At 59.9% G+C, this 223,472-nt stretch carries 230 protein-coding genes, 3 tRNA genes, 1 other RNA gene and 2 riboswitches (1 of these 236 cut by a window edge); of the genes, 103 read left to right on the forward strand and 131 right to left on the reverse strand.

The window, feature by feature from the left end:
- From IF204_RS09430 to IF204_RS09460, 7 genes are all read right to left on the reverse strand, one after another.
- On the reverse strand, window positions 1-1,074 hold the 5' portion of the coding sequence (locus tag IF204_RS09430) for a M3 family metallopeptidase (RefSeq protein WP_194096482.1). It extends 948 nt beyond the left edge of the window; only the first 1,074 of its 2,022 coding nucleotides appear in the window; the start codon lies at window positions 1,072-1,074; its stop codon lies off the left edge, out of view.
- Window positions 1,075-1,133: 59 nt separating this feature from the next.
- The gene (locus IF204_RS09435) at window positions 1,134-1,679 is read right to left on the reverse strand and encodes a hypothetical protein (RefSeq protein WP_194096483.1); all 546 of its coding nucleotides are present in this window, start codon (window positions 1,677-1,679) and stop codon (window positions 1,134-1,136) included.
- 71 nt (window positions 1,680-1,750) lie between these two features.
- Window positions 1,751-2,794 carry a HesA/MoeB/ThiF family protein gene (locus IF204_RS09440; protein WP_194096484.1) on the reverse strand — a complete coding sequence of 348 codons (1,044 nt, stop codon included), beginning with the start codon at window positions 2,792-2,794 and terminating at the stop codon, window positions 1,751-1,753.
- Complete coding sequence (gene dut, locus IF204_RS09445) at window positions 2,791-3,252, reverse strand: dUTP diphosphatase (protein ID WP_194096485.1); 462 nt, start codon at window positions 3,250-3,252, stop codon at window positions 2,791-2,793. The genes IF204_RS09440 and dut overlap by 4 nt, the downstream gene beginning before the upstream one ends.
- A gap of 3 nt (window positions 3,253-3,255) precedes the next feature.
- Window positions 3,256-4,461 (reverse strand): bifunctional phosphopantothenoylcysteine decarboxylase/phosphopantothenate--cysteine ligase CoaBC, encoded by a 1,206-nt coding sequence (gene coaBC, locus IF204_RS09450; protein ID WP_194096486.1) that lies wholly within the window; start codon window positions 4,459-4,461, stop codon window positions 3,256-3,258.
- A 54-nt stretch (window positions 4,462-4,515) separates the two neighbouring features.
- Window positions 4,516-5,250 carry a ChaN family lipoprotein gene (locus tag IF204_RS09455; protein WP_194096488.1) on the reverse strand — a complete coding sequence of 245 codons (735 nt, stop codon included), beginning with the start codon at window positions 5,248-5,250 and terminating at the stop codon, window positions 4,516-4,518.
- Window positions 5,247-6,125 (reverse strand): RNA polymerase factor sigma-32, encoded by an 879-nt coding sequence (locus IF204_RS09460; protein WP_194096490.1) that lies wholly within the window; start codon window positions 6,123-6,125, stop codon window positions 5,247-5,249. The genes IF204_RS09455 and IF204_RS09460 overlap by 4 nt, the downstream gene beginning before the upstream one ends.
- 55 nt (window positions 6,126-6,180) lie before the next feature.
- On the opposite strand from IF204_RS09460, the gene cobU reads away from it, so the two are divergent.
- The 3 genes from cobU (at window position 6,181) to IF204_RS09475 (ending at window position 8,870) form a co-directional block, all read left to right on the forward strand.
- Window positions 6,181-6,741 (forward strand): bifunctional adenosylcobinamide kinase/adenosylcobinamide-phosphate guanylyltransferase, encoded by a 561-nt coding sequence (gene cobU, locus IF204_RS09465; RefSeq protein WP_228069139.1) that lies wholly within the window; start codon window positions 6,181-6,183, stop codon window positions 6,739-6,741.
- On the forward strand, window positions 6,738-7,292 hold the full coding sequence (locus IF204_RS09470; RefSeq protein WP_194096492.1) for a histidine phosphatase family protein: 555 nt from the start codon (window positions 6,738-6,740) through the stop codon (window positions 7,290-7,292). Before cobU ends, IF204_RS09470 begins: the two co-directional genes overlap by 4 nt.
- Window positions 7,293-7,355: 63 nt before the next feature.
- Window positions 7,356-8,870, forward strand: a complete 1,515-nt coding sequence (locus tag IF204_RS09475) for a YifB family Mg chelatase-like AAA ATPase (protein ID WP_194096494.1) — start codon at window positions 7,356-7,358, stop codon at window positions 8,868-8,870.
- Here IF204_RS09475 and IF204_RS09480 read toward each other — a convergent pair.
- Genes IF204_RS09480 through rsmI form a run of 4 tightly spaced genes read right to left on the reverse strand, consistent with a single transcriptional unit; the run spans window position 8,840 to window position 11,972 of the window.
- Window positions 8,840-9,751 carry an alpha/beta hydrolase fold domain-containing protein gene (locus tag IF204_RS09480; protein WP_194096496.1) on the reverse strand — a complete coding sequence of 304 codons (912 nt, stop codon included), beginning with the start codon at window positions 9,749-9,751 and terminating at the stop codon, window positions 8,840-8,842. The genes IF204_RS09475 and IF204_RS09480 overlap by 31 nt on opposite strands.
- Window positions 9,751-10,692: a glutathione synthase gene (gene gshB / locus IF204_RS09485; RefSeq protein WP_194096498.1), complete on the reverse strand. Its 942-nt coding sequence runs from the start codon at window positions 10,690-10,692 to the stop codon at window positions 9,751-9,753. Before gshB ends, IF204_RS09480 begins: the two co-directional genes overlap by 1 nt.
- Window positions 10,693-10,749: 57 nt before the next feature.
- Complete coding sequence (locus IF204_RS09490; protein WP_194096500.1) at window positions 10,750-11,115, reverse strand: YraN family protein; 366 nt, start codon at window positions 11,113-11,115, stop codon at window positions 10,750-10,752.
- Entirely contained in the window at window positions 11,112-11,972 is an 861-nt protein-coding gene (gene rsmI, locus IF204_RS09495; protein WP_194096502.1) for a 16S rRNA (cytidine(1402)-2'-O)-methyltransferase, read from the reverse strand. Before rsmI ends, IF204_RS09490 begins: the two co-directional genes overlap by 4 nt.
- Before the next feature lie 101 nt (window positions 11,973-12,073).
- Here rsmI and IF204_RS09500 point away from each other — a divergent pair, with 101 nt between their 5' ends.
- The 4 genes from IF204_RS09500 (at window position 12,074) to murJ (ending at window position 18,168) form a co-directional block, all read left to right on the forward strand.
- Entirely contained in the window at window positions 12,074-13,252 is a 1,179-nt protein-coding gene (locus IF204_RS09500) for a penicillin-binding protein activator (protein WP_194096504.1), read from the forward strand.
- Entirely contained in the window at window positions 13,212-16,034 is a 2,823-nt protein-coding gene (locus IF204_RS09505; protein WP_407658910.1) for a [protein-PII] uridylyltransferase, read from the forward strand. The genes IF204_RS09500 and IF204_RS09505 overlap by 41 nt, the downstream gene beginning before the upstream one ends.
- A complete protein-coding gene (locus IF204_RS09510) occupies window positions 16,034-16,543 on the forward strand; it encodes a hypothetical protein (protein WP_194096506.1) in 510 nt (169 codons plus the stop codon). Before IF204_RS09505 ends, IF204_RS09510 begins: the two co-directional genes overlap by 1 nt.
- Window positions 16,544-16,623: 80 nt before the next feature.
- Window positions 16,624-18,168, forward strand: a complete 1,545-nt coding sequence (gene murJ / locus IF204_RS09515) for a murein biosynthesis integral membrane protein MurJ (protein WP_194096508.1) — start codon at window positions 16,624-16,626, stop codon at window positions 18,166-18,168.
- Here murJ and IF204_RS09520 read toward each other — a convergent pair whose 3' ends face one another.
- The gene (locus IF204_RS09520) at window positions 18,169-18,888 is read right to left on the reverse strand and encodes a rhomboid family intramembrane serine protease (protein ID WP_194096510.1); all 720 of its coding nucleotides are present in this window, start codon (window positions 18,886-18,888) and stop codon (window positions 18,169-18,171) included.
- Window positions 18,889-18,979: 91 nt separating this feature from the next.
- Between IF204_RS09520 and trpS the strand changes: the two genes are divergently transcribed.
- The 11 genes from trpS to IF204_RS09575 all read left to right on the forward strand — a co-directional run bounded on the left by trpS (window position 18,980) and on the right by IF204_RS09575 (window position 28,647).
- Window positions 18,980-20,005, forward strand: a complete 1,026-nt coding sequence (gene trpS, locus IF204_RS09525) for a tryptophan--tRNA ligase (protein WP_194096512.1) — start codon at window positions 18,980-18,982, stop codon at window positions 20,003-20,005.
- Window positions 20,006-20,243: 238 nt separating this feature from the next.
- Complete coding sequence (locus tag IF204_RS09530; protein WP_167636063.1) at window positions 20,244-20,699, forward strand: universal stress protein; 456 nt, start codon at window positions 20,244-20,246, stop codon at window positions 20,697-20,699.
- 294 nt (window positions 20,700-20,993) lie between these two features.
- Window positions 20,994-21,341, forward strand: a complete 348-nt coding sequence (locus tag IF204_RS09535; RefSeq protein ID WP_194096514.1) for a hypothetical protein — start codon at window positions 20,994-20,996, stop codon at window positions 21,339-21,341.
- Window positions 21,342-21,469: 128 nt separating this feature from the next.
- Window positions 21,470-22,036, forward strand: a complete 567-nt coding sequence (locus IF204_RS09540) for a NifU family protein (protein ID WP_194096516.1) — start codon at window positions 21,470-21,472, stop codon at window positions 22,034-22,036.
- A complete protein-coding gene (gene tsaB / locus IF204_RS09545) occupies window positions 22,026-22,610 on the forward strand; it encodes a tRNA (adenosine(37)-N6)-threonylcarbamoyltransferase complex dimerization subunit type 1 TsaB (RefSeq protein ID WP_194096518.1) in 585 nt (194 codons plus the stop codon). The genes IF204_RS09540 and tsaB overlap by 11 nt, the downstream gene beginning before the upstream one ends.
- Window positions 22,607-23,026, forward strand: coding sequence for a ribosomal protein S18-alanine N-acetyltransferase (gene rimI / locus IF204_RS09550; RefSeq protein ID WP_194096520.1), 420 nt, complete (start codon window positions 22,607-22,609; stop codon window positions 23,024-23,026). Before tsaB ends, rimI begins: the two co-directional genes overlap by 4 nt.
- Window positions 23,027-23,173: 147 nt before the next feature.
- The gene (locus IF204_RS09555) at window positions 23,174-24,169 is read left to right on the forward strand and encodes a BMP family lipoprotein (RefSeq protein WP_194096521.1); all 996 of its coding nucleotides are present in this window, start codon (window positions 23,174-23,176) and stop codon (window positions 24,167-24,169) included.
- Between the two features lie 75 nt (window positions 24,170-24,244).
- Window positions 24,245-25,780 (forward strand): ABC transporter ATP-binding protein, encoded by a 1,536-nt coding sequence (locus IF204_RS09560; RefSeq protein WP_194096523.1) that lies wholly within the window; start codon window positions 24,245-24,247, stop codon window positions 25,778-25,780.
- On the forward strand, window positions 25,780-26,877 hold the full coding sequence (locus tag IF204_RS09565; protein WP_194096525.1) for an ABC transporter permease: 1,098 nt from the start codon (window positions 25,780-25,782) through the stop codon (window positions 26,875-26,877). The genes IF204_RS09560 and IF204_RS09565 overlap by 1 nt, the downstream gene beginning before the upstream one ends.
- Entirely contained in the window at window positions 26,877-27,863 is a 987-nt protein-coding gene (locus IF204_RS09570) for an ABC transporter permease (RefSeq protein WP_194096527.1), read from the forward strand. The genes IF204_RS09565 and IF204_RS09570 overlap by 1 nt, the downstream gene beginning before the upstream one ends.
- Window positions 27,847-28,647, forward strand: coding sequence for a purine-nucleoside phosphorylase (locus IF204_RS09575; RefSeq protein ID WP_194096529.1), 801 nt, complete (start codon window positions 27,847-27,849; stop codon window positions 28,645-28,647). Before IF204_RS09570 ends, IF204_RS09575 begins: the two co-directional genes overlap by 17 nt.
- A gap of 18 nt (window positions 28,648-28,665) precedes the next feature.
- On the opposite strand, the gene IF204_RS09580 is transcribed toward IF204_RS09575, so the two are convergent.
- Both IF204_RS09580 and IF204_RS09585 read right to left on the reverse strand, forming a co-directional pair.
- A complete protein-coding gene (locus IF204_RS09580; protein ID WP_167636053.1) occupies window positions 28,666-29,121 on the reverse strand; it encodes an Lrp/AsnC family transcriptional regulator in 456 nt (151 codons plus the stop codon).
- Window positions 29,118-29,573 (reverse strand): Lrp/AsnC family transcriptional regulator, encoded by a 456-nt coding sequence (locus IF204_RS09585; protein WP_194096530.1) that lies wholly within the window; start codon window positions 29,571-29,573, stop codon window positions 29,118-29,120. The genes IF204_RS09580 and IF204_RS09585 overlap by 4 nt, the downstream gene beginning before the upstream one ends.
- 137 nt (window positions 29,574-29,710) lie before the next feature.
- Between IF204_RS09585 and ilvC the strand changes: the two genes are divergently transcribed.
- Both ilvC and IF204_RS09595 read left to right on the forward strand, forming a co-directional pair.
- Window positions 29,711-30,733, forward strand: coding sequence for a ketol-acid reductoisomerase (gene ilvC, locus IF204_RS09590; RefSeq protein ID WP_194096532.1), 1,023 nt, complete (start codon window positions 29,711-29,713; stop codon window positions 30,731-30,733).
- Between the two features lie 385 nt (window positions 30,734-31,118).
- On the forward strand, window positions 31,119-32,027 hold the full coding sequence (locus tag IF204_RS09595; RefSeq protein ID WP_194096534.1) for a DMT family transporter: 909 nt from the start codon (window positions 31,119-31,121) through the stop codon (window positions 32,025-32,027).
- On the opposite strand, the gene glmM is transcribed toward IF204_RS09595, so the two are convergent.
- The 8 genes from glmM to IF204_RS09635 form a co-directional block, all read right to left on the reverse strand.
- Window positions 32,012-33,355, reverse strand: coding sequence for a phosphoglucosamine mutase (glmM, locus tag IF204_RS09600; protein WP_194096536.1), 1,344 nt, complete (start codon window positions 33,353-33,355; stop codon window positions 32,012-32,014). The genes IF204_RS09595 and glmM overlap by 16 nt on opposite strands.
- A 1-nt stretch (window position 33,356) precedes the next feature.
- The gene (gene folP, locus IF204_RS09605) at window positions 33,357-34,352 is read right to left on the reverse strand and encodes a dihydropteroate synthase (RefSeq protein ID WP_194096537.1); all 996 of its coding nucleotides are present in this window, start codon (window positions 34,350-34,352) and stop codon (window positions 33,357-33,359) included.
- Window positions 34,352-35,272, reverse strand: coding sequence for a dihydroneopterin aldolase (locus IF204_RS09610; protein WP_194096539.1), 921 nt, complete (start codon window positions 35,270-35,272; stop codon window positions 34,352-34,354). The genes folP and IF204_RS09610 overlap by 1 nt, the downstream gene beginning before the upstream one ends.
- 94 nt (window positions 35,273-35,366) lie before the next feature.
- A complete protein-coding gene (locus IF204_RS09615) occupies window positions 35,367-36,044 on the reverse strand; it encodes a cell wall hydrolase (protein WP_194096541.1) in 678 nt (225 codons plus the stop codon).
- A gap of 148 nt (window positions 36,045-36,192) precedes the next feature.
- Window positions 36,193-38,772: a putative PEP-binding protein gene (locus IF204_RS09620; RefSeq protein ID WP_194096542.1), complete on the reverse strand. Its 2,580-nt coding sequence runs from the start codon at window positions 38,770-38,772 to the stop codon at window positions 36,193-36,195.
- A gap of 49 nt (window positions 38,773-38,821) precedes the next feature.
- A complete protein-coding gene (gene glyS, locus IF204_RS09625; RefSeq protein ID WP_194096544.1) occupies window positions 38,822-40,879 on the reverse strand; it encodes a glycine--tRNA ligase subunit beta in 2,058 nt (685 codons plus the stop codon).
- Entirely contained in the window at window positions 40,879-41,412 is a 534-nt protein-coding gene (locus IF204_RS09630; RefSeq protein ID WP_194096545.1) for a DUF6446 family protein, read from the reverse strand. The genes glyS and IF204_RS09630 overlap by 1 nt, the downstream gene beginning before the upstream one ends.
- A gap of 9 nt (window positions 41,413-41,421) precedes the next feature.
- The gene (locus IF204_RS09635; protein WP_194096547.1) at window positions 41,422-42,342 is read right to left on the reverse strand and encodes a glycine--tRNA ligase subunit alpha; all 921 of its coding nucleotides are present in this window, start codon (window positions 42,340-42,342) and stop codon (window positions 41,422-41,424) included.
- Between the two features lie 173 nt (window positions 42,343-42,515).
- Between IF204_RS09635 and IF204_RS09640 the strand changes: the two genes are divergently transcribed.
- On the forward strand, window positions 42,516-44,354 hold the full coding sequence (locus tag IF204_RS09640) for a trypsin-like peptidase domain-containing protein (RefSeq protein ID WP_194096549.1): 1,839 nt from the start codon (window positions 42,516-42,518) through the stop codon (window positions 44,352-44,354).
- A 51-nt stretch (window positions 44,355-44,405) separates the two neighbouring features.
- Here the strand turns inward: IF204_RS09640 and IF204_RS09645 are convergent, their stop codons facing one another.
- The 4 genes from IF204_RS09645 to metZ all read right to left on the reverse strand — a co-directional run bounded on the left by IF204_RS09645 (window position 44,406) and on the right by metZ (window position 48,638).
- Complete coding sequence (locus tag IF204_RS09645; RefSeq protein ID WP_194096551.1) at window positions 44,406-45,854, reverse strand: TrkH family potassium uptake protein; 1,449 nt, start codon at window positions 45,852-45,854, stop codon at window positions 44,406-44,408.
- Between the two features lie 56 nt (window positions 45,855-45,910).
- On the reverse strand, window positions 45,911-46,138 hold the full coding sequence (locus IF204_RS09650) for a hypothetical protein (RefSeq protein WP_228069140.1): 228 nt from the start codon (window positions 46,136-46,138) through the stop codon (window positions 45,911-45,913).
- A 110-nt stretch (window positions 46,139-46,248) separates the two neighbouring features.
- Window positions 46,249-47,352 (reverse strand): GTP cyclohydrolase FolE2, encoded by a 1,104-nt coding sequence (folE2, locus tag IF204_RS09655; protein ID WP_194096553.1) that lies wholly within the window; start codon window positions 47,350-47,352, stop codon window positions 46,249-46,251.
- A gap of 107 nt (window positions 47,353-47,459) precedes the next feature.
- Window positions 47,460-48,638, reverse strand: a complete 1,179-nt coding sequence (gene metZ / locus IF204_RS09660; RefSeq protein ID WP_194096554.1) for an O-succinylhomoserine sulfhydrylase — start codon at window positions 48,636-48,638, stop codon at window positions 47,460-47,462.
- Window positions 48,639-48,687: 49 nt separating this feature from the next.
- A riboswitch (SAM riboswitch) is annotated at window positions 48,688-48,764 on the reverse strand.
- A gap of 88 nt (window positions 48,765-48,852) precedes the next feature.
- On the opposite strand from metZ, the gene IF204_RS09665 reads away from it, so the two are divergent.
- Window positions 48,853-49,551 (forward strand): glutathione S-transferase N-terminal domain-containing protein, encoded by a 699-nt coding sequence (locus IF204_RS09665; RefSeq protein WP_194096556.1) that lies wholly within the window; start codon window positions 48,853-48,855, stop codon window positions 49,549-49,551.
- A complete protein-coding gene (locus tag IF204_RS09670) occupies window positions 49,548-49,835 on the forward strand; it encodes a Dabb family protein (protein ID WP_167636036.1) in 288 nt (95 codons plus the stop codon). The genes IF204_RS09665 and IF204_RS09670 overlap by 4 nt, the downstream gene beginning before the upstream one ends.
- On the opposite strand, the gene IF204_RS09675 is transcribed toward IF204_RS09670, so the two are convergent.
- From IF204_RS09675 to ftsY, 3 genes are all read right to left on the reverse strand, one after another.
- On the reverse strand, window positions 49,825-50,427 hold the full coding sequence (locus IF204_RS09675) for an inner membrane-spanning protein YciB (RefSeq protein WP_194096558.1): 603 nt from the start codon (window positions 50,425-50,427) through the stop codon (window positions 49,825-49,827). The genes IF204_RS09670 and IF204_RS09675 overlap by 11 nt on opposite strands.
- A 9-nt stretch (window positions 50,428-50,436) precedes the next feature.
- Complete coding sequence (locus IF204_RS09680; protein WP_194096561.1) at window positions 50,437-51,339, reverse strand: DMT family transporter; 903 nt, start codon at window positions 51,337-51,339, stop codon at window positions 50,437-50,439.
- 66 nt (window positions 51,340-51,405) lie between these two features.
- Window positions 51,406-52,479, reverse strand: a complete 1,074-nt coding sequence (gene ftsY / locus IF204_RS09685) for a signal recognition particle-docking protein FtsY (protein ID WP_194096563.1) — start codon at window positions 52,477-52,479, stop codon at window positions 51,406-51,408.
- A 109-nt stretch (window positions 52,480-52,588) separates the two neighbouring features.
- Here ftsY and IF204_RS09690 point away from each other — a divergent pair, with 109 nt between their 5' ends.
- Both IF204_RS09690 and IF204_RS09695 read left to right on the forward strand, forming a co-directional pair.
- Window positions 52,589-53,614, forward strand: a complete 1,026-nt coding sequence (locus tag IF204_RS09690) for an alkane 1-monooxygenase (protein ID WP_322743272.1) — start codon at window positions 52,589-52,591, stop codon at window positions 53,612-53,614.
- Window positions 53,615-53,634: 20 nt separating this feature from the next.
- Window positions 53,635-54,033 carry a hypothetical protein gene (locus IF204_RS09695; RefSeq protein ID WP_194096565.1) on the forward strand — a complete coding sequence of 133 codons (399 nt, stop codon included), beginning with the start codon at window positions 53,635-53,637 and terminating at the stop codon, window positions 54,031-54,033.
- Here IF204_RS09695 and xseA read toward each other — a convergent pair whose 3' ends face one another.
- Window positions 54,034-55,575: an exodeoxyribonuclease VII large subunit gene (gene xseA / locus IF204_RS09700; protein ID WP_194096567.1), complete on the reverse strand. Its 1,542-nt coding sequence runs from the start codon at window positions 55,573-55,575 to the stop codon at window positions 54,034-54,036.
- 70 nt (window positions 55,576-55,645) lie between these two features.
- Here xseA and purD point away from each other — a divergent pair, with 70 nt between their 5' ends.
- Window positions 55,646-56,908 carry a phosphoribosylamine--glycine ligase gene (gene purD / locus IF204_RS09705; RefSeq protein WP_194096568.1) on the forward strand — a complete coding sequence of 421 codons (1,263 nt, stop codon included), beginning with the start codon at window positions 55,646-55,648 and terminating at the stop codon, window positions 56,906-56,908.
- A 126-nt stretch (window positions 56,909-57,034) separates the two neighbouring features.
- On the opposite strand, the gene IF204_RS09710 is transcribed toward purD, so the two are convergent.
- From IF204_RS09710 to IF204_RS09730, 5 genes are all read right to left on the reverse strand, one after another.
- Window positions 57,035-57,544 (reverse strand): CarD family transcriptional regulator, encoded by a 510-nt coding sequence (locus IF204_RS09710; RefSeq protein ID WP_194096571.1) that lies wholly within the window; start codon window positions 57,542-57,544, stop codon window positions 57,035-57,037.
- A 247-nt stretch (window positions 57,545-57,791) separates the two neighbouring features.
- Entirely contained in the window at window positions 57,792-58,127 is a 336-nt protein-coding gene (gene fdxA, locus IF204_RS09715; protein WP_167636016.1) for a ferredoxin FdxA, read from the reverse strand.
- Window positions 58,128-58,176: 49 nt separating this feature from the next.
- Window positions 58,177-58,566, reverse strand: a complete 390-nt coding sequence (locus IF204_RS09720; RefSeq protein ID WP_194096573.1) for an RNA-binding S4 domain-containing protein — start codon at window positions 58,564-58,566, stop codon at window positions 58,177-58,179.
- Window positions 58,563-61,361, reverse strand: coding sequence for a helicase-related protein (locus IF204_RS09725; RefSeq protein ID WP_194096575.1), 2,799 nt, complete (start codon window positions 61,359-61,361; stop codon window positions 58,563-58,565). Before IF204_RS09725 ends, IF204_RS09720 begins: the two co-directional genes overlap by 4 nt.
- Window positions 61,362-61,383: 22 nt before the next feature.
- Window positions 61,384-61,935: a tetratricopeptide repeat protein gene (locus tag IF204_RS09730; RefSeq protein WP_228069141.1), complete on the reverse strand. Its 552-nt coding sequence runs from the start codon at window positions 61,933-61,935 to the stop codon at window positions 61,384-61,386.
- Between the two features lie 79 nt (window positions 61,936-62,014).
- Here IF204_RS09730 and IF204_RS09735 point away from each other — a divergent pair, with 79 nt between their 5' ends.
- The 3 genes from IF204_RS09735 (at window position 62,015) to IF204_RS09745 (ending at window position 65,161) form a co-directional block, all read left to right on the forward strand.
- Complete coding sequence (locus IF204_RS09735) at window positions 62,015-62,305, forward strand: SCP2 sterol-binding domain-containing protein (protein WP_194096578.1); 291 nt, start codon at window positions 62,015-62,017, stop codon at window positions 62,303-62,305.
- A gap of 4 nt (window positions 62,306-62,309) precedes the next feature.
- Window positions 62,310-63,281: an alpha/beta hydrolase gene (locus tag IF204_RS09740; RefSeq protein ID WP_322743273.1), complete on the forward strand. Its 972-nt coding sequence runs from the start codon at window positions 62,310-62,312 to the stop codon at window positions 63,279-63,281.
- Window positions 63,282-63,343: 62 nt separating this feature from the next.
- A complete protein-coding gene (locus IF204_RS09745) occupies window positions 63,344-65,161 on the forward strand; it encodes a M3 family oligoendopeptidase (RefSeq protein WP_194096583.1) in 1,818 nt (605 codons plus the stop codon).
- A 34-nt stretch (window positions 65,162-65,195) separates the two neighbouring features.
- On the opposite strand, the gene IF204_RS09750 is transcribed toward IF204_RS09745, so the two are convergent.
- Complete coding sequence (locus tag IF204_RS09750; protein WP_194096585.1) at window positions 65,196-66,143, reverse strand: endonuclease/exonuclease/phosphatase family protein; 948 nt, start codon at window positions 66,141-66,143, stop codon at window positions 65,196-65,198.
- A gap of 140 nt (window positions 66,144-66,283) precedes the next feature.
- Here IF204_RS09750 and IF204_RS09755 point away from each other — a divergent pair, with 140 nt between their 5' ends.
- Window positions 66,284-67,453, forward strand: a complete 1,170-nt coding sequence (locus tag IF204_RS09755) for a dipeptidase (protein WP_194096587.1) — start codon at window positions 66,284-66,286, stop codon at window positions 67,451-67,453.
- Here IF204_RS09755 and IF204_RS09760 read toward each other — a convergent pair.
- From IF204_RS09760 to IF204_RS09775, 4 genes are all read right to left on the reverse strand, one after another.
- A complete protein-coding gene (locus IF204_RS09760; protein ID WP_194096589.1) occupies window positions 67,450-68,394 on the reverse strand; it encodes a hypothetical protein in 945 nt (314 codons plus the stop codon). The genes IF204_RS09755 and IF204_RS09760 overlap by 4 nt on opposite strands.
- Window positions 68,384-69,355, reverse strand: coding sequence for a Gfo/Idh/MocA family protein (locus IF204_RS09765; protein ID WP_194096591.1), 972 nt, complete (start codon window positions 69,353-69,355; stop codon window positions 68,384-68,386). Before IF204_RS09765 ends, IF204_RS09760 begins: the two co-directional genes overlap by 11 nt.
- Before the next feature lie 97 nt (window positions 69,356-69,452).
- Window positions 69,453-70,349 (reverse strand): RNA polymerase sigma factor RpoH, encoded by an 897-nt coding sequence (gene rpoH / locus IF204_RS09770; protein ID WP_167636005.1) that lies wholly within the window; start codon window positions 70,347-70,349, stop codon window positions 69,453-69,455.
- 159 nt (window positions 70,350-70,508) lie between these two features.
- Entirely contained in the window at window positions 70,509-71,540 is a 1,032-nt protein-coding gene (locus IF204_RS09775) for an RluA family pseudouridine synthase (protein ID WP_194096593.1), read from the reverse strand.
- Between IF204_RS09775 and IF204_RS09780 the strand changes: the two genes are divergently transcribed.
- Window positions 71,539-71,844, forward strand: a complete 306-nt coding sequence (locus IF204_RS09780; protein ID WP_228069144.1) for a DUF6476 family protein — start codon at window positions 71,539-71,541, stop codon at window positions 71,842-71,844. The genes IF204_RS09775 and IF204_RS09780 overlap by 2 nt on opposite strands.
- Before the next feature lie 7 nt (window positions 71,845-71,851).
- On the opposite strand, the gene IF204_RS09785 is transcribed toward IF204_RS09780, so the two are convergent.
- Window positions 71,852-71,928, reverse strand: a tRNA-His gene (locus IF204_RS09785).
- Window positions 71,929-72,049: 121 nt separating this feature from the next.
- Between IF204_RS09785 and IF204_RS09790 the strand changes: the two genes are divergently transcribed.
- Window positions 72,050-72,250 carry a DUF6324 family protein gene (locus IF204_RS09790; protein ID WP_194096594.1) on the forward strand — a complete coding sequence of 67 codons (201 nt, stop codon included), beginning with the start codon at window positions 72,050-72,052 and terminating at the stop codon, window positions 72,248-72,250.
- Here the strand turns inward: IF204_RS09790 and IF204_RS09795 are convergent.
- From IF204_RS09795 to IF204_RS09830, 8 genes are all read right to left on the reverse strand, one after another.
- Window positions 72,228-72,671 carry an MmcB family DNA repair protein gene (locus tag IF204_RS09795; protein WP_228069423.1) on the reverse strand — a complete coding sequence of 148 codons (444 nt, stop codon included), beginning with the start codon at window positions 72,669-72,671 and terminating at the stop codon, window positions 72,228-72,230. The two genes, IF204_RS09790 and IF204_RS09795, sit on opposite strands and share 23 nt — an antisense overlap.
- Window positions 72,672-72,966: 295 nt before the next feature.
- A complete protein-coding gene (locus IF204_RS09800; protein ID WP_194096598.1) occupies window positions 72,967-73,539 on the reverse strand; it encodes an HdeD family acid-resistance protein in 573 nt (190 codons plus the stop codon).
- A 1-nt stretch (window position 73,540) separates the two neighbouring features.
- Entirely contained in the window at window positions 73,541-73,888 is a 348-nt protein-coding gene (locus tag IF204_RS09805) for a hypothetical protein (RefSeq protein WP_194096600.1), read from the reverse strand.
- A 104-nt stretch (window positions 73,889-73,992) separates the two neighbouring features.
- Window positions 73,993-74,460, reverse strand: coding sequence for a transcription antitermination factor NusB (gene nusB, locus IF204_RS09810; RefSeq protein WP_194096602.1), 468 nt, complete (start codon window positions 74,458-74,460; stop codon window positions 73,993-73,995).
- A gap of 16 nt (window positions 74,461-74,476) precedes the next feature.
- Window positions 74,477-74,995, reverse strand: a complete 519-nt coding sequence (locus IF204_RS09815) for a 6,7-dimethyl-8-ribityllumazine synthase (RefSeq protein WP_194096604.1) — start codon at window positions 74,993-74,995, stop codon at window positions 74,477-74,479.
- Between the two features lie 3 nt (window positions 74,996-74,998).
- A complete protein-coding gene (gene ribB / locus IF204_RS09820) occupies window positions 74,999-76,123 on the reverse strand; it encodes a 3,4-dihydroxy-2-butanone-4-phosphate synthase (RefSeq protein WP_194096606.1) in 1,125 nt (374 codons plus the stop codon).
- Between the two features lie 95 nt (window positions 76,124-76,218).
- Complete coding sequence (locus tag IF204_RS09825) at window positions 76,219-76,776, reverse strand: hypothetical protein (protein WP_194096608.1); 558 nt, start codon at window positions 76,774-76,776, stop codon at window positions 76,219-76,221.
- Entirely contained in the window at window positions 76,776-77,378 is a 603-nt protein-coding gene (locus IF204_RS09830; RefSeq protein ID WP_194096610.1) for a riboflavin synthase, read from the reverse strand. The genes IF204_RS09825 and IF204_RS09830 overlap by 1 nt, the downstream gene beginning before the upstream one ends.
- Before the next feature lie 136 nt (window positions 77,379-77,514).
- Here IF204_RS09830 and IF204_RS09835 point away from each other — a divergent pair, with 136 nt between their 5' ends.
- The 3 genes from IF204_RS09835 to IF204_RS09845 all read left to right on the forward strand — a co-directional run bounded on the left by IF204_RS09835 (window position 77,515) and on the right by IF204_RS09845 (window position 82,062).
- Window positions 77,515-78,801 (forward strand): capsule biosynthesis protein, encoded by a 1,287-nt coding sequence (locus IF204_RS09835; RefSeq protein ID WP_322743274.1) that lies wholly within the window; start codon window positions 77,515-77,517, stop codon window positions 78,799-78,801.
- A 178-nt stretch (window positions 78,802-78,979) separates the two neighbouring features.
- On the forward strand, window positions 78,980-80,074 hold the full coding sequence (locus IF204_RS09840) for a polysaccharide biosynthesis/export family protein (RefSeq protein WP_194096612.1): 1,095 nt from the start codon (window positions 78,980-78,982) through the stop codon (window positions 80,072-80,074).
- Entirely contained in the window at window positions 80,074-82,062 is a 1,989-nt protein-coding gene (locus tag IF204_RS09845; RefSeq protein ID WP_194096614.1) for a capsular polysaccharide biosynthesis protein, read from the forward strand. Before IF204_RS09840 ends, IF204_RS09845 begins: the two co-directional genes overlap by 1 nt.
- On the opposite strand, the gene ribD is transcribed toward IF204_RS09845, so the two are convergent.
- The 5 genes from ribD to IF204_RS09870 form a co-directional block, all read right to left on the reverse strand.
- Window positions 82,059-83,126, reverse strand: coding sequence for a bifunctional diaminohydroxyphosphoribosylaminopyrimidine deaminase/5-amino-6-(5-phosphoribosylamino)uracil reductase RibD (gene ribD / locus IF204_RS09850; RefSeq protein ID WP_194098198.1), 1,068 nt, complete (start codon window positions 83,124-83,126; stop codon window positions 82,059-82,061). The two genes, IF204_RS09845 and ribD, sit on opposite strands and share 4 nt — an antisense overlap.
- A 23-nt stretch (window positions 83,127-83,149) precedes the next feature.
- Window positions 83,150-83,617, reverse strand: a complete 468-nt coding sequence (gene nrdR, locus IF204_RS09855; protein ID WP_194096617.1) for a transcriptional regulator NrdR — start codon at window positions 83,615-83,617, stop codon at window positions 83,150-83,152.
- Window positions 83,618-83,733: 116 nt separating this feature from the next.
- On the reverse strand, window positions 83,734-84,159 hold the full coding sequence (locus IF204_RS09860; protein ID WP_194096620.1) for a secondary thiamine-phosphate synthase enzyme YjbQ: 426 nt from the start codon (window positions 84,157-84,159) through the stop codon (window positions 83,734-83,736).
- Window positions 84,159-84,644, reverse strand: coding sequence for a hypothetical protein (locus IF204_RS09865; protein WP_194096623.1), 486 nt, complete (start codon window positions 84,642-84,644; stop codon window positions 84,159-84,161). The genes IF204_RS09860 and IF204_RS09865 overlap by 1 nt, the downstream gene beginning before the upstream one ends.
- Window positions 84,645-84,651: 7 nt before the next feature.
- Window positions 84,652-85,044 (reverse strand): winged helix-turn-helix transcriptional regulator, encoded by a 393-nt coding sequence (locus IF204_RS09870; protein WP_194096625.1) that lies wholly within the window; start codon window positions 85,042-85,044, stop codon window positions 84,652-84,654.
- 105 nt (window positions 85,045-85,149) lie between these two features.
- On the opposite strand from IF204_RS09870, the gene IF204_RS09875 reads away from it, so the two are divergent.
- Window positions 85,150-85,992 carry an SDR family oxidoreductase gene (locus IF204_RS09875; protein WP_194096627.1) on the forward strand — a complete coding sequence of 281 codons (843 nt, stop codon included), beginning with the start codon at window positions 85,150-85,152 and terminating at the stop codon, window positions 85,990-85,992.
- A gap of 39 nt (window positions 85,993-86,031) precedes the next feature.
- On the opposite strand, the gene rpoD is transcribed toward IF204_RS09875, so the two are convergent.
- From rpoD to IF204_RS09890, 3 genes are all read right to left on the reverse strand, one after another.
- Window positions 86,032-88,026, reverse strand: coding sequence for an RNA polymerase sigma factor RpoD (gene rpoD / locus IF204_RS09880; protein ID WP_194096629.1), 1,995 nt, complete (start codon window positions 88,024-88,026; stop codon window positions 86,032-86,034).
- A gap of 111 nt (window positions 88,027-88,137) precedes the next feature.
- Complete coding sequence (dnaG, locus tag IF204_RS09885) at window positions 88,138-90,123, reverse strand: DNA primase (protein ID WP_194096631.1); 1,986 nt, start codon at window positions 90,121-90,123, stop codon at window positions 88,138-88,140.
- A 101-nt stretch (window positions 90,124-90,224) separates the two neighbouring features.
- Window positions 90,225-91,664 carry a Glu/Leu/Phe/Val family dehydrogenase gene (locus tag IF204_RS09890; RefSeq protein ID WP_194096634.1) on the reverse strand — a complete coding sequence of 480 codons (1,440 nt, stop codon included), beginning with the start codon at window positions 91,662-91,664 and terminating at the stop codon, window positions 90,225-90,227.
- 289 nt (window positions 91,665-91,953) lie between these two features.
- On the opposite strand from IF204_RS09890, the gene IF204_RS09895 reads away from it, so the two are divergent.
- The 3 genes from IF204_RS09895 to IF204_RS09905 are packed head-to-tail and all read left to right on the forward strand — an operon-like array spanning window position 91,954 to window position 94,495.
- Entirely contained in the window at window positions 91,954-93,372 is a 1,419-nt protein-coding gene (locus IF204_RS09895) for a TadE/TadG family type IV pilus assembly protein (RefSeq protein ID WP_194096636.1), read from the forward strand.
- The gene (locus IF204_RS09900) at window positions 93,372-93,914 is read left to right on the forward strand and encodes a TadE/TadG family type IV pilus assembly protein (RefSeq protein WP_194096638.1); all 543 of its coding nucleotides are present in this window, start codon (window positions 93,372-93,374) and stop codon (window positions 93,912-93,914) included. Before IF204_RS09895 ends, IF204_RS09900 begins: the two co-directional genes overlap by 1 nt.
- Window positions 93,914-94,495 carry a TadE/TadG family type IV pilus assembly protein gene (locus IF204_RS09905; RefSeq protein WP_194096640.1) on the forward strand — a complete coding sequence of 194 codons (582 nt, stop codon included), beginning with the start codon at window positions 93,914-93,916 and terminating at the stop codon, window positions 94,493-94,495. Before IF204_RS09900 ends, IF204_RS09905 begins: the two co-directional genes overlap by 1 nt.
- Here the strand turns inward: IF204_RS09905 and IF204_RS09910 are convergent.
- Window positions 94,483-94,956 (reverse strand): hypothetical protein, encoded by a 474-nt coding sequence (locus IF204_RS09910; RefSeq protein WP_194096642.1) that lies wholly within the window; start codon window positions 94,954-94,956, stop codon window positions 94,483-94,485. The two genes, IF204_RS09905 and IF204_RS09910, sit on opposite strands and share 13 nt — an antisense overlap.
- 145 nt (window positions 94,957-95,101) lie before the next feature.
- On the opposite strand from IF204_RS09910, the gene IF204_RS09915 reads away from it, so the two are divergent.
- From IF204_RS09915 to IF204_RS09940, 6 genes are all read left to right on the forward strand, one after another.
- Window positions 95,102-96,013 (forward strand): pirin family protein, encoded by a 912-nt coding sequence (locus IF204_RS09915; protein ID WP_194096644.1) that lies wholly within the window; start codon window positions 95,102-95,104, stop codon window positions 96,011-96,013.
- A 104-nt stretch (window positions 96,014-96,117) separates the two neighbouring features.
- Window positions 96,118-96,387 (forward strand): hypothetical protein, encoded by a 270-nt coding sequence (locus IF204_RS09920; RefSeq protein ID WP_194096646.1) that lies wholly within the window; start codon window positions 96,118-96,120, stop codon window positions 96,385-96,387.
- Window positions 96,388-96,443: 56 nt separating this feature from the next.
- The gene (locus IF204_RS09925; RefSeq protein ID WP_194096648.1) at window positions 96,444-97,730 is read left to right on the forward strand and encodes a homoserine dehydrogenase; all 1,287 of its coding nucleotides are present in this window, start codon (window positions 96,444-96,446) and stop codon (window positions 97,728-97,730) included.
- A gap of 193 nt (window positions 97,731-97,923) precedes the next feature.
- Window positions 97,924-98,886, forward strand: a complete 963-nt coding sequence (glpX, locus tag IF204_RS09930; protein WP_194096650.1) for a class II fructose-bisphosphatase — start codon at window positions 97,924-97,926, stop codon at window positions 98,884-98,886.
- A gap of 78 nt (window positions 98,887-98,964) precedes the next feature.
- Window positions 98,965-100,710 carry a single-stranded-DNA-specific exonuclease RecJ gene (gene recJ, locus IF204_RS09935; protein WP_194096652.1) on the forward strand — a complete coding sequence of 582 codons (1,746 nt, stop codon included), beginning with the start codon at window positions 98,965-98,967 and terminating at the stop codon, window positions 100,708-100,710.
- Between the two features lie 67 nt (window positions 100,711-100,777).
- A tRNA-Glu gene (locus IF204_RS09940) sits at window positions 100,778-100,852 on the forward strand.
- Between the two features lie 26 nt (window positions 100,853-100,878).
- Here IF204_RS09940 and IF204_RS09945 read toward each other — a convergent pair.
- The 7 genes from IF204_RS09945 to gcvT all read right to left on the reverse strand — a co-directional run bounded on the left by IF204_RS09945 (window position 100,879) and on the right by gcvT (window position 109,666).
- A complete protein-coding gene (locus tag IF204_RS09945) occupies window positions 100,879-101,757 on the reverse strand; it encodes an ROK family protein (RefSeq protein ID WP_194096654.1) in 879 nt (292 codons plus the stop codon).
- Window positions 101,758-101,866: 109 nt separating this feature from the next.
- Window positions 101,867-103,111 carry a saccharopine dehydrogenase family protein gene (locus IF204_RS09950; protein ID WP_167635972.1) on the reverse strand — a complete coding sequence of 415 codons (1,245 nt, stop codon included), beginning with the start codon at window positions 103,109-103,111 and terminating at the stop codon, window positions 101,867-101,869.
- Between the two features lie 62 nt (window positions 103,112-103,173).
- Window positions 103,174-104,265, reverse strand: coding sequence for a carboxynorspermidine decarboxylase (locus tag IF204_RS09955; protein WP_194098199.1), 1,092 nt, complete (start codon window positions 104,263-104,265; stop codon window positions 103,174-103,176).
- Window positions 104,266-104,333: 68 nt separating this feature from the next.
- Entirely contained in the window at window positions 104,334-104,990 is a 657-nt protein-coding gene (locus tag IF204_RS09960) for a Crp/Fnr family transcriptional regulator (RefSeq protein WP_194096656.1), read from the reverse strand.
- Between the two features lie 258 nt (window positions 104,991-105,248).
- Window positions 105,249-108,086 carry an aminomethyl-transferring glycine dehydrogenase gene (gene gcvP, locus IF204_RS09965; RefSeq protein ID WP_194096658.1) on the reverse strand — a complete coding sequence of 946 codons (2,838 nt, stop codon included), beginning with the start codon at window positions 108,084-108,086 and terminating at the stop codon, window positions 105,249-105,251.
- A 90-nt stretch (window positions 108,087-108,176) separates the two neighbouring features.
- Entirely contained in the window at window positions 108,177-108,536 is a 360-nt protein-coding gene (gene gcvH / locus IF204_RS09970; RefSeq protein ID WP_194096660.1) for a glycine cleavage system protein GcvH, read from the reverse strand.
- Between the two features lie 23 nt (window positions 108,537-108,559).
- The gene (gene gcvT, locus IF204_RS09975) at window positions 108,560-109,666 is read right to left on the reverse strand and encodes a glycine cleavage system aminomethyltransferase GcvT (protein WP_194096661.1); all 1,107 of its coding nucleotides are present in this window, start codon (window positions 109,664-109,666) and stop codon (window positions 108,560-108,562) included.
- A gap of 107 nt (window positions 109,667-109,773) precedes the next feature.
- Window positions 109,774-109,859: riboswitch (glycine riboswitch) on the reverse strand.
- Window positions 109,860-110,005: 146 nt separating this feature from the next.
- Between gcvT and IF204_RS09980 the strand changes: the two genes are divergently transcribed.
- Both IF204_RS09980 and IF204_RS09985 read left to right on the forward strand, forming a co-directional pair.
- Window positions 110,006-110,896, forward strand: coding sequence for an MBL fold metallo-hydrolase (locus IF204_RS09980; RefSeq protein WP_194096663.1), 891 nt, complete (start codon window positions 110,006-110,008; stop codon window positions 110,894-110,896).
- A gap of 40 nt (window positions 110,897-110,936) precedes the next feature.
- Entirely contained in the window at window positions 110,937-111,323 is a 387-nt protein-coding gene (locus IF204_RS09985) for an ester cyclase (protein WP_194096666.1), read from the forward strand.
- Between the two features lie 27 nt (window positions 111,324-111,350).
- Here IF204_RS09985 and hemA read toward each other — a convergent pair whose 3' ends face one another.
- From hemA to IF204_RS10040, 11 genes are all read right to left on the reverse strand, one after another.
- The gene (gene hemA, locus IF204_RS09990) at window positions 111,351-112,574 is read right to left on the reverse strand and encodes a 5-aminolevulinate synthase (RefSeq protein ID WP_194096668.1); all 1,224 of its coding nucleotides are present in this window, start codon (window positions 112,572-112,574) and stop codon (window positions 111,351-111,353) included.
- A 2-nt stretch (window positions 112,575-112,576) separates the two neighbouring features.
- On the reverse strand, window positions 112,577-113,008 hold the full coding sequence (locus IF204_RS09995) for a DUF302 domain-containing protein (RefSeq protein WP_194096669.1): 432 nt from the start codon (window positions 113,006-113,008) through the stop codon (window positions 112,577-112,579).
- 121 nt (window positions 113,009-113,129) lie between these two features.
- Window positions 113,130-114,389, reverse strand: a complete 1,260-nt coding sequence (locus IF204_RS10000; RefSeq protein ID WP_194096671.1) for a c-type cytochrome — start codon at window positions 114,387-114,389, stop codon at window positions 113,130-113,132.
- Window positions 114,373-115,647 (reverse strand): sulfite dehydrogenase, encoded by a 1,275-nt coding sequence (soxC, locus tag IF204_RS10005; protein WP_194096673.1) that lies wholly within the window; start codon window positions 115,645-115,647, stop codon window positions 114,373-114,375. The genes IF204_RS10000 and soxC overlap by 17 nt, the downstream gene beginning before the upstream one ends.
- A 15-nt stretch (window positions 115,648-115,662) precedes the next feature.
- A complete protein-coding gene (gene soxB, locus IF204_RS10010; RefSeq protein WP_194096675.1) occupies window positions 115,663-117,366 on the reverse strand; it encodes a thiosulfohydrolase SoxB in 1,704 nt (567 codons plus the stop codon).
- Window positions 117,367-117,455: 89 nt separating this feature from the next.
- A complete protein-coding gene (soxA, locus tag IF204_RS10015; RefSeq protein ID WP_194096677.1) occupies window positions 117,456-118,310 on the reverse strand; it encodes a sulfur oxidation c-type cytochrome SoxA in 855 nt (284 codons plus the stop codon).
- Between the two features lie 32 nt (window positions 118,311-118,342).
- Window positions 118,343-118,672, reverse strand: a complete 330-nt coding sequence (gene soxZ / locus IF204_RS10020; protein WP_167635959.1) for a thiosulfate oxidation carrier complex protein SoxZ — start codon at window positions 118,670-118,672, stop codon at window positions 118,343-118,345.
- Window positions 118,673-118,689: 17 nt separating this feature from the next.
- A complete protein-coding gene (soxY, locus tag IF204_RS10025) occupies window positions 118,690-119,106 on the reverse strand; it encodes a thiosulfate oxidation carrier protein SoxY (RefSeq protein ID WP_194096679.1) in 417 nt (138 codons plus the stop codon).
- A gap of 25 nt (window positions 119,107-119,131) precedes the next feature.
- Window positions 119,132-119,608 (reverse strand): sulfur oxidation c-type cytochrome SoxX, encoded by a 477-nt coding sequence (soxX, locus tag IF204_RS10030; protein ID WP_194096680.1) that lies wholly within the window; start codon window positions 119,606-119,608, stop codon window positions 119,132-119,134.
- Between the two features lie 138 nt (window positions 119,609-119,746).
- Entirely contained in the window at window positions 119,747-120,313 is a 567-nt protein-coding gene (locus tag IF204_RS10035; RefSeq protein ID WP_194096682.1) for a thioredoxin family protein, read from the reverse strand.
- A 25-nt stretch (window positions 120,314-120,338) separates the two neighbouring features.
- The gene (locus IF204_RS10040) at window positions 120,339-121,073 is read right to left on the reverse strand and encodes a cytochrome c biogenesis CcdA family protein (protein ID WP_194096684.1); all 735 of its coding nucleotides are present in this window, start codon (window positions 121,071-121,073) and stop codon (window positions 120,339-120,341) included.
- A 152-nt stretch (window positions 121,074-121,225) separates the two neighbouring features.
- Here IF204_RS10040 and IF204_RS10045 point away from each other — a divergent pair, with 152 nt between their 5' ends.
- The 3 genes from IF204_RS10045 (at window position 121,226) to IF204_RS10055 (ending at window position 123,039) form a co-directional block, all read left to right on the forward strand.
- Window positions 121,226-121,513: a hypothetical protein gene (locus tag IF204_RS10045; RefSeq protein ID WP_228069151.1), complete on the forward strand. Its 288-nt coding sequence runs from the start codon at window positions 121,226-121,228 to the stop codon at window positions 121,511-121,513.
- A 115-nt stretch (window positions 121,514-121,628) separates the two neighbouring features.
- A complete protein-coding gene (locus tag IF204_RS10050) occupies window positions 121,629-121,952 on the forward strand; it encodes an ArsR/SmtB family transcription factor (RefSeq protein WP_194098200.1) in 324 nt (107 codons plus the stop codon).
- A 34-nt stretch (window positions 121,953-121,986) separates the two neighbouring features.
- On the forward strand, window positions 121,987-123,039 hold the full coding sequence (locus IF204_RS10055) for a YeeE/YedE family protein (RefSeq protein ID WP_194096687.1): 1,053 nt from the start codon (window positions 121,987-121,989) through the stop codon (window positions 123,037-123,039).
- On the opposite strand, the gene IF204_RS10060 is transcribed toward IF204_RS10055, so the two are convergent.
- A complete protein-coding gene (locus IF204_RS10060) occupies window positions 123,040-124,101 on the reverse strand; it encodes a dipeptidase (RefSeq protein ID WP_194096689.1) in 1,062 nt (353 codons plus the stop codon).
- A gap of 70 nt (window positions 124,102-124,171) precedes the next feature.
- On the opposite strand from IF204_RS10060, the gene IF204_RS10065 reads away from it, so the two are divergent.
- The 8 genes from IF204_RS10065 (at window position 124,172) to IF204_RS10100 (ending at window position 132,422) form a co-directional block, all read left to right on the forward strand.
- A complete protein-coding gene (locus tag IF204_RS10065) occupies window positions 124,172-124,819 on the forward strand; it encodes an HAD family hydrolase (protein ID WP_194096691.1) in 648 nt (215 codons plus the stop codon).
- Window positions 124,820-124,834: 15 nt separating this feature from the next.
- On the forward strand, window positions 124,835-125,797 hold the full coding sequence (locus IF204_RS10070; RefSeq protein WP_194096693.1) for a sugar-binding transcriptional regulator: 963 nt from the start codon (window positions 124,835-124,837) through the stop codon (window positions 125,795-125,797).
- Between the two features lie 247 nt (window positions 125,798-126,044).
- A complete protein-coding gene (locus IF204_RS10075; RefSeq protein ID WP_194098201.1) occupies window positions 126,045-127,343 on the forward strand; it encodes an ABC transporter substrate-binding protein in 1,299 nt (432 codons plus the stop codon).
- A gap of 116 nt (window positions 127,344-127,459) precedes the next feature.
- Complete coding sequence (locus IF204_RS10080; RefSeq protein WP_194096695.1) at window positions 127,460-128,323, forward strand: carbohydrate ABC transporter permease; 864 nt, start codon at window positions 127,460-127,462, stop codon at window positions 128,321-128,323.
- Window positions 128,324-128,333: 10 nt separating this feature from the next.
- Complete coding sequence (locus IF204_RS10085; protein WP_167635948.1) at window positions 128,334-129,164, forward strand: carbohydrate ABC transporter permease; 831 nt, start codon at window positions 128,334-128,336, stop codon at window positions 129,162-129,164.
- A gap of 12 nt (window positions 129,165-129,176) precedes the next feature.
- A complete protein-coding gene (locus IF204_RS10090; RefSeq protein ID WP_194096697.1) occupies window positions 129,177-130,178 on the forward strand; it encodes an ABC transporter ATP-binding protein in 1,002 nt (333 codons plus the stop codon).
- Window positions 130,178-130,951: an L-iditol 2-dehydrogenase gene (locus IF204_RS10095; RefSeq protein ID WP_194096699.1), complete on the forward strand. Its 774-nt coding sequence runs from the start codon at window positions 130,178-130,180 to the stop codon at window positions 130,949-130,951. The genes IF204_RS10090 and IF204_RS10095 overlap by 1 nt, the downstream gene beginning before the upstream one ends.
- 1 nt (window position 130,952) lies before the next feature.
- Entirely contained in the window at window positions 130,953-132,422 is a 1,470-nt protein-coding gene (locus IF204_RS10100) for a mannitol dehydrogenase family protein (RefSeq protein ID WP_194096701.1), read from the forward strand.
- 155 nt (window positions 132,423-132,577) lie between these two features.
- Here IF204_RS10100 and groL read toward each other — a convergent pair whose 3' ends face one another.
- Window positions 132,578-134,218 (reverse strand): chaperonin GroEL, encoded by a 1,641-nt coding sequence (groL, locus tag IF204_RS10105; RefSeq protein ID WP_194096703.1) that lies wholly within the window; start codon window positions 134,216-134,218, stop codon window positions 132,578-132,580.
- A gap of 45 nt (window positions 134,219-134,263) precedes the next feature.
- On the reverse strand, window positions 134,264-134,551 hold the full coding sequence (locus IF204_RS10110) for a co-chaperone GroES (RefSeq protein WP_167635943.1): 288 nt from the start codon (window positions 134,549-134,551) through the stop codon (window positions 134,264-134,266).
- Between the two features lie 336 nt (window positions 134,552-134,887).
- On the opposite strand from IF204_RS10110, the gene IF204_RS10115 reads away from it, so the two are divergent.
- From IF204_RS10115 to IF204_RS10140, 6 genes are all read left to right on the forward strand, one after another.
- A complete protein-coding gene (locus tag IF204_RS10115) occupies window positions 134,888-135,199 on the forward strand; it encodes a hypothetical protein (protein ID WP_194096704.1) in 312 nt (103 codons plus the stop codon).
- Between the two features lie 20 nt (window positions 135,200-135,219).
- Complete coding sequence (locus IF204_RS10120) at window positions 135,220-136,215, forward strand: TraB/GumN family protein (protein ID WP_194096706.1); 996 nt, start codon at window positions 135,220-135,222, stop codon at window positions 136,213-136,215.
- 100 nt (window positions 136,216-136,315) lie between these two features.
- Window positions 136,316-137,236 carry a manganese-dependent inorganic pyrophosphatase gene (locus IF204_RS10125; protein ID WP_194096709.1) on the forward strand — a complete coding sequence of 307 codons (921 nt, stop codon included), beginning with the start codon at window positions 136,316-136,318 and terminating at the stop codon, window positions 137,234-137,236.
- A 60-nt stretch (window positions 137,237-137,296) separates the two neighbouring features.
- Complete coding sequence (locus IF204_RS10130) at window positions 137,297-137,770, forward strand: GNAT family N-acetyltransferase (protein WP_194096711.1); 474 nt, start codon at window positions 137,297-137,299, stop codon at window positions 137,768-137,770.
- 66 nt (window positions 137,771-137,836) lie between these two features.
- A complete protein-coding gene (locus IF204_RS10135) occupies window positions 137,837-138,709 on the forward strand; it encodes a TIGR01459 family HAD-type hydrolase (RefSeq protein ID WP_194096712.1) in 873 nt (290 codons plus the stop codon).
- Window positions 138,710-138,800: 91 nt separating this feature from the next.
- Complete coding sequence (locus IF204_RS10140) at window positions 138,801-139,244, forward strand: MaoC family dehydratase (protein WP_194096714.1); 444 nt, start codon at window positions 138,801-138,803, stop codon at window positions 139,242-139,244.
- Here the strand turns inward: IF204_RS10140 and IF204_RS10145 are convergent, their stop codons facing one another.
- On the reverse strand, window positions 139,245-139,997 hold the full coding sequence (locus IF204_RS10145) for a carbonic anhydrase (protein ID WP_194096716.1): 753 nt from the start codon (window positions 139,995-139,997) through the stop codon (window positions 139,245-139,247).
- 159 nt (window positions 139,998-140,156) lie between these two features.
- Here IF204_RS10145 and IF204_RS10150 point away from each other — a divergent pair, with 159 nt between their 5' ends.
- The 3 genes from IF204_RS10150 to IF204_RS10160 are packed head-to-tail and all read left to right on the forward strand — an operon-like array spanning window position 140,157 to window position 142,604.
- Window positions 140,157-141,101 (forward strand): bifunctional riboflavin kinase/FAD synthetase, encoded by a 945-nt coding sequence (locus tag IF204_RS10150; protein ID WP_194096718.1) that lies wholly within the window; start codon window positions 140,157-140,159, stop codon window positions 141,099-141,101.
- On the forward strand, window positions 141,088-141,555 hold the full coding sequence (locus IF204_RS10155) for a YcgN family cysteine cluster protein (protein ID WP_194096720.1): 468 nt from the start codon (window positions 141,088-141,090) through the stop codon (window positions 141,553-141,555). Before IF204_RS10150 ends, IF204_RS10155 begins: the two co-directional genes overlap by 14 nt.
- Window positions 141,555-142,604 carry a threonine aldolase family protein gene (locus IF204_RS10160; RefSeq protein WP_194096722.1) on the forward strand — a complete coding sequence of 350 codons (1,050 nt, stop codon included), beginning with the start codon at window positions 141,555-141,557 and terminating at the stop codon, window positions 142,602-142,604. Before IF204_RS10155 ends, IF204_RS10160 begins: the two co-directional genes overlap by 1 nt.
- On the opposite strand, the gene IF204_RS10165 is transcribed toward IF204_RS10160, so the two are convergent.
- The gene (locus tag IF204_RS10165; protein ID WP_194096724.1) at window positions 142,601-143,200 is read right to left on the reverse strand and encodes a 2-hydroxychromene-2-carboxylate isomerase; all 600 of its coding nucleotides are present in this window, start codon (window positions 143,198-143,200) and stop codon (window positions 142,601-142,603) included. The genes IF204_RS10160 and IF204_RS10165 overlap by 4 nt on opposite strands.
- Before the next feature lie 115 nt (window positions 143,201-143,315).
- Between IF204_RS10165 and IF204_RS10170 the strand changes: the two genes are divergently transcribed.
- Window positions 143,316-144,335 carry a ribose-phosphate pyrophosphokinase gene (locus tag IF204_RS10170; protein ID WP_194096726.1) on the forward strand — a complete coding sequence of 340 codons (1,020 nt, stop codon included), beginning with the start codon at window positions 143,316-143,318 and terminating at the stop codon, window positions 144,333-144,335.
- Window positions 144,336-144,365: 30 nt separating this feature from the next.
- Here the strand turns inward: IF204_RS10170 and IF204_RS10175 are convergent, their stop codons facing one another.
- From IF204_RS10175 to IF204_RS10205, 7 genes are all read right to left on the reverse strand, one after another.
- Entirely contained in the window at window positions 144,366-144,716 is a 351-nt protein-coding gene (locus IF204_RS10175) for an H-type lectin domain-containing protein (RefSeq protein ID WP_194096727.1), read from the reverse strand.
- 120 nt (window positions 144,717-144,836) lie between these two features.
- Window positions 144,837-145,265 (reverse strand): F0F1 ATP synthase subunit epsilon, encoded by a 429-nt coding sequence (locus tag IF204_RS10180; RefSeq protein WP_194096729.1) that lies wholly within the window; start codon window positions 145,263-145,265, stop codon window positions 144,837-144,839.
- 9 nt (window positions 145,266-145,274) lie between these two features.
- Window positions 145,275-146,699, reverse strand: coding sequence for a F0F1 ATP synthase subunit beta (gene atpD, locus IF204_RS10185; RefSeq protein ID WP_194096730.1), 1,425 nt, complete (start codon window positions 146,697-146,699; stop codon window positions 145,275-145,277).
- Between the two features lie 18 nt (window positions 146,700-146,717).
- Window positions 146,718-147,590, reverse strand: a complete 873-nt coding sequence (locus IF204_RS10190) for a F0F1 ATP synthase subunit gamma (protein WP_167635927.1) — start codon at window positions 147,588-147,590, stop codon at window positions 146,718-146,720.
- 30 nt (window positions 147,591-147,620) lie between these two features.
- The gene (gene atpA / locus IF204_RS10195; protein WP_167635926.1) at window positions 147,621-149,159 is read right to left on the reverse strand and encodes a F0F1 ATP synthase subunit alpha; all 1,539 of its coding nucleotides are present in this window, start codon (window positions 149,157-149,159) and stop codon (window positions 147,621-147,623) included.
- Complete coding sequence (locus IF204_RS10200) at window positions 149,159-149,725, reverse strand: F0F1 ATP synthase subunit delta (RefSeq protein WP_194096731.1); 567 nt, start codon at window positions 149,723-149,725, stop codon at window positions 149,159-149,161. Before IF204_RS10200 ends, atpA begins: the two co-directional genes overlap by 1 nt.
- A 265-nt stretch (window positions 149,726-149,990) precedes the next feature.
- Window positions 149,991-150,761: a class I SAM-dependent methyltransferase gene (locus IF204_RS10205; RefSeq protein WP_194096732.1), complete on the reverse strand. Its 771-nt coding sequence runs from the start codon at window positions 150,759-150,761 to the stop codon at window positions 149,991-149,993.
- 63 nt (window positions 150,762-150,824) lie between these two features.
- On the opposite strand from IF204_RS10205, the gene gloB reads away from it, so the two are divergent.
- The 3 genes from gloB (at window position 150,825) to IF204_RS10220 (ending at window position 155,047) form a co-directional block, all read left to right on the forward strand.
- Window positions 150,825-151,592, forward strand: coding sequence for a hydroxyacylglutathione hydrolase (gloB, locus tag IF204_RS10210; protein ID WP_194096733.1), 768 nt, complete (start codon window positions 150,825-150,827; stop codon window positions 151,590-151,592).
- Window positions 151,593-151,769: 177 nt separating this feature from the next.
- A complete protein-coding gene (gene clpA / locus IF204_RS10215) occupies window positions 151,770-154,100 on the forward strand; it encodes an ATP-dependent Clp protease ATP-binding subunit ClpA (RefSeq protein WP_194096734.1) in 2,331 nt (776 codons plus the stop codon).
- A gap of 59 nt (window positions 154,101-154,159) precedes the next feature.
- The gene (locus IF204_RS10220; RefSeq protein WP_322743277.1) at window positions 154,160-155,047 is read left to right on the forward strand and encodes a M23 family metallopeptidase; all 888 of its coding nucleotides are present in this window, start codon (window positions 154,160-154,162) and stop codon (window positions 155,045-155,047) included.
- On the opposite strand, the gene IF204_RS10225 is transcribed toward IF204_RS10220, so the two are convergent.
- The 3 genes from IF204_RS10225 to IF204_RS10235 form a co-directional block, all read right to left on the reverse strand.
- Window positions 155,044-156,816 carry a peptidoglycan -binding protein gene (locus tag IF204_RS10225; protein WP_194096736.1) on the reverse strand — a complete coding sequence of 591 codons (1,773 nt, stop codon included), beginning with the start codon at window positions 156,814-156,816 and terminating at the stop codon, window positions 155,044-155,046. The two genes, IF204_RS10220 and IF204_RS10225, sit on opposite strands and share 4 nt — an antisense overlap.
- A 6-nt stretch (window positions 156,817-156,822) precedes the next feature.
- Window positions 156,823-157,971 (reverse strand): biopolymer transporter ExbB, encoded by a 1,149-nt coding sequence (locus IF204_RS10230; protein ID WP_194096737.1) that lies wholly within the window; start codon window positions 157,969-157,971, stop codon window positions 156,823-156,825.
- A gap of 66 nt (window positions 157,972-158,037) precedes the next feature.
- The gene (locus IF204_RS10235; protein WP_194096738.1) at window positions 158,038-158,577 is read right to left on the reverse strand and encodes a gamma-glutamylcyclotransferase; all 540 of its coding nucleotides are present in this window, start codon (window positions 158,575-158,577) and stop codon (window positions 158,038-158,040) included.
- A 61-nt stretch (window positions 158,578-158,638) separates the two neighbouring features.
- Between IF204_RS10235 and IF204_RS10240 the strand changes: the two genes are divergently transcribed.
- On the forward strand, window positions 158,639-159,589 hold the full coding sequence (locus IF204_RS10240) for a DUF2125 domain-containing protein (RefSeq protein ID WP_194096740.1): 951 nt from the start codon (window positions 158,639-158,641) through the stop codon (window positions 159,587-159,589).
- Here the strand turns inward: IF204_RS10240 and IF204_RS10245 are convergent.
- The 3 genes from IF204_RS10245 to hisC are packed head-to-tail and all read right to left on the reverse strand — an operon-like array spanning window position 159,577 to window position 162,418.
- Window positions 159,577-160,413 (reverse strand): extensin-like domain-containing protein, encoded by an 837-nt coding sequence (locus tag IF204_RS10245; protein ID WP_194096742.1) that lies wholly within the window; start codon window positions 160,411-160,413, stop codon window positions 159,577-159,579. The genes IF204_RS10240 and IF204_RS10245 overlap by 13 nt on opposite strands.
- The gene (locus IF204_RS10250; protein ID WP_194096744.1) at window positions 160,410-161,333 is read right to left on the reverse strand and encodes a prephenate/arogenate dehydrogenase family protein; all 924 of its coding nucleotides are present in this window, start codon (window positions 161,331-161,333) and stop codon (window positions 160,410-160,412) included. Before IF204_RS10250 ends, IF204_RS10245 begins: the two co-directional genes overlap by 4 nt.
- Window positions 161,333-162,418, reverse strand: a complete 1,086-nt coding sequence (hisC, locus tag IF204_RS10255; protein ID WP_194096745.1) for a histidinol-phosphate transaminase — start codon at window positions 162,416-162,418, stop codon at window positions 161,333-161,335. The genes IF204_RS10250 and hisC overlap by 1 nt, the downstream gene beginning before the upstream one ends.
- Before the next feature lie 121 nt (window positions 162,419-162,539).
- Between hisC and IF204_RS10260 the strand changes: the two genes are divergently transcribed.
- Complete coding sequence (locus IF204_RS10260) at window positions 162,540-163,589, forward strand: bifunctional transcriptional activator/DNA repair enzyme AdaA (RefSeq protein ID WP_194096746.1); 1,050 nt, start codon at window positions 162,540-162,542, stop codon at window positions 163,587-163,589.
- 60 nt (window positions 163,590-163,649) lie between these two features.
- Here the strand turns inward: IF204_RS10260 and rpsD are convergent, their stop codons facing one another.
- The 3 genes from rpsD to IF204_RS10275 form a co-directional block, all read right to left on the reverse strand.
- Entirely contained in the window at window positions 163,650-164,270 is a 621-nt protein-coding gene (gene rpsD, locus IF204_RS10265; protein ID WP_194096748.1) for a 30S ribosomal protein S4, read from the reverse strand.
- 138 nt (window positions 164,271-164,408) lie between these two features.
- On the reverse strand, window positions 164,409-165,470 hold the full coding sequence (locus IF204_RS10270; RefSeq protein WP_194096749.1) for a Hint domain-containing protein: 1,062 nt from the start codon (window positions 165,468-165,470) through the stop codon (window positions 164,409-164,411).
- A gap of 122 nt (window positions 165,471-165,592) precedes the next feature.
- The gene (locus IF204_RS10275) at window positions 165,593-166,552 is read right to left on the reverse strand and encodes a lipid A-modifier LpxR family protein (protein WP_194096751.1); all 960 of its coding nucleotides are present in this window, start codon (window positions 166,550-166,552) and stop codon (window positions 165,593-165,595) included.
- A gap of 150 nt (window positions 166,553-166,702) precedes the next feature.
- Between IF204_RS10275 and IF204_RS10280 the strand changes: the two genes are divergently transcribed.
- From IF204_RS10280 to recR, 8 genes are all read left to right on the forward strand, one after another.
- Window positions 166,703-167,176 (forward strand): DMT family transporter, encoded by a 474-nt coding sequence (locus IF204_RS10280; protein ID WP_194096752.1) that lies wholly within the window; start codon window positions 166,703-166,705, stop codon window positions 167,174-167,176.
- Window positions 167,176-167,604 carry a DMT family transporter gene (locus tag IF204_RS10285; protein ID WP_194096754.1) on the forward strand — a complete coding sequence of 143 codons (429 nt, stop codon included), beginning with the start codon at window positions 167,176-167,178 and terminating at the stop codon, window positions 167,602-167,604. The genes IF204_RS10280 and IF204_RS10285 overlap by 1 nt, the downstream gene beginning before the upstream one ends.
- 55 nt (window positions 167,605-167,659) lie before the next feature.
- Window positions 167,660-167,734 (forward strand) — tRNA-Glu (locus IF204_RS10290).
- A gap of 122 nt (window positions 167,735-167,856) precedes the next feature.
- Window positions 167,857-167,955, forward strand: an RNA gene (gene ffs / locus IF204_RS10295) — signal recognition particle sRNA small type.
- A 106-nt stretch (window positions 167,956-168,061) separates the two neighbouring features.
- Entirely contained in the window at window positions 168,062-169,816 is a 1,755-nt protein-coding gene (locus IF204_RS10300) for a DNA polymerase III subunit gamma/tau (protein WP_194096755.1), read from the forward strand.
- Window positions 169,792-170,205 carry a hypothetical protein gene (locus IF204_RS10305; protein ID WP_194096757.1) on the forward strand — a complete coding sequence of 138 codons (414 nt, stop codon included), beginning with the start codon at window positions 169,792-169,794 and terminating at the stop codon, window positions 170,203-170,205. The genes IF204_RS10300 and IF204_RS10305 overlap by 25 nt, the downstream gene beginning before the upstream one ends.
- A complete protein-coding gene (locus tag IF204_RS10310; protein ID WP_167635906.1) occupies window positions 170,205-170,549 on the forward strand; it encodes a YbaB/EbfC family nucleoid-associated protein in 345 nt (114 codons plus the stop codon). The genes IF204_RS10305 and IF204_RS10310 overlap by 1 nt, the downstream gene beginning before the upstream one ends.
- Before the next feature lies 1 nt (window position 170,550).
- Window positions 170,551-171,144, forward strand: coding sequence for a recombination mediator RecR (recR, locus tag IF204_RS10315; RefSeq protein ID WP_194096759.1), 594 nt, complete (start codon window positions 170,551-170,553; stop codon window positions 171,142-171,144).
- A gap of 45 nt (window positions 171,145-171,189) precedes the next feature.
- On the opposite strand, the gene IF204_RS10320 is transcribed toward recR, so the two are convergent.
- Window positions 171,190-171,954, reverse strand: coding sequence for a DUF1013 domain-containing protein (locus tag IF204_RS10320; protein ID WP_194096760.1), 765 nt, complete (start codon window positions 171,952-171,954; stop codon window positions 171,190-171,192).
- Window positions 171,955-172,084: 130 nt separating this feature from the next.
- Between IF204_RS10320 and IF204_RS10325 the strand changes: the two genes are divergently transcribed.
- Window positions 172,085-172,720, forward strand: coding sequence for a ribonuclease T2 (locus IF204_RS10325; RefSeq protein ID WP_228069153.1), 636 nt, complete (start codon window positions 172,085-172,087; stop codon window positions 172,718-172,720).
- Here IF204_RS10325 and IF204_RS10330 read toward each other — a convergent pair.
- The 3 genes from IF204_RS10330 to IF204_RS10340 form a co-directional block, all read right to left on the reverse strand.
- The gene (locus IF204_RS10330; protein ID WP_194096764.1) at window positions 172,717-173,415 is read right to left on the reverse strand and encodes a L,D-transpeptidase; all 699 of its coding nucleotides are present in this window, start codon (window positions 173,413-173,415) and stop codon (window positions 172,717-172,719) included. The two genes, IF204_RS10325 and IF204_RS10330, sit on opposite strands and share 4 nt — an antisense overlap.
- Window positions 173,416-173,822: 407 nt before the next feature.
- Window positions 173,823-174,797 carry an NAD(P)H-quinone oxidoreductase gene (locus IF204_RS10335; RefSeq protein WP_194096765.1) on the reverse strand — a complete coding sequence of 325 codons (975 nt, stop codon included), beginning with the start codon at window positions 174,795-174,797 and terminating at the stop codon, window positions 173,823-173,825.
- Window positions 174,798-174,807: 10 nt separating this feature from the next.
- On the reverse strand, window positions 174,808-175,500 hold the full coding sequence (locus IF204_RS10340) for a COQ9 family protein (protein ID WP_194096767.1): 693 nt from the start codon (window positions 175,498-175,500) through the stop codon (window positions 174,808-174,810).
- Window positions 175,501-175,611: 111 nt separating this feature from the next.
- On the opposite strand from IF204_RS10340, the gene rpsU reads away from it, so the two are divergent.
- The gene (gene rpsU / locus IF204_RS10345) at window positions 175,612-175,818 is read left to right on the forward strand and encodes a 30S ribosomal protein S21 (RefSeq protein WP_086451606.1); all 207 of its coding nucleotides are present in this window, start codon (window positions 175,612-175,614) and stop codon (window positions 175,816-175,818) included.
- A 126-nt stretch (window positions 175,819-175,944) separates the two neighbouring features.
- Here the strand turns inward: rpsU and IF204_RS10350 are convergent, their stop codons facing one another.
- A complete protein-coding gene (locus tag IF204_RS10350; RefSeq protein ID WP_194096769.1) occupies window positions 175,945-176,412 on the reverse strand; it encodes an Lrp/AsnC family transcriptional regulator in 468 nt (155 codons plus the stop codon).
- Between the two features lie 127 nt (window positions 176,413-176,539).
- On the opposite strand from IF204_RS10350, the gene ald reads away from it, so the two are divergent.
- Entirely contained in the window at window positions 176,540-177,652 is a 1,113-nt protein-coding gene (gene ald / locus IF204_RS10355) for an alanine dehydrogenase (RefSeq protein WP_194096770.1), read from the forward strand.
- 51 nt (window positions 177,653-177,703) lie between these two features.
- Here the strand turns inward: ald and mscL are convergent, their stop codons facing one another.
- The gene (gene mscL / locus IF204_RS10360) at window positions 177,704-178,162 is read right to left on the reverse strand and encodes a large conductance mechanosensitive channel protein MscL (RefSeq protein WP_194096771.1); all 459 of its coding nucleotides are present in this window, start codon (window positions 178,160-178,162) and stop codon (window positions 177,704-177,706) included.
- A 138-nt stretch (window positions 178,163-178,300) separates the two neighbouring features.
- Here mscL and IF204_RS10365 point away from each other — a divergent pair, with 138 nt between their 5' ends.
- Entirely contained in the window at window positions 178,301-179,002 is a 702-nt protein-coding gene (locus IF204_RS10365) for a glutathione S-transferase family protein (RefSeq protein ID WP_194096773.1), read from the forward strand.
- On the opposite strand, the gene IF204_RS10370 is transcribed toward IF204_RS10365, so the two are convergent.
- The 8 genes from IF204_RS10370 to rpe all read right to left on the reverse strand — a co-directional run bounded on the left by IF204_RS10370 (window position 178,993) and on the right by rpe (window position 185,076).
- Window positions 178,993-179,691, reverse strand: coding sequence for a glycosyltransferase family 2 protein (locus IF204_RS10370; RefSeq protein WP_194096775.1), 699 nt, complete (start codon window positions 179,689-179,691; stop codon window positions 178,993-178,995). The two genes, IF204_RS10365 and IF204_RS10370, sit on opposite strands and share 10 nt — an antisense overlap.
- On the reverse strand, window positions 179,688-180,281 hold the full coding sequence (locus IF204_RS10375; protein ID WP_228069155.1) for a DedA family protein: 594 nt from the start codon (window positions 180,279-180,281) through the stop codon (window positions 179,688-179,690). The genes IF204_RS10370 and IF204_RS10375 overlap by 4 nt, the downstream gene beginning before the upstream one ends.
- A gap of 3 nt (window positions 180,282-180,284) precedes the next feature.
- A complete protein-coding gene (locus IF204_RS10380) occupies window positions 180,285-181,421 on the reverse strand; it encodes a ceramide glucosyltransferase (protein ID WP_194096777.1) in 1,137 nt (378 codons plus the stop codon).
- A gap of 3 nt (window positions 181,422-181,424) precedes the next feature.
- Complete coding sequence (locus IF204_RS10385; RefSeq protein ID WP_194096779.1) at window positions 181,425-182,336, reverse strand: UDP-2,3-diacylglucosamine diphosphatase; 912 nt, start codon at window positions 182,334-182,336, stop codon at window positions 181,425-181,427.
- A 194-nt stretch (window positions 182,337-182,530) separates the two neighbouring features.
- On the reverse strand, window positions 182,531-183,490 hold the full coding sequence (locus tag IF204_RS10390; protein ID WP_194096781.1) for a sensor histidine kinase: 960 nt from the start codon (window positions 183,488-183,490) through the stop codon (window positions 182,531-182,533).
- Window positions 183,475-184,164 carry a response regulator transcription factor gene (locus IF204_RS10395; protein WP_194096783.1) on the reverse strand — a complete coding sequence of 230 codons (690 nt, stop codon included), beginning with the start codon at window positions 184,162-184,164 and terminating at the stop codon, window positions 183,475-183,477. The genes IF204_RS10390 and IF204_RS10395 overlap by 16 nt, the downstream gene beginning before the upstream one ends.
- A complete protein-coding gene (locus IF204_RS10400; RefSeq protein WP_194096785.1) occupies window positions 184,161-184,304 on the reverse strand; it encodes a hypothetical protein in 144 nt (47 codons plus the stop codon). Before IF204_RS10400 ends, IF204_RS10395 begins: the two co-directional genes overlap by 4 nt.
- Window positions 184,305-184,386: 82 nt before the next feature.
- Entirely contained in the window at window positions 184,387-185,076 is a 690-nt protein-coding gene (rpe, locus tag IF204_RS10405; protein WP_194096787.1) for a ribulose-phosphate 3-epimerase, read from the reverse strand.
- A 135-nt stretch (window positions 185,077-185,211) separates the two neighbouring features.
- On the opposite strand from rpe, the gene IF204_RS10410 reads away from it, so the two are divergent.
- Window positions 185,212-186,057, forward strand: coding sequence for an AraC family transcriptional regulator (locus IF204_RS10410; RefSeq protein ID WP_194096789.1), 846 nt, complete (start codon window positions 185,212-185,214; stop codon window positions 186,055-186,057).
- On the opposite strand, the gene IF204_RS10415 is transcribed toward IF204_RS10410, so the two are convergent.
- The 4 genes from IF204_RS10415 to IF204_RS10430 form a co-directional block, all read right to left on the reverse strand.
- Window positions 186,058-186,726 carry a DUF1523 family protein gene (locus IF204_RS10415; protein WP_167635885.1) on the reverse strand — a complete coding sequence of 223 codons (669 nt, stop codon included), beginning with the start codon at window positions 186,724-186,726 and terminating at the stop codon, window positions 186,058-186,060.
- A 7-nt stretch (window positions 186,727-186,733) separates the two neighbouring features.
- Entirely contained in the window at window positions 186,734-187,000 is a 267-nt protein-coding gene (locus IF204_RS10420) for a hypothetical protein (protein ID WP_194096791.1), read from the reverse strand.
- 6 nt (window positions 187,001-187,006) lie between these two features.
- Entirely contained in the window at window positions 187,007-187,336 is a 330-nt protein-coding gene (locus tag IF204_RS10425; RefSeq protein WP_167635883.1) for a hypothetical protein, read from the reverse strand.
- A 196-nt stretch (window positions 187,337-187,532) separates the two neighbouring features.
- Window positions 187,533-188,402 carry a L,D-transpeptidase gene (locus IF204_RS10430; protein WP_167635882.1) on the reverse strand — a complete coding sequence of 290 codons (870 nt, stop codon included), beginning with the start codon at window positions 188,400-188,402 and terminating at the stop codon, window positions 187,533-187,535.
- Between the two features lie 221 nt (window positions 188,403-188,623).
- Between IF204_RS10430 and IF204_RS10435 the strand changes: the two genes are divergently transcribed.
- A complete protein-coding gene (locus IF204_RS10435; protein WP_194096793.1) occupies window positions 188,624-189,046 on the forward strand; it encodes a hypothetical protein in 423 nt (140 codons plus the stop codon).
- Here IF204_RS10435 and IF204_RS10440 read toward each other — a convergent pair.
- Window positions 189,043-189,825 carry an alpha/beta hydrolase gene (locus tag IF204_RS10440; RefSeq protein ID WP_194096795.1) on the reverse strand — a complete coding sequence of 261 codons (783 nt, stop codon included), beginning with the start codon at window positions 189,823-189,825 and terminating at the stop codon, window positions 189,043-189,045. The genes IF204_RS10435 and IF204_RS10440 overlap by 4 nt on opposite strands.
- Window positions 189,826-189,896: 71 nt before the next feature.
- On the opposite strand from IF204_RS10440, the gene IF204_RS10445 reads away from it, so the two are divergent.
- From IF204_RS10445 to IF204_RS10455, 3 genes are all read left to right on the forward strand, one after another.
- Window positions 189,897-191,375 (forward strand): NAD-dependent succinate-semialdehyde dehydrogenase, encoded by a 1,479-nt coding sequence (locus IF204_RS10445; RefSeq protein ID WP_194096797.1) that lies wholly within the window; start codon window positions 189,897-189,899, stop codon window positions 191,373-191,375.
- A 144-nt stretch (window positions 191,376-191,519) separates the two neighbouring features.
- Window positions 191,520-193,679 (forward strand): esterase-like activity of phytase family protein, encoded by a 2,160-nt coding sequence (locus tag IF204_RS10450; RefSeq protein WP_194096799.1) that lies wholly within the window; start codon window positions 191,520-191,522, stop codon window positions 193,677-193,679.
- Window positions 193,680-193,834: 155 nt separating this feature from the next.
- On the forward strand, window positions 193,835-194,449 hold the full coding sequence (locus IF204_RS10455) for a class I SAM-dependent methyltransferase (protein WP_194096801.1): 615 nt from the start codon (window positions 193,835-193,837) through the stop codon (window positions 194,447-194,449).
- 31 nt (window positions 194,450-194,480) lie between these two features.
- On the opposite strand, the gene purU is transcribed toward IF204_RS10455, so the two are convergent.
- The 3 genes from purU to IF204_RS10470 all read right to left on the reverse strand — a co-directional run bounded on the left by purU (window position 194,481) and on the right by IF204_RS10470 (window position 196,871).
- On the reverse strand, window positions 194,481-195,365 hold the full coding sequence (gene purU, locus IF204_RS10460; RefSeq protein WP_194096803.1) for a formyltetrahydrofolate deformylase: 885 nt from the start codon (window positions 195,363-195,365) through the stop codon (window positions 194,481-194,483).
- A 195-nt stretch (window positions 195,366-195,560) separates the two neighbouring features.
- Window positions 195,561-196,307 (reverse strand): hydroxypyruvate isomerase family protein, encoded by a 747-nt coding sequence (locus IF204_RS10465; RefSeq protein ID WP_194096805.1) that lies wholly within the window; start codon window positions 196,305-196,307, stop codon window positions 195,561-195,563.
- A complete protein-coding gene (locus tag IF204_RS10470) occupies window positions 196,308-196,871 on the reverse strand; it encodes a DUF1285 domain-containing protein (protein WP_194096807.1) in 564 nt (187 codons plus the stop codon).
- Between the two features lie 68 nt (window positions 196,872-196,939).
- On the opposite strand from IF204_RS10470, the gene IF204_RS10475 reads away from it, so the two are divergent.
- From IF204_RS10475 to IF204_RS10490, 4 genes are read left to right on the forward strand one after another with little or no spacing between them, the layout of a single operon-like run.
- Window positions 196,940-197,944, forward strand: coding sequence for an AAA family ATPase (locus IF204_RS10475; protein WP_194096809.1), 1,005 nt, complete (start codon window positions 196,940-196,942; stop codon window positions 197,942-197,944).
- Entirely contained in the window at window positions 197,941-198,813 is an 873-nt protein-coding gene (locus IF204_RS10480; protein WP_194096811.1) for a DUF58 domain-containing protein, read from the forward strand. Before IF204_RS10475 ends, IF204_RS10480 begins: the two co-directional genes overlap by 4 nt.
- Window positions 198,813-201,548 (forward strand): DUF4159 domain-containing protein, encoded by a 2,736-nt coding sequence (locus IF204_RS10485; RefSeq protein ID WP_194096813.1) that lies wholly within the window; start codon window positions 198,813-198,815, stop codon window positions 201,546-201,548. Before IF204_RS10480 ends, IF204_RS10485 begins: the two co-directional genes overlap by 1 nt.
- Window positions 201,548-203,611 (forward strand): hypothetical protein, encoded by a 2,064-nt coding sequence (locus tag IF204_RS10490; RefSeq protein ID WP_194096816.1) that lies wholly within the window; start codon window positions 201,548-201,550, stop codon window positions 203,609-203,611. Before IF204_RS10485 ends, IF204_RS10490 begins: the two co-directional genes overlap by 1 nt.
- On the opposite strand, the gene IF204_RS10495 is transcribed toward IF204_RS10490, so the two are convergent.
- Window positions 203,608-204,297 carry a DUF599 domain-containing protein gene (locus IF204_RS10495; RefSeq protein WP_194096817.1) on the reverse strand — a complete coding sequence of 230 codons (690 nt, stop codon included), beginning with the start codon at window positions 204,295-204,297 and terminating at the stop codon, window positions 203,608-203,610. The genes IF204_RS10490 and IF204_RS10495 overlap by 4 nt on opposite strands.
- 84 nt (window positions 204,298-204,381) lie before the next feature.
- On the opposite strand from IF204_RS10495, the gene IF204_RS10500 reads away from it, so the two are divergent.
- The 5 genes from IF204_RS10500 to IF204_RS10520 all read left to right on the forward strand — a co-directional run bounded on the left by IF204_RS10500 (window position 204,382) and on the right by IF204_RS10520 (window position 209,731).
- Entirely contained in the window at window positions 204,382-205,857 is a 1,476-nt protein-coding gene (locus IF204_RS10500) for an FAD-linked oxidase C-terminal domain-containing protein (protein ID WP_194096819.1), read from the forward strand.
- Window positions 205,858-205,875: 18 nt separating this feature from the next.
- Window positions 205,876-206,991 (forward strand): FAD-binding protein, encoded by a 1,116-nt coding sequence (locus IF204_RS10505; protein WP_194096821.1) that lies wholly within the window; start codon window positions 205,876-205,878, stop codon window positions 206,989-206,991.
- A complete protein-coding gene (gene glcF / locus IF204_RS10510) occupies window positions 206,991-208,298 on the forward strand; it encodes a glycolate oxidase subunit GlcF (protein ID WP_194096822.1) in 1,308 nt (435 codons plus the stop codon). The genes IF204_RS10505 and glcF overlap by 1 nt, the downstream gene beginning before the upstream one ends.
- Window positions 208,299-208,340: 42 nt before the next feature.
- Window positions 208,341-209,138: a trypsin-like serine peptidase gene (locus tag IF204_RS10515; RefSeq protein ID WP_194096824.1), complete on the forward strand. Its 798-nt coding sequence runs from the start codon at window positions 208,341-208,343 to the stop codon at window positions 209,136-209,138.
- A 125-nt stretch (window positions 209,139-209,263) separates the two neighbouring features.
- A complete protein-coding gene (locus IF204_RS10520; RefSeq protein ID WP_194096826.1) occupies window positions 209,264-209,731 on the forward strand; it encodes an Hsp20 family protein in 468 nt (155 codons plus the stop codon).
- Between the two features lie 269 nt (window positions 209,732-210,000).
- Here the strand turns inward: IF204_RS10520 and polA are convergent, their stop codons facing one another.
- Both polA and IF204_RS10530 read right to left on the reverse strand, forming a co-directional pair.
- On the reverse strand, window positions 210,001-212,808 hold the full coding sequence (gene polA / locus IF204_RS10525; protein ID WP_194096828.1) for a DNA polymerase I: 2,808 nt from the start codon (window positions 212,806-212,808) through the stop codon (window positions 210,001-210,003).
- A 167-nt stretch (window positions 212,809-212,975) separates the two neighbouring features.
- Window positions 212,976-213,158 (reverse strand): zinc-finger domain-containing protein, encoded by a 183-nt coding sequence (locus IF204_RS10530; protein ID WP_167635862.1) that lies wholly within the window; start codon window positions 213,156-213,158, stop codon window positions 212,976-212,978.
- 93 nt (window positions 213,159-213,251) lie between these two features.
- Here IF204_RS10530 and IF204_RS10535 point away from each other — a divergent pair, with 93 nt between their 5' ends.
- Window positions 213,252-214,184, forward strand: a complete 933-nt coding sequence (locus IF204_RS10535; RefSeq protein ID WP_194096830.1) for an ABC transporter ATP-binding protein — start codon at window positions 213,252-213,254, stop codon at window positions 214,182-214,184.
- Window positions 214,185-214,265: 81 nt separating this feature from the next.
- Here the strand turns inward: IF204_RS10535 and IF204_RS10540 are convergent, their stop codons facing one another.
- Together IF204_RS10540 and IF204_RS10545 are read right to left on the reverse strand one after the other, a co-directional pair.
- Window positions 214,266-214,628: a histidine triad nucleotide-binding protein gene (locus IF204_RS10540; RefSeq protein WP_194096832.1), complete on the reverse strand. Its 363-nt coding sequence runs from the start codon at window positions 214,626-214,628 to the stop codon at window positions 214,266-214,268.
- An 8-nt stretch (window positions 214,629-214,636) separates the two neighbouring features.
- Window positions 214,637-216,214, reverse strand: a complete 1,578-nt coding sequence (locus IF204_RS10545; RefSeq protein WP_194096834.1) for a DUF5928 domain-containing protein — start codon at window positions 216,212-216,214, stop codon at window positions 214,637-214,639.
- 148 nt (window positions 216,215-216,362) lie between these two features.
- On the opposite strand from IF204_RS10545, the gene IF204_RS10550 reads away from it, so the two are divergent.
- Window positions 216,363-217,181: a sulfotransferase family protein gene (locus IF204_RS10550; protein ID WP_194096836.1), complete on the forward strand. Its 819-nt coding sequence runs from the start codon at window positions 216,363-216,365 to the stop codon at window positions 217,179-217,181.
- Between the two features lie 33 nt (window positions 217,182-217,214).
- Here the strand turns inward: IF204_RS10550 and IF204_RS10555 are convergent, their stop codons facing one another.
- Both IF204_RS10555 and nth read right to left on the reverse strand, forming a co-directional pair.
- Entirely contained in the window at window positions 217,215-218,201 is a 987-nt protein-coding gene (locus IF204_RS10555; protein WP_194096838.1) for an adenosine kinase, read from the reverse strand.
- Window positions 218,198-218,842 (reverse strand): endonuclease III, encoded by a 645-nt coding sequence (nth, locus tag IF204_RS10560; protein WP_194098203.1) that lies wholly within the window; start codon window positions 218,840-218,842, stop codon window positions 218,198-218,200. The genes IF204_RS10555 and nth overlap by 4 nt, the downstream gene beginning before the upstream one ends.
- Before the next feature lie 225 nt (window positions 218,843-219,067).
- Here nth and IF204_RS10565 point away from each other — a divergent pair, with 225 nt between their 5' ends.
- Window positions 219,068-219,727, forward strand: a complete 660-nt coding sequence (locus IF204_RS10565) for an OmpA family protein (protein ID WP_167635855.1) — start codon at window positions 219,068-219,070, stop codon at window positions 219,725-219,727.
- A gap of 108 nt (window positions 219,728-219,835) precedes the next feature.
- Complete coding sequence (locus IF204_RS10570) at window positions 219,836-220,603, forward strand: FadR/GntR family transcriptional regulator (RefSeq protein ID WP_194096841.1); 768 nt, start codon at window positions 219,836-219,838, stop codon at window positions 220,601-220,603.
- A 57-nt stretch (window positions 220,604-220,660) separates the two neighbouring features.
- Here IF204_RS10570 and IF204_RS10575 read toward each other — a convergent pair whose 3' ends face one another.
- From IF204_RS10575 to IF204_RS10595, 5 genes are all read right to left on the reverse strand, one after another.
- Complete coding sequence (locus tag IF204_RS10575) at window positions 220,661-221,236, reverse strand: F0F1 ATP synthase subunit B (RefSeq protein WP_194096842.1); 576 nt, start codon at window positions 221,234-221,236, stop codon at window positions 220,661-220,663.
- A gap of 5 nt (window positions 221,237-221,241) precedes the next feature.
- The gene (locus tag IF204_RS10580; RefSeq protein WP_194096844.1) at window positions 221,242-221,823 is read right to left on the reverse strand and encodes a F0F1 ATP synthase subunit B'; all 582 of its coding nucleotides are present in this window, start codon (window positions 221,821-221,823) and stop codon (window positions 221,242-221,244) included.
- An 84-nt stretch (window positions 221,824-221,907) separates the two neighbouring features.
- Window positions 221,908-222,144 carry a F0F1 ATP synthase subunit C gene (locus IF204_RS10585; RefSeq protein ID WP_167635851.1) on the reverse strand — a complete coding sequence of 79 codons (237 nt, stop codon included), beginning with the start codon at window positions 222,142-222,144 and terminating at the stop codon, window positions 221,908-221,910.
- A gap of 54 nt (window positions 222,145-222,198) precedes the next feature.
- Complete coding sequence (locus IF204_RS10590; protein WP_167635850.1) at window positions 222,199-222,957, reverse strand: F0F1 ATP synthase subunit A; 759 nt, start codon at window positions 222,955-222,957, stop codon at window positions 222,199-222,201.
- 1 nt (window position 222,958) lies between these two features.
- On the reverse strand, window positions 222,959-223,288 hold the full coding sequence (locus IF204_RS10595; RefSeq protein ID WP_167635849.1) for an AtpZ/AtpI family protein: 330 nt from the start codon (window positions 223,286-223,288) through the stop codon (window positions 222,959-222,961).
- Between the last annotated feature and the right edge of the window lie 184 nt (window positions 223,289-223,472).

Genomic DNA, 223,472 nt, shown 5'->3' on the forward strand with positions numbered 1-223,472 from the left:
GTCGAGCTGGAAATACGGCTTTACCTGACCCTCATCGAGGTCATGCTCGGCCTGACGGCGCTTTTCCGAATAGTAATGCCAATCCCACGCCTCAAGCGGCGCGGCGTGCCCGTCAGCCTTCAGCATCTCTTCCAGCGTCGCCGCATCCGAGACCGCCTTGGCGCGCGCAGGTTGCCAGACATTCATCAGCAGATCGCGGACAGCCTCAGGCGTGCCCGCCATTTCGGTTTCCAGCTTGTAGTGCGCGAAGTCATCGTAGCCCAGCAGGTTGGCCCGCTCGTAACGCAGCGCGAGGATTTCCGCAGCAATCGCGCGGTTGTCCGTCTTTCCGCCATTCGCACCGCGCGACGTCCACGCTTCATACGCGATTTTGCGCAGTGCACGGTCAGGGCAAAATTGCAAAAATGGAACAATTACCGACCGCGAAAGGGTTACAACGGGCCCCTCTTTTTCCTTTTCCTGACCTGCGGCCCTCAGAGCGTCGGCTACGAACTCGGGCAGGTCGGTGAGCAGGCTTTCGTCGACCTCATGGTACCAGTCACGTTCGTCCGCGAGCAGATTCTGGGTGAATTCGGTGCCGAGCACCGACAGGCGGCCTTTGACTTCCTTGAGGCGGTCAGCGTCCGGCCCCTTCAGCTGCGCACCCGAGCGGACGAACGAACGGTGGGTCAGATAGAGCAAGCGCTGCTGCTCTTCAGTCAGCTCCAACTCGTCCTTTTGCTGCCATAGCTGGTCGATCCGCTCGAACAGAGCCTCGTTCGCCGTGATGTCGGACCAGAAAGCCGAGAGCTTGGGAGAAAATTCCCGCATCAGCGCCTCACGGGCCGGGTTCGAGTCCGCGCCGGCGACCGCATAGAACGCACCGAGCACGCGATCCAACTTTTCGGTAGCACGCTCCAGTGCCTCGATCGTGCCGGCGAAGGTAATTTCTTCCTGCTGGGTAATCGCGTCGATATTCGCCTGCGCATCGACCAGCGCAGCATCGACGGCGGGTGCGAAATCGTCGTCACTGATGTTTTCGAAAGGCGGCAGCCCGAACGGCGTGTCCCAGTTTGCAAGAAGCGGGTTGGTCATGGAAATACTCCTGTTTGAACGCAAGGTAGGACGCTCAACGGTGACCTGCCAGCCCGAAATCACTGGCCCTTGCGTAAGACGCGGCTCCAGAACCCCGGCTCGGGTGGGGCCGAGGGTTCGTAGATGACTTTGACGTCCTCGTACCGCTGCGCAGAGCCGAGGTGGACGGGCACAGATAGCGCCGACATGTCCGCCTTGGCCGCTGCATCACAGAGCGCGGGGATCACCAATTCGCCGACATAATCGACGTGATCGTAAGGCTGGCGAAGGGCGGGAACCTGCTCATCGCCATGCATTTCCCAGTCCGACAGTTCCGCCAGTTGCTGGATATCGATGACCGGCTGGAACGACGACAGCCGCGCATGGAGCCGCCGCGCGGCCTCGTCATTCGCGACGCTTTGATTATTGCCAGAGACGTAAGCCAGCAGCGCGGGGAATTTCTCGGTCAGGTCGTCTTCGTAGATCGCGATGACGATACGTGCGGTTCCCTCCGGCACCGGAGTCGCGGCGAGGAGGCGGAAAAACTGGACGAACCCGTTCTCCTGCTCGGCCAGTCTGTCACGGATAATGCGTCGAAAAATCTGGGCGCGATCGTCAAAATTCACGAAGCGATGTCTCCTGTTGGTAGCGCCGGATGGCCATTGCACGACATAGGCTTAGCGAAGCGGAAACCAAGTCAGGAATGCATGCCGCCGCATACGGGACAGTCATCGCTGTGTTTCGTTTTCATGATCCGTGTGTCGGCATAAAGCGCGTCGTACATCATGAGGCGTCCGCGCAGGCTTTCTCCGGCACCGGTGATGTACTTCACCGCTTCGGCAGCCATCATGGAGCCAATGATGCCCGGCAACGGGCCGAGAACCCCTGCCTCAGCGCAGGACGGAACAAGGCCAGCGGCGGGCGCTTCGGGGAAGACACACTGATAGCATGGGCCACCATTCGCGGGGTCATAGAGCGAGATTTGACCCTCCCACTGGGTCATTGCCGCTGAGATCAACGGCTTACGGGCCTCGACGGCGACACGATTCACCAGATAGCGTGTGTCGAAATTATCCGTGCCGTCGAGCACGAGGTCGTACTCGGCAACCAGCGCGGCAGCGTTTTCCGCAGTTAGTTTGCGGGTGTAGGGCTTCACCGTGATCCACGGATTAAGCGCAGTCATCGCAGAGGCCGCCGAAAGCGCCTTGGGCTGACCAATGGCCGCGTCGGTGTGGATCACCTGCCGCTGGAGGTTCGAGTTGTCGACGGTATCCTCGTCGATGACGCCGATCTGACCAACGCCAGCAGCAGCGAGATAAAGCAGCGCAGACGAACCAAGCCCCCCTGCCCCGACGACCAATACTTTGGCATTCTTCAGTTTTTTCTGACCCGGGCCGCCGATTTCGCGCAGCATGATGTGGCGCGCATATCGGTCGAGCTCGCTGTCGTTAAAAGTACCGGTTTGCTTGGCAGGTTCCGATTTTGCCTTGGCGAGCGTGCGGACTTTCCGCAGACCAAAGCTGTATCCAACGACCACAAGCCCGAAACCGAGAAACAGCAACCACAGACGCGGGTCACCGCCCGTTGCTTGGCGGAGCGGATGGCCGAAAGGCAGCGTGAACTGGATCAGCAGCACGGCAATCATCAGAATGCCGATCATGACCGCGCGAGCGCGAACGGGCGCTTTCATCGCCCATCCAATGCCCCAAAGGGCGGCAGCCATGACAAGGACAAGTATCATGCGCGCCCCGTGGACCCAAAGCCGCCTTCGCCGCGGGCCGTATCGCTAAGGCTTTCGCCCACGATGAAGCGCCCTTGGACGACCGGCGCGACAACGAACTGCGCAATGCGTTCGCCGTGGGCGATGTGGAATGGCTCCTGCCCCGCGTTCATGACGATCACGCCAACTGGTCCGCGATAATCGGCGTCGATGGTGCCAGGTGTATTTGGCAGCGTGATACCGTGCTTCAACGCCAGACCGGAACGGGGACGGACCTGCACCTCGTAATTCTCTGGGATTTCCATTTTGAAACCACACGGCACAAGTGTCCGCGCGCCTGGTTCGAGCGTCACACCCTCACGCTTGTCGGCCCCGAAATTAGCGCGGACATCGGCACCGGCGGCGCCAGCGGTAGCGTAGGCGGGCAGCGGCACTGATTGGTCAGCATCTGCGAGCCACTCGATAGTAATTCCGATCACGGCTTATCCTTTCTCGGGCGCGAGCGCCGTAGCAATTCGTTCGGCAAGGCGGCGCGCGACCTCGGTCTTGGACATACGCGGCCACTCCTCCGCTCTATCGGCGGAGATCAGCGTCACGGCGTTTTCCTTGCCGCCCATGATGCCCGTTTCGGGCGAAACGTCGTTGGCCACAATCCAGTCGCAGCCCTTGCGCTCGCGTTTTGCGGTGGCGTGGGCAATGACATCGTCGGTTTCAGCCGCGAAGCCCACTACCAACGCCGGGCGATTGACCGTCAGCTTGCTGACTTCGGCAAGGATGTCGGCGTTTTCGGCGAAGGTGAGAGTGGGCAGCTTGCCATTTTCTTTCTTGATTTTCGAGGCCGAGGCAGAGGCCACCCGCCAGTCGGCAACGGCAGCAGCAAAGACACCCGCATCTGCCGGAAGGGCGTCCAAAACAGCCTGATGCATCTCTGCAGCGGATTGCACTTTTACAACATTCACGCCACTTGGCGGCGGGATATCGGCTGGGCCTGTCACAAATTCAACATCCGCGCCCATTTCGGCGAGCGCAGTAGCGATGGCTGTACCTTGAGCACCAGAGGAGCGATTTGCGATGTAGCGCACCGGATCAATCGGCTCGTGCGTCGGGCCGGAGGTCACAATGATGCGCTTGCCTTTAAGCGGTCCGTTTCCGAATGTCCGCTCGACGGCAGCGACGATCTCGAGCGGTTCGGACATGCGCCCCGGGCCGTATTCGCCGCAGGCCATGTCGCCTTCGTTCGGGCCGGAAAACAGAACACCGTCGCCTGCGAGGGTCGCGATATTGCGCTGGGTTGCAGGGTGATCCCACATGCGGACGTTCATCGCGGGCGCAACCAGAACGCGTTTGTCGGTCGCCATCAGAAGCGTCGAAGCGAGATCGTCCGCGTGCCCGTTTGCCATCTTCGCCATCAGGTCGGCCGTGGCAGGAGCAACGACGACGAGGTCGGCCGAACGCGAAAGCTGGATGTGGCCCATCTCTGCCTCTTCGGTGAGGTCAAAGAGGTCCTGATAGACCTTGTGGCCAGCCAGAGCAGAAACCGAAAGCGGGGTGACGAACTCCGATCCGCCCTTAGTCAGCACAGGGACCACGGCCGCACCGCGTTCTTTCAGGCGACGGATCAGGTCGAGCGATTTGTAGGCCGCGATGCCGCCGCCAATGATCAAGAGAATCCGCTTGCCTGCGAGCATGTCTGCCCTCCCCATTTTCGGGCAAAGTCTATGGGGCGCAGAGAGAAAGGACAATCACCTGAAAGCGTTACAGGGGTCTTCGCGTTCAGCGGCATCGGTGGCGATGACCTCATCGAAGGGTAAATCTGTCTCAAGCTCGACGATGCCGATGCTATAGACTTCTAAATCGGGCCGAGCTTCGGCGATGTAGGCCGGAACACCGCGATCGATGCGCGCGTGGCCAGAACCGGTGATCAGCACGACAGGACCGCCGGTTTCATCCAGCGCCTGAAGGGTTGTTCGCGCAAATGACGCATCACGAAGACGCTGCGCCTCAACCATCCCGTCCAGCATTTCCTCGGGCAGCGCTCCACAATGAGCGTCGGCTTGTTCTTGGCGCATGTCCTCTGGCGCGGGTTGGAGCAGGCCAAACTGCTCCGCATCCTCTCCGAAAACCGAAGCTGCATCAGTACCGATGGCCGCCATAAGAGCGGCGCGCGGAACACGAGCACCGTACACCAGAGCGTCGGTCGCCGTGAATATCGGCAGATACATCGCAAAATCCGACCAACCAGCGTCTTCCCAGCCGATGACCTCGCCCAGCGCTGCATTGAGTTCGGAATTGTTCACCAATTCCGCCTGCTCTGGCGAAAGCATTTCGAAAACTAAGGCTGTCGGAGAAATCTCGGCGATCAAACGCGCCTGCTCGGCGTGGTGCAACGGATTATCGTGCGTTTCGCCAAGTAAAAAAACGTTTTGCGCCGCCACAGGGGCAGCGCAAAGAAAGATCAGGGGTGCGAGCCACTTCATACGATGAAGTTTAGCACCTCGGGGGAACGCGAGGAAAGGGTGCGGCGCATTTTGCTGAACGCTGCAACTTCGAGCTGACGTACGCGCTCTTTGGAAAGACCCAGCTCGCCGCCGAGGCTTTCGAGAGTGCGCGGATCGTCGCGGAGCTTGCGCTCGCGGACAATGAAACGCTCACGGTCGTTGAGTTCCATCATAGCGGTGAGAAGCCAGCTGCGGATCAGTTCGGCATCGTGAGCGACCGAAACATTCTCTTCGGCCTGCTCGCCTTCGTCAGCAAGGCTTTCAACCCAAGTACGGCCTTCGTCTTCGGTCGACTGGGTGGCATCGAGAGAGAAATCGGAGCCCGAAAGGCGGCCTTCCATCATCTGAACGTCGTGAACCGGAACACCAAGCTCTTCGGAGATCATGCGGTGCAGTTCGTGACGTTCCAGAACAATACCGGTGGCATCTGCTTCACGTTCTATACGGGCCTGAATGCGGCGCATGTTGAAGAAGAGGGCCTTTTGGCTGCTGGTCGAACCGGTACGAACCATCGACCAGTTGCGCATCACATAATCTTGGATGCTGGCTTTGATCCACCAGACTGCGTAGGTCGAGAAACGAACGCCGCGGTCGGGGTCGAATTTGTCTGCGGCTTTCATGAGGCCAAGGCTAGCTTCCTGCACCAGATCGCTCATGGGAGCGCCGTAGCGGCGGAATTTGCTGGCCATCGAAATGGCGAGGCGCATATATGCGTTGATAAGGCGGTGGAGTGCGCGTTCATCGTGATGATCGCGCCATGCACGAGCAAGGTTGGCTTCGGTCTCTGCATCAAGCAGTTCTGCCTTCATGGCACGGCGGGAGAGATCGAACTGTTTGGTGTCATCAAGCGCCATGCTTGTGTCTCCTTGTGCGTTGTCTGGATCAACCGGTGTCGTTACCAGTGCTTCGATGAACAAACGCGCAGGCTCACAAATGGTTGCATCGAATAACGTGAAAAAGCTGACGCTCGTACTAGGAGGTGCCGCTTCGGGGAAATCCGAGTTCGCGGAAAAGCTCGTCACTGCGACGCAAAAAACCCGTAAGTACCTTGCTACATCACAGATTTTCGACGCTGAGATGCAAGCGAAGGTTGACAAGCATCTCGTCCAACGCGGCGAAGGTTGGGAGACGATCGAGGAGCCGCTCGATCTTGGGCCGACGCTGAAATCCGCGGTTCCCGATCAAATAATTTTGCTCGACTGCGCAACGTTATGGCTCACAAACCTGCTCATGGCCAAGCGGGATATCGCTCAGGAGAGCGCGAAACTGGTGGCAAACCTCCGCTCATGCAAGGCGGAAGTGGTCGTGGTTTCGAACGAAGTCGGCATGGGGATCGTCCCTGAACATGCCATTTCGCGGCAATTCCGCGAGGCGCAGGGGCGGCTCAATGCCATGATCGCCGAGGCAGCCGATAACGTTTTCTTCGTCGCCGCGGGTCTTCCGCTCGTCCTGAAGGGCGAGTTGCCATGACCCGCCTTTGGCTCGTGCGCCATGGCCCGACCCACGCAAAGGCGATGGTCGGCTGGACCGACCTGCCCGCTGATCTGAGCGACACGGCCGCGATTGCGCGTCTCTCGAACTATCTGCCCGACGCGCCCGTCGTGTCCTCGGACCTCAGCCGAGCTGTTGCAACCGCCGACGCGATCCAAGGCGAGCGCCACCGCCTTCCCCACGATCCGGACCTTCGCGAAATCAACTTCGGAGACTGGGAGATGTCCGAATTCAAGGACGATCCCCTTATGCGCGCCTATTGGGAAACGCCCGGCGATATCGCGCCCCCGAACGGCGAAAGCTGGAATGCGGTCAAAACCCGCGTGGATCGTGCGATAGATCGTCTGATTGCTGAGGGACACACGGACCTCATTGTCGTCGGGCATTTTGGCCAGATCCTGACGCAAGTGCAGCGGGCGCTCGGGATATCCGCCTACGACACATTCGGGCATCGGATCAGCAATTTGTCGGTGACTGTCATCGAAACGGCTGGCGGCTTCGCGGCGCGAAAAATTAACCACCTGCCCTGACGCCGTTAATACTTCTGAAACCACGCCTCGGTTAACCATGCTGCAATAGTCATGAGAGGCAGAATGGTTTCGACGGCATATTCCGTGGCGTTTGAAGGTGTCGAGGCGCGCCTTGTAGAGGTGCAATGCGCGGCCACCGCAGGCTTGCCGTCATTCTCCATCGTCGGCCTGCCCGACAAGGCTGTGTCCGAAGCGCGCGACAGGATCAGGGCGGCGTTGGAGGCGATGGCCATCGCCTTGCCCAGCCAGCGCATCACGATCAACCTCTCGCCCGCCGACCTACCCAAGGAAGGTTCGCACTTCGACCTGCCGATCGCCATTGCGCTGCTGGCGGAACTCGACGTCATCCCGCGCGACAAGGCGTCCGAAACCGTCGCGATGGGGGAGATGTCACTTGACGGTAAGCTCGTCCATGTCACCGGCGCCCTCCCCGCCGCGCTCGCCGCGTCCGAAGACGATAGGATGCTCATTTGCCCACCGGTTGCCGCGACCGAAGCCGCGTGGGTCGGCAGCACAGCGGTGTTCGGCGCGGCAACTTTGTATGAGGTCGTCCAGCACCTGAACGGCAAAGCGCCCCTGCCGCCAGCCACGCCCAAGGCAACCAGATCAGGGCCAAAAATCGACGATCTTCGCGATGTCAAAGGCCAAGAACGCGCAAAGCGCGCGCTGGAAATTGCTGCCGCAGGTCGGCACCATCTGTTCCTGCTCGGCCCGCCTGGGTCAGGCAAATCTATGCTCGCCAGCCGCATCACCGGCATCATGCCGGAGCTGTCGCCAACCGAGGCGCTTGAAACCTCGATGATCCACTCGGTCGCCGGCGCGCTAGATGACGGCGGCATTTGCCTTTCGCGTCCTTTCCGCAGCCCGCATCATACCGCGTCCCGCGCCGCGCTGATCGGCGGAGGGCAAGGCGCAAAACCTGGCGAGGTCAGCCTCGCTCACAACGGCGTCCTATTCCTCGACGAATTTCCAGAATTTCCGCGGACCGTCCTCGACACCCTGCGCCAACCGATCGAAAGCGGCGAAGTCCACGTCGCCCGCGCCAACGCCCACATCCGCTACCCCTGCCGGTTCATGCTGGTTGCCGCCGCGAACCCTTGCCGCTGCGGGCATTTGGCCGATTCCGCTCGCGCGTGCAGCCGTGCACCAAATTGTGGCACTGATTATTTGGGCCGCATCTCTGGCCCGCTGATGGATCGTTTCGATCTGAGGATCGAGGTGCCGCCCGTGTCTTTCAACGATCTCGACCTACCAGCCAACGGCGAACATTCGCATGAGATCGCCCAGCGGGTCAGTGCCGCGCGCGCCGTCCAAACCAAGCGCTTTGCCGATCTGGAAAACATCCGCACAAACTCCGAAGCCGAAGGTGCCGTGCTGGAGCAAATTGCGGAGCCTGATGCCGAGGGCCGCAATCTCATCCTTCGCGTGGCAGAGAAATTCGGCCTTACCGCGCGCGGATATCACCGCATTCTGCGCGTGGCGCGGACGATTGCAGACCTCGATAGGTCGCAAGACATACGCTACCCGCACCTCGCCGAGGCTGTGAGCTACCGGCTGACTTTGTCAAAAGAAGTCTGAACGAAATTCGCAATCTGCTTGAGGGCATCGCGCGCTTCCGGCACCCACAGCTCACCCAAGTGCCAGACATGCGGTGCGCCGTCCCACGTCTGGACAAGCACCTCGCCACCGCTTTTGCGCAACCGCTCGGCCATGCGATAGGTATCGTCTTCCAGCACTTCGGGACTACCGATCTGTAAATAAACCGGCGGCGGGTGATCGAACGCGGCGAATAGTGGCGATACCCGCGGGTCGGAAGGTTCGGCCTCGCCGACATAGGCGCGCGCCGCTTCGGTCATGCGGTCCGAAGGGATGACATCGTCGCTTTTTCCGATTTCCTCGACAGAGCGGCCCGACATTGTCAGATCGGTCCACGGCGACATCGCAAATAGGGCGGCGGGACATTCGCGGCGGGCGCACAGCGTCGCCAGCAGCGCCAAGGCCAACCCGCCGCCTGCGCTGTCGCCGCCAATGATAATGTCTTCGGGGTGATAGCCGCGCGAGATCAGATCGTCCCATGCGGCAATCGCGTCGTCGAAAGCGGCCGGAAACGGGTACTTTGGCGCAAGGCGGTAGGCTTGGGCGAAAACGGGATAGCCGGCGTAGCGCGATAGCCGCGCCAGCATCGCTGCATGAGTGTCGGGCGAGCCCGCGAAATACGCGCCGCCATGGAAATAGAGGATCACCTTGGACGGATCGGCGCCCTTCCCCGCGAGCCAAAGCGCGGGGCGTCCGCCCAATTCACGCGGCAAACGCAACGTATAGGGCACGAAATGGGTAAAGCGGGAGGCAAGCCGGTCGAGCCGGTCGCCATCCCGCTTTGCATCGTCAGTCAGGCTGAAAAGCGGACGAATGGTCAGCCGCGCACCCAGAGCGTAGAGCCTGAGACGCAGCGACCGCATCATGCTTTGCGGGCCTCGATGGCTTCCCAGATTTTCTCGGCGACGTTGATGCCGTCAAATCGCTCGAGTTCCTGAATGCCGGTCGGCGAGGTCACATTGATTTCGGTCAGGTAGTTGCCGATGACGTCGATGCCGACGAACACTTGGCCTTTTTCCTTCAAGAGCGGGCCGATCGCGGCGCAAATCTCGCGGTCGCGAGCGGTAAGTTCGACCTTTTCGGGGCGGCCGCCGACGTGCATGTTCGAGCGGGTTTCCCCCTTAGCAGGAACGCGATTGATCGCACCGACTGGCTCGCCGTCAACAAGGATCACACGCTTGTCGCCAGCAGACACGTCCGGCAGGAACTTCTGCACGATGAGCGGCTCGTTGTTGATGCCGCTGAACATTTCCCACAGCGAAGCAAGGTTGCCGTCTCCCGAGGTCAACTTGAACACGCCTGCACCGCCATTGCCGTAAAGCGGCTTGAGGATGATATCGCCGTGCTTGTCGCGGAAATTGCGCAGCGTCTGCAGATCACGCGCAATCGCGGTCGGCGGGGTCAGGTCAGGGAACTGGAGGACCAGCAGCTTTTCGGGGTAATTGCGGACCCAGAACGGATCGTTCACCACCAGCGTTTCGGGATGGATCATGTCCAGCAGGTGCGTGGTCGTGATGTAGCCCATGTCGAACGGCGGATCCTGACGAAGCCAGACGACATCGTAATCCGCAAGGTCGACTTCCTGCTCTTCGCCGAGAGTGAAGTGGTTCCCCTTCTCGCGGCGCACTTCGAGCGGCCAACCGCGAGCGGTGATGCGGCCTTCCTGAAATGCAAGGCGATCAGGCGTGTAATAAAACAGAGAGTGTCCACGCTTCTGCGCCTCTTCGGCGATGCGGAACGTGCTGTCGGCGTCGATATTGATCGGACCGATCGGATCCATCTGGATTGCGACCTTGAGGGACATGGGTCTTTCCTTTGCTGTTGCCGAATAGATGGCGCAGCACACCCACCGGTGCAACCCTCACAGATCGAAACTGATGTTTTCGTAAACGCGCACCTGCCCTGCGCCATCAACAGTCGCGAGGTCTATGCGCATGGCTTTGCCCTTCGCATGCTTGGCCATGTAGTCGCACGCGCTTAGGCAAATCCGTTCCAGTTGGCGTTTTCTGAGATGCATTGCTGCGGTGTCATGCCGCGAGGACGCTTTGACCTCTATAAAGACGGTCAAATTCTGATGCCGAGCGATCAAGTCGATTTCACCGGCTCGGCCGCGCCAGCGGCGTTCGATAATCTCCGCTCCGCGCTCCTCGTAGGCGCGTTCGACGATCCCTTCGGCAGCGACGCCGGAGTGGTAGGCGAGCGATCCTCGACGTGCCTTTGCCGTCATTCGCACTTATCGAGCGACAAAGCGATCTGATAGACCTGCCGCTTCGGCAGGCCCAGCGCACCAGCCACAGCAGTGGCGGCGTCTTTGACCCGCATCGTTTTCATTGCCTCGCGCAGTGCGCTTTCCACGTCGACGTCCTCCACCTCGGTCGCGCCGGCTCGGCCGACGACGACAACCAGTTCACCTTTGACAGAGCGATCGGCGTAGGCCTCGGTGACTTCGGCGAGGGTGCCACGGGTGACTTCCTCGAATTTCTTGGTCAGCTCGCGGCAAACGGCCACTTCGCGCTCGTCACCAAGGATATCGCGCAAACTCACTAACATTTCCTGAATGCGCTTCGGGCTTTCGTAGAAAATCATCGTGGCGGGCGTATCGCGAAGGGTCGCGATCTCGGTTTCGCGCTGCACTTTGCCTGCGGGAAGGAAGCCGATGAACATAAAGCGGTCGGACGGCAGGCCCGAGACGGTCATTGCGGCAAGCGCGGCAGACGCACCAGGCGCGGCGGTGACGAACAGACCAGCGGCGGCCACGGCACGTCCAAGTTCATAGCCCGGATCGGCAATAAGCGGCGTACCTGCTTCGGAAACGTAGGCGATGGATTTGCCCGCCGCGATCTCTTTGACCAGCCCGTTGACCTCGCCCTGACCGGAGTGGTCATGGAACGCGACCATCTTTCGGTGGTTGAGCGGAACACCGTGAATATCCATAAGTTTTCGGGCGGTACGGGTATCTTCGGCCGCAATGATATCGGCGGAGGCGAGAATATCGAGTCCCCGCAAAGTCATGTCTCTGGCCGACCCGATCGGCGTTGCGACCATGTACAGACCAGGCGCGAGAGGACGTATTTCATGATTCATTTCTGGACCCCTCGTCTACCAAGTCTATTATCCCGTTAAACTAACGTTTGCTGGGGGATGCCGCGAAGGCACCGGCCATGCAAGTAGGGAGCGTATATTTCATGATGAATTTTTCCAGCACCGTCCGGTCGTGGGCCGCACGAATTTTTGCTTTACTATCGCTGGTATGGGTCGCGGCATGTGATGTGCCGGTCAGCAGCACCGGCGGAAACACCGGCGCACGTATCGATCCGAGCCAGCCTGTTCAGGTCGCCTTGCTCGTTCCGGGCGGCTCGGCGAAAGAATCCGACAACATCCTCGCCCAGAACCTCGAAAACGCTGCGCGTCTGGCAATGGCCGACCTGAGCGGTGTGACCGTCGATCTGCGCGTGTATAACACCGCAGGTAGCCCTGCGCAGGCCGCTGCCGTTGCGACCCAAGCGGTCAACGACGGCGCTAAAGTTATCCTCGGACCGCTTTATGCCGAAGCTGCAAACGCTGCCGGCGTTGCCGTTGCAGGCCGTAACGTGAACGTGCTGGCGTTCTCGAATAACGCGAGCATCGCAGGCAACAACGTGTTCATTTTGGGTGCGACCTTCCAGAACACCGCAAACCGCCTTGTCAGCTATGCCGCCCGTCAGGGTCGCCGCAACGTTGCGGTTGTTTATGGTGAAGACCTTCAGGGTTCCGTTGGCCGTGATGCCACTGCAAATGCCGCGCGCAACGCAGGTGTCGCTCTGTCGACCGTACAAAGCTACGGCATGTCGCAGCAGGCGATCATCAGCGCAGCAGGCCCGATTGCCAACGCGATCAAGTCGAGCGGTGCAGACGCTGTTGTCCTGACCGGCGGCATCAACGCCGACCTTCCGATCATCGCAACCGGTCTGTCGGAGCAGGGTGTCGACTCGTCGAGCTTTGTCGGCCTGACCCGTTGGGACGCTGCCGGCCAAGCGGTTTCGCTTCCCGGTCTCCAGAACGGTATCTTCGCAGTACCGGACACCAACATGATGAACCTGTTCGAAAGCCGTTACACGCAAGCATACGGCTCGGCGCCGCACCCGCTTGCAGGTCTGGCGTTTGACGGCATCGCTGCAATCGGCGCTCTGGCTGCCGGTGGTGACGCCAATGCCCTCACCCGCAACAGCCTGACGAAAACTCAGGGCTTCGAAGGCACGCAAGGGGTGTTCCGTCTGCTTCCTAATGGTACAAACGAGCGAGCACTCGCTATCGCACAGATCCAGAACAATCAGGTGGTAATCCTTGAACCTGCCCCAAGAAGCTTTGCGGGATTCGGCTTCTGAGCCGACACTCCTCACGCAAGCCCCGAACGAAACGGCGGCCGAAGGCCTGATTTGCACGGCCGCCGATATCTTTGACAAAGATGCAGTCATTGCTGAAATCGATACCGCAATCGCGGATCTGACGGATGCGATGGACATCCGCAAAGAGACGGTCAAAATTCTGATGGCGGCCCGCAAACGCGGTGTTGCCGCCATCGCCGCCTCCTTTGCCGCGCGTCCCTTCGACGCCAGCCCCGTTACCCGCAGCTATACTTTCCTGACCGATGGTCTGGTTCGCGCGACGCTCCACGTCGCCCGCACAAAGCTGCACCCCCTGCACAATCCGACCGACGGCGAACGCCTCGCGCTGGTGGCCATTGGCGGCTACGGTCGCGGAGAGATGGCTGCCCACTCCGACGTCGATCTGTTGTTCCTGACCCCGTACAAAATCACGCCTTGGGCCGAGAGCCTGATCGAGTCGATGCTGTATATCCTTTGGGATTTGCGCCTGAAGGTCGGCCACGCCAGCCGCACCGTCAAAGACTGCCTCAAGCTCGCGCGCGAAGATTACACGATCCGCACCAGCCTTGTTGAGCTACGTTTCCTCGACGGTGACAAGAAGCTCGCGAAGTCGCTTCAGGAAAAACTCTGGAGCGATCTGTTCAGCAACTCCGCCGCTGACTTCATCGAAGCAAAGCTGACCGAGCGTTCCGAACGTCACCGCAAGCAAGGTGGCCAGCGCTACGTCGTTGAGCCCAACGTGAAAGAAGGCAAAGGCGGTCTGCGCGACCTCCAGTCGCTTTATTGGATCGCGAAGTACGTCAATCAGGTCGAGGACCCGTCCGAACTGGTCGATCGCGGCGTTTTCACTGCCGACGAATTCGCGACCTTTGAACAGGCACAGGAATTCCTTTGGGCCGTGCGTTGTCATCTGCACTTGATTACCGGACGCGCTATGGACCAGCTGACGTTCGACCTTCAGGTCGAGGTCGCCGAGCGCATGGGCTACAACGACAACGGCGGTCGCCGCGCTGTCGAGCACTTCATGCAGGACTATTTCCGCCACGCCACCCGCGTGGGCGAATTGACCCGTATCTTTCTTACCTCGCTGGAAGCCACGCACACCAAGGCCGAGCCGATGCTCACGCGTCTTCTGTCGCGCCGCCGCCGTGCCCGCCCGCCCTACGCGATCAAGCAGAACCGCCTGACGATTGCCGATGAGACAGCGTTCTTCTCGGACAACGTCAACATGCTGCGGATTTTTGAAGAAGCACTGCGGACAGGGACGCTATTGCACTCGGACGCCATGCGTTTGCTGGCCTCGCACCTCGATCTGATCACCGACGACGTGCGGAATTCCAAAGAAGCGAACCGTATTTTCCTCGATCTGCTGCTCAAACACGGCAACCCCGAACGTGCGCTGCGTCGCATGAACGAACTCGGTGTGCTTTCGGCGTTCATGCCCGAATTCGCCCCCATCGTCGCGATGATGCAGTTCAACATGTATCACCACTTTACCGTGGACGAGCACACCATCCAGTGCATCAGTCACCTTGCGCGGATCGAACGCGGTGAGCTGGTTGAGGAATTGCCTGTGGCCTCCAGCATTCTGGGCGGCGGCGTGAACCGCAAGATCCTCTATATTGCGATCCTGCTACACGATATCGGCAAAGGCCGTCCTGAAGATCACAGCGTCGTCGGCGCCCAGATCGCCCGCAAGGTTGCTCCGCGGCTTGGCCTCAACAAAAAAGAGGTGGAGACGGTCGAATGGCTGGTCCGCTATCACCTGCTGATGTCGGACATGGCGCAGAAACGGGATATCAGCGATCCGCGCACCGTCCGCGATTTTGCCAAAGCGGTGAAGTCGGTCGAACGGCTTGATCTGCTGACGGTTCTGACGGTCTGCGATATCAACGGCGTTGGCCCCGGCACGTGGAACAACTGGAAAGCCATGCTGCTACGCGGTCTCTATAATGAAACCCGTCTCGCGCTCGAAAACGGTCTGGAAGAGATCAACCGTGAAACCCGCGAGAACGAGGCGAAGAAAGCCCTTCGCGCGGCTCTGAGCGATTGGGATGCGAAAGATCTGCGCACCGAGATGGGCCGCCATTACGGTCCCTATTGGCAGGGCCTACCCAATTCGGTCCACATGGTATTCGCGGAACTTCTGCGCAACATCACCGATACCGAGATCAAGATCGACCTCAAGCTTGACCCTGACCGCGATGCGACCCGTGCGTGCTTTGCTATGGCCGACCACCCTGGTCTGTTCAACCGCCTCACCGGTGCGCTGGCGCTTGTCGGTGCGAACGTTGTCGACGCCCGAACGGACACGTCGAAGGATGGTTATGCGACCGCGATCTTCTGGGTGCAGGACGCCGACGGCCATCCCTATGAGGCAAGCCGCCTGCCCCGCTTGCAGCAGATGATCTACCGGACCCTGCGGGGTGAGGTGATTACTCGTGAGGCACTGAAGGATCGCGACAAGCTCAAGAAACGCGAGCAGGCGTTCAAGGTGAAGACCAACATCCTCTTCGATAACGAGGGTTCGGATATCTACACCATCATCGAAGTCGACACGCGCGACCGGCCGGGCCTTTTGCATGACCTGACCCGCGTTCTGGCGGCCGACAACGTCTATATTGCCTCGGCAATGATCGCGACATTTGGTGAGCAGGTTGTCGACACCTTCTATGTCAAAGACATGTTCGGCCTGAAATTCCATCAGGAAAACCGCCGCGCCGCGCTGGAGAAGAAACTGCGCGAAGCAATCCGTATGGGTGTGGAACGGGCGACGGTCTGATGAGGAAAGCTCTGGCTTTCGTCATCATCGTCGTTCTCGGGGTGGCCATAGGTATGGCCGCCCGCTGGCATTTTGGACGGTTCGACCGCGTGACTGCGTATGTCGATCTGTTAAGCCAAGTCTGCCTGCCGTTCGCCAACCATGAGGAACCTGACCTTGCGGGCCTCGAATTGCGCCAACAGCAGGATGCTTCTGTATCATATTTCTCGGCGCAGGACCGTTTGATGGTCTCGCTCTCGGACAGAGGATGCGAGGTCACCGAGGCCGAACCCTACTTCAGCGCCGACGAGCAAGCTCTGCTATTGGAAAAAGCCACAGAATGGGTCGCGGTGCATTTTCCCAAATTGCAGGATGATCCCGAAGGCCGATTGGAAACCGTCGATCTGTCGCGCGTCTGGGTGGCGGGCACCTATGGGCAGCCGGATCGTTGGGGCATTTTTCTCATCCGCCTCAATCCGTCAGGGCCTGGGGCATGGACGTCTGTCTTGGTCATGAAACGCCCTATATAAACTGCACGAATTCTCCATAGTCATTACAAGGCCCTGCCAGTAGACAGGCCACATTATTCAACGCAGGACTTTCCAAACCTATGAAACCCATTCGACTTGTCTCCGGCTTTCTCACTGTCGGTCTGTGGACGCTTGCGTCCCGCTTGATGGGTTTTGTGCGCGACATCATGATCGCCGCCTACCTCGGCACCGGCCCTGTCGCCGAAGCGTTCCTGATCGCTTTTTCACTGCCCAACATGTTCCGCCGCTTCTTTGCCGAGGGTGCGTTTAACATGGCGTTCGTGCCGATGTTTTCGAAGAAATTCGAAGCGGGCGAGGATGCGGAGAAGTTCGCCAATGACGCCTTCACCGGCCTCGCAACAGTCCTGATCGTCTTCACTGTGATTGCGATGGCAGCGATGCCGTGGCTCGTGCTGGCGATGGCGTCGGGCTTTGCAGGTGACGAGCGGTTCGACCTCGCGGTCGATTATGGCCGTATCGCGTTCCCCTATATCCTGTTCATCTCGCTGGCTGCTTTGCTATCGGGCGTGCTGAACTCCATCGGTCGCTTCACAGCTGCCGCTGCTGCGCCTGTTCTGCTGAACGTGCTGTTTATTGCAGGCATGGTTCTGGGACACGCGCTCGGTTGGCCCGTTGGTGACACGTTGGTCTGGACCGTGCCGCTCGCCGGTTTCGCGCAAATGGCGCTAGTCTGGTACGCGGCGCATAAAGCGGGCTTCACGCTGCGCTTCACCCGTCCGAAGTTCACGCCGGAGCTGAAGCGCCTTGCGATCATCGCAGCTCCCGCTGCGCTTTCGGGCGGTGTCGTTCAGGTCAATTTGCTCATCGGTCGCCAGATCGCCAGCTTCTTTGACGGAGCCGTCGCGTGGCTGTCCTACGCCGATCGCCTCTATCAACTGCCGCTCGGCGTGGTTGGCATTGCGATTGGCGTGGTACTCCTCCCCGACCTTTCCCGCCGTTTGCGTGGCGGTGATATCGACGGCAGCCGCGATGCGTTCAACCGTGCTTGCGAGATGTCGCTGGCGCTGACCGTCCCCGCTGCCGTTGCGCTGATGGTCATTCCTGTGCCGCTGGTGCAGGTACTTTTCGAGCGCGGCGCGTTCGGCAGTGACGACACGATGAACACCGCAATTGCGGTCGCCGTCTATGGCCTCGGCCTGCCCGCGTTCGTCATGCAGAAAACGCTCCAGCCGCTGTTCTTTGCGCGTGAAGATACCCGCCGTCCGTTCTACATCGCGCTGGCCTCGCTGGCCATTACCACCACGGCGGCGATCGGCCTTGCGCCGTTCATTGGCTTCATCGCCTCGGCAATTGCGACGACGCTTTCGGCATGGGTAGCTGTGCTGATCCTCTGGATCATGTCGCGCCCGATGGGTGAAGCCGCGCAGTTCGACGCCCGCTTCAAGCGCCGCATCTGGCGGATCGTTCTTGCATCATTCGCGATGGGCGCCGTGCTCTGGTTCAGCTACGGCAGTGCGGCATTCTTCTTCGGCCTGCCGCACGTCCGGTATCTGGCACTCTTCATCCTCGTGATGATCGGCATGGTTAGCTACTTCATCGTCGGCCAGCTCATCGGCGCGTTCCGTATTCGGGAATTTGCCGGAGCGTTCCGCCGCAGCCGTTAATCAGCGCTGACGGATCCGTGCGAGGAAGCCTTGCCATCCGCCGGGTCCAACGAGCGGCGATAGGATCAATCCTGTCGCGAAACCGGCGAACTCCGATATGCCAAGATAGAGCATCATCGGGGTCGCATCGCCGCCGTACCCCATGAGGTAGATCAGCTTTACGAACAGGCCCCAGATGATCTGGATGACCAAGAGGATGCCGATCATGCTGAACGCCTTCCAACGGTTCGCGCCCTGCTGGCCAAGGCGAACCCACATGATGTGGGAAAACGCGCCGATCAGGCCGTAAACCGCTGGGTAGCCGCCGTAGTACGGCCAGTTTTCGGGCGCGATCAGTCCGAAGATCACTGCCGCTACGATGGCCGAGGAAAAGAACACCGTCACGACCGAGGCCCAGTGCCAGCGATCACCGACGAACTTGCCGACCGCCAGAGTGATGACGGCAGCAAAGCCAGCGTGCATCAGGCTGCTATGGACGAACGGGTACGTGACATAACGGTAGAGGTAGTCAAACGGGAACGTCCCGCGCGCAAACATCTCGTGCTGGATGGCGGGGAAAAAGCCGAAGTCGTTGATCGTATCCGCGCGCCAGCCGACGCCCTGCGCACCGCCCGCCAGACCGGCGGTTGCCAGTTGCATCACCAGTTCGATCCCGACCATCAGCAGCGCTAGCACCAGAACTGCAGGCGGAATGGGATTAATGACTCGTTCCTGCTCCATTGTCTCGCCTCCGTGGACACATCGCATTGACGCGACTTTTCCCCCTCGGTAAGCCTTCGCGCACTGTAAATCCAGACCCGGAAGGTTTCAGATGACCGATAACAATTTCACGCCCCGCGTGTTCTCTGGCATCAAACCCTCGGGCGGGCTGACCCTTGGCAACTATCTCGGCGCGATCAAACGCTTCGTGGATATGCAGGGCGGCCAGTTCGAGACGATCTATTGCGTGGTAGACCTCCACGCGATCACCGTCTGGCAGGATCCCAAGGAACTGGCGAACGCGACCCGTGAAGTTGCCGCTGGCTACCTTGCCTCGGGCATCGATCCCGAGAAGTCGATCCTGTTCAATCAGGCGCAGGTCGCGGAACACGCCGAGCTGGGCTGGATTTTCAACTGCGTCGCCCGCGTGGGCTGGATGAACCGCATGACGCAGTTCAAGGATAAGGCCGGTTCGGGCAAGGACGCTGAAAAGGCCTCGCTCGGCCTTTATGCCTACCCGTCCCTGATGGCGGCCGACATTTTGCTCTATCACGCGACCCACGTTCCGGTCGGCGAGGACCAGAAGCAGCACGTCGAACTGACCCGCGACATCGCAAAGAAGTTCAACCACGACTTCAAAGTCGACTTCTTCCCCGAGACCACTCCGGTCATCGAAGGCCCTGCCATGCGCGTAATGAACCTGCGCGATGGTTCGAAAAAGATGTCGAAGTCGGGCGAGAGCGACATGGAACGCATCAACATGACTGATGATGCTGACCAGATCGCCAAGAAGTTCAAGAAGGCGAAGTCCGATGCCGAACCGTTGCCGGAAACGCTGGAAGGTCTGACGGACCGTCCGGAGGCGCGCAACCTCGTCAACATCTATGCCGCGCTCAACGATATGACCAACGAACAGGTCATTACAGAGTACGCGGGCGCAGGTTGGGGCAAGTTCAAACCGGCCCTCGCCGATCTCGCTGTTGAAAAGCTTGCGCCGATCTCCACCGAGATGAAGCGCCTGATGGACGATCCGGCTGAAATCGACCGCTTACTAACCCGCGGCGCTGACCGTGCCCGCGAGATTGCGCAGCCGATCCTGAAGCAAACCTACGATATCGTCGGTCTTCTTCGCGGCTGACATCGAAGCGTCACATAGCTGAAACGGAATCAATGAACGCTGGCCTAGCCGGTGTTCCTGTCCGTCGCCGGTCCAAGTCCAGCGTGTCCCCGCTGGCAGAATACCTAGCGTCCACGCTTGCCCCGGCGTGGGCGCGCTTTTGTTTTTGAGGCTCACCCCAGAGGCGAAAGCGGCCGCCACAACGATCATTGCAAGTGACCGAAGCTTCCGACAATATCCCCGAACAAAGGGGACCTTCATGCGTAAATTCCTAGTCGTGCTCGACGATAGCCGTGAATGTTTGAACGCCATGCGCTTCGCCGCGATGCGTGCGCACAATACTGGCGGCGGCGTCACCATCCTGTCGGTCATCACTCCCGACGAGTTCAATCACTGGATTGGCGTGGGCGAGATCATGCGCGAAGAAGCGCGCGAGCGGATCGTGGCCCATTACGAGGTTTTCGCGAAGTGGATGCGCGACCGTCAGAACATCGACCCCGAATTGGTGATACGCGAAGGCGAGCCGGTCCCGCAGATTCTCGATGTTGTGAGTACGGATCCCGACATCGGTGTGTTAGTGCTTGGCGCAGGCGACGATAAGAAGGGTCCTGGCCCTCTCGTAAGCCAACTGACGCGTCAATCGGGTAGTTTGCCCATCCCGATTACTATCGTTCCGGGCGATCTGAGCAAAGAAAAGCTCGAGATGATCACCTGAGAAGAAAAAACATCGAAAAAATCTCAGTTTTTTTTTGGGTCAAGCGCGCAGTTTTCTGCGCGCTTTTTTGCCGGTTCCATCCACTTCTGCGCGCTGATGCACACACGAGTGAATCGAAATGTCGGGAACCTCGCCAGAACTCCCGAGCACCTTAAAAGTTCAATTTTTTATAGCCAAAATTGCAAAAATCTTTTCGACTTTTCGCCCCTTCACTCTCCGGAAATCAGGCACATATCGAATAGCACAAACGGCGCAATACACCGCGTCGCCCTTAGATAACTGGAGTTATATATTATGAAAAAGTTCACTCTTGCCGCTGCCGCCGCTGCTACCATGATCGCTTCGAGCGCTTTCGCTCTGAGCAGCGCTGACGCTTACTTCGACGAAGCCGACAACGTCGTTCTGGGTTCGGAAATCACCCTGGAAACCGTAATGGCTCCCGCTGATGGCGTCATCTCGATCTACGACTACTCGGGTAACGAGCAGGGCGCCCTGCTGGGTACCGACCTGATCGACGGTGGCCTGACTTCGAACGTTGTTGTCGACATCGACGACTACTCGACCACTGACCAGATCCTCGTCACCCTGACCGTGGACGGTGAAGTTGTCGCTTCGAAGACCATGTACACCACCGACATGTAATTCGTTTTCGGATTACTCCGGAAGAGGGTCGCCTTCGGCGGCCCTTTTTCTTTTTAGAATTGTTCTAAACATTGACATTCCCGATGGCTCCCACCATTTTACAACCCTGACAGAAAGGGTTGGCCATCATGTTTATCCAGACCGAATCCACGCCGAACCCGGCGACGCTGAAATTCCTTCCGGGCCAGACCGTACTCGAAGCAGGCACCGCCGATTTCCCGAGCGCGACCGCCGCTGAGAAATCCCCGCTGGCCAGCCGCATTTTCGCGACCGGCGGCATTGCTGGTGTGTTCTTCGGCAACGATTTCGTAACCGTCACCAAAGAGGACTCGGTCGAGTGGGACCATATCAAGCCTGCGATCCTCGGCGCGATTATGGAGCACTTCCAGTCTGGCGCTTCGGCCATCGAAGGCACCGACGCGAGTGGTGGCCACAACTCCGAACACGTTGCGGAAGAAGACGTGGCTGTTGTCGAACAGATCAAAGAGCTTCTCGATACCCGCGTGCGCCCGGCCGTTGCGCAGGATGGCGGCGACATTACGTTCCACGGCTTTGACCGCGGCGTTGTCTATCTGCACATGCAGGGCGCTTGCGCCGGTTGCCCCTCGTCTACTCTCACGCTGAAGATGGGCATCGAAAACCTGCTGCGCCACTACGTTCCTGAAGTGCTCGAGGTCCGCCCCGTTGCGGTTTGATCGACCAGTACTGGCTTTTGATACATCGGCGGCGCATTGCGCCGCCGCTTTGTTATTGGCCGACGGCACCGTGCATACGCGGGTCGAAGAGATGTCCAAGGGACAGGCCGAGCGCCTGATGCCTTTGGTCGAAGAACTGCTGACGGAACATCACCTGAAAATGGCCGACCTCGGCGCGATTGGCGTGGGTATTGGCCCCGGTAATTTCACCGGCATTCGTATTTCCGTCTCCGCCGCCCGAGGCATCGCGCTCGGCCTCGGCATTCCGGCGATCGGTGTCGACGGATTTGATGCCCGCGCCTATGGCAGCGAAGGCCCCGTTACCACTGTGATCTCTGCGCCGCGCGGTCAGGTTTACGTCCGTGATGATAACAGCGCGCCGGAGATGCGCAGCGCTGAAGACGCCTCGCCCTACCCCATCGTGCCAGAGCCGACAGCCCATCAGCTCATCGAGAATGTCGCCCGCATCGCCGCGGAGCGCGCAACGACCAAGCAGCCGCGCCCTGCCCCGCTCTATGTTCGCGCTGCAGACGCCGCCCCGCCGCGCGATGCAGCCCCGAAAATTCTGACATGATCACGGACCGGATGGCCGACATCCACGCGCGGAGCTTCACTGTGCCCCGCCCGTGGTCTGCGAAGGAATTGGACAGCTTCAGATCGGACCCGAAGGTGGTCACGGTCAGTACGGACAATGGCTTTGCTATGGGACAGGTCATTCTGGATGAGGCCGAAGTTCTGACAGTCGCCGTCGATCCTCATGCGCGCCGCGCCGGCGAGGGACGCAAGCTGATGACGGAGCTACTCTCAGCGGTGCAAGCCCGCGGCGTGACGCGCGTTTTTTTGGAAGTGAACGTCAACAACTCTGCCGCGATCGCACTGTACCGCAGTTTCGGATTCTCTGATTCGGGATTGCGCCGCGGGTACTACGCGGTAGGTGACGGAACGTCACATGATGCATTACTCATGCAGGTTACACTAAAGGCGGCGTAAACTTTGATCACGCGATCAAATCTCTATCAAATGACGCGAGATTCAGGTTGACCCTGTCGCTTACCCGCGCCTCTAATTAAGGCAGACACGAAGATGTCGAGGACCGACCAGTAAGGACGGTCCCACAATCCAGTTGGGAGAATAACCATGAGCCTCTTCACCAAATTCCTCGGCGCATCGACCGCGCTGGCCCTGACCGCAGGCGCCGCCATGGCCGATCCCGCCGTGATCTTCGATCTCGGTGGTAAGTTCGACAAATCGTTCAACGAAGCAGCCTTCACCGGCGCGCAGCGTTGGGCCGAAGAAACCGGCGGCAGCTTTGCCGAAACCGAAATCACCTCGGACGCTCAGCGTGAGCAGGCAATTCGCCGCTTCGCCGAAGACGGCTACAACCCGATCGTCATGGCTGGCTTCTCGTGGGGCACCCCGCTGGCAACCGTTGCTGCTGATTATCCGGATATCAAGTTCACCATCATCGACTCGGTCACCGATGCTCCGAACGTCCGTTCGGTCGTCTTCAACGAGCACGAAGGTTCGTACCTCGTCGGTATGCTGGCAGCTATGGCGTCGGAAGACGGCACCGTTGGCTTCATCGGCGGCATGGACATCCCGCTCATCCGCAAGTTCGCTTGTGGCTACGCACAGGGCGTTCTGGCTGTGAACCCGGACGCGACCGTCATCGCCAACATGACCGGTACTACTCCGGCAGCTTGGAACGATCCGGTTAAAGGTTCGGAACTGACCCTCGGCCAGATCAGCCAAGGCGCTGACGTAATCTACGCAGCTGCTGGCGGCACCGGCGTTGGTGTTCTCCAGACCGCAGCCGACCAGGGCGTTTACTCGATCGGCGTCGACTCGAACCAGAACTACATGCAGCCGGGTTCGGTTCTGACCTCGATGCTCAAGCGCGTCGACAACGCTGTTTACGATGCCTTCTCGGCCGGTACCGACGTTGAAGTCGGCCTGCAGGTCATGGGCCTCGACAACGACGGTGTTGGCTACGCTCTCGACGAGTACAACGAAGAGCTGATCACCGACGAAATGAAGGCAGCTGTCGAAGAAGCGACCGCTCAGATCGCTTCGGGCGAGCTGGCTGTTCACGACTACATGTCGGACGAAACCTGCCCGGTTCTGGACTTCTAATTCCAGCACTATCTGATCACGAGGCCGCGCCGCATTGTTCGGCGCGGCTTTCGCTTTCCGACCCGAGGGACAAGCATGAACGACATCGCTCCCGCCATTGAACTTAAGGGCATTTCCAAAGCATTCGGCCCCGTTCAGGCGAACAAGGACATTTCAATCCGGGTTATGCCCGGTACCATCCACGGCATTATCGGTGAGAACGGCGCGGGCAAATCAACGCTCATGTCGATCCTTTACGGGTTCTACAAAGCCGACTCCGGAGAAATCTGGGTCAACGGCAAACAGACCGAAATCCCCGACAGTGAAGCGGCAATTGCAGCCGGTATCGGGATGGTCTTCCAGCATTTCAAACTGGTCGAGAATTTTACCGTTCTCGAAAATATCATTCTGGGCGTCGAGGATGGCTTTCTCCTCCGTCCCTCGCTGAGCAAAGCGCGCCGCGAGTTGAAATCTCTGGCTGACGAATACGGGCTCAACGTCGATCCCGATGCCGTCATCGAAGAGATTGGCGTCGGCATGCAACAGCGCGTCGAAATCCTGAAAGCGCTCTACCGCCGCGCCAACATCCTCATCCTCGACGAGCCGACGGGTGTTCTGACGCCTGCGGAAGCGGACCAGTTGTTCCGCATCCTCGACCGTCTGCGCGAAGAGGGTAAGACGATCATCCTGATCACGCATAAACTGCGTGAAATCATGGACATCACCGACACCGTGTCGGTCATGCGTCGTGGCGAGATGACCGCAACCGTAAAGACCGCAGAAACCAATCCGCAGGAACTGGCGGAGCTGATGGTCGGGCGTAAGGTGCTTCTGCAGGTCGACAAGATCCCCGCTAAACCGGGTGAAGTGGTGCTCGACGTGCAGCATCTGGATGTGACCGACAATCAGGGCGTCCACCGCGTCAAAGACGTGTCCTTCAACATCCGCGCGGGCGAGATCCTCGGCATCGCTGGCGTTGCCGGCAATGGCCAGTCGGAATTGCTCGAAGTCCTTGGCGGTTACCGCAAGGCCAGCGGCAAAGTGCTGGTGAACGGTCAGGAAATCGACCTGTCGTCCAAGGCAGACGGTCAGGACCGCCGCCGTGCAGGCATTTCGCACGTGCCCGAAGACCGCCACCGCGAAGGTCTGATCCTGAATTTCTCGGCTTGGGAAAACACGGCCTTCGGCTACCACATGGACGAGCGTTACCAGAAAAACGGCCTCATTATGGACAATGCCGCGATCATCCGCGACACCGCCGAAAAGATGGAGCGTTTCGACGTTCGCCCGCCGAACCCGATGCTCGCTGCCAAAAACTTCTCGGGCGGCAACCAGCAGAAGATCGTTGTGGCCCGTGAAATCGAACGTAACCCCGACATTCTGTTGATCGGCCAGCCGACCCGCGGTGTCGACATTGGCGCGATCGAATTTATCCACAAGCAGATCGTCGCGCTTCGCGATCAGGGCAAAGCCATCCTACTTGTGTCGGTCGAACTCGACGAGATCATGTCCCTCTCGGACCGGATCGCTGTCATGTTTGACGGCAAGATCATGGGCGAGCGCCTTCCGCATGAAACAGACGTCAACGAACTCGGCCTTCTGATGGCCGGTATGCAGAGGGAAACTGCCTGATGCAAAAGATACCTAACTGGGCCGACGTGGTCCTCGTCCCGCTGATCTCGCTGCTGCTTGCGGCGATTATCTCGGCCATCGTTCTGCTGATTATCGGCCAGAATCCGATCGAGGCGCTCGGCATCCTGATCAGTGGCGCGCTCGGCACGTCAACGAACTTGTCGTACACTCTGTACTACACGACCAACTTCATCTTTACCGGCCTCGCCGTTGCGGTCGCCTATCATGCGCGCCTGTTCAACATCGGCGCAGAAGGCCAGGCGTATGTGGGCGGTCTGGGCGCTGCACTTGCGTGTCTTTATGTGCCGTGGCCGCACTGGACAATCGCGCTGATCGGCGCTGGCGCGACCGCTGCCATTTTCGGCGCAGCGTGGGCAGCGATCCCCGCCTACCTGCAAGCCAAGCGCGGCAGCCACATCGTGATCACCACGATCATGTTCAACTACATCTCCTATCCGCTGCTGAACTACCTGCTGAACGGCCCGATCAAGGCCGAAGGCATGGAAGCCGCGACGCCTTCTTTCGCCTCTAACACGCACCTGCCGAACCTGTCCGAAGTCCTTGGCTTCTTCGGGATCGAGTTCGCTCGCACCGGCCCCGCCAACGTCGCCCTGATTGTGGCGCTTATCGCTTGTGTGGGCGTCTGGGCGCTGATCTGGCGCACCAAGCTCGGATACGAGACCCGCGCCTATGGTGAAAGCGAACCGGCGGCGAAATACGCAGGCATCAACCCAACCAAGATCATCATGGTCGCCATGCTGATTTCCGGCGGCCTCGCAGGCATGATGGCGATTAACAACGTCATGGGTGAAGCAGAGCGACTCGTCCTGAACGCTGTCGAAGGCGCTGGCTTCATCGGCATCGCTGTGGCGCTCATGGGCCGCAACCACCCGTTCGGTATCCTGCTCGCCGCGCTCCTCTTCGGTGCGCTTTACCAAGGCGGCGCGGAACTATCGGCAGAGATGCGCATTCCCCGCGAAATGGTCACCGTCATTCAGGCGCTTGTAATCCTGTTCACCGGCGCGCTGGACAACATGGTGCGGATGCCGATCGAGAAGATTTTCTTGATGATCCGCAACAATAAGGAGGCCAACTGATGGATCTCTTGGCTCTATTCGACATTGCGGTTCTAGACGGCACTGTCCGCCTCGCTGTCCCGCTGCTCCTTGCCTGTCTCGCTGGTCTGTTTTCGGAACGTGCGGGCGTGTTCGACATCGGCCTTGAAGGCAAGATGCTGATCTCGGCCTTCTTTGCCGCTGCGGTTTCGTTCGAAACCGGCAACGTCTGGATCGGCCTGTTTGCGGGTATCGCTTCGTCGGTCGTCCTTTCGCTGCTGCACGGCCTTGCGTCGATCACATTCCGTGGCAACCAGCTCATTTCGGGCGTTGCGATCAACTTCTTCGCCTCGGGCATTACGGTCATCGCCGCGCAGGCGTGGTTTGGCCAAGGTGGCCGTACGCCGTCGCTGACTGGTGGCGCACGTTTCGATCCCATCGTTTTCCCGGGCGCGCTAACCAAGATCCGCGATATCATGAAGGCCGACTGGGGTATGAAGGTCTATTCGGAGCTTTTGTCCGGTCACACCATCATCGCCTACGCAGCACTGCTCATCGTTCCGCTGGTATGGTGGCTCCTCTATCGCACCCGCTTCGGTCTGCGTCTGCGTGCCGTCGGTGAAAACCCCGGTGCTGTTGATACAGCAGGTATTTCGGTCCAGCGGATGCGCTATTCCGCCGTCATCATCTGCGGCGTGCTCACCGGTATCGCGGGTGCTTACCTGTCGACCGGTATTCAGGCGGGCTTCGTTCGCGAGATGACCGCTGGTCGCGGCTATATCGCCCTTGCCGCGTTGATCTTCGCCAAATGGCGTCCGTGGTACGCACTGGGTGCGACGCTGCTGTTTGGTTATCTCCAAGCGCTGGCGATCCGCCCCGACATCCTTGAGCGCGCTATCGGCTTCAAGGTCCAGACTCAGGTTCTGGACGCCCTGCCCTACGTGCTGACTGTTATTGTGCTTGCCGGTTTCGTCGGCAAAGCGATCCCGCCGCGTGCGGGTGGAGAGGCTTATGTCAAAGAACGCTAAACTCATCGAAACCATCCGCGAACACGCGGGCGACTCACCGGTCAAACTGGGCCTGATCCTCGGATCGGGTCTCGGCCACCTTGCTGGCGCTGTCGAAGGCGTGGCGATCCCTTATTCGGAGCTTCCGGGTTTCCCGCACGCTGGCGTGTCGGGCCACAACCCGAACCTCGTCATCGGTACGCTCGAAGGCGTCCGCGTCGCTGTCTTCGGTGGCCGCGCGCATTACTACGAACGCGGCAAGCCTGACGAGATGCGCGTCCCGCTTGAGGTTCTGTGCGAACTGGGTGCGGACACCGTGATCGCGACCAATGCGGCTGGATCGCTGCAGGCTGACATGCCGACCGGTTCAATCATGGCGCTGACCGACCACATCAACTTCAGCGGTCTTAACCCGCTGATCGGTGAGCCGACGGACAAACGCTTCGTGCCGATGATGGACGCCTACGAGCCCGAGCTGCGCAACAAGCTGCTCGCCGCTGCGGAGGCCGAAGAGGTCGAGATGCACAAGGGTATCTATGCTTGGTACTCCGGCCCCTCGTTCGAGACGCCCGCCGAAATCCGCGCGATCAAAACGCTCGGCGCTGACGCGGTGGGTATGTCGACGGTTCCCGAGGTCATCCTCGCTCGCTTCATGGGTCTGCGCGCTGCGGCGATCTCCACGATCACCAACATGGCTGCGGGCATGAGCGACGAGGCGATCAGCCACGAACACACCAAGGCGATGGCGCCGCTCGGCGCCGCAAAGCTGGAAAAGGTCCTGCGCCGCTTCCTGCGAGACCTGTAAAATCAGAGGCGCCCGGCCCTATAGAGGACCGGGGCGCCTTTCTTCGGACAGCAGCACGTTCGCTTCGACTGTCCCGACGCCCGGAAGCGTCATGATCCGCCGCCGCAGAATACGTTCGAAGTCTGCAAGGTCGGTCGCCACCACCCGCAAACGGTAGTCGTAAAGGCCGAGCACATGCTCCACCGTCTGCACTTCGCGGATGGCGGACACCGCACGTTCGAAGTCCTCAAGGCTCACACGGCCCTTGGCGACCAGTTTGACGCCGAGGAACACAGTCACGCCAAACCCAAGCTGTTCGCGGTTCAATACCAGCCGACGCCCAGCAATCGCACCCGCCTGCTCCAGTCGTTTGATCCTGCGCCACGTGGCGGGCTGCGACAGACCAAGCCTACGCCCCAGAACGCTAGCGGACTGCGTGGCGTCCTGCTGAAGACTGCGGAGGATTTTGCGGTCGAGGTCGTCAAGGTCAATCATAGCGGCAGCACCTCTTCGCGCTTCACGGACGCCACGGTCATCAGCGCTTCGATCTCCGCAATATGCGGCAAGTTCAGAACCTGATCGCGGTAGATGGCCTGCCAGTGCGCGAGATCGCGGGCAACGATGTGGAGGCGCACGTCTACGCGGCCAAGGAAAGTCTGGATTTCGATCACTTCGGGCACAAGCCGCGCGGCATCGAGGAAATCGTCGAATGAACGCGGGGCGGCTTTATCTAGCGTGATGCGGAGCGACACCGCCACGTCAAAGCCGAGCGCCTTCCAGTCGATGACCGCCTCCTGCCCGATCAGGATGCCAGCTTCACGCATTTTCTCGATCCGGCGGGTGGCGCGGTTGGCAGTGAGGCCACACGACTCGGCCAGTTCCGGCACGGTCAGCGACGGGTCGGACTGCATCAGGCGCAGAATACGGCGATCGACATCATCAAGCATAGATTTATCAATATTCGACCAACCGACGAATAACAACATCGCTTTTGACGACATTTTCTATTCGCCGCAGTCTCGCGTTCACTATTCGCGGGGCGTAGGGTGCCCCTAATCGAAACGACATGACAAGGAGCGCCCCAATGCGCGTTTATTACGATCGCGATTGCGATGTTAATCTGATCAAGGACAAAAAAGTCGCCATCCTCGGCTACGGTTCGCAGGGCCACGCCCACGCGCTTAACCTCCGCGACTCGGGCGCCAAGAACCTCGTCATCGCTCTGCGCGAAGGTTCGCCGTCGGCCAAGAAAGCCGAAGGTGAAGGTCTTCAGGTCATGGGTATCGCCGAAGCTGCTGCATGGTGCGACGTCATCATGTTCACCATGCCCGACGAACTCCAGGCCGAGACCTACAAGAAGTACGTCAAAGACAACCTCAAGCCGGGCGCTGCTATTGCTTTCGCACACGGCCTGAACGTTCACTTCGGCCTGATCGAAGCCCCCGAAGGCGTTGACGTCATCATGATGGCGCCGAAGGGTCCGGGTCACACCGTTCGCGGCGAATACGTCAAAGGCGGCGGCGTTCCGTGCCTCGTAGCAGTTCACCAAGACGCAACCGGCAAGGCGCTGGACATCGGTCTGTCGTACTGCTCGGCTATCGGTGGCGGCCGCTCGGGCATCATCGAAACCAACTTCCGTGAAGAGTGCGAAACCGACCTCTTCGGCGAACAGGCAGTTCTCTGCGGCGGCCTCGTCGAGCTGATCCGTTGCGGCTTCGAAACTCTGGTTGAAGCCGGCTACGCACCGGAAATGGCCTACTTCGAGTGTCTGCACGAAGTGAAGCTGATCGTTGACCTGATCTATGAAGGCGGCATCGCCAACATGGACTACTCGATCTCGAACACCGCAGAATACGGCCAGTACGTCACCGGCCCGCGCATCCTGCCGTACGAGCAGACCAAGAAAGCCATGAAGGACGTCCTCACCGACATCCAGCAGGGCAAGTTCGTTCGCGACTTCATGCTCGAAAACGCTGTTGGCCAGCCGACCATCAAAGCGTCGCGCCGTGCAAACGACGAGCACCTGATCGAAGCGACCGGCGCCAAGCTGCGCGAAATGATGCCGTGGATCTCCAAGGGCAAGATGGTCGACAAGTCGAAGAACTAATCGACTGTATCCATTACGGAAAGGGCCTCGCATTTGCGGGGCCTTTTTTGTTTGGGCCGATGGATAAGCAACAAAAAAGCGCCCCGAAGGACGCTTTGGAATTCTTAGCTGACGGAGCGGATCAGCGGCGGCGGCGCGCCGACATGGGCACTTTGAGACCGCTGGGGGAATAGCGATCGGTGTTTGCGTCCGAGATGCTGATGAGAGATTTGAGGATACGAATCATTACCAACTCCTTTGCCTGTTCCTCAAAAGTAGTCGGCCCGCGAAATCGCTGCCTTATCCCAACGGGATAGCTCGCGAGCGCAAATTGATAGATTTCAACATTCACAAATGCGCATAGCGCCGAGTAGACAGCCCCTCTACGAAGTGGTCAAAGAGCGCTATGACTTCGCAGCCCACGCCCGCCAACTGGTTCTCGATTTTCGCCCTCGGACTAATCTGGGGCGGCACCTTTATGGTGGTGTCCATCGCGCTCGAAGGCTACGGACCCATCACCGTGGCCTGCGCCCGCACAACGCTCGGCGCGATAGCGATGTTGTCGCTGGCATTGGCGTTGAAAGCTCCCCTACCCAAGCGGAACACCTTCCCCCATCTGGCGGTCATCGGCGCAACGAATACGGCGCTGCCGTTCGTCCTGCTCTCGTGGGGCCAGCAGTATGTGCCGTCCGCGTTTGCGGGAATTTCGATGGCGGCGCTGCCGCTGTTCGTGCTGCCACTGGCGCATTTCTTCTCTGATGAGCGGTTGGACATGCGCCGGACGCTCGGCGTCGTGATCGGTTTCACAGGCGCGCTTGTGCTGATTGGCCCGTCCGCGCTGCGCATCGGCACAGGGGTGGAGCCGCTGGGCCAGATCGCCTGCCTTGCGGCAACGGTATCCTATGCAGGTTCTTCGATCATGACGCGCCGCTGCCCGCCCATTGACCCGATCATGATGACTGCGCTGACACTCGTTGTCGGATCGGCTCTGCTGATCCCCGCCATGCTCGCCGTCGAAGGCGTACCTGCATGGCAACCAGACCGCGCGGGCCTCGCCATCATCTTCCTCGGGTTCTTCCCCACAGCACTCGCAGCTCTCCTGCGGACGCTCGTGATCCGCAGCGCAGGCTCGGTTTTTATGACGCTGGTAAATTATCAGGTGCCCGTATGGTCGGTCCTGTGCGGAGCGTTCCTTCTGAACGAAGAACTCCCGCTCCGCTTCTTTGCGGCGCTGGCTCTGATCCTGACCGGACTGTGCGTCAGCCAGTGGCGTAGCCTGCGCCGCCTGTTCGGCTTTGGTCAGGCGGCCGCCTGAACCTCGGCCACGATGGCATCCACGACCTGTTCGAGCAGGTGAGGATCTTCGCATTCAGCCATGACACGCACGAGCGGTTCGGTGCCGGATTTGCGGATCAGCAGACGGCCTTTGCCTTCGAGGCGTCCTTCGGCATCTGAAATCGCAGCCTTCACAGTCGCAGCGTTCAGCGGATCGGAACCAGCCGCATATCGGACATTTTTCAGCATCTGCGGCACCGTCTCGAACGTCTTTGCCAGCTCGCTCGCACGCTTGCCCGTTTGCACCATCGCCGACAGGAACTGAAGGCCGGCGAGCAAGCCGTCTCCAGTGGTCGCATAGTCGGTCATCACGATGTGCCCCGACTGCTCACCCCCAAGGTTAAAGCCACCCTGACGCATGCGTTCAACAACGTAGCGATCACCCACAGCCGTGCGTTCGAGGCGCAAACCCTGCCCGTCCAGATAGCGCTCCAGCCCGAGGTTCGACATCACGGTCGCAACCAACGCACCGCCGCGCAGGCGGTCTTCGGCAGCCCATTGGGTCGCCATCAGCGCCATGAGTTGATCGCCGTCGGCGACGTTGCCGTTCTCGTCGATGATCATAATGCGGTCGGCGTCACCGTCGAGGCAGATGCCCACGTCAGCGCCATGCGCGACGATCGCTTCGGACGCGGTGCGGGTCGATGTCGAGCCGCAGTTATCGTTTATGTTCTTACCGTTCGGCGAAGTGCCGATCTGGATGACTTCAGCACCGAGTTCCCAAAGGACTTCGGGCGCAACGCGGTAGGCAGCACCATTGGCGCAGTCTACCACGACCTTCAGGCCGGTCAGGTGGCGACCAGCGGGCAGCGTGGACTTGATGCGCTCGGCATAGCGGAAACGGCCGTCGTCGATGCGCTTGGCACGGCCGATGTTTTCAGCCTTGGCCGGCGCAATTTCGTTGAACACCAGCTCTTCGATCTCGGCCTCGGCGACGTCGGACAGTTTGAAGCCGTCAGGGCCAAAGAACTTGATGCCGTTGTCGTGGTGCGGGTTATGGCTGGCCGAAATCATGATGCCGACGTCGGCACGCATGGAGGTCGTGAGCATCCCTACCGCAGGGGTCGGGATCGGACCAAACAACAGCACGTTCATGCCGGTCGAGGTCAGGCCCGCTGTCAGCGCGTTTTCGAACATATAGCCAGACAGACGCGTGTCCTTGCCGATGACAACGCGGTGGCCATTCGAGCCGTCGTTGCGGAAATAGCGTCCTGCAGCAGCTCCGATTTTCAGCGCCATATCGGCGGTCATCGGGTACTGGTTGGCTTTGCCACGGACACCGTCGGTTCCGAACAGTTTACGGCTCATTCTATTCCTCGTTGATTGCCATCATCAGGCTGAGAGCCTGTTTCGTGGGCAAAGTATCATGCACGCGGACGATCTGCACCCCGTGACGAATGCCATCAAGCACCACAGAGACCGATCCGGCCACCCTTTGGGCAGCATCCTGCGCACCTGATATTTCACCGATGAAACGTTTGCGGCTCGCACCCAGCAAGATAGGGCAACCAAGCGTGTGGAACAGGGAAATCCGCCGCAAGAGCGCAAGGTTATGCGCCTGCGTCTTTCCGAAACCGATCCCTGGGTCGGTGATGATGCGGCTGCGCGGAATGCCTGCGGCCTCTGCGACCTGAATGCGGGCCTCCAGATAGTCGTAGATATCGAGCAGGACGTCCGTGTAGCTCGGGTCCTTCTGCATGGTTTCGGGGGTGCCCTGCGAATGCATCAGGCAGATCGGCAGGCCGGTGTTCGCGGCGACGTTCACCATCTCCGGATCGAACTCCATCGCGGAGACGTCGTTCAGGATCGCAGCACCAAGATCGGCAGCCTTCTGCGCGACCAGCGCCTTGCGGGTGTCGATGGAGACGACGGTGTGCGCTGACAGAGCTTCTACCGAAGGCGCAACACGCGCGGCTTCCTCGTTTACTTCGACCTCGGCAGCACCGGGGCGCGTACTTTCGCCGCCGATGTCGATGATCGTCGCACCGTCCGCCATCATCGCCTGCCCCTGTGCCAGCGCCGCAGAGGCAGTGTCGAACTTGCCGCCATCGCTGAAACTGTCGGGGGTCACGTTAAGGATACCCATGATCTGCGGCGTGCGCATCGTCAGGTCAGCGATATCCGCACGTGGCGCAGTCATGGCTGTGATCTGGTCATCCGGCACTTCGGACAGTGGCACCACGCGCGGTGCCTGCCCGCGTTCGAGCACTTCGACACGGTCGAACCAGCACCAACCACCTGCGAGTTGCCGCGCACCTTCGGGGCGCGCGGCGTCCATCATCGGGATCGGTCGGTAGTAGCGCATCAGAGCAGTTTGCCCGCGTCCACAGGCACCGCACGCACCGGCACGGCAGAGATCGGAGCGTCCGCACCGACGACCAGCAGCTCGGCGGCTTCGTAGTGTTCGGCGAACCACGATACCAGCTGGAGAGCGTCGCGCGGATCGGCGCTCGGGCTTTCTACCGCATCAAGGACGATCTTGGACGGCGCCCAAACGCAAATCTGGTTATGCTTCATCGCCCAATCGAGCTCGGTACGCGTGCCAACGACAACGCAGCGTTTATCGCGGCCAGCCAGAACCCAAGCGTTCTGTTCGATGGCCAACAGATCAATCCGGCGCTGCGCGAGAGCGGCCGAGGATTGCGGCGCAGGCACATCAGCCGCGCCCACGGCGATAATGAGCGGAGCCTCGTCAGCGGCGAGTTCATCGAGCCAGCTGCCAAGGCGGTCAGACATGATCGCGTCATTGGTCAGAAACAGGACGCGCGGATGGGGAACAGCAACGTGGTCCTGTCCCGAACGGGCAACCTCGCCTTTGCCGCGCACGATTTCGACACCAAGCGAGAACGGGCCACGGTCGAGCTTTTCGATCCGCACGAATACGCGCAGCGCCTGCGGCTCGCGCAGGATGCGTTCGGCCACTCGTGCAGCCAGCGTTTCGAGGAGGTTGATGCGCTCAGCACCAAGCTCGCCGTCGATAGCTTCGGTAATGCGGTCGTAAGACAGAATCCGATCAACGTCGTCGTCGATTTCGCCGGTCTGGGGTTTGACCTCGACAACGACATTGAAACGTACGCGCTGGAGGTGTCCCCGCTCCTGCTGGAAAGCGCCGATCTCGACCTCGACGGTGTAATCACGCAGCGAAATACGGTCGCAGGGTTGGGTAGCGCTGGCCTCGGCACGCTCTGACGGGTGGGCGAAGGCCATGCGGATGTCGTTGTTCATAGCAGTTTTCCATCGACGACGTTGGTCTGGGCATACTAGCCCATCGTCGTCGGGGCAAGCGACCTGCAACGCCAGATCGCCTGCCAAACGCGACTTAGTTCATCGCGGTGCGTGTCGGCTGGCGATAGAAGATATGGCTGCCGATCATCGCGGTCTTGGGGAAGCGCTTGGCCCACGACGGGTTCACCGCGCGGGTGTGATAGTGGGTCGCGCCAGCAGTCAGCACGCGCGGCGTGCCGTCGATCAAAAGGCGAGCGACCTTGCCCACTTTTTCCCAAGCAGCAGGTTCGGAGATCGTCTCGGCCAGACCATCACAGGTGTAGGTGAACTGGCAGCGATAGCGACCGCCGGTGCCCTGATTGACCACGCCGCAAACGGTGGTCGGGTAATCGGCGCTGTCGACGCGGTTCAGAATGACTTCACCAACCGCGAACAAGCCCTCGACGCTCTCGCCGCGCGCTTCGAAATAGAGTGCTTCGGCAAGACAATGCCACTGTTCACCACCATCAGCCTCGGGAAGAGCTGCCAAAGTGGCCTCATCGAAGCGCTCGACGACCGGAACGGTCTCGATATTGCGAGAATCAGGTGCGGGGGGATTCGCAAGAGCGGACAGCTGGGACGACGGGATTTCCGCGATCGCTTCACGCTCCTGACCGAGCAACGCTCCGAGCCTTACAGCCAATACATCTTGGGCGAAAACGCTGTTGCCCGTAGCCGAAATTGCAATTGTGACGGCCAGTAGATTCAGAATTTTCGACACAGCAAAACGCATCGGACTTCCTCGGTTCAACGTGGTTTGCCCCACGCCGGCCCGAGCTGCGTACAAAAAAACACCGGAAAGGTCTACCCGACTATTTGGGTAAACCCTTGAACGGACTCATAGTTCCGTGTTCGCCATGTGTGTAAGTGTCCCTTACACCTTAGACTCTAGCAGAAATTTTGCGGTCTGAAATAGCTAATTGCGCTGCTGACAAACGCGCTGCGGGCACGCGGAAGGGGGAGCACGAAACGTAGTCAAACTTCTGCGATCTGCAAAAAGAAATGGCACTCCGGCTACCGCCATGTTCGCCGCAAATCGACAGAACGACGTCTTCGCGGCCCTTCCTGCCCCGCTCCGCCCCCATCGAAAGCAGCTCGCCTACGCCTTCGACATCGAGCGTGTGGAACGGATCTTCCGCGTAGACACCCGCCTGCACATAGGCGGACATAAAGCGGCCAGCGTCATCTCGGCTGAGGCCGTAAGTCATCTGGGTGAGGTCGTTCGTACCGAATGACAGGAATTGCGCGTGCATCGCGATTTCCTCGGCCCGCAAAGCCGCGCGCGGCGTTTCGACCATCACGCCATAGCGGAAGCGGAAATCGACGCCTGTTTCGGCACGGACAGCGGCAGCGACGGCATCGATGCGGCTTTTGACCAATTCGACCTCGCGCATGGCACTGACGAGCGGGATCATAATTTCGGGCACCACAGGATCGCCTGAGCGGCTTGCCTCGACCGTCGCCTCGAAGATCGCGCGGGCCTGCATGTCGTAGATTTCCGGATACGTCAGACCAAGGCGCACGCCGCGCATCCCGAGCATCGGGTTGTATTCTGTCAGCGCTTCGACACGGGAGGTGACTTCGGACAGCGGTAGCGACAGTTGCTCGGCCAGTTCGCGGTGACCGGATTTGTCCGCAGGCAGGAATTCGTGGAGCGGCGGGTCGAACAGACGGATGCACACGGGCGTGCCGTGCATGATCTGGAACAGCGCGATGAAGTCGCCCCGCTGCATGGGAAGAAGACGGTCCAGTACGGCGCGGCGATCCTCGGCTGTGTGGGCAAAGATCATCTCGCGCATCACGCCAAGACGGTCGCCTTCAAAAAACATATGCTCGGTCCGGCAGAGACCGATCCCTTGGGCCGCAAAGTTGCGGGCGATCTGCGCGTCGGCGGGCGTATCGGCGTTCGCACGAATGCCGATGTCACGGAATTCATCTGCCCAATCAAGGAGTTGACGGAACGCTCCATCCAGAGCGGGCTCCATCAGCGGCACCGTACCAGCGAGTACGCGGCCCGACGTTCCGTTCACCGTGATGACGTCACCTTCGCGGAATTCACGGCCATCCGGCGCGATCATGACCTTGCGCTTGCGGTCGATCACGAGGTCGGAGGCACCGACAACGCAGGGCAAACCGAGGCCGCGGCCGATCACTGCGGCGTGGCTGGTGATGCCGCCGCGGACAGTGATGACGGCGCTCGCGGCGTGCATTCCACGAATGTCCTCGGGCGTGGTTTCGCGGCGGACCAGGATGCAGGCTTCGGATCGGGCAGCGCTGGCCTGAGCTTCGTTCGCGGTAAAAACGATCCGCCCGCATGCCGCGCCGGGGCTGGCAGCGATGCCTGCAACGATCACATCCGGCGTGGCCGATGGATCCACCTGACGGTGCAGCAGCTCGGACAAGATCGCGGGATCGACGCGCATCACCGCTTCGTCTGTCGGAATGACACCATCCAGCGCGAGGTCTACGGCAATTTTCACCGACGCGCGGTTGGAGCGCTGGACACGGATCGCATCGAGGACATGCAATTCGCCATCCTCGATCGTAAATTCGATCTGCATTTCTTCACGCAGACGGGTCCGGCACAAATCGCGGTAGCCGGTGAGTTGCGCGAAAACCTCTGGAAGCTCCTCCTCCACCGAAGGGCCGCGGCCATCCTTGGTAATGTAGAGCGCTTCTTTGGTCTTCGTCAGCGCCTCGCGGCCTTGGCTTTGGCTGAGGTAGCGACCAGTGATCCGCTGCTCGCCGGTCTTGTCATCGACGAACTGGATAACGCCGGAGCCGGACTTTCCGCGCCCGACGCCCATGGCCATCGCTTGCACGACAAGGCCGAGTCCAGCGTCAGCGGGCGCGCCCTTGGCCTGACGAAGAAGGCGCGCAGTGGTACCGTCCCATGCGCGCGCCATCGACCGCAGCACCTCGGCAAGCTGCTGCGCAGGCTCTTGGGGGAACAGTTCGTCTGTTTCGTATTCGTAGGCCTCAAGCATCGACCGGAGGGCAGATTCGGTCGGCGCATCAGGCAGGTGAAATTGTTCTGGATCGAGGCGCGCAACGACGACCGAATATGACTGAACAAAGCGCAGGTAGAGCGCGGTCGCCGCTTCAAGCCCAATCTTTTCAGACAGTTCGCGGTGGCGGGCGTTGTTGAAACCGATATTCAGGATCGCTCCTGGTCCGCCCCAATCAGAGTCAGCACTGGACGGACGGACAGACAAAAGCGGCGCGTCGCCAAACGGCTCAAGCAACGCCGCCATATCCGGCATCTGGCCCCGCGCGATCTCTCTCACGGTGTCGAAAGACAGCGCGACCGTAGTCGGTACGGGCATGTCGAGGCGGATCAGACGCTGCAAACACTTGGCCCGACCACCATGGACCGACGGCGACATACGCGCGTTGGGAGTGATCAGGGTAAACGGCTCGAACTCGATGTTGTGCTGCACTGCGGCGTCTCCTTGCTGCATTGCACTTTATGCAAAGTGCAGTTTGCAGCAAGGGTAACGTGCCGTTTTCTTAGCCTTCGATGCGCGAAAGATCGGCAACCGAAAGACAGCTGGTCCGGATGCGCGACAGCAGGTTCAGACGGTTGCGACGGACGATCTGGTTATCGCTGTTGATCTGCACAGCCTCGAAGAACGCGTCGATCGGCGCACGCAGGCCCGCCATTGCGGACATAGCGGCGGCGAAATCTTCGTTTTCCATCGCGGGCTTGATCTCTGCATCGGCCTTGTCGAGCGCGGTGAAGAGGTCGCGCTCCGCATCGGCTTCGGCGAACTTGGGATCGGCACCGAAGGAATACTCGACGCCATCCTTTTCCTCGGCCTGAGCGAGGATGTTGGACGCACGCTTGTAACCTTGGATCAGGTTGCCGCCATCGTCGGTCGACAGGAAGTCCTGAAGCGCGCGGGCGCGCTTGACCAGCAGTGTCAGGTCGTCGTTGCCCGGCATCGCCAGAACAGCGTCGATGACATCGTGGCGAATGCCCTGATCACGCAGGAATACCTTCAGACGGTCATGGAAGAACGACAGAAGTTCGTCGGCATCCGCAACCTCGTTGGCCGAAGCAAACACATCCTTAAGCTTGAGCGTCAGGTTGTTCTCCAGCACCAGACGGATCACGCCCAGCGCGGCGCGGCGCAGCGCGAACGGGTCCTTGGAGCCGGTCGGCTTTTCGTCGATGGCCCAGAAACCGGTGAGCGTGTCGATCTTGTCGGCCAGCGCGACGGCAACGGAAACGGGCGCGGTCGGGACCACGTCCGACGGACCGAGCGGCGAGTAGTGATCGCGGCACGCGTCGGCGACATCATCGGTGCGGCCCGCGGCGAGCGCGTAGTAGCGGCCCATCAGGCCCTGAAGTTCGGGGAACTCACCAACCATATCCGAACGCAGGTCGGCCTTGGCGATCAGAGCCGCCTCGCCCGCCTTATCGGCGTCAGCACCAACGGACGGTGCCAGCGTGCGTGCCAGAGCGGCGATACGCTCGATCCGGTCTTTCTGGCTGCCTAGCTTGTTGTGGAAAGTCACGTTCGCAAGGCCGTCGAGCCAATCGCCCATGCCCGCCTTCGCAACGCGCAGGTCGTTTTCGTAGAAGAACTTGGCATCAGACAGACGTGCAGACAGAACCTTGAGGTTACCCGCGAGGATCGTTTCGCCGTGGTCGGCGGTTTCGATATTGGCGACGGTGACGAACTTTTCGATGCGGCCGGTCTTCGGGTTGCGGACCGAGAAGAACTTCTGATGCTCTTTCATCGAGGTCTGCAGGACCTCCGGCGGCAGGCCGAGGAATTCGTCAGCGATCGGGCCCATCAGCGGCACGGGGAATTCGACGAGGTTACCGACTTCGGCCAGCAGGCCCTTGTCTTCGACGATTTCCATACCGGCTGCGAAGGCCATGTTGCTGGCTTCGTGCTCGATGGTTTCCGCACGCTCGTCGGCGCGCAGGACGACCTTGGCGCGCTTGAGCTTGGCCTCGTAGTCCTCGAAGTCCGACACGGTGATCACGTCGGGCGCCATGAATCGGTGGCCCTTGGTGGTATTGCCCGACTTGATGCCTTCAATTTCGAACGGCACGACCTCGTTGCCATCAGCGTCCGAAAGCAGACAGATGATCGAGTGCAGCGGACGGACCCAGCGCATCGGGCCTGCGCCCCAGCGCATGGACTTGGGCCACGGGAAGTTGCGGATGGTCTTGTCCAGCACTTCGGCAATGATCTCGCCAGCCTGACGGCCTGGCTTTTCAAAGACGGCGAAGTAGACCTGACCCTTCTTGTCGTCGCGTACTTCGAGCTGGTCCATGGTCAGACCGGTCGAGCGCAGGAAGCCTTCGATAGCCTTTTCAGGAGCGGACGTGGACGGACCCTTGCGCTCTTCTTTAACGGCTTTGCTCTCGCCCGTCAGATCCTCGATCGACAGGGTCAGGCGGCGCGGCGTCCAGAAGGCAGCGGCGTGGACGTAGGTCAGACCAGCATCGACCAGACCGTCGGTGATCAACTTTTTCAGATCATCGGCAGCCTTGGCCTGCATACGGGCCGGAATTTCTTCGGAGAAAAGTTCGATCAGAAGATTGGGCATCAGTTCATCCCTTCGGGGGGTGTCGGGCAGCCTTCGGGCAGCGGATCGCCGTTGAATTTAGCGTCGCCACAGGCGTTGATCTGGTTCCAGACATAGCCATTGCCCGCAGGGGTGATGGCGACAATCCGGTCGATCCCGTAGTTGATATTCGGCGTGCCGAGGAACGCGACAGCTTCGCCGTCCTCAAGCTCGGCACCAAGCTGCTTGGCGTCGAAACACGAGAACCAGCCAGGCGCGTTAAGCGGCACGGCGTTCTCGTAAACCTCGTAGGTCGCAGCCAGTTCGTCCAGCGGGGTCGGCGTCTCGAAGCAGGCGCGCAGACGGATCGGCGAGCTGTCGCTGTCGATCGCCTGAACTTCCGAAACCGCTATGTCTTCGGCCTCGCCCGTAGTGGCAGAGATCAGCGAAATCTCGGGCAGATCATCACCGGCCAGAACTTCGTAATAAGCGTAGACCAGCGAATAATAGAGACCTGCGCCCGCAACGAGCGCAGTCAGAACAATCGCCAGAACGGCAAGGCGTGCAGAGCGCATGATACTTCCTTAAACGGCGTGACCGCCGGCTTCGGTCTGGACGAACGCATCGGCGCAAAGCTTGGCCAGCGCACGAACGCGGCCGATATAGGCTTGGCGTTCGGTGACCGAGATCACACCGCGCGCGTCGAGCAGGTTGAAGACGTGCGACGCCTTGATGCACTGGTCATAGGCGGGGTGCGCCATGAGGATACGCTTGCCGGTCTTTTCGTCGTCGTGATCGAAGTCCAGCAGACGCTGGCATTCTTTCTCGGCCTCTTCGAAGTTGCGGAACAGCTTGTCGGTGTCCGCGAGGTCGAAGTTGTGGCGCGAGTATTCTTCTTCGGTCTGACGGAAGATGTCGCCGTATTTCAGCGCAATCGGAGCATCGGGATCGTTGAACGGCATGTCCATGACGTGATCGACGCCAAGCACGTACATCGCCAGACGTTCGAGGCCGTAGGTCAGCTCGCCCGAGACCGGTTTGCAGTCGTGACCGCCAACCTGCTGGAAATAGGTGAACTGCGACACTTCCATGCCATCACACCAGACTTCCCAGCCAAGGCCCCAAGCGCCAAGGGTCGGGGATTCCCAGTCGTCCTCGACGAAACGGATGTCATGCAGGTGAACGTCGATGCCGATCGCTTGCAGCGAACCAAGGTACAGGTCCTGAAGGTCCGGCGGCGACGGTTTGATGATCACCTGATACTGGTAATAGTGCTGAAGACGGTTCGGGTTCTCACCGTAACGGCCATCGGTCGGACGACGCGACGGCTGCACATAGGCAGCGGCCCACGACTTGGAGCCGAGGCTGCGAAGCGTTGTCGCAGGGTGGAACGTACCTGCACCGACTTCCATGTCGTAAGGCTGGAGCACAGCACAGCCCTTGCCCGCCCAGTAGTTCTGGAGGCGCAGGATGATTTCTTGGAAGGAACGGGGTTTGTCGGCCATTGTCGCCCTCTTTTCGGTTCGCCGCTTCAATAGGCCGCTCGCCGCGCGGGGTCAATCGCAGGGCTTTTGAGGCATAAGAAGTACACTGATAAAATTATTTGCAGATGGCTTTTACGCAAAGCGTTCTAGATGACATAAGTACCTAACAACAACACGAATAAAACGGGACAGGTATGATCAGGCATATCCTCGCATTCGTGCTTTTGATCGGATCCGCACTTCAAGTCGCAGCCCAAGAGCTGTCGTGGATTCAACTCGAAGCACGCCCCACTCTGTCCGGTGGTCAGGAAAGCGCGCGCCGCTTTGCTGCGGAACTGCCGGATGTTAACGGTTTCTACCTTGGTAACGGCTGGTATGTCGTGGCGCTTGGCCCTTATGCGGCCGACGATGCCGACGCCTACCGCCGCGAGCTTCGCCGCGCAGGCACCATTCCGCGCGATGCGTTCGTCAGCGACGGCAGCCGCTTCGGCCAGCAGTACTGGCCCATCGGCGTTGGTGCTCCGACAAGCCCACTCCCCCTGCCCTCGGTCGCGGACCGCAATAATGTCCAAGGCGTCGATGACGTTGAAGTCGACATCTCGTCGCTCGACCTTGAACCGCTCGAAGAGCCTGTGGTCGAGGAGCCGGTCGTCGAAGAGGAGCCGACAATCGTCGTCGATCCGGTGATCGAGCCCGAACCCGAGCCCGTCGTCATCGACGAAACCCCTGCCGAAGCACGCGCCAGCGAAAGCCAGCTTTCGGGCGACGAGCGCAAGGAACTCCAGATCGCCCTCGCATGGGCGGGTTTCTATAACTCGGGCATCGACGGCGCTTTCGGCCGCGGCACCCGCAGCTCTATGGCCGACTGGCAGGTAAGCAAGGGTTACGAAGGCACTGGCATTCTGACGACCCGTCAGCGCGCCGAACTGCTGTCTGACTACAACGCCGTCCTCGAAGGCACCGGCCTCGAACGCGTCCGCAACGAACGCGCAGGCGTTTCGATCATGATCCCGACTGCAATGGTCGGCGAGCCGGTCTACGAGGCGCCTTTTGTCCGCTACGAGGCCAAGGACGGCTCCGGCGTTCAGGTTCTGCTGATTTCGGGTCAGGGCGATCGCCAGCGCCTCTACGGTCTTTACGAGATCCTGCAAACGCTTCAGATCGTGCCGACCGAAGGTCAGCGTGGCAAAAACGGCGATCGCTTCGAAATCAACGGATCGAACGACAACATCCACACCTACATCTCTGCATCGACCAACGATCGCGGCGTGATCAAGGGCTTCGGTCTGGTCTGGCCTGCTGGCGATGAAGAGCGCCGCACCCGTGTGCTTGCCAAGATGCAGGAAAGCTTCAACCGCATCGAAGGCGTGCTGGATGCTGCGATGGTGCCGGATGAGGCGCTGCCTTCAACCGACCTGCTCGCCGGACTGGAGATCCGCAAACCGCAGAGCAACGGCGCAGGCATGTTCGTTAACGGTCAGGGTGCCGTTCTGACCGCTGCGGCCAACGTAGGTAGCTGCGAATATGTCACGCTAGACGATACCCACCGCGCCAGCGTGGTGTGGGCGGATGACCGTTTCGCTGTCCTTCAGCCCGACACCGCGCTCGCGCCGATTGGTCAGGCGGAATTCCAGCTTTCGCAGCCCCGCCTCGCGGACACCGTTGCCGTGGCTGGATATCCCTACGGCGGCGTTCTGCGTCTGCCCGCTGTGACCTTCGGCGGCCTCAATGACCTTACCGGCCTGAATGGCGAAGCCGATGTGCTCCGCCTCGAAATCGAAGCGCACGACGGCGACGTCGGCGGTCCCGTGTTCGATCAGGGTGGCGCTGTCATCGGGATACTGCTGCCGAAAGCCGAGACCAACACGGTCCTGCCTGAGAGCGTGAATTTCGCGGGCAATGCTGCCGCGCTGACGAACGCTCTGGGCGCTGCAGGCATCACGGCCAAGACGACCGACATGGTCGGCTACATGCCGCCGGAAACGCTGACGGGCCTCGCGGCGGATGTAACGGCACTCGTCAGCTGCTGGTAAAAGCAACGTCAGAATTGAAAAGGGCCGGAGCATCGCTCCGGCCCTTTTTCGTTAGTCGGCCCAGAAACGTGGGACGAGAAGGACGAGACAGGACACGATCTCCAATCGTCCGAGGAGCATCCCCAGCGACATAAGCCACTTTGCAGCGTCAGGGAAATTCGAGAGCGCACCGGATGCCGCAACCTCTGGACCAAAGGCCGGACCGATATTGAATACCGCCGTCCACGCGCCGGTCACCGAAGCGAAAAAGCTCAGGCCCGTCAGGCTCAGCGCCACGATCATCAGGCCGAATGTCAGGATGAAACAGGTGAACAGTAGCATGATCGAGTTCATGACGCCCTCGCTGACCGGACGTCCCTCATAGCGCACCGGCACCACGCGGTGAGGGCTAAGGAGTCTGCGGATCTGGGCCGAAATGGCGCGCAGCATGATCTGATAGCGGAATATCTTGATCGAACAACCAGTCGACCCCGAACACCCACCGATCGCACCAACGCAGAAAAAAACCGCGAATGCGAACGGACCATAGGCGAGGATATCGCCGTCCCCGAAGCCCGTCCCCGAGAAGATCGAGACGACGTTGAACAGGGTCTCGCGGAACGCGTACTCGCCGTAATGGTCGAGGCGGATCATGCGGTAGACGACCACCAGTGCCGTCGCGATCGAGATCCAGAGGAGGTAACCGCGGACCTGCTGGTCCTTCCAGATCGGCTCAGGGTCGCCTTGGAAAAACTGAAGCATCCGAATGAAGGGGATGGATGCGAGGATCATGAAGACCACCGCCACGTACTGCGGAGGTCCAGCAAAGGCCGCGAAGGACGCGTCCGAGGTCGAAAAGCCGCCCGTCGCCATCGTAGTGAACGCATGGACCAGCGCGTTGCGGCCATCCATGCCGGTAATCATGTAGGCAAAGCCGCACAGGATCGTCAGACCGACGTAGATGTTCAGCAGGCCCTTCGCGATATCGAGCGCACGCGGCAAGGCCTTGCCCAATGTGTCGAAGCCTTCGGACTGGAAGAACTGCATACCACCGACGCGCATAACGGGAAGGAAGATCATCGCAACGATGACGATACCGAGCCCGCCGAGCCATTGCAGGATACCGCGCCAGAGCAACATGCCGTAGGAGTGGAACTCCAGCCCCTCGATCACCGTCGCTCCGGTGGTGGTCATTCCGGACATCGCTTCGAACACCGCATCGACAAGACGCAGGTTCGGTTCGCCCATCAGAAACGGAATCGCACCGAACAGCGGAAGCGTCACCCAGACACCAGTGGTGAGGATAAAGCTCTGACGGATCGTCAGGCCGCGCGTCTCGCGGTTCGTGCAAGCCACGGCCATCGTGCCGCCGAAGATGACGGTGATCACTCCGGCCTGAAGGAACGTCTTCCACTCGCCGTTGCCATCGAACAGATCGAACAGCAGCGGGGCGGCCATTGCGAGGCCGAGAACTGCAGTCAGCAGTCCGATTACATATCCGACAGGGCGAAGATCAGTCATGAGCAGTGGCTTGGCTGTCCCCCCAGCCGGAGTCAAGTCGCTGTGGGTTCGGTCAGCTAAGCACCGAACAGGTCACGAAAAACGTATGACGGGATTTCTTCGCGCTCAAGCCCCATCCGTGCAAGCTCTGCATCCGATTTCGCGTTGAGGCGGAGGATCTCTGCCATCCGCGTGCGGCGTTCGAGATAAGCGTTGGTCCCCTGACCCAGCGCCGCGAAGTAGTCGTCGACTTGTTGGTGGAGGCCGGATTTCAGGAAACGTACGTCAATCATTGCATTTGCCATGGCGGAAACCTCCGTAGATGGCGTGCTTGTGTGACCAACGAAATAGGGCGCCGACCAGCGGCGCCCATTCTTATTTCTGCGATGCGGCATCATTTCGCCGCGATGCAGAATTATCCGACGTGGTAGAGTGTGCTAAACAGCTTCGGATCGAGGCTGTCGGTATTGAAGGTCTTGCCTTCGGTCAGCACCGAAACCGCATCGTGGCTGTGCAGGCTCTCCTGATGGCTGGCGACGACCTGGAAATCACCGATACGCGGGTCTTTCTGCAGCTGCTCGCAGAACAGACGGGCTGCATCCTCGACAAAGATCGGATTGGCGGCATTGAGCTCGGCAAATGCCTGCTCGTCTTCACGCTTTACCATGACCTGCGTTTCAGTTGGCACGGCGGCGCGGGCAATTTCGATCAGATCTTCGAACCAGAGCGTCTTCGAATTCTCGTCAAGCACCGCCGAAATACGAGCCACCGAACGCTGCGAGTGCGGGGTCGCGAGCTGGCCGCGGAATTGGCGCGCATGTTCGGACAGTTCAAGCGAGCACGGGCAAGTCGACGAATACACGTAGTCGAGATGGATGATCTTTTTACGGACGCCCGCCTTCTCGATCAGTTCGAGTGCGATGTCGTAGTACTGGTAGCCGTCGAGACCCGAACGAAGGGATTCTACCTTCATCGGGTAGCGGAACCGCATCTGGATGCGTGCATCGAAGCTCTCGAGGTCTTCCTTGTAAGCGTCCAAAGCATCCGAGATCACATCGAACGAGAAGGTCTTTTCGGCATGCTTGTAGAATGTCCGCATGATGCGGGACATATTGATGCCCTTCTTTTCGGCCTCAAGCGAAACGGTACCGGTCACAGAAGTTTCCAGCGTCACCTCGCCGCCCTCGCGGGCGTGGAAGCGGATCGGCAGGCGGAAGTTCGAGATACCGACGTGCTGGATGGTCTGCTTGGCACCGCGAATGAGGCTCGACGGGCCGTTTTGCAGATCGGGCATCGACGCCTTGTAGTCCTCGTCGACCACAAAATCTTCGGGGTAGGCGCGCGCCAAGGCGGGATAGTTGCTCACCTCGCTGCCCGGAATGAGCCGCGAGACCAGCGGGTCAAGCGTTGCAACCTCTTCGGGCGTGACGCCATTCGCCCACTTGCGCAATAGCGCAAGCGCGGCTTCGGCCTCATCGCGCGAAGGTTCACGTTCCATATCGTGACTATGGATATTCATGTCGGGTTCTCCCGAAGTGGCAGCACGCTCTTTTATATGGGAAGCGCGCGACAGTTTGCTACCAAATGCGAAGGGAATACGCTTGGAACCGTCGCGCGGATCACTCATCAGATTGCGTCCAGAGCCTGCAGAACGTCTGCGATCAGATCGTCCGCATCCTCAAGGCCACACGACACACGGACGAGACCCGGCGTGATGCCGAGCGTGTCTTTCTGTTCCTGCGGAAGACGCTGGTGGGTGGTCGTCGCGGGATGTGTCACCAGCGATTTGCTGTCAGCAAAGTTGTTGGTGATGGTGAAGATGTTGAGCGCATTGAGGAAACGGAAGCACTCTTCCTTGCCGCCCTTCACGTCGATCGCAAGCACGGTGCCGACGCCATCGTATTGCGCCTTGGTCATCTCGTACTGCGGGTGGCTCGGGTGCAGCGGGAAGCTGACCGAGTTCAGCTTTTCATGACCGTCGAGCGCGTCCGCGAGCTTCAGCGCGGTTTCCGCCTGATGGTTCACTCGCAGCATCAGCGTGTCGAGCGACTTGAGCATGACCCAAGCGTTGAACGGGCTCATCGCGCCGCCGGTGTGCTTGAGATAGGCTTCGACCGGACCGCGGACGAGTTCTTTCTTGCCTAGAACCATACCGCCAAGGCAGCGGCCCTGGCCGTCGACGTGCTTTGTGGTCGAGTAGACAATAAGGTCAGCGCCCAGCTCACCTGCGATCGTGTAGACCGGCGTCGCCATGGCATTGTCGACAACGACCAGCGCGTCGTTTGCGTGGGCCAGATCGATAACGGCCTTCATGTCGATGACTTCGAGGGTGGGGTTCGAGATCGACTCGAAGAACACGACCTTGGTGTCCGGACGGATTGCGGCTTTCCATGCGTCCATGTCACGACCATCGACGAGGGTGACCTCAACGCCGAAGCGGGCCAGCACTTCTTCGAGGATATAGAGGCACGAACCGAACAGCGCGCGGCTCGATACAACGTGGTCGCCCGCTTTCAGCAGCGACATCAGCGCACCGTTGACGGCAGCCATACCGGAGGCGGTCGCGAAACCTGCTTCAACGCCTTCGAGGTCGGCCATGCGGTCTTCGAGCATCGCAACGGTCGGGTTGCCGTAGCGGGCATAGATGAACTCGTCGTCGCCCAGTTGGACGAAACGCTGCTCGGCCTGCTCGGCAGTGTCGTAAACGAAGCCCTGGGTGAGGAAGATGGCTTCGCTCAGTTCGTTGTATTTGCTGCGGCGGACACCGCTGTGAACTGCGCGTGTGCGCTTGGAAAATTTGTCCATGTGCTTTCCTTTCGGCCTTAAAATTAAACCCCTGACACCGGAAAGGTAGCAGGGGCTGGCCTGTTCCTTTTTAGCGGTTTGTTTAACGTGGCCCGCAATCCGGTTCAAATCGCCACGTGGGCGGGATACGCCTCACGTTCCACGTGGTCAAGGAAAACACCTTGCAGCCTCTGCGCAAAGGCGCATTGTACCCCTATAATTTTAGGAGTTCCCGATGACCGCCCCCATTGCATTGCATTATTGGCCGACCCCCAACGGCAAGAAAATCTCGATCGCACTGGAGGAGATGGGCCTGCCTTACGACCTGCATCTGGTCGACATCGGCGCGGGCGACCAGTTCGATCCGGAGTTCCTGAAAATCGCTCCGAACAACCGTATGCCTGCCATCGTCGACCCCGAAGGCCCCGATGGCGAGCCGATTTCGATGTTCGAGTCGGGCGCGATCCTTCAATACCTCGCCCGCAAGACCGGCACGTTCTGCGGCGCGACCGAGCGTGACCGCATCAACGTCGATCAATGGCTGATGTGGCAAATGGGCGGCGTTGGCCCGATGGCAGGACAAGCGCACCACTTCCTGCGCTACGCCCCCGACATGGACCCGCCGCAGGTTCTGCCCTACGCGCAGGAACGCTATCGCAACGAAGTCGCTCGCCTCTACCGCGTTCTCGACACACAGCTTGACGGCAAGGACTACATTTGCGGCGACTACTCTATCGCGGACATGGCGATCTACCCGTGGGCGGCAAGCTGGGAAGGCCAGCAGCAGACGCTGGATGACAAGCCGAATATGAAAGCATGGATGGAGCGCATGGCCGCCCGCCCTGCGGTCAAAAAGGGCATGGAACTCGCTGCTGAAGTGCGCCAAAAGGGCTATTCCAAGGAACAAATGGAACGGCTTTTCAAACAGAAATGATCCGGCACATCGTATTTTTCACGGTCAAGCGGCCCGAAAACCGTGACGCCGTTTTCGAGGGGCTGAAGCTCCTCGAAACCATCCCCGACTCCATTCGTCTGGAAATCAGGCCGAATTTGAACAGCGATCCGATCAGCCCCGAGGGGCCTGATTTCGTTGTCTATGGCGAATTCGAGGACGAAGCCCAGTTGGCCGCCTACAAAGCGCATCCGCTTTACACCAAGTCCATCGAACTGGTGCGTCCGCTGCGCGACACGCGCACAGCGGCAGACTTTATTTCTTAGGCTCTTCGATCAGATATTTCTGGAGGGCGACAATGTTCACCCACAGGAACAGGAAGGTCACAGCCGGAAACGCGAATGTCTCGAGCGTGACCCAGAGCTCCTCGCTCTGGGTGCGCCAGATCACCTCGTTCGCGAGAGCGAGGACGAGGAAGAACACCGCGAGGCGCTTGGTGAAGATCATCCAGCCTTCGTTTTCCATCGGCAGGAATTCCCCGAGGACATATTGCAGCCAGCTCTGTCCCCGTAGCAGGCCGATACCCAGCAGGACGAAAAACAGCCCGTAAACAATCGTCGTCTTCATCATGAAGAACGCCTTGTTGTTAAAATAGGCTGTCAAACCGCCGAAGAAAATCACCATGAACGCGGTGAAAACCTGCATCCGGCTGAGCTTGCGGGTGAGCGCCCAGAGGATACCCATCGAGACCAGCAGGATCGGGATGAAGACGATCGCAGAGACGATGAAGCCCGAATATTCGGTGCCGCCGATGATGTAGTTCTCGTCCTTGATCCGTAGGTAGATCAGGAAAAAGACCACGGTCGGGCCAAGCTCGAGCACCTGCTTCAGGATCGGATTGATGGGCTTTGCGGACATGAAGGCTCCTTAGGCTCCAAATTCGACGATAACTGCGCCGATGGCGATCAGCGCGATAAACATGGACCGTTGCCAACCGACCTTTTCACCGAGGAAAAGCCAGCCGATCAGCGCGGCAAAAACGGGCGAGGTTTCGCGGAGGACGGCAGCTTCACCGACCTTGTCGATGCGGGTTGCGAGCATGACACCGCCAAAGCTGATCCAGCCAATGAAGGCGCCGCAGATGCCTCGCACCATGAGCGGACCCACGGCAGGTTTGACAGGCAAGTTGCGCCAGCGGATCGCAGCGATAACGGGCATGTCGAAAGCCGCGAGGAAGAACCACCACGCAAGGAAGGTGAACGGGTCAGCCGACTGGCGGATGCCCCATGCGTCGTAGACGGTATAGAGTGCAACCGTCGCCCCGCCGATCGCGGCCCACATCAGACCGATGCGGAGCCCCTTAGGGTCCAGCTTTTCGTCGATCATGTTGCGTACCGCGACGAGCAGGATGCCGCCCGACAGGCAGACAACGCCCAGCCATTGGATCAGCGCGAAGTGTTCGTGGAAGATGACCGTCGCAGCGGCCACGGTGACGACCGGACCGCTGCCTCTGACAATCGGGTAGACGACCGTGTAGGCGGCACGCTCATAAGCCAGCGCCATCGCCAGTTTATAGCCGAGGTGGATGATGACTGCGCCGAGCAGGATGATCCACATCCGGCCATCGGGCCAAGGCACGAGGAACAGCGCCACAGGTGCGGAGATGATTGCCAGCCAACCGTCGATCACCCCGCGCGAGGTCCACGGATCGACATTGCCTTTTTGCAGAGCGCCGAAGGATGCGTGCGCAATGGCCGACATCAGAGCGAGCAGAGTTGCGAGCTGTGCGCCTTGCGGCGTGCCCGCGATCGAGACGAGCCAATCACCCATATGAAACGTCGAAGGGGGCTCTGCCCCCTATCCCCCCGAGGTATTTTTTCCAGAGTGAATGAAGGGTCATTCGTGCGCGCCGACCAGCGCCTTGGCAAAGTCTTCGGGATCGAAAGGCGCGAGATCGTCGATCTGCTCGCCAACGCCAATGGCATGGATCGGAAGCGCGAATTTGTCAGCAAGCGCGACCAGGACGCCGCCTTTGGCGGTACCGTCGAGTTTAGTCATCACAAGGCCGGACACATCGGCGAGTTTCTGGAAAGCTTCGGTCTGGACGAGAGCGTTTTGACCAGTTGTCGCATCGAGCACCAGTAGGGTGTTGTGCGGCGCATCGGGGTCTTTCTTGCGGATGACACGGACGATCTTCGCGAGTTCCTCCATGAGGTCCTGACGGTTCTGGAGGCGACCTGCGGTGTCGATCATAAGAAGATCCGCACCGTCTTCCTGCGCTTTGGTGATCGCATCGAATGCGAGGCTGGCAGGGTCCGAGCCTTCGGGCGCAGTCATGACGGGCACGCCTGCGCGATCACCCCAGACCTGAAGCTGTTCGACGGCGGCAGCGCGGAAGGTGTCACCGGCAGCGATGACGACCTTTTTGCCGGCAGCGCGGAACTGGCTGGCGAGTTTGCCGATGGTCGTGGTTTTGCCTGAACCGTTCACGCCGACGACCAAAACGACCTGCGGCTTTTTCGAATAGAGCGGCAGCGGACGCGCGACGGGCTCCATGATGCGGGTGACTTCTTCTGCGAGGAGTGTCTTGATCTCGTTCACGGAGACTTTGCGACCCATGCGGCCTTCGGCGATGTTCGAAGTCACGCGCAGCGCGGTATCGACGCCCATGTCCGATGCGATCAGGAGTTCTTCGAGCTGTTCGAGCATCTCGTCGTCGAGGGTGCGGCGCGGCGAGTTGTCGGTGCGGCCCATCAGGCGGTCGACGATGCCTGCTTTCTTGGGTTGCTCTTGGTCGATGGTCGGCTGGACAACCGGCGCTTCGGCGGGCGCAACTACCGGCGCGGCGGGCTCGACATGGCTCTCGTCAGTGCTCTCTTCCGCGCCCTCGTCGATGATGGCTTCAAGCCCTTCATCGAGCTGGGAGGACGACTTCGTCAGGCGGTCGCGGAGCTTTTTGAAAAAGGACATGTGAAATCCGATGCGCAGTTTCTTTCCAACTAAAGGCAATAGCTAGGATTGGAAAGGCCTGCGGGCAATGTGACTGGCTCAATTCAGGCAATGTGCTATGGAAGTTCGTATGTCCGCAATGCGCCTTTTCACTGTTGCTACGTTGCTTCCGCTGCCGTTGATTATCGCGGCGGCGCTCTATGGCGGCATCTGGGCAGTGATCGCGCCACTGGTAATGACGGTGATGGTGGCGGTGCTGGACGAGGTGGTCCGCGTGATCACTCCGCCGACGCCCGAGAGCGAGTTTCCGGCTGCCGACCGCCTGTCGGTCGTCGTTGTGATCGGGCAGTTCACGATGCTTGGCGCAGTGGTCTACGGGATCGGCTCGCTGTCATGGGCGGAGGCGTTCGGCGTTTTTGTCGCCGCGGGGCTGTACCTCGGGCAGGTGGCCAACTCCAACGCGCACGAACTCATCCATCGGCAGTCGCGACTACTGAGGAAACTTGGTGTTTGGGCCTATATCTCCGTGCTTTATGGCCAACACGCCTCGGCGCATGTGCTGGTCCATCATCCGCTGGTCGCCACGCGCAGTGACCCGAATTCGGCGCGCTATGGCGAGAGCTTTTACAAATTCGCGGGCCGTGCGTGGCGCGGGGAATTCCGCAAGGGTCTTGAAGCCGAGAGGGACCGCATGGCTCGCAGCAAGCGCTCACGCTGGCGCAACCCGTATGTGACCTATCTGCTGGGCGCGGCATTGATGCTGCTCATCGCTCGGCTGATCGGCGGAACAACTGGTTTGCTGTGGTATGTCGCGCTTGCGATCTTCGCGCAGGTACAATTGCTGATGTCCGACTATGTGCAGCACTACGGGCTGGACCGGAAGATCACCGATGGCAAACCGGAGCCCGTCACCGCGCGTCATAGCTGGAACAGTCCGCATTGGTATTCGTCGGCGCTCATGCTCAATGCGCCGCGTCATTCCGACCACCACGCCCACCCCATGCGCCCCTACCCGGCGCTCGAACTGCCGAATGCACCCACCCTACCGCGTTCCATTCCTGTGATGGCCTGCATCGCGCTGCTACCTCCGATGTGGCGCAAGGTGATGCATCCGCGTCTGAAAGAATGGCGAAAGGGTAGCTTTTCAAAGCGTTGAGAATGACGCAGGCTGCAACTATGCGAAAACTTTGCTTAGCACTCTGCGCTTTGGCGCTTCCTGCGACGGCACAGCAGGACAGCCTGACCGCCAGTCAGTTCGAAGCCTATGTCTTGGGTCGCACCTTCGACTTCGGCTATGTCGGCATCGAACCATATGGGCTCGAAAAATACATGCCGGACCGGCAAGTTTACTGGAGCTGGGGCGACGGCGTTTGCGAGATCGGTGAATGGTACACCAACGGCGAGCAGATATGCTTTGCCTACGAGAACAACCCCGACCCGCAATGCTGGTATTATCACCTCGACGGCGGCCGCCTGCGGGCGAGTTTCGTTGGCCTCGACGGGATCGTCGGAAGCGAGATTTACGAACTCAAACCGGTCAAGCGTGATCTGGTCTGCAACAACTTCGGTTTCTGATCAGAACAGCGAGCCTTGCGTCGGCGGCGTATCCTTTTTCTTGGGCGCTGGCTTGGTCGCCGCCTGCCCGACTTCGAAGCGGCCATCGGCAAATTCGATTTCGAGAGCGCCCGCCTTGCCTGCCTTTTTCGCGGTAGTGATTACGCCCCCTTCGCTGCGAACAACTGCATAGCCGCGTTCGAGCGTTGCGCGGTACGAAAGCGTTTCACGCAGACGATCAAGCGACTGCAGGCGGTCCATACGCGCCTGCTGTGCGCGAGTGGCAACGTCTGAAAGCCGCACGGTCAGCCCGTCGTATTTCTCTTCCGTTCGGGCAAGCTGCTGCGCCAACGCCTGCGGCCTCAGACGAGCAACGCGCGCGTCCAGCGCTTCGCGGCGCCGTTCGGCGACACGTGCCAAAGCAGGGGCAAGGCGCACATCCCACGCATTCAGGTTACGTTGCGAATCCGTCAGCAGTCGCGTGAGCACCGACGGGCGAAGGTGCCCCGATGCTTCGGTCAGGGCGAGTCGCTTGCGGGCAGCGGCATTCTTCAGGCCGGCTTCGAGCTTATCCGACAGCACGTCGAGCCGCTGACGAGGCCCATCCAGCAGATGATCCTTCTGCGGCAGCGCACGCGCCATATCCCGAAGCCTTTGACGGCGCAGATCGATCGTCTGAACCAGCGACCGCGACAGGCGGGCGTTCTGATTGTCCAGCCAGTTCAGCAATTCCAGCCGCACAGGAACTGCAAGCTCTGCTGCGGCCGTCGGCGTCGGTGCTCGCACGTCAGAGGCAAAGTCGATCAACGTCGTATCGGTTTCGTGACCGACCGCGGAAATCAGCGGGATTTGCGAGGCGGCAGCGGCGCGGACCACGATCTCTTCGTTGAACCCCCAGAGATCCTCAATGGAGCCGCCACCACGGGCCACGATGATCAGATCCGGACGCGGCAACGCACCGCCGGGGGTGAGATTATTGAACCCTTCAATCGCATTCGCAACCTGCTGCGCACAGCCCTGCCCCTGCACAGCGACCGGCCAGACCAGCACCTTGCGCGGAAAACGGTCGCGCAGACGGTGCAGAATATCGCGAATGACCGCCCCAGTGGGCGAGGTTACGACGCCGATGATCTCCGGCAGATACGGGATCTGCTGCTTGCGCTCAGCCGCGAACAGACCCTCGGCCGCCAGCGCTGCCTTCCGCTTTTCGAGCATCGCCATAAGCGCACCGGCACCGGCAGGGCGCACATCTTCGACGTTGAGCTGATATTTCGACTGCGGCCCGAACGTGGTCAGGCGGCCCGTCGCGATGACCTCCATCCCTTCTTCGGGCCGATGCGCAAGGCGCGCCACCTGCCCCTTCCAGCTGACAGAGGCCAGAACGTTCCGATCATCCTTGAGATCGAAGTACAGATGCCCGGTCCGCGCGAGCACCACGCGGCCGACTTCGCCCCGTACACGCACATGCCCGAATTCGCCCTCGATGGCTTTCTTCACCGCCCCCGAGATCTCGGAAACCGAAAATTCGTGTGCGTTGTCGTTCGGCTCTTCGAAAAGGTCCATCTGCCCGCCCTTGTTATATTCCGGACCTGACTCTAGAACGCCTCAAACCAAAGGCCAAGCGGAGGTCGCCATGAACATCCTCATCCTCGGTAGCGGCGGGCGTGAACACGCACTGGCGTGGGCCGTCAAACAGAACCCAAAATGTGACCGCCTGATCGTCGCTCCCGGTAATGCGGGCATCGCGACCGTGGCCGAATGCGCATCGCTCGATATCCTCGACGCCGACGCCGTTGTGACCTTCGCCGAAGAAAACGCGATCGATTTTCTGATCATCGGCCCCGAAGCACCGCTGGCCGCTGGCGTTGCCGACCGTTGCCGCGATGCGGGCCTCAAGGTCTTCGGCCCCTCGCAGGCTGCCGCCCAGCTCGAAGCCTCCAAAGCCTTCACCAAAGCGATCTGCGACGCGGCCAACGCCCCGACTGCAGCCTACGCCCGCTTTGCCGAAGCCGCTCCGGCCAAGGACTACATTCGCCAGCAAGGCGCGCCGATCGTCGTCAAAGCAGACGGCCTCGCCGCTGGTAAAGGCGTCATCGTCGCGATGAACGAACAGGACGCGCTCGACGCTATCGACGACATGTTCGGCGGCGAATTCGGCAGCGCAGGCGCCGAGGTGGTGATCGAGGAATTCATGGAAGGCGAAGAGGCCTCCTACTTTATCCTCGTCGACGGCGAGAGCGTCCTGCCCATCGGCACCGCGCAGGACCACAAGCGCGTTGGCGAAGGCGACACCGGCCCGAACACCGGCGGTATGGGCGCCTACTCGCCCGCTCCGGTCCTCTCGGACGACATCGCCCAGAAAGCGCTGAACGAAATCGTCATCCCGACGATGAAGGAAATGGCCAAGCAGGGAATGCCGTATCAGGGCGTCCTCTACGCTGGCCTGATGATCAAGGACGGCCAGCCGCGCCTCGTCGAATACAACTGCCGCTTTGGCGATCCCGAATGTCAGGTCCTGATGATGCGCCTCGGCGGCCAGGCTCTCGACCTCATGCTCGCCTGCGCCGAAGGTCGCCTCTCGGACGTCTCGGCCAACTGGGCTGACGACCACGCGATGACTGTAGTCATGGCTGCGAACGGCTATCCGGGCAGCTACGAAAAAGGCACCGTGATCAACGGCCTCGACGCTCTGCCCGAAACCAGCAGCGAATACACCTTCCACGCCGGCACTGCGGAAAAAGACGGCAGCATCGTCGCAACCGGCGGCCGCGTTCTCAACGTCACCGCCCGCGGTGCCACCCTGAAAGAAGCCGCCGACAAAGCTTATGCGATGGTCGACCAGATCGACTGGCCCGAAGGCTTCTGCCGCCGTGACATCGGCTGGCGCGCCCTCTGAATTCACGCTGACAAAAATACCTCGGGGGAGCGCATCAGCGCGGGGGCAGCGCCCCCACTCCTCTCCGAGAAAAAACAAAAGCCGCCCCGAAGGGCGGCTTTTTCAATTTCACAACGATCAGGTCGATCAGGCAGCGCGGCCCATCAGAACGTCGTCAATTTCCTTGGCAGCCGACTGCTCGTCATTGCCGCCGACGGCCGCGATCTCGCGGGTCAGGCGCTCCAGAGCAGCCTCGTAAAGCTGACGCTCCGAGTACGACTGTTCGCGCTGGTCGTCAGCACGGTGCAGGTCGCGTACCACTTCGGCAATCGCGATCAGGTCGCCCGAGTTGATCTTCTGCTCGTATTCCTGAGCGCGGCGCGACCACATGGCTTTTTTGACCTTGGCCTTGCCCTTGAGGGTCTTCATCGCGTGCGCAACGACGTCCGGCGAGGACAGCGAGCGCATACCGACTTCGGTCGCCTTGTGGGTCGGAACGCGAAGGGTCATCTTGTCTTTCTCGAACGAGATTACGAACAGTTCGAGTTCAAAGCCTGCGACTTCCTGCTTCTCGATCGATACGATCTGACCCACACCGTGAGCGGGATAGACAACGTATTCTTCGGGGCTGAATTCAGGCTTCTTTGCTTTGGTCATGATCGTCCTTCCTAGACGACCTCGCCCGTCTGACGACGCAAAATCCGGCGGCGGACTATAGCAAGCCTCCGTCGGATTTGGTTCAGAACTGGGTCGGGTCAGGTTTCCGGCAGCATTTGTAACTTATATATCACAAAAATAGCGCCAAAAAAAGGGCCATGCCGCAGTGCGTCTTGAAACCTTTAATCTCAATGTATCAAAGGATTTGCGGGCGCAAAGCGTTTTCTTGCACCCGCAGATGATTCGCTTAATCGCCTTCGCCCGGCTTTTCCGAGAAGATGTCCATCTTGCCCGGTTTACCGTCCATTTCTTCGGCGGTCGGCAGCGGATCTTTCTTGGCGGTGATGACCGGCCACATTTCCGAATACTTGCGGTTGAACTCGACCCACTTCTCCATATCCGGCTCGGTGTCCGGACGGATTGCGTCGGCGGGGCATTCGGGTTCGCAAACGCCGCAGTCGATGCACTCGTCGGGGTGGATGACGAGCGTGTTTTCACCTTCGTAGAAGCAGTCTACCGGACAGACTTCCACGCAGTCGGTGTACTTGCAGGCAATGCAGTTTTCCGTAACGACATAGGTCATTGGTTGGTCCTATTCATGTTCGGGGGTCTAGCTAGACCGCCTTCGACCGTCATTCAAGCGAGAATGGGTCGTCAATTTGTCCGTGCGACGCCATGTTCCGCCTCTCGCGCTTTCCAGGGCGACCTTTCCCGTCAAAACTCGGGTTCGTGGGAGATTTTTCCGACCACACGGTTCTATCTTCGTACAAACTTTGCGCTTCGGGCGCGGGTCCGCGTCTTTCACCGCATGCAATAATGCGGACGACGCGAATCTCTTTACCTTGGGGGAAGGTCAGAACGTTGTCCGGCCCGACAGCGCGGGCCGGTTTACTGATGGGCTGTCCGTCTACCCGCACCTTCCCTGCCGAGACGACCGAAGCGGCGAGCGTGCGCGTCTTGAAGAAACGCGCATGCCAGAGCCACTTGTCGACCCGGATGGTCGGGCGCGGCGCGTCCGTCACTTGGCCTTGAAACCTGCCAGAGCCGCAGCGAACGGGTTATCCGGATCGATCTGCTTCTCTTTTTTGGGCTTGGCTTCAAAGGTCTTGGCACCCTTGTCCTGACGCGGGCCTTTTCCGCCCTTGCCTTTGGGTCCACGGCCTTTGCCGCGCTGTTCGCCACCTTTACCGCCTTCGCGATCACCGCCACCACGACGCTGACCCTGCTGCGGACGGTTGCCGCCAGCGGCGCGTTGTGCACGGCCACCCCAAGTGAAGGTGAAGAAAGTCTCCATCTCTTCGGGGCTCTCGGGCGCGGGCTGCTCTGCCGGAGTTTCGGCGGGCGTTTCGCTCGGGCCTTCGGGCGCAGGCTGTTCGGACGGCTGCTCTACGGGCTCTTCAGTGGGCGTTTCGGCCGGTTGAACCTCGGGAGCGGCAGCTTTGACCTTAGCACGTTCGCCTTTGTCGGCCTTGTAGCCGAGGCCCTGCATGAGGTCAGCAAACTGTTCGAGGGTCATGCCGGTGATCGACAGCATGTCGGCATTCGCTTCGAAGCCGTTTTTGCTGTCCTTGTCACGCAGCATGTCGGCGAGGCGCTCGAGCATGTCGATACGGATCGCACGTTCGCCAGCGGCGCGATAACCGGCCATAGCGTAGAAGCCCTGCGGAACGCCGCGAGCAGCCGGAATGGTCACGAGACCCGGCGGCGGAGCGTCAGGGAAGTCGTCGAGGTTCTTGTGCAGCGACCACAGCACCAGACGCAGACGGGTCGGCGCGGGCTTCAGCAGAAGCGGCATGAAGATGGTGAACTGACCGAAACGAACGCCATGCTTGCGCAGTGCGCCGCGGCTGTCCTGATCAAGCTGCTTCACGTCGTCGGCGACTTCACCGCGGGGGATGATGCCGAAGTTTTCAAGCAGACGAAACGCAAAGCCGCGCGCCAGACCTGCCATCGCCTCATCACGCGACATGGCGAGCAGCGGCTCGAACAGAGCGGCGATCTTGCGGTCGATAAAGTGCTGCAGGCGGCGCTGGACCTTCTGGGCGACATCCTCACCGGCCTCATCGTCGACGAATGCGACGACTTGCGGCTTCAGAGCATCCTGACTGGCGACGAGCTTGCCGACAGCGTGCTCACCCCACATCAGGCCGCCTTGATCGGTGAAATCGATCTCGGTGTCCGGCGCGTTGTAGAAGCGGTCTGCACGCAGATGGAACTGCGGAGCCAGCGCCTGGACCGAAGCCTGACGCAGTGTTTTTGCCTCGTCCGCGCTTGCGGTCTTATCCATACGAAAACGGAAGCCTTCCAACTTGCCGACGAATTCGCCGCCGACAGTTACTTCACCTTGTTCGTTTACTTCGGCCACAAGGCCCTCCTTCTGCTTGAGCCGGCGAAGCAGAACGCTGGTCCGCCGGTCCACAAATCTCTGGGTCAACGCATCGTGAAGAGCGTCTGACAGTCGGTCTTCTACAGCGCGAGTCGCTTCACGCCAATGGGTTTCGTCTTTCAGCCACCCGCGTCTTTGGGCCACATAGGTCCACGTCCGCACAAAAGCGAGGCGACGCGACAGAGTATCGATATTACCATCGGTCCTGTCGATGCGTTTGACTTGTCGTGCAAACCAGTCCTCGGGGACGTGGCCGTGCTGATGCAGGAAATTATACATATCCCGCAGCAAATTGGCGTGTTCATTACGCGAAATGCCGCGAAAGTCCGGTATTCGGCACACATCCCACAGAAGTTGCACGGATTTTCCGTCGCTTGCACGTGCGACAACCTCCGCATCCTGAGACAGATTCCGGAGCGCGGCGAGGTCATCGGACTCGCGAACGCGGGTCAGCCACGGGTCTTCGGTGCGCTCTTGCAGCGTCTGGAGCAATCTTTCGATACTGCCGAATTGCAGACGGCTGTTGCGCCATTGCAACTTTTTTACCGGCCGGAACGTGTGGTTTTCGATCGCTTCGACGACATCTTCGTCAAGTTCGTGCGCCTCGCCGGTCACGCCGAACGTGCCATGGGACATGTGACGCCCCGCCCGTCCGGCGATCTGCGCCAGCTCGTCCGGCTCCAGATAGCGGACCCGCTGGCCGTCGAATTTGGTCAGTGCAGAGAAAGCCACATGATCGATGTCGAGGTTGAGGCCCATCCCGATGGCGTCGGTCGCAACGAGGTAATCCACGTCGCCGTTCTGGTACATTTCGACCTGAGCATTGCGCGTACGCGGGCTCAGAGCGCCCATCACCACCGCAGCACCACCTTTGGTGCGGCGCAAGAGCTCGGCAATGGCATACACATTTTCAACCGAAAAGCTTACAATGGCCGAGCGCGGGCGCATCCTGCTTATCTTTTTCGAACCTGAGTAGGTGAGCGTCGAAAAACGCTCCTTCTTCATGAACTGCGCTTTGGGAACCATGGCTGCAATAGCGGGCCGCATAGTTTCCGAGCCGAGAAATACGGTCTCTTTCGTACCGCGCGCGTTTAGAAGGCGGTCGGTAAAGACGTGGCCGCGCTCGGGATCGGCACAAAGCTGGATTTCGTCGATAGCAAGGAAATCGCAGCCCATCCCCGGAGGCATCGCCTCGACGGTGCAGACCCAATATTGCACGCGGTCGGGAACAATACGCTCTTCGCCGGTCACCAGCGCCACGACCGAGGGGCCGCGCAACGCGACGATGCGGTCGTAGACTTCCCTGGCCAAAAGGCGGAGCGGAAGGCCGATGATCCCCGTCCGGTAAGCCAGCATCCGTTCGATAGCGTAGTGGGTCTTACCTGTGTTGGTCGGGCCCAGAACGGCCGTGATGCGCGCGGACGTATTCATTTCTCTTCCCTGCAAAGGCCAATCAGAGCGACTGGCCTTCGAGTTCCTTTTCAAGACGGTCGATAGCCTCTTGCACGTTTCCGTCCGCTGGCACCAGTGCGGAAACCTCGCGGTAGACTTCGAGCGCAGCTTCGGGACGTTCGATTTCTTCCAAGATGGCCGCGAATCCGATCATTGCACCGAAGTGACGCGGATTTAATTCGAGCGTCTTGCGAATGTCGGCAATCGACGGCCCGATTTCGTCCGCCATGTAATATGCGGTGGCGCGTCCGTTGTAGGCTTCGGCAAATTCGGGGTCGTGGTCGATCGCAGCGGTGAAGTGATCGATCGCGGAATCAATCGATCCGAGCAGCAACGCGTCCTGACCACGCTTCAAAAGAAGGTCGACAGACGGCGATCCGCTCTTTCCCCACTCTTCTTGAATGCGGCCAACAAGGCGCATTGCCTGCGTGGGGTCAGCGGATTGCAGCTGCGAAAAAAGGTCATCAAGAACAACGGTCTGCGCTGAAACCGGTAGGGAAATCCCCACTGACAACACGAGTGCCGTAACGGTACATTTGATTGAAGGTTTCATCGCGCCCATAACGTCAGTGTAGACTATTGTTTGCCGATAACCAGAGGCGGCATACTCACTTTGGCGAAAGGACTTTGGAATGAGCGACGTCGTAAATGCTGCTGTTGTGGCACTGAAAGAGAAACTGGGTAACGAAGGCTTCGATGGTTCGGCCAAGTTCGTGATCGAAGACGAAGGCAATATCGTCATCGACGGCGCTGGGGTCCATGAAGGCGACGAGGACACCGACGTGACCCTGACCGCTTCGGCAGAGACCTTTCAGGAAATCCTCGAAGGCGAACTGAACCCCACCACCGCATTCATGTCGGGCAAGCTCTCGGTCGACGGTGACATGGGCACCGCGATGAAGCTCGCAGGCGTACTGGGCTGATATGATGACTGCCGCACCATTCTATAGTGACGTCGCCGAAGGGCCTGACGGTGGTCAGGCCTCTTGGGTCGTTACGTCGGATGGTTGCCGCATCCGCATCGGGCATTGGACCGGCGCGGATGTGAAAGGCACGATTCTCATCTTCCCCGGTCGTACCGAATACATCGAGAAATACGGCCGCGATGCAGCGGTATTTCTGGAAAAGGGCTATGCGACCGTTGCGATTGACTGGCGCGGTCAGGGGATCGCGGATCGTCTGATCCCGAACGCCGCGCTGGGTCACGTCGAAAGCTTCCGCGACTATCAACATGATGTCGCGGCCACCATCCGCTACGCCGAGGAAGCCGGCCTCCCCCGCCCGTATTTCCTGCTTGGCCACTCGATGGGTGGATGCATTGGTTTGCGTTCACTCCATGAAGGGCTGGACGTCAAGGCGGCTGCGTTCTCCGCGCCGATGTGGGGTATCCAGATGGCGGCCGCGCTGCGCCCTGTGGCGTGGAGCATATCGTCGCTTTCGCGCGGCATCGGCCTCAGCCACCTGCTCGCCCCTGGTCAGCAGATCGAAACTTACCTCGCCCGTGCAGAGTTCGAGCTGAACACGCTGACCTCCGACCGTGACAGCTTCGACTATATGCGCCGTCAGGTGATGGAGCATCCCGATTTGTCGCTCGGCGGCCCGTCGCTGCAGTGGCTCAATGAAGCGCTGGTCGAGATGAAGAACCTGCACCGCCTCCCGCCGCCGCATTATCCGACGGTCACGTTTGTCGGCACCGACGAACAGATCGTCTGCCCGACACGCATCCATCGATATATGGAGCGCTGGCAAGGCGGCGACCTGACCGTCATTCAGGGCGGGCGGCATGAAATCCTGATGGAAAAGCCCGAAACCCGCACGATGGTCATCGACCGTATTTGCGCGCATTTCGATCATTACGCCGAAAATTCGTTCGATTGTTCGCAGAGCGAGATTGCCTGAGCCTTTCATCCGTGACGTTCGAGGACTATCTCTTTGAACAAACGAATTGAGAAGGACATAGCATGAAGCTCCCGAGCCCCGTATTCGATGCGAATGCAACCGGCGGCAAGGATCTCGGCGATCTGCCGGAATGGGATCTGACCGACCTTTACCCCTCTGAGGACAGCGCCGAACTCAAGCGCGACATGGACTGGCTGGAGCAGGAATGCGCCTCGTTCGCCGCCGACTACGAAGGCAAGCTGGCGACCCTTAGCGCTGCCGAACTGCTGACCGCGGTCCAGCGCAATGAAAAGATCAGCGAGATCGCAGGGCGCATCATGTCGTTCGCGGGTCTGCGCTACTACCAGATCACCACCGACGCGGGCCGTGCGAAGTTCATTTCGGACTGTCAGGACAAGATCACCGGCTATACCACCCCGCTCGTGTTCTGGAGCCTCGAATTTAACCGCATCGAGGACGAGCACTACAACAAGCTGATGTCCGAAAACATCGAGCTGTCACGCTACAAACCTGTGCTCGACCGTATGCGCGCGATGAAGCCCTACCAGCTGTCAGACGAACTGGAGAAGTTCCTCCACGACAACTCCGTCGTTGGCGCGACCGCTTGGAATAAGCTGTTTGACGAGACCATCGCCGGCCTGACGTTCAACATCGACGGCGAAGAAAAGAACATCGAGGCGACGCTTGATCTGCTGTCCGAACAGGACCGCGCCGAACGTGAAAAAGGTGCGCGCGAACTGGCCCGCGTCTTTGGCGCGAACATCAAAACCTTTGCCCGCGTCCACAACACGCTCGCCAAGGAAAAAGAGATCGAGGATCGCTGGCGCGGCATGGAAAGCCCGCAGATGTCCCGCCACCTCGCCAACCATGTCGAGCCGGAAGTGGTCGAGGCGCTGCGCACCGCTGTCGTCAACGCCTACCCGCGCCTGTCGCACCGCTACTACCGCCTGAAGGCCAAGTGGCTTGGCCTCGACACGCTTCAGGTTTGGGACCGCAACGCGCCGCTGCCGATGGAAACCAACCGCACCGTCAAATGGGACGAAGCCGAAAAGATCGTCATGGATGCCTACGGTGCCTTCGATCCGCGCATGTCCCAACTAGCAGAGCCGTTTTTCAACAAGGGCTGGATCGACGCTGCCGTGAAGCCCGGCAAGGCTCCGGGCGCCTTCGCGCACCCGACTGTGACCACCGTCCACCCCTACGTGATGCTGAACTACCTCGGCAAACCGCGTGACGTGATGACGCTGGCGCACGAACTGGGCCACGGCGTGCACCAGGTTCTGGCGGCAAAGCAGGGCGAGTTCCTGTCGGACACCCCGCTGACGCTGGCCGAAACTGCTTCGGTCTTCGGCGAGATGCTGACCTTCCGCAAGCTGCTCGCTGGCGCGAAGAGCGACACCGAGCGCAAGGTTCTGCTGGCTGGCAAGGTCGAGGACATGATCAACACGGTTGTCCGTCAGATCGCGTTCTACGACTTCGAGTGCAAGCTACACGACGCCCGCAAGCAGGGCGAACTGACGCCGGACGATATCAACGCGCTGTGGATGTCGGTTCAGGGCGAGAGCCTCGGCGACGTGTTCGAATTCATGCCGGGATACGAGACCTTCTGGGCCTACATCCCGCACTTCGTCCACTCGCCGTTCTACGTCTACGCCTACGCCTTCGGCGACAGCCTCGTGAACGCGCTTTATGCGTCCTACGAACAGCAGGGCGAAGAGTTCAAGGACAAGTACTTCGACCTCCTCTCCGCAGGCGGCTCGAAGCACCACAAGGAACTGCTCGCACCGTTCGGGCTGGACGCTTCGGACCCTGCCTTCTGGGACAAGGGTCTTTCGATGATCGAAGGGTTCATCGAAGAACTCGAAGCGATGGAAGACTAAGCAAAGCGCCCCGGACCAAAATCCGGGGCGCTTTTCATTGTGGGATGGTGACTTCGGCCAACAGACCGCGATGGTTGGAGCCAAGGTCATCGCCAAACGCCTCCACCGACACAAGCCGCGCCCCGTGCCCGACGAACACTTGGTCGATCGGCACCCCCAGCGCCCCTGCCCCAACGGGCCATGTGGCGACCGGCACACGCGCGGAATAGAGGTCCGCGCCTTCCATCATCCACCGAACTGGATTGCTCCACGGTGCCGCGTTAAAGTCGCCGACGACGAGCACCGGCCCTTCGATCTTCCTGACGCGATTACGAAGCTGCCACTGCTCTGTCCCTGCGAGGCCATCGAACCACGGCTTTACGAAATGCGCGCCAACGACAGTCAGCATTGACCCACCCACCGGCAGCTCGGCTGTGAAATACCGTCCGGGCCGGAGGATACCAAACCGCTGCTCTTCGGCGGAACTTTCGCCGCGCCCCAGCATGACGACCTCACAGTGGTCATCGGGGCAGTCCGTGATCCAGTCGTAGTTGGCGGCCAGCCGGTCCATATCCGCCACGAGAGCCCCCGCCTCGCCCAGCACCACCAGATCGGGGTTCGCCTCGATAATGGCGTCGACGATGGCCGCGGATTTCTCGACATTGTCGTAGAGCACGTTGAACCAGAGCACACGCACCGAGCCTTCCGCAGCGACGAATGGCAAAGAGTGCTGCCGCTGATCTGCCAAAAGAAATCCCAGCGCCGTTAATGTCACTAGACCCGCCGCTAAAGCCACGCGAATGGCCCCAAGCGCCGCGATCACGCCCACCAACAACAGCCCCATAATCAGCAGGTGGAGTGACAGGCTGTCCATGACCCGCAGGACGGAGTTCGTGTGGACCTCTGACGGCACGAGCCGCGCAAAAGCGCCCAGCCCGACGACCACCACTTCGGTCAGCACCAACGCGCCAACAATACCGTCCCGAACTGCCTGACGTGCCATGATGCCCTCTTTACCCAGCGGCACGTTTATCCGCTCGGCTGCGAGTTACAATCGCATTGCGTGACACACACATGACGCGAGGAATAGTTTGCCCATTCGCCAACACACCCGCTACGCTTTGCCCAAACGGGAGGCGTGTCATGATCAAACGTATTCTACTGACCGTACTGGGGTTCGCGCTTCTGGTGGTCGTCTGCTTCTTTGCCTTTGCGCCAAGCATCGCGGAGAAGATGCGCAACAACGTTATCGGTCACGAACCTTACGAGGTCTCGGACGAGGCTGCCGCGCTGCACGCTACGCTGACGGTTGGTGACTGGCACGCCGATAGCCTCCTGTGGAACAGGGATCTGACCAAGCGCGGCTCTTACGGTCAGGTCGACCTGCCGCGCCTTGGCGAAGGCAACGTTGCTATGCAGGTGTTCACCGCCGTCACCAAATCTCCGATGGGTCTGAACTACGACGAGAACGACGCAGACGCGCTCGACAACATCACGCTGTTGTCCATCGGTCAGCTGTGGCCGGTCCGTACATGGGGCAGCATCTATGAGCGCGCCATGTATCAGGCCGAAAAGCTGCACGAGTTCGAACTGGAAGACCCCGACCATCTGCGGATCGTGACAACCGAAGCCGAACTGGACGAGGTTCTGGAAGCACGCGCCAATGCCGCGCCGCTCGTCGCGGGCATCCTCGGAATGGAGGGCGCGCATCCGCTGGAGGGCGACATCGCCAAAATGGACCGCCTCTGGGACGCGGGCTATCGCCTGATGGGTCTGACGCACTTTTTCGACAACGAGGTCGCCGGTTCCTTGCATGGTACGGGCAACCATGGCCTCACCGAGTTCGGCCGCGAGGTGGTCGCCAAAGCCGAAGCGGACGGCTGGATCATCGACCTTGCGCACGTCAGCCCTCAGGCCGCGCGCGAGGTCGTCGATATGACCAACGTGCCGCTTATCGTCAGCCACAGCGGCATCCACGGACACTGCGCGGTGAAGCGAAATTTCGAGGATGATCTGATCAAGGACATCGCAGCAACCGGCGGCGTGATCGGCATGGGCTACTGGGCCGAGGTCGCTTGTGGGGACATCACGCCCACCGGCATCGCGCGGATGATCGTCGCGGCGATCGAGACGGTAGGGGAAGACCACGTTTCGCTTGGCTCGGACTTCGACGGGTCGGTCGAAACGGCGTTCGATACGTCCGAACTGCCTGCGCTGACTTCGGCCCTGCTGGACGCGGGATTGACCGAGGATCAAGTGCGCAAGATCATGGGCGAGAACATGCTCCGCGTTCTGCGGGCGCGCCTGAATTAACGGAACGCGTCGAGGCTTGCGCTTTGGGCCACCATTCGCTCAAGGACGCGGTCGATCATGCCCTCTGTGCCAGCGTTGATCATCTGCACTTGCAGGAACCAGTACAGAAACGCGTCGAACGGCCAATCGCGGGCGAGCGCTTGGTCGATGGCCGGTCCGACCTCTTCGCGCGTGTGTGCCGTCACCGCGCAATGATGCAGGTCCGATTTCCCACAGAGCACCGCAGGCACGCCGTGGATCATCCCCTCCAGCGCAACGGCAGAGCTGATCGACAATGTCACCATCGCGGAGGCCAAAATGTCGTGCACATTGGCGTCTGACACAGTGACGTTCGGGTGCCGTGCAACAAGCGCGTCCAGCACACGTCTGTCGTGGCGGGAAATGCCCTTGGGGTGCGGCTTGATTACGACCGGACGGCCATCGGCCCAATCAACAGCCTCGCGCATGATCTGGCGGCCATGGAGATAGGTCGAGCGGGCGAGGATATCGCTGTCGCCTTGCAAAAATACCGCCACGTGCTTGCCGTCAAAGCGGGTCACTTCCTTAGGCTGGTCGTAACGCGACACCCTTCCACCGGCGAGGCGATCACGGAGGCGCACGGCAAACGTAGTCGCTTCGTCCCCGAAATCCGAAGGATCAAAGGAGGCATCAACCACCGAGCTCTCGCCGTAAATCCCTTTCGGATCGGCGTACCAGAACGGAAAAACATAGGCCAATCCAGTATTCAGGACGTTGGCCTGCTGATGCGTTGCTTCGTGGATGAAATAGAAATGCCCGTCGTCCGGATCGGGCGGAAGGTTCAGAGCGCGGCGTTCTTCCAGCCGCGCCCTGTAACCTCTTTCCTGCAATTCCCTCTCTAGGCGGCGATAGAACTGCTTCGGATTATGCGACACCGTTTCCAGCATCGCCCGAGGCAGGTGGATCTTGATCTCAGGCGCCATCAGCCGCCGCGATTGTCATGTCGATCATGCGCTGCGTACCGCGGCTGAATTCGAGCGGGCACGGATAGGCAGTGCCTTCGCGGACCGAACGGCAGAAATTCTGGACCTGCAGCACGTAGTGGTTCGCACTCGGCCAACGCTCCATCTGGCGGCCTGCGGTGGTTTCCAGCGTGAGTTCAGCCACGTCGTAGACGCCTGCATTGAAAGGCGCGGTGAGCGTCAGGTGGCCCTTGGTGCCGTGGAACGTGATGTACTGGCGCGGTGCCATACGCATGGAGATCACGCCGCGATAAGCAAATGAAGGGAACTCGGCAGTCATCTGTGTGAACACATCGACGCCATTCTCGCGGGTGATCTGCGAATGCGCGATGGCGGTCGGCTCCTCCCCTGTCACGAAACGGGCCGAGCCGAAGATGTAGACGCCAATGTCCGGCAACGCGCCACCGCCGGTTTCGGGACGGTTGCGAATGTTTTCGACGTCGGCTGCGTTGTTGTAGCTGAACACCGTATCGACAAGCGTAAGGTCGCCCAGAACGCCGCTCTGCACCAGTTGCTTGGCGCGGATGAACTGCGGGTGGTGGACGATCATGTAGGCTTCGGCAGCGAGGTTGCCCGAGGCGTCCCGCGCAGCGATGAGGCGGTCGAACTCGCCTTCCTCCATCGCGATCGGCTTTTCACACAGGACGTGCTTGCCCGCCTCCAAAGCCTTCACCGTCCAATCGACATGCAGATGGTTCGGCAGCGGAATATAGACGGCTTCGATCTCGGGATCGGCCAGCAGCGCGTCGTAGTCGGTGTAGACCTTGAGGTTCGGCGCGAAAGCCTGAAACGGCTCTGCCTTTTTGGCATCCGACGTCGCTATGGCCGCAAACTCGGCACCTTCAGCGGCGTGGATCGCGCGAGCCATGAATTCCTTGGCGAAATTCGCCGCCCCCAGAACACCCCATTTAACCGGCTTCATGACTTCCTCCCTGATTACGTTGAGAGGACGCTAGACCGCGGCGCGCGGGAGGTAAAGGCGGACAAAGAAAAGGCCCGCACTTGGCGGGCCTCGTCGGTCATGCGGTTTCGAGCATGCCTTTTTCCTTAGCAAGTTCCTGCATCCGTTTCTGGATTTTCTCGAACGCACGAACTTCGATCTGGCGGATACGCTCGCGGCTGACCTCGTAACGTGATGACAGGTCTTCGAGCGTGACAGTTTCGTCAGATAGGCGGCGCTGCACCAGAATGTCCTTCTCGCGGTCATTCAGAACATCCATGGCTTCGGCCAGCATGGCGCGGCGGCTGTCCATCTCGTCCTGCTCTTCATACGCGGTAGCCTGATCCGCATCCTCGTCTTCGAGCCAGTCCTGCCATTGGGTCGAGCTGTCGTCCTCGGTGCCGATGGTCGCATTGAGCGAAGCGTCGCCGCCACTCATACGGCGGTTCATCTGGACAACTTCGTCCTCGGTAACACCAAGGTCGTTCGCGATGCGTTGCACGTTCTCGGGGCGCAGGTCGCCATCTTCGAATGCACCGATGCGGGCCTTGGCCTTGCGAAGGTTGAAGAACAGCTTCTTCTGCGCCGACGTCGTGCCAAGCTTCACCAGCGACCACGAACGCAGGATGTATTCTTGGATCGACGCACGAATCCACCACATCGCATAGGTCGCGAGGCGGAAACCCTTCTCGGGGTCGAAACGCTTCACCGCCTGCATCAGACCGACGTTAGCTTCGGAAATCACCTCGGCCTGCGGCAGGCCATAACCACGGTAGCCCATCGCGATTTTCGCGGCGAGGCGGAGGTGGCTTGTGACCATACGGTGCGCCGACGCGGAGTCTTGGTGATCGACCCAACGCTTCGCCAGCATGTATTCTTCTTCGGGCTCCAGCATCGGAAACTTGCGGATTTCCTGAAGATACCGGTTTAAACCCTGTTCCGGCGACGGAGCCGGAAGATTTGCATAAGTGCTCATTTTCGTCCCCCCTTGGGGAATGTTTAAATCTTTTACATCCATATGGGCGCGCCTCACGAACCGTTCAAGGCGGCGTGCACAGGTATGAACGCAACTTTAGCTGCGATCCGTCGGTGAGCGAGCGAATTTCGCGCGTTTCACGCAGACGGGATCACTGTTTCAAAGAGAACCGCCTAGAGCAGTGACAAGTTCCGCCATGTCATCCGGCAGCTCGGATTCGAACTCCATCCATTCTCCAGTCACAGGATGATCGAACCCCAGCGTCGCGGCATGGAGGGCTTGCCGGTCGAAGCGACTTGCAGCCTCGACACCCGCATCTCCAACGGCCTTTGCATTAAGTTTACGCTTACCGCCGTAAACCGGATCACCGATGAGGCTGTGACCCACATGGGACATGTGCACGCGGATCTGGTGCGTGCGGCCTGTTTCCAGCCAGCATTCGATCAGCGCGGCAGAGGCAGGCTCGCCCAGCGTTTCGATGATACGGGCGCGGGTCACGGCATGGCGGCCCTGCTCGAAGCTGACAGCCTGACGCTGACGGTCGGTCTTATGACGACCGAGGAAGGTCTGGATTTTGAGGATATTGCCGGCTTCAAAATTGGTGCCGCGAATACCGTGGATGCGCGGATCGTTCTGATCGGGTGCGCCGTAGCAGACCGCGAGATAGCGACGCTCGACCGAGTGCTTTTCGAACTGCGCGGCGAGCCCATGGTGGGCCTTGTCGTTCTTGGCCGCGACCAGCAGACCCGTCGTATCCTTGTCGATACGGTGCACGATACCTGGACGCTTCTCCCCACCGATTCCCGAAAGGCTCTCCCCGCAGTGGAACATCAGCGCGTTGACCACGGTGCCGTTCGGCGTACCGGGCGCGGGGTGGACGACCATGCCAGCGGGTTTGTCGATGACGATGAGGTCATCATCCTCATAGACCACGGTGAGCGGAATATCCTCGGCCACGATGTCGGTCTCGGTCGCGGCCTCGACCGTGATCTCGATCTCTTCGCCGCCAGCGACTTTGAAGCGCGGGTTGGTCACGACCTCCCCTGCCACCTTTACGGCGCCCTCTTCGATCAGCTTGGCCAGCCGCGAGCGGGACAGGTCAGCCTCTGCTGGCACATCACGCGAAAGCGCCTTATCAAGTCGGGCGGGCGGATCTTCCGCAATCACAAAGCTGACAAGGGACGTGGCCATGACGAAGGCTCCCGAAGATATGGATGAACTGCCGCCGGTTGCCGTTTTCCTAAAAAGACTGGTTCTGGCGATGGCGGTCGTGATGATCGCAGGCTTCGTAGTGCTAATTGTAACGCTTGTCACCCGCTTGAACGGCCCCTCGCTGTCGATGCCTGACAGCATCACCTTGCCCGATGGCGTAGAGGCGACATCGTACACCGTTGGCAATGGTTGGTATGCGGTGGTTGCCGGGGACGAAATCCTCGTCTTCAACGCGACGACAGGCGCCATGACCCAAAGGGTTCAGATCGACTACCAGCAGTGATGGGGGATGGTACCACCTCCCCGGCTCGAACGGGGGACCTCCTGATCCACAATCAGGCGCTCTAACCAACTGAGCTAAGGCGGCACTGCGCGGGGATTTACATTCGGTTATCGGGTAATGCAATAGCCCGAAGTCAAAAATTCCGCAGTCTTGCGTCGTCCTGTTCAGGCGCGATACTGCAAAACAAATCAGTCAGGAGCATGACATGGGTATTAATAGCGAACGCGAAATCGAAGCGAATCTGCAAATCGGACCGACCAACACCGGTATGGTCCGCCTGTTCATCGAAGCCGAAGGCGGCATCGAGATCCCGATGGACTTCGATCCCGAAGAAGCCGAGGAAATCGCAGAAGAAATCCGCGCTGCTGCACAAGGTGCGCGCGCTATGTCCAAGAAGAAGCGCTAAGCTTCATTCCAGGATCGCGGGCGGCATGTTGGCGGATCGCCGCATGCCGCGCGAATTTCTGGATCATGACCTTCCGGCGCGCGGCGGCCAGTTTTGTCTCATCCGGCATCCGCACGATCTCTCCGCCGTAACTGTCGGCGATGATCAGACCTGAGTCGTCAGGGAGCAGTTCGACCGGAAAGTCCGCATCGACCGCCCAGAAAAAGCGGTCACACCATTCCAGATATCCCTGCCATTTCTTATCCGACTGATAGTCGGCGCGGCTGGATTTGCATTCGACGATCCAGATCTCGCCTTTTGGGCCGAGTGCCATCACATCTACCCGCAGACCACCCGTAGGCACCAGTTCTTCGACGGTGACAAAGTCATGGCTCAACAGAAATCGCGAAACCCCGCGGGCCAGCAATTGACCGGGCTTCATCAGGTCGGTGATGTCGGGTGTATCGAGTGCCACTTGATCGCTCATGGGTTAAAAATGAACATTTAGAGAACATTCGTCAAGTCGATTGGGACTTGAAAGCGAGAAGCTGCAGTACTACCTCAGTCCTCGGCGAGCTTCTGCTCTTCACGTACGAATGCGCTAACATTCCAGTGGCCTTAAGCAAATCCGAGGGAGCTGGCTCTGTCTGAGCTCTGGTTTAGTTATCTGGCGCCCACCTGTAATAACAGGTCCTCGGGAATTAAGCGTGTACGGTTGCTGTGGTTCTCGCCACCACTCACTCTGCCGGACGGCGCACAGCTCGCGCCATCGCAAGGACCGACAGTCCTGTCGTAACGGAGTTCAGCCCCAAAACAGCGCCCAGCGCCCAAGCGGCATCGGTCGGCAAAAGTGCAAGCAGCACACCGCCAAGCATGGCCGAAGACAGCCCGCTCAGCGCGATCCAGTTCCACCCTGCCCGCGGCTTGCGGCGCATGGCCAGTGCGTATTCAATCGCGCCGTCGATCAGGAAAGCGACCGCGACGATCGCGGTCAGCCCAACCAATCCGCCACTTGCGACGAAAGACAGATAGACGCCAACGGCGAGGTATAGCGCGGCGACCGCACCACTGAGCAGTCCATCCGCCAGCTTGCGCGCCCAGACGGCGTTATAAAGCGTGACTGCGCCGATCAGCAGGAAGAACCAGCCGACGACCACCTTGGCGAGCGCGGTAAAGTAGAACGGAAATACCAAAGCAAGCACCCCCAGAATCAACATCGCCACCCCAATCACATTGAGGCGGCGCTTGAGCTTCTGGAGAAACGCGCGCTTCGGATCGCGCCGTACGTTAGGGAAGCCCCCGACTGACATCTCAGCCTCGCGGGCGGGTGTAACGGGTGTTTTTGGTGGGACGGCTCGTCGCTTCGACGCGCACGGGAATCAGTTCGCGCTGAACAAAGCGCTCACGCAGACCACCACCGGGACCATCATCGTCGTCATCATCGTTCATCGTCATGATGTGGACGGCGAACTGAACGCCGGCCAGCACGATGCCGTTGAACAGCCACAGCAGGAAGACTGCCAAGGTGCCGACGTCGGTATGGGTAACAAGATGCCGGAGGTTCGCGACGTTTCCGTAGAGAAGCGATGCGACGAATACTGCCGAGAGACCGAAGCCAATCAGGACCTGCTTTATGTAGACCTTGATAAGTTCTGGCATGTCAGCAACCTCCGTTAACAACAATGTATGTCGTATAACGGCAGCTACAAGCAATTAATGTAGTTTATTTGTTACGATGCGACCTTTCGCCTACCGATGCCTGATCAGAAGGCGTCGGGGCGTGCCTCGCGTGCCATGTGGTCAAGAACGGCGTTCACGAACTTCGGCTCTTTACCCTCGGGGAAGAAGGCTTCGGCAACCTGTACGAACTCGACGATGACCACTTTCGGCGGCGTCTCGGCGGCTACGAACTCCGATCCGGCAGCGCGGAAAAGCGCACGCAGGGTCGGGTCGATGCGGCCCAGCGGCCATTTCGCGACGAGTGCGCGGTCGGTCATCTGGTCGATCTTCGCCTGATTTTCGACTGCACCGTCGATGAGGTTGCGGAACACATCCGGCTCCCCTTCCTGCATTTCCCAGTCTTCGAAGATCTCTCCGAAGCGGAACGTCTCGAACTCCTCGACCACGGATTCCACGGTCTGACCCGCCGCTTCCATCTGGAAGAGGGCCTGAACAGCGAAAAGGCGCGAAGCCGATTTCATCTTGCGAAGTTGGTTGTTCGAAACAGTCATGGGGGCGGGTCCTTCCTCAGCCCTCTCGGGCCATAAGGATGTCGTTGGTAAAGCCGATCGAGCCAGCGCGGCCCCACTTACGCCCCAAGTCGATCAGGTGCAAGGCCGCAGCGGCCGCGCCGCCACCTTTGTTCTGGCCTTCGGGATCGGAACGCACGGCTGCCTGCTCGTAGTTTTCGACCGTGAGGATACCGTTGCCGATGCAATGCCCCTGAAGGCCGAGCAGCGTGAGCGCGCGGGACGAATCGTTACACACCGTGTCGTAGTGGGTGGTTTCACCGCGAATGACGCAGCCCAGCGCAACGTAGCCGTCGAAGTCCTTCATGCGGGCGGCGATGCCGACGGCGGTCGGAACTTCCAGCGCGCCAGGCACTTCGACCAGCTCCCAAGTGCCGCCTGCGGCCTCGATCTCGGCCTTCGCACCTGCGACCATGCCATCGGTGATGTCCTTGTAGTAAGGCGCGACGACGATCAGGATTTTGACTGGCTTATCGAAAGTCGGACGTTCGAGCGTGTAGTGGGATGCACCAGCCATAATTTACTCCGTAATGGGTCGGGTGCCGACGATCTCGAGCCCGTAGGCGTCCAGTCCGATCACTTTCGGCGCGGGCGAGTTGGTCAGCAGGGTGATTTCGGACAGTCCAAAAGAGGACAGGATTTGTGCGCCAACGCCGTATTGGCGGAGCGTCTTGGGCGACACGCTGTCTCCGGTCGCGATCTGCATGTCGGTGTCACGCAGTAGGACGACCACACCGCTGCCCTCTTGCGCGATCAGCTTCATCGAACGCGAGAATTCGAACGCACGCCCCGTTTCACCCGTCCCGACCATGTCGAGCAACGGATCGAACGAGTGCATCCGCACCAGCGCGGGTTTGTCGGAGGTCACGTCGCCCTTAATCAACGCGATGTGCTCTGCGCCGTGGGTTTCGTCAGAATAGATCCGCATCTGCCATTCACCGCCATATTCGGAAGTGATGGTCGTCTGTTCCTTGATCCGCACGAGGTTATCGTGACGTCGGCGATAGGCGATCAGGTCACTGATGGTGCCGATCTTGAGGTTATGCTGCTTGGCGATGGCAACGAGGTCCGGCAGGCGGGCCATGTCGCCGTCTTCCTTCATGATCTCGCAGATGACACCAGCGGGGATCAGACCGGCCAGACGGGCGATGTCGGTCGCGGCTTCGGTGTGACCGGCGCGAACCAGAACGCCGCCGTCGCGAGCGCGCAGCGGGAAAATGTGGCCCGGCGTCGCGATGTCCTGCGCACCTTTGTTGCCGTCGATAGCCACAGCAACGGTGTGAGCACGGTCGGCTGCGGAGATACCGGTCGAGACGCCTTCGCGAGCCTCAATGGACACGGTGAACGCGGTCTCGTGGCGGGACGAGTTGGTCGAGGCCATCAGCGGCAAGCCAAGCTGGTCAATGCGCTGGCCGCTCATGGTCAGGCAGATCAGGCCGCGCCCGTGGGTGGCCATGAAGTTGATCGCATCGGGCGTACACATCTGCGCCGGAATGACGAAATCGCCTTCGTTCTCGCGGTCCTCGTGGTCGACGAGGATGAACATGCGGCCGTTGCGGGCCTCGGAGATGATCTCCTCGATCGGGCTGATCGCGTCACGTAGTTCGCGTTCGACAGGTCCGGCGTTTTCGAAATCGGCAGTCATTGTATTCCCCGCAGTCAGATGCCTTGCAGATAAGGCACGCGGCTTCGCAATAAAAGTACGGACGCGACGTTCGGGCTATGTGTCGCGCCGAAGTTTCAACCCTGAGCCTGCGCGAAATACGCCTCGCCGCTCATGAAACCGGCCAGTTGTCCGGCGGCAACCCACTCGCGCTCGAATGCGCCCTCCCCGATCAGCATGAAGCGATCAGCGGAGCCTTTGCGCGATTGCACCATAGCACGCAGATCGTCGCGCATGTCGGTCCACTTCGCGGTAAAGAGTGGCGCTGCGTGGGCCGTGTCGATCCCGTCCAGTTGCGCTACAGCTTCAGGCGAGAGCGGGCGATGGACGACAGCATTGCGGTCGGCCTTGATCGCTGCAAGTTTCTGCGCCTGCTCCTCGGCCAGCTTGGCTTCTTTGAACATTCGCAGTGCGTTGCTGGAAAAAAGGAACCCGATCAGGTCATGTCCCGTCGCCGCGCGCACGCTGGCGTAGGTCTTGTACGGCAGGCCTAATTCCTTCGCGCGGTTTACGCGCAGGCGGACCACTTCGATGGGCAGGGTCGGCAGCAAATCGGTGCGGGCTTTCTTCCATGCGAACTTCTGCCATCCGGTCGAGCCGATGGCAGGTCCACCGTTGTGCCCGATGCCGGCCATTAGCCCCAGTCCCGCAGGCGGGCCACGTAGCGGGCCATCGTGTCAATCTCGAGGTTGATCGGATCGCCGACCTTCACGTCTCCCCAAGTCGTCACCGTCTTGGTGTGCGGGATGACGTTGATGCCGAAGGTCGCGCCGTCGACTTCGTTCACGGTCAGCGAGGTGCCGTTCAATGCGACTGAACCCTTCGGCGCGATGAACTTGGCCAGATCGTCCGGTGCGCGGAACGTCATGCGAGTGCTATCGCCCTCGTCCTTCAGCTCGATCAATTCTGCCACGCCATCGACGTGACCCGAAACGATATGACCACCAAGCTCGTCGCCGACCTTCAGCGCACGTTCGAGGTTCAGGCGCTTGCCAACGTGCCACATGTTCTGGCCGATGTTGGTCTTCGAAACGCTCTCGGCACTGATTTCGACGTCGAACCAGTTCTGCGGCTCGGTGCCTAGCGCAATCACGGTCAGGCAGCAGCCGTCGCACGCTATCGAGGCACCGATATCGATGCCGTCCACATCGTATTCCGTGCCGATACGGGCGCGCAGATCGCCGCGCTGCTCGACTTCGAGAATTTTGCCTACGTCAGTGATGATGCCGGTGAACATCGCGAAACTCCTGCTGATTTGTCCAAACAGGTAGCCACCTTACGCAACATGGGCAAGGCAAAGCCCAATTTTGATCTTATTTCTGCGCGTTTCGCAGGTTAATGTTTTGGTTATTGCAACGAGTTTATACGAAAACGTGCCGAGTAAATCCGAACGCCACTTCCTCTTCCTGCAAGGTCCGCACGGGCCTTTCTTCCACCGCTTGGGGCTGATGCTCCGCAATGCGGGGGCGAAGGTGTCGCGTGTCGGCTTTAACGCTGGTGACCGCGCGTTTTCGTTCCGTGACACCGGCTTCATTCCCTTCACCCGCACGCCTGAAGAATGGCCCGAGACCTTCGAAAATCTGGTCGCGAAAAAGGGCATCACGGACATCGTCCTCTACGGCGACACCCGCCCGATCCACGCGAGCGCGGTCGAGATCGCGCGCGCCAAGGGGCTGACCGTGCACGTCTTCGAAGAAGGCTACATGCGGCCCTATTGGGTCACCTACGAGCGCGGCGGCACGAACGGGCACTCGCGCCTCATGGACATGAGCATTGACGATATGCGTGCAGCGCTGGCTCTGTCCGACCTCGACGTGCCCGAACCGCCCGCCCGCTGGGGCGACATGCGCCAGCACGTGTTCTACGGCGCGGTTTACCACTGGTTCGTGATGTTTCGAAATCGGCAGTTCCGCAACTTCCAACCGCACCGCGAACTTCCTGTGGCGAAAGAGGCCGCGCTTTATACCAAGCGTCTGCTGCTGATGCCTTACATCGCGCTCGACCGTATGCTGGCAACGATGCGCGTGCGGATGGGCGGTTTCCCGTATCACCTCGTGCTGCTCCAGCTCGAACACGATTCCAGCTTCCTCAAACATTCGCCTTTCGAGCGGATGGAGGAGTTTCTGGAGCTTGTCATTTCCGGCTTCGCCAAAGGTGCCGCATCGCATCATCACCTTGTTTTCAAGGCCCACCCGCTGGAAAACGACCGTTCGCCGACCCGCGCGAACATTGCCCGCATCGCCAAAGAGCATGGCGTATTTGATCGCGTCCACTACATCCGCGGCGGCAAGCTCGCGCGCCTCTTGGATCACGCTCGGACGGCTGTCACCGTGAACTCCACCGCCGCGCAGCAGGTCCTGTGGCGCTCAATCCCGCTGAAGGTTTTCGGCAGCGCGGTTTACGACAAGCCGGAGTTCGTTTCGACTTTGCCCCTGCCGAAGTTCTTCGAACAGCCAGGTCGCCCCGACAACCGCGCCTACCGCGATTACCGCCGCTTCCTGCTTGAAACCAGCCAAATCCCCGGCGGTTTCTATTCGTCACGCGGTCGACGCCAACTGCTGCGCCAAGTGGTCGACATGATGCTTGATGACGAAGATCCCTACGACGCGCTGAAATCGGGCAAGATCGCACCGCGTCAGGCGCTGCGCATTGTGAGCTGACACCGGAGAACGATCAGGTTTTAGACGCAATCGCACACTCATGCCGCGACCGAATGGTAGTCCTTTATTTTTTAGGTGAATTTCGTTACCGTCACACTAAAATGTGAGGCAAATAATAACAGGTCGAGGAGACCGAGCAGTGACCACTCTAAGTTTGCGCCTAGCCAGAGGCGCGGCAATGCTGGCCGCAGTTGCATTGTTGGCATCCTGTGGTCTGCCCCGTTCGGGTCCGAACAAGAACGAGATTTTCGCAGGCTCCGTTCTGCGCGAAGGCGATGCTTTCGTGCTGATCGTTGATGACCGCGTCAACCGCATCGCCAGCGTTTCGCCTGCTCTGGGCTTCTCGGCAACCTTCAACAACGCTGGCGTTCTTGGCTCCGACACGATCCAGCCAGGCGACATCCTTGGCCTCACGGTTTGGGAAAACGTCGACGACGGTCTGCTGGTCCCGACCGGCCAGCCCGCAACTGTCCTTAACGAAGTGCAGGTCGACGGCTCCGGCTTTATCTTTGTGCCCTACGCGGGCCGCATCCGCGCATCGGGCAACACGCCCGAAGGTCTGCGCCAGATCATCACAAGCAAGCTCGAAGACCAGACCCCTGCCCCGCAGGTTCAGGTCCGCCGCCTCGCTGGTGACGGCTCGACCGTCAGCGTTTCTGGCGGCGTCGGCGCGCAAGGCGTTTACCCGATCGAGCGCCCGACGCGCACTCTGTCCTCCATGCTCGCGCAGGCTGGTGGCGTCGTGATCCCGCCTGAAATCGCGCAGGTCACCGTCGTTCGCGGCAACACCACCGGCACGATCTGGTACGAGGACCTTTACGACAACCCGCAAGGTGACATTGCCCTCCGCGCAGGCGACCGCATCATGGTCAAAGAGGACAGCCGCACGTTCACTGCGCTCGGCGCCACAGGTGCCCAAAACCGCATTCCGTTTGAAACCAAGTCGATCTCGGCTATTGAAGCACTCGCGACCGTTGGTGGCCTGCTGTCTGCCGTCGCCGACCCGACCGGCGTCTTCGTCTTCCGCAACGAGCCCGCCGAGATCGCGAACCAGCTTCTCGACCGCACCGACCTCATTGGAACGCAGCGTGTCGTTTATATCCTCGACCTCACCCGCCCGAACGGCATGTTCATGGCGCGCGATTTCGCGGTGCGTGACGGCGACACGATCTACGTGACCGAAGCGCCGTTCGTACAGTTCAACAAGGTCGTAGCAGCCGCGACCGGTTCGCTCAACGCGGCCACCGCAGCGACCGATATCGCTGGCAACTAATGGATCTACCAGAGTGGATTCCGGCCGCCGCAGGGACAGCCCCGCGGCGGCTTTACGTTTACAACGGCGGTTTCCTGACCCAGCGCCGCATCCGACGCATTTTGGAGCTGTCCGGCTATGACATCAGCCTCGGCAAACCATCCGAAGGCGATCTGGTCGGCGTTTGGGGACAGTCACCCACCTCGCCTCGTGGCGAAGCCGTTGCGAACTACACCAACAGTGAAGTGATCCGCGTCGAAGATGCATTCCTGCGTTCGGTAAAGCCCGGCCGCGATGGCGAACCGCCGTTGGGGCTGCTGATCGATGATCGAGGTGTCCATTTCGATGCGTCGAAGAAATCGCGGCTCGAAGAACTGCTGATCGAGCATCCGCTCGACGACACCGCACTGCTGACCCGCGCGAAGGACGGCATCAAGCGTCTGAGGGCCGCGCACCTGTCGAAATACAATGCCTTTGACCCAGACACCGCAGTGCCTGAACCCGGCTATGTGCTGGTGATCGATCAGACGGCCGGCGACGCTTCGGTCAAAGCCAGCCGCGCCGACCGCAACCGTTTCCTCGAAATGCTGTTTGTCGCGCGCGAGGAAAACCCGCACGCCCGCATCATAGTCAAAACGCATCCCGAAACCGCCGCTGGCCACCGCGCGGGTCACTACCAAGATGGTGATGGCCAGTTTGAATTTCTGAGCGACCCAGTATCGCCATGGCACCTGCTCGAAGGCGCGACGACGGTTTATACCGTTTCATCCCAGATGGGCTTCGACGCGATCCTCGCCGGTCACCGTCCTGTCGTTTTCGGACAGCCGTTTTACGCGGGCTGGGGCCTGACCGACGACCGGATGCCGGTTGATCGCAGGCAGCGCAAACTGACCCGCGCCCAGCTCTTCGCTGCGGCCATGATCCTAACGCCGGTCTGGTACGATCCGTTTCAGGATAAACTCTGTAGCTTCGAGCGTGCCGTATCGATCCTAGAAGCCGAAGTCCGTGCCTGGCGCGAAGATCATCGCGGGTGGAGTGCCCATGGCATGCGCCTGTGGAAGCGCGGGTCGATGCAGAAAGCGTTTGGCCGCTACAAACCGCTGGTGTTCGGCAAAGCCGTGCTTGATCGCCGCCATATGGTGTGGGGCCTGAAGGACGGGCCCGAGGGCGCCGTACGGGTCGAGGACGGGTTCCTGCGATCTCGCGGGCTTGGCGCTGAATTGGTGCCGCCGATGAGCCTCGCGCTGGATACGCGCGGGATCTATTACGATCCGTCTCAGACTTCTGTCCTTGAACACCTCATCAACACCGCAAGCCTCACGCAGACCGAGCATCGCCGCGCTGAGGACCTGATCCGCAACCTGACGTCTAGCGGCCTAAGCAAATATAACCTCGATGGCGCGGCACTGCCGGACCTTCCCGAAGGACGGCGCATTCTCGTGCCCGGACAGGTCGAGGACGATGCCTCGATCCAGCTTGGTGCGGGTGACATTCGCACGAATGCCGATCTGCTGGCGGTGACGCGGGCGGCCAATCCGGATGCAGTGATCCTCTACAAAACCCACCCCGATGTCGAAGCGGGCCTGCGCATCGGCGCGGTTGATGACCCTATGAAATGGGCCGACGCGGTGCTTTCGGGCGTCAATGCCAACGCCGCGCTCGAAGCGGCGGACGAGGTCTGGACCATGACCTCCACCATCGGGTTCGAGGCTCTGCTGCGTGGCAAACAGGTCACCTGCCTCGGGCAGCCTTTCTACGCGGGCTGGGGGCTGACAAACGATGCCACTCCCAATCCTCGCCGCACCGCAAAGCCTGATATCGAGACGCTCGCGCATTGCTGCCTGATCGCCTATCCACGCTACTTCGATCCAGTCACCGGCCAACCCTGCCCTGTCGAAGTGATCGTCGAGCGACTGACCAGCGGCGACATTGGCCCGCAGAAAAACGGCCTTAGAGCGCTCGCAAAATTGCAGGGTCTATTTGCCAGCTTTGCCCATCTCTGGCGTTAAGAGCGGGTCCAGCGGCTGCAGATATCGCGGCCGACTTGCGTGACTTCGGCAAGGTTGAAACGCGGTGCTTCGCTTAGCGCGTCGATGCCCATTGCGGCAAGCGCGGGCATCCCCTCAGCGCCGATGCCCATGCCCGCCGAGAAGACGATCAACTCGTCCACGACGTTGTTCAGCAATAGGGACGCCGCCAGCGTGCCGCCGCCTTCGCAGAACACGCGGGTCAGGCCCTTTTCGGCCAGACCTTCAAGCGCAGACATCACCGAAATCTGTCCCTGCTCGACCTTGCACGGAATGCCGACGACACCTGCCTCCGCCCATGGGTTCAGTCGGTTACCCGCGTCCTCGCCGTGACATAACCAAACTGGAACTTCGTTTGCAGTGCGGGTCAGAGTGCAATCCGCAGGCATATCCAAACGGCGGGACACGACCACGCGGACGGGCTGGCGGGTCACGCCCAAATCGCGGACGGTCAACGACGGATCATCGGCACGTACAGTTCCGGCACCGACCATCACGGCGTCATGCTTGGCACGCTGCGCGTGAACGAGACGGCGCGCTTCGGGTCCGGTGATCCATTTACTCTCGCCCGTTGCCGTCGCGATGCGGCCATCGAGCGTGCAGGCAAGCTTCAGCGTAACCCATGGACGCTTGGCACCGATCCGCGAGAAAAACCCAGCATGGTCACGCTGGGCCTCGGCTTCGCGGACACCGACGAGAACCTCGATACCGGCGTCTTGCAGGATTTTTATCCCCTGCCCTGCGACACGCGGATCGGGGTCGGTGCAGGCAATGACGACACGCGCGACACCTGCCTCGACCAGCGTATTCGCACAGGGCGGCGTTTGTCCGTAATGCGCGCATGGCTCAAGGCTGACATAAGCCGTCGCGCCCTGCGCACGCTCGCCCGCTTGGCCCAGCGCTTGCGGTTCCGCATGGGGACGCCCGCCATCCGCCGTGCGGGCACGGCCAACGATGATGCCATCCTTGACGATCACGCAGCCAACCGCCGGATTGGGCCAGACACGGCCCATCCCGCGCCGTCCCAACGACAGCGCGAGCGCCATGAAGCGGTCGTCGGAGGTCAGGCTCACTGGTCGGTCTTGCTCGAAGGTCGCAGCTCGTCGATGAACTTGTCGAAGTCGTCGGCAGCTTGGAAGTTCTTGTAAACGCTGGCGAAACGGACATAAGCGACCGTATCGATCCGCGCGAGGCTCTCCATCACGATCTCACCGATGCTGCGCGACGGAATGTCGGTGTCGCCCGTGCTTTCCAGACGGCGCACGATGCCGGAGATCATCTGATCCAGACGTTCGGGCTCGATCGGACGCTTCTGGACGGCGATACGGATGGAACGCTCAAGCTTGTCGCGGTCGAAATCCTCGCGGCGCCCGTTGTTCTTGATCACCACGAGATCGCGGAGCTGCACACGCTCGTAGGTCGTGAAACGTCCACCGCACGCAGGACAGAAACGACGGCGACGGATCGCGACGTGGTCCTCGGCTGGTCTGGAGTCTTTGACTTGCGTATCGACATTTCCGCAGAACGGGCAACGCATCGGCTAGGTCCCTCTCACCGTACGGTCCGGAGTTATGCACCGGATATCCACAGGCACCATATGGCGTCTCGCTAGATTTGGATAGGCCATTCTGAAAGTCACATGATGTTGTGACTCTACGGACTCACCATCAGCTGTGCGACGACGTTGCGATTGTGCGGACGCGACCGATGTTCAAAAAGGTAGACGCCCTGCCAAGTGCCCAGCGCAAGTTGCCCATCAATGAGCGGAATGCTCAGCGAAATGGGAAGCATCGCAGCTTTGATGTGCGCAGGCATGTCGTCCGGCCCCTCGTAGGTGTGGGTCAGATAGGACATCGACGGATCGGTCGTCGGCGGCACGAGGCGGTGAAAATATTCGCGCATATCCACGCGCACTTCGGGGTCGGCATTTTCCTGAATGAGTAGCGAGCAGGAGGTGTGCTGCACGAATAGCGTCAGCAGACCCTCATCCGCACCCGTGCCACTGGCCCAGCGCATCACATCACGCGTGAATTCGTAGAGCCCGGAGCCCCGCGTCGAAATCTGGAAAGTTGTGTGCATCAGCCCTTGCAGTTCGCTGCCCAAGTTTGGCTCGTTATACACCAGCGGAGCCCGAGGTCTTCGCGCAAATCGTGCAGAGCATAGAATGTGTTCGTCTCGACCGAGCCCGCATCGCAAGTCAGTTCCGCCAGCACATTGTCACCCTGCGCCACGGTGATACCGCCCTCCGCCACGCCGGACATGTCCATTTTATCGACCGACCACCAGACGGTGTAGGTGGTATCCACGTTCAGGAAGGTGACGCTCTCGCTTTCGTAGCGACCAATGCCGCTCCACGGCTGCAGGTCGACGTCGAGCGCATGTTGGACAAGCGACATCTCGGGATTGCCATGCTGCGGCCCGTAGGCATAACCCGCGAGTTCGCCGACGGTATATACCTGCACGACCTTGTCACCGCCCCTGAAGGTACAGGTAAACATGCTTTCGGCCGTGTCCGCTTTTGCGGCAATCGGGAAAAGCAGAGCGGCGGATAACAGAATGCGCATGGGTCACCTACGGGGTTGCGTCATAAACGTCGCGGGCCGTTTTGACCTTGTCGAAGTTGGTCCACGCCCAGTCCAACAGTCCACCCATTGCCTTCATCAAATCAACCCCCAATGGGGTCAGCGCATACTGTACGGATGGGGGCTTGGTCGGAAACACCTCGCGAGAGACCAGCCCGTCCCGCTCAAGATCGCGCAGAGTCTGCGTCAGCATCCGTTTGGAAATGTCGGGGATTGCGCGGCCGAGCGCGTTGAACCGGCGCGGGCCGTGCTGAAGCAGTTCAAGGATCAGGACCGTCCACTTGCCCCCAACCTGAGCGAGCACCTGACGCACCGGACATTTCTCAGGATCAAGCTCATCGGACGTGAAGCCGAAGTCGGGATTAATCGCGGTATCGGGCATGGCAGGGAACCTCTGTGTAACCTTGTGCGAAAATACTGCCTCCTTACGGAAGTCAGTAATGGTCTCTAAATGAGACCTATACACGATTCTATACTGGAGATTAAGATGACCAAGTATCTTGTTACCGGCGCATCGGGCCAACTCGGCCGTAAAGTTGTTGCCGAGCTCGCCAAATCCGTACCCGCTGCCGACATCGCCGTTATGGCCCGTTCCGAGGCCGCGCTGAACGAGTTCAAAGAGCAAGGCTTCGACGCCCGCTATGGCGACTACGACAAGCCGGAAACCATGTTCGAGGCGTTCGAGGGCGTAGACCGCCTGCTTCTGATCTCGGGCTCCGAAGTCGGCAAGCGGTCCGAACAGCACCTCCACGCGATCAACGCTGCCAAGCAGGCAGGTGTGAAGTTCATTGCCTACACCTCCATCCTACAGGCGAACAAATCGCCGATGGGGCTGGCGGTCGAGCACCTCGCGACCGAGAAGAACCTCGAAGAAAGCGGCATTCCCTACGCCCTGCTCCGCAATGGCTGGTACCTTGAAAACATCACGGCGACGCTCGATCAGGACCTTTCGATGGGCAAGCACTTCGGCGCTGCAGGTGAGGGCAAGTTTGCCGCTGCCAGCCGTCAGGACTTTGCCGAAGCTGCGGTCGCCGTACTGACCGGCGCTGGTCATGAGGGTCACATCTATGAATTGGCCGGTGACGAAGGTTTCACCCTCGCAGACTACGCGGCCGCCGTGACCGAGGCGAAAGGCACTGAGGTCACCTACATCGACATGCCGGAAGAGGACTTCAAAGCCGCTCTGCTCGGCGCTGGCCTGCCCGAGGGCCTTGCTGCCATGCTCGCAGATAGTGACGCGAAAGCCGCCGACGGTTGGCTGTTTGACGACAGCAAGACACTCTCGTCGCTGATTGGTCGCCCGACCACGAAGCTGGCAGAGATGCTGTAAGCCCAAAAAGAAACGCCCCCGAATTCGGGGGCGTTTTCGTTATTGGTCGAGGAAGCTGCGCAGTTTGCGCGAGCGGCTCGGATGCTTGAGCTTCCGGAGCGCCTTGGCTTCGATCTGACGAATACGTTCGCGCGTCACCGAGAACTGCTGACCGACCTCTTCGAGGGTGTGGTCGGTGTTCATGCCGATACCGAAACGCATACGCAGAACGCGCTCTTCACGCGGGGTGAGCGATGCGAGAACGCGGGTCGTGGTCTCTTTCAGGTTTTCCTGAATAGCCGAGTCCAGCGGCAGAATCGCGTTCTTGTCCTCGATGAAATCGCCGAGCTGCGAGTCTTCCTCGTCCCCGATCGGGGTTTCCAGCGAGATCGGCTCTTTCGCGATCTTCATGACCTTACGAACCTTGTCGAGCGGCATTTGCAGCTTCTCGGCCAGTTCTTCCGGAGTCGGTTCGCGGCCGATTTCGTGCAGCATCTGACGACCGGTACGGACCAGCTTGTTGATCGTTTCGATCATGTGGACCGGAATACGGATCGTACGGGCCTGGTCGGCAATCGAACGGGTGATCGCCTGACGGATCCACCACGTCGCGTAGGTCGAGAACTTGTAACCACGGCGATATTCGAACTTATCGACCGCCTTCATCAGGCCGATGTTACCTTCCTGAATAAGGTCGAGGAACTGGAGGCCACGGTTGGTGTATTTCTTCGCGATCGAGATAACGAGGCGAAGGTTCGCTTCCACCATCTCTTTCTTGGCCTGACGGGCTTCTTTTTCGCCCTTCTGGACCTGCTGAACGATGCGGCGGAATTCGCTGATGTCCACACCGACATACTGACCGACCTGCGCCATTTCGGCACGCAATTCGCTGACCTTGTCCTCGAATTTCTCCGAGAACATCTGCCAACCGCGACCGGGCTTTTCGGCCATGCGGTCCATCCAGGTCGGATCAAGCTCGGCACCGCGATACGCTTCGATGAACTCGCGGCGGTTGATGCGGGCTTGGTCGGCCAGCTTCACCATGCTCGAGTCGATCGACATGATGCGGCGGTTGATGCCGTAGAGCTGGTCGATCAGCGCTTCGATACGGTTGTTATGCAGGTGAAGCGAGTTCACCATTTCAACGATTTCCGAACGCAGCTTCTGGTAGGTCGCTTCGTCATCGGACGAGAACGTGTTGTCTTCGTTCAGGGTCGCCGACATACGGGCGTCCTGCATTTCGGACAGGGTATAGAAGTCGCGGGCGATGAGTTCGAGCGTTTCGAGTACGCGCGGCTTCAGCGCGGCTTCCATCGCAGCGAGGGACATGTTGCCCTGCTCGTCATCGTCGTCGTCATCATCGCTCTGGATGGGGTTACCATCGGCGTCGAGTTCGGGCTCGTTTTCTTTCTTCTGTGCGGACGGAGCCGAAGCGGCCGACGGATCGACAACCGGTTCGGCATCATCGTCTTCACCGTCCAGACTGTTGCCGAACGTCGCTTCAAGGTCGATCACATCGCGTAGCAGAATGTCTTCGGACAGAAGTTCGTCGCGCCAGATGGTGATCGCCTGGAAAGTCAGGGGGCTTTCGCAAAGCCCGAGGATCATCGTGTTGCGGCCAGCTTCGATACGCTTCGCAATCGCGATTTCGCCTTCACGCGACAGCAGCTCGACGCTGCCCATCTCGCGCAGATACATGCGGACCGGATCGTCGGTACGGTCGAGCTTTTCGGTATCGCCGCTCGACAGCGCAACATCGCGGCCACCGCTGTTGGTGGTCACAAGCTGGGTCGAACCCTGGTTCTCTTCGACTTCTTCGGACTCTTCCTCTTCGGTCACCTGGATGCCCATCTCAGAGAGCATCGACATGACGTCCTCGATCTGGTCCGAAGACACCTGATCCGGCGGGAGGACTGCGTTCAGCTGGTCATAAGTGATATAGCCACGCTCGCGCGCTTCCGAGATCATCTTTTTGACGGCAGCTTGACTGACATCCATGGTGATATCGGCGTCCTGATCGGTATCCTTGGTGTCGTCGTTATCTTTGGCGGCCATTCAAAGCTCCTTGGAACGGGTCCATGTGATTCGATGATTCGATCTGGTCGAATCAACTTTGGGAACGAGCGATTCGCAACCTCTTGAGGCGAGAATCACTGTGAATAAGTGTCAGTTAGAGGATTTTTTGCCCTCAGAACCGGTGCCGAGTGTCTCGATCAGCTTCCGGAACATGTCTCTTTCGTCCTTGCTCAATGCCAATCCGTTGTCCGCGATCACCACTTCGGTCGTGTCTTCGACTTCGCGGCGGGTCGTAGGATCTACAGCTAGTGCGGCTTTGCCGATGCGCCACGTCACTCCTTCATCACCCTCTTCGATGGCCGCGAACTCTTCTACAGCCTCAGCCATTTCTATTTCGTGACCGCGGCGTGCGAACAGTTTGTCCATTTCCTCGATCAAGGAATTGCGGACCAGATCCCGGTCGCCGTTACGTCTTATGGCAGGAGTGATGGCGATGTGGCGTTGGCCCATAAGGTTTTCAAGGGCATGGATACCAATTTGTTCTTCAAGCACCGATTTCGGCTCGTGTTCTCCGATGGTTCTGAGCAGTGCATCGCGAAGCCGTCCGTTTTCCGGATTGTAGCATTCCATCCGCTCCAAGCGCTCTTCGAACGCCTCTACCTGATCGAGGTTCGCTACAAAAATCGCGAGGATCACAGTTTCGCGCATGAGGTTTTCGTCGGCCGTGCCGGTAGCAAGTTCGGAGGCTTTGGTGCCAGCCGTCGCCATGCTGGGCGCGAACTTACCGCGCGGCTGCCACTGACGGCGCTGACCGCCGCCGCCGGCGTCGAAACGGGGCGTGTCGTTGCGGCGGGTCTGGAACAGATCGGCGCGAAGTTCGGCAATCGCATCGCCATAGTGACGGCGCAAGGACGGATCGCGGATCAGTTTGATCTTCTCGCGTAGCACCTTGTCCAGCGCAGCACGGCGTTCGGGACTGTCGAACACTTTGCCTTCGGTTTCGCGCTGCCACATCAACCGCACGGTCGGCATGGCGGCGTCGAGTACCTCTTGCACGGCGCTCGCCCCTTTGGCGCGGATCAGGTCGTCGGGGTCCATACCGTCGGGGAACAACGCGAAACGCAGCGACTTGCCCGCTTCGAGCATCGGCAGCACAAGGTCGATGACCCGCATCGCAGCCCGCAGACCGGCCTTATCGCCGTCGAGGGCGATCACTGGCTCGGGCGAGATGCGCCACATCATCTGAAGCTGGCTGTCGGTCACCGCCGTACCAAGCGGCGCAACGGCGGCGCCAAAGCCAGCCTCGGACAGCGCAATGACGTCCATGTAGCCCTCGGCTACGATCAGGGGCTGGCCCTTACCTGCCGCCTCGCGCGCGTTGCGCACGTTGAACAGGTTGCGGCCCTTATCGAAGAGGTCTGTTTCAGGGCTGTTGAGGTATTTGGCGTTGTCGTTCGGGTCCATCGCCCGTCCGCCAAACGCAATCGCCCTGCCCCGCCCATCGCGGATCGGGAACATGATGCGATCGCGGAAGATGTCGTAGCGACGGTCGTTCTTGTCCGACTTCTTGCACAGGCCCGCGGCTAGCAGCAGGTCGTCGGGAATACCTTTGGCCGTCATCGCCTCATAGAGGTTCTGCCATCCCTGCGGCGCAAAACCAATTTCCCAGCGGTCAATAGCTTGAGGCTGGAGGCCACGACGCGCGAGGTACGCGCGCGCTTCACCCGCGGCTTGGGTCTTCAGTTGGAGACGGAAGAACTTGACTGCTTCCTCCATGACCTCGGCCAGTTTGGTGCGGTGGTCGGTCTTGGCCTGCGCCTGCGGATCACGCTCGGGCATCGGCATTCCGGCCTCGGCAGCGAGGATCTTGATCGCCTCCATAAAGCCGACATTTTCGCTTTCCTGCACGAAAGAGATAGCGTCGCCTTTGGCCTGACAGCCGAAGCAGTAGTAATAGCCCTTACGGTCATCCACATGGAAAGACGCGCTTTTTTCCTGATGGAAGGGGCACGGGGCCCACCAGTCGCCCTTGCCCTGATTGGACTTGCGCTGATCCCACATGACTTTGCGCCCGACCACTTGGGCGAGCGACAAACGGGTGCGCAATTCGTCGAGAAATCCGGGGGGCAGACTCATGGGGGACAATATCGGCCCTGCGGGTGGCGGTGTCCAGAACCCGCCATATCAACTTTTCAGTTTTCGTCGGATCGGGGCCGCGCTTGGCGGCCCCATCCAGATCAGAGGCCCTTGGCGCGATAGCTGTCCACGACCTTGGCAATCGACACAAGATAAGCGGCGGTACGCAGATCGGGCACGTCATCGCGTGAATGCCAGACCTCGCGCATAGCACCGTAGGCAGCGCGCATCGTGTCATCGAGGCCAGAGCGGACCAATTCGAGCTCCCCTGCCCCGCGCAGGTAGGACTCCTTGAAGTTCGGTGTCATCGACCACTTGTCACCAAGGAAACGGTCGAGCCGGTCAAGTTCGTCGATCAGCAACTGGTGACGTGCCTCTTCCTGACGGCGACCGAGGCGACCAAAGCGGATGTGGGAGAGGTTCTTTACCCACTCGAAATAGGACACCGTCACACCTCCCGCGTTGGCATACATGTCGGGAATGATGACCACGCCCTTGTCGCGCAGGATCTCGTCAGCGCCCGCAGTCACGGGGCCGTTGGCCGCCTCGATGATGAGGTTAGTTTTGATATTATGCGCGTTGGACAGGTTGATAACCCCCTCCATCGCTGCCGGAATAAGGATGTCGCATTCCTCTTCGAGTACCGATGCGCCGTCCGCATGATGGAGGCCGTCGGGGTAACCTTTGATCCCGCCGTGCTTGCCCAGCCAATCGCGGACTTTCTCGACGTCGAGGCCGGCTTCGGAAAAGAGCGCACCGTCGCGTTCGATGATGCCGGTGATGTTGCAGCCGTCCTCTTCACTCAGGAACTTGGCGGCGTGATAGCCCACGTTGCCGAGACCTTGCACAATGACCCTTTTGCCTTCGAGCGTGCCTGACAGCTTGGCGATCTTCATGTCTTCGGGGTGACGGAAGAACTCGCGAAGGGCGTATTGGACCCCGCGGCCCGTTGCTTCGACACGGCCAGCGATACCGCCCGCATTGCGCGGCTTACCTGTGACACAGGCTGCGCTGTTGATGTCAGTGGTGTTCATCCGCTTGTACTGGTCGGCGATCCACGCCATCTCGCGCTCGCCTGTGCCCATGTCAGGAGCGGGCACGTTCTGCGACGGGTTGATGAGGTCGCGCTTGATCAGCTCGTAGGCAAAGCGGCGGGTGATCTGTTCAAGCTCGTGTTCGTCCCACTCTCGCGGGTCAATGCAGAGGCCGCCTTTGGAGCCGCCAAAGGGCGCTTCGACCAGCGAACACTTGTAGGTCATCAGGGCGGCGAGCGCCTCGACTTCGTCTTGATTAACCGAGGTGGCATAGCGAATACCGCCCTTCACAGGTTCCATGTGTTCGGAGTGCACCGAGCGATAGCCAACGAATGTGTGCATCGCGCCGCGCAGGCGGACGCCAAAGCGGACGGTGTAGGTCGAGTTACAAACCCTGATCTTTTCTTCAAGGCCCGCAGGCAGGTCCATCAGCGCCACAGCGCGGTTGAACATGATGTCGACTGACTCGCGAAATGACGGTTCTTCAGGTGAATTCGTAGTCCCCATGGCAGTTCCTCCCCTTGCCTCATGAGGTGCCAAAACCGCAAATTTCCATCGGGGCGGGATTCAGCACTTGAATCCTTCTCGGCCAAATGCTGCTCTATCTTAGCGATCTGACCTTTCGGACACGATTTCTCCCAATTCGGATACAATTTTCGCGAGAGATTGAGACCGTCACAGTTGCCGCAACATTGCCTCATTTTGGGCCTAGTTCGCGCCGCAAAACCGCCGTTCTCCAAAGTATAAATCACCTAGTCTTTTTAGGTATTTATCCGTTTGGATTCGGAGTCGTCTAATGCGCCTGACCACAACAAAGCAGTTCTTTAACCGTTTCAGACGGGACGAGGACGGCTCATTACTGCTTTTCGGCCTCGTCGCTCTGGCGGCGATGTTGCTGTTGTCCGGTCTGGCTATCGACTTCATCCGGATCGAAGGACGCCGCGCTGAAGCGCAAGGCGTGCTCGACACCGCCGTGCTGGCAGCCGCTGACCTTGACCAGACGCAGCCTGCCGCAACCGTGGTGCGCGATTACCTCTCGAAAAAGGGTATGCTCGATGAACTGGATGGTGATCCCATCGTCGACGAGGGCCTGAACTACCGCACCGTCGAAGCGCGTCTGAAGACGAACGTGCCGCTCTACTTCTCGACCGTTGCGAACATGTTCGCCGAAAATGACGATGACCGCGAACTGATGCAGGTGCCAAGCTTTGCGCGCGCTCAAGAACGTGTGGCAAAGGTCGAAATCTCGCTCGTGCTCGATATCTCCGGCTCGATGGCGCTGAACAACCGCCTGCCGCGGCTGAAGTCGGCCGCAACTGACTTCGTGAACACCGTTCTCGATGACGGAAACGGCGACCTCGTTTCGGTATCGTTGGTCCCCTATTCGGAGCAGGTGAACATCGGCCCTTACCTGTCCTACGGTCTGACCCGCAATCAGGTGCATGACTTCTCCTATTGCTGGGAAATTCCGGACTCGCATTTCCGCGAAACCTACATTCGTTCGGACTACACCTACCAACAGATGCAGCATTTCCAGTGGAACTTCGACGGCCGCAACAACGACCGTACAACCACAGTTTGCCCGCGTTACGATTACGAATGGGTCCGCCCGTGGAGCAATAACCGCAGCGACCTGATCAACCAGATCAACAAGCTGCAACCCCGCGCCGGTACTGCGATCTACCTGGGCATGAAGTGGGGCACGGCTCTGCTCGATCCGTCGCTACGTTGGTTGGAGAACGCGTTTATCGACTATGGCCTCGTCGACGAAGCGTTCCGCAACCGCCCGAACAATTACGACGATGAAGAAACCCTGAAATTCGTCGTGCTCATGACGGACGGTGAGAATTCGAACACGCAGCGCATCCAAAGCTGGGCCTACGACGCGGAAAGCGAATACGCCCACTGGAACGATTACAACTTCAACTACTACCTGCGCCGCTACGTCGATCAGCGCTACTGGAGCTACTACTACTACGAAAAGTACACCCAGTCCGACGGCAACCGTCTGCTGAGCGATATGTGCGACGCCGCCAAGGATGCCGGTATCATCGTGTGGACCATCGGCTTCGAGGTCGACACCTACAACGGCAACCAGGTGATGTCGGACTGTGCGTCCACCCCCAATCACTTCTTCGACGTGGACGGCGTTTCGATTTCCGACGCATTCCACGCCATCGCGACCCAGATCAACAACCTGAAACTGACACGCTAATGAAACGCCTCCTCCGACTCCCGCGCTTCTTCCGTCGTTTCGCTAAGGAAGAAAAAGGCAGCTCGACCGTCGAGTTTGCGATGATGTTCCCGCTGATCGTGATCATCATGATCTCGTCCTTCGAGCTGGGCATCCTCATGGTGCGTCAGGTTCTTCTGGACCGCGCCGTCGACCTCGCCGTTCGCGAAGTACGCCTGTCCCACATCACGCCGGTCACGCACGACAAGCTCAAGAACGCGATTTGCGAACATGCCGTTGCGCTGCCGAATTGCCTTGAAGACATGCGGATCGAAATGCGCCGCCTCGATTTGCTCGCATGGTCCGATCCGCCCGTCACCACCGAATGCGTGGACCGCGAAGACCGTGGCAGACCGCTCAGCAGCTTCCAACAAGGCGCCGCCAACCAGCTGATGCTTGTCCGCGTCTGCTCGATCTTTGACCCGACTTTCCCGCACCTGAGCCTCAGCCGTGCTCTCGCAACACAAAGCGATGACACCTACGGCCTGGTTGCTGTGTCGTCCTTTGTTATGGAACCGCTGTAATGAGTAAGATCACCAATTTCTTCCGCCGTTTCCGCGATGACGAAGGTGGCAGCATGGTCATCGAGTCACTGTTCGTACTTCCAGCGCTCCTGTTCGCATACTTCGGCACCTACGTGTATTTCGACGGCTTCCGGTCGTCTTCCCAGCTGAGCAAAGCGGCCTACACTATCGCTGACCAGCTGGGCCGTGAGACCGGCTATATCACGCCGAATTACCTGGACTCGCTCTATTCGCTGAATGAACTGCTGACAGCGTCGCCTTACGAAACTTCGCTGCGTGTCTCGGTCATCGACTATGACTACGAAAACAACGATTACCGCGTGCGCTGGTCCCGCCGCCGCGGTGATTACACCAAACTCACCGCAACCAGCCTCGAGACCATCAAAGCGCAACTGCCGCTCATTCCGCGCAACGAAGTCGTCATCGTGGTCGAGAACATGATGTATTACGAAGCGCCCTACGGAAACTGGCTGCCGTCGCAGACTTTCTCCGAGATGGCTGCCGTGCGCCCGCGTTTCAATTCATCGCAGGTCTGCTGGAACTCGCAGGAGAATGGGGATACCTCTACTCAGACCTGCTGAGCGGATATCAGTTCCTCGATCTTTTCGGCCATGATCCGCGCCTGCGGGGACGGCACCACACCGCCTACACCAACGCGACGTCCAATGCTCCACCAGAGGCCGGGCGCCCAAATACGTTGCTGCGGCGACTTCATTTCCAGCGTGAAACCGTTCGACGGCTTCATGGCAAAGCTGCCTCGGTTCACTTTGCTGACGTCTGCCAGAACGGCCAGCACGCGGCCGGTGTCTTCGCGCAGATCGGTCGGCGTGAGGATCAGTGTGGCGGATGTGGCGCGGCGCAGCGCTTCGCCCAGAACGATCGCTCCGATTCCGAAGAGAACCATGAGCCCGTACCAGATCGCGCCTGGCGGCTGACGCAGTGGGATCAGAATGAGAATAAGGCCCAGCGCAAAAAGCACGGCGACCCCGAAAGCGCGGCGCGGCGCAGAGGCGCTGAGTGTAGCGAGTGGGATGTCGGTCATTGTGATCCTCCGGTCAATGTAGGCTGCAATACCTCGCCCTGCCCTCAAGCGGAAGGGGGCGCGGGTTTGCAGAGGTTCTGTGCGCTGACGTCAGGTTGCGCTGTGCGCTGATGCTGCCTATCTCGGTCGCAAAGGAGATCACACCATGTCTATTCGCCCTACTGTCGAAGCACGGCGCGCTGTTCCCACAATGGAGGGTGCAGGCGTCAAACTGCATCGCGCATTCGGTTTCCACGATCCGAGCGAGCTGGACCCGTTCCTGCTGTTCGACGACTTCCGCGGTGACCACCCCAACGACTACAGCCGCGGTTTTCCGTGGCACCCCCACCGCGGCATCGAGACTATCACCTACGTCCTGAACGGCACAGTTGACCACGGCGACAGCCTCGGCAACGAAGGCACGCTTGGCGCGGGTGACGTGCAATGGATGACTGCCGGTTCGGGCATTCTGCACCAAGAGATGCCGAAGGGTAACATCGCGGGTCAGATGCACGGTTTCCAGCTTTGGGCAAACCTACCGTCGAGCCTGAAGATGACCGCGCCGCGCTATCAGGACGTCAAATCGAACGATATCCCTGTCATCATCGATGATGACGGCACTAAGGTGAAAGTCATCGTGGGCGAATTCTGGGGCAAAAAAGGCCCCGTCGACGGTATCGCCGCCGATCCGCAGTACCTCGATATCTCGATCCCTGCGGGCGTGAAAAAGCGGTTCAAGATCGACACCTATCGCCGCGCATTTGCCTATGTCTTCGCTGGCTCGGGTGCGTTCGTCGATGCGTCGGCGCCCGAAGGCGTCCTTCTCGAAAAGGAAGTCATGGGCGAAGAGGTCAACATCCGCGATATGTCGGGCAACCGCACTCTGGTTCGCTTCGGCACGGGCGACGAGATCGTGGTCCAAGCCGGTGAGGAAGGCGTTCGCTTTCTGCTGATTTCGGGCGCGCCCATTGAGGAACCCGTCGCTTGGCACGGCCCGATTGTGATGAACACGCAGGATGAGATCCGTAACGCGATCAAGGAATTGCGGAACGGGACGTTCATTCGTCCGGCACACTGAATTGTCAGAGGGCGGCCTTCGGGTCGCCCTTTTCATTTGCGGCTTCGCTCTTGTTTCTTGGCGCCGCAGCGGCATATCGTCGGGCAACTCAAAGTCTGGTCCCCATGCGCATCCTGCTTGCCCTTCCCCTCGTCCTCGCTGCCTGCACGAACATCCCGTCGCTGGGCGGCAAACCCGATGACGACACCGCCTATCCCGAACTGGTGAACCTCAATACGCTTTTGGCGTCGGTGCCCGAGGCGACCGAGAACGAGCAGAGCAACCTCCTTGCCCGCGCCGCTGCACTTCGTGCCCGTGCCGAGACCATCCGCCAGATGGATTTCGAAAACATGGACATTGAAAGTGAAGATGCGGACGCCTCTTCGTTGCAGTGACGGGCGGGACAGGATAACAGCACTGCGATACTTTCCGATTAACGTGGAATCCAACCATGAGTGACGCACTTCGTCTTGGTATTGCGGGTCTCGGCACCGTCGGTGTCGGTGTGATCCGCATCGTTCAGAAACACGCTGATATGCTGCGTGCACGAACCGGACGCGACGTGGTCATCACAGCGGTTTCGGCCCGTTCGAAAGACAAGGATCGCGGCGTTGATCTGTCTGCCTACGCATGGGAAGACGATCCGGTCGCACTGGCGGCGCGCGATGACGTCGACGTCTATGTCGAACTGATGGGCGGCGAAAACGGCTCGGCCAAAGCTTCCATCGAAAAAGCCATCGCCTGCGGCAAGGACGTCGTGACCGCGAACAAGGCACTCCTCGCGCACCATGGGCAGGCGCTCGCCGAAGCTGCCGAAGCCAAAGGCAACGTCGTTCGTTTCGAAGCTGCCGTCGCTGGCGGTATCCCCGTTATCAAATCGCTGACCGAAGGCCTTTCGGCCAACGCTGTCACCCGCGTGATGGGCGTCATGAACGGCACATGCAACTACATCCTCACGCGGATGGAAGATGCTGGTCTGAGCTACAAGGAAGCCTTCGACGAGGCTGACGGCCTTGGTTACCTCGAAGCCGATCCGAACCTCGACGTTGGCGGCATCGACGCTGGACACAAGCTGGCGCTGCTGTCGTCGATCGCCTACGGCACGCAGGTCGATTTCGAAGGTGTCGAGCTTGAAGGTATCGGCGCGATCACCATCGAAGATATCCGCAACGCGGCCGACATGGGCTACAAGATCAAACTGCTCGGCGTGGCCCAGATGACGGGTCGCGGACTTGAGCAGCGCATGTCGCCCTGCCTTGTTCCGGCGACTTCCCCGCTCGGCCAGCTTGTCGGCGGCACCAACATGGTCGTCCTCGAAGGCGACAGCGTTGGGCAGATCGTCCTGCGCGGTGCAGGTGCGGGCGAAGGTCCGACCGCCAGCGCCGTTATGGCCGATGTCATGGACATCGCGCGCGGCTTCCGTTGCTCGACCTTCGGTCAGCCTGCCGCCTCGCTGAAGAAAGTCGCTTCGGCTCGCGCCGCTGTTCCCGCCCCGTACTACATCCGCATCGATCTGCTGGATAAGCCGGGCGCGATGGGCAAGGTCGCATCGGCCCTCGGCGAAGCAGGCGTGTCGATCCACCGAATGCGCCAGCACGACCACGACGGCAGCCACGCGCCGGTCGTCATCGTCACGCACCGCACCACGCGCCAAGCGCTCGAACATGCGATCGAGCTGTTCGGACAGACCGGAGTGGTTTCAGGCGACCCCGTCGCCCTCCGGATCGAGAAGGTCTGAGACATCTCCAGAGGCCGCCGCGAGGCGGCCTTTTGCTTTTCTACGGGCCGTTACCGTGAATTCATCAAATCGTTCCAAAACTGTATAGTTCTTGGCCGCAAAAGATAGTGTTTTGCGGATGTTAGCGCACCCAGTATTGCGGCAGCGCACAGGCGCGGCGTAGATGAATTCGATAGCCCCAAAGGAATTGAGTATGTCCAAGACCCCCGAATTTCACGATCGTATGCTTTCTCTGGGCCTTGCCCGCGTTTCCGAAGCGGCTGCACTCGCATCGGCCAAGCTGATCGGTCGCGGCGACGAAAAGGCCGCTGACCAAGCTGCCGTGAACGCCATGCGCGACCAGCTCAACAAGCTCGACATTCAGGGCGTCGTCGTCATTGGCGAAGGCGAGCGCGACGAAGCGCCGATGCTCTACATCGGTGAGGAAGTCGGCGCAGGTCAGGGCCCGGCCGTGGATATCGCGCTCGACCCGCTCGAAGGCACAACACTGACCGCCAAGGACATGCCGAACGCGCTGACCGTCATCGCCATGGGCCCGCGCGGCACCATGCTGCACGCACCTGACGTTTATATGGAAAAGCTCGCCATCGGTACGGGCTTCAAGCCGGGCACCGTCACCCTGTCGATGAACCCCTCCGAGCGCGTCAATGCGCTAGCGGCGGCCAAGGGCTGTTCGACCGAAGACATCACCGTCTGCGTTCTGGAACGCCCGCGCCATGACGAAATGATCCGCGAACTGCGCAGCACCGGCGCCGCGATCCGCCTGATCACCGACGGCGACGTCGCAGGCGTCATGCACTGCGCAGAGACCGAAAAGACCGGCATCGACATGTACATGGGATCGGGCGGCGCGCCGGAAGGCGTTCTGGCTGCTGCTGCGCTGAAATGCATGGGCGGCCAGTTCTACGGCAAGCTGCTGTTCCGCAACGAGGACGAAAAAGGCCGCGCCCGCAAAGCAGGCATCACCAACTTCGACCGCGTTTACACCCGCGATGACCTTGTGACCGGCGACGTGATCTTCGCTGCGACCGGCGTCACCGACGGTAGCCTCGTTCCGGGCATCAAACGCGAACCGGGTTATCTGACCGCGACGACGGTCCTCATGCGCTCCAAGACCGGTTCGGTGCGCTACATGACCTACCGCAACCCCGTCTGATCACAAAAGGGCCGCAGTCATCCCTGCGGCCCTTTTCGTATTTGCCCTCGGCGGCGCTTCGGGCGATATACTCGGGCCATGAAGGCTTTCCTCGACGTCGAATGTTCCGCGACGGGCCGCCGCTGGGTCGGCCCCTCAATCGAAGACACCCGCCAATGCGAGGCGATGGAGCAGGCAACCGGCTTGCCCCCTGCCCTTTGCACCACGCTCGTGCGTCGCGGCGTTCCCCCGATGGAAGCCGATAGTTTCCTGGAGCCAAAGCTCCGCGATCTCCTGCCCGATCCGCTCACCATGCTGGATATGGACCCTGCCGCCGCCCGCTTCGAGCGCGCAGTGGAGCGGAACGAACGTATCGCGATCTTCGCCGACTATGATGTCGACGGTGGTTCCTCTGCCGCGCTGCTGATTGTGTGGCTGCGCCAGATGGGCCGCAAGGCAACGCTCTATATTCCCGACCGTATCGACGAAGGCTACGGCCCCAACGAGCCCGCGATGGAGGCTCTGGCCCGCGACCACGACCTGATCATCTGCGTCGACTGCGGAACGCTGTCTCATGGACCGATCGCCGCCGCCAAAGGCGCGGATGTCATTGTGCTCGACCACCACTTGGCGGACGAGACGCTGCCAGACTGTGTGGCCGTGGTGAACCCGAACCGTCAGGACGAGAGCGGAACGCTGAGCTACCTTTGCGCGGCTGGCGTCGTGTTCATGCTGCTGGTCGATGTGAACCGTCGCCTGCGGGCCAAGAACGTGCGCGGGCCGGACCTGATGGCTCTCCTCGACCTCGTCGCGCTGGCGACGGTGGCCGACGTTGCGCCGCTGATCGGCCTCAACCGTGCATTTGTCCGTCAGGGCCTATCGGTCATGGCAAAGCGTGAACGCATTGGACTGGTCGCTTTGGCGGATGTCGCAGGCATGGATTCTGCGCCGACGTCCTATCACCTCGGGTTCCTGCTCGGGCCGCGCGTCAATGCCGGCGGACGGATCGGGGCTGCTGACCTAGGTGCGCGCTTGCTGGCGACCGACGACCGTTTCGAGGCGGAGAAGCTCGCGCAGCAACTCAATATGCTGAACCGCGAACGCCGCGAAATCGAGAATGCCGTTCGCGAAGAAGCCACCGCGCAAGCCGAAGCGCGCGGCCTAGACGGTGCGCTCGTCTGGGCCGCCGAGGATGGCTGGCATCCCGGCGTGGTCGGGATCGTTGCGGCCCGCATCAAGGAATCAACCAACCGTCCCGCCGTCGTCATCGGCTTCGAGGGCGACATTGGCAAAGGCTCGGGTCGTTCGGTGACCGGCATCGACCTTGGCGCGGCAATCCAGCGCGTCGCGGCTGAGGGTCTGCTGATGAAGGGCGGCGGTCACAAGATGGCGGCTGGTTTGACCGTGCACCGCGACCAGCTAGAGCCCGCGATGGAGCGTCTGGCCGAACTGCTGGCGCGTCAGGGTGCGGATCGGATGGGGCCTGCGGACCTGCGGCTCGACGGCATCCTCATGCCCGGCGCTGCGACGGTCGAACTGATCGAGCAAATCGAAAAGGCTGGGCCCTTCGGTGCATCAGCATCTGCCCCGCGTTTCGCTTTTCCCGACAGCACGATTCTGTTCGCGAAAAAGGTCGGTGCCAACCACCTGAAAATCAGCTTCGGCGATGGCCTCGGCGCGCGGATCGACGCGATTGCATTCGGTGCCTACGACGGGCCCATCGGACCGATGCTCGAAGGTCATAAGGGCGCGCGTTTCCACCTCGCGGGGCGTCTCGAAATCAACATCTGGCAGGGCCGACAGAGCGTTCAACTGCGCCTCGAAGACGCCGCGCCAGCAAGTTAATAGTTTTTTGAAAATACCTCTTGCAGCGGCCTCGGACTTCTCTTAGAAGCCGCTTCACAGCAAGAGTGGCCCGTTCGTCTATCGGTTAGGACGCCAGGTTTTCAACCTGGAAAGAGGGGTTCGATTCCCCTACGGGCTGCCACTTATCCCCTACATTTCAACGCAGTATCAGTCGTGAAGCGTATTGCTCCATGCCGCATATGCTGCGCCGAGCGGGCCTGAGGCCTGCCCTGCCGATGCTGTGACAATCTCGGGCAGCGGAAAGCCTTTGATCATCGTTTTCTTGAGCGCTGCATTGATATCCTCAGTGGCATTCGGTGCCTGAGACACCCCGCCGCCGAGCACGATGACGTCGGGGTCGAAGCTGAATATCAGGTTCGCGACCGCCTCTGCCGCAATCTCTGTCCAGATGCCCCAGATGCGCCCCCGCTCATCCGCGATTTCTTTGGCGGAGGGTGGGTTTTCTCCGAACGATTGCGCCAATCGCACCATTCCCGGACCTGACAACAGCGTCTCAAAGCATCCCGCGCGGCCACAGGAACAGTCGATCAGCGGCAGACGCCACTTCGCCACAAGCGGCGCGGGCAGTGCCATATGGCCGATCTCTCCGCAGGCACCAGACGGGCCGTTCACCAACCGTCCACCGACGAGGTAGGCGCAGGATACCGAGCTACCGATCCGCAGCGCGGCGATGCGGTTGTGTCCCTCGGCCATGCCAAAGCTGGCCTCTGACAGAATGATGGCCCGCGAGTCGTTGACCCACGTGATCGAGCGGCGGGCAGCGGTGATAACGTCACGCGGAAAGGTCTGACCCTCTGCCCCGACGTTGGACGTGATGGCCTTGCCGTTTGCCGGATTGATGAGGCCGGAGCCCGCGATACCGATCGGCAGATCGCCACACGAGCGGATCACCTGCACGGTCGTCTTGATAAGGTTCTTGTACCCCGTGGGCGTCGCCAGACGTTTTCTCGCAGAGACTTTCCAATTCCGGTCGAAGATCAAACCTTCGATCTTGTTCGTGCCTATCTCGATACCAGCAGCAATCATTCACTTTCCAAACAAAAAAGGTGGGCCGAAGCCCACCTTAATACGTCGCATATCGCGAACAACTTTAGCCCGCCGCCCCCTTCGTAGAGGGCGCCGCGCATAAGTATATTTAAGCGTCCCAGGCCGTGTCTTCGCCCTGAAGACCGCCGATACGCTTGCGGGTCGGCAGGCCGATACGGTCGAGGATCGAGAAGAACGGCTTGGGGTCGAGCTCTTCGACGTTCTTCATGGTCTTGGCGTCCCACTCACCGGTCGCAACCAGCATTGCGGCAGCAACGGGCGGCACCCCTGCGGTGTAGGAAATGCCCTGCGAGCCCACCTCGTTGTAGGCTTCCTTGTGGTCGGCCACGTTGTAAACGAAGACTTCGATCTCTTCGCCGTCCTTGGTGCCTTTGACCAGATCGCCGATGCAGGTCTTGCCGGTGTAGTTCGGCGCGAGCGATGCAGGATCTGGCAGACAGGCTTTGACGACCTTGAGCGGCACGACTTCCTGACCTTCGGCCAGCTTGACCGGCTGCTCGGACAGAAGGCCGATGTTCTTCAGGACGGTGAAGACGTTGATGTAGTGATCACCGAAGCCCATCCAGAAACGGACGTCCGCGTCAGGGTAGTTGGTGGCGAGGCTGTGTACCTCGTCGTGGCCCGACATGTAGGATTGCGACGGACCGACAACCGGCAGATCCCAGACCTTGCCAACTTCGAACATCTTGTTCGATTTCCACTCACCTTCCTGCCACGAATAGACAGTGCCGGTGAATTCGCGGAAGTTGATCTCCGGATCGAAGTTAGTCGCGAAGTATTTGCCGTGCGAGCCGGCGTTGATGTCCACGATGTCGATCGACTTCACTTCATCCATCATGTCGATGGCGAAGCGTGCGTAGGCATTCACAACGCCCGGATCGAAGCCAGCGCCGAGGATGGCGGTGACGCCTTTCTCTGCGCACAGATCGCGCTTTTTCCACTCGTAGTTGGCGTACCACGGCGGGGTTTCGCAAATCTTGTCCGGCTCTTCGTGGATCGCGGTGTCGATGTAGGCAGCGCCGGTTTCAATGCAGCCGTCTAGGACGTGCATGTTCACGAAGGCGGTGCCGACGTTGATGACGATCTCTGCGCCGGTCTTGCGGATGAGGGCCGCGACGTCTGCCGATTTGGTTGCGTCCAGCTCGTGAGCTTCAAGAACGCCCTCTTGTTTCATCGCGCCCTTCTCACGGACGGACTCAAGGATCGCCTCACACTTGGAAAGCGTCCGGCTCGCGATATGGATATCGCCGAGCACATCGTTGTTTTGCGCGCACTTGTGCGCCACGACCTGAGCGACGCCACCAGCGCCGATGATGAGTACGTTCTGTTTCAACTCAACGGACCCCCTTTGGTTTACAGTTAGTGTTAAAGTTCTATCGCCCGAGAGCGACACATTCACGACAGCGCTGCCGAGAAATCTTCGTAGGTGAAGTCCTTGACCAGACGGACCGAACCGTCGAGTTCGCGGACGGCAATCGACGGCATCTTTACGCCGTTGAACCAGTTTTTCTTCACCATGGTGTAACCGGCCGCATCCTGAATGCTGATCCGGTCACCGGCCTTGAGCGGCGCGGGAAACTTGAATTCGCCGAATATATCGCCTGCAAGGCAGGATTTGCCGCAGACCATCCAGTCTTCGTCGCCGCTTTCGTTCATCTTGGCACTTTCGCGGTAGATCAGCAAATCGAGCATATGCGCTTCGATGGAACTGTCTACAATCGCGAGGTTCTTGCCGTTGTGGAGCGTGTCCAGCACAGTGAGCTCAAGCGTGGTCGATTTGGTGATCGCCGCTTCACCCGGTTCGAGGTAGACCTGCACCTCGTTCTGCTCCGAAAAACGCTTCAGGCGCTCTGCCAGCTTATCGAGCGGGTAGCCTTCACCAGTGAAGTGGATACCACCGCCAAGGCTGATCCATTCCATCTGGCGGATCAGATAGCCGAAGCGCTGCTCGATGCTGTTGAGCATACCGTCGAAACGCTCGAAGTCGGCGTTTTCGCAGTTGTTGTGGAACATGAATCCGGAAATCAGATCGGCGACGGGTTCGATATTCTTCGGATCGTGCTCGCCCAGACGGCTGAACGGACGCGCAGGGTCGGCGAGGTCGAAGCCAGACGTCGACACACCGGGGTTCACGCGCAGGCCGCGCTTGTGACCGCGCGAGACTTCCTCGTGGCGGGTCAGTTGGCCGACGGTGTTGAAGATGACCTTGTCCGAGTTCGCCAGAACATCGTCCATTTCGTCGTCTTTCCAAGCGACGGAATAGGCGTGGGTTTCACCCGGGAACTTCTCGCGACCCAGTTTGACCTCGAACAGCGAACTGGAGGTCGTGCCGTCCATGTATTCGGACATGAAGTCGAACACCGACCATGTCGCGAAGCACTTGAGCGCGAGCAGAGCCTTGGCACCCGAGTTCTCACGGAGCCACGCGATCTTTTCCATGTTCGGAAGCAGTTGTGCCTTGTCGATCAAGTAGTACGGCGTCTGGATCATCGGCCCCCCTATCAGGCAAGGATTTGGCAATTAGGCCCGCCAAATAGGAACTTTGCCACGCCTCTTCAAGCGAGATTATCGTCAGCGTCTTTGTAATCAGCGTAGGCCAGCAGTGATGGGACAGATGTAATGTGGATCGTGCCTTTTCCAACCTCGATGATCTCGCGGCGGCGAAGTTCGCCCAAAACGCGGTTCACCGTCTGGCGTGAAGAGCCTGTCGCGTCGGCCAGAAAGCTCTGGTTCTGATAGATCATGTTCGACCGGTCGCGGATTTCCAGAAGGTAACGCGCGATCCGCTGAGGCACCGCAAGTGCGCGGTCGGCAGCGCAATACTGGTTGTGGCTCATGTAGGCAGTGCAGGCAGCAGCGGCGAGCACCTGAACGCAGCGCACGTCGGTCATCAGCTCCAGCATCTGCGCTTGGGTAAAGACTACCAATGCAGTGTTGGCCGCGACGTGGCAGGTGGCAGCGTATGGCACGCCCGCAATCGTCTCTGCCGTGCCGAGGTCATCGCCCGCTTCGGACACCTTGACCGGAAGACGCAGGCCGTTTTCGCTGAGGTAGATAACCTCTGCCCTACCCGTTCCGACGATCATTGCGCCGACGGGCATTTCGCCCTGCCTGACGATATCCTTGTCTTCCTGCACCACGACCAAGCGCCCCGCGTCGATGAACGCGGCACGTTCATCCTCCGGCAGAGCGGCAAGAAGCGGAGCGGACATGAGTGCAGGATACCGCTGGGAATGGCGCAGCGATTTGTTACAGGGCTGGTAGGTCGAGTTCAGAGCAGCTGATATAGGCACAGAGCAAGAATACACGGTCTACGTTGCAAAGCAAAAGCAGGATGTGCGGACTGTACGCACACACAGCCCACACAACCTGAACCTTACTAACTCGTAACAACTTACCCATGAGGGGATTTGCTCAGCCTTATTGTCAATTAGGCGACACTTAAGCCGAGAAACCTCTGGATAAGTTGATCAGGCGTAGTTCTCCACTGGCGGGCAAATACAAGTGAGATTGCGGTCACCCCACACGTTGTCGACACGGTTCACAGGGGCCCAATACTTGTCGACGCGGAAAGAGCCGGCAGGGTAGCAGGCCTCTTCGCGGGTGTAGGGGCGTTCCCATTCACCGACCAGATCCTCGACAGTATGCGGCGCGTTCTTGAGCGGGTTGTTGTCCGCCGGCCATTTGCCTTCCGCCACCTTGTCGATCTCCGTCCGGATTTCGAGCATCGCGTTGCAGAAGCGGTCGAGCTCCGCCTTCGTTTCGGACTCGGTCGGCTCCACCATCAGCGTGCCCGCAACAGGCCAGCTCATCGTCGGGGCGTGGAAGCCGTTGTCGATGAGGCGCTTGGCGATGTCGTCCACGGTGATATCGCAGCTATCGGCAAACGGGCGGGTGTCGATGATGCACTCGTGGGCCACGCGGGACGAGCGGCCTTTGAACAGCACATCGTAACCTGCCTCTAATCGTTTCGCGATGTAGTTTGCGTTCAGAATCGCGACCTTGGTAGCTTGGGTCAGGCCCTGTCCACCCATCATCAGAACGTAAGCCCACGAGATCAGCAGGATCGACGCAGAGCCCCACGGCGCTGCCGACACCGGCCCCTCGGTGCCACCCGTTTCGGGGTGTCCCGGCAGGAACGGCGCGAGGTGGGATTTCACACCGATCGGCCCCATGCCAGGACCGCCGCCGCCATGCGGGATGGCAAAGGTCTTGTGCAGGTTGAGATGGCTGACGTCGCCGCCAATGTCGCCCGGCTTTACCAGACCGACCATCGCATTCAGGTTCGCGCCGTCGATATAGACCTGTCCGCCGAACTCATGCGTGATGCTGCACACTTCGCGGACGGTTTCCTCGAACACGCCGTGAGTGGACGGATAGGTGATCATGCAGGCGGCGAGGTTCTCGCCCGCTTTCTCGGCTTTTGCACGGAAGTCCTCGACGTCGATGTCGCCATTCTCTGCCGACTTCACCACGACAACCTTCATGCCGCACATCTGCGCCGACGCGGGGTTGGTTCCGTGTGCGGACATCGGGATGAGGCAGATATTCCGCTGATCGTCGCCGCGCGAACGGTGGTAGGCTTGGATCGTCAGAAGACCCGCGTATTCCCCCTGCGCACCGGAGTTCGGCTGCATCGACATGTCGTCATAGCCCGTAATCTGACAGAGCTTGTCTGACAAATCGCCAATCATCTCCTGATAGCCCGCAGCCTGATCGACGGGCGCGAAGGGGTGCATGAACGCAAACTCGGGCCAAGTGATCGGCATCATCTCGACCGCAGCGTTCAGCTTCATCGTGCAAGACCCAAGCGGGATCATGGCACGGTCAAGCGCGAGGTCACGGTCCGAAAGGCGGCGCATATAACGCATCATCTCGGTCTCGGCGCGGTTCATGTGGAAAATCGGGTGTTCAAGGTAACCCGAGGTCCGCATCACATCATCAGGGATGACATAGCGGTGGGTCAGATCATCGTCGGAAGCGTTAATACCGAAGGCGCGCCAAACGGCTTCAATGGTCGAGCGACGGGTGCGCTCATCAAGGCTGATGCCGACCTTGGTGGTGCCGATCTTGCGCAGGTTCACGCCTTCCTCGACCGCAGACTTCATGACGGCGCCTTGGAACGGGCCGACCTCGACGGTGACAGTGTCGAAATAGACATCCGGCTCGACCTTGAAGCCTGCCGCCTCCAGCCCACGCACGAGGCGGACGGTCTTGCGGTGGATACGTTGCGCGATCGCTTTGAGGCCAACGGGACCGTGGAACACGGCGTACATCGACGCCATAACGGCGAGCAGAGCCTGAGCGGTGCAGACGTTCGACGTCGCCTTTTCGCGGCGGATGTGCTGTTCGCGGGTCTGGAGCGCGAGGCGCAGCGCGCGGCCACCACGGCTATCCACCGACACACCGACGATGCGGCCGGGCATGGAGCGCTTATACTCTTCTTTACAAGCAAAGTACGCAGCGTGCGGACCGCCGTAGCCGAGCGGAACGCCGAAGCGCTGGGTCGAGCCGACGGCGATATCAGCACCCATCGCACCCGGTTCCTTGAGTAGCGTCAGCGCGAGTGGGTCGGCGATGACGATACCAATGGCCTTGGCGGCGTGCAGCGCCTCCATCTGCTCAGTGAAATCGCGAACGTGACCGTATGTGCCCGGATATTGGAAGACAGCGCCAAAAACAGCGTCCGCGTCCAGATTATCAGGCGAGCCAACGATGATTTCGATGCCCAACGGCTCCGCGCGAGTTTTCATGACGGCGATGTTCTGCGGATGGCAGTTTTCATCGACGAAGAACACCTTGGCTTTGGACTTGGCCACACGCTCCGCCATCGTCATCGCTTCGGCAGCAGCGGTCGCTTCATCGAGCAGCGATGCGTTCGCTATTTCGAGGCCAGTGAGATCGCAGATCATGGTCTGGTAGTTCAACAGCGCCTCCAGTCGGCCCTGCGAAATCTCGGGCTGGTAGGGCGTGTAGGCCGTGTACCAAGCGGGGTTTTCGAGGATATTGCGCTGGATCGCGGGCGGGGTGACCGTGCCATAGAAGCCCTGCCCGATCAGGCTGGTCATGACCTTGTTCTTCTTCGCCACGTTACCGAGGAAGTGCAGCAACTCGCCCTCGGATTTTGGTTTACCGAAGTCCAGCGGCTCCGCCTGACGGATCGACGCGGGGATCGTTTCATCGATCAGTGCATCGAGGCTATCCGCGCCGATCACCTTGAGCATTTCGGACATCTCCGACGGGCTCGGGCCAATATGGCGACGGTTCGCAAAATCGTAGGGGCGGTAATCGGTAGGGGTAAAGGTCATCCCATATCCTCAGGCAAGAGCTATCCCGGAGGGTGCCGAGGCACCCCCTGAATTTATTCCGAAAAGAGCCCGCCCGAAGGCGGGACCAGATCAGCCGATGTGTTCTTTGTAGGCGGCTTCGTCCATCAGCTCGTCGAGCACGGACATGTCTTCGATCTTCATCTTGAAGAACCAACCGTCATTCAGCGGATCTTCGTTCACGAGCGCCGGATTGTCAGACAGTACGTCATTGACCTCGACGATCTCGCCATCGAGGGGGGCGAGGATCTCGGAGGCCGCCTTGACGGACTCGATGACGACAACTTCGTCGTCCTTGCTGATTTCGGTGCCTTCTTCCGGCAGTTCGACGAACACGATATCGCCGAGCTGTTCAGTCGCGTATTCGGTAATTCCTACGACAACCAGATCGCCTTCGACCCGCAGCCATTCATGTTCTTCGGTATATTTCATGTCCATGGTCTCCGTGTTGGACATCAACGTTTATAAGCGGAAGGACGGAACGGAAGTGCCGTCACTTTAGCGGGAAGGCGTTTGCCACGCACTTCTCCGAAAATAACTACGTCATTGTGTGCAAGTTCCGTTGGCACATAGGCCATCGACATCGGGCGCTCGATTGACGGTCCGAATGCGCCGGAGGTGACGACGCCGATCGGCACGCCGCCTTCGGCATCCGCGAAGAGCTGTGTGCCTGCGCGCATCGGCGCACGGCCGTCGGGCAGCAGCCCAACACGCTTGCTAGGCGCGCCGTTTTCAATTTCTTCGATGATACGGTCAGCACCAGGAAAGCCACCTGCACGCTCGCCGTTTACGCGCACCTTCTGGATCGCCCAAAGGAGATCGGCCGCGGCAGGCGTGGTCACTTCGTCGATGTCGGAACCGTAGAGGCACAGACCAGCCTCAAGACGCAGGCTATCGCGCGCGCCAAGACCAATCGGAGCAACCGCATCATCGGCCAGAAGTCGGCGGGCGAAGGCTTCGGCATGTTGGTCGGGCACGGAGATCTCGAACCCGTCCTCACCGGTATAACCCGAACGGCTGATCCAGAGTTCGCCGTAGTCGGTGTCGATAGTGGCCACGTCCATGAACTTCATCTCGGCAACGTCCGCAATCGGTTGAAGCGCGGCTTCGGCCTTCGGGCCCTGTAGAGCCACGAGCGAGCGGTCAGTCACCTCGATTACCTCGACACCTTCCAGCGCGGAACGCATGTAGGCGATATCGGCATCCTTGCAGGCGGCATTCACGACCACGAACAGATGATCGCCGCGGTTGGCAAACATCAGATCATCACGGATGCCGCCATCATCGTTGGTGAAAAAGCCATAGCGCTGGCGACCTTCTTTGAGGCCCTGCACGTTCATCGGGACGAGCGCTTCGAACTTGGATGCGACATCGTCACCACGCAGGATGACCTGACCCATGTGGCTGACGTCGAACAGCCCCGCATTCTCGCGGGTCCAGAGGTGTTCTTTCATCACGCCCATCGGGTACTGCACGGGCATATCGTAGCCCGCGAACGGCACCATCTTGGCACCCAGTTCCAGATGAAGATCGAAAAGCCCCGTGCGTTTCATATCGCTCATGTCCACTCCAGCATCAGGGTCTCCGCCCGTTGTCGATGCCCCCTCTGTCCCTTCGCCTGAGATCGTTATCCCTTCGGCGGGCGCGTTGCGCCTCTCTCCAGAGTGTTTGCACGTGCAAGGTCCGTTTGCCTGAGAGTTTCCCGGGGCGGTTGCTCCTTCGGCACTGGCGATCCAGTTCTCCCGAACACGTAAGTTTCCGATAGGAAATTTATTGGGGGTCGTCTAGTGGGAAAATACGACCATCCGCGTTTTATTTGCGGCACCGATGACCGATGTAGCCAAAATAGGCAAGGCGCTTTATATATAGTCGATATTGAATGTGATGAGGGAGGAGCCGTTATGGCTATCACACGCCGGACGATGATCATGGGCACTGCCGCGATGGCCGGAACCCTGCCATTTCGCCTTCATGCCTCGACGACCGTCGGCAACTACACGGTCGACACGCTGTCGGACGGCAACCTCATTTTGCCTGCCGGTTTTATCCTCGGGGAGCATGTGAATGACGCCGCCGACATCCTCGCGCGCTATGATCTCGGCACCGAGCAACTGACCCCCGATTGCAATGTCACGCTGCTGCGCGATGGCGAGAATACGATCCTGATCGACGTCGGTTCGGGCATGAATTTCCAGCCCAGCGCGGGTCGGCTGGTCGACTCGCTGGACGCGCTGGGTGTCGCGCCGGAGGACGTCACGCATGTCCTTTTTACCCACGCGCACCCCGACCACCTTTGGGGCGTGCTCGACGACTTCTATGAGCCAGTGTTCTACAACGCCCGCCACATGATCGGACGAGCGGAGCGTGACTACTGGCTCGACCCCGAAACGGTGAACACAATCGGCGAAGAACGTATGGCATTTGCGGCCGGTGCGCTTCGGTATCTGAATGCCGTCGAAATGGACGTGTTCGACGATGGCGAGGATGTGCTTACGGGCCTTCAGGCTGTCGGAACACCGGGACACACCCCCGGTCACATGGCGTTCGCCGTGAACGGTTCCGATCCGCTGATGATCGTCGGCGATAGTATCGGCAACCACCATGTCGCGTTCGAACAGCCGCAGTGGGAATTGGGTTCCGATCAGGACGGCGAGATGGGCGCGGCGACACGGACCGCGCTGCTGGATCGTCTGAATGCGGACAAGGCGATGCTGGTCGGCTTCCACTTCCCCTTCCCCGGCATCGGGCACGCGGAAAAATCAGGCGACGGCTACCGTTTCATTCCCGCCTGACGCGTATTAGGGTCGCTGCGACTGACCAGAGGAGGTCGCAGTGACACCCGCAGAATTATCTGAAATCTACCGTTGCTATATCGATTGCCTGAACAGGCAGGATTGGGCGAACCTCGGCAAATTCGTCCACGAGGAGGCCGAGCATAACGGCAAACAGGTCGGGCTCTCAGGCTACCGGCAGATGCTGGAGCGGGACTTTCGCGAAATCCCCGATCTGCGTTTCAACATCGGCCTGCTGATCGCGGAGCCGCCGCATATCGCCGCGAAGCTGGAGTTCGACTGCACGCCAAAGGGCGAGTTTTTCGGCCTACCCATCAACGGCAGGCGCGTACAGTTCGACGAGAACGTGTTCTACAGGTTCGAAGACGGCAAAGTCCGGCAGGTCTGGTCGGTGATCGACCGCAAATCCGTCGAAGATCAGCTATGAAAAAGGGGCCTCGCGGCCCCTTCTGTTTTATTGTGCTGCCATCGGCATTCGCGCCGCCTGGCATTGCTCCCACAGGTCCGAGAGCGCGCCGATCAGCTTTTCAATATCCTCGTCGGTATGCACCGGCGACGGAGTGATGCGCAGACGCTCGGTGCCCTTGGGAACGGTCGGGTAATTGATCGGCTGGATGTAGATGCCGTGCTGATCCATCAGAACGTCCGACAGCCACTTACACTTCACCGGATCGCCCACCATCACCGGAATGATGTGGCTCGGGTTGTCGATGTGCGGGATGCCCGCCTTGTCGAGCATTGCACGAACCTTGGCGACTTTCGCCTTCTGGCCCTCACGCTCATCCGTCGACGTCTTGAGGTGACGGATCGCGGCGCAGGCACCAGCGGCCACGGCAGGCGGTAGAGCGGTGGTAAAGATGAAGCCCGACGCGAACGAGCGGACGAAATCGACCAGTTCACGCGATGCAGTGATGTAACCGCCCATGACGCCGAACGCTTTGCCCAGTGTGCCTTCGATCACAGTAATGCGGTCCATCAGACCTTCGCGCTCGGCCACGCCGCCACCGCGGGGACCGTACATGCCGACAGCGTGCACTTCGTCAATGTAGGTCATCGCGTTGTACTTGTCGGCGAGGTCGCAGATCTCTTTGATCGGCGCGATGTCACCGTCCATCGAGTAGACGGACTCGAACGCGATCAGCTTCGGCTGCTCTGCGGGCAGGCTCGCCAGATGACGTTCGAGGTCTTCAAGGTCGTTGTGCTTCCAGATGATGCGCTGTGCCTTGGAATGGCGGATACCTTCGATCATCGACGCATGGTTCAGCGCGTCGGACAGAATAACGAGGCCAGGGATTTTCGCGCCCAGTGTCCCCAGACCGGCCCAGTTCGACACGTAGCCTGAGGTAAACAGCAGCGCGGCTTCCTTGCCATGCAGATCGGCCAGTTCGCGCTCCAGAAGGACGTGGTGGTGTGTGGTGCCCGAAATATTGCGTGTACCGCCAGCACCGGCACCCACCTTGTCCAGCGCATCATGCATGGCGGACAGGACGACCGGATGTTGACCCATGCCGAGGTAATCGTTGGAGCACCAGATAGTGACCTTGCGGACGCTATCCTCGATGAAGTTCGCCGCTTGAGGGAAATTGCCGCGTTCACGCTCGAGATCGGCAAACACGCGGTAGTTTCCTTCATCGCGGAGCTTGTCCAACTCCGAGCGGAAGAAGTTCTGATAGTCCATGATTAGTCTCCGGCAGCTTCGCGGGCGATTTCGTCAAGAAGTGCCTGAACTTCCTGCATCTCGCCTTCGGGTTGGGTGCGGTAGCCCACGGTCACCTCGCCTTCGCGTTCGAAGACAAAGACCGCATACGGACAGTGCGCGATGTTGAGGGGGTCAATCTCCATCATCTTGCGCGACAGGGCTGCCGAGCAGAAGTTGTAGACATCGGCCTTGTCGAAGAGCGTCACATCGGAGCCGACATCCTCGCCCGTGCGGGCAAGCATCTCTCCGGTGTGGCTGACCCAGTCGACCACCAGTCCCCGCCCCGTGATTGCCGATTCCAGTCCGAAGATGGCGTCGTCGAAGGTGCCATTCACGTCATAGGTCACTGCTTCCTGCGCAAAGGCAGTCGAAGCGGTCAGTGCGACCAGTGCGGAAATGGCAAAACGGTTCATGGCAAAAGCCCCTCAATCTGCGGTGTTGATAAAGCCACATCAAAAACGTGGCTTTGATCTATATCATGTTTCGGAGCATGTAGCTTCCCTCGCGGCTACAACCAAGGGGGAAGCGCTCCGATTACTGATCGACCGACTTCAGGTACTCGATCACCGCGTCGATATCACCCTGATCACGTAGACCCGCAAAGCTCATACGGGTACGCGGCATAGCGTCACGCGGGTTTGCAAGAAATGCGCCAAGGCGTTCCTCATCCCACGTCTCGCCGTTGGCGTGAGCCTCTTGGAAAACATCGGAATAACGGAAATCTTGGAGTGCTCCGATCCCGCGACCGACAATGCCGTTGAGCTGCGGACCGGTGCCGTTACGTGCGCCGTCACCGACCTTGTGACAGGCGCGGCACTTGCCGAAGACACGCTCGCCAGCGACAGCTAGCTCGGGATCGAAGGCCGCCATTTCCACAGCAGGTTCTTCGGCCGGAGCTTCCTCGTTGGTTTCCTCAGCAGCGACCTCGGTTGTCGATTCCTCTGTTGTCACGGCAGCTTCTTCGGTCAGAGCATCTTCTTCCGAAGCGCCCTCTTCTTCAGGCGTCACGTCGAGCACGCTGGCGTGCATCGTGATCTCCACCTCTTCCTTGCAATTCTCCATGCAGATGTCCGCGCGGACGAAGACGGGGAATTCGGTGTCCATGCGGTCGTCCATAAAGAAGTTGTCTTCGTTGGGCAGTCGCACCTCGGTGAAGTTGTCGCTCGACAGGGTGAAGTCGTCCTCGACCTCGTTGTTGAGGTACAGAAGATACGCGGTGATCGCGTAGACTTCGTCAGGTGTCAGCGTCGATGCATCACCGAACGGCATGGCGCGGTTCACGTAATCGTAGACCGTCGACAGGTACGGCCAATACGAACCGATGGTCTTCACCGGATCTTCGTTTTTCAATGTGCCCTGCCCGCCTGCGAGAACTGGCCAGCGACCAACAGCTTCACCGAAGTCGCCGTGACACACGGCGCACTTTTCGACAAAAACCTCTTCACCGGTCCATACATCGCCCGAGCCTTCGGGCAGGCCCATTCCGTCGGGACGGATGTCGGTGTTCCACGCGGCTACTTCTTCGGTCAGCGCGGGACGACCGAGGCCGTAGCCGCCTTCGATCGACGGCGCATGGCCGGCAGCCGCCATCTCGGCGGCGAGTGCTGCGGCAGCCTCCGCGTCGGCAGCGGCTTGGGCCTTGGCTTCTTCGGCGTAGGCCGCGCGGACTGCGATGGCTTCACGAACGGGCGCAGGGATGTCCACGACCAACTGGTCAGCCATCATGTAAGAGATCGCGAGGATGCCGGTCGCGCCGCCCAGAGCGGGGACGAAGATCTTAAGAAATTTCGACATTTTCAGCCTCGCCGTTCTCGTTGACATACCAAGTCTGGATGCCGTTGTTGTGGTAGATCGAATTCTCGCCACGGATCGCGCGCAGCTCGTCTTTGGTCGGCTGGACGTATCCGGTGCTGTCGTGAGCGCGGGATTGCAGGAGCAGCGGCGAGCCGTCCCATTCGAATTCGAAGTAGAAGCGATGCACGGACTTGTTGAACGACGGACCGCTCATGCGGGCCTGATGCCAGTTCTTGCCGCCGTCGATGGTCACGTCCACACGCGGGATCGTGCCGCGGCCCGACCAAGCGATGCCGGTGACCACAGTCCAGCCTTTGCCATGGGTGATCGGCGCTTGCGGCGACGGGCTGGTAATGACCGACTTGGCGTCCATCTCCCACGTGAAGCGGCGGGCCTTACCGTTGGCCAGAAGGTCGGTGTACTTCGACGTTTCCTCGCGGTGCTGCCAAGGCTCGTCACCGACTTCGAGACGGCGGAGCCACTTGATCCACATATTGCCTTCCCAACCGGGAACGACGAGGCGAACGGGGTAGCCCTGCTCGGGACGGAGCGCTTCGCCGTTCATCTTGAACGCAACGAGGCAGTCGTCGAGCGCCTTTTCCATCGGGATCGAGCGGGTCATCGCAGAGGCATCGGCACCTTCGGCGAGCAGCCACTTGCCATTGGCCTGAACGCCCGCTTCTTCGAGCAGAAGGCGCAGCGGGATGCCGGTGTACATGACATTGTGGATCATGCCGTGGGTGAACTGGCAGCCGTTGAGCTGGGCGCCGGCCCACTCCATGCCCGAGTTTGCCGCGCACTCGAGGAAGTAGACGTGGTTTTCGCGCGGATAACGCATCAGGTCTTCGAGCGTGAACACGATTTCCTTATCCACGAGGCCGTTGATCATCAGGCGGTACTCTGCCGGATCGACATCAGCGACACCGCCATGGTGACGCTCGAAGCACAGCCCGTTGGGCGTGATGATACCGTCGAGTTCATGCAAGGGCGTGAAGTTGACCGAGCTGATCGGGTCGGCAGTCAGCCACGGAACGTCACGGCGCACAGCCTCAGACGCGTACTTCGACGGAACACCATAGGGACGCGCATCGACGCCGTCACCAAGCTGGTTGCGCCACGGTTGCAGTTCGGTGATTGCCGGATCGGGCGCACCTTGGGCACGCGCAAACGACGCGCTGACAGCGGCACCGCCAGCAGCCACGGCGCCGGTCAGGAAATTCCGGCGGGACGGTTTCGTGCCTTTGATCTTGATATCCATCCTGATGTCCTCCGTTTAGACGCCGCTGACCTGCACCGATGTGTTCGGCGCAACGGAAACGGTGCCAAGTTTGCGGATGTGAGATTCCACCACGTCCCAGATCGCCGGACCTTCGGTGCCTTCGTTAACACTCGCCCAGCCGGCGACGACGTAGCTCTTGGCCGGATCGAGCTGTTCGCCGGTCTTGAGCATCGTAATGTTGGAAATGCGCTCGCCGATCGGCTTGCTGACGTCGATGTGGTAACCAAGGCCGCCCATACGCACCATGTCGCCGCCCTGCTGGTAGTAGGGATCAGGATTGAAGATGTTGTCGGCAACGTCTTCCATGATGGTGTGGATGAACTCGCCCGTCATCTCGGTGCGGTACGCGTTCGGGTAGGTCATCGAAGTAACGCCAAAGACGTCCTCGCGGGTGATCTGCTGACCCGGGATCAGCGACGGGCCCCAGCGCACGCCCGGCGACATTGCGATCTCCGCATCACGCTCTTCGAGGAGCGCGTCACAGATCAGATCGTCCCACGAGCCGTTAAAGTTCCCACGGCGGAACAGCGTGGTGTCGTCGGCGACGGTGCCGAGCACTTCGCTCAGTTCGCTCTGGAACGGCGCGCGTTCGGCCTCGATAGCGGAGGACATTTCGGCGTCGGATTCGATGACGTCCGAGAAGATCGGGATGAGCTTGTGACGGAAGCCCATCATGCGGCCATCGCGGATGTCGAGGTCGATGCGGCTTACGAATTTGCCATGCGAGCCCGAAGGAATGACGATGGTTTCGCCAACGAGATACGGCTCAGGCAGCGCGTCGTGGGTGTGGCCCGACAGAACAACGTCGATGCCCTGCACGCGCTCGGCCATCTTCTTGTCCACGTCAAAACCGTTGTGGGACAGAACGACAACGCACTCGGCGCCCTTGGCGCGGCATTCATCGACCATCGCCTGCATGTTCTCGTCGCGGATACCGAAGGAGTAATCGGGGAACATCCAGCCGGGGTTAGCGATCGGCATGTAGGGGAACGCCTGACCGATCACGGCGATCTTGACACCGCCTCGCTCGAAGAACTTGTAGGGCGAGAATTCGGCAGCGGGTTCATCCCACATCGCGTCAAAGATGTTCTGGCCCAGCGCGGCGAAGGGGAGGTTTTCGACGATCTCGCGAACGCGATCCTGACCGAGCGTGAATTCCCAATGGAACGTCATCGCGTCAGGCTTGAGAAGGTTCATGGTGTTGACCATGTCCTGACCTTCGGTGTGGTAGCAGGTGTAGCTACCCTGCCACGTATCACCGCCATCAAGCAGCAGCGCGTCGGGACGGTCGGCACGGATTGCCTTCACGACAGTCGCGATGCGATCAAGGCCGCCCATCTTGCCGTAGCCTTTGGCGAGCGAAGCAAAGTCGTTGTAGGTCAGCGCGTATGCGGACGGGGAGCCATCCTCGATGCCGTACAGACGACGGAAGTCAGCACCGGTGATATGCGGGACTTCGCCTTTGTTTTCACCCACGCCGATGTTGATCTCCGGCTCGCGGAAATACATCGGGTTCAGCTGGGCGTGGATGTCGGTCAGGTGGATCAGAGACACATTACCGAAGGTCTTGAACGACAGCAGGTCGTCCTGCGTCAGAAGTTGCTGCGCCGCCAGACGGCCCCAATTACCAAACCCAGAGGCACCGACGATGGCGCTGGCCGCCATGCTTGCCTGTAGAAAATCACGACGCGAGATCATGTCACTCGATCCTTCTTCGCATTCTGAAAATTGAATATTTTAGCTAGGAGAAAGCCCGCATCCACACGGAATGCGGGCTTGCCTAGAGCTTAGTTGCGGACCGACGGGCCTTCGACCGAGAGGCCGTTGCCGCGGCTTGCAACGTACAGTTCGAGAGCGATGAACTCTTCGCTGCCGACTGCATAGGTCTCTGCGCGGGTATCGCGGACACACCCCTTGAAGCGCGACTGAACGCCGTTCAGCTTCGCATTTTTCAGACGGTAGGTCGGGAAGCCGTTGATCTGGCCTTGGCTCAGGTGGTCAGCGCGGATCATGTTACCATAGTTCTGCTCGTGGCAGTTCGCGCACGACAGCTCGAGCTGACCGGTGCGGGTATAGTACATGTCACGACCCTGTTCCCACATGGCCTGAGCAGGTCCGTCGATGGCGACGTTGATCGTGTCACCACGACCGGCGTAGGAAATCAGACCTTCCATGGCGAGCATGTCGTCACCGTCGTATTTCCACTCCTCGGCGCCCATGTTCTCGGTACGGCATGCATTGATCTGCATCGCGAGAGTACGGACTTCCTCGGCGTCGTCGTTCCACTTCGGATAGGTCGCGCGAACACCGGCCATGCCTTCTTCGGCAGCGCCATGGCAATCCGCGCAGGATTTGTTCTCGGTGCCTTCGGCGGTGCCCCAAGCGACCATGGCGTCTTCGACGGCGAGCATGCCCGGATTGTCGAAGTCGTCCATCTGCATGGCTTGGGTTTCATTCGAGCGGTAGACCCAGCCCGAGGTGATTTCCGAAAGAGCACCATCAAGGTGTGCCGGCGCGTCAGCGCGGGTCACGATCTCGGTTTCGCCGTTGACGATGAGCTCGGCGCTTTCGTCAGCAACGGCAGTGGATGCAGCAAGAGCGATCAGCCCGTACACAGCACCTTTGAGAGCCGTTTTCATCATTATTGATCCTCCCCTTGTGACGCGATCAGCCCTTAGCTGACCGCGATTTCCTTGGTGTCCTCGTAGACCGAACCGTCATCGTCATACCAAGTGAAGGTAAACGCGCCGCTTTCCGGCACGGTGGCCTGGAATTCGAAGTACGGGTTGGTCGAGATTGCCGGCTCGAGAGTGACGTCGATAACGTTCTGGCCGTTAAAGTCACAAGTGAAGCGGTTAATGATCGAACGCGGGATCGGGTTGCCGTCGCCGTCTTTGCGCTGGCCCGATTCCATCGGGTGCGAAATCAGGGTCTTGATGGTGATGACTTCACCAGCAGTGGCATCGCGGGGGACGCGGACGCGGGGTGTTACGTTGTCTGCCATTTTCTCTCTCCGATGCCTTAGCCGCCGCAGCCGCCGATGGTGACCTTAACTTCTTTCGAAGCGCGAACGAACGAGCCATCCGACATCTTCGCGATGGCGATGACGTCCTGCGTACCTGCAAGGCGGATACGGGTCGAAGCCATCTGCGCACCCGCTAGCGGGCCGAAGTTGAAAGTGGCGACCGACGGGGTCGGGTTGCCAGCAGCCAGTACCAAGATCGCGGTCGCGCCCGGAGCGTCGACTTCGATCGGCACAGTGTTACCGTTTTCGGCGATTTCCGGAGCAGTGAGGGTCAGACCGCCCTCGCCGACTTCGGCACCACCAGTGAATGCATTGATCGCCTCATCAGCAGCAGCCGAAGCGCGGAACGGCAGCATCGCGGCCACCGAAGCGCCCGTCGCCAGCAGGATCATTTCTCTGCGGTTCAGGTTCATGTTGTCTCCTTAGAATACGGTTGGATCAGTCGGTCAGCGTCAGCAAGTACGCGACGACATCCTCGATTTCCTGCGCGGTCAGAAGCGGCGGAAGCGGCTCTTGGCCTGCTTTGCCGGTGAACGCATCGCCCGGACGGATGTAGCCGCTGGTCTTGTAGAACGCGGGCATCATGGTGTCGGGGAATGTGTGTTTCGCGTTTGCGACGATACCGCGAAGTTCGGCTTCGCTGCGGTAGCCGCCCACGCCGTCGAGCATCGGCCCGACCTCGCCATGGAACGGATAATCCGCGAGAGCCGTAACTTCGTGACAGGCGATGCAGTTGCCTTTGCCACGCGAAGTCATAACAACGATGCCGTTTTCCGGATCGCCAGCTACGCCAGTCAGAGAAGCAGTGACCTCACCATACTCTTCGTAAACGACATCTGCCGGAGCAACGTCCTCTGCCGAAGCGACTGTGGCGGCCAAAGCCAGACCGGCCGTCATTTGAATGATGCTCTTCATGAGCCCTCCCTGATCATCATATGCGGCTTAATGAATACCTTAGTGCACACCATTCGCCGCTGACAACGATAAATTCAAAAATTTGAATATTGCTGCTCTGCGGCGGGCCTCAAGGTATGGGCGAATTGTCGCAGGCTGTCAATCGGACAGCCCGCCCTCTTCGATCATACGCGCATGATATTTCTGGAAATTCTCGTCGCCTAAATAGCCTTCATCGACCACCCAGCGGAGCAGGTTGTAGGTGGTCCATTTGCCGAATGCACCGGGCATCACCGCTGCGGCTGCATCCATTCCGGCAACGCCGTCTTCCACTTCTTTCGGGTAGAAAATCAGCGTCGGCGTGAAAAGAATCCCCCAGTTCTGAACCATCTCTTTTTCAGGCAGAGTCGTACCGTCGAAATCGGTCACCTCCACGTCGCCGAACATGTTGATCTGAACGACGAAGTAGTTGTCCTCGATGTACTGGGCGATTGTCTCGTTCGGGAACACCTCCTCGTGCATCTTGGTGCAGTAAATGCAGCCGCGCTGCTCGACCATGACCAGCAGACGCTTGCCTTCGGCGGTCGCTTCTTCGAGGTCCTCACGCAGATCCTTGAAGGTTTCGCGCATCCACGTTTCTTTGTGCAGCCCGTCATCACCGAGCGTGGCTGCGCTGGCTACCGATGTCCACAGACACGCGGCCAGCAATGTCAGTAGTTTCCGCATCGGATTCTCCTCCCGTATTGCGAAATCAGAGTATGTTGGTGAACCAAGGCATCGCCTTAATCATCCAGTCTGCAATCACGTTCACACTCCCCGTTGCGATGAGGATGCCGAACACAATCAGCATGACGCCCATGACTTTTTCAACATATGCCTGATATTTGCGGTTCCTACGCGCCCAGCCAAGGAACGGCTTGGCAAAAAACGCGGCGATGACGAACGGCAAGGTCATGGCAACACCGTAGACCAGCAGCAGAAGGCCGCCTTCCCAGACGTTGCCCATACCGCCTGCCATGAAGAGAACCGAGGCCAGCGCAGGCCCGACGCAGGGCGTCCAGCCAAAGCCGAAGGCGAGACCCATCACGTAGGCTCCAGCGAGGCCCGCAGGCTTCTTCGTCGAGTCGAGGCGCGCTTCGCGGTACAGCAGTCCAATACGGAAGACGCCGAGGAAATGGAGGCCGAAAACGATGAGGATTGCGGCAGCCACATAGGCCAGCACCGATTTCCACTGCGCCACGAATTGCCCCGCCGTCGTCGCGCCCATCCCCAGCAAAACAAAGATCGTCGTAACGCCCAGCGCGAAGGAAATGGAGGCCAAAATCAGCCGACGTTGCACACCTGGCGCAATTTCATCGTCGCCCTGCAGTTCCGCCATCGACATCCCGCCCATATATGACAGGTAGAACGGAACCATGGGCAACACGCAGGGCGTGAAGAATGAAAGCAGACCGGCAATCGCTGCACCGAGATAGCTGATCTCCATTGCGGCATCCTTGATGAATTCACATATTCATATTACGCTAGATGACTAGTCGTACGCCGGTCAAACGAATTAGGAGACCGAAGCTGAAGTACCTTATCGCAGCCTTATCGATACTTGTAGGGGCACCTGTCGCAGCCGAAACGCAGCTTTTAATGGTGCGCGAACAAGGCTGTATCTGGTGCGCCCGCTGGGACGCCGAAGTCGGCGATGCCTATGACAAAACAACCGAAGGCAAGACCGCACCTCTCATCACAGCCGACCTGCATGGCTCGCTGGACGCTTATGAGTTTGAGCGCCCTGTCGTTTTCTCGCCGACCTTTGTGCTGATCGACGATAACGTCGAGCTTGGCCGTATCGAGGGTTATCCGGGCGAAGATTTCTTCTGGGGCTTCCTCGGAAACCTGCTGCAAGAGGCCGAAATACCTGCGCCGAATATGTGACTTATGAGTGATAGCGTTAACAACTTGGCCCAACTGGGACCTATTGGGGACTTGAAACGTAGACAAAGATCAGTAAGTCGCGATGGAACGCTCTACAAAAAGCTGGGATTGGGACATGGGTGAGCTCGCTATCAGCCTCGCTGACATGGCGAAGATGGAGAAGAATTCGACGGACGCGGCGAATTTTCTCAAGGCGATCAGTCATGAGGGTCGCCTCATGATCCTCTGCCATCTGGCCTCCGGCGAAAAGTCGGTGACTGAACTCGAAGAGCTTATCTCCGCCCGTCAGGCTGCGGTTTCCCAGCAGCTTGCACGCTTGCGTCTGGAAGGTCTCGTCGTACCACGACGCGAGGGCAAGACCATCTACTACAGCTTGACCGACGACCGTCCCCGCCAGATTATCAACGTGCTCTACGAGATGTTCTGCGGACGATCGTGAGTGCGGCCCTTGGGTCGCCAAGGGAGGACACTTTATGATCGACTGGCTCGGAGACGGGACAATGGCCGCTATCGTCGGCCTTGTCACCGGCGTGATGCTCGGACTGGCAGCGCGGCTTGGGCGCTTCTGCACACTCGGCGCAATCGAGGATTACTTCTACGGCAACAATGATTTGCGGCTCCGGATGTGGGGCGTGGCGATCGGCGTGGCTGTGTTCGGAACCTTTGGCCTGATGGCTGGCGGCCTGCTCAGCCCCATGGACACGATCTACCTCGGCTTCGCATTCGCACCTATCGGCGCCATCTTCGGCGGACTTGTCTTCGGCTACGGCATGGCCCTCGCAGGCAACTGCGGCTACGGGGCGCTCGCGCGACTGGGCGGCGGTGATTTACGAAACTTCGTCATCGTGGTCGTTATGGGTATCGCTGCCTTTGCCACGATAAGCGGTCCCCTCGCCTATCTTCGTGTTGCGGTCTTCCCGCAAGGTCGCGCCGACGCTCCAGCGGGTATCGCGCATACGCTTGGCGAGGTCGTCGGCGTTTCACCGAACCTCATCGGGATGATCGCTGGCCTCGTCATTCTGGCGCTCACGATCGCGCCCTCGCACGTCCGCAAAGCGCCAGAGTACATTGCATGGGGCGCGGTCGTCGGCCTGTCGGTCGTCCTTGCTTGGGCGGGAACGCAGTGGATCGCAGAGTATGCGTTCAACCCCGCTATCGTCGCGAGCCACACCTTTGCCGCCCCACTGGGCGAGACGATCCTGTGGACCATGACCGCCAGCGGCAGCTCGCTATCGTTCGCCGTCGGTTCAGTCTGCGGTGTGTGGTGCGGCGCGTTCCTCGGCTCCCTGATCAAAGGTCATTTCCGCTGGGAAGCCTGCGAGGACCCGCGCGAACTGCGCCGTCAGGTGTTCGGCGCGGCGCTCATGGGGGTCGGAGCCGTCGTCGCGATGGGATGCAGCATCGGACAGGGCCTGTCGGCCATGTCGGTTCTCGCGTGGTCCGCCCCTCTGGTCGTCGCGAGCATCTTTGCAGGCGCCTGGCTGGGGCTTCGTCAGCTTATCGCCGGTTGGGCCCCCGCCGAATAATCACATCGCGCGTTCGAGGAAGTTAAGCCAGTTGCCGTTGGCGATCTTGGCCGTGAGTTCGGTCCCGTAGCCGTGGGCCTGCATGGCTTGGATCAGATCGTAGAGGCCCATGACATCGCCAATCGCCTTGGGAATGACCGCTCCGTCAAAGTCGGAGCCAAGCGCCACACGGTCCTCGCCCATGATCGAGAGCAAGTGATCGAGGTGCCGCATCATCGGATCGAAACCCACGTTTTCATCGCGGCGGCCGTCGTCGCGCAGGAAGGCGCAACCGTAATTCAAACCCACAACGCCGTCGGTTTCTGCCATGATCTTCAGCTGGCGATCCGTGAGGTTTCGGGACGACGGAGTAATCGCATGGGCGTTCGAATGCGTTGCCATCATCGGCTGGCTGGACAGCGCGACGACATCCTCGAAACCCTTTTCGTTCAGGTGTGACAGGTCGATCAAGATGCCGAGGCGGTCACATTCAGCAACCAGTTGCTTGCCGAGGTCCGTCAGGCCCGCGCCATGATCCGGCGACGACGGAAACGCGAATGGCACGCCTTCACCGAACAGCGTCGGACGGCTCCACACAGGGCCAAGAGAACGCAGACCCATGTCGTACCATAGTTGCAGATGATCGAGCTCCGGCCCGATCGCCTCCGCCCCTTCCATATGCATGATCGCGGCAATCTTCCCACTCTCGATCAGCGGACGGATCTGCTTGCCGCTCTCCACGATGACGAAATCACCGCCCGACACGCGCTCCATCTGGCGCAGGCAGGCCGCTTGGGTCATCGCGGTCAGCACAGCATCGGCCTGCGACAGCATCGGCGGCAGGTTCAGGTGATAAGGCAGCGTTTCCATCTGTGTCTCGAAATCAAGGCCGGAGCCGTCGTCCGGCGATGGCACCCAGATTGCGAAGAACCCCCCCGCAAAGTTTGCCTCTTTCATGCGGGGCAAGTCGAGGTGGTGCGCGCCCTCGCCTTCCAGCCACATGGCTTCCCTCTTGTCAGGGGACACCGAAGACACGCGGAAGAGGAAATCGTTGTGGCCATCGAATACGGGAATTGAGGTCATTTTCGCTCCTGTGCTTGCTTCCACAGGCTAGCCCGTGGCACGAGAGAGGCAATACATTGTGAGAGCACTAATGATTGACCTGATTATTTTCGATTGCGACGGCGTCCTTGTGGACAGCGAGATTATCAGCGCGGAGGTTTTGATCGAAGAACTGCGCAATGTCGGCATCAAAATTGATCGGGATTACGTGCGTATCCACTGCCTCGGCCGCAGCTTCCCGACCGTTGCAAAGGCGATCCGCGAGAGCCACAGAACGCCGCTTCCCGACGATTTCGAGATGCGCTACCGCAACACGCTTCTGGAGAGGTTCGAGACCCGCCTTCGCCCGACAGAGGGTATCGCGGAGATGCTCGAACAGCTCAACATCCGTCGCTGCGTTGCAACATCATCAAGCCCGCCGCGGGTGGCGAGAACGCTCGAACTCACCGGCCTCGACAAGTACTTCAGCGAGCATGTCTACACCGCGAGCCTCGTCGAGCGCGGCAAGCCTGCGCCTGATCTTTTTCTCCATGTTGCCAAAGAGATGGGCGTTCCGAAAGAGCGCATTCTCGTCGTCGAAGACAGCATTCCGGGCATCACGGCAGCCAAGGCCGCAGAGATGAACGTGCTGGCGTACACGGGCGCTTCGCACCTGCGGAATCTCGGGATAAGATTGCCTGACGATACGCAATCCTTTGACAACTGGTCCGATTTCGCACACCTCTTACGACAATTTTGAGAGAGGGAGAAATCTGTGACTGTCGGACGTTTCACGCCCGAAACTACGCGACTGGACGACGCTGCTCGTGCCGGTTGGCTGTACTATGTCGCAGGCAACACCCAGGACGAAATCGCGCGCAAGCTGGGGGTCTCCAGACAGTCCGCGCAGCGCCTCGTTGCGATGGCTGTGAGCGAGCGTCTGGTCAAGGTCCGCCTCGACCATCCGATCGCCCGATGCATGGATTTATCGCAAGCGATCCTCGATAAGTTCGGGCTACAATTCTGCGAAGTCGTCCCCTCCGACCCCGAAGCGCCGAACCTCATGGCAGGCGCCGCAATCGCCGCCGGAGCGGAGATTGAACGCACGCTGAAAACCGACGAAGAGCGCATCATCGCGCTTGGTACGGGCCGTGCGTTGAAAGCCACGGTTGAGCAGGTTCCGCGCATGCATTGCCCCCAGCACCGCGTCGTTTCGCGGCTGGGCAACATGATGTCCGACGGCTCCGCAACGCCTTATAACGCTACGATTCAGCTCGCTGAGCGTATCAACGCGGTGCAGTACCCCTACCCGCTTCCGGTGCTTGCGAACTCTCGCGAGGAACTCGGCACGCTCTTCGGCCAAGAGGCCGTCAGAAACACGCTGAGCCTTTGCGAGCGGGCCGACCTGACGCTGGTTGGCATCGGGCAGATGGACAGCACAGCCCCGCTGTTCGTCGATGGCTTCCTGACCCGCGACGAGATCGACGAGGTTCAGGCCCGCGGTGCTGCCGGTGAAATCACATCGTGGATTTACGACGACAGCGGCGAGATCATCGACTGCGCGTTCAATCGCCGCGTGGCCTCTGCGCCGCTCCGTCCGGCATGTGATCAGCGGTTCATCGGCGTGGCCGTCGGACCGTCCAAAGTCCGGGGTATCATGGGGGCTCTGAGGGGCCGTCTGATCTCGGGTCTGATCACGAGCGAATCAACCGCCGAAGCGATTCTCTCGGCCGACTGATTCTCCGCCCAACCCACCAATTCGTCGCATGATTTGCTTCGCCGCAGCGCAGCAATGAGCCCTGCCGTGGGCGCATACCTGTACTTCCGTACAAGCATTTCTCAAACGCATAACTGATTTCATTGGTTTTTTCTGGCCTACTGCGGTGCAGCTAGGGTCGGGGATTGACATGAATCGGCCTTTTCGCGAACATTTGCCCACTAACGTAGCAATTGCCCATCAAGGGCATTGGGAGGAAATTATGACAATGACTGTGCGCGCGCTTCTCGGCGCGACTGCTCTGTGCTCGGCCGCTGCTATCGCAAGCGCCGAAACGCTGACCATCGCCACCGTTAACAACGGTGACATGATCCGCATGCAGGGTCTGGACGATGACTTCACCGAAAAGACCGGCATCGAGCTGGAGTGGGTCACCCTCGAAGAGAACGTTCTTCGCCAGCGCGTAACCACCGACATCTCGACCAACGGTGGCGCATTCGACATCATGACCATCGGCATGTACGAAACCCCGATCTGGGGTGCGAACGGCTGGCTCGTCCCGCTCGACGACCTTTCGGACGAGTACGATGCAGACGACATCCTGCCGGCAATGGCTGGCGGTCTGAGCCACGACGGCACCCTCTACGCTGCACCGTTCTACGGTGAATCGTCGATGATCATGTACCGCACCGACCTGATGGAAAAAGCTGGTCTGGAAATGCCGGACGCGCCGACTTGGGAATTCATCCGCGAAGCAGCGGCTGCAATGACCGACCGTGACGCCGACATCAACGGTATCTGTCTCCGCGGTAAAGCCGGCTGGGGTGAAGGCGGTGCTTTCATCACTGCAATGGGTAACTCCTTCGGCGCCCAGTGGTTCGACATGGACTGGAACGCAACCTTTGACGGCGAAGCTTGGGCAAACACCCTCAACTTCTTCAAAGGCATGATGGACGAGTCGGGCCCGGCTGGTTACGCAACCAACGGCTTCAACGAAAACCTCTCGCTGTTCCAGCAGGGCAAGTGCGGCATGTGGATCGACGCAACCGTTGCTGCTTCGTTCGTCACCAACGCAGCCGAGTCGGAAGTTGCTGACAGCGTAGGCTTCGCTCTGGCACCCGATAACGGTCTGGGCAAGCGCTCGAACTGGCTCTGGGCTTGGGCACTCGCCATCCCGGCTGGCTCGCAGAAGCAAGACGCTGCTAAGCAGTTCATCGAATGGGCAACCTCGAAGGACTACATCGAGCTCGTCGCTGAGAACGAAGGCTGGGCAAACGTACCGCCGGGCGCACGTACCTCGCTGTACGAAAACCCGAACTACATGGAAGTTCCGTTCGCTCAGATGACCCTGGACTCGATCCTGTCGGCTGACCCGCTGAACTCGACCGTGAATGAATCGCCGTACGTTGGCGTTCAGTTCGCCGCTATCCCGGAATTCGCTGGCATCGCCACCGAAGTTTCGCAGGAATTCTCGGCAGCTTACGCCGGTCAGCAGACCGTCGAAGAAGCTCTTGAGAAGGCACAGGCGATCACCAACGACGCAATGGAAGCTGCTGGCTACCGCTAATAGTCTCCTCCAACGCAGGGGGGCGGCCGTAGGCTGCCCCCCTGTTTTCCACTTTCCCCGCACAACTCGTTTAAATTTTCAGGTGGTGTCATTACTGCCAACAGAGGAAGTGTATCATGGCAACACAACACTCTCGCTCAGCTGCCCGCATTATGATGGCGCCGGCGGTTACCCTCCTTCTGGGATGGATGCTCGTTCCGCTGATCGCCACGCTGTACCTCTCTTTCCGAGACTACAGACCGATGCGCGGCGGCGACCTCGGCTTCGCTGGTTTGGAAAACTACACGCGCTTTATTAGCAGCAGCTCTTTCTGGCCCAGCATTCTCACCACTCTGATTATCGTTGGCGGCGTACTCGCCATCACCATCATTTTCGGTGTTCTTCTCGCCCTTCTCCTTGACCGTCCGATGTGGGGCCAGGGTATCGTGCGTATTCTCGTCATCGCACCGTTCTTCGTGATGCCCACCGTTTCGGCGCTGGTCTGGAAGAACATGTTCATGGACCCGACCAACGGCCTTCTGGCCCACCTGTGGCGCTTCTTCGGAGCGGACCCGGTGGTCTGGATGTCGGAACAGTCGCTCCTGTCGATCATCATCATCGTCAGCTGGCAGTGGCTCCCGTTCGCGACGCTCATCCTTCTGACGGCGATCCAGTCGCTGGATGGCGAGCAGCTTGAAGCATCCGAAATGGACGGCGCCCCGACGCTGGCCCGCTTCTGGTACATCATCCTGCCGCACCTGAGCCGCGCGATCACCATCGTCCTGCTCATCCAGACGATCTTCCTGCTTTCGATCTTCGCCGAGATCTTTGTGACCACCGGCGGTGCATTCGGCACGAAGACCCTCACCTACCTCATCTTCCAGCGCATCAGCGAAAGCCAAGCTGTCGGTCTGGGTTCCGCAGGTGGTGTCTACGCAATCATTCTCGCCAACATCGTTGCCATCTTCCTGATGCGCATCGTCGGCAAAAACCTGGACTAAGGGGGCGATCATGGCACGTTCTGTTACTACGCAGCAAAAAGCGATCAACACTGCCCTCGCATGGGCTGTCGGTCTGCTGATCTTCTTCCCGATCCTCTGGACCATCCTGACGAGCTTCAAAACCGAAGGTCAGGCTATCTCGGATCCGCCCGTGTTCCTGTTCTTTGACTGGACACTCGAGAACTACCGCGTTGTTCAGGAGCGTTCGAACTACACGAACTTCCTGTGGAATTCGATCTTCATCTCGGTCGGCTCCACCCTGCTCGGTCTTCTGGTGGCAATTCCTGCCGCGTGGTCGATGGCCTTTACGCCGTCCAAGCGCACCAAGGACATCCTGATGTGGATGCTCTCCACCAAGATGCTGCCGGCTGTTGGCGTTCTCTACCCGATCTACATCGGCGCAGCCAAAATGGGCCTGCTCGATAGCCGTACCGCACTGGTTATCGTCATTATGCTCATCAACCTGCCGATCATCATCTGGATGCTCTACACCTACTTCCGCGAAATTCCGGGCGAGATCCTCGAAGCGGCTCGTATGGATGGCGCATCGCTGAAAGAAGAGATCGTCTACATTCTGACTCCGATGGCTGTACCGGGCATCGCATCGACACTGCTGCTCAACATCATCCTCGCTTGGAACGAAGCGTTCTGGACGATCAACCTGACGGTAACCAAAGCAGCACCTCTGACGGCCTTTATCGCAAGCTATTCCAGCCCCGAAGGCCTCTTTTACGCAAAACTCTCTGCAGCCTCGACCATGGCGATCGCACCGATCCTCATCATGGGCTGGTTCAGCCAGAAACAACTTGTCCGTGGCCTGACCTTCGGCGCCGTGAAATAAGGGAATACGATTATGGGACGCATTACTCTCGATAAAGTCACCAAGCGCTTCGGCGATGTCGAAGTCATTCCGCCGCTGGACCTCACCATCGAAGACGGCGAGTTCGTTGTCTTCGTCGGCCCGTCGGGCTGCGGTAAGTCCACCCTCCTGCGCCTGATTGCCGGTCTCGAAGACGTTTCCGGCGGTCAGATCCGCATCGACGGTCAGGACGCCACCGAACTGCCGCCCGCCAAGCGCGGTCTGGCAATGGTGTTCCAGTCGTACGCTCTGTACCCGCACATGACCGTACGCAAGAACATCGCCTTCCCGCTCAAGATGGCGAAGATGGATCAGGCTGAAATCGACAAGCGCGTGAACAACGCCGCGTCGGTTCTGAACCTGACCAACTACCTCGACCGTCGTCCGGGCCAGCTTTCGGGTGGTCAGCGTCAGCGTGTGGCCATCGGCCGCTCGATCGTTCGCGAACCGGCTGCCTTCCTCTTCGACGAACCGCTCTCGAACCTCGACGCGGCTCTTCGTGTGGGCATGCGACTCGAGATTTCGGAGCTGCACAAGCGCCTCGAAACCACGATGATCTACGTGACCCACGACCAGGTCGAAGCGATGACCATGGCCGACAAGATCGTCGTTCTTCAGGCTGGCGTCATCGAGCAGGTCGGCTCGCCGCTGGAACTCTACAAGAACCCGAAGAACAAGTTCGTTGCAGGCTTCATCGGCTCGCCCAAGATGAACTTCATCGAAGGTCAGGAAGCTGCAAAGTACGATGCCCACACCATCGGCATCCGTCCGGAGCACCTTGCTGCATCGGCCACCGAAGGCGCTTGGAAAGGCACCGTCGGCGTTTCGGAGCACCTCGGTTCGGACACGTTCCTCTATGTACACGACACCGGTCTGGGCGAAGCCCTCACCGTCCGTGTGAGCGGCGAATTCAACCTGCGCCACGGTGACACCGTCTACCTGACGCCGGAAGCAGACAAGATCCACCGCTTCAACGCAGAAGGACTGAGCATCTGATGGAGCGGCTTGCTGGTAAAACAGCATTGATTACAGGCGCAGCCCGAGGAATCGGGCTCGCCTTTGCCAAGGCCTATGTGGCCGAAGGTGCAAAGGTCGCGATCGCCGATATCAATGCAGAAGCAGCTGCCAAAGCTGCTGCGGAAATCGGCGATGCCGCGATCGCGGTACAATGCGATGTGACGTCTGTCGAAAGCATCGAAAGCGCCGTTGCATCGGTCGAAGAGCAGTTCGGCGGGATCGACATCCTGATCAACAACGCTGCCCTCTTCACCGCTGCGCCGATCATCGAGATTTCCGAAGCCGATTATAACCGTGTGTTCGACGTTAACGTCAAAGGCACACTGTTCATGATGCAAGCAGTCGCGAAGGGCATGATCGCCCGCGGTCGCGGCGGCAAAATCATCAATATGGCCAGTCAGGCAGGTCGCCGCGGTGAAAGCCTCGTCGCTGTTTACTGCGCCACCAAGGCGGCCGTCATCAGCATGACGCAGTCCGCAGGTCTGAACCTCATTCACCACGGTATCAATGTGAACGCGATCGCGCCTGGCGTTGTCGACGGCGAACATTGGGACGGTGTGGATGCGTTCTTTGCAAAGTACGAGGGGCTTCCTCCCGGCGAGAAAAAGCGCCGCGTAGGCAAAGAAGTTCCTTATGGGCGTATGGGTCGTGCCGAAGACCTCACCGGTATGGCCGTTTTCCTAGCAACAAAAGATGCCGATTACGTGGTCGCCCAGACCTATAACGTAGACGGCGGTAACTGGATGAGCTGACATGGCTATCAAACTCGAAACATCCGCACTCGACCAGCTCCCCGCAGAAGTGGGTAAGCCTGAGTATGACCGCAGCGCTCTGACTGCCGGTATCCTCCACGTAGGTGTCGGCAACTTCCACCGCGCGCACCAGGCTGTCTATCTCGACCGTCTGTTTGCGCTCGGCGAAAGCCACGAGTGGGCACTTTGCGGTGCTGGCGTTCGCGCAGGCGACGCGCTGATGCGTGAAAAGCTGGAAGCTCAGGACTGGATGACCACGGTCGTCGAACTGGACCCGTCGGGTCTGACCGCGCGCGTCACCGGCTCCATGATCGACTTCATCGAAATCCACGCGGACAAGACCATTGCCCGCATGGCCGATCCGGTCACCAAGATCGTTTCGACCACCATCACCGAAGGCGGCTACTACGTTGACGCCCTCACCGACGGTTTCGACACTAAGCACCCCGATATCGTCCACGACGCAGAGAACCCCGATACCCCGAAGACGGTCTTCGGCATGGTCATCAAGGCACTGCGTATGCGCCGCGACGCAGGTCTGCCGCCGTTCACCTTCATGTCCTGCGACAACCTTCCCGAAAACGGTCACGTTGCAAAGCGCACCGTTGTTGGTCTCGCAAAGCTAATCGACGAAGACTTCGCCACCTGGATTTCGGAGAACGTCGCGTTCCCGAACTCGATGGTTGACTGCATCACGCCCGCCACCTCGGACCGTGAACGCCAGCTGGTTGCCGACAAGTTCGGCATCGTCGACGCATGGCCTGTCGCTTGCGAGCCGTTCCGTCAGTGGGTGATGGAAGACAACTTCCCGCAGGGGCGCCCTGCCCTCGAAAAGGTTGGCGTAGAGTTCGTCGAGGACGTCGCCCAGTACGAGCTGATGAAGCTGCGCATCCTGAATGGTGGCCACGCTGCGATTGCTTACCCGTCGGCTCTAATCGGTCACCACTTCGTCCACGACGCAATGGCTGACCCGCTCATCCACGACTGGCTGGACGCACTGGAACGCCGCGAGGTCATCCCGACCCTTCAGCCGATCGAAGGCGTGGACTACCAGAAGTACCGCGAAAAGATCATCGAGCGCTTCTCGAACCCCGAAGTTGGCGACACGATCCCGCGTCTCTGCCTCGACGGTTCGAACCGCCAGCCGAAGTTCATCCTGCCGACCCTGCGCGACGCGCTGGCCAATGGTGCGGACATTTCGGGTCTGGCTCTCGAAGTTGCTCTGTGGTGCCGCTACTGCACCCGCGTTGACGAAGCAGGCAACGAGATCGCACCGAATGACGACAACCACGTCGCGCTCAAGGAATACGCTGACGCCGCCAAAGAGCGCCCCGCAGCCTTCCTCGAGAACCAGGCTGTCTTTGGTGATCTGGCCCAGAACGAGACCTTCGTTGCGGCCTTCGGCGCTGCGCTGAACAGCCTCTACGACAACGGCGTTGCGGACACCCTCCGCGCCTATATCGCGAAATAATTTGGTGACCCGGCGCCTTGTGCGTCGGGGCTCCCTCTTAACTGGCCGGGCCTTGTGCCCGGCTTTTCTTTTTGCGCCCTACCCTTTTGCACAAGACAAAAAGAAACGGGGCCGCCGAAGCGACCCCGTTCCTAATTCCCGGATGGGACGGATGATTACATCATGCCGCCCATGCCGCCCATTCCGCCCATGTCCGGTGCGCCAGCACCTTCTTTGGCCGGCTTGTCAGCAACCATGGCTTCGGTGGTGATCAGCAGGCCAGCGATGGAAGCAGCGTCTTCCAGAGCGGTGCGGGTCACTTTAGCCGGGTCGATGACGCCGAATGCGAACATGTCGCCGTACTCTTCAGTCTGAGCGTTGAAGCCGAACTTCACGTCATCCGATTCACGGACCTTACCGGCAACGACAGCACCGTCGACACCAGCGTTGTCAGCGATCTGACGCAGCGGAGCTTCGAGAGCGCGGCGAACCAGAGCAACACCGGCGTTCTGATCGGGGTTTGCACCGGTCAGACCTTCGAGAGCCTTGCCAGCCTGAACCAGAGCAACACCACCGCCAACGACGATGCCTTCCTGAACAGCAGCACGGGTCGCGTTCAGTGCGTCATCAACGCGGTCCTTACGCTCTTTCACTTCGATTTCGGTCATGCCGCCGACGCGGATAACAGCAACACCGCCTGCCAGCTTGGCAACGCGCTCTTGCAGCTTCTCACGGTCGTAGTCCGAAGTGGTTTCTTCGATCTGGGTGCGGATCTGGGCAACGCGTGCTTCGATCTCTGCCTTTCCACCAGCGCCATCAACGATGGTGGTGTTGTCCTTCGAGATCTGGATCTTCTTGGCCGAGCCGAGCATATCCATGGTGACGTTCTCGAGCTTCATGCCGAGGTCTTCCGAGATGACCTGACCGCCGGTGAGGATCGCGATGTCCTGCAGCATGGCCTTACGGCGATCGCCGAAGCCCGGAGCCTTCACGGCAGCAATCTTCAGACCGCCACGCAGCTTGTTGACAACGAGAGTTGCCAGAGCTTCGCCTTCAACGTCCTCAGCGATGATGAGGAGCGGCTTCTGCGACTGGATGACCTGCTCGAGCAGCGGAACCATCGGCTGGAGCGACGACAGCTTCTTCTCGTGGAGCAGAACGATGCAGTCATCGAGTTCTGCAATCATCTTGTCCGGGTTGGTGACGAAGTACGGCGACAGGTAGCCGCGGTCGAACTGCATGCCTTCGACGACTTCTACTTCGGTTTCCATGCCCTTGTTTTCTTCGACGGTGATGACGCCGTCGTTGCCGACCTTCTGCATCGCGTCTGCGATCTGACGACCGATCGAAGCTTCGCCGTTGGCCGAAATGGTGCCAACCTGAGCGACTTCGTCCGAGTCAGCGACTTCGCGAGCCATCGACTTGATCTGCTCGACGACCTTGGCGGTTGCCATGTCGATACCGCGCTTCAGGTCCATCGGGTTCAGGCCAGCAGCAACCTGCTTGAGACCTTCACGAACGATTGCCTGAGCAAGAACGGTCGCAGTGGTGGTACCGTCGCCGGCTTCGTCGTTGGTACGCGAAGCGACTTCTTTGACCATCTGTGCGCCCATGTTCTCGAACTTGTCTTCAAGCTCGATCTCTTTAGCGACCGAAACACCGTCCTTGGTGATGCGCGGGGCACCGAACGACTTTTCGAGAACAACGTTGCGGCCTTTCGGGCCGAGCGTCACTTTTACCGCGTCAGCAAGAATGTTGACACCGCGAAGCATGCCGTTGCGGGCTTCGGTGCCGAATTTGACGTCCTTAGCAGCCATTGCTGTATTCCTCGTCTAAAATTGTTGTCAGGTCAGGAAGCGTTCTCAGGCGATGATGCCGAGAATGTCGCCTTCCTTCATGATGAGAAGTTCTTCACCGTCGACAGTGACTTCGGTGCCGGACCACTTGCCGAACAGAACGCGATCGCCAGCTTTGACGGCCATTGCGATCAGTTCGCCCGAGTCCTTGCGGGCGCCTTCGCCACAAGCGACGACTTCGCCTTCAGCCGGCTTTTCCTTGGCGCTATCCGGAATGATAAGGCCACCAGCAGTTTTTTCGTCGCTCTGAACGCGGCGAACCAGAACGCGGTCGTGCAGCGGTTTGAAAGCCATTGTTGTAGCTCCTAGCTAACAGTTATCTCTAATACCCCTCCCGAGGGGTGTTAGCACTCGTCACTCGTGAGTGCTAACAGCGAAATAGCTAAGAAAGCCCCCCTCCCCTGTCAACAGGTCCCTTGGCAAAAAAGTCACGATTTTTCGGATAGGCAAATTTACCCTTGGTGAAGCGCGGGCACTCGCTTAAGCAGATGCCACACAAACCCTGTCTCTCTTTGGAGGTTGCATATGATTTACGGAGTCCGATTCCACGCCTGCTAGTCCAGCCGTGCTGCAACCTATTTCGACAGCCTCGCGCCGTCGCCATTTCCCAAGATTTTCAGGATTTTTCCGATGCTTCCCCCGATTAACGGCGGACCTGCATGGACGCAGGGACAAGACCGTCACAAATTACTCGACGAACGCTTGCCGCTCCGGCGCGCTGCGCCTGAGGCGCTCGATTTCAACTCGCCCGCAGAGCCGTTCGTTACCTTCGAGCCGATTGCCAAAGCACACCAACCGCAGGCAACGCTGATCGAACTGGCGCGCGATCCGCGGTTCCGCGACCGCTCCGCCCCTGCCAGCAATCTGGGAATCAGGGCTGCGATTGGCCGTGGATTTCTGCGGATCGGCTTCTTACTCTTGCGCTCACCGCAAATGCGGTGAGCCGATTTAAGGGACATTTGATGAAGCGCTTTTTGCTGCCTACGATCGCCATTCTGACCGCCACCCAAGCGGATGCTTTCTGCGGCGAGATGTCGTTCATGGAGTTTCTGTCGCCAGAACGTCAGGCCGAAGTGCAGGCCAAAGCTGCCGATGTCATCAACGCGCAGGGACTATTCTGGACCGCCACGCGCGGCGAAGACACTCTTTATATAGCGGGGAGCGTGCACATCTATACGCCCGAGCTCGACCCGCTGATCGACGCGATGGTTTCCGAGGTGATCGCGCCGACGGAAGTACTGTTGACCGAGGCCTCCGCCGAGGATTTCGCGAAGGTCAATCAGATGCTCGCCGCCGATCCGTCGCTGATCCTGCTGCCGGACAATAAAACCCTGATCGACCTGATGGACCCCGTTGCGTGGTCTGCGCTTCATGAAGTCCTCAGAAATCGCGGCATTCCGGCGTTCACCGTTGGTCGGCTGAAGCCGTTCATGGTCGCGACCCAGCTTTCGCTGATGAGCGAATGTATTAACGTGCAGGATCCGGCCACGATGGAAGGCGTCGATCACAGCGCGTTCCTCGCGGCGCAGGAACTGGACATCCCGAACAAGAGCCTCGAAGCGCCAACGACCATTTTTGAACTGATGGACAGTATGCCTCTGGACGACCAGATCGCGACGCTGGAGATCGCCAACTTTCATCCCGAGATCATCAACGCAACGCTCTCTACTATGGTGAATGCCTACCTCGATCAGGACATCAGCCTGCTGATGGTGGCCGATACCATTCCCGAATTGCTCGCGCCTTACGCTGACCCCGACGAAGCGGACCGGATTATGGCGGCCCAGAACGATCTGCTGCTGGACAAGCGGAACCATAATTGGATTCCCGTGATCGAAGCCGAAACCGCCAAATACGATGATATTTCGATCGTCGTCGGCGCCGCCCACCTGCCGGGAGACGAAGGCATCCTCAATCTGCTCGCCGAAAACGGCTGGAGCATTGCACGTATCGAATGACTGCTGCCCTGCGGCATTCGGACCGTTCATCGCTGGTGACAAAGGCGTTTGGCCTTCCTATAAGGCCCGCGACCCAATTTTCCTTTTAAGGATGCGATAAATGACGACTCTTGTTTTCGGCCATAAATCCCCCGACACCGACTCGACCGGCTCCCCGCTGATCTGGGCTTGGTATCTGAACGAAGTTAAGGGCGTCGACGCCAAGGCGGTTCTGCTCGGCGAGCCGAACACCGAAGCTGCTTTCGTCGTTGAAAAGTGGGGCTTCGAAAAGCCGGAAATCATTTCGTCGGTCGACGCAGGCCAGCAGGTTGTCATCGTTGACACCAACAATCCTGCAGAGCTGCCCGCAGACATCAACGCAGCCGACATCACCGCCATCATCGACCACCACAAGCTGGTCGGCGGTCTGGAAACCAAAGGCCCGATCGACATCACCATTCGTCCGCTCGCCTGCACCGCGACCATCATGTACGATCTGATGGGCGATGACGCCGACAAGATGCCGGATAACATCAAGGGCGCGATGCTGTCGTGCATCCTGTCCGACACCCTCGAATTCCGTTCGCCGACCACCACCGACGTCGACAAGGCGCTGGCTCAGAAGCTCGCTTCGGAACTGAACATCGACCTCGGCGCCTACGCCTCGGAAATGTTCGAAGCCAAGTCGGATATCTCGGCATTCTCGGACGCTGAACTGATCCGCATGGACTCGAAAGAGTACGCTGTCGAAGGCACCAAGTTCCGCGTTTCGGTTCTCGAAACCACCGCACCGAAGCTGGTTCTCGACCGCAAGGCGTCGATCATGGAATCGATGACTGCCGTTGCAGCCGAAGACGGTGTCGATCAGGTTCTCCTGTTCGTCGTCGACATCCTGAACGAAGAAGCCACCCTGTTCGTCCCGAACGATCTGGTCAAAACCGTTGCCGAGAAGTCGTTCGATGCGACCGTCGAAGGCGACAGCGTTGTTCTTCCGGGCATCATGTCCCGCAAGAAGCAGATCATCCCGAACCTCAAGCTCTGAGCTTCGACCGATCTTTCAAAGGCCCGCCAAGTGCGGGCCTTTTTGTTTAAGGAGCCCACCATGTTCGCACCCGACTTCCTTCGCGAAATGCAAAGCGGCGAAGAACAGGCCGTCGAGGCCCTTTTGAACGCGGCATTCGGCCAGCCGGATGAAGCGAACCTCGTGCGCAAGCTCCGCAAGTCAAAAGCGATGGCGGGCGAAATGGTTCTGCCGTCAGAGCAAGGCATCGTCGGATACCTCGCGCTGTCCCGCATGATCGCGCCGAAAAGCTGGCTGTGCCTCGCACCTGTGGCGATTCATCCCGACCTGCACGGCATGGGCTACGGCAAGCGAATGGTCGGCATGATTACTGAGTGGGCCCGCATGACGGATCAAACGCTCGTCGTTCTCGGCGAGCCAGCGCTTTATACCAGCGCCGGCTTCCGCCCTGCCCCCGAAGGTCTGACCTCGCCCTACCCCGTCGAATACACGATGGTCGCCGGCCCCGCGAAAGCGAAGAGCCTTGAGCTGCGCTATCCGCAAGCGTTCGACTAAGCCGACGCTTTCCTTTTAAACGAGCGGTCTATAGTCAAAGGGAAACCTTAGTTAACAGGGCTCCCTATGACCCAGACCATCAATTCCTTTGCCGAAATCTCCGACCAGTACGACGCCGCCTTCGTGGATCTCTGGGGCTGTATGCACAACGGTATCGAAGCATTCTCCGAAGCGGTTGCCGCGATGCAGGCCTATCGTCAGCGCGGCGGCAAGGTCATCTATGTGACCAACGCTCCGCGTGCTTGGCCGCTGGTTGTCGAACAGATGAAGCACTGGGGCCTGCCCGACGATACGTGGGATGCGATCTCGACCTCGGGTGACGCAGCGCGTGTCGCGATGTTCTCGGGTGCCGTGGGCGAAAAAGTCTGGTTCATCGGTGAAGACCGCGATCTGACGTTCTTCAACCCGATCAAGGTTGTCGAGAACCCCGTGGACATCCAGCGCGTCCCTCTGGACGATGCAGAAGGCATCGTGAACTGCGGCCCGTTCGACCCGCAGGCCGACCCGCAGGATATGCGCCCGCAACTTCTGCTCGCCCGCGAAAAGGGTCTGAAGATGCTCTGCGCCAATCCCGACATTATCATCGACCGCGGCGAGAAGCGCGAATGGTGCGCCGGTGCCGTTGCGAAGGTCTATGAGGAAATGGGCGGTGAGACGCTCTATTTCGGCAAACCGCATCCGCCGATCTATGACCTCGCGCGCCGCCGCCTGCTCCAAGAGGGCATCGAGCCTGACGAAGCCCAGATCATCTGCATCGGTGACGGAATCAAAACCGACATTTCGGGCGCGCAGGGAGAGGGCTATGATTCCCTCTTCATCACTGGCGGCATCGCGGCGGAAGAGACAAAAACCGAAACGCAGCCGGATGCAGACGCGCTAAGTGCCTATCTCGAAAAAGAAATGCAGGCGCCGACCTATTCGATCGGCTTCCTACGTTAGTCTAATGGGGGTTGATTTTTCTGCATCCGCAAAGTAACAAAATTACACCCAATATGAAAAATGGGATTTTTTGTTACTCATGGAGCCGAATATGCTGGATAACGCCCCCCGCGGAACGATCTGCATCGAGGATATCGAGATCGGCATGGTCCGCTCCCTGCGGAAGGTCGTGACCGATCGCGATATCGAACTGTTTGCCGAAGTGTCGACCGACCGTAACCCTGTCCATCTGGACGACGCCTATGCGCAGGACACGATCTTCGAAGGCCGTATCGCGCACGGTATGCTGACCGCTGGTCTGGTCTCTGCTGTGATCGGCGAACAGCTTCCGGGTCACGGTACGGTCTACCTTGGCCAGAACCTAAAGTTCCTTGCGCCGGTACGTCCGGGTGACATGGTGCTGGCCGAAGTCGAGGTTATCAACATCGACCACTCCAAGCGCCGCGTCACCCTTGATACCCGTTGTCTTGTGAACAACAAGAAGGTGCTGATGGGCGAAGCTGTCGTCCTCGCCCCCAGCCGTAAATTCGACTGATCAGTTACCCGACGGACCGACCAGCAGACGCGCGTTCAGCTGCTGTAGCGGACGGTTGTTGTGGTTCAGTACTTCGGACAGGGCAGCGATCTGCTCTGCCGATGCGGTCATCGGCGTAGCCAGTACGTGCCAGTTCACGCCTTCCGAGCAGGGCGGCGTGGTGAGCGAGCCCATGTAGCGGTAGATCTCGTGCGATGCAGGGATCAGGCCGTTCGGGTCGATGGTTACGCCCGCAACATCGGCCGCCTCGGTCGGCGTGGTCGGCATATTGTCGATCACGGTTTGCAGCGTCGCATTGGCCTCGCCTTCTTCGATCAGCACGCCCAAAACAGCGAGTGCGCCGTCGTCGGCTTGGTGAACGAAGTGCGCCTCGATCGGGAATTCCTTGCCGTCCACATCGTGCTCGCTCGGCGTATGGAAGTGGATCTGCGCGAGGTGGAACGTCTTGCCCGCCTCAACCAGATCGCCGCCTTCGGCGGTGTTGAACTGCACCGTGTGGCCGTTGTTCAGGATGTTCAGCGCAACTGGCTGGTAATCGAACTCGTAATTGACGGTGCCCGACGCTTCGGCGCCCGACAGATCGATCGGCGACTGCATCGCGCCGCCAGCACACGAAGCGTACTCTTCAGAGAGCTCGCCCCAGTGGTCGGGGCCTTCGTCGCCAGAATAAGTCCAGTGTGTGCCAGCCGCAAAAACGGGCATCGCGAGGAGCGAAGCAGCCAGCGAGATGCCAGCAAAACCAAGTTTGTTCATGAGTAGTATCTTTCAATAAGTATCGAATGTAAGCTCGATAGCCTGAGAGGTAGGCTTCGGCGCGTGCCGCTTCAATTCAAATCCGTGCGATTGTAAGTTCAGCGGCGCACAGACATCTCTGATCTTGCGCCTAGGTTCGCGCAGGGCTAGGCATCGGACATGCGTATTATCCGCGATACCCTTTATATCGACCCGAGCGACCGTGGCGCCGTTGCGGCCATCGGTAATTTCGATGGTGTTCACCTCGGCCATCAGGCCGTCATCTCGCTGGCCCGCAAGGTCGCCGACGAGGCTGGCCTGCCGCTGGGCGTCATGACGTTCGAGCCGCATCCGCGACAGTTCTTTGCCCCGGGTGCCCCAGCTTTCCGCTTGATGAATGCCGAAGCGAAAGCTCACCGCCTTGAAAAGCTCGGCGTTGAGAAGCTGTACGAAGTGCCGTTCAACGCGGCGCTCGCCGGTCTGTCGCCCCGCGAGTTTGCCCAGCAGATCATAGTTGATCGTCTTGGCCTCGCTCATGTCGTCGTCGGAGAGGACTTCTTCTTCGGCAAGGCGCGTGCAGGTGATGTGAACACACTCAAAGACCTCGGCGCAGAGCTTGGATTCGGCGTCACCGTCACCCCGCTTCTTTCGCTGGACGAGGAAGTGTCTTCCACCAACATTCGCAATGCACTGGCCGAAGGCCGACCCGGTGATGCCGCGGCGATGCTCGGCCACCTGCACCGGATTGAGGGCGAGGTCATTCGCGGCGACCAGCGTGGCCGCGACCTTGGCTACCCGACAGCCAATATGTCGATCGACGGCCTGCACCAGCCGAAGCTGGGTGTCTATGCGGTGAAGGTCGATGTGCTCGAAGGCACCTACAAAGGCACCTACGGCGGCGCGGCTTCCATTGGCGTGCGCCCGATGTTCGGTCAGGACAACGTGCCAAACATCGAAACTTTCATTTTCGATTTTAAAGGCGACCTCTACGGCACAATGTTGTCGGTCGCCCTGATCGAATACCTTCGCCCCGAACTCAAGTTCGACAGCCTTCAGGCGCTCATCGACCAGATGGACGCCGACTGCCGCCAAAGCCGAGAGATCCTCGCAAATGACGGAAATTGATCGCAAAGGTCTTGGCCATCGTTATTGGGAGAAAATCCCGATGGCCAAGATGTCCCGCCCGCAGTGGGAAGCCCTCTGCGACGGTTGCGGCAAGTGCTGCCTGAACAAGCTCGAAGACGAGGAAACCGGCGAAGTGGCGCTGACCCGCGTGGCCTGCCGGTTGCTGGACGACGATACCTGCCTATGTAGCCAGTATCCGATCCGTCACCAGTTCGTTCCCGAGTGCATTGTCCTATCTCCTAAAACCATTACCGAAAACCTTTACTGGCTCCCGCAGACTTGCGCCTACCGCCTTCTGCACGTGGGCCAGCCGCTTCCCGAGTGGCATCCGCTGCTGACAGGCCGTCCGGAAACGGTCCACGAAGCGAACGCATCCCTGCGCGGCCAGACCGTGTCGGAGTTCGACGTCGCCGATGATGATTGGGAAGACTACATTATTGAGGAACCCACCTGATGTTCTTTGCCTCCGACAATTCGAGCCCAGTGCACCCCAAAGTCTTTGAGGCACTCGCCAAGGCCAACGAAGGTTACGCCAGCGGCTACGGCGCTGACGACGTGACCAAGTCTGCCGCCCAGAAAATCCGCGATCTGTTCGAAGCCCCCGAAGCGGCTGTCTACTTTGTGCCCACGGGTAGCTCGGCCAATGCGCTCGCCCTGTCGATCATGGTAGAGCCGTGGCAGACCGTGTTCTGCCACCAGAACGCCCACATCGAAGAAGACGAGTGCGGCGCGCCCGAGTTTTACATCGGCGGTGGCAAGCTAGCGCTGGTCGAAGGCGAACACGCCAAGATGTCCCCTGACGCCCTGCGCAAAGCGATTGAATTCACCGGTCGCGCAGGTGTGCACAACATGCAGCGCGGCGCTGTGTCGATCACCAACGTGACCGAGAACGGCACCGTCTATTCGGCGGCCGAAGTCACGGCCCTCACTGCTGTCGCCCGCGACTACAACCTGCCCGTCCACATGGACGGCGCACGTTTTGCCAACGCGATTGTCGCGACCGGCGCCACTCCGGCAGAGATGACATGGCGCGCTGGCGTCGACATCCTGTCCTTTGGCGGCACCAAGAACGGTCTGATGGGTGTCGAAGCCGTCGTGATCTTCAACCCCGAGAAGGCTTGGGAATTCGAACTGCGCCGCAAGCGTGGCGGGCACCTGTTCTCCAAGCATCGGTATCTGTCGGCCCAGATGGACGTCTACCTCGACGACAACCTGTGGCTCGACTTGGCAACGAACGCCAATGCAATGGCGGCAAAGCTGAGCGAAGGCATCCAGCAGATTGAGGGCGCGTCACTCCTCCATCCGACCGACGCGAACTGCGTGTTTGCATGCTTCCCGCGCAGCGGCCACCAAGCGGCCCACAAAGCCGGTGCGATGTATTACCTCTGGCCATTCAACCAGAGCCTCGAAGGCGCGCCGGAGGAAGCCCTCGCAGCGCGCCTCGTGTGTAGCTGGTCAACGACCGACGAGAACGTCGAGACGTTCCTCGCACATCTCCGTTAAAGATTGCCGCACAGGTGGGCGTCCAGATCGTCCAACCTGTCCTGCCCCCAGAACCGCTCATCGGTTTCGGTGATATAGAACGGTGCGCCGAACACACCGCGGCGCACTGCTTCCTCGGTGTTCTCCTCGTATGCCGCAGCGCCCGATAGTAGGCCGCTGTCTGCCAGTGCAGGATCGAAACCGGCCTTTTCCAGACACGCGCGAATGACCGCATCGTCAGCAAGGTTCGCATCCTCGGCCCAGACTGCGCCCGTGTATGCGTGCACCAGCTGGCCCAGATCACCGCCGCCCGCATTCTGCGCTGCGATCAGCGCGTAGGCCGCGGGCGCACCATTCACCGGAAAATGCGCAGGGCGCAGGTTCAACGGCAGACCGGCTTTCTTCGCCTGACGACGGAGCTCCTGATCGCGGTATTCGAGCCGCGTCGGGTGGCGATCCTTGGGAAGTGTGCCGCCCGTGCGCATGAACACCTGACCGATGTCCATCGGCTTGTAGGTAATCGTTGCATTGTGCTTGGCAGCTATCTCTTCCAGCCGTGTTCCGGCGAGGTAGGTGAATGGCGACATTGTCGCAAAGAAGTAGTCGATATGCGGCATTATGAATGTTCCTCCCGGTCTAAACTTTGCCTCACGTTAGGTTCGTGCTACGCGGTGTCAACGTCACGAATCCGTCATGCACAGGCGGATGCTCAGCTTTCGGGGACAATTGCAGATGCCGACGATGACCGAACCGAAACTTATTTCGGGCAATGCCAACATTCCACTCGCCAAATCGATCGCGCGTCGCATGTCCATGCACCGCGGTATGAACGTTGGTCTGGTGGATACGCGCGTCGAGCGCTTCAACGACCAAGAGATCTTTGTCGAGGTCTACGAGAACGTACGCGGCGAGGATATGTTCATTATCCAGCCGACCTCGAATCCGGCCAACGACAACCTCATGGAACTGCTGATCATCACCGACGCGCTCAAGCGTTCGTCGGCTGGCCGCATCACCGCAGTCATTCCGTACTTCGGCTATGCCCGTCAGGACCGCCGTACCAAGGCCCGCACACCGATCAGTTCCAAGCTCGTTGCGAACCTCATCACCCAGTCGGGTGTCGACCGCGTTCTGACGCTCGACCTGCACGCAGCACAGATTCAGGGCTTCTTCGACATTCCGGTAGATAACCTCTACGCGGCGCCGATCTTCGCTCTCGATATCAAGCACCACTTCAAAGGCGGCCTTGAAGACATCATGGTCGTCTCGCCGGACGTCGGCGGTGTGGCCCGTGCTCGCGAACTGGCGAAGCGTATCAACGCTCCCCTCTCCATCGTGGACAAGCGCCGCGAAAAGCCGGGTGAAGTGGCCGAGATGACCGTCATCGGTAGCGTCGAAGGCAAGAAGTGCATCATCGTGGACGACCTTTGCGACACCGCAGGTACTCTCTGCAAAGCAGCCGAGCACCTGATGCAGGCCGGTGCTGCTGAAGTTCACGCCTACATCTCGCACGGCGTGATGTCGGGTCCGGCTGTCGAGCGCGTCACCAACTCGCACCTTAAGACATTGGTCATCACCGACTCGATCCAGCCGACTGACGCGATCCTCAAAGCACCGAACATCCGCATTGTACCGACCGCACCCATGTTCGCTCAGGCCATACTGAACACGTGGAACGGCACCTCGGTGTCCTCGCTGTTCGAAGACGAGACGCTGATCCCGATCTACGAAGGCCTCTACAACACGCTCTAAAAAACGAAGGCGGGGAATTCCCCGCCTTTTTCATTCGATGTCCCAGTCGTCCTCGTGCTTGAGTTCGCCTATGGACATCCACGCAGCGCGAGCCCGCGCGATGCGCGTATCGCCCCACGTTCTGAAAACAATCTCGCAGCCTTCGGAATTGATATTCTCCACCTGAACATCAATGCGCGCGTTGCTCTGATTTGACATATCGAGCATCGACACCCACGCCTGAACAGCAGGCAGCTTGCGATAGGCCTTGCGGAAGGTGACCGGAAAACGGGTCAGGCGCGGACCTTCACCGGTCCACATATCCCCGTCAGTGTCGAAGTCGGAAAAGAGCACCACATCGCCCTGATCCACACCTATGAGATGATTTTCGAGTTTGAGCATTCTACCGTCAACTTGGCTTGGCGGACATATAACCATATCCGGATAAGCGTTACGACAGAATTAATGCAAAAAGCCCCGCAGTTGCGGGGCTTCTTTTTGATTTCTTTCGTATAGCGCGGATTACTCGCGGTACGACAGACCCATGTGGGTTCCAACGGCAACCATGTCAGCCAGCAGACGCGCAGCGTCATCGACCGGACCCGGTTCGTTTTTGAAGTTCTCCAGAGCCTTCTCGTGCGCAGCGCGGTATTCCGCAACCATCGCATCGAAAGCGTCCTGAGTAACTTCACCCGTCGGGAGAGCGCGTTCGGCCAGAACCGATACGTTCTCACCACCGATTTCAGCGAAGCCGCCGGAAACGATGTATTCGTCGGTACCACCAGTGTGGACAACCCGCAGGATGCCCGGACGCAGCGTGGTGATGGTGGCCGCGTGGCCTGCCATCGCCGTCATTGCGCCATCGGCACCCGGGATCTGGACCTCGGTGGCCTGGACGGAAGCGAGCTTTCGTTCAGGGGATACGAGGTCGAACTGGAACGATTCAGCCATAACGACTCCTTAGGCTGCCGAAGCGGCCATTTTCTCGGCTTTAGCGAGCACTTCGTCGATGCCGCCAACCATGTAGAAGGCACCTTCCGGCAGGTGGTCATATTCGCCGGCGACAACAGCTTTGAACGAGCTGATGGTGTCTTCGAGCGGAACCTGAACACCGTCCGAACCAGTGAACACTTTCGCAACGTCGAACGGCTGCGAGAGGAAACGCTGGATCTTACGAGCGCGCGAAACGGTCAGCTTATCTTCTTCCGACAGTTCGTCCATGCCGAGGATGGCGATGATGTCCTGCAGCGACTTGTAGCGCTGGAGGATGTTCTGAACCTGACGTGCGACGTTGTAATGCTCTTCACCGACGATCTGCGGGTCGAGGATACGCGACGACGAGTCGAGCGGGTCCACAGCCGGGTAGATGCCGAGTTCCGAGATAGCACGGTTAAGAACCGTGGTAGCGTCGAGGTGGGCGAAGGTGGTTGCCGGTGCAGGGTCGGTAAGGTCATCGGCCGGAACGTAAACAGCTTGGATCGAGGTGATCGAGCCGTTCTTGGTCGAGGTGATGCGTTCCTGCATGGCGCCCATGTCGGTTGCCAGGGTCGGCTGGTAGCCTACAGCCGAAGGAATACGGCCGAGAAGCGCCGACACCTCAGAACCAGCCTGGGTGAAGCGGAAGATGTTGTCCACGAAGAACAGAACGTCGGTACCCGAAGCGTCGCGGAACTGCTCAGCAAGGGTCAAACCGGTCAGAGCAACACGTGCACGTGCTCCCGGCGGTTCGTTCATCTGACCGTACACGAGAGCCACCTGCGACTCTTCAAGCGCGTCCGGCTTAATAACGTTCGATTCGATCATCTCGTGATAAAGGTCGTTACCTTCACGGGTACGTTCACCAACACCTGCGAACACCGAGTAACCCGAGTGCACTTTTGCGATGTTGTTGATCAGTTCCATGATGAGAACGGTTTTACCAACGCCGGCGCCGCCGAACAGACCGATTTTACCACCCTTCGAGTACGGTGCGAGAAGGTCGATAACCTTAATGCCCGTTACGAGGATTTCAGTCGCGGTCGACTGTTCGCTGAATTCCGGTGCGGGCTGGTGGATCGCACGGGTTTCAGTCGCGTTAACCGGGCCCTTTTCGTCAACGGGCTCGCCGACGACGTTAAGGATACGGCCCAGAGTTGCAGTACCGACCGGAACCGAAATCGGCGAACCGGAGTCTTCAACTGCCTGACCACGAACGAGACCTTCGGTCGCGTCCATAGCGATGGTACGTACGGTGTTTTCGCCAAGGTGCTGGGCTACTTCAAGAACCAGCTTCTTGCCATTGTTGTCGGTGGTCAGTGCGTTAAGGATCGCCGGCAGGTGATCGCTGAACTGCACGTCCACAACGGCGCCAATCACCTGCGTGATTTTGCCATTTGCTTGTGCCATGTTTCGTTTCTCCGGTTCTTAGAGCGCTTCAGCGCCCGAGATAATTTCGATCAGTTCGTTGGTGATAACGGCCTGACGCGAACGGTTGAATTCGATGGTCAGTCGGTCGATCATATCGCCGGCGTTGCGTGTAGCATTGTCCATCGCGCTCATACGGGCACCCTGTTCGGAAGCACCGTTTTCCAGCAGAGCAGAGAAGATCTGGGTCGCAACGCTCTTCGGGAGCAGGTCGTCCAGAATCTCTTCTTCACCGGGTTCGTAGTCATAGTCGGTCGTCACACCATCTTCGGGTGCATCGAACTTAGCGGGGATCACCTGCTGAGCGGTCGGGATCTGAGAGATAACCGACTGGAACTCCGAGAAGAGGATCGTCGCTACGTCGAATTCACCGGCCTCGAAGCGCTTGAGCAGGTCTTTGGCGATCGACTGCGCATCAGCGTAACCGATTTTTTTGACTTCGCTCAGGTCAACGTGACCAACGAACAGATCGGCATAGTCGCGACGCAGCTGCTCGCGGCCTTTCTTGCCGACCGTCAGGATTTTTACCGTCTTGCCTTCGGCCTTCAGCGCTTGGATGCGCTGACGGGCCAGCTTGACGATCGACGAATTGAAGCCGCCGCAGAGGCCACGTTCAGCAGTCATCACCACGAGCATGTGGGTCTGATCGCTGCCCGTACCCTTGAGCAGGAGCGGAGCGGTATCCGACGCACCAGCCGAAGCTGCCAGCGACGAGATGACCGCATTGAACCGCTCTGCGTAAGGACGCGAGGCCTCGGCTGCTTCCTGGGCGCGACGGAGTTTAGCCGCCGCGACCATTTGCATCGCCTTAGTGATCTTGCGGGTCGATTTGACCGACGTGATCCGGTTTTTTAGGTCCTTAAGACTTGGCACTGCCTTGTCTCCTTAACTAGAGCCCAACGATCAGGCGAAATCAGCGGCGAATTCGTCCAGAACTGCTTTCAGTTTGTCAGCAGCTTCGCCTTTGATTTTCGGGTCTTCGTTCGAGATCCAGTCCAGAATGTCCTTACGCTTGTTGCGCAGGAAGTTCAGCAGACCGTCTTCGAAACGGGCAACATCCGAAACCGGCAGCTTATCGAGGTAGCCGTTGGTACCTGCGAAGATGACGCAGACGATTTCAGCGTTGGTCAGCGGCGAGTACTGCGGCTGCTTCATGAGCTCGGTCAGACGGGCACCACGGTTCAGCAGCTGCTGGGTCGAGGCGTCGAGGTCCGAACCGAACTGAGCGAAGGCAGCCATTTCGCGGTACTGAGCGAGCGAGAGCTTAACCGGACCAGCAACCGAGGACATAGCCTTGGTCTGAGCCGACGAGCCAACGCGCGAAACCGAGAGACCGGTGTTCACAGCGGGGCGGATACCCTGGTAGAACAGTTCGGTTTCGAGGAAGATCTGACCGTCGGTGATCGAGATCACGTTGGTCGGAATAAACGCCGAAACGTCGCCGCCCTGGGTTTCGATGATCGGCAGGGCGGTCAGCGAGCCAGCACCGTTGTCTTCGTTCAGCTTAGCCGAACGCTCGAGCAGGCGGGAGTGGAGGTAGAAAACGTCGCCCGGGTAAGCTTCACGACCCGGCGGGCGGCGGAGCAGCAGCGACATCTGACGATACGAAACAGCCTGCTTCGAAAGGTCATCATAGATGATCAGAGCGTGGCGGCCGTTGTCACGGAAGTGCTCAGCCATAGCGGTTGCAGCGTACGGTGCAAGGAACTGCATCGGTGCCGGATCCGAAGCGGTCGCAGCAACAACGATGGAGTATTCCATAGCGCCGTTTTCTTCGAGCTTCTTAACCAGCTGGGCAACGGTCGAACGCTTCTGACCAACTGCAACGTAGATGCAGTACAGCTTCTTCGACTCGTCGTCGCCAGCAGCTTCGTTGTACGACTTCTGGTTCAGGATAGCGTCGAGAGCAACGGCAGTCTTACCGGTCTGACGGTCACCAATGATAAGTTCGCGCTGACCACGGCCAACCGGGATCATAGCGTCAACCGACTTCAGGCCGGTTGCCATCGGTTCGTGAACCGACTTACGGGGGATAATGCCCGGAGCCTTAACGTCAGCGACGAGGCGCTTCGAGGTGTTGATCGGGCCCTTGCCGTCGATCGGGTTACCCAGACCGTCAACAACGCGACCGAGAAGCTCGTCACCAGCCGGAACGTCCACGATCGAGTTGGTACGCTTGACGGTGTCGCCTTCTTTAATGTCGCGGTCCGAACCGAAGATAACAACACCGACGTTGTCAGCTTCGAGGTTCAGCGCCATGCCGCGAATTCCGCCCGGGAATTCGACCATTTCACCAGCCTGAACATTGTCCAGACCGTAAACACGCGCGATACCGTCACCGACCGAGAGCACACGGCCGACTTCGGCCACTTCGGCTTCCTGGCCGAAGTTCTTGATCTGGTCTTTTAGGATCGCAGAAATTTCTGCAGCTTGGATCGCCATTATCCGACCTCTTTCATGGTGTTCTGGAGAGCGCTGAGCTTGGAGCGGATCGACGTGTCGATCATCTTCGAGCCCACCTTAACGATAAGACCGCCGATGAGCGAAGCATCGACAGTGGCATTGATGTTGACGTCCTTGCCGACCTTCGCCTTCAGGGTCTGGGACAGCTTGTCGGTCTGGCCTTTGGTCAGAGCTTTCGCGCTGACGACGTCAGCGGTGATTTCGCCCTTTTCTTCGGCCAGACGGGCGCGAAGGACTTCAAGCAGCTGCGGAAGCACGAACAGGCGGCGCTTCTGGGCCAGAAGGGCCAGCGTGCTGTTCATGGTTTCCGAAAGTTCCATTTTCTTGGCCAGAGCCGAGACGGCACCTGCCTGTTGATCGCGGCTGTAGATCGGCGAGCCGATCAGCGCACGCAGGTCCTCGCTCGAGTCGAGTGCTGCGGCCAGTGCGTCAATGTCGGATTCGAGTGCCGCGAGGCCATTGCCTTCTTTGGCAATGTCGAACACGGCGGATGCATAGCGCGAAGCAATGCCGGTTGAGATCGAAGCTGGTTCGGACACGTCCACCCTTCCGATGATTAGGCCGTCTCTTCGACCCGTGAGGGCCGACCGTCAGGCAGCTTAAATGGCCCTCGCATTTGCGGGGGCAACAAGATCACGGGGGGATGTATCAGAGGGGTTTTTGTGTGGCAACAGGCTTAGGCCAGTAATTGGCCAATGTTTGCGCCCTAGATTGTGGATATGTCAACATGTGCGACAATTGGCGCAATTAAATGCCGACATGATCAAACGTTGGAGGCCGAAAACCCGAATCCATCCACATATTTTGCATTCATGATGACTCGCGGTGCGTTCGCGAAAGCCCCGGCTTCGGCACTGGCCGCCCTACCCCTTCGAGGACACGTAGTGGCCGCTTGACCGCCTCACCCAGTCCGGGCCTGCGAGGAGCAGCAACCTGTTTGGTCACTTCGACCATGAGTACGCCGCCCGCCGCGAACGGAAGAGTCTTTCCGATGTTCTCCGTCAGTCCCGCGAGCTTGCGCCAGATCCGTTTAGACGACGGCACTTGATAAAGCGACGACCGAGAACGCTCGGTGATAAAGTTGTGCTGTTTGAACTGCGCCTCAAGCTGGCCAAGCGAATAGGGACGACCGTAACCGAAAGGCGTGCGGTCACTCCGCGACCAGAGCCCTGCGCGGTTTGGCACAACAAAGATCGCGCGCCCACCCGGCCCCAGCACGCGCCAGCATTCGTTGAGAACAGCAGTCGGGTTCTCTGATGTTTCTAGACCGTGCATCACCACCAGCTTGTCGACGCTACCAGTATCGAGCGGCCAGAACGTCTCTTCACACAGGACCGAAACGTTCGGCATCCCAGCCGGCCAAGGCATCACGCCCTGCGGTCCGGGCATCAGGCCAACCACCCGCCGTGCCTCTGTCAGATAGGGGCGCAGCATCGGAACAGCGAAACCGAACCCCACGACAGTCTGGCCCTTCGCTTCGGGCCATAGCGTCAGCAGATCATTGCGAATAACCTTCTGTGCCGCACGGCCAAGCTGGCTGCGGTAGTAAAAGTTGCGAAGATCCAACACATCAAGGTGCATTGCAGACGGTCGTCCTTTGGGTCAGGCTTGGATACAACTTTAACCAAACTGGACGGCGATGCCATGCCCCTTGAGCTTTTCACCATCCCGTGTCTCGCAGACAACTATGCATACGTGTTGCACAATGCGGCCACTGGCAAGACCGCTCTGGTCGATGCCCCCGAGGTTGAACCCATCGCGTCCTTCCTCGGCCACCGCGGATTTGAACTGGACGACATTCTTGTAACCCACCACCACCATGACCATATCGACGGTGTGGATGCTCTCCGCGCCAAATCGAACTCCCGCGTAATCGGCGCCGAAATCGACGCCCATCGCCTGCCTGCGCTGGACCTAGCGGTCGGTGACGGCGACACGTTCGAGGTTTGCGGCGAGACATGCCATGTCATCTTTGTCCCCGGCCATTCGTCCGGTCATATCGCGTTCCACCTGCCCGAAAGCGGCTATCTGTTTTCCGCTGACAGCTTGATGGCATTCGGCTGCGGCCGTCTTTTCGAAGGCACCTCTGCCGAAATGTGGAACAGTCTGAAACGTCTGCGCGCACTGCCGCCCGAAACCGTTGTTTGTTCCGGCCACGAGTATACGGCCACCAACGCCAAGTTTGCCCTGGCCATCGAGCCGGACCATCCGGCGGTCAAAGCACGGGCCGACGCGGTATTTGCGGCGCGGGAACGCGGCGAGCCCACCGTCCCTTCCATTCTGGGCGATGAGGTCGCAACTAACCCGTATCTGCGAGCCGATGACGAAGCGCTCAAGTCCGCAATCGGCATGCCGCTTGCAACCGACGAGGAGGTCTTTGCGGAGGTCCGCAAGCGTAAAGACAACTTCTGACGGATACATGCCCGAACATGATGCGGGATTGAGCCGTAGGATAGAGTTGAAAACAATTGTGAAGGTAAATCGAGAGAAAGTCCTTGAAGGACAACCAAAGAACACCAAACCTTAAGTATAAGAGGCCATGCTTCGCGCAGCTTCCGGCTTCGCGAACCCCGATAGAGGAGCACTGACGTGCCGTCATTTTCGACAACACTCGAGCAGTCCATCCACGCAGCACTGGCGCTGGCGAACGCCCGCCGTCACGAACTGGCTACTCTCGAACACCTCTTGCTTGCTCTGATCGACGAACCCGACGCATCACGCGTCATGCGTGCCTGTGCCGTCGATCTCGACGAGCTACGCAAGAACCTTGAAGACTACATCGACGACGACCTTTCGACCCTCATCACCGAGGTCGAAGGATCCGAAGCTGTACCGACCGCTGCGTTCCAGCGCGTCATCCAGCGCGCTGCGATCCACGTCCAGTCGTCCGGCCGCACCGAAGTTACCGGTGCTAACGTGCTCGTCGCTATCTTTGCAGAGCGTGAAAGCAACGCCGCGTACTTCCTGCAAGATCAGGACATGACCCGTTACGACGCGGTCAACTTCATCGCCCACGGTGTCGCCAAAGACCCCGCGTTCGGCGAAGCGCGCCCGATCACCGGCGCCGAAGAAGAAGAGCAAACGTCCCGCCCGCACCAGTCCGCGCCCGAAGCCGAAGGCAAGGAATCCGCGCTGGCCAAGTATTGCGTCGACCTCAACGCGAAGTCCCGCAAGGGCGACGTCGATCCGCTGATCGGCCGCCACCACGAGGTCGAGCGCTGCATTCAGGTGCTTTGCCGTCGCCGCAAGAACAACCCGCTGCTCGTCGGGGATCCGGGCGTTGGTAAGACCGCAATCGCGGAAGGCCTCGCTCGCCAGATCATCAACGAAGAAGTGCCGGAAGTCCTTTCGGGCACCACGATCTTCAGCCTCGACATGGGCGCTCTGCTTGCAGGCACCCGTTATCGCGGTGATTTCGAAGAGCGCCTGAAAGCCGTTGTTTCGGAGCTTGAAGAACATGACGACGCGGTTTTGTTCATCGACGAAATCCACACCGTAATTGGTGCCGGCGCTACCTCGGGCGGCGCTATGGATGCGTCGAACCTCCTGAAGCCCGCGCTTCAGGGCGGCAAACTGCGTTGCATGGGCTCGACCACTTATAAGGAATTCCGTCAGCACTTCGAAAAGGATCGCGCGCTGAGCCGCCGTTTCCAGAAGATCGACGTAAACGAGCCTTCGGTCGAAGATTCGGTCAAGATCCTTCAGGGTCTCAAGCCCTACTTCGAAGAGCACCACAACATCCGCTACACTGCTGACGCCATCAAGTCGGCTGTGGAGTTGTCGTCGCGCTACATCAACGACCGCAAGCTGCCGGATAAGGCCATCGACGTCATCGACGAAGCAGGCGCTGCCCAGCACCTCGTCGCGGAATCGAAGCGCCGCAAGACCATCGGCGTAAAGGAAATCGAAGCCGTCGTGGCCAAGATTGCCCGCATCCCGCCGAAGAACGTCAGCAAGGACGACGCAGAGACACTGAAGGATCTCGAAAAGTCGCTCAAGCGCGTCGTGTTCGGTCAGAACATCGCTATCGAGTCGCTGTCGTCCGCGATCAAGCTGGCCCGTGCTGGTCTGCGTGAACCCGAGAAGCCCATCGGTAACTACCTCTTCGCCGGTCCGACCGGTGTGGGTAAGACCGAAGTGGCAAAGCAGCTGGCGGACACGCTCGGCGTCGAACTGATCCGCTTCGACATGTCGGAATACATGGAGAAGCACGCGGTTTCGCGTCTGATCGGTGCCCCTCCGGGCTATGTCGGTTTCGACCAAGGCGGTATGCTCACCGACAAGATCGACCAGAACCCGCACTGTGTTCTGCTGCTCGACGAGATCGAAAAGGCCCACCCGGATGTCTACAACATCCTGCTGCAGGTCATGGACCACGGGAAGCTCACCGACCACAACGGTCGGACCACCGACTTCCGCAATGTGATCCTGATCATGACTTCGAACGCAGGTGCTGCGGAGCAAGCGAAGGAAGCCATCGGCTTTGGTCGTGACCGCCGCGAGGGTGAAGATACCGCTGCAATCGAGCGGACCTTCACACCGGAATTCCGCAACCGTCTGGATGCTGTCATTCCGTTCGCGCCGCTGCCCAAAGAAGTCATCATGCAGGTGGTCGAGAAGTTCGTACTCCAGCTGGAAGCCCAGCTTATGGATCGCAACGTCCATATCGAACTTACCGAAGAAGCCGCTGCATGGCTGGCAGACAAGGGTTACGACTCCAAGATGGGTGCGCGTCCGCTGGGTCGTGTCATTCAGGAGCACATCAAGAAGCCGTTGGCAGAAGAGCTTCTCTTCGGTCAGCTTACCAAAGGCGGTCTGGTCCGCGTTGCGGTCAAGGACGACAAGCTCGACCTGCAGATCGAGCCGCCGAAGCCTGGCCGCCTGACGGGCAACAAGCCTCCGCTTCTGACCGCCGACTAATGCGGTTACTGGTAATGATTTCGGCCCTTGCCGCCCCCGTGGCGGCAGGGGCTTTTTCTTTGTCCTCACCGATCGACTGCGATCTTGGCGAGGTCTGCTACATCCAACAATTCGTGGACCGCGACCCAACCAGCGGCCTCAGCGATTTCCGCTGTAGCGGCCTCACTTATGACGGCCACAAGGGCACCGACTTCGCCCTCCCCTCGCTGGCGATGCAGGCGGAAGGCGTGAACGTGCTGGCTGCAGCGGACGGACTGGTGACAGGCGTGCGGGACGAAATGCCGGACGTCTTGCAAACCGGCCCCGATGCGCCCGATGTCACGGACGGCGAATGCGGCAACGGCCTCGTCATCAACCACGGTGATGGTTGGGAAACGCAATACTGCCACCTCGCGCTCGGCAGCGTTATTCCCCGCGTTGGGCAAGAGGTCTCCACTGGAGAAGTCATCGGCCAAGTCGGCCTTTCCGGCCAGACCCAATTCCCCCACGTTCACCTATCTGTTCGCAAAGATGGCGATGTCATCGACCCGTTCGACACAGGTAGTGCGACTGATTGCACGGCCTCGGGTGCGCTCTGGTCCGAGCCGATCAACGCACCTGATGGCGGGATTGTGTCCGTAGGATTTGCGCCGAACGTGCCCAACTACGACGCGGTGAAAGCTGGCACGGCGACAACCTTGCCCTCAGCGGGAAGCAATCTCGTGATCTGGGGGCTGAGCTTCGGCACGCAGGTAGGCGACCTGTTGACACTCAGCATCGACGGACCGGACGGCTTTACCTTTACCCACGAAGAAACGCTCGACCGCGCCCAGGCCCAAACTTTCCGCGCCGCCGGAAAACGGCTCACGACAGACCACTGGCCCGCTGGAGCCTACAATGGCACTGTGACAATGACGCGCAATGGCGAGCTATTGGACAGCATGTCCACCAGCTTCGCGCTCGATTAACGCTCGGTCAGTTTGAGTTCGATACGGCGGTTCTGCGCGCGCGCTTCGGGAGTGTCGGCATCGTTGATTGGCTGATATTCCGCAAAGCCGTTGGCCGACAGGTGACGCGGGTCGATGCCTTCGCGATCGACCATGAAGCGCACTACGGAAAGAGCGCGTGCTTGGCTAAGCTCCCAGTTATCGGCGAATTCGCCCGTGCCCGAAAGCGGTTGGTCATCGGTGTGGCCGTCGACGCGAATAATCCAGTCGATGGTGTCCGGAATATCGTCGACGATCTGACGTAGGATCGACGCGACATTGCCAATCTCGCGACGCCCCTGGGGCGACAGATCGGCACTGCCTTCGTCGAACAGAACCTCGGACGAGAACACGAAGCGGTCACCGACGATGCGCACACCGTCTTGATCCGCGAGTAGCGCGCGAAGCTGACCGAAGAATTCGGAGCGGTAGTTCGACAGCTCTTTGGCCTCTTCCTCGAGGCGCTTGCGCTCGGCTTCTTCGAGCGCGAGACGACGCTGGTTTTCGAGCGCAGCGCGGGCGAGCGCCTGATTGAGCTGCGTGGTCAGATTGTTGATCTGCAAGGTCGCGCTGCTGTCGTTCTCGTTCGCAATATTTAGTAGGCCCTGAAGCTCTTCGAGCTGCGCGCGAAGCTGCGAGACGTTGGCGTTCAGTGCAGCAATCTGGCGTTCGCTTTCCGCCGAAAGCGCCTCTTGTTCAGCCAGCGCACTATTCGCCGTCGCCAGCAATGCGGCCTGCCGCTCTGCCTCGGTCATCTGGTCGGCGGCGTCCTGCTGCGCTGCGTTCAGTGCGGCAAGGGCAGCAGCGAGCCGCGATTGCAAGTCGGCACGTTCCTGAGCGGTTTCGTCCTGCGTCGATGCGAGGCTATCGACCTCGGCCTGCAATGCCTGACGGGCGATGATCGCATCGGCCAGATTGCTATCAAGGTCGTCGCGGGCGGCTTCAGCTGCGGCGAGCAAGGTCAGCGTTTCTTCCGCACGCTGGCGCTGCTGCTCAAGCGCGAGGGTCATCGCGGTCAGTTCGCTATCCGCATTCGCAAGGCGTTCACGCAGAGCTTCGGCAGCCGCGGCATCAGCCAGCCGTGCCGCTTCCAGTTCGTCGATCTCACTCTGCGCAGCATCCAGCGCGCCAGACGTTTCTGCACCTTCGTTGCGTAGTTCGGCGATCATAGCCTCAAGCGCTTCGCGGCGGGCTGCGGCAAGGCGCGCGGCCTCTTCTTGCGCGTCAACTTCATCACGCGCTTGAGCCAGTGCGAGGTTCAGAGCTTCGCTCTCGCTCATCAGCTCGGCATTGTCGCCTTCAAGGTTTGAGACTTGGTCGCGAAGGTCAGCTCGGTCTGCCAGCAGTCCAGCGACTTGTGCTTCAAAACCAGTGATCTGGTTTTGCGCCGTCACCAGCTGGGCGGCGATATTGTCACGCTCGGTTCGCAGGGAGGCAATTAGCGCCGCTTGGGCATCGGCCGCAGCTGACGCCTCGTCGAGTTCGTCGTTCAGGTTGCCGACAGTGCTCTCAAGCGTCGCGCTCTTTTCACGTTCAAGGCCGAGGGCCTGCGAAAGAATAGCGACCTCGTCGGAAAGCTCGATCAGGCGACTTTCCTGACCGGAAATCTGTTCGCGCAGCGCAAATTGGAGGACCATGAAAATTGTCAGAACGAACATCATGACCAATAGAAGGCCGGTCATAGCGTCTACAAACCCCGGCCAGATCGAGGCGTTGAAACGGTTCGTACTGCGGCGGCCCCCGATTGCCATCGGGCTTTACTCGCCCTGGCGGCGCTGTTGACGCAGCCCGCGAGCCAGAGCGCCGACTTCAGCGCGGATTTCAGCCATCGTCTCCTGACGACCGGCCGAGAGTTCTTCGAGGATCTTTAGCAGCTGCACGTCGATCGAACGCAGGCGCATACGGCTTTCGGCGTCGATGCCGTCGACACCGCTTTCACGCAGGCGCTCGACAAGGCGCTGCTGGGCTTCGGCGGAGGCGGTCAGCGCCGGACGCGGATCGTCCTGCTCCAGTCGCTGTGCCAGCATGGTCAGCGCGCCGGTGAGGTTCGCGATCTGCACGTCGGTGTGCGCGCGGCGCTCTTCGGCGCGGTGGAACAGATCGGCAAGCTGGTCGATCTGGTCAGCCATCTGATCAAGAACACCGCCATATTCCGTGCCTTCACTGCCGGTTGCCTCATCGCCCGAGGCAAAGCCGAGACGGGTGATCGACGACAGCCACTCTTCAAGCTCACGGTAGAAACGGTTCTGACCGTGACCAGCAAAAAGCTCCAGAAGACCAACGATCAGCGAACCTGCGAGGCCGAGCAGCGATGACGAGAACGCCGTTCCCATACCGCCAAGCTGGGATTCGAGCCCCTGCTGGAGCTTGGTGAACACGTCAGACCCCGACTGGCCGTCAGCATTGAGGTTTCGGATCGTATCAACGAGCGCGGGAAGCGTCGTCGCGAGGCCGTAGAACGTACCGAGCAGGCCAAGGAAAATCAGCGTGTTGCCGAGGTATTTGGTAATCTCGCGATCTTCGTCGATACGCGACGCGACTGAGTCCAGAATAGAGCGTGTCGAGGAGTTTGACAGCTGCATCCGCGCACCGCGCGAACGGAGAAGCGTGGCCAGCGGCGCAAGCAGTGCAGGCGCTTGGCGGGTCTGCTGTTCACGGACGAAACGCTTGATCCACTCCACACTGTTCATCAACTGGAACACCTGCGCAAAGCAGGAGAACAGGCCAATGACGAACACCAGCCCGATCAGCGTGTTGAGATACGGATTGGACAGGAACAAGAATTCTACCGTTCCAAACGCCACATATCCCCCCGCCCCGATAAGGGCCAAGGCGATAAGCATAGAAATGATCTGGCGAAGCGGCTGCGAAAAATACGGCTCGGCCTCAGGTTCCCTGATGTCCATGTCGGACAGGTTCCTCGTCTCTGTTTTGGGTCACCATAGGGGTCAACAACCCCGAACCCAAATAATTTATACGGATTCACCTGTACGAATAGCTGCAACGCGGCGAACAAGCCACGCCATATCGGGGTCAGCGATGCCCATCTTGTCCAGATGGGACGCGGTATTGTCCAGATATTCGTAGTTCGGACCACGCCCACCGACCGCAGATGCGATCATCTGCGCCTGCGTTTCGAGGTCGAAGTCGACATACTGCGCGTGCGAGGCATCGATAACATAGGTCACCGCTTCGATTTCGCGCCCATCGTCGAGCGTGACAGGCAGCTTCACCTCAAGATAGGCGGCAGATATCAGTTCGCGCTCGCGCAGATAGGCAAGCACCTCGTCGGTGTCCTCCTCGGCCACACGCAGCACCATACCGGTGCAGCGTGCATCCTGTTGCGCGTCGAGCGCCAGTACCAAACCGGGATGTTCGACGGTACCGCGGTGGTGAATGGAGAGCATACAGAACGAGCGATGCCACCCGTCGAGCCGCCCCTGGCGAGCCTCGACCGGTTCGAAACCCGGATTCCAGAGAAGAGATCCGTAACCAAATACCCATAGGGTCATCACTGTTCCTCCTGTTCGGGTGGGCTATAACGACGCAAGACGAAAACTTGAAGGGGCAGTCATGGCACGCCACACGCGAAAGAAGATCGGACTGCCAATGGCATATGTCCTGTGGTGGGGGATCGGATCGGTCGTTCTCTACGCTGGTTTGGGCACGGCGTTCGACAAAAGTGATGACATCTCCGCCTCTGACCGCGCGATCCGGTTTACGCCACTGCGCTGGACTGTCCGCGTCGATGACCTTGCCACTGCGGATGGCCTGACGTTCGACGCGCTTGATATCAGCATTCCCACGACGCCGCCCAACGGCCTGCGCCTGTCGACCAAAGCGCCAATCACAGTGGCGGACGAGTTGCAGACCATCGTCATCGAAGGCGACCGCGTCGAAGGCGACCTTAAGGTAAACTATTGGCCGTTCGGAGAGGTCGAAAAGGCGACCCTCGACATCGAAGACGCCACCGTCAGCGGTGCGGACGTTGCCATTGAAGCACTTCACATGAAGGCCGCGCAGTCGGAGGATGCCCACAACGGCTATACCCTGATGCTCGATGCGGCGAACATCGAACTGCCGCAGGATCTCGACCTTTTCGGGCAGATCAACGGATCGCTGTCGAATGTCATCGAGTCCGCCCACTTTGAAGCGCTAGCGGGTCTGAAACGGCCGCTGCTGATCCAGTCGGCCGATCCCGTGATCGAGACTTTGGATATCGCGACTGCGACGATGAAGTGGGACGATATCGAACTGGCGTTTGACGGCAAATTGACCTTCGAGGACGGCTGCGACGCTCAAGGCCAGATCAACCTTGCAGTCAAGGGCTGGCAAACGTTCTTCGATGTTGCGGTCGAGATGGAAATGATTGAACCGCAAGTCGCCCAGAGCTGGAAAATCGTCGGCGGCAATCTGGCCGATAGCGAAGGCCGCATCGCCCTGCCCCTCACCCTTGCAGGTCAAACCATGCGTTTGGGGCCGTTCCCCCTCGGACCGTCGCCCCTCGCCTGTCAGCGGCAATAGGCACTGTTGCGGTTCCGGGCCGTGTCAAAGTGGAAATGGTCGTGGTGGGCCGCATTCGCGTTCGGCCCCAGCACCGTCCCAAACGGTCCGCAAGCCGCCTGATGCATAGCGCGGAGTTGCCCGCCGTCAGACCGCGTGCCCCAGCCGTTTTCGACCGAGATCATGCTGCCATCATTGAGGCGCAGACCGCCCACGTCGATCGCGTGGCCGAGCGCATGCTCTGACAGGCGACGACCACTGGAATTTCCGATCTGGTTGCGACAGCTATAGTGCCCCATCACCCAGATTTCCTTGATGCCGCCGCCTTCACTACCGACTGCGGGGATAGCGCCACGCTCTAGCCATGTCTTGAACGCCGAGGCAGTGCGACAATCGACGGTTGGCTGTTCGGTGAACCCGATGCCGAGGATCGAACGGATGCGCACGGCCCCTTCAACGCCACAAGGACCGGGGCCGTTGATATCCGCGATCTCCTCACCTTGGATATCGAAATCGCCGCAGATGCTGCCACGGCGGCGCGCTTCGGCAGCGGCAATGCCAGCTAGAACGATATGCGGCGGCCGGGCCGAGGGACGCGCGGAGCGGGAAACGGCAAACCGGCTGGAAGTCTCAGGCTCCATCGCGATACGTGCGGCGGTACTTTCAGGCGTGCTTGGCGCGGGCGCCAGTGCAGCAGGGCGCAACCTCGGACGCGCAACAGCGGTGCCGGACTCGCTGACCACGACTTCGGTCGGGCGCAAGCGGGGTTGGGACGTCGCGGAGGGCGCATTTGCCCATACCGCGCCGCCCCACAAGGTCAGCGCAAGCGCCAACCCCAGCTTCATTCCTTCGCAGCCTTCGTACGGCCGAAGTCCGGCGCGTCGGTATCCTGACCAGCTTCAAGAATGCCCCGACGGATCGCGCGGGTATGGGTAAAGTAGTCGAACAGCGTATCGCCATCGCCCGTACGGATCGCACGCTGAAGAGCGAAGAGCTCTTCGGTGAAACGCCCGAGGATTTCCAGCGTCGCTTCCTTGTTCGTCAGGAACACGTCGCGCCACATGGTCGGATCGGACGCCGCGATACGTGTGAAGTCACGGAAACCGGCGGCGGAGAATTTGATGACCTCACGCTCCGTCACGCGGCGAAGGTCATCGGCCACGCCCACCATCGTGTAAGCGATGAGGTGCGGCGTGTGAGACACCACAGCACAAACGAGGTCGTGACGCTCGGGCTCCATAAACTCGATATCCGCACCGATCGCGCGCCAGAACGCGGCGAGTTTGTCGACCTGAGCCTGATCGGCATCGGCAGGCGGCACAATCAGGCACCAGCGGTTGTCGAATAGCGTTGCAAAACCAGCGCGCGGACCGGAGTGTTCGGTACCCGCCATCGGGTGGCTGCCGATAAAGTGCGCGTGCTCAGGCATATGCGGCATCACGGCGTCGAACACCGATTGCTTGACCGAGCCGACGTCACTTACGACGGCACCCTCTTTAAGGTGCGGCGCAATCGCCTCCATCACCGCGCCCATTGCACCGACCGGAACGGCGAGCACGACGAGATCGGCGTCTTTGACGGCTTCCTCGGCGCTGTCGACGACTCGATCCACGAGGTTGATTTCGCGCGCGATGTCACGGGTTTCCTGCGAACGAGCGTACCCTACGATTTCCTCAGCCAGCTTGCCCCGACGAATGGCCAGCGACATAGAGCCGGCAATCAGGCCCAGACCGATGAGCGCGACGCGTTTGTAGATCACAGTCATCAGCGGATGCCTTTGAACGTTGCGATCACGTGGATGACGCGGCGGCAAGCGGCCTCGTCACCGACTGTGATACGAAGACAGTTCGGCAGTTTGTAGCTGCCAACTGGGCGCACAATGATGCCGTCGGCCTTGAGCGCGGCATTGCAAGCCGCAGCCTCGTCAGGGTTCGAAAAACGCGCCAGAACGAAATTGGCGTAGCTTTCGTCACAGCCGACACCCATCTGCACCAGCGCATTGCGTAGCCAGTCGCGCCAGCGGGCATTCTCACGAACGCAGCGTTCGGCAAAGTCGGTATCGCGCACCGCAGCCGCAGCCACGGTCATCTGGGTTTCCGACAGGTTGAACGGCTGACGCACGCGGTTCAGCACATCGACGACTTCACGTTGCGCATAACCCCAACCGATCCGCATCCCGCCAAGGCCGTGCAGCTTGGAGAACGTGCGGGTCATCACGACGTTCGCGAATTCGTCCACAATGGCTTTGCCGCCGTCATAGCCATCGGCAAACTCAGCATATGCGCTGTCGATCACAAGGATCACATTGCGCGGCAGCCCCTTGGCAAGACGGTAAAGCTCGTCCTCACCGATCATGGTGCCGGTCGGGTTCGCGGGGTTTGCGATAAACACAACGCGGGTTTTGGGCGTGACAGCCGACAGGATCGAATCCACGTCTACGACGCGGGTCTTTTCCTTCACCTCGACCGGAGTTGCGCCAACCATACGGGCGAGAATCGGGTACATCGAAAACCCGTGCTCGGTCACAATGACCTCGTACCCGACACCGGCGTAGCTGTGCACGATGAATTGCAGCACTTCGTCCGAGCCGACGCCGCAGATGATGCGGCCTGCGTCGAGACCGTGGATCTCGGCAATCGCTTCGCGCAGGGGCGCGTGGTCGGTGTTGGGATAGCGATGGAGGTTCACAGCCGAACGCAGATAGGCTTCCTTGGCTTTGTCACTGAAACCATAGGGGTTTTCGTTCGCCGAGAGTTTCAGAACCTCGGTTTTGCCTTCGACCTTGGATTCGCCGCTCACGTAGAGTGCGATATCCATAATGCCGGGCTGTGGCTGTGGCTTGGTGGTCATCTCTGCCCCTCCGAATAACAGTCACTCCATAACGGGGCGCACCTGTCCTTTCCAGAGAAGATCATTGATGCGCTGCCCGTTTTCAGGCGGCAGCGTGACATGAAGCGCGCTATGGTGGGCCATGCTGTTCAAATTGCCAGATTTCGACACCCTCTATGACGCGCTTTTACGCCGCGATGCCCGCTTCGACGGACAGGCGTATGTGGGCGTGGCGTCCACCGGCATATTCTGCCGCCTGACCTGCCCTGCCCGCAAACCATTGCGGTCGAATTGTCAGTTTTTCGCGACCCCGCAAGAGTGTTTCGACGCTGGCTTCCGCCCCTGCAAGCGATGCCATCCGGTAAAGCCCGCGGCGGAGACCGATCCAGTGATTGGAGCGCTGATGGCTGCGCTCGATGCAGAGCCGGACCGCCGCTGGTCGGAGGATGACGTGGTCGCTATGGGCTTTGACAGCTCCACCGTCCGGCGAACCTTCCGGCGGCAATACGGCATGACATTCCTGCAAATGGCGCGCGCAAGGCGGCTGCGTGACAGCTACCGCGCTTTGGCGAAAGGACACAAGGTGATCGACGCACAACTCGAAGCGGGCTTCGACTCGCCCTCAGCTTTTCGGTCGGCTTTTGTGGCGATGCTGGGCGTAGCCCCGTCCGAGATGAAATCGGACAGCAGGCTAAAGGCGGATTTCTTCGAAACACCGCTCGGCCCCATGATCGCGCTGGCGGACGACAATGCCCTTCGGAAGCTGGAATTCCCCGAACGCAAAGGGCTGGCCGAACAACTGCGCAAGATCCACAAGGCAGAGGGCGCGCTTGGCTTCGGACGAACGGCGATCCACGATCAGACCGAAGACCAGCTACGCCAGTTTTTTGCGGGCGAGCTGGAGCAATTCACCGTCCCGCTCGCCTCCGACTACGGCACCGCGTTCCAGCAACAAATCTGGGCCGCCCTCCGCGCAATCCCTGCCGGAGAAACCCGCAGTTATGGCGAGCTTGCCGCTGACATCGGGCGCCCGACTGCCACGCGCGCTGTGGCGAATGCCAACGCCCAGAACCAGATCGCTCTCATCATCCCTTGCCACCGCGTCATCGGTGCGGACGGCACCCTGACTGGCTACGCGGGCGGGCTGTGGCGGAAACAGAAGCTGATCGAGATCGAGCGGCAATTTCGCTGACCCCCGAAAGCAAAAAGGCCGCCCAGTGGGCGGCCTTTCCGTAATGCGGCGAAGAACAGATTAGTTCTTCGCGTAGAATTCGACGACCAGGTTCGGTTCCATCAGAACCGGGTACGGAACGTCCGACAGACCCGGAGCGCGAACGAAAGTCGCGGTCATCTTCGAGTGGTCTACGTCGAGGTAGTCCGGAACGTCGCGCTCGGGCAGCTGAGCTGCTTCGAGAACGAGAGCCATCTGCTTCGACTTCTGACGAACTTCGATGACGTCGCCTTCTTTGACGCGGTACGACGGGATGTTAACTTTCTTGCCGTTAACAGTGACGTGGCCGTGGTTTACGAACTGGCGAGCAGCGAAAACGGTCGGAACGAACTTGGCGCGGTAAACGACAGCGTCCAGACGGCGCTCGAGCAGACCGATCAGGTTTTCACCGGTGTCGCCCTTAACGCGTTCTGCTTCCGCATAGATGCGGCGGAACTGCTTCTCGGTCAGGTCGCCGTAGTAGCCCTTCAGCTTCTGCTTGGCGCGGAGCTGCAGACCGAAGTCCGAGATCTTGGCCTTGCGACGCTGGCCGTGCTGGCCGGGGCCGTATTCACGACGGTTAACCGGGGACTTCGGGCGTCCCCAGATGTTTTCGCCCATGCGGCGGTCAATTTTGTACTTGGCAGACGTGCGTTTGGTCACGGCTGATCTCCTTCATTAGGTTTCGAAGGGCGTTGTCCTCTGGCCGAAGCCTGACAGGCGTCCCCTTGCGGGGGCCACCAACACCAATGAAACGCGGCTTATAGAGAGAGCTGCGGAGGAGTCAACAGCCTTTCGGCGTTAGAAGTCCTGACGCAAGACGGCGGTTTCATAACCCGACAGAACACGGCGCGCAAAGGCCCCGTAAGCCATCGGATCGCAGCCCGCTTCGGGAATGCGAGTCATGAGCCGCATACGGTCGTGTTCGTCCAGATATGACAGTGCCGCGCTGGCCGGATGGAAGCTTTCGGTCTCCACCCCATTGGCAAAGACAATCTCGTGTCCGGGCAGCAGAAGGTGAATGTAGGTCACTTCGCGAACGGCGCGGTCTACATAAACGCTGGAGTCGTTCACAAGGTCTCGCGCTGCCACCAGCACTTCATCACAATTAAACAATGCGCGGGCACGTGCGCCCTTCAGCACCATGCGGTGATCGGGCGACACGAGGATACCGTCGTCCGGCACACCTTCGTCCAGCGCACCGCGGCGCATACGGATCGGGGCGAGGTGAGGCATCGCAAAGAGGCGCGCCCCCGTCATCCGGCGCTGGCCGATCCAGAGGATCTCGCGGCAACCGTTGTCCTTGGTCTGAATGCGGTCACCTTCGCGCAGGCTTTCGACAAGGCGCGGGCCGAATTCGGTCTGGATCATTGTTCCGGGAGTAAAGCAGATCACACCGCCCGGATTCGCGTTCGCACGCGCCACGCGGCCCATGTCGATGTTATGAGCGACGATCCACATCTCGGTATCACGCGGAGGAATCTCTCCGATAAAGACGAGCAGCGGTTTACGCCCCTGCCCTGCTTCGATCAGCGTGATATTCCACGTCGATCGGCCATCGGTGACGTTAAAGCTCTTCTCGGCCAACGGCGGCGCATCGGCCACTCCGTCCGCGAACGAGGTATTCTTATCGACAGCATTAAGGAGACGGCGGACGGTGTGCGCCGCCCGCTTACGCATTTCGACCATTCCGGTCGCAGTCCCGAGGGGCAGGATTTCCGAAGGCCCGTCTACGCGGACTGCTTCGCCTGTCCAGATCCAGCTAGCGCCGACGCGCAAGACGTCGAGCGGAGCGGACCACTCCCCATCAAGTTCCGTTTGCGACCAGGAAATGACGAACGTGCCATGAAAGCCCGTTTTCATCTTCTGCTCTTCTCTGTGCCTCAGTCAGTTCCGGATCTTAATCGTCCGAGTTGTGAAGCTCACCGTAACGTCAACACAGAGTTCAAATCAAGTTGAGAGAACAGACTTTCCCAATATTTCAATTAATAGGTGAAATTTAACCGGAACGAACCGAGCACCTGCCCCTCTTCCTGCCCGACATACTCTTCCGACAGGTAGGTCACGCCGTAGTAAACTGCCATACGGTCACCGAAATGCCAGTTCACACCGGCACGCGCACGGAATCGGTCGCTCTCTAGCTCGCTGTCGAAATAAGAGGGGAAGTAGGCGCTATCGATGACGTTGGCATAGTCGACACCAGCACTCCACGTGACGCCAAGGTTGTCGCCATAGCCGAGCGGAATACGCTGGCCCGTCGCGGAATCGCGGCTGTAGGCGATATCGCGACCAGCGACACCGTAGTTGAAGTCGACACCAACGCGGGCAAGCGACTCGACACCGGCAATCGCCTCAGCGAACGGACGCATGGTGACGGGAGCGGTGTGGCTAAGCTGGTATTCCTTGCCGATCTCTGCGGTCACGGTCGGGAAAATGTGATTGCCGAGCTGATTATCGATCACACTATCGCCGAGCGACGGAGCACTGAATGCCTCGTGGGTTTTCTGATGGAAGTCGGACATGCCGGTCTGCGGGCCGGTAAAGATCATATCCGCGCCGAGACTGACCTCGTAGCGTTCGACTTGGTAATGGGTGTGCGCACCGAACGAGAGCTGGCCGACATAGATGCGGTCGTCCGAGCCTGCACGCTTCAGATGGCGCGGCGCGATAATTTCGGAACGGAAGCGGAATTCGACCAGATCCAGCGGGCCTGACCCGTAATCGTTATCGCCCTCGTTCGAGAAAGCGAACGACAGGCTATAGCTACCCGTCCGCCAGCGGTCGTCATTGTCGCCGAATTTATCATTCGAAAAGAGGCGACCGATTCCGACAAGCTCGTAAGGGTTCGACGGCTGGGCAACAGCGCCCGAGTCATAATCCAGTGCGAAAACCGGTGCAAAATTAAGCGATGCCACACAAGCGGTGACAGCAAAAATACCACGCATGTCCCATTCCATTTTTGGTTTTCGCTTAGCATCGTAAGGAATGAGGCGGATATATGTTTTCTTACGCACCATATTCTGCGCCTTCGAATTTACGCCTGATGGTTGCGCACGAGCCACGCTGGTGGCAGGGGTAGCCGCAGGAGACCTGCCATGACACAGCCCCCCGAACGCCCCGCCCTTCTGTTCTTTGCCGCCCTCGGGACAGGCGGACTGTTGACGTTGATGACATATTTCAACGGTCAACTGGCTGCGGCAGCCTCTGCGCTGTTCTCCTCGCTCTCGGCGCACGGAACCGGCGCGGTTGCCGCGATACTCATGCTGGTTGCGATCCCTGCCTTTCGCCGCCGCCCCTCCGGAGCCTCCAAGGCCCCGCTTTGGGCATATTTGGGCGGGATATCTGGCGCGCTGACAGTGATTCTCACCTCGACTGCAGTGAATTCGGCACTGGCACTGTCGGGCACTCTGGCGCTCGGCCTCGCGGGTCAGATGGTCTTTGGATTGACCGCAGACAAACTCGGCCTCTTCGGCCTGCCCCGCAAATCGCCCGCTTGGAAAGACCTCACGGGAATCGCGCTGATCGTAGCGGGGAGCCTGCTCATCATCTTCTACGGACGGGGCGCGTGATGCTGACGTTTATCGCATTCGCTTTCGGCGGCGGCATCCTTGTTGGCCTCAGCCGCCAGATCAATGGCCGCTTGTCGCTCAGCACCGGCCCGCTTGTGTCGTCGTTCTGGAATCACTTCGTTGGCTTCGTTGCGCTGACCGCTGTCGCGCTGGCCTTTGGCGGGTTGTTCCCCAAGGGCGAACCCATCGACTGGCCTTGGCTTGCGTTTGTCGGCGGCCCGCTCGGCGTTGTTTTTGTGGCCTCGTCCAGCTGGCTGATCTCGCGCCTCGGTGCGGCGCAAACAGCTGTTCTGGTGATCGCTGGGCAGATGCTTTCCAGCGTGATCATGGATATCATTACAGGCGCTCCGGGGTCGCCATTCGCGCGGATCGCAGGTGTCGCGCTGATCCTCGGAGGAATTTTGGTGGGTCGCAAAAGAAAAGCGTGATTTTCCACTTGCGCCCCTCTGCGGACTTCATTATTAGCCCGCTCACACCAAGAGTGGCCCGTTCGTCTATCGGTTAGGACGCCAGGTTTTCAACCTGGAAAGAGGGGTTCGATTCCCCTACGGGCTGCCACTTTTCCCCTACATTCAAAATGTTTGCCAGAACCGACGCCCGCATTCCGCCTTTTGCGATGCGGCGAGTTTTGCTGCGTGCGCGCCCTTGCAAAACCGGTTTCCATGTCATATCTCCCCGCTTGAGAGGTTGGCGCGGGCGAGCGCCTCGCCAACCCGGTCAGGTCCGGAAGGAAGCAGCCGTAACGAGCCCCGCTTGGGTCGTTGTCCAGCCTCTCACCTTATCCCCACAATTCGACGCAGCCGACACCGGCTGATTGCGGCAATCGCGGTGGACCTCGCCTTCTCCTGCGCTTACCTTGCCAGCAAGCAGAATCCCAAGGACGCCATGACCGAAGCCGAACCCAAGCCGTATCAGGTGCTTGCCCGCAAATACCGCCCCGAGACCTTTGTCGATCTCGTGGGTCAGGATGCGATGGTGCGCACGCTGAAAAACTCGTTCGAGGCAGGCCGGATCGCGCAGGCGTTCATCATGACCGGCATCCGCGGCACAGGCAAAACGACCACCGCGCGTATCATCGCCAAGGGCATGAACTGTGTGGGCGTGGACGGCAACGGCGGTCCGACGACAGAGCCTTGCGGGAAGTGCGAGCACTGCACCGCCATCATGGAAGGCCGCCATGTCGACGTGATCGAGATGGACGCCGCCTCCAACACCGGCGTTGCCAACATCCGCGAGATTATCGACAGCGTTCACTACCGCGCGGCCTCGGCACGCTACAAAGTCTACATCATCGACGAAGTTCACATGCTGTCGACGGGCGCGTTCAACGCGCTGCTGAAGACGCTTGAAGAACCGCCCGCGCATGTGAAGTTCATCTTTGCGACCACCGAGATCCGTAAGGTTCCGGTGACCGTTCTGTCGCGCTGCCAGCGCTTCGACCTTCGCCGGATCGAGCCCGAGGTGATGCTCGGCCTCATGCGCAAGATCGCGAACGCTGAAGGCGCAGAGATCACCGAAGACGCGATTGCCCTGATCACCCGCGCTGCCGAAGGGTCGGCGCGTGACGCGACCTCGCTACTTGATCAGGCGATTTCGCATGGCGCTGGCGAGACGACCGCCGAACAGGTCCGCGCGATGCTCGGCCTTGCCGACCGTGGGCGTGTGTTTGACCTCTTTGACATGATTATGCGCGGTCAGGCGGCTGAGGCTCTGGGCGAATTGTCGGCGCAGTATTCCGATGGCGCCGACCCGATGGCCGTGCTGCGCGACCTTGCCGAGATCACGCACTGGATTTCGGTCATCAAAATCACACCCGAGGCTGCCGACGATCCGACTGTCAGCCCCGATGAACGCTCGCGCGGCAAAACCGCCGCCGATGCGCTGCCGATGCGCGTTCTGACCCGTATGTGGCAGATGCTGCTCAAAGCAATCGAGGAAGTTGGCCAAGCGCCGAACGCGATGATGGCAGCCGAGATGGCGATCATCCGTCTGACGCACGTTGCCGAACTGCCCTCGCCCGAGGAACTGGTGCGCAAGCTGCAAAACACAGCTCCCCCGCCCCATCCGGGTGGTGGTGGTGGCGGCGCCTATGCTCCGGCTCAGGGTGGTAGCACGAACGCCTACGGCGGCGGGCACGTCCCGACCCATTCGGGACCGAGCGGCCCTGTGGCGTCTGCCGCCCCGCAGCTCGCGCAGAATTCGCTGGCCCGCTACGCAACGTTCGAATCCGTGCTCGATCTGATCCGTGCGCACCGCGATGTGCAGCTACTGGTGGAGGTCGAGAATTACATGCGCCTCGCCAGCTTCCGTCCGGGCCGTATCGAATTCGAACCGACACCGAACGCGCCTCGCGACATGGCGGCGAAGCTCGGCTCGCGCCTGCAAACATGGACCGGCAACCGTTGGGCCGTGATCGTCGTGAACGAAGGCGGTCGGCCGACCGTATCCGAAATCCGCGACGCTGCCGAGGCCGAGCTGAAAGCCGAAGCCGCAGCGCTGCCGCTCGTGCAGTCGATCCTCGCGGCCTTCCCGAAGTCGAAGATTGCAGAGGTCCGCACGGCGAAGGATCTGGAAACCGGCGCTCTCGAAGAAGCACTCGAAGAAGTAGAGGACGAATGGGACCCCTTCGAAGAGGACTGATCCTCGCCCTCCTTCCCGCTCCGGCAATGGCCGATGTCTGCGAACAACTCCGTCCGATGTGGTCGCCCGACAAGGGCACCGTGAACATCTGGACCGAAGCCGCATACGTGTTCGCGAACCCGATGCTGTTCGTAATGCTGCTGATCGTGCTGATGGGCTCTTTCTATCGCCACATTGCATGGCAGATGGCAGGCATTATATCTGCATCGTTCGTGTTACTCTTGGTGTCGACGCGCCTTTGGGCCAAAGACTCGGATGGCATCTGGGCGCTGGGACAGGCCGAAGGCTGCATAGCCCCGCCGATCGTCCCGACCGTGTTCGCTGCTGGCGTAATGCTATTCGCACTTATTCGCGCCGTCCGGCGCATCCGCAATCGAAGGAAAACGTGATGTTCAAAGGTATGGGCGGTCTTGGCGACATGGCCAAGATGATGAAGACCGCACAGGAAATGCAGTCGAAAATGGCCCAGCTTCAGGAAGAGCTGGAAACGATGACCGTGACCGGTGAAGCCGGCGCTGGCCTCGTCAAAGCCACCGCGACCTGCAAGGGCGAGCTGAAGGCACTCGATATCGATCCGTCGATCTTCAACACCGACGAAAAGGAAATGGTCGAAGACCTGATCCTCGCCGCGATCAAGGACGCGCAGGGCCGCGCTTCGGAAAAAGCCAAGGCGGAGATGTCCAAGCTGACCGAAGGTCTGGGCCTGCCGCCGGGCTTCGAGATGCCGTTCTAAGATGGCTCAAGGCACCGCTGATATCGAAACGCTGATCGAGCTTCTGTCGAAGCTGCCGGGCCTTGGCCCGCGGTCGGCCCGTCGTGCGGTGCTGCATCTGGTCAAGAAACGTAAAACGCACCTCTCGCCGCTTGCCGAAGCGATGACAACCGTCGCGCAGACGGCTCGCGAGTGCCTGAACTGCGGCAATATCGGCACCGCCGACATTTGCCCGATCTGCGAGGACACCCGCCGCGAGAACGGCGAGCTTTGCGTGGTCGAGGATGTCGCCGACCTTTGGGCAATGGAACGCGCTGCGGTGTTTCGCGGTCGCTATCATGTGCTGGGCGGAACGCTGTCCGCGCTGGATGCGGTGGGGCCCGACGAGTTGCGCATCCCCAAGCTGATCGACCGCATTTCGTCAGAGCACATCAGCGAGGTCATTCTCGCGCTGTCGGCCACCATCGACGGCCAGACCACCGCCCACTACATCGCGGACCAGCTTGGTGACGTGAAGGTCACGTCACTCGCGCAAGGTGTGCCTGTCGGAGGTGAGCTCGACTACCTCGACGACGGTACGATCACAGCCGCGCTCAAAGCCAGACGCACAATGTAAAAAAGCCCCGCAATCGCGGGGCTTTTCATTTGGATCGACAGAGACTTATTTGTCGTCTTCGTCGTCATCACCGCCCGAAGGCAGGTTGAAGAAGCTTTCCGCATCCGAGAAATCGTCGTCGATCTTGTCGTTGTCCATCAGCTCTTCGTTGCCGCTGTTTTCCGACAGAGTGAAGGTCTCAAGGCCAGCGATGGACGACGGCATTTTCGGCTCGTCTGCGTCCATGCCGAGGCTCTGCTCGGTCGACACCAGCTTGCGGCGCTCGTCATCCGACATGGCCGTGCCTTTGTTGGCGTTGGCCTTCTGAACGGCTTGGTCGAGTTCCGACTGCTTACACAGGCCGAGTGCGACCGGATCGACCGGCTGCATGTTGGCGATGTTCCAGTGGGTACGCTCGCGGATCGCCTGAATGGTCGGCTTGGTGGTTCCGACGAGCTTTGCAATCGCGCCATCGGGAAGTTCGGGGTGGAACTTGACCAGCCATAGGATCGAATTCGGACGGTCTTGACGCTTCGACAGCGGAGTGTAGCGCGGGCCACGGCGCTTTTCTTCGCCAACGGCAGCCGGGTTGAACTTCAGCTTCAGCTTGTGAAGCGGGTTCTTTTCAGCCTTGTCGATTTCTTCTTGAGTCAGCTGGTTGTTGGCAACCGGATCAAAGCCCTTCACGCCCTGAGCGACTTCGCCATCGGCAATGCCCTGAATTTCCAGCTCGTGCATACCGACGAAATCGGCGATCTGCTTGAAGCCGATGGTGGTGTTGTCAATCAGCCAGACAGCGGTGGCTTTGGCCATGATCGGTTTATCGGACATCGTCGTCTCCTGAATACATATCTTCCCCGCTGCCCCGCGAGGGGGCGGGCCAGATCGGATCGGCCCAGTTCACATTGTCGGGGAACTCAGGCGCTATATAGTCATATCATCACAATTAGAAAAGATGAAAATGCGATCGACCCTTGCTGCATTGGCGCTCGGCCTGTTCCCGCAGATTGCGGTCTCTCAGGATATTGCCGGAGAATTCGACTATTACGTGCTGTCTTTGTCTTGGTCGCCTAATTGGTGCACCATTGAAGGCGACGCGCGCGGCTCAACGCAATGTGATGAAGACGAGGATTTCGGCTGGATCATGCACGGACTCTGGCCGCAGTATGAGCGCGGATATCCCGAATATTGCGACACCGATTTCCGCAAGCCTAGCCGCCGACAGACCCGCGATATGGCCGATATCATGGGCACCGACGGTCTGGCGTTCTACCAATGGAACAAGCACGGCGTTTGTTCGGGTTTGTCGTCCGAGGACTACTACGCCCTCGCCCGCAAGGCTTACGAGCGCATTCAAATTCCGACTGCCTTTGCCAAGCTGCAAGATCAGGTCTCGCTCCCCGCTTCGCTGATCGAAGAAGCTTTCGTCCAAGACAATCCTGAAATGGAGCCGGACGGCATCACAATCACCTGCCGGTCTGGCTATATTCAGGAAGCGCGGATCTGCCTGACCCGCGACCTAGAATTCCGGACGTGCAGCGCGGATGTAGTCCGCGACTGCACATTGGATGACGCGCTGTTCGATCCGGTCCGCTAGTAAATACCGGTGAGGCCCTCGGGCTTCACCGATTTCAACACGCGGACGGGCGCATGGTGACGGACTCGCGTCGCCACATCGATAGCGTCTTGATCGATCATGCGAATACAACCTGAAGACACCGCCTTGCCCACCGTTTCCGGCTCGCAGGCACCGTGAATGCGGTAGAGCGTGTCTTCGCCGTTCTGGAACAGATAAAGAGCCCGCGCGCCAAGCGGATTACCCGGCCCACCCGGCATCCCGCCATTGGCGACCGAGTACGGCTCGAACTGGGGCCAGCGCTCGACCATGCTGTCGGGCGCCTTCCAGACGGGCCAATCGCGCTGGTACTGAACCAGAGCGTCGCCTTGCCATTCGAACCCTGCGGCCCCTACGCTGACTCCATATCGGAGCGCGCGGCCATTCGGCTCGATCAGGTAGAGGAATGCCGCATCGGGATCGACGACGATGCCGCCCTCCTCCATGTCGGTAAACGGGTTGGCGATCTCCTGACGCCAGTATTCCCTCGGTACCACGCCGCGCGGGACGGCAGGCACAGGAAACGGCTCGTCATAAAGTGCACCATATCGCGCAGGCATTGGCGGTGGCGGCGGCGGTGCGGGCGGAGCGACAGGCTCCGGCTCTGGTGCAGGGCGGGCACAGGCAGACAGCGCTGCCATTCCCGCCGAAGCGAGAAAACTTCTTCGATTGAACATGATATCCCTCGTGATTTTGCTAACGACTTTCAGGCGTCAGACAAATCGAGGCGGCGGCACCGGAATTTCGAGCTGATGCAGCGCAGACAGCCAGATGGCATCACGCGGCGCGGCGATGGTGGGCAAACGCGGATCGGGCGAGGCCATGTCCTCTGCCAACCACAAGTCTACAGCACACCGATGACCGGGCAAAGACACTCCGTGGCATCGCTGCTGAAGCGTAAGTCCGGCAGCCTGCACAATAGCCGCTTCCGTCGGAACCGAGACAAGCGCCTCCGTCCTTGCGGCCATTCTGAGCGGCAGCAAGGCAAAGATCACCAGCAGGACAAGAGTTATCCGGAACATGAGGCAACCTTGCCCCGCTTTGCAGCGGGGTCCAAGGCGCATCATTTCACATCGACGTGTGGTTACTCTCCGGCAACGCGCATAACGAGCTTGCCGATGTGCGCGCTACTTTCCATCAGCGTATGGGCGTCCGCTGCCTCATCAAGGCTGAATTCCTTGTAGACGATCGGCTTGATCCGGCCCGCACCGAGCAGAGGCCAGACATGTTCGCGCAACTGATCGGCAATCGCAGCCTTCGCTGCATCCGATTGCGGACGAAGGGTCGATCCCGTGAAGGTCAGGCGGCGCATCATCAGCTGCGCCCAGTTCACATCCGCCTTTGATCCTTGCAGGAATGCGATCTGGACAAGACGCCCTTCCATCGCAAGTGACTTGATGTTGCGGTTAATGTACTCGCCGCCAACCATGTCGAGGATAAGGTTCGCGCCGCCAACAGCCTTCATACCTTCAACAAAATCCTCTTCGCGGTAGTTGAAGCACTTCTCGGCACCAAGCTCCTCACAAGCATCGCACTTGTCTGCAGACCCAGCGGTCGCGAATACACGTGCGCCGAACGCCTTCGCCAGTTGGATCGCGGTCGTGCCGATACCAGAGGAACCACCATGAACAAGGAACCGCTCCCCGCCTTTCAGCCCCCCGCGCATGAAGACGTTGGACCAAACGGTGAAGTATGTCTCGGGCAGACAGGCGGCATCGCGCATACTCATGCCATCGGGGATCGGCAGACAGTGCGACGCCGACGTCGCGACGTATTCAGCGTAGCCACCGCCCGGCAGCAGCGCGCAAACCTTGTCGCCAACGGACAGGCTGACGCCTGGACCGACCGCCACAACCTCACCGGACGCCTCCAGCCCCGGCAGATCGCTGGCGTCGGGCGGCGGCGCATAGAGGCCCGCACGTTGAAGCGCGTCGGGACGGTTCACGCCCGTATAGGCAACCTTGATAACAACCTGCCCCGCACCGGCTTCCGGCATCGGACGTTCGCAGGCTTTCAGGACCTCGGGTCCGCCTGCCTTGGTGATTTTGATAGCGCGCACCTGATGCTCCTTATTCGTTCAACGTCCAGCGACCGGGCAGGTCATCCTGCCGTCCGCGAACCGGGGCTTTGATGCCCGAAAGCATCTTCTCCAACCCACCGGCAAACGCGCCAAGCACCGGTGTTTTCTTCACCGCGCCTTTGAACTTTTCGAATGACATGACATCGGCAATGCGGCGGTCGATAAACGCATTCGTCGCCTCGCCGCCCGTCTCGTCACCCAGCCAGTAGAGCACCACAGAACTGTAAACGCCCGAGAGAATCGTCCGTTTGGAATACCAGTTGTAATCGTCCGATGTATCGCCCAGCGTCTCCCAGATCAGATCGGCGGTGCCCCAGATCAGCCCTGCCCCGACCGGCGCCAGATGCGGCAACGCAAACAGCGTTGTTCCGCGGCGGACCAGCTCACGATCTGCGGCCTCCAGACGGAAGCGGATCGCCGCCGCGACCTTCTCGCTGTAGCGCATTTCGTCCAACTCGCCGCTCTGCATCCGCGCCACCATCGCCGCATCGCCCTTATTATGATAGGCAACGGCCAGATCGACAGCGCCGCGCGGGCAGATAGCCAGCGCCTCGGCCTTCGTCATTCCGGCGGCATTCGCGGCATGTTCAAAGGCAGTATCGGTCCAACCGTCGAATACGACGTTGGGCTCAATGGCATCAAGCAAGCGTTCAACGGCAGGCGAAAGGGGCGTAACAGGCATAAGGTCTCTCCTTCGGGGCGGCACACTAGACAACATAGGACGCAATTGCTATATGCCGCCCACCCTGCAAACTTTTTTGCAAATCCAACTTAGGAAGGTGGTGAATACCACATGCAGGTAAGCGTTCGCGATAACAACGTTGAACAGGCGCTCCGTGCGCTCAAGAAAAAACTGCAGCGTGAAGGCGTCTTCCGCGAAATGAAGCTCAAGCAGCATTTCGAGAAGCCCTCCGTCCAGAAGGCCCGTGAAAAGGCCGAGGCGATCCGCCGTCAGCGTAAGCTGGCTCGCAAAAAGCTGCAGCGCGAAGGTCTGCTCTAAGAGCACCCCTTTGTCGCTAAAATTAACCCCCGGCCTCGGTCGGGGGTTTTTCTTTGCGCTCTTCATTCTGACGAAAATACCTCGGGGGTTCGGGGGCAGCGCCCCCGCCCGCGCGCAGCGCGGCCCTTAGATCGGCAATGCTGTCGTCTGCCGTACGGTCTTCAGTGAAAACGACGATTGCAGCGTTTGCACACCCGGCAGCTTCGCCAGATGGCGGCGGTGAATACGTGCGAAATCCTCAGCGTCTTCGGCCACCACCTTCAGCAGATAGTCCGCCGTGCCCGCCATCAGGTGACATTCCAGCACATCCGGCACGCGAGCCACGGCCTTTTCGAACGCGTCCAGCGTCTCGTCAGCCTGCCCGTTCAGTGTGATTTCCACGAACACCGTCGTCTTGCGCCCGACCTTGCGCGGGTTCACGAGCGCCACATAACCCGTGATATATCCGCCCTTCTCCAGATGCTGGACGCGGCGGTGGCAGGCAGAGGGCGATAGGTTCACCCGTTCGGCCAGATCGGCATTACTCAGCCGACCCTCCTTCTGGAGGATTGTGAGGATGCGTTGATCCGTCGGATCGATTCCGAAATCAGTCACGTTTCTTCGCCAATTCAATCAGTATGTCGAATAATCTTCGAATATTCGCTTTTTCGCAACCGATCTTTCCGACGCAATTGCACGAAAGGTGCGTCATCCTACGTTCAAGCGAACAGGAGGATGTACCATGCACATCGGCTGCCCCAAAGAAATCAAACCGCAAGAATTCCGCGTCGGCATGACGCCCAGCGCCGTTCAGGAGGCCGTAGCCCACGGCCACACCGTCACCATCGAAACCAATGCAGGTGCCGGTGCCGGTTTCACTGACGAAGACTACACTGCCGCTGGCGCAAGCATTGCTGCCAAGGCCGAAGACATCTTCGCAGCTGCCGACATGATCGTGAAGGTCAAGGAGCCGCAGGCCGTAGAGCGCAAGATGCTCCGCGAAGGCCAGCTGCTGTTCACGTACCTTCACCTTGCTCCCGATCCGGAGCAGACCAAGGACCTGCTGGCTTCCGGTGCGACCTGCATCGCTTACGAGACCGTGACCGACGCCCGCGGCGGTCTCCCGCTGCTGGCTCCGATGTCCGAAGTTGCCGGTCGTCTCGCTCCGCAGGTTGGTGCCTACACTCTGCAAAAGGCCAACGGCGGTCGCGGCGTTCTGCTCGGCGGCGTTCCGGGCGTTGGTCCGGGCAAGGTTCTGGTCGTTGGCGGCGGTGTCGTCGGCACCCATGCTGCGAAAATCGCGGCTGGTATGGGCGCTGATGTGACCGTTCTCGACCGATCGCTGCCGCGTCTGCGCTACCTCGACGACGTGTTCGGCGGCACATTCAAAACCTCCTACGCGTCGGCTGCCAACACCATCGAACTGGCCCGCGAAGCCGACCTGATCATCGGTGCTGTCCTCGTTCCTGGCGCTGCCGCGCCGAAGCTGATCAAGCGCGACCAGCTGAAAGAACTGAAGCCTGGCGCGGTCCTTGTCGACGTTGCCATCGACCAGGGCGGCTGCTTCGAGACCTCGAAGGCCACCACGCACCAAGACCCGATCTACGAAGTCGACGGCGTGATGCACTACTGCGTTGCCAACATGCCGGGCGCTGTCGCCCGCACCTCGACCATCGCTCTGGGCAATGCGACCATGCCGTTCATGATCGCGCTGGCTAACAAAGGTTGGAAGAAAGCCTGCGCCGATGACAAGCACCTGCTGAACGGCCTGAACGTTCACGCCGGCCAGCTGACCTACGCCGCTGTTGGCGAAGCACTCGGCATTGAGACGGTCGATCCGGCCTCGCTGCTGTAATTTCCACTCGCAGAAATTGAAAAGGCCCGCCAATTACGGCGGGCCTTTTTGTTAGCCTTGCGGACCTGCGGGGATTTTGTCGGTACGCAGTTCGTCGCGGATCTGCATGAGGATCTCCAACTCGGTCGGAGCCTTCGGCGCTTCGGGGATCGGGGTGTCCTCTTTTTCGGTCATCTCGTCACGCACGCGGTTCACAAAGCGGACCAGCAGGAACACGACAAACGCGATGATGAAGAAGTTCACGACGGCCATAATAAACGAGCCGTAAGCGAAAATCGCGGCCCCTGCATCGCGCGCTTCCTGAAGGCTTGCGTCTGCCGGAACATCGCCACTGAGAACCCAATAGGTGTTGGTAAAATCAAGGCCGCTGGTGATCACGCCGATGATCGGGTTGATCAGATCCTTGACGATCGAGTTGACGATCGCAGTGAAAGCCGAGCCGACGATGATACCGACGGCAAGGTCCATAACGTTGCCCTTGGCAATGAACGCTTTGAATTCCTTATACATTTCCCTCAATTCCTTATTAAAAGGGTGCGCTATCCTGCGCTTTACCGCACATACTTAGCGTTACCCGCCCACATGTCTAATCCTTCATATCGCACAATGGATGCCTAGGTATTGAGAGAATAATTTCAGGAGGCTTTCATGGCCGATTTATCTACTTTCGAAATCAACAAACGCTGGCCCGCCCAGAACCCAGAGCTTATTCAGCTCTACGCCTTCCCGACCCCGAACGGCAAAAAGATCCCGTTCGCGCTGGAGGAAATGGGTCTGGAGTACGAATACCATCAGGTCTCGCTCAGCGACACGGACGTGAAGAGCCCCGAGTTCCTCTCGCTCAGCCCGAACAATAAGATCCCCGCGATCATCGATCCGAACGGTCCCGACGGTGAGCCGCTCGGCCTTTTCGAAAGCGGTGCGATCCTGATTTACCTTGCAGACAAAAGCGGCAAGTTCATCGGCCGCAACGCGCACGAGCGCTACACCGTGATCCAGTGGCTCATGTTCCAGATGGCTGGCGTCGGTCCGATGTTCGGTCAGCTCGGCTTCTTCTACAAGTTCGCGGGCTCCAAGATGGAAGACCCGACAGCGCGCGACCGCTACATCAACGAAGCCAAGCGCCTGCTGAACGTGGTCAACACCCAGCTTGAAGGTCAGGACTGGATCGCCGGCGAATATTCCATTGCGGATATGGCGCTGGTGCCGTGGCTAGAGGCTCTCGACTTCTACGAGGCCAAAGAGGTCACCGATTTCGATCAGTTCACCAACGTCCACGCCTACATCGAACGTTTCAACGCCCGTCCGGCCATCAAGAAAGCGCTTGAGTGCGTTGCAATTCAGGCCTGATCAGGCACATTTACCCGCTGGCGGCGCATTTTGTAGATCTGCGACGCCAGCCCCCACGGGGGCACGCTGCGGCACATGTCGGTGATCATTTTGACGTCCGCCGTCAGCCCGCGCATCCAGCCGACCTTTGCATTTTTAAAGGGGCTGACAACTTCGGGCCACTGTACGACGGCGATACGCGCGTCGCGGTCCATCAGCAGTCGGTTCATGAACACCTCAAGCCCGAACTTCGGCAGCTTTCGCAGTTCGGAAATCTTCGAGGCCAGCACCTCGCGTTCAATCACACGCTCGCCGCTGATGTAATCGATCCCGATCCGGTGCCAGATTTTCGGAGCATTCTTGCGCAGGCTGATCGACACATCCGCCTGATTGTACACGATGGGCGAGATCAGCGCCGTAAGGTGCCACGCTTCAAGCCCGAGCAGGTCCGCGTCTACAAGCAGCAGATGCGATCCCTTGGCCGCCTCGATGCCCTCTGTCACGGCCCACGTTTTACCGCGGTTGCGCTCCATCTTGATGAAGGTCACGCCTTCGCGTCCCTCGACGACGTCAGCCGTCCCGTCCGAGGAGCCGTCATCCACAACAATGACCTCGTCCACCAGCGGATGCCCGACAACGGAGTCGAGCACGTGGCCGATGCGGGCTTCTTCATTGTACGCGGGGATGATGCAGCTGATCTTGACGGTCAAACTTCGTGTTCCTCTTCGTTTGCCACCCTGTTGCGGCGGCGATAATACCAGATGCCTCCGACGACGAGCATCAGGCCCAGCAGGATAATCGACCCACGAAAAATGTAGTTGTCGATCGTCGCGTAGGCATACCCGAATACATAGCCAACGATCGTGAAAACCAAAGTCTTCGGCAGCGTGGCGAGCGTGTTCCAGCCGATAAAGCTGAGGTAGTTCATCTTGGCCGCGCCAGCCGCGACCAAAACGGGCGCGCTGGCCGCATGGGTAAGCTTGCCGATCATCAGGGTCTTACCGCCGTTATCGTGGTAATGGCCGCGCAGGCTTTTGCGACGGCTACGGCTGAGGCCGAGGCGTACCTGCCAACGACCGGGTAGTGTCTTCGGCGCGAACCGTCCGATGCAATAAAGGATAGTGTCACCAAGCAGATCGCCGATCACGCAAATCACGTAGACCGCGTAGATGTTCAGCAAACCAAGGCTCGCCATATACGAAGCGATGACGGTGACGATCGGTCCTTCGACGATCGACGCGGGTACCAGCAGCCACAGGCCGTGCGCCTGCACAAGCTGCTGGAGTGTATTCAAGTCCATAATTTAGCCTCGGGCTTTCGCCGTCACCTCGCTGGCGTCCATTGCATTGCCACGCCACTCGAAGCTGTTGCCTCTCCATGCGCTCACCCAGATCAAGGGCAGCATGGCGTCGCGGATAACCCACGTTGCAACATCGCGCAAACTCCGCGGCCATCCTGCGAGGCTCGCGACTGCGAATTCGACGCCGAACCACAATGCGGGAACGGCCAGCAGCCACCACCACGACAGCAGACCGGTGAACGTCAGGATGAGGGTCATAAGCATCGGCAGCCCGACGCCAGCCAGAATTTCGGCGCAGAATACGGCGGGGAAGCCCATACGGCGGACCTTGGCCCAGCGCACCTGACGGCTCCAGACCGATTTGAAATCGCGTTCACCGATCGGCTGCGGCATCAATTGATTGAGTAGGCGAACTTTCTTACCGGCAGCACGGACAACTTTGGTGGAGGCCACATCTTCGGCCATTTCTGCGCCCAGCGCTTCGGGTCCACCCGCAGCGTCGAGGATGTCCTTGCGCCAGAACAGCATCTTGCCTTGTGCGTAGCCGTTTTCAAAAGCGTCAGAGCTAAGCTGCCAGCGCCCCTGATAGGTGTTGAGGAAACCGCATTCCAGCGAGCCCCACATATTCGCCGCATCAACACCAACGGGCGGCGAGGTCACAAGGCCGGTTTCGTCGTCCCAGCATGCAAAAAGGCGTTCGATATAGTCAGCCGGAAGCAGAACGTTGCTATCCGCCATCAGGACGAACTCGTGCTGCGCTTCTCTCCAGCCTTTGATAAGGTTGTTCAGCTTGGGGTTTCCCGAAACATGGTCCCTCCCCACGAGCAGTCGCGCTTCGACAGACGGGTATTCAGCGATCAGTCCACGGACCACGGGAACGATGGGATCGTCTTCGCGGTCGACACAGAACAGCAGCTCGACCTTGCCGTGCCACGTTGTTTCGAACGTCGTGCGCAACGTTTCCTCGATGTTGTTCTCTAATCCGCAGACAGGGCGCAGCACCGATACGCTCGGGGTGCCCGAAATGATGGTCTTCTTGCGTTTTGCCTTCATCGCGTAAGCGGCAGCGCCGGACGTCACAATCTGGAGGGCACCGGAGGTGCCGAGGATCGCGGAGGCAATGATTTCAATTCCGTTCATGGCTCAAGCTCGCACAGACACTGGTTCGTCTTCAGCGGCGGGCACAGGCGCAGTCGCACCGTGGGCCGCCCAGTCTACCAACATCAAACCACCGCTACTGGTTTCAGCCAGAGCCGTACAATTTTCCGTCCAGTCGCCGCAGTTGGCGTAGACAACGCCATGGTCCGAGTGCAGCGCGGCTTGGTGAAAGTGGCCGCAGATGATGCCGTCGACCTCGTGCTCTTTGGCCAGATCAGTCAGGCGGAACTGAAAGCTGTCCTGCGCGCGAAGCATGCTATTGATGCGGTTCAGGCACCAATCGATGCCGTTCCATTCGCGCTTCATCCCGAAGCCAGAAGCAACCCAGTTAAAACAGTCCTGCGCACCGCGCAGCACGCCTTCGCAATGGGCGCCGAGCTTTGACAGAAGCGGGGCACGCTGCTCGAATTCGTCACAGCAATCGCCGTGGATCACGAGGTAGCGCGAGCCGTCGGAGGCGGTGTGATAGACGTAATCGGCAACTTCGACGCACTCGAAATAGGTGCCAAAATAGTTGCGGAAGAATTCGTCATGATTGCCGGGGGTATAGACCAGACGCACGCCGCTTTTGGCGCGGTCCAGCAAGAGGCGGAAGATGTCGTGGTGGGTTTTCGTCCAGCGCGACCCGATCGGGCGCCAGATGTCGAAGATATCGCCGACAAGGTAGATCGTGTCGGCGACGTGGGACTGAAGGAAAGCGAGCAATTCCTCTGCGCGGCAACTACGGGCGCCAAGGTGCAGGTCGGAAATGAAGATCGTCGGAAAGTAACGCTTACCAGGCTGGTGCTTGGGCTTTCGGTCGGATTTTGGCGTGCGAGCCATCGCTTGCAAATCGGCCACGACCTCGGGCGGAACAATGAACGGGGCCCTCGAAAAACTCTGGGACTGAATATCCATAATAACGTGCCTCGATCCCGATAACGTTGCCGTCTCGATACCTTCGAAATGTGACAGCTGCGTCTCGGAACCACAAAAATGTTATCCGGCTTGGCAAGAAAATGCACAAAATAGTCGGTCTTCATTATCAACGCATTTCGTGCGGGTTTCTGTTCCCAAAAAACGGCTGGGTGGGTCGACAAATTGTCGCGGCGTCAGAAGCGTATCTCGAATGCGGTGCCTTCGTTTGTTGGCAGCAGCGCGATAGAGCCGCCGTGTGCTTCAAGCATCCGGCGCACGATCGGCAGGCCCATCCCCGTGCCGCCACTGCTGCGCCGCGTGGTAAAGAATGGCTCGAAAATGCGGTCGCGATTGCCTGCCGAAATCCCCTGCCCATCGTCCGTGACGATGACCTTTTGCCCATTGCACTCCAGCGTCACCTTCCGCGCGCCATGGACCGCGGCGTTCGCAAGGAGATGCTGGATGACCAACCGAACGGCCTCTTTGCTCAGCGGAATGGTGGCCGCGCCCCTCATAGAGATGTCCAGATCGGGATAGGCAATCTGCCATTCCTCGACCAGATCGGCGAACACGGTCTGTCCTGCGGGCATCGGCTCCTGCGCGCGGGCCAAATCACGCTGCGCTTCGAGGAGCGCCATCATCCGATCGGTCGCCTGCCCGATCCGCGCGACGAGGCGGCGGCGTTCATCTGGCGGGAGGTCACTGTCGAGCAGTTCAGCCGCGCCGCGCAACACCGTCAATGGGGAGCGCATCTCGTGTGTCACATGGTCGGCATAGGACCGCACGACTGCCTCGCGGTTTTGCAAAACGCGGCCCATCTCCAGCATGGATTGGCCAAGCATCTGGAACTCGCTGGTCCCGTAATGCGGCAACGGGTCAAGCGACCCTTCTTCCGACCGTTTGATCGCCCCTGACCGCGCTGCCAGCAATGACACGGGGCGCAAGACCAACCGCACCAAGCCCCAGCCCAGCGCGATGGTCGCGACAAAGACCACAGCGAACACTGCAAAGACCGCCTCGCGGTAGCCGAGGTACGGCCAGAGGTACCGCACAGCCACAATCCCGCCAAATGCCAGTCCCAGCACAGCGCCCAAAACCACCGCAACGACGAGGCCGAGCGACGGGCGCCACTTCGCCCCTACTGGCCGCGACATTGACCCATCCTCAACCCGACGCCGTGCACGGTGTCGATGGCATCGGGGCAGCCCGCATCGGCCAGCTTTTTGCGCAGGTTCCGCAGGTGACTGTCGAGCGTCCGGTCGCTGACGTGAATGTTGGTGCCATACACCTGATCCACCAGTGCAGGACGCGGCACGACATGTTCGGGTCGGGCGATCAGGTGCATCAGGATGTCTTGTTCGCGAGCGGTCAGATCGACCTCCGTTTCGCGGACATGGCAAACGTGCCGCTCGGGATCGACTGTCAGCACCCCACGCTTCAACCCGCTCGGCTTGGTGGGTGCGGTCGCGGTGCGTTTCAGGATGACCTTCACGCGGGCGACCAGTTCGCGCGGGGAGAACGGTTTGGCGACATAGTCGTCCGCACCAAGCTCCAACCCCACAATCCGGTCGATCTCGTCAGAGCGGGCGGTCAAAAACAGCACGGGCACGTCCGATGACTTACGCAGTTGGCGGCACACGTCGAGGCCGTCCATCTCCGGCATCCCAATATCGAGGATCACGAGGTCCGGCTTCGCGGTTTGCGCCAATTCCAGCGCCTGCGCACCGTCCTCGGCTTCGATCACCGCAAAGTCTGCCTGCTTCAGCGCGATCCTCAGGATATCGCGGATGTCGGCATCATCGTCGGCAATCAGAATAGTTCGGGTCATTTGTCGGTGGCTTCGGCAGATTTGGTCTGGCTCACGCTACCCTTGGTGGCTCCGCTACGAAAGGCTTTCGCATGTTCATCAAGCCACCATCCGTCCCGCAAAAGGCTCCGCGGGACACCGTTTACCACAATCTGCTTCATCATTTGTCTCCTGTAGTTGCGCCTACAGGTGCCAGTCCGGCCGCGTAGCCGGACTGCGGAAGTTGTGCAGATGGTGTGCAGATCAGAGCGCGGACTGCGCTGCTTCGCGGATCGCTTTGATGTTGGCGCCGTAGACGTCAGCCTTGTCGACCGATCCGCCTTTGAACACGGCCGAACCCGCCACAAGCGAGTCAGCACCGGCAGCCGCGACGAGCGGAGCGGTATTCGTATCGACGCCGCCGTCGACCTGAATGTGAACCGGGCGGTCACCGATCATCTCGCGCACTTTGCGGACCTTCTCGACGCCGCTCTGGATGAACTTCTGTCCACCAAACCCGGGGTTCACCGTCATCACGAGCACCATGTCGATGCTGTCGAGCAGATACTCGACCTCTTCGGCGCGGGTGCCGGGGTTCAGCGCAACGCCAGCCTTGACGCCCTGCGCGCGGATCGCCTGTACGGTTCGGTGGATGTGCGGACCTGCCTCGATGTGAGCGGTGATCATGTCGGCACCGGCTTCGGCATAAGCCTCGATGTACTGATCGACCGGAGAGATCATCAGGTGCACGTCCATGAAGGTTTTGACGTGCGGACGGAACGCTTTGACGGCGGGCGGGCCAAAGGTCAGGTTCGGCACGAAGTGTCCGTCCATGACATCGACGTGGACCCAATCGGCGCCTTGATCTTCGATCGCGCGGATTTCCTGACCAAAGTTGGCGAAGTCGGCGGAAAGAATCGACGGAGCGATCTTGATAGAGCGGTCGAAAGTCATGCGCAGCGTCCTCCTAGTGCATTCTGCCGCTATTTAACGCGGTTTGCTGGCAACGTCATCCATTCAAACCATCTATTGCGGCACTGCGGCAAATAGGTTCACATGAATATCGATTTTTGTGGTTAGGATGTACGCATGTCGGTGCTGCTACTCAAATCTGACGATGTCCTGCCGGCGGGCGGACATTGGGCGCTTTCGCGGGCTCTGCTTTCCAAGCGGAAGCCCAAGAGCCTGCACCATCACGATTTTTACGAACTGATCTGGGTGCAGAACGGCAAGCTTCGGCATCACCTTGAGGACCGCCACGAGGACTTGCTGGAAGGCTCGCTGCTTTTCGTGCAGCCGCAGCATATCCACGCACTCCAAGGGCGCGGCGAAGAGGCAATGGCCGTCTCGGTGAGCTTTTCATCCGACTTGATGGGGAGCCTGCTGGCGCGGCATCCCGAATTGAACGGCCGGTTTTTCTGGGCCAATGCGCCCCGCCCCATTCGCGTGGTGCGTGATAGCCGCCAGATGGCCGACCTCAATCGCGCCGCGATGTTGATGGAGCGTCAGACCGCCTCGTCCCTCGCCGCCGAAGCATTCCTGCTGCCGCTGCTTTCATCGCTGATGGCAGAGCAGGTGCCCCTGCCCTCTGAAGCGCCGGATTGGTTGATGCGCGCCTGCAACGCCGCCAAAGAGCCCGCGATTTTCCGCGATGGCGCTGCCGGTTTCGTCCGCGTCACTGGCCGCGCCCATGCACATGTCAGCCGCACGGCGCGTCATTTCCTTGGGCAGAGCCCTTCGGAGTACATCAACGAAATCCGGATGCAGCACGCCGCGCGGATGCTGACGGGATCGGGCGATAGTTTGGCCGAGATCGCCGCCGATTGTGGCATCCCGAACCTCAGCCACTTCCACAGGCTGTTCTTGTCCTACCACAAGATGACGCCGGCACAGTTCCGGCGTCAGTTCCAGACGAACGCGATCCAGCCCGCCTGATTACTTACGGTTACGCCAGCGGTTGAAGCGCGATTTGCGCTCCGCAATGCCTGCCTCCATACGGTCCACACCATTGCCAGCACGGCCCAGCGCGGGGTCCATGACGCGTTCGCGGAACTGGAACCAGACGCGGCGGGTGAACAGGATGAAGATCGCCAGCGCGATGAAGAAGATGATGTTGAACCACGGAATGATGGTCACATCGGGGCCATCAACAGGCTTGATCCGTACGGCATTCGGGAACGTGGTGAGGAAGCGGTTGCGCCAGCCGTATTTGGTGATGACGACCCACTGCGGGTTGGCAGATGTCGATGTGTACTCCTGTGCCTCGCCTTGGAGATCACGGCTGTCGAATTTGAAGTACGGCGGCCAGATCCAGCCCGTATCCTCGTTACGATAGATCATGATGTCATTCGCTTCGGAGCCGCGGATCAGACCGAACAGATAGGTCGGGCGGCGCACCGTATTAATGAACAGCACGTCCCGCGAGCCGAGGTCGGCGTTACCGCTTTCAGGCTGCGCGTAGAACATCCTGTTCCAGCGACTGAAGTCCTGACGGATGACCTCCGTCCCCGTGATGCGCGCGATGTCGTGCTGCGGGAGCACGTAGTCGAAAAACGGCAGCAAGAGCACCACGAGCACAGCGCGGAAAATCATCCGGAAAGACATATCGACCTCAGTTCGTCACAAAATAGATCACCGCCACGGTGACTGCTGGAATAATATAGACCAGCAGTATCAGCTTTTTACGAAAACTGCGTTCGTAGCGGGTCATGTTCTCGGCGATATAGGCTTCCCGCGCGGTGGGATCACCCCCGAGATTGGTCGCATCCCACGTTTTTTCGAGCTTCTCGCGCCTGACGGACCGCGAATAGACGGAAACAACAAGGTAGAAAGCTGAAAGGACCAGGCCGGAGCCCGCAAGAAAGACAATGAACCGCACCGGCCCTTACCAGACCACCTTGCTCCAGTGGCGAGGCAGGTTCGCGATCGACAGCACAAGAACAGGCCCCCAGAGCAGCGCGGAAATCGCGGCGAGCGGGACGAAGTGTTCAAGCACGGCCGTGAAGCCCGCGTCGAGCAATTCGAAAATCGGGAACCCTTGGATTACGTAGAGGCCGATGAAAAAGCAGATGCCGATCAGCATCATCACAAGGATTGAGATGACAGCATTGATGGCGAGAGGCTTGAGGCCTTCGGGCAGAAACTTTGCGATGAGCTGCGGGATGAGCCATCCAACGACGGCCAATGCGACGGCAGGTAATAGAATTGCGTACAAAGGTCGCCTCCCACTGGCGTCTGGCTTCGGCAATAAGCTGTACTCTACGAGCCGCACATTCAACCTCGACGTTCCCCAGAACCCGACTTCTATACCAAAGTGTGAGTTAAAAGTGCGTGATGGTGAGAAATTAGGTTCATAAAACTAAAAAGCCGAAGGATTACTTCTCCGGCTTTCGCTTTGATGTCATTTCAACTCAAGCCGAGTCGTCAGTGGCATGTTCGCCCTCAAGTTCGACCTCTGCATCCGCCGGAAGCTCGCCGTTGGCGATTTCGTCGGCGATAATTTCAGCAATCGGACGGTCAGCGGCAATGGCCTCGTCGCTGTAGATCTCGTCGGGATCGACGTGACGCGCAGGCATTTCCATGCCGCGGTTGTAGTACTCGTCCTCGATGTCGATCGAGTCGGCCTCGCTGCGCATCACAACGCGGGTGCCGAGCGGAACCTGTTCGAACAGATGGATGATGTCCTGATTGAACATGCGAATACAGCCAGCCGAGCCGGAATTACCGATAGACGCGAGGTCGTTGGTGCCGTGGATACGGAAGTACGTGTCACGGTCGCCGCGATAGAGGTAAAGCGCACGCGCACCGAGCGGGCTACGCAAACCGCCGGGGATACCGCCGCTGAACGGGCCATACACGTCAGGCTCGTTGCGGAGCATATTCGCGGTCGGGGTCCAACCCGGCCACTCCACCTTGCGCTTGATCACGGTGTCGGTGCGGATCGAACGGCCCAGACGGCCAACGGCGATGGGATAGCGCCATGCGGTGCCGTCTTCCATGATCCAGTACAGGAACTTGGCGTAGATATCGACTTCGATCTGACCCGGTTCGGCAGGTCCGGTGTACTGGACAAGGAAGCGGCGGTTCGGCGTGTCGAGGTATTCAGACGGGACCGCAGCAACGGCGTAACCGTTGTCGATGATCGTCTCGTAGCCCGGCACAACAACATTCTGCGGCTGGGGTTCTTCGACAGGTTCGGGCTCGGGGGCACATGCTGCTGCGAGTGACAGGGCCAGAACGGCAAACAGCGGCTTAAAAATCTTCAAACGGAGGTCTTTCATTCTGTTTTGTCCGTAGTCGTACTTTGCGGACCAATACCATTCGGATGCCAATCGGCAAATGTATACGGCAAGTCTGACGCGCAGTGTGGTTTTGATGTATGATATCACGAAGGTGTTAAGTTCTTTTGTAGTATAACTAGGTGGGGAGCCCTCTTGGACAAACGATAAACCGATCTAGCTGTCCATCTGGAGTGGTGCTTTGCACCAAGGGAGAGAACGTAATGAGTATCATCAAGGAACTGATTGACCCCGCAGCCCTGCCGGAAGACGAGCCGGAAATGCCACAGCCCAGCCCCGAAGGTACTGTGCGAGTCCATGTATTTGCTGGACATTTTGACAGCGAGGCTGACCTGTTCGGCTATTGTTTCGACACGGAGGGCCCCGATTGTCCGGAGATGCTGACCCGCGATCTTCCGGGTGCCTATATCGACACAAATTATGTTGCGACAGGCTACGGAACGCGCGTCGAAGAAGCCCTAGCGGACTTTTTCGATCCCGTTGATGCAGCAAAAATCAGCAACGGGATCGGGGACGCCAACGCCGTCGTGATCGTGTCGGAACATGCCTTTGGCGGGTTCCCTTACACGCTCGGCAACACGCCAAAGCTCGACTATGTCTGCGAAAGGTTCGTCGAACTGCCCTAAGCGAGCAGCGTCCGGCACAGAGCGCTCTCTGCATCCGCGAGCCCGTCGATGACGTCGAAATGGTGCCGATCTGGTTCGACCGTGATCGGCACACCCCAGTTGTCTGCCAGCATTCGACCTTGAGATAGGAACACGGGACGCTCGTTCGCCCCTACCCAGACATGCACAGGGCAGACGGGTTTGTGGCTAACGGGACTTTCGGCAGCAGCCTCATCAGGGTCTAGGCACAGATCCTCGTTCATCGTGGTTTCCTGAAGCGGCGCAAGGTCGGCGAGAGGAGAGATTGCCACGACCCGCGCCAGACGGTCCTGCCAGTCCAGCTGTTCATCATTGCACGCCATCCGCGCTACCAGATGCCCACCAGCGGAATGGCCCGTCAGATAGATGGGCCCATCGACCTTCGCCGCAGCTACAGAAATCGCACGGCGGATCTGGCGGGTGATGTCGGAAATCCGAACTGTCGGGCACAGACTATAGGACGGCATAGCGACCGCATACCCTGCGGACAGCGGTCCCTCTGCCAGATGAGACCAGTCGGCGCGATCGAACGCCAGCCAGTAGCCGCCGTGCACGAATACAACGAGTCCCTTTGCCTTTCCTTCGGGCACGAAGAGGTCGAACTTCTCGCGCTCGCCCTCGCCATACGGAATGCCCGCGTCGAGTCGGCTTGCGTGTGTTTTGCGGAATTCTGCCGCTTCGGACTGCCATCGCGGCGGATAGCCCGCAGCCCCTTCGATGTAAGCACCGTTTGCGAATTCGTCGTCGCGATTATTTGGCATATCTCCACCGTAATCACTGGACCTTTGCGGTCCCTTTGCGTTGAATGTGATCAAATTATTCGGAGAAAGTCATGTCTGCTTCGGCAACAAACCTGAAATCCCTGTTGTCCAATCCTGATCTGGTCATGGACAAGGCTTATATCAACGGTCAATGGGTCGACGCGCGGAATGGCGCCACTTTCGACGTGGTGAATCCCGCCCGTGGCGACGTCATTGCCAAGATCCCCGACCTGTCCCGCGAAGAGACCGGCGAAGTCATTGATGCCGCGTACAAAGCGCAAAAGGAGTGGGCCAAGAAAACCGGCAAGGACCGCGCGAAAATCCTGCGCAAGTGGTTCGACCTGATGATGGCCAACCAAGAAGACCTCGCGATCATCATGACCGCCGAGCAGGGCAAACCGCTGGCCGAAAGCCGCGGCGAGATCGCTTACGGCGCGTCCTTCGTCGAATGGTTCGGTGAAGAGGCCAAGCGCGTCTACGGTGAAACCATTCCCGGTCACATGGCCGACAAGCGCATCACGGTCATCAAGCAGCCCATTGGCGTTGCCGCAGGCATCACCCCGTGGAACTTCCCCAACGCGATGATTGCCCGCAAGGTCGCCCCTGCCCTCGCCGCAGGGTGTTCGTTCGTCATCCGCCCTGCCTCGCAGACCCCGTTGTCGGCACTTGCCATGGCGAAGCTCGGCGAAGAAGCCGGTATACCTGCCGGTGTGTTCTCGGTCGTGACCTCCGAAGACGCCTCGGGCGTGGGTAAAGAGTTTTGCGAAAACCCGAAGGTGCGCAAACTGACCTTTACCGGCTCGACCGAGGTGGGCCGTATCCTGCTCCGTCAGGCCGCCGATCAGGTGATGAAGTGCTCAATGGAGCTTGGCGGCAACGCACCGTTCATTGTCTTCGACGACGCCGACATCGACGAAGCGGTAAAAGGCGCCATCGCCTGCAAGTTCCGCAACAACGGCCAGACCTGCGTTTGCGCGAACCGGATCTATGTGCAGGACGGCGTTTACGATGCCTTCAGCGCGAAGCTGAAAGAGGCCGTCGAGGCGCTGAAAGTCGGTGATGGCCTGAACGAAGGCACCGACCTTGGCCCGCTGATCGAACCAAAAGCCGTCGACAAGGTTAAAGACCACCTCGCCGATGCGCTGTCGAAGGGCGGCAAGGTCCTGACCGGCGGCGAAATGGCGCCTGAGGGCGGCCAGTTCTTCCTGCCGACCATCATCTGCGACGCGACGCAGGACATGAAGGTTGCCCGCGAAGAGACCTTCGGCCCGTTCGCACCGCTCTTCCGTTTTAAGGATGAAGATGAAGTCATCGAGATGGCGAACGACACGATCTTCGGTCTCGCCTCCTACTTCTACGCCAAAGACCTCAGCCGCGTGATCAAGGTTCAGGAAGCGCTGGAGTACGGCATCGTGGGCGTGAACACCGGCATCATCTCCACCGAAGTCGCGCCGTTCGGCGGTGTGAAGCAGTCCGGTCTGGGCCGTGAAGGCAGCCACCACGGCATCGAGGATTACCTCGAACTGAAGTACATCTGCACCAACGTCTAACCCAAGACGCAGACCGACAAAGAGCCCCTGCACGCCCGACGTGCAGGGGCTTTTCTTTTTACAATTGTGTCATCCAACTCTCACACCGTTGTCACGTCTTGCGGCCACCTCCGTGCCACTGACCATTCTGACCCAGAGAGTAGCATGACCATCAAGACCGTCTGCCTGACCTCGATCCTCGCGCTGACTGCTGGCAGCGCCATGGCCGAGATGAATTTCAACCGCATTTCTTCGTTTGCCACGCCGCACAACATGGCCGAAGGCGAAGACATGTCGCAGGAAACCTCGGCCGAGATCATTTCGGCCTCCGCAGACGGCATGACCATCGTCTATTCCGACAGCCCGCTCGGCGTGATCGGCATGATCGACATCACCGACCCGACGAACCCGCAGCCCAAGGGCAACGTGGCTGTCGACGGTGAACCGACCGCAGTGTCGGTCATCGGCAACACCGCGTTTGCTGGCGTGAATACCTCGGAAAGCTACACTGCGCCGTCGGGCAAGCTGGTGTCCATCGACCTCGCGTCGGGCGAAATCACTGGCGAGTGCGACCTCGGTGGCCAGCCGGATTCGACCGCAGTCGCCAAGGACGGTTCATTCGTTGCTGTGGCTATCGAAAACGAGCGTGACGAAGACCTCGGTGATGGCCGCGTCGGTCAGGCTCCGGGCGGTTACATGGTCAAGGTCATGATTGAAGACGAAACCATCGTCTGCGATAGCCTGTTGAAAATCGACGTTTCTGGTCTGACCGAGATCGCACCGGAAGATCCGGAACCGGAATTCGTTGACGTGAACAGCCTCGGCGAGATCGCTGTCACCCTGCAAGAAAACAACGCTATCGTCGTCATCGGCGCTGACGGCGAAGTCATGAACCAGTTCTCGGCTGGCTCGGTCGATCTGGAAAATATCGACGCCACCGACGAGCGCGGCGCTCTGCGCTTCACCGAAAGCCAGATGGGCCGCCTGCGCGAGCCTGACGGCCTCCAGTGGATCGACGACAACCACTTCGCCATCGCCAACGAAGGCGACATGGACGGCGGTTCGCGCGGTTTCACCATCTTCCACAAGGACGGCACCGTGGTCTATGAGGCCGGCACCTCGTTCGAAGAAGCCATCATCCAGGCCGGCCACTATCCGGACAAGCGTTCGGACGCCAAGGGCAACGAGCCTGAGGGCATGGAGTTCGCTGTCTTCGGCGACACTCCGTACCTGTTCATCCTGTCCGAGCGTTCGTCGATGGTCGGCGTCTATGACGTCACCGACCCGACTGCTCCGGTCCTGAAGAACCTGCTGCCGTCGGGCATCTCGCCGGAAGGCGCAATTGCGATCCCGTCGCGCAACCTGCTCGTCACCGCGAACGAGACCGACCTGATCGAAGACGGCGGCGCACGCGCTCACGTCATGTTCTACGAACTGCAAGACGCACCGGCTGCCTACCCGCAGCTGACCTCCGAAGGTGCGGACGAGCTGATCGGTTGGGGCGCAATCTCGGGCATGGTCGCTGGCGAAGACGGCATGGTCTACGCGGTCAACGACAGCTTCTACAGCTACCAGCCGCGCATCTTCACCATCGACACCAAGCAGACTCCTGCGCGCATCGTTGCAGCAACCGACGTCACCCGTGGTGGCTATCCGGCGCAAAAGCTGGACATGGAAGGCATCACCCTTGATGGCGAAGGCGGCTTCTGGGTCGCTTCGGAAGGCCGCACCGACCGTATGGTTCCGCACGGCCTCTACCACATCAACGCAGACGGCGAGATCGAAGAAGAAATCTCGCTACCGGCAGAACTGCTGGCCGTCGAGAAGCGCTACGGCTTCGAAGGCGTCACCATGATCGGTGACACCCTGTGGATGGCCGTTCAGCGTGAGTGGGCCGATGACGCCGACAACTTCGTCAAGCTCGTTGCCTACAATACCGATAGCGAAGAGTGGGGCGCCGTTTCGTTCCCGAAAGACGAGCCCGCAGCTGGCTGGGTCGGCCTGTCGGAAATCACCGCACACGGTGACTACGTCTACCTGATCGAGCGCGACAACCAGATCGGTGAAGCCGCCGCGATCAAGCAGATCGTCCGCGTCCCCGCTTCGGAAATGGTTCCGGCCGCTCTCGGCACCGAACTGCCCGTCGTCACCAAAGAAGTCGTCCGTGACCTGATCCCCGATCTGGCTGCAAACGGCGGCTACGTTGTCGACAAGATCGAAGGTCTGGCGATCTTCGAAGACGGCACGACTTGGGTTTCGACCGACAACGACGGCGTCGACGACAGCTCGGGCGAGACGTTCTTCTGGACCATCGGCCAGATGTAAGTCACACAATTCGGACTTTACAGCAGGGGCCCTTCGGGGCCCTTGTTTCGTTGCGGGATATGAGGGGCTTTGCCCCCTCTGCCCTTCGGGCATTCACCCCCAAGGTATTTTTATCAAAGTGAATAGAGCGCGGCTTTGTTTGAAAGGATCAGGTCATGACGGCGAAGACACCGAAATTCTGGAACTGGATGGCGGAGCGCTATGCCAAGTCGCCCATCGCGGACGAGGCATCCTATCAGGCGAAACTGGCCAAGACGCTGGAGCATGTGGATCAGGAGAGCCGCGTCGGTGAGCTTGGCTGCGGCACAGGATCGACGGCGATCTTTATCGCGCCGCATGTGCGAGAGATCGTGGCCGCCGACTTTGCCGAAAACATGATCGCAATCGCGCGGCGGAAGGCGGAGGCGGCGGGGCTGACGAATGCCAACTTTCGAGTGGGGTCGATGGAGGTGCTGGACGGTGAGTTCGATGCTTTCCTCTGCCACAGCATTCTGCATCTGGTGCACAACCCGCAAGACATCATTGCCGAGGTCGCTGCCAAGCTGAAATCTGGCGGCGTGTTGATCAGTTCGACCGCTTGTGTTGCGGATATGGGTGTGGGGATGAAGATCCTGCTGCCGTTCCTTCGCTGGCCGTGGCTGGGGCTGACGCCTTACTCGCGCACCAAGGAGGAGATGCGGGAGATGTACCGCAAGGCCGGACTGGAGATCGTCCATGACTGGCAGCCGAACAAGAAAGCGGCGCTGTTCCTGATCGGGCGGAAGACATGAAAAGGGCGGGGAAATCCCCGCCCTTCGTTCATTAGCCCATACGCTCGGATGCGTAGCCGCCCGGGCTTGCCGGGAAGACAACGGTCTTGTCGCCGTTAAGAAACACGCGACGCTGGACGTGCGCCTGGATCGCACGGGACAGAACCTGAGCTTCGACGTCGCGGCCGAGCGAGACGTAGTCTTCCGGCGATTGGGCGTGGGTGACGCGTACAACGTCCTGTTCGATGATCGGACCTTCGTCGAGGTCGGCAGTTACGTAGTGCGAGGTCGCACCGATCAGCTTCACGCCTTTTTCGAACGCCTGCTTGTAGGGGTTCGCGCCTTTGAACGACGGCAGGAACGAGTGGTGGATGTTGATGATGCGGCCCGACATCTTCTGGCACATCGCATCCGACAGGATCTGCATGTAGCGCGCGAGAACGATCAGCTCAGCGCCCGAATCCTCGACCACCTGCATGATCTGGGCTTCGGCCTGCGGCTTGTTTTCTTTGGTGACCTTGATGCAGTGGAACGGGATGTCGTTGTTCACGACAACCTTCTGGTAGTCCATGTGGTTCGAGATCACGGCAACGATGTCGATCGGCAGGCCGCCGATTTTCCAGCGGTAAAGCAGGTCGTTCAGGCAGTGGCCGAAACGGGAGACCATGATGACGACTTTGGTCTTCGCACCGTCGACGAAGAAATCGTAGTCCATGTCGAATTCGGCGCCGGTGGCCTCGAAGCCTTTGATCAGCTCTTCAAGGGTCATACCGGTTTCGGCGGTGAAGCTGGCGCGCAGGAAGAATTTGCCAGTTTTCTGGTCGTCGAACTGGGCGGTATCGGTGATGTTGCAACCGTTATCCGCCATGTAGTTGGCAACGGCCGCGACGATTCCGCGGGTCGATTTGCAGGTCACTGTAAGAACGTATTTCGACATGGTGGTCTCCGGTATGCTTTCGCTGGCTATTACAGACAGCCCACGCAGATTCCATTGAACAGGAGCGCCGTTTTTCAGCCATTTGCGGCATTTTGTGTCGTCGCGGGGAAACGTCCGCTCCGATTGTTGCGTTTTGGACCTGATTGTGGACACCCGTTTCCTTTCGGAACGGTACCGGAATACCGAACGGCGACCTCAGGTTGCGGCTTTCACCCATGAGAGGCCATTAGTCGTCAGGCCGCGGGGATTGTACTCGCCGCTGACGTAGCCGCCGTATCCGTCCGCCCGGAGACGGTCGAAGAACGCTTCGTGATTTTCAGGCTCATGCCTGTGAGGCGCGCCGCCGACCTGAACATGGGTGACACGGTGGCCGATGCGGTCCCAGACTTTGACAATGTCGCCCTCGATCATCGCGGCGTGAAAAGTGTCGAATAGCAAGGACAGGTTGGGCGCGGCGACCTCGTCCAGAATGCGGACGGCTTCGTCGAAGTCGCAGAGGAAATAGCCAGGCATCGAAGTGCGGTTGATCGGCTCAATGAGCAAGGACATGTGCGGCGCTTGTTCGGCCGCCCAGCGCAGGTTCTCGACGTAAGTCAAACGCGCCTCTGAGCCCTCGGCACTGCCGGACATAATGTGCATACGTGTCACGCCGAGCGCCTTCGCGAACCGCAGTGCCCGCGCAAAATCGCGGCGGAAGCGATCCTTGAGTTCGGGCACGGCCGCCCAGCCCCGATCTCCGCCAGTATAGTTCGGCGGCGGGCAGTTCATGGTGACGAGCTGCATATCGTACTTGGCCATGCGGGACAGGATCTCGTTCGCCGGATCGTCATAGGGAAACTGGACTTCGACCGCAGTGAAGCCTGCCATTCCCGCAGCGTCGATACGCTCCAAGAGGCCGCCCGCTTCGGGGAAGAGCAGCGAAAGGTTCGCGCAGGTTTTCATTTAATCCCTGAGTTCTGCCGCCGGAATGATCGGAAAGAATGTGCCGCCGGAGCTGACACCGAACATGCCGTCCTGCTCTTCCCCGAGATCAACAAGGCGATAGAACGATTTGCGGTCGATCAACGCTTCGAGGTTGCGGCGGATCAGGATGTAGGGTGACGGCTCGCCGTCTTCATCGCGAACAACGCGGATCGGATGATCCGGCCCGGCGACGACAGAGTCACCGACATTGGTCACGAACCGAAGGCCGCCCTCCTCGGGTTCGAAATCAACAGCAACAAAGGGTGCATCGTCGACTTTGATCCCGACCTTCTCGACCGGCGTAACAAGAAAGTAGTCATCACCATCTTTGCGGATGATTGACGCGAACAGATTGACCAACGGCTGCCGCCCGATGGGCGTGCCAAGATAAAACCACGTTCCATCACGCGCGATGCGCATATCGATGTCGCCACAAAAAGGCGGGTTCCATTTATCGACCGGCGGCGGCCCCTTTTTGGAGGCAGCCTTCGCCGAGGCCGCTATGTTATCTGCCGAAGGTGTCACAATCTTTTGTGTCATCATGCTTTTCCGATTGGGAGCCGGTCTGTTATCTGGTTCACTGATAGATATAGGTCATAAGGAGCATTGTCATGGCTGCACCCGCCGATCTGGTGGCAGAGATTGAATCTCTGGGACAGAAACTGGGGCAAGCGCGGGAAAGTATCGCCAGACGCTTCATCGGACAGGACCGCGTTGTGGACCTCGTCCTCGCTTCCCTCATTTCAGGTGGCCACGCGCTGCTGATCGGTCTTCCGGGGCTAGGCAAAACACGCCTAGTACAGACGCTGTCGACCGTGATGGGGCTGGATGAAAACCGCGTCCAGTTCACGCCGGATCTGATGCCCGCCGATATTCTTGGCTCCGAAGTGCTGGAGACCGCTGCTGACGGCACCCGCGCGTTCCGCTTCGTTCCCGGTCCGATTTTCTGCCAGCTTCTGATGGCAGACGAGATCAACCGCGCCTCGCCGCGCACCCAGTCCGCCCTCCTGCAAGCGATGCAGGAACGCGAGGTGACGATTGCAGGCGAACACCGCCCGCTTGGCCGCCCGTTCCATGTTCTGGCAACCCAGAACCCGCTCGAACAGGAAGGCACCTACCCGCTGCCCGAAGCGCAGCTCGACCGTTTTCTGCTTTCCATTGACGTTCCCTATCCAACCCGCAATGCGGAGCGTGATATCCTGCTCGCAACGACAGGTGTCGAAGAGGACGCAGCGCACGCCGTATTCACAGCCGACGAACTCCTCGCCGCCCAGACGCTCCTGCGCCGGATGCCTGTCGGTGAGGCCATCGTGGACATGATCCTCGACCTCGTGCGCTCCTGCCGACCCGATGCCGACGCGCCGGAAGCCATTCGCCAGAACGTCTCATGGGGCCCCGGTCCTCGTGCGGCTCAGGCGCTGATGCTGACTGCCCGCGCACATGCGCTGATGCACGGTCGCCTTTCGCCCTCGCCCGAGGACGTGCTGGCCATGGCCGAGCCTGTCCTGTCGCACCGAATGGCGCTGACCTTCGCGGCTCGTGCGCGCGGTGAAAGCCTGCCCGCCATCATCGACACCGTCGCCCGCTCCGTCACCCGCACCGGAGTTGCTGCGTGACCGATCCGCTGGCCCTGCGAGCGGAGGCCGAACACCTAGCCTCCCCCATGCCGACGCTACTCGCCGAGGCAGAGCACTTAGCGACCACCGTGATCCTCGGGGAACACGGGCGTCGCCGTGCAGGGCTTGGCGATACGTTCTGGCAATATCGCCCCGCGCAGGACCATGACGAAGCACGCCTGATCGACTGGCGCCGCTCCGCCCGTTCGGATTCCACCTTCGTGCAGGATAAGGAATGGCAGATCGCGCAGTCGGTCCTTCTGTGGATCGACCGTGGCGCGTCCATGGGCTTTACCTCGCTGAAATCAGAAGAGACCAAAGGCCACCGCGCCCGCGTTCTCGCCTTGGCGACGTCCATTCTAATGGTGCGCGGCGGTGAACGTGTAGGCCTGACGGGCCTACGCCTGCCACCCCGCCGCGGCGTCGCGCAGATCGAACAGATGGCGAGCATTCTGGCCGAGGACGAACAGGCCGAATACGGCTCGCCTGTCACCGATGGGATGCTGCCGCACTCGCGCGCGCTGTTCATCTCGGATTTCCTCGGTGACCTGTCAGGGGCGGAGGACGCCCTTCTCCGCGCTGCAGATCGCGGTGTCGGCGGCGCGCTTTTGCAGATCCTCGACCCGCAGGAAGAAGAGTTTCCCTTTGACGGTCGCACGATCTTTGAATCCATGGGCGGCACCTTGAAGCATGAAACGCTCCGCGCTCGCGACCTGAAGGCCGAATACCTCGAACGATTGGCAGAGCGCAAAGACCGCCTCGCCCATCTTGCCCGCACCGCAGGTTGGCAATTCCACACTCACCACACGATGCAGAGCGCGATGAGCGTCCTTCTGTGGCTCTTCGGCGCATTGGAGCGCAAGCGCTGATGTTCCAGATCGGTCCTCTTGGCTTTGCCCAGCCGTGGCTTCTGCTTGCAGCGATTGCGCTGCCGCTGCTGATACTGCTGCTCCGCGCCATCCCGCCCGCACCGATCCGCCGCCGCTTTCCCGGCGTCGCGCTGCTGCTGGGGCTGACCGACGACAGCGTGCAGACCGACCGCACGCCGTGGTGGCTGCTGCTGCTTCGCATGCTGGCGCTCGCCGCAATTATCGTCGGTTTCGCAGGCCCTGTCCTGAACCCCGAAAACCGCGAACAAGGCACCGACCCGCTCCTGATCCTCACCGATGGCAGTTGGGCGGAAGCGAACGACTGGACCGCCCGCATGTCCCGCATCGAGGCGCTTGTCGCAAATGCGGGCCGTCAGGGCCGCACCGTCGCCGTCGCGTCGCTCACAGACCTGCCCGCCGACGGCCCCGTGTTCCAAAGCGCCGAGGCCGCCGAGCGTCTGATCGGCGCGATCCGCCCGAGCGCGTGGCAGCCCGACGATGCCGAGGTGACCGACTGGGTCGCCACGCTAGACGGTGATTTCGACACCTACTGGCTTTCCGATGGCCTCGACAGAGAGAGCCGCAGCGTGATTGCCACTCTCGAAGACCACGGCGCTGTTACCGTTTTCGAACGCCTGCGCCCCGTGTACGGCCTGCATCCCGCCCGCTTTGATGACGGCGCGATCAGCCTTGATGTGCTGCGCTCCCTACCGTCCGAAGACCCTGTGACCATCGCCGCAATCGGACGCGATCCGGCAGGTGTTGAGCGCGAATTGTCCCGCCAGCCCGTCACTTTCCCGGAGGGCGCGCTAACCGCGACGCTCACATTCGACCTGCCTCCTGAGATCCGCAACCGTCTGACCCGTTTCGAGATCATCGGCCAGCCGACCGCAGGTGCCGTTTCGCTCACCGATGACAGCCTGAAACGCCGCGAGATCGCCCTGATCCCCTCAGGCGCATCGCAGGAAGGGCTGCAACTGCTCTCGCCGCTTCACTATTTGCGCGAAGCGCTTGCCCCGAATGCTGAACTGATCGAAGTACCGCTCGCCGATGCGATCCCCGCCAATCCCGATATCATCATCCTGACCGACACCGCCGCCCTGCCCCAGCAAGAGGCCGAGGCGCTGGCTGCTTGGGTCGATGACAGAGGGATGCTGGTGCGTTTTGCAGGTCCGCGCCTCGCCAGTTCCGACATAAGCCGCACGGGCGAAGACGACCTGCTGCCCGTTCGCCTCCGGACCGGCGGACGTACCGTAGGCGGCACGATGAGCTGGGGAGAACCCAAGGCGCTGGCCCCGTTCAAGGACGGCTCGCCTTTCGTCGGCCTCCCGATCTCGAACGACGTCACCGTGTCCACCCAAGTCGTCGCCCAACCCGACCCGACGCTCGCCGACCGCGTGATCGCTGAACTTGCCGACGGCACGCCGCTCGTCACGCGCAAGGAAAGCGGCGCGGGCCAGATCGTGCTGTTCCATGTCACTGCGAACGCCGAATGGTCGACCCTGCCGCTATCGGGCCTGTTTCCCGCGATGCTCGAACGCCTCGCCATCGCCGTGCGCCCCGCCGCGCCGGATGCGGCGGAGTTCGAGGGCACGATCTGGTCGCTAGACCAGCGTTTGCTTGCTGACGGCGGTCTCGCGCGCGAGGATGAAACTGTTGCCTATGAGGGTGAAGTCATCGCGACAGGCAAAGTCGGCCCAGACCTGCCGCCCGGACTTTATCGTGGTCAGGATCGCCTGCTCGCCGTCAACACAATCACCGCAGACCAGACGCTAACCGCAGCGAACTGGCCGAATGGCACCGACATCGAACGCCCGCAAGCGGCAGAGGAGCGTGATTTGACCGTTTGGTTCCTGATCTCCGCCCTGATCCTTCTGACCCTCGACGTCATCGGCACCCTCGGCCTAACGGGGCGTCTGCGTCATGCGGCAACAGTGCTGGCCGCGATGTACATCCTCCAGCCGCACCCTTCGCAGGCGCAGGACGACGATCTGATCCGCGCCGCCTCCGAAGTCGTGCTTGCCCATGTTCTGACGGGCGATGACGGACTGGACGAAATGGCTCACCAAGGACTTTACGGCCTGTCCGATATGCTCTTCCGCCGCACCTCCGTCGAACCAGGCCGCCCGATGGGCGTCGATCTGGAAACCGACGAGCTGTCCGTGTTTCCCCTGCTCTACTGGCCCGTCAACGCAGATCAACCGCTTCCGAGCGCCGAGGCCTACGCCAAGCTCAACCGCTACCTCGCCACGGGCGGCATGATCCTGTTCGACACCCGCGACGCCGACCGCGCGACCTATGGCAACACGACCGCCGAGGGGCGCAAGCTGCAAGCGATTGCGGCGGGCCTCGATATTCCGCCGCTCGAACCCGTGCCTGCCGACCACATTCTGACCCGCACGTTCTATCTGCTTCAGGACTTCCCCGGTCGCTACAATGGCCAGATCTGGGCCGAGGCGTCGGACCCCGCCGCCCAGCAGATCGAAGGGATGCCGTTCCGCAACCTCAACGACGGCGTCACGCCAGTTGTCATCGGAGGAAACGATTGGGCCGCGGCTTGGGCGGCAAATGACTACGGCCAGCCGATCTATCCCGTCGGTCGCGGCTCCGCTGGCCAACAGCAGCGCGAGATTTCCTACCGCTTCGGCATCAACCTCGTGATGAATGTGCTGACGGGTAACTACAAATCCGATCAGGTGCACGTGCCTGATCTACTCGACCGATTGGGGCAATGATGACCGGTAATATCGTCTTCGCCCCCTTGATCGCGTGGCCCGTTTTCTGGGCCATTGTGGCGCTTGCCGTGTTGACGGTCGGGCTGTCGATCTGGCGCCGCATGGCGGGCTGGTGGCTTCGTGCGCTCGGCGCGACTGCCTTGCTCATCGCCATCGCCAACCCCGCTTACCAGAGCGAGGAACGGCAAGAGCTTTCCGACATCGTCATCGCCGTCATCGACCGAAGCGCAAGCCAGCAGGTCTCCACCCGTCCCGACCAAACGACCGAGGCGCTGGAGACCCTGCGCAACCGCATCGCGCGCCTGCCGAACACTGAATTGCGCGAAGTCATTGTGGGAGACGCCGAAGGGGACGCCGGCACCGAGGCGATGACAGCCCTGACCGCCGCGCTTGCCGAAGAACCGATGAGCCGTGTCGCGGGCGTATTCTTCCTGTCCGATGGACGCATTCACGACATGGAAATGGCGCCAGACGTTCCCGCGCCAGTGCACCTTCTGCAATCGGGCGAGCCTGACGATTGGGACCGCCGCCTCGTGGTCAGCAACGCGCCTGCCTTCGCCATCATCGGCGAGCCCGTGACGCTGACCTTGATGATCGAGGATCAGGGCCGTGCGCCGACATCGGCCTTTACACCGCTGACAATTTCCATCGACGGACAAGAGCCGCTCGAATTCGAAATCCCGCTCGGTCAGTCCATCGACCTGCCGATCACCCTGCCCCATGGCGGGATGAACGTGCTCGAATTCCGCACGCCCACCGTCGATGGTGAACTGACCGACCGCAACAATGCCGCCGTCATTCAGATGAACGGCGTGCGAGACCGCCTCCGCGTGCTGCTCGTGTCGGGCGAACCGCATCCGGGGGAGCGCACTTGGCGCAACCTGCTGAAATCGGACAGCGCGGTCGACCTCGTGCACTTCACCATCCTCCGCCCGCCGGAAAAGCAGGACGGCGTGCCGGTGGATGAAATGTCGCTGATCGCTTTCCCAACCCGCGAGCTGTTCCAAGAAAAGATCGAGGAATTCGACCTCATCATCTTCGACCGCTATCGCCGTCGCGGTATCCTGCCGAACAGCTATTTCAACAACATCACCAACTACGTTCTTAACGGTGGCGCGCTACTGGTTTCCGCTGGCCCCGAGTACGGCAGCGCGGACAGTATCTTCCGTTCCGGCCTTGGCGATATCCTCCCCGGTGTGCCGACGGGCCGTGTGGTGGAGGAGCCGTATCTGCCCACTGTAACCGACATTGGCGAACGCCATCCCGTGACAGAGGGCCTCGAACAGTTTGCGGGCGGCACCGATACCGACACGCCTTGGGGCCGTTGGCTGCGTCAGATCGACGTGAACGCGGCCAAGAACAGCACCGTTGTCATGTCGGGCATCAATGACCGTCCACTGCTCATGCTTGGCCGTGAAGGTGAAGGCCGCGTTGCGCTGATCGCCTCCGACCATTCGTGGCTCTGGGATCGCGGCTATGAGGGGGGTGGTCCGCAGCTCGAACTTCTGCGCCGCCTTGCGCACTGGATGATGAAGGAGCCGGAGCTTGAGGAAGAAGCCCTCTGGGCAGACGTTTCTGGCCAGACGTTGCACATCACACGCCGCACCCTAACCGAAGGCGTCGGCAACGTGACCATCACCAAGCCCGACGGCACGGTCGAGACACTCACCCTGAACCAGACCGATCCGGGACGTTACGAACTGGATTATGACGCCGAGCAGATGGGTCTTTACCGTCTGAGCGAAGGTGACCTAACCGCAGTCATCGGTGTCGGCCCTGCCGCGCCGAAAGAGTTCGAGCAGACTATCGCGACGGATGAGGTCATCGACCCCATCCAAGCCGCCACCGGCGGTGGCACGCTCGAGATGTCGGACGGTCCGTTCAACCTCCGCGCGGTGGATGCAGGACGTCTGGCGGCAGGCAGCAACTGGCTCGGCATCACGCCGCGCGGCGCTTATCGTACAACCTCGCTTACGGTTACTCCGCTCGTTCCGGCATGGTTGTTCCTGATGCTCGCCGGATTGCTGATCCTCGGCGCTTGGCTCCGTGAAGGTCGCCGTTAATCGCGCATGAGAATGTCGCGCGGGGCCGAATAGAACTCGCGCGACAAAAGCAGATAGAGCACCGCGACTGTCGCCAAAAACAGCGCCACCGCACCGAACAGCCAGCCCAAAGCGCCCAGCGCGAAATACATCGACCGCAGACCACGGGTGAAGTTGATCGACGCGCGGATATTCAGGTCAGCGGCGCGCAGCGCGGTACGGCGGCCACCTTCGGCTCCGGGTTCGCCCAGCGATCCCATCACCACGGCGCAGTAGCCAAACAGGCGGTGCGACCAGACGAATTTCAGGAAGGCGACGGTAAGGAAGAAGCCAACGAGGATCAGTTTGATCTGCCAAACGAACACCGGCGCGTCCTCTGCGATCAGTTCTACCGCCACACCGCGCAGCGGATCAACGTTGCCAATCAGCGCCATCAGACCACCGATCGCGAGGATCGACGTCGAGGCAAAGAACGATGTGCCTTGCCGCAAAGTCCCGATGATCTGCGCATCGAAAATACGGTTCTCCCGTAGCTCGCAAGCTGCCATCCACGACCTGCGATAGTCAGCCATCGTCGATGATACCGATGGCCAACCACGCGGCGGGTGCTCGATAGAATAACCAGCCGCAGCCCACGCGAGCAGGATGAATACTGCCGCGATGCCATCTCCGAAGCTCAGAAGAGCGAGGTGTTCCCATACCGTCATGGCGCGCACATTAGCCGCAGTAAACGGGACTTGCGAGAAAATCTTATTGGTTATATTTTCTTACCAATTGGACAGGAGTCAGCCATGGACATGCCCAACCCGAACGTCGCGCTCATCGCGAAAAAAGAACGGATCGTCAGTCGCTTGCGTGCGGTTCTACCCGACGACGCGGTCATTTCGGACATCGCCGAGACGCGTGCTTACGAGTGCGACGCGCTGACCGCCTATCGCTGTCCGCCCCTTGTTGCAGTGCTTCCGGCCAATACGTCTGAGGTATCCGCTGTCCTGAAAATCTGCCACGAGGAAGGCGTTCCGGTCGTCCCGCGCGGTGCAGGGACTTCGCTTGCGGGCGGCGCGCTTCCCACTGCGGACTGCGTGATCCTAGGCGTTGCGCGCATGAACGATGTCATCGAGGTCAATTATCCTGACCGCTTTATCAAGGTTCAGACGGGCCGCACCAACCTGTCGGTCACCGGCGCGGTCGAGCAGGACGGGTTCTTCTATGCCCCCGATCCTTCGTCGCAGTTGGCCTGCGCGATTGCCGGCAACATCGCCATGAACTCCGGTGGGGCGCATTGCCTAAAGTACGGCGTGACCACGAACAACCTGCTGGGGGTAACCATGGTGCTGATGGACGGCACAGTGGTCGAAGTCGGCGGCGCGCACATGGACGCGGGCGGGCTTGATTTGCTCGGAGTCATTTGCGGCTCCGAAGGCCAGCTCGGCGTTGTGACCGAGGCGACCCTGCGCATCCTACCGAAACCCGAAGGCGCCCTGCCCGTCCTCATCGGCTACGACAGCAATGAAGTCGCAGGCCAGTGCGTCAGCGACATCATCAAGGCAGGCATCTTGCCCGTCGCCATCGAGTTCATGGATCGCCCCTGCATCGAGGCGACCGAAGCCTTCGCCAAAGCGGGCTACCCGATGTGCGAGGCGCTGCTGATTATTGAAGTCGAAGGCTCCGAAGGCGAAATCCGCGACCAGCTCGACCGCATCATGGCCATCGCGCAGACGCACAATCCCGTGGAATTGCGCGAAGCAAAGGACGCTGATCAGGCCTATCGCATCTGGCTCGGGCGCAAGTCTGCCTTTGGCGCAATGGGTCAGATCAACGATTACATGTGTCTGGACGGCACGATCCCTGTGTCGGAACTGCTCTACGTTCTGCGTCGGATCGGAGAGATGTCCAAAGAATACGGCCTCGGCGTTGGCAACGTGTTCCATGCGGGCGACGGAAACATGCACCCGTTAATCCTTTATAATGCGAACAAGCCCGGTGATCTGGAAAAGTGTGAGGCTTTCGGCGCGGACATCCTCAAGCTCTGCGTCGAGGTTGGCGGCTGCCTGACCGGCGAGCACGGCGTGGGTATCGAAAAGCGCGATCTGATGACGGTACAATACGCGCCGGTCGATCTGGACCGGCAGATGGCAGTGAAGGACGTATTCGATCCTGAATGGCTGCTGAACCCAGCGAAGGTATTTCCACTGGCATCGAGTGAAGCACGACGCGTTGGGGGCTCTGCCCCCTCTGCCTTCGGCATTCACCCCCGGGATATTTGAGGCACAAAGGCAATGACGATGATGCCGAAGACAGAGCAGGAACTGGCCGAGTTGGTCGCGGGCGGCAGCGGGCCGTTCAGGATCGTTGGTGGCGGGACGCGGACCATTGGGCTGGCCGAGGGCGAGGTTCTGTCCACGCGAGGGCTGAGGGGCGTGAAGCTTTACGAGCCGGGATCGCTGACGCTGGTTGTTGGGGCGGGTACTTTGTTGTCCGAGGTCGAGGGGCTTCTGGAGAGTGAGGGGCAGCGGCTGGCGTTCGAGGCGCCGTCGCTTGGCGGTTTGTTGGGCGTTGAGGGTCGCAGCACGATCGGCGGCGTTGTGGCGGGCAATGCCTCTGGACCCCGCCGTATGGTCGCGGGCGCGGCGCGTGATTTCAGCCTTGGTGTGCGGTTCGTGGATGGGCGAGGCGAGGTCGTGAAGAACGGCGGGCGCGTGATGAAGAACGTCACGGGCTATGATCTGGTCAAGCTGATGTCCGGCAGTCACGGCACCTTGGGTGTGCTGACCGAGGTGAGTTTGAAAACACAGCCGATGCCGGAGACGCAAGTATCGCTGATGTTTGAGGGGCTTTCAGCGGATCGGGCGGTAGCGTTGATGTCTGCGGCGCTCGGATCGCCGTTCGAGGTGTCGGGGGCGAGCCATTTACCCGAAGCGGGCGGCGCTGCGGCACGCACTGTGCTGCGGCTGGAAGGGTTCGAGAAATCGGTGTCGTACCGTTCAGGTTCGTTGCAGGTTTTGCTGGCTCCATTCGGTGAGGCGGCAGTGTTGGAGAAGACGGATAGCGAGGCGATGTGGCTTGGCATTCGTGACGTCCAGCGTTTTGCAGCTGCCGAGGGTGACGTTTGGCGCATCTCGACCCAGCCGTCGAAGGCGGCGGAAATTGTGGCGGCGATCAATCCACTCGATGCGTTCTATGATTGGGGCGGCGGCCTGATCTGGGCACTCACCGCATCCGGGACGGACATCCGCCCGCATGTCAGCAGCGGCCACGCCACGTTGGTGCGCGCCGCCGAAGCGGACAAACGTCGCTTGGGTGTATTCCCGCCCGAAAACGCCATCGTTGCCAAATTGTCCGAAGGGCTGCGACGCCAGTTCGATCCGGACGCAAAACTCAATCGCGGGATGATGGGCTGATGCAGACGAATTTCACCGAAGAGCAGCTGACCGATCCGGGCATCCAACGTGCCAACCAGATCCTGCGGTCCTGCGTTCATTGCGGGTTCTGCACTGCAACCTGTCCGACGTATCAGGTGCTAGGCGATGAGCTCGATAGCCCGCGCGGACGTATTTACCTCATCAAGGACATGCTGGAGAACGAGCGCGAGCCTGATGCAAAGACGGTCAAGCATATCGACCGTTGTCTTTCTTGCCTGTCTTGCATGACGACCTGTCCGTCGGGCGTGCATTACATGCATCTGGTCGACCATGCGCGCGCCTATATCGAACAGCGCTACAAGCGCCCTTTCATGGACCGCGCCCTGCGATGGGTGCTGTCTCGTATCCTCCCTTACCCCAACCGGTTCCGTCTGGCGCTGCTGGGCGCGAAAATTGGGCGTCCGTTCCGTAGGTTCCTCCCCGATCCGCGGCTGCGCGCGATGCTGGAGATGGCGCCGAAGCACATCCCGCCCGTCAGCCGCAACGACGACCCGCAGACCTTTGCCGTGCCTGAGCCGAAGATGCGCGTCGCGCTGATGACGGGCTGCGCGCAGAAGGCGCTCAACACGGACATCAACGATGCCACGATCCGCCTTCTAGGACGGCTGGGCGTAGAGGTTGTCGTGGCCGATGGCGCGGGCTGTTGCGGCGCGCTCACGCACCATATGGGCCGCGAGGACGAGAGCCACGCTGCCGCAGCGAAGAACATCCGCGCATGGGCGACAGAGATGGACGGCAAGGGTCTAGACGCCATCGTCATCAACACCTCGGGTTGCGGCACAACGGTGAAGGACTACGGGCATATGTTCCGCAACGATGCGCTGGCGAAAGATGCCGAGCGTGTCTCGGCTATCGCGATGGACATTACCGAACTGCTGTCCCGCCTTGAGCTGCCCGCCACCAATGCCCAGCCGCTCAAGGTCGCCTACCACGCCGCCTGTTCGCTCCAGCACGGTCAGCAGATCAAAGCTGCACCCAAGGATTTGCTGCGTAAGGCAGGCTTCACGGTCCTTGAACCTGCGAACCCGCATCTGTGCTGTGGCTCGGCCGGCACCTACAACCTTATGCAGCCCGAGATTTCCGGCGAACTGAAACGCCGCAAGATCGGCACACTTGAGGCGCTGAAGCCCGATGTCATCAGCGCGGGCAACATCGGTTGCATGATGCAGATCGGCTCCGGCACGGGTGTTCCGGTCGTCCATACAGTCGAACTGCTGGACTGGGCCACTGGCGGGCCAAAGCCAAAATCCCTCAGCGGACAAGAAAGCGTTCCGATCCTGCGCTGAATTGGGCTAAACAGGTCCATAAAAAAGAGCAGGCAGAACACAATGCGAATCTTCGGACGGCTGGCGGTGGCGCTGGCCTTCTTTGCTACATCGTCATTGGCGCAGGACGGACGTCTCATGCGCCTGTCTACCGGACAGGACAGCCGCGGCTGGGAAGCGGTCGGCCGCCTCGACATCGAAGGCAAAGGGTTCTGCACGGCCTCGCTCATCCGCGAAGACCTCGTCCTCACAGCCGCCCATTGCGTCTATGACCGAACGGGCGAGCCCGTCGCAGCGGACCGCTTCACGTTCAACGCAGGCCTGCGCGAAGGCCGCGCCGAAGCCTACCGCAACGTCCGCCGCGTCGTGGTGCATCCTGGCTATGTCTACCACAGCGGAGATACGGCGACCGAAGTCGCCCGCGATCTGGCGCTTCTGCAACTCGAACTCCCCATCCGCACCACGCGCATCCGGCCCTACGCTGTCGCATCCGACGCGATGCAGAACGAAGAGATCGGCGTGGTGTCATACGCCCGCGGACGCGAAGAGGCTCCGTCGCTGCAAGACGTCTGCCGCGTGGTCGGCTCGCAAGAAGACATCCTGATTATGTCCTGCGAAGTGAACTTCGGTGCCTCCGGCTCCCCTGTTTTCCGCATCGCATCAGATGGCGCAAAGATTGTGTCCGTGGTCTCCGCCATGTCAGAGCTCAAGGGCAACGCCGTTTCACTCGGAACATCCCTTGGACGGCCCCTGCAAGAACTCCTCGCAGCCTTCGACGGAACCACTGTCGACAGCGCCCGCCCGCGCGTCATTACCCCCGGCGAACGTAACGACACTGGCGCGAAATTCATCCGCCCGTAAAGGGTCTTGAAACGCCGCCAGACCCTCCCCACTTCAATAAAACGGAACGCCCACAGAGGGTTCCGGATTTCAGGCCTGTCCATGTCGGAAGGCCAAAGAAGTTGTCGCTCAATGGAGGATAACCCATGCGAACCTTTGATCTTGCACCGCTTTACCGTGCCACCGTCGGCTTTGACCAAATGGCCGAGATGATGGACCGCGTCCTGACCAACGACGCAAGCGCGCAGACCTACCCCCCGTACAATATCGAAAAGACCGACGAGCAAAGCTGGCGCATTTCGCTGGCCGTTGCAGGCTTCACCGATGAAGACCTGACTGTCGAAGTTCGCGAGAACGCTCTTCTAGTGACCGGCAAGAAAGCCGAAGACGAAACCCCGCGCACTTACCTGCACCGCGGCATCGCCACCCGCGCATTCGAGCGCCGTTTCCATATCGCCGATCACGTCCGCGCTGTTGGTGCGACCCACGAAAACGGTATGCTGCATATCGACCTCGTCCGCGAAGTACCCGAAGCGCTCAAACCGCGCCGTATCGAGATCGGCAAAGGTGCCTCGACTCAGAAAGAACTGGTCGACGCCCAGACCGTCAACTGATGGCGCGAGGGGGCTGTCTGCCCCCTCTTGGCCTCCGGCCAATTCACCCCCGAGGATATTTGCCGCACAAAGGCAGGCCTTAGGGAGATATTAACGAGTTCCTCCCAAGTTAACTCGTGCGGTACAGGCGGGGACGCCGATGACCGCGCACGAAGGCGAAAGCCAAAGCCCGGCACGGAGAAAATCCGCGCCGGGCTTTTTGCCTTTGTGCCAGAAATATCCCGGGGGAGCGGCGGAGCCGCGGGGGCAGAGCCCCCACCCGCCCGAATTCAGTGAGCCTGCGCCCAGTTGCTACCAACGCCGGCATCCACGCTCAATTTAACGTCGAGCTTCACAGCAGGGTCGGCGGCGCCCTCCATGGCGGCGCGGGCTTTTTCGATCAGTTTGCCTTCTGCACCCTCTTGGACCTCAAAGATGAGTTCATCGTGGACTTGAAGCAGCATCTTCGCGGGCAGCCCCTCAATCGCGTCCTCCATGCGCACCATCGCGCGGCGGATGATGTCAGCAGCGGTGCCTTGGATCGGGGCATTGATCGCAGCGCGTTTGGCAAAGCCTGCCGTCGGGCCCTTGGCGTTAATCTCGGGCGTATGGATTTTGCGACCGAACAGCGTCTGCACGTAGCCGTGGTCTTTTGCGAACTTCACCGTCTCGTCCATGTAGGCGCGGATGCCGGGGAAGCGCTCGAAATAGCGGTCGATGAAGCCCTGCGCTTCGGCACGGGGGATGCGCAGGTTGCGCGCGAGGCCGAAGCCCGAGATGCCGTATATGACGCCGAAGTTGATCGCTTTTGCCTGACGGCGAATGTCCGAAGTCATCTCTTCCAGCGGAACGTCGAACATCTCGGACGCCGTCAGCGCGTGAATGTCCTGACCGTCGCGGAACGCCTGTTTCAGCGTGTCGATACCCGCCACGTGCGCGAGGATGCGCAGTTCGATCTGGCTGTAGTCGAGCGAGACGATCACGTTGCCGGGTTCGGCAACGAAGGCCTCTCGGATGCGGCGGCCTTCTTCGCTGCGGACGGGGATGTTTTGCAGGTTCGGGTCGGTTGACGACAGACGTCCTGTGTTCGCTCCCGTCTGCATGTAGGATGTGTGAACGCGGCCCGTTTCAGGATCGATGTGGTTTTGCAGTGCGTCTGTGTAGGTCGATTTCAGCTTCGACAGCTGACGCCAGTCGAGGACCAGTCGCGGCAATTCGTGTTCGGTCGCGAGGTCTTCGAGGATATCGGCGCCGGTCGAATAGGCTCCGTTCTTGCCCTTCTTACCGCCAGGCAGGCTCAGGTCGTCGAACAGCACCTCGCCAAGCTGTTTCGGCGAGCCGACGTTGAAATCGCGGCCAGCGGCCTTCTGGATTTCGTCCTCGAGCTGCGCCATTTTCTGCGCGAAGGCATTGGACATACGGCTGAGCGTGTCGCGGTCGACTTTGACACCGCGCATTTCCATGCGCTCCAGCACAGGCACCAGCGGACGTTCGAGCGTCTCGTAGACCGTCGTCACTTTCTGCTGGTGAAGCTGCGGTTTGAACCGCTCCCACAGGCGCAGGGTGATGTCGGCGTCCTCTGCGGCGTACTTCACCGCATCGGCCACGGGAACGCGGTCGAAGGTGATCATCGACTTGCCCGATCCGAGCAGCGATTTGATCGGGATCGGCGTATGGTCGAGGTAACGCTCGGCCAGCGTGTCCATGCCGTGGTTATGGATGCCCGCGAACAGCGCATAGGACATCAGCATGGTGTCGTCGATCGGGCCGAGCGTGATGCCGTAGCGGCTCAGCACCTTGCTGTCGTACTTCATGTTCTGGCCGATCTTAAGAACGCTTTCGTCCTCCAACATCGGCTTTAAAAGGCCCAGCGCCTCGTTCAGATCGATCTGCCCTTCGGCGCGTGCATCGCCGCCGAACAGGTCGTCGGTGGCCGAGGCACGGTGGCCGAGCGGGACGTAGCACGCCTTGCCAGCCTCAACGCAAAGCGACACGCCGACCAGTTCAGCCTGCATTTCATTGAGCGACGTCGTCTCGGTATCGAAGGCGACATAGCCGCGCTCATAGGCCTGCGCGATCCAGCCCTTCAGAGCCTCGACATCACTGACGCATTCGTAGTCGTCGGGATTGAACGGCAGTGCCTCGGGCGCATCCGCGGGCGCGGCGTCGGGACTATCGGGGGTCACTTCGGCAACGGTAGGTGCATCGACGCCCAGCTTGTCGGCGATACGCTTGGTGATCGTGCGGAATTCCATCTCGGCAAGGAAACCGAGCAGCTTTTCCGGCTCAGGATCGCGGATCTCCAGCTCTTCGATGGTGAAATCCAGCTCCATATCGCAATCGAGCTGCACCAGCTTTTTCGAGATTTCGATCTGCTCGCGGAATTCGATCAGGGTCTGGCGACGCTTGGGCTGTTTGATCTCTTCTGCGCGGTCGAGAAGCGTTTCCAGATCGCCGTATTCGTTGATGAGAAGGGCGGCGGTCTTGATACCGATGCCAGGCGCGCCCGGCACGTTATCGACAGAGTCGCCAGCCAGCGCCTGCACGTCCACAACGCGCTCCGGCCCGACGCCGAATTTTTCCTCGACGCCTTCGCGGTCAATGCGCTTGTTCTTCATCGGGTCGAGCATTTCGACACCGTCACCGACGAGTTGCATCAGGTCCTTGTCCGACGACACGATGGTCACACGGCCGCCAGCCTCGCGCGCACGGCAGGACAGAGTCGCGATGATATCGTCGGCCTCATAGCCTTCGATCTCGTGGCAGGCGATGTTGAACGCGCGGGTTGCCTCGCGGGTCAGCGGGAACTGGGGCTTCAGATCCTCGGGCGCAGGCGGACGGTGCGCTTTGTACTGGTCGTAGATCGCGTTGCGGAAGGAATCACCCGAATGGTCGAAAATGACCGCCACGTGGGTCGCTGCATCGGGGCCGGTATTCCCTTCGACATAACGCTGGAGCATGTTCACAAAGCCGCTCACCGCGCCCACAGGCAGGCCATCGGATTTACGGGTCAGCGGGGGAAGCGCGTGGTAGGCGCGAAAGATGAACGCCGATCCGTCGATGAGATGGAGGTGACAACCTTTACCGAAACCGCTCATTCCGTTTCCTTCCCCGTTTTTAGTCAGAGAGGTTGTGTCACGTTCCGCCGCATCCTTCCAGTCGCGTTTTGTTCTGCATCGGCAGGCTCAAGCCGAACATGCAGACACACAAAAGCACGGCCAGTTGCCCAGCCGCGCCTCAAACCATTCCGGTCAGACCTAGAAAATCAGTGGTCGTGCGAAGGGTTGTCGCTGATCTCGTAACGGCAATCGCAGTACGGGCACTCGACGAAGCCCTCTTCGTGCGGGATCGTCAGCCAGACGCGCGGATGGCCCAGAGCACCTTCGCCACCGTCACAGGCGATCTTGTACGTGTCGACGATCTTGGTTTCGGGTGCTGCAATGGTCATCACTTGGCCTATATGGTTGTCGCGGGACTTGGCCCGCTTTAGATCGGGAACAAGGTTATATCAAGCCCAAGCATGGGCAAGCGGGAAAGTACTATGACGGAAAACGCCATCGAGATCGAAGGTCTGCGCAAGACTTATGCGGCCACGCCCCGCACCGAAGCCAAAGAAGCGCTGAAGGGAATCGATCTCAACATCCCGCGCGGCTCGATCTTCGGCCTTCTCGGCCCGAACGGCGCAGGCAAATCGACGATCATCAACATCCTCGCTGGCCTCGTGAACAAAACCGGTGGCCGCGTGAATATCTGGGGCTTCGATCAGGACAAGAACCCACGCCAGTCCCGCGCCGCCATCGGCATCATGCCGCAAGAGCCGAATCTCGATCCGTTTTTCACTCCGCGCGGCAGCCTCGAAGTACAAGCGGGCCTCTACGGCGTGCCGAAATCGCAGCGCCGCACCAAGGAAATCCTCGAGCTCATCGGCCTCACCGACAAAGCCGAAGCCTACGCGCGCTCACTCTCGGGCGGTATGCGCCGCCGCCTCTTGCTAGGCAAAGCGCTGGTCCACACCCCGCAGATCCTCGTCCTTGACGAGCCGACCGCTGGCGTCGACATCGAACTGCGCAACATGCTCTGGGCCAACGTCCGCCGCCTGAACGAAGAGCAAGGCATGACGATCATCCTCACCACGCACTACCTCGAAGAAGCGCAGGAAATGTGTGACGAGATCGCGATCATCAACCATGGGCAGCTGATCACCCGCGACACTACCGCCAATCTGCTCGGCCGCCTCGACAGCAAAACCATGGTGATCACGCCCGCCGTTGAGACCGCGATCCCCGACCTGCCCGCAGGCCTCACCGCCGCAACGCGCAAAGACGGCAGTCTCGCCTTCACCTACAAACCGCGCGAAACCTCCGCCGAAGAAGTCCTCGCCGTGGTCCACAACGCTGGCATCCGCATCGCGGACGTGAAAACCGAAGAAGCCGACCTCGAAGACGTCTTCCTCGCCCTCACCTCCAATAAATAAGGGCGCAGAAAACCGCGCCCTCTCTTCATTCTGATAAAAATACCTCCGCCGGAGGCACCGCTCGCGCAACGCGCGGGCGGATCAGATCGCCAGCATCTTGCCCAGCGGCTGTCCTGCAAGAATGTGCAGGTGATAATGCGGCACTTCCTGACCGCCATGGTCGCGGGTGTTGGCAATGGCGCGGAAACCGTCCTCGGCGTTGATCTGTTTGCACACCTCGGCGACCGCCTGCATAAACCCGACCTGCTCTTCAGCACTCGCTTCCATCGCGAAATGGTCCAGCGACATGTACGGCCCCTTCGGGATCACCAGCACATGGACCGGCGCTTGAGGCGCGATGTCTTCGAACGCCAGCGCGTGGTCGTTTTCGTAAACAGTCTTGTTCGGGATCTCGCCGCGCAGGATGCGGGCAAAGATATTCTGCGGATCGTAATCGAACGCCATGTCGGGCCTCAGTCGTGGAACAGGTATGGGGTTTCGGCGATCAGCCGCGCCTCCTCGTCGGAGACTGACAGAAACTGGCCAAGCGCGCGAGCATTCGCTTCGACCGGATCGCTTTCGTTAATGGTGTAGTAGTGGGTAAACCGCGCCTCGCGGATGCGCTCCGCTTCATGGAGCACGTCATTGCGCACGGACGGAAGCAGGCGCGACATCGCATCGGCAGGCGTCTCGCCGCCCGCCAGACCGACGCGTTGTGCATGGCCTTGCAGGTAGTCGTCAGAGAACTGGCACTGCACGACCATGATCCGCGTGGTGGCGCGGTCGTTGACGAAGTCCTGCATCAGATCGAGGCTGGAAGTGTCCATACACACCACCATCCGGTCCGACTGGTGATAGTCGAACAGCATCCGCATCAGCGCACGCCGGTGGCGATGGCGTTTGGACAGGCTGTCCTGAATACCGCCAAGGTCCGGCAGGTCTGTATTCTCCTCGTTGAACAGATAGGCCACGGTCGGCAAATCCGTGCGGGCCGAGATCGACTGGATCAGACGCTTCGCGACGTGCCACTTCTTGCAGGCAATAATCAGCAACTCGCGCTCCGGCCCGAGGCTGGCCTCGGTTTCCCAGAAGCGCGGTGCGAAACGGCGGCCCTCGCGGCCCCTGCCCGTCAGAAAGTCAAACAGCTTGCGCCCCTCGTTCGAGATGCCGAAATGATCCCGCTCCGACGCCCAAAGCTTACCGAGCCGTTTCTTCAGTTCTTTCGCTTCAGGGCTGATCTTGCGCGCGAACAGCGTGTCCTGCGCCAACAACAGATCGTAGTGGTCGTTGTAGAATGTCACCGGCATCCCGTAGTCCGTGAACATCAGGAACGTCAGCGTGCGTGTCTCGATTTCCTTCGCAGGCACGAGGTGCCGCACGAGCGTCTGGAAAAACGTTTCATCAGGAATCCACGTGGTCTCGAAGAACTTCATCACGTCCTTCCGCTGCCGCGTGAATTCGAGAATCTTTTCCACTGTCTGACGGCGCAGACACCACCACTGGCTGCCGATCTGCACGTCGATATCGTGCGGGATCTCGCGGGTCAGACCGAAACGGCGTTGCAACCAGAACGACCAATAGAACCGGCGCTTCTGGGTTCGCTCGTTGAACCAGTGACGGTAGATCAGGCGCTCTTCTTTCATGCCCGTCTTGATCCAGTCGCTCTTGAAGAAGTCGAAACTCTCCACGAAGTCGCAGTCGTGCCGATCAAGAAAGCTGTGCGCATACCGCGCCGATTTCGTCGCCATGCAATCGCCCGACAGCATGTAGAAATGCGTTGCACGGGGGAACGCCTCTTCTGCCGCGATGATCGCTTCGAGCGACGCTGCAACGAGGCTCCACTCACCCCACCCGCATTTCAGGCGTTTGCGCGCGTATGTGACATTCGGATTATCGGCGAGTTCCGTGCGGATTCGATCGAAATACGCCTTGGGCGCACGGGCGTCGAAATGGATCGAAATATAGTCGCCTGCAGCAGTCAGCTGTTCAGCCTGCTGGATGATCGCGTCAGGATCTTTGTGGCAGAGAAGTATGAACGCGATTTTTGCCATCTAAGAAACAGTCAGTGCCCGCTGTATAGTCCTGAATACTTTGATATTCTCACCAATCGTTGTATTCAACGAACCGACTGATTGATATGTCGATAACATCCGGACTTGTCGCAAAACAAGTGACAGGTCGTGTCAAAAGGGGACGTGCATGGGATTTCCGGGCGTATGGATGACCGAGAGCGAGAGCATGGTGTACCGTGTGGTGCCCAAATGTGCATGTTCGAGCATCGGCCAGATCATGTTCTATTCGGACCACGGCCGCTTTTTCGATGGCGACATCCATGATTCCACCTCGGGTCTGCACAAGTGGTCTCAAGACGAGAGTCAGGCGCCCATCACGGAGAACGTGAAGTCCCACAAAAGCTATGCCTACAGCTGCGTGCGCAATCCCTACACGCGCATCCTGTCGTCTTTCTTTGACAAGATCGCGGGCATCCAGCGCAACGGTCGCCGGTATCGCGGCAACCTTGTGCCGCAACTGACGCAGAAGTACGGCATTCAGGTCGGCTCGCCCGAGGACAACTTCGACTTCGACCAGATCCAGTCGTTCCGCCGCTTCCTGCTGTTCGCGCGCGACACCATCCGTTTCAAGCGCCCCATGGACCCCGATATCCACTGGTCGGCCATGTCGGGCCACATCGCCACGTTCATCGTGAACGGCGGGCGCTACGATAACATCTTCTGGACCGAGAAATTCAACGAAGGAATGCAGAGCGTCCTCGACAACATCGAAACGCCGCATCCCATCGACCTGAACAACATCCCGCGCTTCAACGAAAGCGAAGGCCACGGACCCAAGCGTCTGCATCCGGTCGAGGATTACTTCGACGATCTTTCGATGCATCTGGTCTACGAAATCTACAAGAAGGACTTCCAGCTCTTCAAATACGATTTCGAAAACCCGTCGAACAAGATGCCGATCGGAGAGATCGACCTCGACGAGGTTCATGCCAAACTGGGCGACTAACGAAAAAGCCGGCGTCTCCGCCGGCTTTTCTGTTTAGAGGTTGTTCTCGGCGAAAAGCGCCTTGAGGTCCGTTTCGGCACGCGGCCCGACCTGACGGATCACCTGCCCCGCCACGAGGCAGCCCATACGTCCGCAGGTCTCCATGTCGCGGCCAGTGACCATGCCATAGATGAAGCCAGCGGCGAAACCGTCGCCCGCGCCCGTCGCATCCACAGGCACGATCTTTTCGACGGGCACGTCGGTGCGTTCGCCGTTTGCAATGATGGTCACACCGTCGCCAGAACGGGTGCAGGCCACCAGCGGGCAAATCTCGGCGGTTTTCTTCAGGGCTTCTTCCAGATCGTCGGTTTCGAACAGCGACTTGATCTCGTCTTCGTTGCCGATGACGTAGTCGAGTTCGTTTTCGATCAGGCTCAGGAAGTCGGCGCGGTGACGCTCGACGCAGAACGGATCGGAAATCGCGATACCTGCCTTGCCGCCGTTTCCGCTACAGGCGCGGGCCATCGCGGTGAAAGCTTCCTTACCCTTGTCCTTGTCGAACAGGTAACCTTCGAGGAACACGGCCTCGGAGTCCGCAGCCACGGCTAGATCGACGTCCTCGGTGCCCAGTTCGGCCGAAACGCCGAGGTAGGTGTTCATCGAACGCTCGCCATCGGGCGAGACGAAGATCATCGAACGAGAGGTCGGCAGCTCAGCGCCAGCCACCGGCGGGTTCACGAAAGCGGTGCCCACCTTCTCCATCGCGTCGGCGTAGAAACGGCCAAGCGCATCGTCACGCACGCGGCCCACGAACGCGGTGCGCGCACCCAGCGCGCCCAGACCTGCCAGCGTGTTGGCGACCGAACCACCAGCGGCCTGCTTGCGGTCTTCCATCGACGCATAGAGCAGTTCGGCACGTTCGCGCTCGACCAGCTGCATGATGCCTTTTTCGATGTCCATCAGCTCCAGAAAGCTGTCGTCAGCATGGGCGATAACATCGACGATGGCGTTGCCGATGCCGACAACCTGATACTTCTTCATAGGTTCTTGTCCTCGAATTGACACAAGTCGCGGATCAGACAGGCCGCGCATTTGGGTTTACGGGCGACGCACGTATACCGTCCGTGCAGAATTAGCCAGTGGTGAGCGTGCTGCTGGAAATGTGCGGGGATGTGGTCTTCGATCGCGCGCTCGACTGCGTCCACGTTTTTGCCCACCGCGATTCCCGTGCGATTGCCGACGCGAAAGATATGCGTGTCCACCGCCTGCGCGGGGTGCTTGAACCACATATTCAGCACCACGTTCGCTGTCTTCCGTCCCACCCCAGGCAGCGATTGCAGTGCCGCGCGGCTGGCAGGAACCTGTCCGCCGTATTCATCAACGAGGATGCGGGACAATTTAATGACGTTCTTGGCCTTCTGGCGGAACAGCCCGATGGTCTTGATGTGCTCGGTCACGCCCTCTTCGCCGAGGTCGAGCATCTTCTGCGGCGTATCGGCAATCTTGAACAGCTCGCGCGTCGCCTTGTTCACGCCCGCGTCCGTCGCTTGGGCCGACAAAGCCACCGCAACGACCAGCGTGAACGCGTTCACATGCTCCAGCTCCCCCTTCGGTTCGGCTTCCGCCGCTTCGAAGCGAGAAAAAATTTCGTTGATCGTGTGATAATCGAGCTGCTTGACCATGGGGTGAGGTATGCCCGTACCTGCCTGATCAGGCAAGGAAAGATGCCCGCGAAGCGCGGAAGGCACCGCTGTTATCGGATATCTGCTTTGCACCAAAGTATGGACTATCTGCCAGAATGGCGGAACTTTGCCGCCTTTCATCTCGTTATTGGATATCAGAAGCGCTTGCCGCATGAATACCGCAGCAACGCGCTGACATGCGCAAAACAAAACGGATTTTATACTATGATTCTCGCTCGTTCCTCGCTCGCCCTCGCAGCAGCCGCAGTGATCGGTCTCTCGGCCTGTACCGAAATGACCTCGCCGGACAACCCGAACCGTAACGCTCAGACCGGCGCTCTCGTAGGTGCAGGCATCGGCGCTCTCATCGGTTCGAAGCAGGGCGACAGCGCTCGCGAAAACACCCGTAACGCCGTTCTGGGCGCAGCTGTCGGCGCTGGCCTCGGTGCGGTCGGCGGTGCTGCTCTGGACCGTCAGGAAGCAGAACTGCGTCAGCAGCTCGGCAACAACGTTGGCCTCGTGAACACCGGCAGCCAGCTGGTCGTCACCATGCCGCAGGACATCCTGTTCGCAACCGACAGCGCTTCGCTGACCGGCGCGCTCCAGGGCGACCTCTACACCGTTGCTCGTTCGATCAACAACTACCCGAACACCACCGTGAACGTCGTTGGCCACACCGACAACACCGGTAGTGCCGCTTACAACATGGACCTCTCGCAGCGCCGCGCTCAGGCCGTTTCGTCGGTTCTGATCAACGCTGGCGTCTCGGCTTCGCGTCTCAACGTCATCGGCCGCGGCGAAGACCAGCCGGTCGCAGACAACCTGACCGCAGCTGGCCGCGCTCAGAACCGTCGCGTAGAGATCGTCATCACGCCGAACGGCTAAGCGGATCTCCGATTAACGATCATTGGGGCTGCCTTCGGGCGGCCCCTTTTTTGTTGGATTGTGCGACAGGCGGCCTGGTCATATATTCTGACCAAACCGGAGACCATCATGCCGTTCGAGAAAATCACGCAGGAAAAGCTGTCACAGGAAGTCGTCCGTCAGGTCGAGGGCCTTATTCTGCGGGGCATCTTGCGTCCCGGCGAGCGTCTGCCCTCCGAACGTGAACTCTCCGACCGCCTCGGTGTGTCCCGCCCTTCCCTGCGCGAAGCCCTCTCTGACCTGCAAGAGCGCGGCCTGCTGGTCAGCAAAGCCGGTGCAGGTGTCTTCGTGGCCGATGTGCTGGGGTCCGCCTTTTCCAAGGCACTGGTGACGCTGTTCTCCACCCACGAAGAGGCCGTCTTCGACTACATCGCCTTCCGCCGCGATATGGAGGGGCTGGCTGCAGAGCGCGCCGCGCGTCTCGGCTCCGACACGGACCTCAAGGTCATCGACGCGATCTTCAAGAAGATGGAAGCCGCCCACCCCAAGCGCAACGCGACGGACGAAGCGCAGCTGGATGCCGATTTCCACCTCGCGATCATCGAGGCGAGCCACAACGTCATCATGCTCCACATGATGCGTTCCATGTACCAACTGCTGCGTGAGGGCGTGTTCTATAACCGCCAGATCATGTTCAAGCAGCGCACAACACGCAGCGAACTCCTTGAACAGCACCGCGCCATCAACGACGCTCTCCAGAAGCGTGACCCCGAAGGTGCACGCGCCGCTGTGGCCCAGCACCTCGATTTCGTGCAGCAGGCGCTTGAGGACCAGCAGAAGGCCGATCGCAACGAGGCCATCGCCCGCAAGCGCTACGAACACGAACTCAACCGCTGAAACGAAAAACGCCCCGCCTGATCTCTCAGGCAGGGCGCTTAAAAGCTTTAGAAGCGTTTAGTGCAGCTTGGCGTCAACAGTCTTGATCGAATCGTCGATCAGCTTGTTGGCCTCGGCGGCGGTCATCTGCTTGGCGATAACTTCGCGGGCAGCCTTGACAGCAACGTTGATTGCGCTGTCGCGCACTTCTTTCACTGCGGAAGCCTGAGCAGCGTTGATCTGCTCTTCAGCGGAAGCCAGACGGCGTGCAACCGACGTGGCGATATCCGCTTTGGCCTGCTCTGCAGCAGCTTCAGCTTCGGCTTTGGCATCGGCGACGATGCGGTCGGCCTGCTCTTGCACTTCTTTCTGCTTGCGCTCGTAAGAGGCCAGCAGGCTCTGTGCTTCCTCACGCAGTGCGCGGGCTTCTTCCAGTTCGGACTTGATGGTGTCCGCGCGGTTGTCGAGCATTTCGCCGACTTTACCCGGAACCTTCAGATAAACCAGAACGCCTACGAACAGCAGGAACGCCAGAAGCACGATGAAGTCCGTGTTGTGCAGCGAGTAGAACTCACCCGAGAACACGTTCTTCGTCGAAGCAAAAGCCGGCTGTGCAGTCACAGCGAGAACGGCGGGGATCAGGATCTTTTTCATGGTCCTCAGCCTTTCATCTGCTCTGCGACTTCTGCGTCGATGACAGCCTGGTCGGCAGTGCCACCCAGCGCAGCGACGATCGCACCGGCGGTATCCTTAGCCACCTCTTCGACGCTGGCGACGGCGTTGGCGCGGATTTCGTCAATGGCCTTCGCGCCTTCGGCGGTCTTGGCGGCAATGATTTCATCAGCCTTCGCAATCTCGACATCAAGATCCGATTGGATCTGAGCCTTGGTATCAGCGACGATACGGGCAGCTTCGGCGCGGGCATCAGCCAGAGCCTTGTTATAAGCAGCCTCGGCCTCGGTAGCTTTGAGTTTAAGCTCTTCGGCAGCGGCGATATCGTTAGTGATCGTACCGGACCGTTCAGCCAGAACCGCGGCGATGCGCGGCAGGGCGATACGGGACAGCACGAAGTAGATCACGACGAGCGTGACCAGAAGCCAGAAAATCTGGTTGGAATAGGTCGAAGGGTCCAGCTGCGGCATGGATGCGCCGCCGGCCTCGGCCCCGTGCGCCATATCTGCACCGTGCGCGGTAGCGACATCGGTAGCAGTGTGAGCGACTTCGGTATTAGTGTCTGCCATCTCGTCTTTCTCCGTCGGACCCTTTTGTGTCATCGGGGGCGCGGGCGTGCCCGCGCGCCCCGACCGTAAGGATGCGTCAGTAGATTAGACTGCGAACATCAGCAGCAGAGCAACCAGGAACGAGAAGATGCCCAGAGCTTCTGCGAATGCGAGGCCGATGAAGAGAGTTGCGGTCTGCGAAGCAGCAGCCGACGGGTTGCGCAGAGCGCCGCCCAGGTAGTTAGCAGCGACGTTACCAACGCCGATAGCAGCAAGGCCCGAACCGATTGCGCCGAGGCCGGCACCGATGAACTGACCGAGTTGTGCGATATTGCCTTCCATGATTTTCTCCTTACGATGGAATTGGCTTGATAGATATTCAGACCGTTGGCCGACTTAGTGAGCCGGGTGCAGGGCATCTTTCAGATAGATGCAGGTCAGAATGGTGAACACGTATGCCTGGATACCGGCTACGAGAACTTCCAGTCCGTAGACAGCAGCGATAGCGACAACCGAAACCGGAGCAACGGCGGCAATAGCTGCGAAGCCAGCGAACACTTTGATCATTGCGTGACCTGCGGTCAGGTTACCTGCAAGACGAATGGAGTGGCTGACGGGACGGACAAAGTACGAAATCACTTCGATGATCGCGATGACAGGGCGCAGCACCAGCGGGGCGTCCGACATCCAGAACAGGCCGAGGAAGCTCGCGCCGTTCTTGACGAAACCGATGATGGTGACGGCGATGAAAACGCCGAAGCCCAGAACTGCGGTCACTGCGATCTGTGCGGTCGGGGTGTACGACAGCGGCAGCAGACCGAGGAAGTTCGCGAAGAAGATGAACAGGAAGACGGTGAAGATGTAGGGGAAGTACTTCACACCGTCATGGCCGGTTACGTCTTCGACCATCTTGTAGATGAAGCCGTAGAACAGTTCTGCGATCGACTGCGTGCGGGTCGGGATGATCGCGCGCTTGCGGGTACCCATGACGAACAGCAGAACCACGCACAGAACGGCGATTGCCATCCACAGCGTCGAGTTCGTGATCGAGATGAAGTTTACCGGACCATCGCTGAACAGCGATTTTACTTCGAACTGATCGAGCGGGTGGAAAACCAGGCCGCCAGCTTCTTCACCGTGCACGTCGGTCGCCATGTCACTTTTCCCCATTTTTGCCGGACTGCTGATCCAGCATTTTCATCTGCAACTCTTTGGCCGAGCCGATCACGGTTTTCATACCGGCGGCAAAGCCAAAGAAAATAAAGATCACCAGGAATATGGGGGACGTGCCGAGGGCATAGTCCAACCCGAACCCGATGACGAAACCGATCAGAAGACCGGCAACTAATTCGGTGACCATCCGCCACGCGTGTTGCGCTTGGGAGTAGTCTTTCTTCATGTGGTTCTCGGTCGGGGCTTCCGCCTTGGCCTTATTGATCCGCTCTTCCAGCGAGCGCAGACGGTCTTGTTCGGTCTGGTTCGTCACAGTCGAGGGTCCCCATGAAGGTTGGCGCTTTGCTAAGTTGTTAGGCGCTCCGAGTCAATAAGCTACGGCCACCCTGCGACACCCCTTCATCACATTGATTTCGTTATCTTTTTCAAATCGGCGCTGGGGTAAAATTGTCCACAAGCGACGTGGACGGCGCTGCAACTGCATTGAATCCATATTC

Origin of the sequence: Marivivens aquimaris (genome assembly GCF_015220045.1) — a bacterium.
Lineage (GTDB): Bacteria > Pseudomonadota > Alphaproteobacteria > Rhodobacterales > Rhodobacteraceae > Marivivens > Marivivens aquimaris.

Excerpts from the sequence above, each read along its gene's own strand:
- IF204_RS09440 (WP_194096484.1), bottom strand. The coding sequence starts at position 2,794 with ATGATACTTGTCCTTGTCATGGCTGCCGCCCTTTGGGGCATTGGATGG.
- coaBC (WP_194096486.1), bottom strand. The coding sequence starts at position 4,461 with ATGCTCGCAGGCAAGCGGATTCTCTTGATCATTGGCGGCGGCATCGCG.
- IF204_RS09455 (WP_194096488.1), bottom strand. The coding sequence starts at position 5,250 with ATGAAGTGGCTCGCACCCCTGATCTTTCTTTGCGCTGCCCCTGTGGCG.
- IF204_RS09460 (WP_194096490.1), bottom strand. The coding sequence starts at position 6,125 with ATGGCGCTTGATGACACCAAACAGTTCGATCTCTCCCGCCGTGCCATG.
- cobU (WP_228069139.1), top strand. The coding sequence starts at position 6,181 with ATGAACAAACGCGCAGGCTCACAAATGGTTGCATCGAATAACGTGAAA.
- IF204_RS09470 (WP_194096492.1), top strand. The coding sequence starts at position 6,738 with ATGACCCGCCTTTGGCTCGTGCGCCATGGCCCGACCCACGCAAAGGCG.
- IF204_RS09475 (WP_194096494.1), top strand. The coding sequence starts at position 7,356 with ATGGTTTCGACGGCATATTCCGTGGCGTTTGAAGGTGTCGAGGCGCGC.
- IF204_RS09480 (WP_194096496.1), bottom strand. The coding sequence starts at position 9,751 with ATGCGGTCGCTGCGTCTCAGGCTCTACGCTCTGGGTGCGCGGCTGACC.
- gshB (WP_194096498.1), bottom strand. The coding sequence starts at position 10,692 with ATGTCCCTCAAGGTCGCAATCCAGATGGATCCGATCGGTCCGATCAAT.
- IF204_RS09490 (WP_194096500.1), bottom strand. The coding sequence starts at position 11,115 with ATGACGGCAAAGGCACGTCGAGGATCGCTCGCCTACCACTCCGGCGTC.
- rsmI (WP_194096502.1), bottom strand. The coding sequence starts at position 11,972 with ATGAATCATGAAATACGTCCTCTCGCGCCTGGTCTGTACATGGTCGCA.
- IF204_RS09500 (WP_194096504.1), top strand. The coding sequence starts at position 12,074 with ATGATGAATTTTTCCAGCACCGTCCGGTCGTGGGCCGCACGAATTTTT.
- IF204_RS09510 (WP_194096506.1), top strand. The coding sequence starts at position 16,034 with ATGAGGAAAGCTCTGGCTTTCGTCATCATCGTCGTTCTCGGGGTGGCC.
- murJ (WP_194096508.1), top strand. The coding sequence starts at position 16,624 with ATGAAACCCATTCGACTTGTCTCCGGCTTTCTCACTGTCGGTCTGTGG.
- IF204_RS09520 (WP_194096510.1), bottom strand. The coding sequence starts at position 18,888 with ATGGAGCAGGAACGAGTCATTAATCCCATTCCGCCTGCAGTTCTGGTG.
- trpS (WP_194096512.1), top strand. The coding sequence starts at position 18,980 with ATGACCGATAACAATTTCACGCCCCGCGTGTTCTCTGGCATCAAACCC.
- IF204_RS09530 (WP_167636063.1), top strand. The coding sequence starts at position 20,244 with ATGCGTAAATTCCTAGTCGTGCTCGACGATAGCCGTGAATGTTTGAAC.
- IF204_RS09535 (WP_194096514.1), top strand. The coding sequence starts at position 20,994 with ATGAAAAAGTTCACTCTTGCCGCTGCCGCCGCTGCTACCATGATCGCT.
- IF204_RS09540 (WP_194096516.1), top strand. The coding sequence starts at position 21,470 with ATGTTTATCCAGACCGAATCCACGCCGAACCCGGCGACGCTGAAATTC.
- rimI (WP_194096520.1), top strand. The coding sequence starts at position 22,607 with ATGATCACGGACCGGATGGCCGACATCCACGCGCGGAGCTTCACTGTG.
- IF204_RS09555 (WP_194096521.1), top strand. The coding sequence starts at position 23,174 with ATGAGCCTCTTCACCAAATTCCTCGGCGCATCGACCGCGCTGGCCCTG.
- IF204_RS09560 (WP_194096523.1), top strand. The coding sequence starts at position 24,245 with ATGAACGACATCGCTCCCGCCATTGAACTTAAGGGCATTTCCAAAGCA.
- IF204_RS09565 (WP_194096525.1), top strand. The coding sequence starts at position 25,780 with ATGCAAAAGATACCTAACTGGGCCGACGTGGTCCTCGTCCCGCTGATC.
- IF204_RS09570 (WP_194096527.1), top strand. The coding sequence starts at position 26,877 with ATGGATCTCTTGGCTCTATTCGACATTGCGGTTCTAGACGGCACTGTC.
- IF204_RS09575 (WP_194096529.1), top strand. The coding sequence starts at position 27,847 with ATGTCAAAGAACGCTAAACTCATCGAAACCATCCGCGAACACGCGGGC.
- IF204_RS09580 (WP_167636053.1), bottom strand. The coding sequence starts at position 29,121 with ATGATTGACCTTGACGACCTCGACCGCAAAATCCTCCGCAGTCTTCAG.
- IF204_RS09585 (WP_194096530.1), bottom strand. The coding sequence starts at position 29,573 with ATGCTTGATGATGTCGATCGCCGTATTCTGCGCCTGATGCAGTCCGAC.
- ilvC (WP_194096532.1), top strand. The coding sequence starts at position 29,711 with ATGCGCGTTTATTACGATCGCGATTGCGATGTTAATCTGATCAAGGAC.
- IF204_RS09595 (WP_194096534.1), top strand. The coding sequence starts at position 31,119 with ATGACTTCGCAGCCCACGCCCGCCAACTGGTTCTCGATTTTCGCCCTC.
- glmM (WP_194096536.1), bottom strand. The coding sequence starts at position 33,355 with ATGAGCCGTAAACTGTTCGGAACCGACGGTGTCCGTGGCAAAGCCAAC.
- folP (WP_194096537.1), bottom strand. The coding sequence starts at position 34,352 with ATGCGCTACTACCGACCGATCCCGATGATGGACGCCGCGCGCCCCGAA.
- IF204_RS09610 (WP_194096539.1), bottom strand. The coding sequence starts at position 35,272 with ATGAACAACGACATCCGCATGGCCTTCGCCCACCCGTCAGAGCGTGCC.
- IF204_RS09615 (WP_194096541.1), bottom strand. The coding sequence starts at position 36,044 with ATGCGTTTTGCTGTGTCGAAAATTCTGAATCTACTGGCCGTCACAATT.
- IF204_RS09620 (WP_194096542.1), bottom strand. The coding sequence starts at position 38,772 with ATGCAGCAAGGAGACGCCGCAGTGCAGCACAACATCGAGTTCGAGCCG.
- glyS (WP_194096544.1), bottom strand. The coding sequence starts at position 40,879 with ATGCCCAATCTTCTGATCGAACTTTTCTCCGAAGAAATTCCGGCCCGT.
- IF204_RS09630 (WP_194096545.1), bottom strand. The coding sequence starts at position 41,412 with ATGCGCTCTGCACGCCTTGCCGTTCTGGCGATTGTTCTGACTGCGCTC.
- IF204_RS09635 (WP_194096547.1), bottom strand. The coding sequence starts at position 42,342 with ATGGCCGACAAACCCCGTTCCTTCCAAGAAATCATCCTGCGCCTCCAG.
- IF204_RS09640 (WP_194096549.1), top strand. The coding sequence starts at position 42,516 with ATGATCAGGCATATCCTCGCATTCGTGCTTTTGATCGGATCCGCACTT.
- IF204_RS09645 (WP_194096551.1), bottom strand. The coding sequence starts at position 45,854 with ATGACTGATCTTCGCCCTGTCGGATATGTAATCGGACTGCTGACTGCA.
- IF204_RS09650 (WP_228069140.1), bottom strand. The coding sequence starts at position 46,138 with ATGGCAAATGCAATGATTGACGTACGTTTCCTGAAATCCGGCCTCCAC.
- folE2 (WP_194096553.1), bottom strand. The coding sequence starts at position 47,352 with ATGAATATCCATAGTCACGATATGGAACGTGAACCTTCGCGCGATGAG.
- metZ (WP_194096554.1), bottom strand. The coding sequence starts at position 48,638 with ATGGACAAATTTTCCAAGCGCACACGCGCAGTTCACAGCGGTGTCCGC.
- IF204_RS09665 (WP_194096556.1), top strand. The coding sequence starts at position 48,853 with ATGACCGCCCCCATTGCATTGCATTATTGGCCGACCCCCAACGGCAAG.
- IF204_RS09670 (WP_167636036.1), top strand. The coding sequence starts at position 49,548 with ATGATCCGGCACATCGTATTTTTCACGGTCAAGCGGCCCGAAAACCGT.
- IF204_RS09675 (WP_194096558.1), bottom strand. The coding sequence starts at position 50,427 with ATGTCCGCAAAGCCCATCAATCCGATCCTGAAGCAGGTGCTCGAGCTT.
- IF204_RS09680 (WP_194096561.1), bottom strand. The coding sequence starts at position 51,339 with ATGGGTGATTGGCTCGTCTCGATCGCGGGCACGCCGCAAGGCGCACAG.
- ftsY (WP_194096563.1), bottom strand. The coding sequence starts at position 52,479 with ATGTCCTTTTTCAAAAAGCTCCGCGACCGCCTGACGAAGTCGTCCTCC.
- IF204_RS09690 (WP_322743272.1), top strand. The coding sequence starts at position 52,589 with ATGTCCGCAATGCGCCTTTTCACTGTTGCTACGTTGCTTCCGCTGCCG.
- IF204_RS09695 (WP_194096565.1), top strand. The coding sequence starts at position 53,635 with ATGCGAAAACTTTGCTTAGCACTCTGCGCTTTGGCGCTTCCTGCGACG.
- xseA (WP_194096567.1), bottom strand. The coding sequence starts at position 55,575 with ATGGACCTTTTCGAAGAGCCGAACGACAACGCACACGAATTTTCGGTT.
- purD (WP_194096568.1), top strand. The coding sequence starts at position 55,646 with ATGAACATCCTCATCCTCGGTAGCGGCGGGCGTGAACACGCACTGGCG.
- IF204_RS09710 (WP_194096571.1), bottom strand. The coding sequence starts at position 57,544 with ATGACCAAAGCAAAGAAGCCTGAATTCAGCCCCGAAGAATACGTTGTC.
- fdxA (WP_167636016.1), bottom strand. The coding sequence starts at position 58,127 with ATGACCTATGTCGTTACGGAAAACTGCATTGCCTGCAAGTACACCGAC.
- IF204_RS09725 (WP_194096575.1), bottom strand. The coding sequence starts at position 61,361 with ATGAATACGTCCGCGCGCATCACGGCCGTTCTGGGCCCGACCAACACA.
- IF204_RS09730 (WP_228069141.1), bottom strand. The coding sequence starts at position 61,935 with ATGAAACCTTCAATCAAATGTACCGTTACGGCACTCGTGTTGTCAGTG.
- IF204_RS09735 (WP_194096578.1), top strand. The coding sequence starts at position 62,015 with ATGAGCGACGTCGTAAATGCTGCTGTTGTGGCACTGAAAGAGAAACTG.
- IF204_RS09740 (WP_322743273.1), top strand. The coding sequence starts at position 62,310 with ATGACTGCCGCACCATTCTATAGTGACGTCGCCGAAGGGCCTGACGGT.
- IF204_RS09745 (WP_194096583.1), top strand. The coding sequence starts at position 63,344 with ATGAAGCTCCCGAGCCCCGTATTCGATGCGAATGCAACCGGCGGCAAG.
- IF204_RS09750 (WP_194096585.1), bottom strand. The coding sequence starts at position 66,143 with ATGGCACGTCAGGCAGTTCGGGACGGTATTGTTGGCGCGTTGGTGCTG.
- IF204_RS09755 (WP_194096587.1), top strand. The coding sequence starts at position 66,284 with ATGATCAAACGTATTCTACTGACCGTACTGGGGTTCGCGCTTCTGGTG.
- IF204_RS09760 (WP_194096589.1), bottom strand. The coding sequence starts at position 68,394 with ATGGCGCCTGAGATCAAGATCCACCTGCCTCGGGCGATGCTGGAAACG.
- IF204_RS09765 (WP_194096591.1), bottom strand. The coding sequence starts at position 69,355 with ATGAAGCCGGTTAAATGGGGTGTTCTGGGGGCGGCGAATTTCGCCAAG.
- rpoH (WP_167636005.1), bottom strand. The coding sequence starts at position 70,349 with ATGAGCACTTATGCAAATCTTCCGGCTCCGTCGCCGGAACAGGGTTTA.
- IF204_RS09780 (WP_228069144.1), top strand. The coding sequence starts at position 71,539 with ATGACGAAGGCTCCCGAAGATATGGATGAACTGCCGCCGGTTGCCGTT.
- IF204_RS09775 (WP_194096593.1), bottom strand. The coding sequence starts at position 71,540 with ATGGCCACGTCCCTTGTCAGCTTTGTGATTGCGGAAGATCCGCCCGCC.
- IF204_RS09790 (WP_194096594.1), top strand. The coding sequence starts at position 72,050 with ATGGGTATTAATAGCGAACGCGAAATCGAAGCGAATCTGCAAATCGGA.
- IF204_RS09795 (WP_228069423.1), bottom strand. The coding sequence starts at position 72,671 with ATGAAGCCCGGTCAATTGCTGGCCCGCGGGGTTTCGCGATTTCTGTTG.
- IF204_RS09800 (WP_194096598.1), bottom strand. The coding sequence starts at position 73,539 with ATGTCAGTCGGGGGCTTCCCTAACGTACGGCGCGATCCGAAGCGCGCG.
- IF204_RS09805 (WP_194096600.1), bottom strand. The coding sequence starts at position 73,888 with ATGCCAGAACTTATCAAGGTCTACATAAAGCAGGTCCTGATTGGCTTC.
- nusB (WP_194096602.1), bottom strand. The coding sequence starts at position 74,460 with ATGACTGTTTCGAACAACCAACTTCGCAAGATGAAATCGGCTTCGCGC.
- IF204_RS09815 (WP_194096604.1), bottom strand. The coding sequence starts at position 74,995 with ATGGCTGGTGCATCCCACTACACGCTCGAACGTCCGACTTTCGATAAG.
- ribB (WP_194096606.1), bottom strand. The coding sequence starts at position 76,123 with ATGACTGCCGATTTCGAAAACGCCGGACCTGTCGAACGCGAACTACGT.
- IF204_RS09825 (WP_194096608.1), bottom strand. The coding sequence starts at position 76,776 with ATGGCCGGCATCGGGCACAACGGTGGACCTGCCATCGGCTCGACCGGA.
- IF204_RS09830 (WP_194096610.1), bottom strand. The coding sequence starts at position 77,378 with ATGTTCACCGGCATCATCACTGACGTAGGCAAAATTCTCGAAGTCGAG.
- IF204_RS09840 (WP_194096612.1), top strand. The coding sequence starts at position 78,980 with ATGCTGGCCGCAGTTGCATTGTTGGCATCCTGTGGTCTGCCCCGTTCG.
- IF204_RS09845 (WP_194096614.1), top strand. The coding sequence starts at position 80,074 with ATGGATCTACCAGAGTGGATTCCGGCCGCCGCAGGGACAGCCCCGCGG.
- ribD (WP_194098198.1), bottom strand. The coding sequence starts at position 83,126 with ATGGCGCTCGCGCTGTCGTTGGGACGGCGCGGGATGGGCCGTGTCTGG.
- nrdR (WP_194096617.1), bottom strand. The coding sequence starts at position 83,617 with ATGCGTTGCCCGTTCTGCGGAAATGTCGATACGCAAGTCAAAGACTCC.
- IF204_RS09860 (WP_194096620.1), bottom strand. The coding sequence starts at position 84,159 with ATGCACACAACTTTCCAGATTTCGACGCGGGGCTCCGGGCTCTACGAA.
- IF204_RS09865 (WP_194096623.1), bottom strand. The coding sequence starts at position 84,644 with ATGCGCATTCTGTTATCCGCCGCTCTGCTTTTCCCGATTGCCGCAAAA.
- IF204_RS09870 (WP_194096625.1), bottom strand. The coding sequence starts at position 85,044 with ATGCCCGATACCGCGATTAATCCCGACTTCGGCTTCACGTCCGATGAG.
- IF204_RS09875 (WP_194096627.1), top strand. The coding sequence starts at position 85,150 with ATGACCAAGTATCTTGTTACCGGCGCATCGGGCCAACTCGGCCGTAAA.
- rpoD (WP_194096629.1), bottom strand. The coding sequence starts at position 88,026 with ATGGCCGCCAAAGATAACGACGACACCAAGGATACCGATCAGGACGCC.
- dnaG (WP_194096631.1), bottom strand. The coding sequence starts at position 90,123 with ATGAGTCTGCCCCCCGGATTTCTCGACGAATTGCGCACCCGTTTGTCG.
- IF204_RS09890 (WP_194096634.1), bottom strand. The coding sequence starts at position 91,664 with ATGGGGACTACGAATTCACCTGAAGAACCGTCATTTCGCGAGTCAGTC.
- IF204_RS09895 (WP_194096636.1), top strand. The coding sequence starts at position 91,954 with ATGCGCCTGACCACAACAAAGCAGTTCTTTAACCGTTTCAGACGGGAC.
- IF204_RS09900 (WP_194096638.1), top strand. The coding sequence starts at position 93,372 with ATGAAACGCCTCCTCCGACTCCCGCGCTTCTTCCGTCGTTTCGCTAAG.
- IF204_RS09905 (WP_194096640.1), top strand. The coding sequence starts at position 93,914 with ATGAGTAAGATCACCAATTTCTTCCGCCGTTTCCGCGATGACGAAGGT.
- IF204_RS09910 (WP_194096642.1), bottom strand. The coding sequence starts at position 94,956 with ATGACCGACATCCCACTCGCTACACTCAGCGCCTCTGCGCCGCGCCGC.
- IF204_RS09915 (WP_194096644.1), top strand. The coding sequence starts at position 95,102 with ATGTCTATTCGCCCTACTGTCGAAGCACGGCGCGCTGTTCCCACAATG.
- IF204_RS09920 (WP_194096646.1), top strand. The coding sequence starts at position 96,118 with ATGCGCATCCTGCTTGCCCTTCCCCTCGTCCTCGCTGCCTGCACGAAC.
- IF204_RS09925 (WP_194096648.1), top strand. The coding sequence starts at position 96,444 with ATGAGTGACGCACTTCGTCTTGGTATTGCGGGTCTCGGCACCGTCGGT.
- glpX (WP_194096650.1), top strand. The coding sequence starts at position 97,924 with ATGTCCAAGACCCCCGAATTTCACGATCGTATGCTTTCTCTGGGCCTT.
- recJ (WP_194096652.1), top strand. The coding sequence starts at position 98,965 with ATGAAGGCTTTCCTCGACGTCGAATGTTCCGCGACGGGCCGCCGCTGG.
- IF204_RS09945 (WP_194096654.1), bottom strand. The coding sequence starts at position 101,757 with ATGATTGCTGCTGGTATCGAGATAGGCACGAACAAGATCGAAGGTTTG.
- IF204_RS09960 (WP_194096656.1), bottom strand. The coding sequence starts at position 104,990 with ATGTCCGCTCCGCTTCTTGCCGCTCTGCCGGAGGATGAACGTGCCGCG.
- gcvP (WP_194096658.1), bottom strand. The coding sequence starts at position 108,086 with ATGACCTTTACCCCTACCGATTACCGCCCCTACGATTTTGCGAACCGT.
- gcvH (WP_194096660.1), bottom strand. The coding sequence starts at position 108,536 with ATGAAATATACCGAAGAACATGAATGGCTGCGGGTCGAAGGCGATCTG.
- gcvT (WP_194096661.1), bottom strand. The coding sequence starts at position 109,666 with ATGAGCGATATGAAACGCACGGGGCTTTTCGATCTTCATCTGGAACTG.
- IF204_RS09980 (WP_194096663.1), top strand. The coding sequence starts at position 110,006 with ATGGCTATCACACGCCGGACGATGATCATGGGCACTGCCGCGATGGCC.
- hemA (WP_194096668.1), bottom strand. The coding sequence starts at position 112,574 with ATGGACTATCAGAACTTCTTCCGCTCGGAGTTGGACAAGCTCCGCGAT.
- IF204_RS09995 (WP_194096669.1), bottom strand. The coding sequence starts at position 113,008 with ATGAACCGTTTTGCCATTTCCGCACTGGTCGCACTGACCGCTTCGACT.
- IF204_RS10000 (WP_194096671.1), bottom strand. The coding sequence starts at position 114,389 with ATGTCGAAATTTCTTAAGATCTTCGTCCCCGCTCTGGGCGGCGCGACC.
- soxC (WP_194096673.1), bottom strand. The coding sequence starts at position 115,647 with ATGGATATCAAGATCAAAGGCACGAAACCGTCCCGCCGGAATTTCCTG.
- soxB (WP_194096675.1), bottom strand. The coding sequence starts at position 117,366 with ATGATCTCGCGTCGTGATTTTCTACAGGCAAGCATGGCGGCCAGCGCC.
- soxA (WP_194096677.1), bottom strand. The coding sequence starts at position 118,310 with ATGATGAAAACGGCTCTCAAAGGTGCTGTGTACGGGCTGATCGCTCTT.
- soxZ (WP_167635959.1), bottom strand. The coding sequence starts at position 118,672 with ATGGCAGACAACGTAACACCCCGCGTCCGCGTCCCCCGCGATGCCACT.
- soxY (WP_194096679.1), bottom strand. The coding sequence starts at position 119,106 with ATGAACCTGAACCGCAGAGAAATGATCCTGCTGGCGACGGGCGCTTCG.
- soxX (WP_194096680.1), bottom strand. The coding sequence starts at position 119,608 with ATGAAGAGCATCATTCAAATGACGGCCGGTCTGGCTTTGGCCGCCACA.
- IF204_RS10035 (WP_194096682.1), bottom strand. The coding sequence starts at position 120,313 with ATGCGGAAACTACTGACATTGCTGGCCGCGTGTCTGTGGACATCGGTA.
- IF204_RS10040 (WP_194096684.1), bottom strand. The coding sequence starts at position 121,073 with ATGGAGATCAGCTATCTCGGTGCAGCGATTGCCGGTCTGCTTTCATTC.
- IF204_RS10045 (WP_228069151.1), top strand. The coding sequence starts at position 121,226 with ATGGTGCGCGAACAAGGCTGTATCTGGTGCGCCCGCTGGGACGCCGAA.
- IF204_RS10050 (WP_194098200.1), top strand. The coding sequence starts at position 121,629 with ATGGGTGAGCTCGCTATCAGCCTCGCTGACATGGCGAAGATGGAGAAG.
- IF204_RS10055 (WP_194096687.1), top strand. The coding sequence starts at position 121,987 with ATGATCGACTGGCTCGGAGACGGGACAATGGCCGCTATCGTCGGCCTT.
- IF204_RS10060 (WP_194096689.1), bottom strand. The coding sequence starts at position 124,101 with ATGACCTCAATTCCCGTATTCGATGGCCACAACGATTTCCTCTTCCGC.
- IF204_RS10065 (WP_194096691.1), top strand. The coding sequence starts at position 124,172 with ATGATTGACCTGATTATTTTCGATTGCGACGGCGTCCTTGTGGACAGC.
- IF204_RS10075 (WP_194098201.1), top strand. The coding sequence starts at position 126,045 with ATGACTGTGCGCGCGCTTCTCGGCGCGACTGCTCTGTGCTCGGCCGCT.
- IF204_RS10080 (WP_194096695.1), top strand. The coding sequence starts at position 127,460 with ATGGCAACACAACACTCTCGCTCAGCTGCCCGCATTATGATGGCGCCG.
- IF204_RS10085 (WP_167635948.1), top strand. The coding sequence starts at position 128,334 with ATGGCACGTTCTGTTACTACGCAGCAAAAAGCGATCAACACTGCCCTC.
- IF204_RS10090 (WP_194096697.1), top strand. The coding sequence starts at position 129,177 with ATGGGACGCATTACTCTCGATAAAGTCACCAAGCGCTTCGGCGATGTC.
- IF204_RS10095 (WP_194096699.1), top strand. The coding sequence starts at position 130,178 with ATGGAGCGGCTTGCTGGTAAAACAGCATTGATTACAGGCGCAGCCCGA.
- IF204_RS10100 (WP_194096701.1), top strand. The coding sequence starts at position 130,953 with ATGGCTATCAAACTCGAAACATCCGCACTCGACCAGCTCCCCGCAGAA.
- groL (WP_194096703.1), bottom strand. The coding sequence starts at position 134,218 with ATGGCTGCTAAGGACGTCAAATTCGGCACCGAAGCCCGCAACGGCATG.
- IF204_RS10110 (WP_167635943.1), bottom strand. The coding sequence starts at position 134,551 with ATGGCTTTCAAACCGCTGCACGACCGCGTTCTGGTTCGCCGCGTTCAG.
- IF204_RS10115 (WP_194096704.1), top strand. The coding sequence starts at position 134,888 with ATGCTTCCCCCGATTAACGGCGGACCTGCATGGACGCAGGGACAAGAC.
- IF204_RS10120 (WP_194096706.1), top strand. The coding sequence starts at position 135,220 with ATGAAGCGCTTTTTGCTGCCTACGATCGCCATTCTGACCGCCACCCAA.
- IF204_RS10125 (WP_194096709.1), top strand. The coding sequence starts at position 136,316 with ATGACGACTCTTGTTTTCGGCCATAAATCCCCCGACACCGACTCGACC.
- IF204_RS10130 (WP_194096711.1), top strand. The coding sequence starts at position 137,297 with ATGTTCGCACCCGACTTCCTTCGCGAAATGCAAAGCGGCGAAGAACAG.
- IF204_RS10135 (WP_194096712.1), top strand. The coding sequence starts at position 137,837 with ATGACCCAGACCATCAATTCCTTTGCCGAAATCTCCGACCAGTACGAC.
- IF204_RS10140 (WP_194096714.1), top strand. The coding sequence starts at position 138,801 with ATGCTGGATAACGCCCCCCGCGGAACGATCTGCATCGAGGATATCGAG.
- IF204_RS10145 (WP_194096716.1), bottom strand. The coding sequence starts at position 139,997 with ATGAACAAACTTGGTTTTGCTGGCATCTCGCTGGCTGCTTCGCTCCTC.
- IF204_RS10150 (WP_194096718.1), top strand. The coding sequence starts at position 140,157 with ATGCGTATTATCCGCGATACCCTTTATATCGACCCGAGCGACCGTGGC.
- IF204_RS10155 (WP_194096720.1), top strand. The coding sequence starts at position 141,088 with ATGACGGAAATTGATCGCAAAGGTCTTGGCCATCGTTATTGGGAGAAA.
- IF204_RS10160 (WP_194096722.1), top strand. The coding sequence starts at position 141,555 with ATGTTCTTTGCCTCCGACAATTCGAGCCCAGTGCACCCCAAAGTCTTT.
- IF204_RS10165 (WP_194096724.1), bottom strand. The coding sequence starts at position 143,200 with ATGCCGCATATCGACTACTTCTTTGCGACAATGTCGCCATTCACCTAC.
- IF204_RS10170 (WP_194096726.1), top strand. The coding sequence starts at position 143,316 with ATGCCGACGATGACCGAACCGAAACTTATTTCGGGCAATGCCAACATT.
- IF204_RS10175 (WP_194096727.1), bottom strand. The coding sequence starts at position 144,716 with ATGCTCAAACTCGAAAATCATCTCATAGGTGTGGATCAGGGCGATGTG.
- IF204_RS10180 (WP_194096729.1), bottom strand. The coding sequence starts at position 145,265 with ATGGCTGAATCGTTCCAGTTCGACCTCGTATCCCCTGAACGAAAGCTC.
- atpD (WP_194096730.1), bottom strand. The coding sequence starts at position 146,699 with ATGGCACAAGCAAATGGCAAAATCACGCAGGTGATTGGCGCCGTTGTG.
- atpA (WP_167635926.1), bottom strand. The coding sequence starts at position 149,159 with ATGGCGATCCAAGCTGCAGAAATTTCTGCGATCCTAAAAGACCAGATC.
- IF204_RS10205 (WP_194096732.1), bottom strand. The coding sequence starts at position 150,761 with ATGCACCTTGATGTGTTGGATCTTCGCAACTTTTACTACCGCAGCCAG.
- gloB (WP_194096733.1), top strand. The coding sequence starts at position 150,825 with ATGCCCCTTGAGCTTTTCACCATCCCGTGTCTCGCAGACAACTATGCA.
- IF204_RS10225 (WP_194096736.1), bottom strand. The coding sequence starts at position 156,816 with ATGGCAATCGGGGGCCGCCGCAGTACGAACCGTTTCAACGCCTCGATC.
- IF204_RS10230 (WP_194096737.1), bottom strand. The coding sequence starts at position 157,971 with ATGGACATCAGGGAACCTGAGGCCGAGCCGTATTTTTCGCAGCCGCTT.
- IF204_RS10235 (WP_194096738.1), bottom strand. The coding sequence starts at position 158,577 with ATGACCCTATGGGTATTTGGTTACGGATCTCTTCTCTGGAATCCGGGT.
- IF204_RS10240 (WP_194096740.1), top strand. The coding sequence starts at position 158,639 with ATGGCACGCCACACGCGAAAGAAGATCGGACTGCCAATGGCATATGTC.
- IF204_RS10245 (WP_194096742.1), bottom strand. The coding sequence starts at position 160,413 with ATGAAGCTGGGGTTGGCGCTTGCGCTGACCTTGTGGGGCGGCGCGGTA.
- IF204_RS10250 (WP_194096744.1), bottom strand. The coding sequence starts at position 161,333 with ATGACTGTGATCTACAAACGCGTCGCGCTCATCGGTCTGGGCCTGATT.
- hisC (WP_194096745.1), bottom strand. The coding sequence starts at position 162,418 with ATGACCACCAAGCCACAGCCACAGCCCGGCATTATGGATATCGCACTC.
- IF204_RS10260 (WP_194096746.1), top strand. The coding sequence starts at position 162,540 with ATGCTGTTCAAATTGCCAGATTTCGACACCCTCTATGACGCGCTTTTA.
- IF204_RS10270 (WP_194096749.1), bottom strand. The coding sequence starts at position 165,470 with ATGAAAACGGGCTTTCATGGCACGTTCGTCATTTCCTGGTCGCAAACG.
- IF204_RS10275 (WP_194096751.1), bottom strand. The coding sequence starts at position 166,552 with ATGCGTGGTATTTTTGCTGTCACCGCTTGTGTGGCATCGCTTAATTTT.
- IF204_RS10280 (WP_194096752.1), top strand. The coding sequence starts at position 166,703 with ATGACACAGCCCCCCGAACGCCCCGCCCTTCTGTTCTTTGCCGCCCTC.
- IF204_RS10285 (WP_194096754.1), top strand. The coding sequence starts at position 167,176 with ATGCTGACGTTTATCGCATTCGCTTTCGGCGGCGGCATCCTTGTTGGC.
- IF204_RS10300 (WP_194096755.1), top strand. The coding sequence starts at position 168,062 with ATGACCGAAGCCGAACCCAAGCCGTATCAGGTGCTTGCCCGCAAATAC.
- IF204_RS10305 (WP_194096757.1), top strand. The coding sequence starts at position 169,792 with ATGGGACCCCTTCGAAGAGGACTGATCCTCGCCCTCCTTCCCGCTCCG.
- IF204_RS10310 (WP_167635906.1), top strand. The coding sequence starts at position 170,205 with ATGTTCAAAGGTATGGGCGGTCTTGGCGACATGGCCAAGATGATGAAG.
- recR (WP_194096759.1), top strand. The coding sequence starts at position 170,551 with ATGGCTCAAGGCACCGCTGATATCGAAACGCTGATCGAGCTTCTGTCG.
- IF204_RS10320 (WP_194096760.1), bottom strand. The coding sequence starts at position 171,954 with ATGTCCGATAAACCGATCATGGCCAAAGCCACCGCTGTCTGGCTGATT.
- IF204_RS10325 (WP_228069153.1), top strand. The coding sequence starts at position 172,085 with ATGCGATCGACCCTTGCTGCATTGGCGCTCGGCCTGTTCCCGCAGATT.
- IF204_RS10330 (WP_194096764.1), bottom strand. The coding sequence starts at position 173,415 with ATGTTCAATCGAAGAAGTTTTCTCGCTTCGGCGGGAATGGCAGCGCTG.
- IF204_RS10340 (WP_194096767.1), bottom strand. The coding sequence starts at position 175,500 with ATGCCTGTTACGCCCCTTTCGCCTGCCGTTGAACGCTTGCTTGATGCC.
- rpsU (WP_086451606.1), top strand. The coding sequence starts at position 175,612 with ATGCAGGTAAGCGTTCGCGATAACAACGTTGAACAGGCGCTCCGTGCG.
- ald (WP_194096770.1), top strand. The coding sequence starts at position 176,540 with ATGCACATCGGCTGCCCCAAAGAAATCAAACCGCAAGAATTCCGCGTC.
- mscL (WP_194096771.1), bottom strand. The coding sequence starts at position 178,162 with ATGTATAAGGAATTCAAAGCGTTCATTGCCAAGGGCAACGTTATGGAC.
- IF204_RS10365 (WP_194096773.1), top strand. The coding sequence starts at position 178,301 with ATGGCCGATTTATCTACTTTCGAAATCAACAAACGCTGGCCCGCCCAG.
- IF204_RS10375 (WP_228069155.1), bottom strand. The coding sequence starts at position 180,281 with ATGGACTTGAATACACTCCAGCAGCTTGTGCAGGCGCACGGCCTGTGG.
- IF204_RS10380 (WP_194096777.1), bottom strand. The coding sequence starts at position 181,421 with ATGAACGGAATTGAAATCATTGCCTCCGCGATCCTCGGCACCTCCGGT.
- IF204_RS10385 (WP_194096779.1), bottom strand. The coding sequence starts at position 182,336 with ATGGATATTCAGTCCCAGAGTTTTTCGAGGGCCCCGTTCATTGTTCCG.
- IF204_RS10390 (WP_194096781.1), bottom strand. The coding sequence starts at position 183,490 with ATGTCGCGGCCAGTAGGGGCGAAGTGGCGCCCGTCGCTCGGCCTCGTC.
- IF204_RS10395 (WP_194096783.1), bottom strand. The coding sequence starts at position 184,164 with ATGACCCGAACTATTCTGATTGCCGACGATGATGCCGACATCCGCGAT.
- IF204_RS10400 (WP_194096785.1), bottom strand. The coding sequence starts at position 184,304 with ATGAAGCAGATTGTGGTAAACGGTGTCCCGCGGAGCCTTTTGCGGGAC.
- rpe (WP_194096787.1), bottom strand. The coding sequence starts at position 185,076 with ATGACTTTCGACCGCTCTATCAAGATCGCTCCGTCGATTCTTTCCGCC.
- IF204_RS10410 (WP_194096789.1), top strand. The coding sequence starts at position 185,212 with ATGTCGGTGCTGCTACTCAAATCTGACGATGTCCTGCCGGCGGGCGGA.
- IF204_RS10415 (WP_167635885.1), bottom strand. The coding sequence starts at position 186,726 with ATGTCTTTCCGGATGATTTTCCGCGCTGTGCTCGTGGTGCTCTTGCTG.
- IF204_RS10430 (WP_167635882.1), bottom strand. The coding sequence starts at position 188,402 with ATGAAAGACCTCCGTTTGAAGATTTTTAAGCCGCTGTTTGCCGTTCTG.
- IF204_RS10435 (WP_194096793.1), top strand. The coding sequence starts at position 188,624 with ATGAGTATCATCAAGGAACTGATTGACCCCGCAGCCCTGCCGGAAGAC.
- IF204_RS10440 (WP_194096795.1), bottom strand. The coding sequence starts at position 189,825 with ATGCCAAATAATCGCGACGACGAATTCGCAAACGGTGCTTACATCGAA.
- IF204_RS10445 (WP_194096797.1), top strand. The coding sequence starts at position 189,897 with ATGTCTGCTTCGGCAACAAACCTGAAATCCCTGTTGTCCAATCCTGAT.
- IF204_RS10450 (WP_194096799.1), top strand. The coding sequence starts at position 191,520 with ATGACCATCAAGACCGTCTGCCTGACCTCGATCCTCGCGCTGACTGCT.
- IF204_RS10455 (WP_194096801.1), top strand. The coding sequence starts at position 193,835 with ATGACGGCGAAGACACCGAAATTCTGGAACTGGATGGCGGAGCGCTAT.
- purU (WP_194096803.1), bottom strand. The coding sequence starts at position 195,365 with ATGTCGAAATACGTTCTTACAGTGACCTGCAAATCGACCCGCGGAATC.
- IF204_RS10465 (WP_194096805.1), bottom strand. The coding sequence starts at position 196,307 with ATGAAAACCTGCGCGAACCTTTCGCTGCTCTTCCCCGAAGCGGGCGGC.
- IF204_RS10470 (WP_194096807.1), bottom strand. The coding sequence starts at position 196,871 with ATGATGACACAAAAGATTGTGACACCTTCGGCAGATAACATAGCGGCC.
- IF204_RS10475 (WP_194096809.1), top strand. The coding sequence starts at position 196,940 with ATGGCTGCACCCGCCGATCTGGTGGCAGAGATTGAATCTCTGGGACAG.
- IF204_RS10485 (WP_194096813.1), top strand. The coding sequence starts at position 198,813 with ATGTTCCAGATCGGTCCTCTTGGCTTTGCCCAGCCGTGGCTTCTGCTT.
- IF204_RS10490 (WP_194096816.1), top strand. The coding sequence starts at position 201,548 with ATGACCGGTAATATCGTCTTCGCCCCCTTGATCGCGTGGCCCGTTTTC.
- IF204_RS10495 (WP_194096817.1), bottom strand. The coding sequence starts at position 204,297 with ATGACGGTATGGGAACACCTCGCTCTTCTGAGCTTCGGAGATGGCATC.
- IF204_RS10500 (WP_194096819.1), top strand. The coding sequence starts at position 204,382 with ATGGACATGCCCAACCCGAACGTCGCGCTCATCGCGAAAAAAGAACGG.
- IF204_RS10505 (WP_194096821.1), top strand. The coding sequence starts at position 205,876 with ATGATGCCGAAGACAGAGCAGGAACTGGCCGAGTTGGTCGCGGGCGGC.
- glcF (WP_194096822.1), top strand. The coding sequence starts at position 206,991 with ATGCAGACGAATTTCACCGAAGAGCAGCTGACCGATCCGGGCATCCAA.
- IF204_RS10515 (WP_194096824.1), top strand. The coding sequence starts at position 208,341 with ATGCGAATCTTCGGACGGCTGGCGGTGGCGCTGGCCTTCTTTGCTACA.
- IF204_RS10520 (WP_194096826.1), top strand. The coding sequence starts at position 209,264 with ATGCGAACCTTTGATCTTGCACCGCTTTACCGTGCCACCGTCGGCTTT.
- polA (WP_194096828.1), bottom strand. The coding sequence starts at position 212,808 with ATGAGCGGTTTCGGTAAAGGTTGTCACCTCCATCTCATCGACGGATCG.
- IF204_RS10530 (WP_167635862.1), bottom strand. The coding sequence starts at position 213,158 with ATGACCATTGCAGCACCCGAAACCAAGATCGTCGACACGTACAAGATC.
- IF204_RS10535 (WP_194096830.1), top strand. The coding sequence starts at position 213,252 with ATGACGGAAAACGCCATCGAGATCGAAGGTCTGCGCAAGACTTATGCG.
- IF204_RS10540 (WP_194096832.1), bottom strand. The coding sequence starts at position 214,628 with ATGGCGTTCGATTACGATCCGCAGAATATCTTTGCCCGCATCCTGCGC.
- IF204_RS10545 (WP_194096834.1), bottom strand. The coding sequence starts at position 216,214 with ATGGCAAAAATCGCGTTCATACTTCTCTGCCACAAAGATCCTGACGCG.
- IF204_RS10550 (WP_194096836.1), top strand. The coding sequence starts at position 216,363 with ATGGGATTTCCGGGCGTATGGATGACCGAGAGCGAGAGCATGGTGTAC.
- IF204_RS10555 (WP_194096838.1), bottom strand. The coding sequence starts at position 218,201 with ATGAAGAAGTATCAGGTTGTCGGCATCGGCAACGCCATCGTCGATGTT.
- nth (WP_194098203.1), bottom strand. The coding sequence starts at position 218,842 with ATGGTCAAGCAGCTCGATTATCACACGATCAACGAAATTTTTTCTCGC.
- IF204_RS10565 (WP_167635855.1), top strand. The coding sequence starts at position 219,068 with ATGATTCTCGCTCGTTCCTCGCTCGCCCTCGCAGCAGCCGCAGTGATC.
- IF204_RS10570 (WP_194096841.1), top strand. The coding sequence starts at position 219,836 with ATGCCGTTCGAGAAAATCACGCAGGAAAAGCTGTCACAGGAAGTCGTC.
- IF204_RS10575 (WP_194096842.1), bottom strand. The coding sequence starts at position 221,236 with ATGAAAAAGATCCTGATCCCCGCCGTTCTCGCTGTGACTGCACAGCCG.
- IF204_RS10580 (WP_194096844.1), bottom strand. The coding sequence starts at position 221,823 with ATGGCAGACACTAATACCGAAGTCGCTCACACTGCTACCGATGTCGCT.
- IF204_RS10585 (WP_167635851.1), bottom strand. The coding sequence starts at position 222,144 with ATGGAAGGCAATATCGCACAACTCGGTCAGTTCATCGGTGCCGGCCTC.
- IF204_RS10590 (WP_167635850.1), bottom strand. The coding sequence starts at position 222,957 with ATGGCGACCGACGTGCACGGTGAAGAAGCTGGCGGCCTGGTTTTCCAC.